General features: G+C 67.7%; 182 protein-coding genes, 7 tRNA genes, 1 other RNA gene and 7 pseudogenes (1 of these 197 cut by a window edge). 112 read left to right on the top strand and 85 right to left on the bottom strand.

Features of this window, described 5'->3' with window-relative positions; all coding sequences use genetic code 11:
- On the bottom strand, positions 1-2,981 hold the 5' portion of the coding sequence (locus GTZ93_RS17075; RefSeq protein WP_139921348.1) for a tetratricopeptide repeat protein. The gene continues 622 nt to the left of window position 1, outside the view; the window shows 2,981 of its 3,603 coding nt (coding positions 1-2,981); it begins with the start codon at positions 2,979-2,981; the stop codon falls past the left edge of the window.
- Between the two features lie 92 nt (positions 2,982-3,073).
- Here GTZ93_RS17075 and GTZ93_RS17070 point away from each other — a divergent pair, with 92 nt between their 5' ends.
- On the top strand, positions 3,074-3,514 hold the full coding sequence (locus GTZ93_RS17070; RefSeq protein WP_139921346.1) for a hypothetical protein: 441 nt from the start codon (positions 3,074-3,076) through the stop codon (positions 3,512-3,514).
- A gap of 336 nt (positions 3,515-3,850) precedes the next feature.
- Here GTZ93_RS17070 and GTZ93_RS17065 read toward each other — a convergent pair whose 3' ends face one another.
- A complete protein-coding gene (locus GTZ93_RS17065) occupies positions 3,851-4,813 on the bottom strand; it encodes an SDR family oxidoreductase (RefSeq protein ID WP_120580357.1) in 963 nt (320 codons plus the stop codon).
- Positions 4,810-5,664 carry a lysophospholipid acyltransferase family protein gene (locus GTZ93_RS17060; RefSeq protein ID WP_120564926.1) on the bottom strand — a complete coding sequence of 285 codons (855 nt, stop codon included), beginning with the start codon at positions 5,662-5,664 and terminating at the stop codon, positions 4,810-4,812. Before GTZ93_RS17060 ends, GTZ93_RS17065 begins: the two co-directional genes overlap by 4 nt.
- 91 nt (positions 5,665-5,755) lie before the next feature.
- Between GTZ93_RS17060 and GTZ93_RS17055 the strand changes: the two genes are divergently transcribed.
- The gene (locus GTZ93_RS17055) at positions 5,756-7,180 is read left to right on the top strand and encodes a DUF2252 family protein (RefSeq protein ID WP_139921344.1); all 1,425 of its coding nucleotides are present in this window, start codon (positions 5,756-5,758) and stop codon (positions 7,178-7,180) included.
- On the opposite strand, the gene GTZ93_RS17050 is transcribed toward GTZ93_RS17055, so the two are convergent.
- The 3 genes from GTZ93_RS17050 to GTZ93_RS17040 all read right to left on the bottom strand — a co-directional run bounded on the left by GTZ93_RS17050 (position 7,181) and on the right by GTZ93_RS17040 (position 10,246).
- Entirely contained in the window at positions 7,181-8,128 is a 948-nt protein-coding gene (locus GTZ93_RS17050; RefSeq protein ID WP_139921342.1) for a polysaccharide deacetylase family protein, read from the bottom strand.
- 15 nt (positions 8,129-8,143) lie between these two features.
- Complete coding sequence (locus tag GTZ93_RS17045; RefSeq protein ID WP_120580354.1) at positions 8,144-8,854, bottom strand: glycosyltransferase family 2 protein; 711 nt, start codon at positions 8,852-8,854, stop codon at positions 8,144-8,146.
- A gap of 78 nt (positions 8,855-8,932) precedes the next feature.
- Positions 8,933-10,246, bottom strand: coding sequence for a protoporphyrinogen/coproporphyrinogen oxidase (locus GTZ93_RS17040; protein WP_139921341.1), 1,314 nt, complete (start codon positions 10,244-10,246; stop codon positions 8,933-8,935).
- 229 nt (positions 10,247-10,475) lie between these two features.
- Here GTZ93_RS17040 and GTZ93_RS17035 point away from each other — a divergent pair, with 229 nt between their 5' ends.
- The 9 genes from GTZ93_RS17035 (at position 10,476) to ffs (ending at position 18,135) form a co-directional block, all read left to right on the top strand.
- Positions 10,476-15,428, top strand: coding sequence for a tetratricopeptide repeat protein (locus GTZ93_RS17035; protein WP_161662875.1), 4,953 nt, complete (start codon positions 10,476-10,478; stop codon positions 15,426-15,428).
- Between the two features lie 169 nt (positions 15,429-15,597).
- The gene (serS, locus tag GTZ93_RS17030; RefSeq protein WP_139922077.1) at positions 15,598-16,878 is read left to right on the top strand and encodes a serine--tRNA ligase; all 1,281 of its coding nucleotides are present in this window, start codon (positions 15,598-15,600) and stop codon (positions 16,876-16,878) included.
- 125 nt (positions 16,879-17,003) lie between these two features.
- A tRNA-Ser gene (locus GTZ93_RS17025) sits at positions 17,004-17,090 on the top strand.
- Positions 17,091-17,132: 42 nt separating this feature from the next.
- A tRNA-Ser gene (locus GTZ93_RS17020) sits at positions 17,133-17,222 on the top strand.
- Positions 17,223-17,251: 29 nt separating this feature from the next.
- Positions 17,252-17,328 (top strand) — tRNA-Arg (locus GTZ93_RS17015).
- A gap of 24 nt (positions 17,329-17,352) precedes the next feature.
- A complete protein-coding gene (gene tadA, locus GTZ93_RS17010) occupies positions 17,353-17,820 on the top strand; it encodes a tRNA adenosine(34) deaminase TadA (protein WP_120599886.1) in 468 nt (155 codons plus the stop codon).
- Positions 17,821-17,827: 7 nt separating this feature from the next.
- Positions 17,828-17,914, top strand: a tRNA-Ser gene (locus GTZ93_RS17005).
- Positions 17,915-17,927: 13 nt separating this feature from the next.
- Positions 17,928-18,014 (top strand) — tRNA-Ser (locus GTZ93_RS17000).
- 28 nt (positions 18,015-18,042) lie between these two features.
- An RNA gene (gene ffs / locus GTZ93_RS16995) (signal recognition particle sRNA small type) lies at positions 18,043-18,135 on the top strand.
- 85 nt (positions 18,136-18,220) lie between these two features.
- Here ffs and GTZ93_RS16990 read toward each other — a convergent pair.
- Positions 18,221-19,690 (bottom strand): glycosyltransferase family 39 protein, encoded by a 1,470-nt coding sequence (locus GTZ93_RS16990; protein WP_139922075.1) that lies wholly within the window; start codon positions 19,688-19,690, stop codon positions 18,221-18,223.
- Between the two features lie 109 nt (positions 19,691-19,799).
- On the opposite strand from GTZ93_RS16990, the gene GTZ93_RS16985 reads away from it, so the two are divergent.
- The 5 genes from GTZ93_RS16985 to recR all read left to right on the top strand — a co-directional run bounded on the left by GTZ93_RS16985 (position 19,800) and on the right by recR (position 25,209).
- Entirely contained in the window at positions 19,800-21,338 is a 1,539-nt protein-coding gene (locus tag GTZ93_RS16985; protein ID WP_139922073.1) for a phytoene desaturase family protein, read from the top strand.
- 77 nt (positions 21,339-21,415) lie between these two features.
- Positions 21,416-22,627 (top strand): DNA polymerase III subunit gamma/tau, encoded by a 1,212-nt coding sequence (dnaX, locus tag GTZ93_RS16980; RefSeq protein WP_121755548.1) that lies wholly within the window; start codon positions 21,416-21,418, stop codon positions 22,625-22,627.
- A gap of 85 nt (positions 22,628-22,712) precedes the next feature.
- The gene (locus GTZ93_RS42795) at positions 22,713-24,194 is read left to right on the top strand and encodes a DNA polymerase III subunit gamma/tau (protein WP_261778537.1); all 1,482 of its coding nucleotides are present in this window, start codon (positions 22,713-22,715) and stop codon (positions 24,192-24,194) included.
- 97 nt (positions 24,195-24,291) lie between these two features.
- Positions 24,292-24,609: a YbaB/EbfC family nucleoid-associated protein gene (locus GTZ93_RS16970; protein ID WP_014394799.1), complete on the top strand. Its 318-nt coding sequence runs from the start codon at positions 24,292-24,294 to the stop codon at positions 24,607-24,609.
- Positions 24,610-24,615: 6 nt separating this feature from the next.
- Entirely contained in the window at positions 24,616-25,209 is a 594-nt protein-coding gene (gene recR / locus GTZ93_RS16965; protein WP_120564938.1) for a recombination mediator RecR, read from the top strand.
- A 54-nt stretch (positions 25,210-25,263) separates the two neighbouring features.
- Here recR and GTZ93_RS16960 read toward each other — a convergent pair whose 3' ends face one another.
- The 3 genes from GTZ93_RS16960 to GTZ93_RS16950 are packed head-to-tail and all read right to left on the bottom strand — an operon-like array spanning position 25,264 to position 30,709.
- Positions 25,264-27,123, bottom strand: a complete 1,860-nt coding sequence (locus GTZ93_RS16960; RefSeq protein ID WP_139922691.1) for a protein kinase domain-containing protein — start codon at positions 27,121-27,123, stop codon at positions 25,264-25,266.
- Positions 27,124-27,126: 3 nt separating this feature from the next.
- Positions 27,127-29,094, bottom strand: a complete 1,968-nt coding sequence (locus GTZ93_RS16955) for a FecR domain-containing protein (protein WP_139922688.1) — start codon at positions 29,092-29,094, stop codon at positions 27,127-27,129.
- A gap of 49 nt (positions 29,095-29,143) precedes the next feature.
- Entirely contained in the window at positions 29,144-30,709 is a 1,566-nt protein-coding gene (locus tag GTZ93_RS16950) for an MSCRAMM family protein (RefSeq protein WP_139922685.1), read from the bottom strand.
- Between the two features lie 222 nt (positions 30,710-30,931).
- Between GTZ93_RS16950 and mglB the strand changes: the two genes are divergently transcribed.
- The 12 genes from mglB to GTZ93_RS16890 all read left to right on the top strand — a co-directional run bounded on the left by mglB (position 30,932) and on the right by GTZ93_RS16890 (position 44,970).
- Positions 30,932-31,411: a gliding-motility regulator GTPase-activating protein MglB gene (mglB, locus tag GTZ93_RS16945; RefSeq protein WP_002637270.1), complete on the top strand. Its 480-nt coding sequence runs from the start codon at positions 30,932-30,934 to the stop codon at positions 31,409-31,411.
- A gap of 11 nt (positions 31,412-31,422) precedes the next feature.
- Positions 31,423-32,010 carry a gliding-motility regulator Ras-like GTPase MglA gene (gene mglA, locus GTZ93_RS16940; protein ID WP_014394794.1) on the top strand — a complete coding sequence of 196 codons (588 nt, stop codon included), beginning with the start codon at positions 31,423-31,425 and terminating at the stop codon, positions 32,008-32,010.
- 108 nt (positions 32,011-32,118) lie between these two features.
- A complete protein-coding gene (locus tag GTZ93_RS16935; RefSeq protein WP_161662874.1) occupies positions 32,119-32,913 on the top strand; it encodes a dihydrolipoamide acetyltransferase in 795 nt (264 codons plus the stop codon).
- 13 nt (positions 32,914-32,926) lie between these two features.
- Positions 32,927-35,332 carry a tetratricopeptide repeat protein gene (locus tag GTZ93_RS16930; protein ID WP_139922980.1) on the top strand — a complete coding sequence of 802 codons (2,406 nt, stop codon included), beginning with the start codon at positions 32,927-32,929 and terminating at the stop codon, positions 35,330-35,332.
- A 5-nt stretch (positions 35,333-35,337) separates the two neighbouring features.
- A complete protein-coding gene (locus GTZ93_RS16925; RefSeq protein WP_180946183.1) occupies positions 35,338-38,766 on the top strand; it encodes a tetratricopeptide repeat protein in 3,429 nt (1,142 codons plus the stop codon).
- Positions 38,763-40,136, top strand: a complete 1,374-nt coding sequence (locus GTZ93_RS16920; protein WP_161662873.1) for a tetratricopeptide repeat protein — start codon at positions 38,763-38,765, stop codon at positions 40,134-40,136. The genes GTZ93_RS16925 and GTZ93_RS16920 overlap by 4 nt, the downstream gene beginning before the upstream one ends.
- A 14-nt stretch (positions 40,137-40,150) precedes the next feature.
- On the top strand, positions 40,151-40,441 hold the full coding sequence (locus GTZ93_RS16915) for a hypothetical protein (RefSeq protein ID WP_120581646.1): 291 nt from the start codon (positions 40,151-40,153) through the stop codon (positions 40,439-40,441).
- 4 nt (positions 40,442-40,445) lie between these two features.
- Positions 40,446-41,795 carry an AgmX/PglI C-terminal domain-containing protein gene (locus GTZ93_RS16910; RefSeq protein ID WP_161662872.1) on the top strand — a complete coding sequence of 450 codons (1,350 nt, stop codon included), beginning with the start codon at positions 40,446-40,448 and terminating at the stop codon, positions 41,793-41,795.
- Positions 41,796-41,842: 47 nt separating this feature from the next.
- The gene (locus GTZ93_RS16905; RefSeq protein ID WP_120581644.1) at positions 41,843-42,289 is read left to right on the top strand and encodes a cyclic nucleotide-binding domain-containing protein; all 447 of its coding nucleotides are present in this window, start codon (positions 41,843-41,845) and stop codon (positions 42,287-42,289) included.
- A 118-nt stretch (positions 42,290-42,407) separates the two neighbouring features.
- Positions 42,408-42,971, top strand: coding sequence for a hypothetical protein (locus tag GTZ93_RS16900; RefSeq protein WP_014394786.1), 564 nt, complete (start codon positions 42,408-42,410; stop codon positions 42,969-42,971).
- A gap of 110 nt (positions 42,972-43,081) precedes the next feature.
- Entirely contained in the window at positions 43,082-44,341 is a 1,260-nt protein-coding gene (locus GTZ93_RS16895; protein WP_120595070.1) for a hypothetical protein, read from the top strand.
- 14 nt (positions 44,342-44,355) lie between these two features.
- On the top strand, positions 44,356-44,970 hold the full coding sequence (locus GTZ93_RS16890; RefSeq protein ID WP_120579484.1) for a polysaccharide biosynthesis/export family protein: 615 nt from the start codon (positions 44,356-44,358) through the stop codon (positions 44,968-44,970).
- Here the strand turns inward: GTZ93_RS16890 and GTZ93_RS16885 are convergent.
- The 6 genes from GTZ93_RS16885 to GTZ93_RS16860 all read right to left on the bottom strand — a co-directional run bounded on the left by GTZ93_RS16885 (position 44,967) and on the right by GTZ93_RS16860 (position 51,262).
- Positions 44,967-45,791 (bottom strand): inositol monophosphatase family protein, encoded by an 825-nt coding sequence (locus GTZ93_RS16885; protein WP_139920402.1) that lies wholly within the window; start codon positions 45,789-45,791, stop codon positions 44,967-44,969. The two genes, GTZ93_RS16890 and GTZ93_RS16885, sit on opposite strands and share 4 nt — an antisense overlap.
- A 24-nt stretch (positions 45,792-45,815) precedes the next feature.
- Complete coding sequence (locus GTZ93_RS16880; protein ID WP_139920400.1) at positions 45,816-46,394, bottom strand: TlpA family protein disulfide reductase; 579 nt, start codon at positions 46,392-46,394, stop codon at positions 45,816-45,818.
- 3 nt (positions 46,395-46,397) lie between these two features.
- Positions 46,398-47,867 (bottom strand): UDP-N-acetylmuramate:L-alanyl-gamma-D-glutamyl-meso-diaminopimelate ligase, encoded by a 1,470-nt coding sequence (gene mpl, locus GTZ93_RS16875; RefSeq protein WP_139920398.1) that lies wholly within the window; start codon positions 47,865-47,867, stop codon positions 46,398-46,400.
- 12 nt (positions 47,868-47,879) lie between these two features.
- The gene (locus tag GTZ93_RS16870) at positions 47,880-49,043 is read right to left on the bottom strand and encodes a serine hydrolase domain-containing protein (protein WP_139920396.1); all 1,164 of its coding nucleotides are present in this window, start codon (positions 49,041-49,043) and stop codon (positions 47,880-47,882) included.
- Positions 49,040-49,954, bottom strand: coding sequence for a S66 peptidase family protein (locus tag GTZ93_RS16865; protein WP_121781742.1), 915 nt, complete (start codon positions 49,952-49,954; stop codon positions 49,040-49,042). The genes GTZ93_RS16870 and GTZ93_RS16865 overlap by 4 nt, the downstream gene beginning before the upstream one ends.
- Positions 49,955-50,068: 114 nt before the next feature.
- On the bottom strand, positions 50,069-51,262 hold the full coding sequence (locus tag GTZ93_RS16860) for an RsmB/NOP family class I SAM-dependent RNA methyltransferase (protein WP_180946122.1): 1,194 nt from the start codon (positions 51,260-51,262) through the stop codon (positions 50,069-50,071).
- 141 nt (positions 51,263-51,403) lie between these two features.
- Between GTZ93_RS16860 and GTZ93_RS16855 the strand changes: the two genes are divergently transcribed.
- Both GTZ93_RS16855 and GTZ93_RS16850 read left to right on the top strand, forming a co-directional pair.
- A tRNA-Asn gene (locus GTZ93_RS16855) sits at positions 51,404-51,476 on the top strand.
- Between the two features lie 578 nt (positions 51,477-52,054).
- Positions 52,055-53,578, top strand: a complete 1,524-nt coding sequence (locus GTZ93_RS16850; RefSeq protein ID WP_139920392.1) for an Eco57I restriction-modification methylase domain-containing protein — start codon at positions 52,055-52,057, stop codon at positions 53,576-53,578.
- 3 nt (positions 53,579-53,581) lie between these two features.
- On the opposite strand, the gene GTZ93_RS43265 is transcribed toward GTZ93_RS16850, so the two are convergent.
- From GTZ93_RS43265 to GTZ93_RS16820, 6 genes are all read right to left on the bottom strand, one after another.
- Positions 53,582-54,589 carry a BsuBI/PstI family type II restriction endonuclease gene (locus GTZ93_RS43265; RefSeq protein WP_219629091.1) on the bottom strand — a complete coding sequence of 336 codons (1,008 nt, stop codon included), beginning with the start codon at positions 54,587-54,589 and terminating at the stop codon, positions 53,582-53,584.
- A 179-nt stretch (positions 54,590-54,768) separates the two neighbouring features.
- Positions 54,769-56,103 (bottom strand): hypothetical protein, encoded by a 1,335-nt coding sequence (locus tag GTZ93_RS16840; RefSeq protein WP_139920388.1) that lies wholly within the window; start codon positions 56,101-56,103, stop codon positions 54,769-54,771.
- Positions 56,100-58,295, bottom strand: a complete 2,196-nt coding sequence (locus GTZ93_RS16835; protein ID WP_139920386.1) for a hypothetical protein — start codon at positions 58,293-58,295, stop codon at positions 56,100-56,102. The genes GTZ93_RS16840 and GTZ93_RS16835 overlap by 4 nt, the downstream gene beginning before the upstream one ends.
- On the bottom strand, positions 58,285-59,727 hold the full coding sequence (locus GTZ93_RS16830; protein WP_161662871.1) for a hypothetical protein: 1,443 nt from the start codon (positions 59,725-59,727) through the stop codon (positions 58,285-58,287). Before GTZ93_RS16830 ends, GTZ93_RS16835 begins: the two co-directional genes overlap by 11 nt.
- A 438-nt stretch (positions 59,728-60,165) precedes the next feature.
- Complete coding sequence (locus tag GTZ93_RS16825) at positions 60,166-61,086, bottom strand: DUF2381 family protein (protein WP_139919026.1); 921 nt, start codon at positions 61,084-61,086, stop codon at positions 60,166-60,168.
- Positions 61,087-61,159: 73 nt separating this feature from the next.
- The gene (locus GTZ93_RS16820; protein WP_139919025.1) at positions 61,160-63,124 is read right to left on the bottom strand and encodes a serine/threonine-protein kinase; all 1,965 of its coding nucleotides are present in this window, start codon (positions 63,122-63,124) and stop codon (positions 61,160-61,162) included.
- A gap of 199 nt (positions 63,125-63,323) precedes the next feature.
- On the opposite strand from GTZ93_RS16820, the gene GTZ93_RS16815 reads away from it, so the two are divergent.
- Together GTZ93_RS16815 and GTZ93_RS16810 are read left to right on the top strand one after the other, a co-directional pair.
- Positions 63,324-63,698 carry a helix-turn-helix domain-containing protein gene (locus tag GTZ93_RS16815; RefSeq protein ID WP_139919024.1) on the top strand — a complete coding sequence of 125 codons (375 nt, stop codon included), beginning with the start codon at positions 63,324-63,326 and terminating at the stop codon, positions 63,696-63,698.
- Between the two features lie 51 nt (positions 63,699-63,749).
- Positions 63,750-64,097, top strand: coding sequence for a helix-turn-helix domain-containing protein (locus GTZ93_RS16810; RefSeq protein WP_139919023.1), 348 nt, complete (start codon positions 63,750-63,752; stop codon positions 64,095-64,097).
- Positions 64,098-64,315: 218 nt separating this feature from the next.
- On the opposite strand, the gene GTZ93_RS16805 is transcribed toward GTZ93_RS16810, so the two are convergent.
- Positions 64,316-64,699, bottom strand: a complete 384-nt coding sequence (locus GTZ93_RS16805) for a hypothetical protein (RefSeq protein WP_139919022.1) — start codon at positions 64,697-64,699, stop codon at positions 64,316-64,318.
- 7 nt (positions 64,700-64,706) lie between these two features.
- Positions 64,707-65,879: a serine/threonine-protein kinase gene (locus tag GTZ93_RS16800; protein WP_139919021.1), complete on the bottom strand. Its 1,173-nt coding sequence runs from the start codon at positions 65,877-65,879 to the stop codon at positions 64,707-64,709.
- 256 nt (positions 65,880-66,135) lie between these two features.
- On the opposite strand from GTZ93_RS16800, the gene GTZ93_RS16795 reads away from it, so the two are divergent.
- Positions 66,136-66,516 (top strand): DUSAM domain-containing protein, encoded by a 381-nt coding sequence (locus GTZ93_RS16795; RefSeq protein WP_139919020.1) that lies wholly within the window; start codon positions 66,136-66,138, stop codon positions 66,514-66,516.
- A 105-nt stretch (positions 66,517-66,621) separates the two neighbouring features.
- Here the strand turns inward: GTZ93_RS16795 and GTZ93_RS16790 are convergent, their stop codons facing one another.
- The 10 genes from GTZ93_RS16790 to GTZ93_RS16740 form a co-directional block, all read right to left on the bottom strand.
- The gene (locus GTZ93_RS16790; RefSeq protein ID WP_139919019.1) at positions 66,622-67,167 is read right to left on the bottom strand and encodes a PspA; all 546 of its coding nucleotides are present in this window, start codon (positions 67,165-67,167) and stop codon (positions 66,622-66,624) included.
- A 116-nt stretch (positions 67,168-67,283) separates the two neighbouring features.
- On the bottom strand, positions 67,284-67,706 hold the full coding sequence (locus GTZ93_RS16785; protein WP_139919018.1) for a hypothetical protein: 423 nt from the start codon (positions 67,704-67,706) through the stop codon (positions 67,284-67,286).
- Entirely contained in the window at positions 67,703-69,256 is a 1,554-nt protein-coding gene (locus tag GTZ93_RS16780) for a recombinase family protein (RefSeq protein WP_139919017.1), read from the bottom strand. The genes GTZ93_RS16785 and GTZ93_RS16780 overlap by 4 nt, the downstream gene beginning before the upstream one ends.
- A complete protein-coding gene (locus GTZ93_RS16775; protein WP_139919016.1) occupies positions 69,253-69,453 on the bottom strand; it encodes a hypothetical protein in 201 nt (66 codons plus the stop codon). The genes GTZ93_RS16780 and GTZ93_RS16775 overlap by 4 nt, the downstream gene beginning before the upstream one ends.
- Positions 69,450-70,025 (bottom strand): DUF2924 domain-containing protein, encoded by a 576-nt coding sequence (locus GTZ93_RS16770; protein ID WP_139919015.1) that lies wholly within the window; start codon positions 70,023-70,025, stop codon positions 69,450-69,452. The genes GTZ93_RS16775 and GTZ93_RS16770 overlap by 4 nt, the downstream gene beginning before the upstream one ends.
- Before the next feature lie 276 nt (positions 70,026-70,301).
- A complete protein-coding gene (locus GTZ93_RS16760) occupies positions 70,302-73,499 on the bottom strand; it encodes a hypothetical protein (RefSeq protein WP_139919013.1) in 3,198 nt (1,065 codons plus the stop codon).
- A gap of 34 nt (positions 73,500-73,533) precedes the next feature.
- Positions 73,534-75,051 (bottom strand): DEAD/DEAH box helicase, encoded by a 1,518-nt coding sequence (locus GTZ93_RS16755; protein ID WP_139919012.1) that lies wholly within the window; start codon positions 75,049-75,051, stop codon positions 73,534-73,536.
- A gap of 87 nt (positions 75,052-75,138) precedes the next feature.
- Complete coding sequence (locus tag GTZ93_RS16750) at positions 75,139-75,876, bottom strand: hypothetical protein (protein WP_139919011.1); 738 nt, start codon at positions 75,874-75,876, stop codon at positions 75,139-75,141.
- A 6-nt stretch (positions 75,877-75,882) separates the two neighbouring features.
- Positions 75,883-76,224 (bottom strand): hypothetical protein, encoded by a 342-nt coding sequence (locus GTZ93_RS16745; protein ID WP_139919010.1) that lies wholly within the window; start codon positions 76,222-76,224, stop codon positions 75,883-75,885.
- A gap of 154 nt (positions 76,225-76,378) precedes the next feature.
- Positions 76,379-77,188: a sigma-70 family RNA polymerase sigma factor gene (locus GTZ93_RS16740; RefSeq protein WP_139919009.1), complete on the bottom strand. Its 810-nt coding sequence runs from the start codon at positions 77,186-77,188 to the stop codon at positions 76,379-76,381.
- A gap of 1,607 nt (positions 77,189-78,795) precedes the next feature.
- On the opposite strand from GTZ93_RS16740, the gene GTZ93_RS16735 reads away from it, so the two are divergent.
- The 6 genes from GTZ93_RS16735 to GTZ93_RS16710 all read left to right on the top strand — a co-directional run bounded on the left by GTZ93_RS16735 (position 78,796) and on the right by GTZ93_RS16710 (position 83,476).
- Positions 78,796-79,395, top strand: a complete 600-nt coding sequence (locus GTZ93_RS16735) for a hypothetical protein (RefSeq protein ID WP_139919008.1) — start codon at positions 78,796-78,798, stop codon at positions 79,393-79,395.
- 130 nt (positions 79,396-79,525) lie between these two features.
- Positions 79,526-80,701: a RecB family exonuclease gene (locus GTZ93_RS16730; protein WP_139919007.1), complete on the top strand. Its 1,176-nt coding sequence runs from the start codon at positions 79,526-79,528 to the stop codon at positions 80,699-80,701.
- Positions 80,702-81,361: a 3'-5' exonuclease gene (locus GTZ93_RS16725; protein WP_139919006.1), complete on the top strand. Its 660-nt coding sequence runs from the start codon at positions 80,702-80,704 to the stop codon at positions 81,359-81,361.
- Complete coding sequence (locus GTZ93_RS16720) at positions 81,358-81,696, top strand: hypothetical protein (protein WP_139919005.1); 339 nt, start codon at positions 81,358-81,360, stop codon at positions 81,694-81,696. The genes GTZ93_RS16725 and GTZ93_RS16720 overlap by 4 nt, the downstream gene beginning before the upstream one ends.
- On the top strand, positions 81,672-82,502 hold the full coding sequence (locus GTZ93_RS16715; RefSeq protein ID WP_139919004.1) for a hypothetical protein: 831 nt from the start codon (positions 81,672-81,674) through the stop codon (positions 82,500-82,502). The genes GTZ93_RS16720 and GTZ93_RS16715 overlap by 25 nt, the downstream gene beginning before the upstream one ends.
- Before the next feature lie 8 nt (positions 82,503-82,510).
- Complete coding sequence (locus tag GTZ93_RS16710; protein WP_139919003.1) at positions 82,511-83,476, top strand: AT hook motif domain protein; 966 nt, start codon at positions 82,511-82,513, stop codon at positions 83,474-83,476.
- Positions 83,477-84,542: 1,066 nt separating this feature from the next.
- Here the strand turns inward: GTZ93_RS16710 and GTZ93_RS16705 are convergent.
- Positions 84,543-85,157: a tyrosine-type recombinase/integrase gene (locus GTZ93_RS16705; protein ID WP_139915211.1), complete on the bottom strand. Its 615-nt coding sequence runs from the start codon at positions 85,155-85,157 to the stop codon at positions 84,543-84,545.
- 80 nt (positions 85,158-85,237) lie between these two features.
- On the opposite strand from GTZ93_RS16705, the gene GTZ93_RS42785 reads away from it, so the two are divergent.
- From GTZ93_RS42785 to GTZ93_RS16690, 4 genes are all read left to right on the top strand, one after another.
- The gene (locus tag GTZ93_RS42785; RefSeq protein ID WP_139915210.1) at positions 85,238-86,332 is read left to right on the top strand and encodes a terminase large subunit domain-containing protein; all 1,095 of its coding nucleotides are present in this window, start codon (positions 85,238-85,240) and stop codon (positions 86,330-86,332) included.
- Positions 86,214-86,672: a phage terminase large subunit family protein gene (locus tag GTZ93_RS42780; protein ID WP_368733414.1), complete on the top strand. Its 459-nt coding sequence runs from the start codon at positions 86,214-86,216 to the stop codon at positions 86,670-86,672. The genes GTZ93_RS42785 and GTZ93_RS42780 overlap by 119 nt, the downstream gene beginning before the upstream one ends.
- Before the next feature lie 143 nt (positions 86,673-86,815).
- Complete coding sequence (locus GTZ93_RS16695; RefSeq protein ID WP_139915209.1) at positions 86,816-88,075, top strand: hypothetical protein; 1,260 nt, start codon at positions 86,816-86,818, stop codon at positions 88,073-88,075.
- A gap of 32 nt (positions 88,076-88,107) precedes the next feature.
- Complete coding sequence (locus tag GTZ93_RS16690; RefSeq protein ID WP_139915208.1) at positions 88,108-88,878, top strand: GIY-YIG nuclease family protein; 771 nt, start codon at positions 88,108-88,110, stop codon at positions 88,876-88,878.
- A gap of 31 nt (positions 88,879-88,909) precedes the next feature.
- On the opposite strand, the gene GTZ93_RS16685 is transcribed toward GTZ93_RS16690, so the two are convergent.
- The 3 genes from GTZ93_RS16685 to GTZ93_RS16675 form a co-directional block, all read right to left on the bottom strand.
- The gene (locus GTZ93_RS16685; protein ID WP_139915207.1) at positions 88,910-89,710 is read right to left on the bottom strand and encodes a hypothetical protein; all 801 of its coding nucleotides are present in this window, start codon (positions 89,708-89,710) and stop codon (positions 88,910-88,912) included.
- A 108-nt stretch (positions 89,711-89,818) separates the two neighbouring features.
- On the bottom strand, positions 89,819-90,721 hold the full coding sequence (locus GTZ93_RS16680; RefSeq protein WP_139915206.1) for a hypothetical protein: 903 nt from the start codon (positions 90,719-90,721) through the stop codon (positions 89,819-89,821).
- A gap of 120 nt (positions 90,722-90,841) precedes the next feature.
- A complete protein-coding gene (locus GTZ93_RS16675; RefSeq protein ID WP_257978926.1) occupies positions 90,842-91,036 on the bottom strand; it encodes a hypothetical protein in 195 nt (64 codons plus the stop codon).
- Positions 91,037-91,624: 588 nt separating this feature from the next.
- Between GTZ93_RS16675 and GTZ93_RS16670 the strand changes: the two genes are divergently transcribed.
- The 26 genes from GTZ93_RS16670 (at position 91,625) to GTZ93_RS16540 (ending at position 113,083) form a co-directional block, all read left to right on the top strand.
- Entirely contained in the window at positions 91,625-93,424 is a 1,800-nt protein-coding gene (locus tag GTZ93_RS16670) for a phage portal protein (RefSeq protein WP_257978925.1), read from the top strand.
- Positions 93,421-93,702, top strand: coding sequence for a hypothetical protein (locus tag GTZ93_RS16665; RefSeq protein WP_139915203.1), 282 nt, complete (start codon positions 93,421-93,423; stop codon positions 93,700-93,702). The genes GTZ93_RS16670 and GTZ93_RS16665 overlap by 4 nt, the downstream gene beginning before the upstream one ends.
- Positions 93,683-94,762, top strand: a complete 1,080-nt coding sequence (locus GTZ93_RS16660) for a head morphogenesis protein (RefSeq protein ID WP_139915202.1) — start codon at positions 93,683-93,685, stop codon at positions 94,760-94,762. Before GTZ93_RS16665 ends, GTZ93_RS16660 begins: the two co-directional genes overlap by 20 nt.
- Positions 94,763-94,816: 54 nt before the next feature.
- Positions 94,817-95,002, top strand: a complete 186-nt coding sequence (locus tag GTZ93_RS16655) for a hypothetical protein (RefSeq protein WP_139915201.1) — start codon at positions 94,817-94,819, stop codon at positions 95,000-95,002.
- Positions 94,995-96,347, top strand: coding sequence for an XkdF-like putative serine protease domain-containing protein (locus tag GTZ93_RS16650; protein ID WP_139915200.1), 1,353 nt, complete (start codon positions 94,995-94,997; stop codon positions 96,345-96,347). The genes GTZ93_RS16655 and GTZ93_RS16650 overlap by 8 nt, the downstream gene beginning before the upstream one ends.
- Positions 96,344-97,036, top strand: a complete 693-nt coding sequence (locus GTZ93_RS16645; protein ID WP_139915199.1) for a hypothetical protein — start codon at positions 96,344-96,346, stop codon at positions 97,034-97,036. The genes GTZ93_RS16650 and GTZ93_RS16645 overlap by 4 nt, the downstream gene beginning before the upstream one ends.
- 45 nt (positions 97,037-97,081) lie before the next feature.
- Positions 97,082-97,693 carry a phage major capsid protein gene (locus GTZ93_RS16640; RefSeq protein WP_139915198.1) on the top strand — a complete coding sequence of 204 codons (612 nt, stop codon included), beginning with the start codon at positions 97,082-97,084 and terminating at the stop codon, positions 97,691-97,693.
- Positions 97,694-98,032: 339 nt separating this feature from the next.
- Entirely contained in the window at positions 98,033-98,410 is a 378-nt protein-coding gene (locus GTZ93_RS16635; protein WP_139915197.1) for a hypothetical protein, read from the top strand.
- 1 nt (position 98,411) lies between these two features.
- Entirely contained in the window at positions 98,412-99,050 is a 639-nt protein-coding gene (locus GTZ93_RS16630; protein ID WP_139915196.1) for a hypothetical protein, read from the top strand.
- Positions 99,050-99,574 carry a hypothetical protein gene (locus tag GTZ93_RS16625; protein ID WP_139915195.1) on the top strand — a complete coding sequence of 175 codons (525 nt, stop codon included), beginning with the start codon at positions 99,050-99,052 and terminating at the stop codon, positions 99,572-99,574. Before GTZ93_RS16630 ends, GTZ93_RS16625 begins: the two co-directional genes overlap by 1 nt.
- Positions 99,571-99,879 (top strand): hypothetical protein, encoded by a 309-nt coding sequence (locus GTZ93_RS16620; protein WP_139915194.1) that lies wholly within the window; start codon positions 99,571-99,573, stop codon positions 99,877-99,879. Before GTZ93_RS16625 ends, GTZ93_RS16620 begins: the two co-directional genes overlap by 4 nt.
- Positions 99,876-100,520 carry a hypothetical protein gene (locus GTZ93_RS16615; protein ID WP_139915193.1) on the top strand — a complete coding sequence of 215 codons (645 nt, stop codon included), beginning with the start codon at positions 99,876-99,878 and terminating at the stop codon, positions 100,518-100,520. Before GTZ93_RS16620 ends, GTZ93_RS16615 begins: the two co-directional genes overlap by 4 nt.
- A gap of 7 nt (positions 100,521-100,527) precedes the next feature.
- Positions 100,528-101,133: a hypothetical protein gene (locus GTZ93_RS16610; RefSeq protein ID WP_139915192.1), complete on the top strand. Its 606-nt coding sequence runs from the start codon at positions 100,528-100,530 to the stop codon at positions 101,131-101,133.
- Positions 101,133-102,035, top strand: coding sequence for an IPT/TIG domain-containing protein (locus GTZ93_RS16605; RefSeq protein WP_139915191.1), 903 nt, complete (start codon positions 101,133-101,135; stop codon positions 102,033-102,035). The genes GTZ93_RS16610 and GTZ93_RS16605 overlap by 1 nt, the downstream gene beginning before the upstream one ends.
- The gene (locus GTZ93_RS16600) at positions 102,032-102,361 is read left to right on the top strand and encodes a hypothetical protein (protein WP_139915190.1); all 330 of its coding nucleotides are present in this window, start codon (positions 102,032-102,034) and stop codon (positions 102,359-102,361) included. The genes GTZ93_RS16605 and GTZ93_RS16600 overlap by 4 nt, the downstream gene beginning before the upstream one ends.
- Positions 102,358-103,893, top strand: coding sequence for a phage tail sheath protein (locus tag GTZ93_RS43260; protein ID WP_139915189.1), 1,536 nt, complete (start codon positions 102,358-102,360; stop codon positions 103,891-103,893). Before GTZ93_RS16600 ends, GTZ93_RS43260 begins: the two co-directional genes overlap by 4 nt.
- Positions 103,784-104,575 (top strand): phage tail sheath family protein, encoded by a 792-nt coding sequence (locus GTZ93_RS42775; protein ID WP_257978928.1) that lies wholly within the window; start codon positions 103,784-103,786, stop codon positions 104,573-104,575. The genes GTZ93_RS43260 and GTZ93_RS42775 overlap by 110 nt, the downstream gene beginning before the upstream one ends.
- A gap of 11 nt (positions 104,576-104,586) precedes the next feature.
- Positions 104,587-105,048 (top strand): phage tail protein, encoded by a 462-nt coding sequence (locus tag GTZ93_RS16585; protein ID WP_139915188.1) that lies wholly within the window; start codon positions 104,587-104,589, stop codon positions 105,046-105,048.
- Positions 105,049-105,609: 561 nt separating this feature from the next.
- The gene (locus GTZ93_RS16580; protein ID WP_139915187.1) at positions 105,610-106,383 is read left to right on the top strand and encodes a hypothetical protein; all 774 of its coding nucleotides are present in this window, start codon (positions 105,610-105,612) and stop codon (positions 106,381-106,383) included.
- Positions 106,384-106,574: 191 nt separating this feature from the next.
- On the top strand, positions 106,575-109,268 hold the full coding sequence (locus tag GTZ93_RS16570; protein WP_139915185.1) for a phage tail tape measure protein: 2,694 nt from the start codon (positions 106,575-106,577) through the stop codon (positions 109,266-109,268).
- A gap of 15 nt (positions 109,269-109,283) precedes the next feature.
- A complete protein-coding gene (locus GTZ93_RS16565) occupies positions 109,284-109,796 on the top strand; it encodes a CIS tube protein (protein WP_139915184.1) in 513 nt (170 codons plus the stop codon).
- Positions 109,796-110,137 (top strand): hypothetical protein, encoded by a 342-nt coding sequence (locus GTZ93_RS16560; RefSeq protein WP_139915183.1) that lies wholly within the window; start codon positions 109,796-109,798, stop codon positions 110,135-110,137. Before GTZ93_RS16565 ends, GTZ93_RS16560 begins: the two co-directional genes overlap by 1 nt.
- Positions 110,134-111,417: a phage late control D family protein gene (locus GTZ93_RS16555; protein ID WP_139915182.1), complete on the top strand. Its 1,284-nt coding sequence runs from the start codon at positions 110,134-110,136 to the stop codon at positions 111,415-111,417. Before GTZ93_RS16560 ends, GTZ93_RS16555 begins: the two co-directional genes overlap by 4 nt.
- A gap of 10 nt (positions 111,418-111,427) precedes the next feature.
- Positions 111,428-112,006: a phage baseplate assembly protein V gene (locus GTZ93_RS16550; protein ID WP_139915181.1), complete on the top strand. Its 579-nt coding sequence runs from the start codon at positions 111,428-111,430 to the stop codon at positions 112,004-112,006.
- 8 nt (positions 112,007-112,014) lie between these two features.
- Positions 112,015-112,689 (top strand): hypothetical protein, encoded by a 675-nt coding sequence (locus GTZ93_RS16545; RefSeq protein ID WP_139915180.1) that lies wholly within the window; start codon positions 112,015-112,017, stop codon positions 112,687-112,689.
- A 7-nt stretch (positions 112,690-112,696) separates the two neighbouring features.
- Positions 112,697-113,083 carry a GPW/gp25 family protein gene (locus GTZ93_RS16540; RefSeq protein WP_139915179.1) on the top strand — a complete coding sequence of 129 codons (387 nt, stop codon included), beginning with the start codon at positions 112,697-112,699 and terminating at the stop codon, positions 113,081-113,083.
- Between the two features lie 209 nt (positions 113,084-113,292).
- Here the strand turns inward: GTZ93_RS16540 and GTZ93_RS42455 are convergent, their stop codons facing one another.
- The gene (locus tag GTZ93_RS42455) at positions 113,293-118,557 is read right to left on the bottom strand and encodes a hypothetical protein (RefSeq protein WP_219629031.1); all 5,265 of its coding nucleotides are present in this window, start codon (positions 118,555-118,557) and stop codon (positions 113,293-113,295) included.
- Positions 118,558-119,024: 467 nt separating this feature from the next.
- On the opposite strand from GTZ93_RS42455, the gene GTZ93_RS16525 reads away from it, so the two are divergent.
- From GTZ93_RS16525 to GTZ93_RS16455, 15 genes are all read left to right on the top strand, one after another.
- Positions 119,025-120,554 (top strand): baseplate J/gp47 family protein, encoded by a 1,530-nt coding sequence (locus tag GTZ93_RS16525; RefSeq protein ID WP_180945985.1) that lies wholly within the window; start codon positions 119,025-119,027, stop codon positions 120,552-120,554.
- 1 nt (position 120,555) lies between these two features.
- Entirely contained in the window at positions 120,556-121,086 is a 531-nt protein-coding gene (locus tag GTZ93_RS16520) for a hypothetical protein (RefSeq protein ID WP_139915177.1), read from the top strand.
- 7 nt (positions 121,087-121,093) lie between these two features.
- On the top strand, positions 121,094-121,789 hold the full coding sequence (locus GTZ93_RS16515) for a hypothetical protein (protein ID WP_139915176.1): 696 nt from the start codon (positions 121,094-121,096) through the stop codon (positions 121,787-121,789).
- A gap of 5 nt (positions 121,790-121,794) precedes the next feature.
- On the top strand, positions 121,795-122,190 hold the full coding sequence (locus GTZ93_RS16510; protein WP_139915175.1) for a hypothetical protein: 396 nt from the start codon (positions 121,795-121,797) through the stop codon (positions 122,188-122,190).
- Between the two features lie 9 nt (positions 122,191-122,199).
- A complete protein-coding gene (locus GTZ93_RS16505; protein ID WP_139915174.1) occupies positions 122,200-123,537 on the top strand; it encodes a phage tail protein in 1,338 nt (445 codons plus the stop codon).
- A 64-nt stretch (positions 123,538-123,601) separates the two neighbouring features.
- Complete coding sequence (locus GTZ93_RS16500; RefSeq protein ID WP_139915173.1) at positions 123,602-125,512, top strand: hypothetical protein; 1,911 nt, start codon at positions 123,602-123,604, stop codon at positions 125,510-125,512.
- Between the two features lie 8 nt (positions 125,513-125,520).
- Positions 125,521-125,958, top strand: coding sequence for a hypothetical protein (locus GTZ93_RS16495; RefSeq protein ID WP_139915172.1), 438 nt, complete (start codon positions 125,521-125,523; stop codon positions 125,956-125,958).
- A 143-nt stretch (positions 125,959-126,101) separates the two neighbouring features.
- On the top strand, positions 126,102-126,398 hold the full coding sequence (locus GTZ93_RS16490; RefSeq protein ID WP_139915171.1) for a hypothetical protein: 297 nt from the start codon (positions 126,102-126,104) through the stop codon (positions 126,396-126,398).
- Positions 126,399-126,469: 71 nt separating this feature from the next.
- Complete coding sequence (locus GTZ93_RS16485) at positions 126,470-126,694, top strand: DUF6900 domain-containing protein (RefSeq protein ID WP_139915170.1); 225 nt, start codon at positions 126,470-126,472, stop codon at positions 126,692-126,694.
- 113 nt (positions 126,695-126,807) lie between these two features.
- A complete protein-coding gene (locus GTZ93_RS16480) occupies positions 126,808-127,446 on the top strand; it encodes a DUF2924 domain-containing protein (protein ID WP_139915169.1) in 639 nt (212 codons plus the stop codon).
- 611 nt (positions 127,447-128,057) lie between these two features.
- Positions 128,058-128,396: a hypothetical protein gene (locus GTZ93_RS16475; RefSeq protein ID WP_139915167.1), complete on the top strand. Its 339-nt coding sequence runs from the start codon at positions 128,058-128,060 to the stop codon at positions 128,394-128,396.
- Positions 128,397-128,689: 293 nt separating this feature from the next.
- Positions 128,690-129,658, top strand: a complete 969-nt coding sequence (locus GTZ93_RS16470; protein ID WP_139915166.1) for an amidoligase family protein — start codon at positions 128,690-128,692, stop codon at positions 129,656-129,658.
- A 192-nt stretch (positions 129,659-129,850) separates the two neighbouring features.
- On the top strand, positions 129,851-130,186 hold the full coding sequence (locus GTZ93_RS16465; RefSeq protein WP_257978924.1) for a gamma-glutamylcyclotransferase family protein: 336 nt from the start codon (positions 129,851-129,853) through the stop codon (positions 130,184-130,186).
- The gene (locus GTZ93_RS16460; protein ID WP_139915165.1) at positions 130,183-130,575 is read left to right on the top strand and encodes a gamma-glutamylcyclotransferase family protein; all 393 of its coding nucleotides are present in this window, start codon (positions 130,183-130,185) and stop codon (positions 130,573-130,575) included. The genes GTZ93_RS16465 and GTZ93_RS16460 overlap by 4 nt, the downstream gene beginning before the upstream one ends.
- A gap of 5 nt (positions 130,576-130,580) precedes the next feature.
- Positions 130,581-130,811: a hypothetical protein gene (locus tag GTZ93_RS16455; protein WP_139915215.1), complete on the top strand. Its 231-nt coding sequence runs from the start codon at positions 130,581-130,583 to the stop codon at positions 130,809-130,811.
- A 113-nt stretch (positions 130,812-130,924) separates the two neighbouring features.
- Here the strand turns inward: GTZ93_RS16455 and GTZ93_RS16450 are convergent, their stop codons facing one another.
- The 3 genes from GTZ93_RS16450 to GTZ93_RS16440 all read right to left on the bottom strand — a co-directional run bounded on the left by GTZ93_RS16450 (position 130,925) and on the right by GTZ93_RS16440 (position 134,773).
- The gene (locus tag GTZ93_RS16450) at positions 130,925-131,227 is read right to left on the bottom strand and encodes a hypothetical protein (protein ID WP_139915164.1); all 303 of its coding nucleotides are present in this window, start codon (positions 131,225-131,227) and stop codon (positions 130,925-130,927) included.
- A 1,007-nt stretch (positions 131,228-132,234) separates the two neighbouring features.
- A complete protein-coding gene (locus GTZ93_RS16445; RefSeq protein WP_139915213.1) occupies positions 132,235-134,106 on the bottom strand; it encodes a HEAT repeat domain-containing protein in 1,872 nt (623 codons plus the stop codon).
- An 85-nt stretch (positions 134,107-134,191) separates the two neighbouring features.
- Entirely contained in the window at positions 134,192-134,773 is a 582-nt protein-coding gene (locus GTZ93_RS16440; RefSeq protein ID WP_139915163.1) for an RDD family protein, read from the bottom strand.
- A gap of 623 nt (positions 134,774-135,396) precedes the next feature.
- Between GTZ93_RS16440 and GTZ93_RS16435 the strand changes: the two genes are divergently transcribed.
- Complete coding sequence (locus tag GTZ93_RS16435; protein WP_139915162.1) at positions 135,397-136,077, top strand: class I SAM-dependent methyltransferase; 681 nt, start codon at positions 135,397-135,399, stop codon at positions 136,075-136,077.
- Between the two features lie 238 nt (positions 136,078-136,315).
- On the opposite strand, the gene GTZ93_RS16430 is transcribed toward GTZ93_RS16435, so the two are convergent.
- Together GTZ93_RS16430 and GTZ93_RS42770 are read right to left on the bottom strand one after the other, a co-directional pair.
- A complete protein-coding gene (locus GTZ93_RS16430; protein WP_139915161.1) occupies positions 136,316-137,137 on the bottom strand; it encodes a hypothetical protein in 822 nt (273 codons plus the stop codon).
- Between the two features lie 8 nt (positions 137,138-137,145).
- Entirely contained in the window at positions 137,146-137,967 is an 822-nt protein-coding gene (locus GTZ93_RS42770; protein WP_257978923.1) for a hypothetical protein, read from the bottom strand.
- Between the two features lie 489 nt (positions 137,968-138,456).
- On the opposite strand from GTZ93_RS42770, the gene GTZ93_RS16415 reads away from it, so the two are divergent.
- Positions 138,457-140,157: a DUF262 domain-containing protein gene (locus GTZ93_RS16415; protein ID WP_139915160.1), complete on the top strand. Its 1,701-nt coding sequence runs from the start codon at positions 138,457-138,459 to the stop codon at positions 140,155-140,157.
- Positions 140,158-140,314: 157 nt separating this feature from the next.
- Entirely contained in the window at positions 140,315-141,472 is a 1,158-nt protein-coding gene (locus tag GTZ93_RS16410) for a hypothetical protein (protein ID WP_139915159.1), read from the top strand.
- Positions 141,473-141,809: 337 nt separating this feature from the next.
- Here GTZ93_RS16410 and GTZ93_RS16405 read toward each other — a convergent pair whose 3' ends face one another.
- The 4 genes from GTZ93_RS16405 to GTZ93_RS16385 form a co-directional block, all read right to left on the bottom strand.
- Positions 141,810-142,619 (bottom strand): zinc ribbon domain-containing protein, encoded by an 810-nt coding sequence (locus GTZ93_RS16405; RefSeq protein WP_139915158.1) that lies wholly within the window; start codon positions 142,617-142,619, stop codon positions 141,810-141,812.
- Between the two features lie 140 nt (positions 142,620-142,759).
- Positions 142,760-143,692: a lecithin retinol acyltransferase family protein gene (locus GTZ93_RS16400; RefSeq protein WP_139915157.1), complete on the bottom strand. Its 933-nt coding sequence runs from the start codon at positions 143,690-143,692 to the stop codon at positions 142,760-142,762.
- 820 nt (positions 143,693-144,512) lie between these two features.
- The gene (locus tag GTZ93_RS16395; RefSeq protein WP_139915156.1) at positions 144,513-145,472 is read right to left on the bottom strand and encodes a hypothetical protein; all 960 of its coding nucleotides are present in this window, start codon (positions 145,470-145,472) and stop codon (positions 144,513-144,515) included.
- Between the two features lie 275 nt (positions 145,473-145,747).
- Positions 145,748-145,951, bottom strand: coding sequence for a hypothetical protein (locus GTZ93_RS16385; protein WP_257978922.1), 204 nt, complete (start codon positions 145,949-145,951; stop codon positions 145,748-145,750).
- A gap of 319 nt (positions 145,952-146,270) precedes the next feature.
- Here GTZ93_RS16385 and GTZ93_RS16380 point away from each other — a divergent pair, with 319 nt between their 5' ends.
- Positions 146,271-146,672 carry a hypothetical protein gene (locus GTZ93_RS16380; RefSeq protein ID WP_139915155.1) on the top strand — a complete coding sequence of 134 codons (402 nt, stop codon included), beginning with the start codon at positions 146,271-146,273 and terminating at the stop codon, positions 146,670-146,672.
- Positions 146,673-146,883: 211 nt separating this feature from the next.
- Here the strand turns inward: GTZ93_RS16380 and GTZ93_RS16375 are convergent, their stop codons facing one another.
- Positions 146,884-148,116, bottom strand: coding sequence for a hypothetical protein (locus GTZ93_RS16375; RefSeq protein ID WP_139915154.1), 1,233 nt, complete (start codon positions 148,114-148,116; stop codon positions 146,884-146,886).
- Positions 148,117-149,055: 939 nt separating this feature from the next.
- On the bottom strand, positions 149,056-150,093 hold the full coding sequence (locus GTZ93_RS42765) for an integrase core domain-containing protein (RefSeq protein ID WP_257978921.1): 1,038 nt from the start codon (positions 150,091-150,093) through the stop codon (positions 149,056-149,058).
- Positions 150,094-150,944: 851 nt separating this feature from the next.
- Here GTZ93_RS42765 and GTZ93_RS16365 point away from each other — a divergent pair.
- Positions 150,945-152,912 (top strand): hypothetical protein, encoded by a 1,968-nt coding sequence (locus GTZ93_RS16365; RefSeq protein ID WP_139922114.1) that lies wholly within the window; start codon positions 150,945-150,947, stop codon positions 152,910-152,912.
- Positions 152,913-152,977: 65 nt separating this feature from the next.
- On the opposite strand, the gene GTZ93_RS16360 is transcribed toward GTZ93_RS16365, so the two are convergent.
- The 3 genes from GTZ93_RS16360 to istB form a co-directional block, all read right to left on the bottom strand.
- Positions 152,978-153,061: transfer RNA gene (locus GTZ93_RS16360), tRNA-OTHER, on the bottom strand.
- 56 nt (positions 153,062-153,117) lie between these two features.
- Positions 153,118-153,513, bottom strand: a complete 396-nt coding sequence (locus GTZ93_RS16355; RefSeq protein WP_139922116.1) for a hypothetical protein — start codon at positions 153,511-153,513, stop codon at positions 153,118-153,120.
- Between the two features lie 312 nt (positions 153,514-153,825).
- Positions 153,826-154,650 (bottom strand): IS21-like element helper ATPase IstB, encoded by an 825-nt coding sequence (istB, locus tag GTZ93_RS16350; RefSeq protein ID WP_139922123.1) that lies wholly within the window; start codon positions 154,648-154,650, stop codon positions 153,826-153,828.
- A gap of 1,254 nt (positions 154,651-155,904) precedes the next feature.
- Here istB and GTZ93_RS16345 point away from each other — a divergent pair.
- Both GTZ93_RS16345 and GTZ93_RS16340 read left to right on the top strand, forming a co-directional pair.
- On the top strand, positions 155,905-156,390 hold the full coding sequence (locus GTZ93_RS16345) for a M57 family metalloprotease (RefSeq protein ID WP_276528809.1): 486 nt from the start codon (positions 155,905-155,907) through the stop codon (positions 156,388-156,390).
- Between the two features lie 22 nt (positions 156,391-156,412).
- Complete coding sequence (locus GTZ93_RS16340; RefSeq protein ID WP_257979451.1) at positions 156,413-157,189, top strand: trypsin-like serine peptidase; 777 nt, start codon at positions 156,413-156,415, stop codon at positions 157,187-157,189.
- A 49-nt stretch (positions 157,190-157,238) separates the two neighbouring features.
- Here the strand turns inward: GTZ93_RS16340 and GTZ93_RS16335 are convergent, their stop codons facing one another.
- Positions 157,239-158,243 carry a hypothetical protein gene (locus GTZ93_RS16335; protein WP_139922120.1) on the bottom strand — a complete coding sequence of 335 codons (1,005 nt, stop codon included), beginning with the start codon at positions 158,241-158,243 and terminating at the stop codon, positions 157,239-157,241.
- Positions 158,244-158,332: 89 nt separating this feature from the next.
- A complete protein-coding gene (locus GTZ93_RS16330; protein WP_257979452.1) occupies positions 158,333-158,923 on the bottom strand; it encodes a TetR/AcrR family transcriptional regulator in 591 nt (196 codons plus the stop codon).
- Between the two features lie 841 nt (positions 158,924-159,764).
- On the opposite strand from GTZ93_RS16330, the gene GTZ93_RS16325 reads away from it, so the two are divergent.
- Together GTZ93_RS16325 and GTZ93_RS16320 are read left to right on the top strand one after the other, a co-directional pair.
- Positions 159,765-160,109 (top strand): hypothetical protein, encoded by a 345-nt coding sequence (locus GTZ93_RS16325; protein ID WP_139922121.1) that lies wholly within the window; start codon positions 159,765-159,767, stop codon positions 160,107-160,109.
- A 154-nt stretch (positions 160,110-160,263) separates the two neighbouring features.
- Positions 160,264-160,569: pseudogene (locus GTZ93_RS16320) on the top strand (transposase domain-containing protein); the annotation flags it as partial.
- A gap of 248 nt (positions 160,570-160,817) precedes the next feature.
- Here the strand turns inward: GTZ93_RS16320 and GTZ93_RS16315 are convergent.
- Entirely contained in the window at positions 160,818-161,513 is a 696-nt protein-coding gene (locus GTZ93_RS16315; RefSeq protein WP_161662869.1) for a hypothetical protein, read from the bottom strand.
- 64 nt (positions 161,514-161,577) lie between these two features.
- A complete protein-coding gene (locus GTZ93_RS16310; protein WP_161662868.1) occupies positions 161,578-162,024 on the bottom strand; it encodes a hypothetical protein in 447 nt (148 codons plus the stop codon).
- 360 nt (positions 162,025-162,384) lie between these two features.
- On the opposite strand from GTZ93_RS16310, the gene GTZ93_RS16305 reads away from it, so the two are divergent.
- Positions 162,385-165,582 carry a serine/threonine-protein kinase gene (locus tag GTZ93_RS16305; protein ID WP_257978931.1) on the top strand — a complete coding sequence of 1,066 codons (3,198 nt, stop codon included), beginning with the start codon at positions 162,385-162,387 and terminating at the stop codon, positions 165,580-165,582.
- Here the strand turns inward: GTZ93_RS16305 and GTZ93_RS16300 are convergent.
- On the bottom strand, positions 165,563-166,519 hold the full coding sequence (locus GTZ93_RS16300; protein WP_139915293.1) for an ADYC domain-containing protein: 957 nt from the start codon (positions 166,517-166,519) through the stop codon (positions 165,563-165,565). The genes GTZ93_RS16305 and GTZ93_RS16300 overlap by 20 nt on opposite strands.
- Positions 166,520-167,000: 481 nt before the next feature.
- Between GTZ93_RS16300 and GTZ93_RS16295 the strand changes: the two genes are divergently transcribed.
- Positions 167,001-168,374, top strand: a complete 1,374-nt coding sequence (locus tag GTZ93_RS16295) for a sigma 54-interacting transcriptional regulator (protein ID WP_139915294.1) — start codon at positions 167,001-167,003, stop codon at positions 168,372-168,374.
- Positions 168,375-168,532: 158 nt separating this feature from the next.
- Here GTZ93_RS16295 and GTZ93_RS16290 read toward each other — a convergent pair whose 3' ends face one another.
- Positions 168,533-169,060 carry an integrase core domain-containing protein gene (locus GTZ93_RS16290; RefSeq protein ID WP_257978938.1) on the bottom strand — a complete coding sequence of 176 codons (528 nt, stop codon included), beginning with the start codon at positions 169,058-169,060 and terminating at the stop codon, positions 168,533-168,535.
- A 1,097-nt stretch (positions 169,061-170,157) separates the two neighbouring features.
- Here GTZ93_RS16290 and GTZ93_RS16285 point away from each other — a divergent pair.
- Positions 170,158-171,855 (top strand): carboxylesterase family protein, encoded by a 1,698-nt coding sequence (locus GTZ93_RS16285; protein WP_257978932.1) that lies wholly within the window; start codon positions 170,158-170,160, stop codon positions 171,853-171,855.
- A 220-nt stretch (positions 171,856-172,075) separates the two neighbouring features.
- Here the strand turns inward: GTZ93_RS16285 and GTZ93_RS16280 are convergent, their stop codons facing one another.
- Positions 172,076-172,225, bottom strand: coding sequence for a hypothetical protein (locus GTZ93_RS16280; protein WP_257978933.1), 150 nt, complete (start codon positions 172,223-172,225; stop codon positions 172,076-172,078).
- 110 nt (positions 172,226-172,335) lie between these two features.
- Positions 172,336-172,890, bottom strand: a complete 555-nt coding sequence (locus tag GTZ93_RS16275) for a dihydrofolate reductase family protein (RefSeq protein ID WP_139915295.1) — start codon at positions 172,888-172,890, stop codon at positions 172,336-172,338.
- A gap of 1,823 nt (positions 172,891-174,713) precedes the next feature.
- Between GTZ93_RS16275 and GTZ93_RS16270 the strand changes: the two genes are divergently transcribed.
- The 5 genes and pseudogenes from GTZ93_RS16270 to GTZ93_RS43470 all read left to right on the top strand — a co-directional run.
- Positions 174,714-176,093, top strand: coding sequence for a DUF1254 domain-containing protein (locus GTZ93_RS16270; protein WP_139915296.1), 1,380 nt, complete (start codon positions 174,714-174,716; stop codon positions 176,091-176,093).
- A 970-nt stretch (positions 176,094-177,063) separates the two neighbouring features.
- A pseudogene (locus tag GTZ93_RS16265) lies at positions 177,064-177,281 on the top strand (transposase); the annotation flags it as partial.
- 492 nt (positions 177,282-177,773) lie between these two features.
- Positions 177,774-180,689: a cell wall anchor protein gene (locus GTZ93_RS16260; protein ID WP_139915298.1), complete on the top strand. Its 2,916-nt coding sequence runs from the start codon at positions 177,774-177,776 to the stop codon at positions 180,687-180,689.
- A 402-nt stretch (positions 180,690-181,091) separates the two neighbouring features.
- Positions 181,092-181,325 (top strand): annotated as a pseudogene (locus tag GTZ93_RS16255) (IS30 family transposase); the annotation flags it as partial.
- A 17-nt stretch (positions 181,326-181,342) separates the two neighbouring features.
- Positions 181,343-182,075, top strand: a pseudogene (locus tag GTZ93_RS43470) (IS3 family transposase); the annotation flags it as partial.
- A gap of 291 nt (positions 182,076-182,366) precedes the next feature.
- Here the strand turns inward: GTZ93_RS43470 and GTZ93_RS16245 are convergent.
- The 3 genes from GTZ93_RS16245 to GTZ93_RS16235 all read right to left on the bottom strand — a co-directional run bounded on the left by GTZ93_RS16245 (position 182,367) and on the right by GTZ93_RS16235 (position 185,198).
- Positions 182,367-183,101 (bottom strand): hypothetical protein, encoded by a 735-nt coding sequence (locus GTZ93_RS16245; protein ID WP_139915299.1) that lies wholly within the window; start codon positions 183,099-183,101, stop codon positions 182,367-182,369.
- A 309-nt stretch (positions 183,102-183,410) separates the two neighbouring features.
- Positions 183,411-184,967 (bottom strand): RCC1 domain-containing protein, encoded by a 1,557-nt coding sequence (locus tag GTZ93_RS16240; protein ID WP_139915300.1) that lies wholly within the window; start codon positions 184,965-184,967, stop codon positions 183,411-183,413.
- A 3-nt stretch (positions 184,968-184,970) separates the two neighbouring features.
- Positions 184,971-185,198, bottom strand: a complete 228-nt coding sequence (locus GTZ93_RS16235; RefSeq protein ID WP_139915301.1) for a hypothetical protein — start codon at positions 185,196-185,198, stop codon at positions 184,971-184,973.
- 155 nt (positions 185,199-185,353) lie between these two features.
- Between GTZ93_RS16235 and GTZ93_RS16230 the strand changes: the two genes are divergently transcribed.
- On the top strand, positions 185,354-188,464 hold the full coding sequence (locus GTZ93_RS16230) for a tetratricopeptide repeat protein (RefSeq protein WP_167548161.1): 3,111 nt from the start codon (positions 185,354-185,356) through the stop codon (positions 188,462-188,464).
- On the top strand, positions 188,461-189,354 hold the full coding sequence (locus tag GTZ93_RS16225; protein ID WP_139915303.1) for an RNA polymerase subunit sigma-70: 894 nt from the start codon (positions 188,461-188,463) through the stop codon (positions 189,352-189,354). Before GTZ93_RS16230 ends, GTZ93_RS16225 begins: the two co-directional genes overlap by 4 nt.
- A 375-nt stretch (positions 189,355-189,729) precedes the next feature.
- Here GTZ93_RS16225 and GTZ93_RS16220 read toward each other — a convergent pair whose 3' ends face one another.
- Positions 189,730-190,821 carry a right-handed parallel beta-helix repeat-containing protein gene (locus tag GTZ93_RS16220; protein WP_161662867.1) on the bottom strand — a complete coding sequence of 364 codons (1,092 nt, stop codon included), beginning with the start codon at positions 190,819-190,821 and terminating at the stop codon, positions 189,730-189,732.
- 512 nt (positions 190,822-191,333) lie between these two features.
- On the opposite strand from GTZ93_RS16220, the pseudogene GTZ93_RS42300 reads away from it, so the two are divergent.
- From GTZ93_RS42300 to GTZ93_RS16210, 3 genes and pseudogenes are all read left to right on the top strand, one after another.
- Positions 191,334-191,456: pseudogene (locus GTZ93_RS42300) on the top strand (IS3-like element ISMxa1 family transposase); the annotation flags it as partial.
- Positions 191,436-191,636, top strand: a pseudogene (locus GTZ93_RS42295) (transposase); the annotation flags it as partial. The pseudogenes GTZ93_RS42300 and GTZ93_RS42295, both read left to right, overlap by 21 nt.
- Positions 191,637-191,988: 352 nt before the next feature.
- Entirely contained in the window at positions 191,989-193,704 is a 1,716-nt protein-coding gene (locus GTZ93_RS16210) for an eCIS core domain-containing protein (RefSeq protein WP_139915306.1), read from the top strand.
- Positions 193,705-194,550: 846 nt separating this feature from the next.
- Here the strand turns inward: GTZ93_RS16210 and GTZ93_RS16205 are convergent.
- From GTZ93_RS16205 to GTZ93_RS16195, 3 genes and pseudogenes are all read right to left on the bottom strand, one after another.
- Positions 194,551-194,661 (bottom strand): annotated as a pseudogene (locus tag GTZ93_RS16205) (IS5/IS1182 family transposase); the annotation flags it as partial.
- A 75-nt stretch (positions 194,662-194,736) separates the two neighbouring features.
- Complete coding sequence (locus GTZ93_RS16200) at positions 194,737-195,528, bottom strand: SDR family oxidoreductase (RefSeq protein WP_257978934.1); 792 nt, start codon at positions 195,526-195,528, stop codon at positions 194,737-194,739.
- The gene (locus tag GTZ93_RS16195) at positions 195,525-195,830 is read right to left on the bottom strand and encodes a nuclear transport factor 2 family protein (RefSeq protein ID WP_257978935.1); all 306 of its coding nucleotides are present in this window, start codon (positions 195,828-195,830) and stop codon (positions 195,525-195,527) included. Before GTZ93_RS16195 ends, GTZ93_RS16200 begins: the two co-directional genes overlap by 4 nt.
- Before the next feature lie 86 nt (positions 195,831-195,916).
- Between GTZ93_RS16195 and GTZ93_RS16190 the strand changes: the two genes are divergently transcribed.
- Positions 195,917-196,819 carry a LysR family transcriptional regulator gene (locus GTZ93_RS16190; protein WP_120578107.1) on the top strand — a complete coding sequence of 301 codons (903 nt, stop codon included), beginning with the start codon at positions 195,917-195,919 and terminating at the stop codon, positions 196,817-196,819.
- Between the two features lie 106 nt (positions 196,820-196,925).
- On the opposite strand, the gene GTZ93_RS16185 is transcribed toward GTZ93_RS16190, so the two are convergent.
- The 5 genes from GTZ93_RS16185 to GTZ93_RS16165 all read right to left on the bottom strand — a co-directional run bounded on the left by GTZ93_RS16185 (position 196,926) and on the right by GTZ93_RS16165 (position 204,288).
- Positions 196,926-197,456: a dihydrofolate reductase family protein gene (locus tag GTZ93_RS16185; protein WP_139915308.1), complete on the bottom strand. Its 531-nt coding sequence runs from the start codon at positions 197,454-197,456 to the stop codon at positions 196,926-196,928.
- A gap of 710 nt (positions 197,457-198,166) precedes the next feature.
- A complete protein-coding gene (locus tag GTZ93_RS16180; RefSeq protein WP_139915309.1) occupies positions 198,167-198,928 on the bottom strand; it encodes a hypothetical protein in 762 nt (253 codons plus the stop codon).
- A gap of 860 nt (positions 198,929-199,788) precedes the next feature.
- Positions 199,789-201,213, bottom strand: coding sequence for a hypothetical protein (locus GTZ93_RS16175; protein ID WP_139915310.1), 1,425 nt, complete (start codon positions 201,211-201,213; stop codon positions 199,789-199,791).
- Between the two features lie 10 nt (positions 201,214-201,223).
- Positions 201,224-202,882 carry a PDZ domain-containing protein gene (locus GTZ93_RS16170; protein ID WP_161662866.1) on the bottom strand — a complete coding sequence of 553 codons (1,659 nt, stop codon included), beginning with the start codon at positions 202,880-202,882 and terminating at the stop codon, positions 201,224-201,226.
- A 476-nt stretch (positions 202,883-203,358) separates the two neighbouring features.
- Positions 203,359-204,288: a LysR family transcriptional regulator gene (locus GTZ93_RS16165; RefSeq protein ID WP_139915312.1), complete on the bottom strand. Its 930-nt coding sequence runs from the start codon at positions 204,286-204,288 to the stop codon at positions 203,359-203,361.
- A gap of 34 nt (positions 204,289-204,322) precedes the next feature.
- Here GTZ93_RS16165 and GTZ93_RS16160 point away from each other — a divergent pair, with 34 nt between their 5' ends.
- A complete protein-coding gene (locus GTZ93_RS16160; RefSeq protein WP_257978936.1) occupies positions 204,323-205,198 on the top strand; it encodes an SGNH/GDSL hydrolase family protein in 876 nt (291 codons plus the stop codon).
- Positions 205,199-205,458: 260 nt separating this feature from the next.
- Here GTZ93_RS16160 and GTZ93_RS16155 read toward each other — a convergent pair whose 3' ends face one another.
- From GTZ93_RS16155 to GTZ93_RS16145, 3 genes are read right to left on the bottom strand one after another with little or no spacing between them, the layout of a single operon-like run.
- Positions 205,459-207,102 carry an FG-GAP repeat domain-containing protein gene (locus tag GTZ93_RS16155; RefSeq protein ID WP_161662865.1) on the bottom strand — a complete coding sequence of 548 codons (1,644 nt, stop codon included), beginning with the start codon at positions 207,100-207,102 and terminating at the stop codon, positions 205,459-205,461.
- Between the two features lie 20 nt (positions 207,103-207,122).
- The gene (locus GTZ93_RS16150; protein ID WP_139915315.1) at positions 207,123-208,022 is read right to left on the bottom strand and encodes an MBL fold metallo-hydrolase; all 900 of its coding nucleotides are present in this window, start codon (positions 208,020-208,022) and stop codon (positions 207,123-207,125) included.
- A 35-nt stretch (positions 208,023-208,057) separates the two neighbouring features.
- Entirely contained in the window at positions 208,058-208,423 is a 366-nt protein-coding gene (locus GTZ93_RS16145) for a cupin domain-containing protein (protein WP_120578114.1), read from the bottom strand.
- A 110-nt stretch (positions 208,424-208,533) separates the two neighbouring features.
- Between GTZ93_RS16145 and GTZ93_RS16140 the strand changes: the two genes are divergently transcribed.
- Positions 208,534-209,472, top strand: coding sequence for a LysR substrate-binding domain-containing protein (locus GTZ93_RS16140; RefSeq protein WP_257978937.1), 939 nt, complete (start codon positions 208,534-208,536; stop codon positions 209,470-209,472).
- A 99-nt stretch (positions 209,473-209,571) separates the two neighbouring features.
- On the opposite strand, the gene GTZ93_RS16135 is transcribed toward GTZ93_RS16140, so the two are convergent.
- On the bottom strand, positions 209,572-210,372 hold the full coding sequence (locus GTZ93_RS16135) for a phosphatidylserine decarboxylase (RefSeq protein ID WP_139915318.1): 801 nt from the start codon (positions 210,370-210,372) through the stop codon (positions 209,572-209,574).
- A 273-nt stretch (positions 210,373-210,645) separates the two neighbouring features.
- Positions 210,646-211,974 (bottom strand): M12 family metallopeptidase, encoded by a 1,329-nt coding sequence (locus GTZ93_RS16130; RefSeq protein WP_180945990.1) that lies wholly within the window; start codon positions 211,972-211,974, stop codon positions 210,646-210,648.
- A 687-nt stretch (positions 211,975-212,661) separates the two neighbouring features.
- On the opposite strand from GTZ93_RS16130, the gene GTZ93_RS16125 reads away from it, so the two are divergent.
- Positions 212,662-214,872, top strand: coding sequence for an FG-GAP-like repeat-containing protein (locus GTZ93_RS16125; protein ID WP_139915319.1), 2,211 nt, complete (start codon positions 212,662-212,664; stop codon positions 214,870-214,872).
- Positions 214,873-214,883: 11 nt separating this feature from the next.
- Here GTZ93_RS16125 and GTZ93_RS16120 read toward each other — a convergent pair whose 3' ends face one another.
- The 4 genes from GTZ93_RS16120 to GTZ93_RS16105 all read right to left on the bottom strand — a co-directional run bounded on the left by GTZ93_RS16120 (position 214,884) and on the right by GTZ93_RS16105 (position 218,310).
- Entirely contained in the window at positions 214,884-215,306 is a 423-nt protein-coding gene (locus GTZ93_RS16120; protein ID WP_139915320.1) for a hypothetical protein, read from the bottom strand.
- 30 nt (positions 215,307-215,336) lie between these two features.
- Entirely contained in the window at positions 215,337-215,897 is a 561-nt protein-coding gene (locus tag GTZ93_RS16115) for a DUF1993 family protein (RefSeq protein WP_120578120.1), read from the bottom strand.
- A 331-nt stretch (positions 215,898-216,228) separates the two neighbouring features.
- The gene (locus GTZ93_RS16110; protein ID WP_139915321.1) at positions 216,229-217,056 is read right to left on the bottom strand and encodes a hypothetical protein; all 828 of its coding nucleotides are present in this window, start codon (positions 217,054-217,056) and stop codon (positions 216,229-216,231) included.
- 486 nt (positions 217,057-217,542) lie between these two features.
- Positions 217,543-218,310 (bottom strand): glucose 1-dehydrogenase, encoded by a 768-nt coding sequence (locus GTZ93_RS16105; protein WP_121758970.1) that lies wholly within the window; start codon positions 218,308-218,310, stop codon positions 217,543-217,545.
- Positions 218,311-218,565: 255 nt separating this feature from the next.
- Between GTZ93_RS16105 and GTZ93_RS16100 the strand changes: the two genes are divergently transcribed.
- On the top strand, positions 218,566-219,468 hold the full coding sequence (locus GTZ93_RS16100) for a LysR family transcriptional regulator (RefSeq protein ID WP_139915322.1): 903 nt from the start codon (positions 218,566-218,568) through the stop codon (positions 219,466-219,468).
- A 296-nt stretch (positions 219,469-219,764) separates the two neighbouring features.
- On the opposite strand, the gene hppD is transcribed toward GTZ93_RS16100, so the two are convergent.
- Positions 219,765-220,847 carry a 4-hydroxyphenylpyruvate dioxygenase gene (gene hppD / locus GTZ93_RS16095; RefSeq protein ID WP_161662864.1) on the bottom strand — a complete coding sequence of 361 codons (1,083 nt, stop codon included), beginning with the start codon at positions 220,845-220,847 and terminating at the stop codon, positions 219,765-219,767.
- A gap of 156 nt (positions 220,848-221,003) precedes the next feature.
- The gene (locus tag GTZ93_RS16090; protein ID WP_139915324.1) at positions 221,004-221,828 is read right to left on the bottom strand and encodes a hypothetical protein; all 825 of its coding nucleotides are present in this window, start codon (positions 221,826-221,828) and stop codon (positions 221,004-221,006) included.
- A 109-nt stretch (positions 221,829-221,937) separates the two neighbouring features.
- On the opposite strand from GTZ93_RS16090, the gene GTZ93_RS16085 reads away from it, so the two are divergent.
- A complete protein-coding gene (locus GTZ93_RS16085) occupies positions 221,938-222,951 on the top strand; it encodes a nucleotidyltransferase domain-containing protein (RefSeq protein WP_139915325.1) in 1,014 nt (337 codons plus the stop codon).
- A 49-nt stretch (positions 222,952-223,000) separates the two neighbouring features.
- On the opposite strand, the gene GTZ93_RS16080 is transcribed toward GTZ93_RS16085, so the two are convergent.
- Positions 223,001-230,680 (bottom strand): non-ribosomal peptide synthetase, encoded by a 7,680-nt coding sequence (locus GTZ93_RS16080; protein ID WP_315967330.1) that lies wholly within the window; start codon positions 230,678-230,680, stop codon positions 223,001-223,003.
- Positions 230,681-230,686 lie beyond the last annotated feature (6 nt).

The following is a 230,686-nucleotide window of genomic DNA, read 5'->3' as shown; positions in this document are numbered from 1 at the left end:
CCGCCCTTCGCGTCGCCGTTGGCGAACAGGAGCGCCGCGCGCAGCCGCTGCCCCTCCGCGTCTTCCGGCGCCAGCTTCACCGCCCGGCCGGACGCCCCTTCCGCCTCCTTGCGGCGGCCGGACTGGTACAGCGCCAGCGCGAAGCCCTTCTGCGCGGCCGCGCTGCCCGGGTTGTCCAGCTGCCACGCTTCGAACTGCTTCAGCGCCTCCGGCGTGCGGCCCAGCGCCAGGAGCGTGCGGCCCAGGGCGTCGCGGGCCTCGCCATGCGCGCCGTTGCGCTCCACCGCCTGCGTCAGCGGCTTGAGCGCCATATCCGGCAGTCGGCGAGACAGGAGCAGCCGCCCCAGCGAGCACGCGCCCTCGTAGTCGCGCGGGTCCTTCATCGCCTCGTCGAACTGGGTCTGCGCCTTGTCGAGCGCGCGCTCCCGCCAGTACACCTGCCCCAGCGCCACGCGCAGGTCCGTGCGGGGCTTCTTCGCCAGCGCCTTCTCCAGCACGTCGCGCGCCTGGGCGCCGTTGCCCTCGTGCGCGTCCGCCAGCGCGAGCCACGCGACGGCCTCCGGCGGATAGCGGTCGTTCACGCGCGTCTTGCCCAGCTCCACGCGGGCGCGCTTCCAGTCCCCGAGCCGCGCGTACGCCGCGCCCCGCACCAGCGACACCTTGCGGCCGCCGTCGGCCTCTAGCCGCTGCAGGGCTTCCTTCTCGCGGTCGCGGTCCAGCAGCGTGCGCCCCAGGCCCTCCTTCGCGGCCTCGCTCTTGGGCTGCAGCTTCAGCGCGGCTTCATAGGCCTGCTGCGCGGCCTCCAGCTTGCCCGCCGCGCGGCCCGCGGCCCCGAGCGCCAGCTGGAAGTCCATGGCCAGCGGCCCCTGCACGCCCTTGGAGAGCATGGTGCGCGCCTCGTCGTACTTGCCCAGCGCGGACAGGATTTCGCCATGCACCAGTTGCTGACGGGGCTGGAGCGCGGGGGGCAGCTTCGCGTCCTGCGCGAGCGGCGCCACGTCCGCCAACGCCGCGTCCAGGTCCTGCTCCAGCGCGAGCCGGCTCTCCGCCATCCCGATGCGGGCGGCGGGGTGCTCCTTGGAGACGTCGCGCGCGCGCTTGAACATCTCCAGCGCCTGCGCGAAGTCCTCGGAGGCGAGGTAGTAGTCACCCAGCGCCACCAGCGCGCGGACGTTGCCCGGCGACGCCTTGAGCGCGCGGTCGAAGCGGTCCAGGGCCTTCTTCTCGTCCTTGGCGGCGATGAGCAGGCTGCCCGCGAGCGCGTGCACCTCCGTCACGTCGTCCTGCGAGGCGAGCAGCGCACGGTTCGCGGACTCACGGGCCCGGTCGTCGGCGACGAGCGCGTTGGTGGCCAGCACCAGGCCATTGAAGCCGTCCTTCACGCCCGGCTTCTCCAGCGCCTCCAGCGCGAGCCGGCGGTCATCCGCGTTGGCGCCGTGGTCCAGGTAGCGCAGCGCGTGCGCGTAGCCCGCGAGCGCCCAGGCGGCGGGGCTCGCCTCGTCCATGTCGCGCGCGCGGTCGAGCTGGCGGAGCGCTTCATCCAGCGACGCGCCCGTGTCCTGCGCCACGGCGCGCTTCGCGAGTTCCAGTGTCTCCGACAGCGTCTGGCCGCCCTGACGGGAGCGGTAGAGGATGAAGAAGCCCGCGCTCGCGCCCAGGAAGATGAGGGCCACGAAGAGCGCCACGGTCTTCGCGCCATAGCGCTCGAGGAGGGACTGCTTCGCCCGCTCCTTGGCGATCTTCTCGTGCATCTCGCGCTCGTACTTCGCCGCGAGTGCCTCCGTGTCCTTCGCGTTCGCCGCCGCCTTGTTGCGGGCCGCGGCCGCCGCCAGCTCCGTCGCATCCGGGATGTCGTCCAGCAGCGAGCGCTTGCCGCCCGAAGCCGAAGCGACCGGAGCTGGCGTCACCGGCGCGGCAGCGCGAGTCCGCACCGCCTCCGGAGGAGGAAGGTCCCCGAGCAATCCCCCGCCCTGCGACGCGGACGGTTCATCCGCCGGAGGAGCGTCCGGGAGATCCGCCAGCATCCCGGACTTGCGCCCACGGCTGGAGGACCCTGGATCCGCCGCCTGCACGGGAGCGGAAGGAGCCTCCGAGCCCTGATCCGGCTCCGACGGCGCGGCGGCCAGCGGATCCGCGAGGTTCCCCGACTCGGGGGCTTGGCCCGCCTCAACTCCGGCGTCCGACGCCGCACGCCCGCGTCCCGACCCCGGCTCCTGGCCCGGATCCGACGGGCCACCGCGAGCAGGATCCACCGGATCCGCACCGCGCTCCTGCGCACCCGCATCCACTGGGCCAGGGCCCCGAGCGTCCTCCGCCACCGGCGTCCCGGCGGGAGCCGAAGGCCCACCATGCGCCTCGATGGAGGCGACCCTGGAGGCCGCCTGCGCATCCGTTCCACCCGCCGGCGTCTCCGTCCGGGCAGCGCGGCGCGGCTCCAATCCGGCCGCCGCGGCGGCACGCGCCTCGAACGCGGACGGGGCCGCTTCCGAACCCGGCGGCTCCGGCGCGTCCTCCTCCGGCGCGGCCGCGGGGGTCGCCAGGACGCCCAGGTCCGCGAAGATGGGCGCCGGTCCACCGGACAGCGCCTGCTGGGCCTGATCCAACCACTGCTTCACGCGCCCGTTGTTGGGCTGCAGCGCCACGGCCTTGCGCAGGATTGGCAGCGCGGAGCGATACAGCCCGCGCTGCAGGAGCACGTCGCCAATGAGGTTGTAGGCGTACGGGTTGTCCCGCTCGATGGCGATGGCCTGGTCGAACTGCTCCATCGCCTCCGCGGGCCGCCCCAGCTGGATGAGCGCCTTGCCCCACAGCACCCGCCCCACGACGGACGTGGGGTGGTTGGAGATGCCCTGCGTACACACCTCGATGGTGCGCTGAGCGTCTCCCTTCTCCAGCAGCGCCTTCGCCAGCTCCACGAAGACGGAAGAGGTCGGGTCCTGCCGGAGGAGCTGCTCGTAACGCTCCACCATCGACTTGGCCATGTTGAGTCGCGACTCCGGTGCGCTTAGCGGGGGAGCGCGGACCATACCACTGCCCTCGTCCGTTCCGCCCAGCGGCTGGTAGCGTCGCGGCCATGAAACGCCTGTCTGCCCTGATGGTCGCCCTGTTCCTCGGTGGGGCCTGTGCCCACACCCCTCCCAAGTCGGACATGGAAGCGCTCCGCCCAGTCGTCGAGGGCTTCCACAAGAACCTGCGCTGGAGGAACTACCGCGCCGTGTCCACCTTCCTCGTCCCCGAGGAGCGCCAGGACTTCGACCGCAAGCGCCGCGAGCTCCACGACGACCGCGACCTCACCGTCACCGACTTCGAAATCGAGGACGTGAAGCTCGCCGAGGACGGCCGCCACGCCACCGTCCACAGCCGCATCCAGTGGATGCGCCTGCCCTCCGTCACGGAGCAGACCGACACCGTCACCTCGGAGTTCGTCTTCCGGGACGGCGCCTGGCTGCTGGAGAAGCAGCTGTCGGGACCCTTCGCGGGCGAGCTGGAGCCACGGGAGAAGCCGTCCCCGTAGCCCGCAAAAAAGTCGCCCACCGTCTCGGGGCCGGCCGAGACGATGGGCGTCGAGAGTTCCCCAATGGAACCCCCTACCAGGGTGACGATGTCGCGCGGTACTTCCGGCCCGCTGCGACCCCGCCGTGTTGCCTGGTCTCTAGAGCAATGCGAGTGCCAACCGCTCCGCCCCCCTGCCCTACCCCCGGTTCCCACGGGAAATCAGGCACTTGGAGGTACTCGCTCCCCGTCACCACCGTCCCATGCCTGACAGTGTTGTCAGGCCCTTCCTGCCATCCCGCCACGTCCCCCCTGACACGGCTGTCAGGGAACTGTCGCGGGGTCCCACGAAAAGCCGCTACTCGCCGATGACGGAGCGGATGGTGTCGCGCATGGAGTGCCGGGACTTCCAGCCCACGTCCTGGACCCAGCGGTTGCCGTCCACGGCGCAGAGGAACTGGATGTGGTCCAGCTCCGGCGGCGGAAAGTTGGCCAGCCGGTAGCGGAACATCAGGCCCAACAGGGGCCGGGCCACGGGGTGTGGCACGGGGATCGCGGTGTGGCCCAGTTCGCGCAGCACGGCGGACAGGGGCACCTGTCCGGGGCCCACGACGTTGTAGACGCCCTTGGGCTCCGGGCGCAGGGCCTCCACCATGGCGCGGGCGACGTCCTCCACGTGGATGAGCTGCACCATGGGGTCGAAGCCCGCCATGGTCCACGGGTGGCGCAGCCGCAGGTAGTTGGACGGCGCGTTCTTGATGGTGGGCCCGACGATGTGGACGGGCCGCAGGATGACCGTCTCGATGTCGGGGTGCTTCCAGAAGAAGCTGTGCGCCAGCATGTCCACTTCGATGAGGTCGCGCACGCCGGAGAAGCGGCTCGCGGCCATCAGCGGCGCGTCCTCCGTGAGGAAGTTGGAGTTGTCCGGGCTGGGGCCGTAGACGTTCGCCGAGGACAGCACCACCACCTTCTTCACGCCGTACTTCGCACAGTACTCCAACAGGCGCGTGGTCCCCACGACGTTGAACGAGTGGTGCTCCTCCTCGCTCATGCGCGGGTCATGCATGATGCCCATGTGGATGACGGCGCGGACCTCGTTCTTGCGGAAGACGTCCTCCGCCTTCTTCTTGCGCAAATCCAGCTGGTGCATCTCGACGTCCTTCGGCTTCCCGATGAAGGGACGCCGGTCGATGCCGATGATGCGCTCGCGCTTGTGCAGCATCTTCGCCAGCGTGCGGCCCAGGTTGCCGCTGATGCCGGTGACGACGACGGCCGGGCGCTTGTCCGCGACGGCGTCCTTCTCTTCCGTGGAGGCGCTCACCAGAACACGCCCCGGCGTTCCTTGAGACCCTGGTGGAGCATCGCCTGGATGGAGGCCTTCACGGTGCGCACCTTCTTGTCCAGTTCACTGTCCTCGTCGTCCGCGCGGCCGGTGAAGTGGAGCGCGTCGCCGAAGTAGATGCGGTACTTCGTGGGCAGCGGGAAGGGCGTGCCCGTGGGGGTGATGGGGAAGGACGGGAAGCCCAGCAGCTTCGCCACCGGCTTCAGGTTCATCAGCGCGGGCGCCTGCTCCTCCGCGCCCACCACGGCGATGGGCACGATGGGCGTGTTCGTCTCCAGCGCCAGGCGCATGAAGCCCAGGCCGAACTCCTGGAGCTGGTAGCGCTGCGGCCACAGCTTGTTGAGTCCGCGCGTGCCCTCCGGGAACACGAGGATGGCCTCCTCCGCCTCCAGCAGCCGCCGGCAGTTCTCCGGCGTGCCGACAATCTGGCCCACGCGCGCCATGAACGTGGAGACGTACGGCAGGGACGGCACCCATTTCTCCACCATGCTGCGGATGGCGCGCGGCGGGTTGCCCTCCACCATCAGGGCGATGCCAATCATCGCGCCGTCCAGGGGCAGCTGGCCGGAGTGGTTGGACACCAGCAGCACCCGCCCCGAGGGGATGCGGTCCGCGCCGTAGGCCTCCACCCGGAAGTAGTGGCGATAGAGCCACATGAACGGGGCGATGGCGGCCAGGCTGTAGTCCAGGTTGAACCCGAACGGATCCACCCCGTACTCGTTCTCCGTCCGGGCCAGGGCCTGGAGTTGGTCGGACTGCTGCTCGCCGGCCATGCGCTCGGTCCAGCCGCGCAGACCCTTCTTCACCTTGTCGCTGAAACGCTCCAGCATGGGCTCGCTCCTTAGCACCCCCGCCCGCACGCCGGGAGTGGGCCCACAACCCGCGATGCCCTTCTGACGATAATCCGCCGGAAGGTCCCCCATGCGCATCCCCTCCAAGCCCTCCCGGACGTCCGCCCCCGGCTCCACCGTCGCCGCCACGGTCCTGACGCTCGCCTCCTCAGGGGCCACCGCAGGCCGGCTGGCCCCCGACGTCAGCGACTTCCAGCCCCAGGCCACCACGTCACGGACTGGAAACACCGTGGCTGCGAACACGCTCGCGCCCAAGCGGGCCCAGGCGTCCGGACTGGAGCGGCAGCCCTCACAGGCCGTGTCCTTCGTGCGCGACTTCAACGCGCGCCTGGACCTGCCGCCCGCGCGCCTGAAGGAGAAGCTGGCGCAGATGCGCGCAAGCCCCTCCGCCATGTTCCGCGCCATGCCCGCCCTGTTCCACGCGGACCTGCGGGGCCCGTACGCGCAGGAAGCCCGGCTGACGGACCGGCCCGCGCCGGACATCCGGGTGGTGGGCGACGCGCACGTGGGCAACCTGGGCACGTTCCGGGGGCCGGACGGCAAGGCGGTGTGGGGGCTCAACGACTTCGACCAGACGGGCACCGCGTCACCGGAAGCGGACCTCACGCGCCTGGCCACCAGCGCTGTCCTCACCGCGCGCGAGGCGGGTCTGTCCGCAAGCGAGCAGATCAAGGCGGTGGAGGCGCTCGCGAAGAACTACTTCGAGACGCTGGAGCTGCTGGCGGACGGCGACGCGAACCCCGGAGCGTTCCTGGACAAGAAGGAGTCCTCCGGCCCGGTGAAGGACCTCATCACCAAGGCGCGCGACGCGTCCGCCAAGGACCTGCTGTCCAAGTACGTGAAGCTCGACGGCGCGAAGGGCCCGCGCTTCCTCACGTCGGACACGCTCAAGCCGCTGGACGCGGAGAAGAAGGCGGCGGTGCGGACCGCGCTGGCGTCCTACGAGAAGACCCTGGACGGCACGGAGGGCGTGGCGGTCCCCTTGAAGGTGCTGGACCTGGCGGAGCGGCTGGACGCGGGTGGCAGCAGCTACGGCCTGGAGCGCGACTACGTGCTCGTGGGCGCGGCGGATCCGAAGGCGCCCCCCGTGCTGCTGGAGCTGAAGGAGCTGCTCGCGTCCGGCGTGACGTCGCCGCCGGTGCCCGCGAACGGCGCGGACGTGGTGAAGGCGCAAGAGGAGCTGGGCGGCACCATGAACCCGCTTACGGGCGCGGTGAACATGGGCGGCCGGGCGTTCCTCGTGCGTGAGGTGGAGCCGGAGAAGAACAAGCTGGACGACGCCGTGCTCGGGAAGAAGAAGGCCCTGCGCTCCACCTTCGAGCAGGCGGGCGTCGTGCTGGCCCGCGCCCATGGCAACACGCAGGCCCAGGCGAAGTGCCTGGAGGACTGGGTGGGCGGAGACACGAAGGAGGCCACGAAGCGGCTGGTCGCCTTCGCGCAGGCCTACGCGGATCAGGCCGAAGCGGACTGGAAGGCCCTGAAGGCCGCGCGCTGATCAGAGCGTCGCGGACAGCTGCCCCGCGGCGTCGCGCAGGGTGACGACGTCGAAGTCGTCCTTGAGCCACTGGAAGATGCTGCGCAGCCGCTCCATCTTCTTCGCGGCGCTCACGCGCAGGTCGCGCTGCTGGCGCGCGAGCTCCGGCGGGATGCCGTCCGTGGCGTCCAGCACGTCGACACCGTGGAGCTCGAAGTTGAAGAAGGCATCCGCCCGGCACGTGCGGTACGCGGCGCGCATCGTGCCGCGAGGCAGGGTCGTCGCGAACGTGCCAATGAACGGGAAGCGCACCACCGGCGTCACCGTCATGGGCAGCTCCAGCACGGCCCCCGAACCGCGCCGGTAGGGCTGCGCGGGGTCTGGCCGGTACGGCACGCGCGGAGCCAGCAGCACCCGAGGGGTGTCCAGCACGGAGCGCGACGGCCGCCCCAGCGCCGCGAGCGCCCCCATCACCGCCGCCTTCGCCGCGTAGTACGGGGCCGCCGGAAACGCGGATGAACCGTACTGGTAGCCCTGCGCCACGGTGGCCGCGTACAGGTCCGCGTTCAGCGTGTAGCCCGGAGCGCGAAAACCCGAAGGACGCACACCCACGGCCTTCAGGATGGCCGCGTCCGCGCGCGCCAGGTCGTCCGCGATGGCGTCCGGCCCTCGCCGGGTGAGCGCGTAGTCGTGGGCGTGGCTGTGGCTCGCGATCTCCACGCCCGCCGCGTGGGAGCGCCGCATGCCGTCCGCCGCGCCGGGGTCGGACTCCAGGTCCTCGCCGATGACGAAGAACGTTCCGGGCACGCCCACCGCCGCGAACAGCTCCAGGAAGCGCTGCACCGCCACGCGGTGGATCAACGTCCGCGCGCGCTCATCGAGCAGCGACTCGGGCAGCCCGTGGATCCGGCAGTAGTGCGGCAGCGAATCCAGGTCGACGGAGATGGACGCCAGGCGCGCTGCCGTCATGGGGCGACCCTCCGCTCAGGTCCCGCGGACGCGGATGACGTAGAACAGCTTGCCCACGTTCTTGAGCACGTTGGGAACGCGCTTGAACAGGTGGATGGACGGCTGGCGCTTCTCATGGAGCTGGATGGGGATCTCCATGACGTTCAGTCCCTCACGCCACGCGCGGATGACGAACTCGCTGGCGAACACGTCCATGTCCACCACGCACTTCTGGATGACGGGCAGCAGCGCTTCGCGGCGGAACGCCTTCAGGCCGTGCGTGTCCGTGCCCTGGAAGCCCAGCGCCACGCGCAGCAGCTTGTTGTGCACCCGCGTGGCCGCGCGGCGGATGAGGGGGCGCTGGTCGCTCGCGCCCTTGGCCGCCTTGGAGCCCACGACCATGTCCGCCTCGCCGCGCTCCAGCCGGGGCAGCGCCGCGTCGTAGAAGGTCAGGTCGCAGAGGTCGATTTCATCGCAGACCACGTAGGTGCCCTGGGCCTTGATGATGCCGGCCTTGAGCGCCACGCCGTAGTTCGGCGTCTCCGAGTGGAACCAGCGCAGGCGAGGGTTCTTCGCGCAGATTTCTTCCAGGAGCCGGGGCGTCGCGTCGCGCGAGCCGTTCTCCGCGAAGATGATTTCGTAGTCGAGCCCGCGAGCATCCAGCCCCTGACGCAGCTCTTCGGCTGCCTGGGCGATGATGGATTCCTCGTTGTAGACGGGGATGACGACGGAGAGGTGCAGGGCCATGGGTCCGGAAATGCGAAGGGAAGGCCCTGGGGCGTAGCACGCCCCCGGACCACCGTCGACAGGAGACGACTCCCTGCGTCAGCCGTTCAGCGTCCGGGCGCAAGCCCGCCCGTCCAGGATGGCGTCCTCCATGGAGGCGTACTCCCACTTTCCATAGCGCCCCGCCATGAGGATGCCGGCGTGCTCCAGGAAGCGCTTCACCTCCGCCATCGCGGGGCCGTAGGCGTCGTCGTAGAGGACGTACGCGTTGGGAATCTCCCGCCCCTTCGCGAAGAGGATGTCGTCCGCCGAGTGGATCATCCGCGAGCGCACCAGGTCCTCCACCGCGTACTCCTCCGCGTCCGCCACGGACAGCTCTCCGTGATGGCTGAACTCCACGGAAAAGCTGGCCGTGTCCGGAGGGGCCAGGGGCGCGAACACCGCCGACGGCGCCCCGATGCGGTACGAGTGGAACTCCGGCTCCGGCAGGTAGATCCAATGCCACGGCTGGCGGTTCGCGCCCCGGGCGCCCACGCACACGTACGTGACGATGAAGGCACGCAGGCGCTTCGTCGCGGCCCGCACCTCGTCCGGCACGCCGGAGGCGCCCTTCCCGATGAGCTCCACCAGCGTGGGCAGCGCGATGGAGGACACCAGCCCCGAATACGGCACGGTGCGCCCGTCCGACAGCGCGACCTGCTTCGTCTTCCAGTCGATGGAGACGGGCTCGGTGCGCACGCTCAGCTCGCCGCCCGTCAGGTGCTGCTTCATCGCGCGGGCCAAGCTCTCGATGCCGCCCTCGCGCGGGTAGAGGAACGACGCGTTGTAGCCCAGCTGATCACTGCCCGCGCCGAGCGCCCCGTCCACGACCTCCTTGAGGGAGGGGCGCGGCACGAACCGGCCGACCCACGCGGCGGACATCTCGCGCGGGTGCACGGTCCAGAGCTTCTGGTTGTAGGGCAGCATGAAGTTCTTCGCGAAGCCCTCGCCCATGTAGCGGAGGATGAACTCCTCGAAGTTCACGGGGTCGCGCTCGCGCAGGGCGCGGCCCTTCTCCCCGTAGATGGCCTCCACGTAGCCGACCAGGTTCTCCGCCACGACCTCCGGCGGCAGCCCGTGGGTGTTCACCTGGTAGGGGAAGCGGGTGAAGGTGTCGCGCGAGAAGATGGCGGCGCGGCGCTGGATGCGCACCAGCTGGTCCGGGAGCCAGAGCGTGTTGACCAACTCCTGGATTTCCGGGTCGCGCAGGTGGAGCCAGTGACCGGTGGGGTCGAAGTAACACCCGTCGATGACCTCGGTCTTGATGAGGCCGCCGACCCGGTCGGACTTCTCGATGAGGCGCCAGGGGCGCTTGAGGAAGTGCGCGGTGGACAGGCCCGCGAGGCCCGCTCCGAGGATGACGATGGGATCCATGCGCCGCCGGGTCTACCACCCTGGGAGGGGACCTGGAAAAGGGATGCACACTGTTGGTGTTGGCGGGCGCCCGCCCTCCTGCCCGGCCGGGTGACAACGGTGCGCGCTGGGGACGCGTTCTTTCCGGGCTTGAAACGGCTCTGCTAGCCTGCACGCGCCGCGCGGACCATCGCACGCCCCCGTCATTGCTGCGCGTGCGCGCGCCAGCCGGTCTCGTCGAAGGAAAACAATGAAAGTCTCCTGCCCGTCGTGCCAGACGAATTACAACATCGATGACAGGCGGATCCCGCCCGGCGGCGCGAAGCTGAAGTGCGCCCGGTGCCAGACCACGTTCCCCATCAAGGCCGATGGCGCGAGCGGCGAAGCTCCCGAGGCCGCGGCGCAGCAGCCTGCCGCCATCCCGCTGCCGGGCACCGCCGCACCCCAGTCCGCCGCCATCCCCCTGCCGGGTGCCGCCGCGCCCCAGTCCGCCGCCATCCCGCTCCCGGGCAGTGCCGCGCCGCAGTCCGCCGCCATCCCTCTGCCAGGTGCCGCCGCGCCCCGCGCCGCCGCCCCCCAGCCCGCCGCCATCCCGCTGCCGGGCGCCGCCGCACCCCATCCCGCCGCCATTCCGCTGCCGGGCAGTGCCGCGCCCCAGTCCGCCGCCATTCCCCTGCCCGGTAGCGCCGCGCCCCAGTCCGCCGCCATTCCCCTGCCGGGCACCGCAGCCCCGCGTGCGGCCGCTCCGGCTCCGCAGTCGGCCGCCATCCCGCTCCCGGGCAGTGCCGCGCCCCAGTCCGCCGCCATCCCCCTGCCCGGTAGCGCCGCGCCCCAGTCCGCCGCCATCCCCCTGCCGGGAGCCGCCGCGCCCCGCGCCGCGGCGCCGCAGCCCGCCGCCATCCCGCTCCCCGGTGCAGCGGCGCCGCAGTCCGCCGCCATCCCGCTGCCCGGTAGCGCCGCGCCGCAGTCCGCCGCCATCCCCATGGGCGCGGGCCCGGCCATCCCGCTGCCCGGCACGGCCGCTCCGCGCTCCGCAGCCATCCCGCTGCCCGGTAGCGCCGCGCCGCAGTCCGCCGCCATCCCCATGGGCGTGGGCCCGGCCATCCCACTTCCTGGCGCGGCCGCTCCACGCCCTGCCGCCATCCCGCTGCCGGGTAACGCCGCTCCGCCCGTCCCCGAGGATCCGTTCTCCTTCGACGACGAACTCCCGCCCGCGGCCTATGCCTCGCCGGGCGTGGCCGCGCCCCGGGCCATCTCGCTCGACGCGGGACCCGGCGCGCCGGTGGCCCTGCCGGACGACTCGTTCAGCTTCGACATGGACGCCGCGCCGCCGGCCCCCGCGCCCATGGCCGCGGAGGACGACTTCGCGGAGGTGAGCAGCGGCGAGTTCTCCTCGGTCGACACCACCGACTTCTCCGAGCCGCGCGAGGACGTGACCCGCGTCGTCGCCATCCCCGTCCCCAACGCCGCCTTCCGAGAGCCCGCCGCGCCCGCCGCCTACGGCACGCACGAGCCCGCCGGCACCGCGCGCGACTTCGACTTCTCCGAAGATCCCGTCGCCGCCGCCCCGCCCGCCGAGGCCGACTTCGGCACGCCCGACTTCGACTTCGCGGACGACGGCACCCTGCCCGTCCCCGCGCAGCCCGCGCCCGAGGACGCGTTCACCTTCGACATCAACGATCCGTCGAACGCCCATGGCCCTGCGGCGTCGCGTCCCCATCCGCAGACCTACGGCTACGGCGAGCCGGAGCCCCAGGCGGATCCGTTCGCCCTGGCCCCGCCCCCCGCGGAGCTGGAAGCGGATCCGTTCGGTCTCCCGCCGCCCTCCGCCTACGGGGCCCCGGCCCCCGACGAGGACCCGTTCGCCCTGCCCCCGCCGCCCGCCGCGCCGTCCTACGACATGGGCGGGCTGCCCTCCGCGAGCGAGGACCCCTTCGCCCTGCCGCCCTCGCCCGGCCTGGACTTCTCCGACCTGCCCTCGCCCGCCGCGCCCCAGGCGATGGACTTCTCGGACCTGCCCTCGCCCGCCGCGCCCTCGGCCGTGTCCTTCGACTTCGCGGAGCCGCCTGCCCCCGCGTACGGCCAGGCCCCCATTCCCACGGATGATCCGTTCGCCGTGGACTTCTCGTCGCCGCCCCCGGCCGCGCCGCCCGCTCCGGACTTCCAGCTGGACTTCGGCGACCCCGCCCCGGCCGCGCCGCCCGCGCGAATCAACCCCGCCACGGACTTCGGCGACGTGGACTTCGGAGACCCCGCGCCCGTCCCGTCCTCCGCGGCCACGGGCCTTCCGGACGCGCTGGAGTTCGACCCCACCGCCGCGCCCGTGGATGACCTGGAAGCGGACCTCTCCGCGCCGCTGCCGCCCCCGCCCGCCGCGGGCCCCGCGGACGGCCTGGAGATGCTCAGCTTCATCGACGACAGCGCCGGCAAGGACGCCGGTGGCCGCGTGCAGGTGAAGCGCTTCCACGTGCGCCGCCGCTCCGGGAAGATGTTCGGCCCGTTCGAGGAGGGCGTCATCGTCAAGATGCTCGAGGACGGCCAGCTCCTCGGCAACGAGGACGTGTCGCCGGACTCGGAGGCGTGGTCCGCCATCGGCACCGTGCCCGTCTTCGCCGCCGCCATCCAGCGGCTGATGGAGGGCCCGGCCAAGGCCGTGCCGCTCGCGGCCACCCCGGGCGCGCCGGCTCCGGAGACGACGGGTGCCACGGATCCCGCCAATCCCCAGGCCAGCATGGAGCGGCTGCGCCAGCTCTACGAAGGCCGCATGGCCGCGGTGTCCGTCGTGGACCGCAGCGCCGCCGACGCCAAGTGGAAGAAGCGCCTGCCCGCCATCATCGCCGCGGGCGTGGCGGTGGTCGTGCTGGGCACCGGCGCCAGCTTCGAGGTCAGCCGCTACGGCGCCTTCGGCCGTAACAAGTTCTTCCCGGCCCGCGTGTCCGCCGGCTCCGCCGAGGCGAAGCTCGTCGAGGAGGCGCGCAAGGGGCTGCTGGCGGACACGTACGCCAGCTACAAGGACGCGCGCAAGAAGAGCGCCCAGGTGCTGGCGAAGAACGAGTACCCGGAGGTCCGCGCCCTCTGGTGCCAGTCCGTCGCCTACCTGCAGCGCCGCTACGCGGACGGAGAGCGCTCCGACCTCACCGCGTGCGGCAAGCACATGGAGTCCATCGAGCTGCTGGGTGAGAAGAACGTGGAGGTCATCAAGACCACCGCCGGCATCGCGCTCACCCAGCGAAGGGCCGCGGAGGTACAGGCCCGCCTGCAGGACGCCGCCAGCCGCGAGGACAACCAGGGCGACCTGGAGCTCTCCTTCCTCCTGGCGGAGTCCTACGCGCAGCAGAAGGACATCCCCAACGCCGTCGCCACGCTGACCAAGCTGCTGGAGAAGGACGCGAAGTCCGCCAAGGCCCACCACGCGCTGGGCAACCTGTACCAGGCGCAGGGCAAGGCCGACGAGGCCGCCAAGGCCTACGCGGAGGCGCTCGCCGCGGATCCGCAGCACGCCGCCTCCGCGGTGGAGCTGGCCGCGGTGGAGCTGCTGGTGCGCAAGTCGAACATCGAGCAGGGCGCCCAGGCCGTGGAGAGCGCCCTGAAGCTCCAGGACGCGCTGGGGCCCGCCGAGCGCGCCCGCGCCCTCGGCCTCAAGGGCATGGCCCTCTTCCAGCAGTTCAAGCCCAAGGAAGCGGAAACGGAGCTGAAGGAGGCCCTCAAGGCCAACCCGGACTCCGAGTTCATCAAGGCCCAGCTCGCCCAGGTGCTGCGCTCGCAGCGTGACTACGACGGCGCGCTGCCGCTCTACGCCTCGCTCGCGAAAGAGGACAAGGACAACCTGGAGTTCGTGGACGGCCACATCACCGCGCTGGTGATGACGGGCAAGATGCAGGACGCGCTCACCGCCGTGGAGGCCGCCAGCAAGAGCTTCCCCAACGAAGCGCGCATCGCATACCTCTACGGCCGCATCGAGGACGCGCTCGACAAGCCCACGGAGGCGGAAGGCCACTTCAAGCGCGCCAACGCCGCCGACGCGAAGCTGGTGGACGCGGGCCTGTACCTGGGCCGTCTGTATCTCCGGCAGCACCGCAACGCGGACGCGCGCGGCCTCCTGGAGGCCGCCGCGCAGCAGGCGCCGGAGCACGCGGGCGTGCACGCGGGCCTGGGAGAGCTGGCGCTCGCGGAGAACAACAGCCTGCTCGCGCAGCAGGAGTTCGACCGCGCCGTACAGCTGGACCCCAACCTGGCGGACGCCCACCTGGGCCTGTCACGCGTGGCCCTTCTCAATGGCGACGCCACCCGCGCGGAGACGGAGGCCAACCGCGCCCTGGAGCTGGATCCGCACCTGTTGAAGGACGGCCGGCTGCAGCGCGGCCTGGTCCTCTGGCGGCTGCACCGGCTGGACGAGGCCGCCGCGGAGCTGGAGAAGGCCAAGGCGGAGGACCCCCGCTCCATCACCACGCCCATCACCCTGGGCGCGGTGCTCCTGGAGAAGGGCGACCTGGCCGGCGCGGAGAGCAACCTGGGCCTCGCGCTGCGCAACGAGCCGTCCAACCACGAGGCGCTCTACTACCTGGGCCTCGTGCGCGCGAAGCGCGCCGAGTACACCCAGGCGCTCGACAGCATGAAGACCGCCGTGGACCGCGCGCCCAAGCGCCCGGACTACCACTACGCGTACGGCGTCATCCTGCGCGACGCGAAGAAGCTGCCGGACGCCGTCGAGCAGTGGAAGGTCGCCGTGGAGCTGGAGCCCAACTACGCGGACGCGCATGAGGCCCTGGGCCACGCCCACCTGGAGCGCGCCCAGTTCGACGACGCCATCAGCTCCTTCGAGGCGGCGCTCAAGGCGGATCCGCAGCGCACGCGGGTGATGGGCGCCATCGGCGACGTGCTCTTCAACGCCGCCCGCTGGGACGACGCCGTCCGCCGCTACCAGGCGGCGCTCAAGGCGGATCCGAAGCTCACGTACGTCTATTACAAGGTCGCTCGCGCCTTCACGGAGCAGGCCCAGTACGCCAAGGCCATCGACTGGTACAAGAAGGCCACCAGCGTCGAGCCGGACAACGCGCAGTCCTTCTACTACCTGGGCTTCGCCTACAAGGAGCGCAACAAGCGCAAGGACGCCATCACGGCCTTCAAGGAGTACCTGGTGAAGAAGCCGGACGCGGCGGACAAGAAGGACATCGAGGACGAAATCTACGACCTCGAACACTGACCGGGCCTGGCGGGCGGACCTTTCGTTCCAGGCCCGCCCACCCCTCCGGTAGACCGCCGGAGGGGCCCTTCCAGTCAGCCCCCGGGGCCTGGGGGCGTCCGGCCTTGAGCACCCGGCGCGTGGTGAGCCTTGCCGGCCCACGCCCGGGATGACTACAAGGCGAGCCCCTATGCTGGACCTCCGGAACGTTGCGCAGAACTTCGATGCGGTCGTCGCCCGACTGAAGACTCGGGGCGGCAGCCTGGACCTCGGCCCCTTCCAGTCGCTCTTCCTCGAGCGCCGCGACCTCTATGTCTCCATGGAGGCGCTGGCCGCGCGCCGCAACGCCGCCAACGAGGAGATGAAGCGCAAGGCCAAGGAGGACCCGTCCGCCATGGAGAAGCTGCGCGGCGACCTGCGCGGCGTCTCCCAGGAGATCAAGGAGAAGGAGTCCCGCCTCAAGGAAGTGGAGGAGGAGCTCAACCGCATCCTGCTGGTCATCCCCAATGTGCCCCACGAGTCCGTCCCAGTGGGCACGAGCGCGGACGAGAACGTCCAGGTGAAGACCTGGGGTGAGAAGCCGAACCTGCTCTTCACGCCGAAGCAGCACTTCGAACTGGGCGAGTCGCTGGGCATGCTCGACTTCGAGCGCGCCGCGAAGGTGTCCGGCAGCCGCTTCACCTTCTACAAGGGCGCCCTGGCGCGGCTGGAGCGCGCGCTCGTCACGTTCATGATCGACGTGCACACGTCCAAGGGCTACACGGAGCTGCTCCCGCCCTACCTCGTGCTGCGCGAGACGATGATGGGCACGGGCCAGCTGCCCAAGTTCGAGGACGACGCCTTCAAGACGTCCGGCGACCCCGAGCGATTCCTCATCCCCACCGCGGAAGTCCCCGTGACGAACTACCACGCGGACGAAATCCTGGAGGGCGACCAGCTCCCCATCCGTTACTGCGCCTTCAGCCCGTGCTTCCGCGCGGAGGCCGGCGCCGCCGGACGCGACACGCGCGGCCTCATCCGCCAGCACCAGTTCCACAAGGTGGAGCTGGTGAAGTTCTCCCAGCCGGACAAGAGCCTGGAAGAGCTGGAGGCCATGACGGATGACGCGTGCGACATCCTCCGCCGCCTGGGGCTGCACCACCGCGTGATGCTGCTGTGCACCGGGGACATGGGCTTCGGCGCGCGCAAGACGTACGACATCGAGGTCTGGCTGCCCGGCCAGGGCGCGTACCGGGAGATTTCGTCCTGCTCGGACTGCGGCGACTTCCAGGCCCGCCGCGCGAAGATCCGCTTCCGCCCCCAGAAGGGGGACAAGCCCCAGATGCTGCACACCCTCAACGGCAGCGGGCTGGCCGTGGGGCGCACGAGCATCGCCATCCTGGAGAACTTCCAGCGGGAGGACGGAAGCGTCGCCATCCCGGAGGCGTTGGTGCCGTACATGGGCGGGCTGAAGGAATTGCGCCCCCTCTAGTCAGGGCGATGGAGCCCCGGACGTAAAAAGGGGCCAACATCTCGCTTGCCACAGGGAAGAAATGATGTAGAAGGGCGGCCCCACGGGCGCGGTTGGCCCGCCGGGAACCGAGCGGCACCTGCTGTGGAGGCGTGGCCGAGCGGTTGAAGGCAGCGGTCTTGAAAACCGCAGAAGGTGAAAGCCTTCCGTAGGTTCGAATCCTACCGCCTCCGATTTTGAGCTTGAGTTTCGTGGTTCTTTGACAGAGAAGAGTTGGAGAGATGGCCGAGAGGCTGAAGGCACAGGTTTGCTAAACCTGCATACTCGCAAGGGTATCGAGGGTTCGAATCCCTCTCTCTCCGCCACTTGATGTAAAGCAGCAGCCGGAAGAAATGCTCCCTTAGCTCAGCTGGATAGAGCGTCGGACTACGAATCCGAAGGCCGGAGGTTCGAATCCTCCAGGGAGCGCCACTTCTTCTCAGGCGCGCACGTAACATGAGTGACGACATCGCTTTCATGCAGCAGGCTTTAGAGCTCGCGCGGGAAGCGGCTTCACTTGGGGAAGTACCGGTAGGTGCGGTGGCGGTGCTCGACGGAAACGTCGTGGGCATTGGATACAACCGCCGCGAATGCGACCGGAATCCCTTCGCCCACGCCGAAATGATTGCCCTCGCCGCCGCTGCGAAAGCTCGCGATGCGTGGCGACTTTCCGGGGTGACCCTCTACGTGACGCTGGAACCGTGTGCCATGTGCGCCGGTGCTCTGGTTCAGTCTCGTGTCACCCGACTCGTCTTTGGTACAATGGATCCGAAAGCGGGTGCGGTCGGCTCGCTGTACAACCTGGTGGAAGAGCCCCGGCACAACCACCGGCTTCAAGTGACAAGTGGTATCCTGGCGGAAGACAGTCGCCAGCTTCTCAAGACGTTCTTCGAGCGCTTGCGCGCGAAGCGACGTGAAAACTGAATACTCTGGAGAGCTGGCCGAGTGGTCGAAGGCACCTGACTCGAAATCAGGCGTACCGGTAACGGTACCGTAGGTTCGAATCCTACGCTCTCCGCTCCATCGTGATTGGAGAGGTGGCCGAGCGGTTGAAGGCACACGCCTGGAACGCGTGCATATCTGAAAGGGTATCGTGGGTTCGAATCCCACCCTCTCCGTTGTTATTTTCGAAGTCGCAGCACTGATTTTGTGGTCGGGACAACGTGGGGGCGCGAACCCCGCCAGGTCCGGAAGGAAGCAACGGTAGCGTACTTCCGCGTGTGTCCCGGCCGTTCTGTCTCACCTGAAGCGCCGACATCCCTCCGGGGATGCCGGCGCTTCGGCTTTGCGGGCTTGCTCTCCCCTGCCCGGCTGCCGCCTCGTTTCAGTCGCGGACGAGGATGGTTTCGCGCCCCACCTCACGGACGACGCGGAAGCCGGCGGCCTGGAGCTCCGGCAGGGCCCGGCCCTCGAAGGTGACGGCGCGGTTGAAGGCCCGGTCGCGGATGGAGGCCTGGAAGGCCGCGTCCCGGGGCCAGTCGCAGGTGCGCCAGGGGATGTTCTTGCCGATGTAGAAGAAGCCCCCGGAGCCCCACAGCCCTTCGTTGACGATGAGCAGCCCTGTCGCGTCCCCCCTCGTGGCCCGGGCGATGGCGCGGAACTGGTCCGCTCGCAGGTCGTTGGACGGGAAGCCGCGGCCATGCACGAAGCCCAGGGCCAGCGCGAGCACCGCCGCCCCATTCCTCAGGCCCTGCCGGGAGAGCGTGGAGAAGTACGCGGCCAGCTGGGACGCGGCCGCGAGCAGCGCCACCGCCAGCCCCGGGTAGAGGAAGCGCTCCTCCTTGTGGGGCGTGGCCAGGAGGACGGCGGTGTAGACGGCCGCGCAGGTGAGCGGCAGGGACAGCGCGCGAAAGCGCACCAGGGGGGCCAGCGACAAGGGTACGGCGGCCCAGGCCCAAAGGGGCACGGCCTGGAGCAGCGGCCCCCAGTAGAAGTCCGGCGGTGAGGCGCCGAACGCGGCGGCGGCCTTCCCGGAGAGGAGGTTGTAGTCCACGTAGGCCCGGAACGAGTGGAAGGGCGTGCCCCAGGTGCCCCAGTCGAGCAGGCCCAGGCCCACCGCCACCGCCGCGCCCCCCACGCAGGTGAAGGCGAGCAGGCGCCACCTCCGGGCGACGGCCAGCCACAGGAGCGCGGCGACCACGAAGAGGGCGGACGGGTAGCGCGTCACCACGGCGAGCCCCAGGGCCATGCCACCCAGGAGTCCCGCCCGGCGCACGCGTGCGTCCGCGCCGGTGTCCGGCCGGTCCAGGGCCTCCATGGCCACGAGGAGGAAGGACGCGGAGAAGGACTCGGACAGGGTGCGTCCGGCGAAGAGGAGCACTGGCGCGCTCAGCCCCACGAGCAGCACCGCGAGCGCTCCACCCCACGGGCCCGCCCTGCGCTCCGCGAAGCGGTAGACGGCCCACAGGCTCCAGGCGTGCAGGGCGAATTGGGGCAGCGCCACCACGCCCCGGTAGACGCGCGGATCGGTGACGCCGAACCCGTGCGCCACCTTGAGGAAGGCGGCCAGCACGCCGGGGACAGCCCAGTTGCGCAGGCCCTCGCGCCACTCCCAGGCCAGCACGCCGTAGCCGTGCACGCGCCAGTACGCGGGCTCCAGCGCCTGGAAGACCTCGTCCGGGTGGATGCGCCCCAGTTCGCTCACCGCGAGGGCGCACGGCACCAGCGCCACCGCGAGGAGCCCCAACACGCGCAAGCCCGCGGGCAGACCCGTCTGGACGACGGGCGTCGGGGGTTCAACCGGAGCTTGAGGGAGGACGGGGGCCGGGGGCGCATCGGAGTTGGGGGCGTTCACGTGGCTGGCGCGACTCTTTCCGGCCCTGGCGTCCTGCGCAAGACGCACGGTGTTTGTCGAGGAGGCCGCGGCTCGGCTAGGAACGGCCTTTTCCCCAAGGAGGAAGACCATGCCAGACGTCATCGTGGTGGGTGCGGGCCACAACGGACTTGTCGCGGCGGCGATGCTCGCGCGCCGGGGCCTGTCGGTCACCGTGCTGGAAGAGAAGGACCAGGTGGGCGGTGCGTGCAAGACGGAATACCCGTTCCGCACGGCGCCGAAGCTGGGCGTCTCCACCGGCGCGTACCTCCTGGGGCTGATGCCGCCGGAGCTGCTGCAGGAGCTCCAGTTGGAGCTGCCCCTCAAGCGCCGCGACCCGCACTACTTCCTGCCCACCATGGACAAGCGCTACCTGCTCTTCGGCTCGGATGAGCGGGAGCTGGAGCGGCAGTTCCGCGAGTTCTTCTCCGAGGCGGACTGGAACGCCCACGTCGCCATGAACACGGAGCTGGCGGCGTTGCGCGAGGACCTGGCGCCCGCGTGGCTCCTGCCGCCCGTGTCGCTGGAGGAGACGGCGGAGCGCTACGTGCGCCCGGCCCTGCGCCAGCACTTCATCCATCTGTGCCGAGGCACGGCACGCGAGTACCTGGAGCGCTTCGGCTACAAGTCCGACTTCGTGAAGGCGATGTACGCCGTCACCGACGCGTTCTCCGGCCTGGACGGTGGCTACGACACGCCGGGCACGGGCATGAACCTGCTGGTGCACAACCTCTGCCGGCTGCCGGGCAGCGGAGGCACGTGGATGATTGTCGAAGGCGGCATGGGCACCGTCACTCAGCGCATCGCGGCGCTGGCGCGCAAGCACGGCGCCCAGCTGCGCACGAACGCGAAGGTGGCGTCAGTGCGCGTGGACAGCGGCGTGGTGAAGGGCGTGGTGCTGGAGAACGGCGAGGAACTGTCCGCGAAGGTCGTGGTCTCCAACGCGGACCCGTTCCGCACGATGAAGATGATGGACTCGGAGGCGCTGAACAAGGAGTACCGGAGCATGGTGGACGGGATGTCCTCGCCGGGCACCACGCTCAAGGTGAACCTATGCCTCAAGTCCCTGCCCACCTTCACCTGCCTGCCGGAGGACCGGGGCCAGTTCGGGCCCACCATCCACCTGCTGCCGCAGGAGGACGACGTGCTGGGGGCGCTCGCGCACGGCTACAAGGAGGCGAAGGCCGGACGGCTGGCGGAGTTCCCCTCCATCGAGTGGTACGTGCACACCACGGTGGACCCGACCCTGAAGGACGAGGAAGGGCACCACAACTCCGCCCTCTTCGTGGAGTGGGTGCCGGAGAAGCTGGAGGGCACCACCTGGGAGAAGGAGGAGGCGCGCTACGTGAAGCACCTCTTGTCCATCTGCGACCGCTTCGCGCCCGGCACCAGCGACCTGGTGCAGGAGTACTTCGCGCTCACGCCGCCGAAGATTGAGTCCCACTTCGGCATCACCCGCGGCCACATCCACCATGTGGACAACAAGCGCGGGTTCACCGACCGGCTGCCCTATGAGACGCCGGTGCAAGGGCTCTACTTCTGCAGCGCGGGCTGCCACCCGGCGGGAAGTGTCATCGGCGCGGCGGGCCACAACGCGGCCAACGTGGTGCTACAGGCGCTCGGACGCTGAGACGGGGTGCGTCTCACGGCGGGCGGAATGGACGTTCCATGGATCCTTTTGCCCGCCGTGTTTAGATGGTTGTCCCCATGAGCTACCTCGTCCTCGCCCGCAAATGGCGCCCGCAGAAGTTCGATGACATGACCGGCCAGGAGCACGTGGTCCGGACCATCGGGAACGCCATCAAGATGGACCGGGTCGCGCACGCGTACCTGTTCTGCGGTCCTCGAGGGGTGGGCAAGACGACGGCCGCCCGCCTGCTCGCCAAGGCGCTCAACTGTGAGCAGGGCCCCACGGCGACCCCGTGCGGCACCTGCCGGGCGTGCACCGAAATCACCGCCGGCACCAGCGTGGACGTGGCGGAGATCGACGGTGCGTCCAACAACGGCGTCGAGAACGTGCGCGAGATTCGCGAGAACGCGAAGTACCTGCCGCAGCGCGACCGCCACAAGATCTACATCATCGACGAAGTCCACATGCTCTCCGGCGCGGCGTTCAACGCGCTCCTGAAGACGCTGGAGGAGCCGCCCGGTCACGTGAAGTTCATCTTCGCGACGACGGAGGCGCACAAGCTCCCGGACACCATCCTGTCGCGCTGCCAGCGCCACAACTTCCGGCGCATCTCCGCGGCGCGGATGCTCCAGCGGCTGAAGGAGATCTGCCAGGCGGAAGGCGCGGGCATCTCCGAGCAGTCGCTGTCCCTGGTGGTGCGCCAGTCCGAAGGCGGCATGCGCGACGCGCTGAGCCTGTTGGATCAGATTCTCGCGTCGTGCGGTCCCAACCCCACGGACGAGGCCGTCGCGGAGGCGATGGGCGCCATCGACCGCACGGTGGTGCAGGACTTCGCGGAGGCGCTGGTCCGCAAGGACGCGAAGCGCGTGCTGGGCCGAGTGGACGAGGTGTTCAACCGGGGCCTGGACCTGAAGCGGCTGGCGGAGGAGCTGGCGCTTCAGCTGCGGCATCTCTTCGTGACGAAGTCGCTGGGTGAGGCGCCCGCGGAGCTGGCGGAGTCCGAGCAGAAGGCGCTGTTGGCGCTGGCGAAGGAAGCGGACACGGCGCAGCTGTCGCGGCTGTTCGACATCGTGCACGGCTGCATCTGGGACGTGTCGCGAGCGGCGCAGCCCCGGCTGGCGCTGGAGATGGCGCTGCTCAAGGCCATCCAGCTGTCCCCGGCCGGTTCGATTCCCGACCTGCTGGCCCGCGTGGAGCGGCTGTCCGCGGGACTTGGCGCGGAAGGCGCCGCGAAGAGCACGACCGGGGCGCCAGGAGGTCGCCCCGGTCCCGCGAACTTTCGCGTCTGAGGTCCAGGCCGAAGTCCGCGCGCCCGCGCCCGTAGCGGCAGCGCGTCCTGCCGAAGGTCCAGGTGCCTCCGCGCAGACGGGCGCCATGCCGCGTCCGTTCGATGCGCAGAGTCCGTCCGTGCATGCGGAAGCTCCGTCGCGTCCGGTGCCTCCGTCCGCATCCGTGTCGACGGGCGTCCCGCCGCGCATGGCGGACACACAGGGCCCGTCCGCCTACGAGGGGGCAACGCCGCGTCCGTTCGAAACGCAGGGTCCGTCCGTGCACGCGGAGCCCTCGTCGCGTCCGGTGCCTCCGTCCGCATCCGTGTCGACAGAGGCTCCGCCGCGCATGGCGGACACGCAGGGCCCGTCCGCGTACGCGGGGGCAACACCGCGTCCGTTCGATGCGCAGGGCCCGTCCACTCATGCGGGGGCCACCGTCCGGCCCTTCGACGACACACGCGCTCCGGCGCACCCTGCATCACTCAGTGAGCCAGCCCCGGCCGGTGCGTCCGCAGTGGCAACACGGACGCCACCCGCCGCGCTGATGGAGGGCCTGTCCCCCGCGGCGGCCCGTCCCCTCTCCTTCCTTCGCAATGGCGGTGGAGCGAGCGGTCCCGCGCCCACGCCCGCCGCCGTGCCTCCCGCGCCGGTGGTGATGGACGACCTGTCTCCGTCCGCCGCGCGCCCGCTGTCCTTCCTGCGCAATGGCGGCGGCGCGGCTCCCGCGATGGAGGCCCCTCCGGCCCCGGGCGTCGTCATGGACGGCCTGTCCCCGTCCGCGGCTCGCCCCCTCTCCTTCCTCCGCAATGGCGGCGCCCAGCCCCCGGCTCCCGCCCCTGAGCCCACGCCCGCGGCTCGCGCGCCCGAACCCGCCACGCCCACCGTGCGCATCACCAACATGCGCAAGCCGGAGCCCGTGGCTCCGCTCGAACCTCCGCCCCTCGGCGACGAGGACGTGGACGAGCGCATGTTCCCGGAAGAGGGCTCCGCCGAAGGCTGTGCCTCCGGCGAGTGCATCCCCGTCGCGGAGCCCGCCGCCCCGGAACCGGAGCCGCCGGAACCCGAGCCGCCGCCCGCGATGGCGCCCGTCGCCACCAGCCGCGACAACCCCAACCGCTCCCTGCCCGAGCGCTGGCGCGCCGCCGTGGAGACCGTGAAGTCCACGTCCGTGCGCCACGGCACGGCGCTCGCCAACGGCCGCCTCCAGTCCATGAAGGCGGGCGAAATCATCCTGGGCTTCCCGCCCTCCGCCGCCTTCCACAAGGCCGCCGTGGTGTCGCCCGGGGGCAAGGCCACCGTGGACGCGGCGCTGGCCTCTCACTTCGGCCGGGCCGTGAAGCTCACCGTCACGGACGTGCCCCAGACCCACGACGCCCTCCCGGGCGGCATGGGGCAGAGCCTCTCCGAACAGGACACCCAGACCCGCAACACCCACGAGAAGAGCACCGAGGGCAAGGTGCGCTCCCACGCGTCCGTGCGGGCCATCCTCAAGATGCTGGGCGGCGAAATCGAGCACATCCAGGTCTACGAGCCCGAGCGGCCACCGGCCAACCTCCCGGACGTGCCCGCCGCTCCTGATGACTGACAACGCCGCGCGGCCCCGCTAGGGTGCGCGGCAACGTCCCTGCTCCGAGCGGCGCCATGACGGCCCGCGCTCCCACGACCGGGGACCGAGGAAGCACATGCCCGGCATCGACCTGAACTACTTCATCCGGCAGGCGAACAAGCTCACCGAGAAGATCGAGGAGCGGAAGAAGCAGCTGGCGGAAGAGACCGTCGAGGCGAAGTCCGGCGAGGGCCTCGTGACGGTCGTCGCCAACTGCGTGCAGGAGATCCGCAGCATCAAGATCGACAAGAGCGCCATCGACCCCAACGACCCGGGGATGCTCGAGGACCTCGTCACCGCCGCCGTGAACGCTGCCCTGGCGAACAGCCGTCAGCACATGAACGCCGAGCTGGCGAAGATCTCCGGCGGCGTGAAGATCCCCGGCATTAATTAAAGACGGATGACGCCCGATCCGCTGAATCGCCTGGTCGCCCAGCTCGCGAAGCTGCCGGGCATTGGTGAGAAGACCGCCCAGCGCCTCGCGTTCCACATCCTGCGGGCGCCGGGCGAGTTCGCCGTCGACCTCTCACAGGCCATCCGCGAGGTGAAGGAGAAGGTGCACCTGTGCGTGCGCTGTTTCTCCCTCACCGACTCGGAGCTGTGCGGCTTCTGTCGTGACAACCGCCGCGACGAGCGCGCCCTGTGCGTGGTGGAGACGTACTCCGACTTGATGGCGCTGGAGCGCACCCGCGAGTTCAAGGGCCGCTACCACGTGCTGCACGGCGTGCTGTCCCCGCTGGAAGGCGTGGGCCCGGAGCAGCTGCGCATCAAGGAGCTGCTGCTGCGCCTCAACGACAGCCGGGTGGAGGAGATCATCCTCGCCACCAACCCGGACATCGAGGGTGAAGCCACCGCGCTCTACCTCACGCGGCTGCTCAAGCCGATGGGCTTGCGGGTGACGCGCATCGCGCAGGGCCTGCCCATGGGCGGCGACCTGGAGTTCGCTGACCAGGCCACGCTCGCCAAGGCGCTGTCCGCCCGCCGAGACCTGTGACGGTGCTGGTCCGTCCCGCGCGCTGAACGCGGGACGGAGAAGACGCCGCACCGGCTACTGCGTCACCTTCCACGAGAACGGCATCAGCACGGTGACTTCCTGGTCGCGGTGCACCGGGAAGCGCAGGCTCTGGGCCTGCGTCTCCAGGCAGCGGCCCACGTCCGTGGACGCCAGCGGCCCGCGCGTGCCCGCGCGCACCTTGCCCGAGGACACGATGGTGAGCTCCACCTGCACCTCGCCCGAGGCAGCCGGCAGGTCGGACTTGTAGCGCTCGAAGCAACCGGTGATTTTCGAGCGGCCGCCGGACACCACGCGCTGGATGTCGTCGATGCCCAGCGACACGGGCTCCTTCGCCACCGGCTTCTTCACGACCTTGCGGTGGGACGGGTCCTCCGCCCCGTCATCCACGTGGGGCGAATCCGTCACGGACGTCGCCACCGCGTCACCGCCCGGCGTGCCGTCCTGCACGGTGCCCTGAGCATCTCCGGGCGTGGTCCCTTCAGGCACCTGGGCCGGTGCACCCTGCCCCTGAGTGCCCGCGGGATTCCCATTCGCCACGGGCGCGACGGCCTGCTGTACCGGAGGCGGAGGCGTGACGTTCACCGCGGTGCCACCCGGCCGCGCGACGACGAACGCCACGCCCGCGGCCACCAGCCCCAGGCCGCCCACCAGTCCCAGGACCCAACGCCGGGACGCGGGCTTCACCGGAGGCGCGCTCGGCACGACCTCCGGCTCGGGAGCCTGCGCCTGCACGGGGGCCGTCTTGTTCTGCGCGGTCAGTGCCCTCACGCCCGTGCTGCTCGGGCGGGACACCTGATGCCCGTACGTGTTCGTCCCAGCACCGGCGACGGGCGGCGAGATGGCCGCGAACTCAGGGTCCGTCGGACGCGCGGCGGTGAGCGTGGCCATCGTGGGGATGCGCGTCTTCTCCGTGACGCGCTCCTCGCCGAAGTGGTTGCGCAGGAACGTGCCCAGCGTGGGGGCGCTCGCGGCTCCGCCCTGGAACTCCGCCGCGAAGCTCTCCAGCGCATCCGCGAACTCGTCCGACGTCGCGTACCGGTCCTCCGGCTTGAACGCCATGGCCTTGAGGATGATGGCCTCCAGGCCCTCCGGCAGGTCCGCCCTCAGCGCGCGCGGCTTCTCGAACTCGCCCTGCAACAGCGCGTTGAGCACCGCCAGGTCGTTCTCACGGGAGAAGGGCCGCACGTGCGTGACGGCCTCGTAGAGGCTGACTCCCAGGGAGAAGACATCCGCGCGGTGGTCGACCTCCTTCCCCTGCGCCTGCTCCGGCGCCATGTAGATGTACTTGCCCTTCACCACGCCCGTGCGCGTCTGGACCAGGCGCGACTCGGCCTTGGCGATGCCGAAGTCCAGCACCTTCACCTGGCCCTGGTACGTCACGTACAGGTTGGACGGTGACACGTCCCGGTGCACCACGTGCAGCGGCTGGCCCTGCTCGTTGGTGAAGGTGTGCGCGAAATGAAGGCCCCGCGCCGCGTCGATGAGCACCCGCATCACCACCGGCAGCGGGACGTACTGGCGGCGCCGGCCCGCGAGCCGCAGCGTCGTGGAGAAGTCCTCGCCCGCGAGGTACTCCATGCAGATGTAGTAGCAGCCGTCCGTGAAGCCCAGCTCGTGGATCTGCACGATGTGCGGATGCGACAGCTTCGCCGCGAGCCGCGCCTCGTCGCGGAACATCTCCACGAAGTCGGGGATGGCCGACAGGGCCGGCAGCATCCGCTTGAGCACCACGTTGCGCTCGAAGCCGTCCGCGCCCAGCAGCTTGGCGAGGAAGATCTCCGCCATGCCACCCTCTGCCAGCTTGCGCACGAGCACGTACTGCCCATACGGCTGGAGGAGCGTGGCGGTGGACGCGCCGGCGGGATCCGGAATGGGAACGGGGGTCTGTGCCATCCCTCAAGGTCCTCGCGGTTTCAGGGTGCGCACCGTGAGTACGTCCGGGGCACCGGGACGCGTCATCTTAAACACCAGCAGGGGGGGCAGTCCCATGGGGGCCACCCAAGTATCGAAGCGGTGCTTGGCGTCCAGGGGCACGGCCCGTCCGTTGATGGACAGGCGGGCATCCACGGGCGCCACACCTGAAGCCCGCACCTTCTCCGCCGCCGGCACACCCTGGCGCGGGCTGTCCACCACCAGTCCCACCACCGAGTTGTCATAGACGAGCTCCAGCTTGTTCATCCGCCCGCCCTTGAGGGCCGCGCCCGCCTGCGACAGCGGCGTGACGGACCACAGGTAGCTGCCCTCGCCCAGCTGTCCCGCCTCCAGCGCCGCGCGCGTCTCCGACACCGTGCGCTGCACCACCGGCGTCGCCAGCGAGCCCGCCTTGTACACCGCCACGCGATAGCTACGGGCCTGCGGTTCCTCGCCGTAGGTGAACGTCACGGCCGGGGGCTTGTCCTGGTAGAAGATGGTCGTCTTCTCCGGCCCCTCCGGCACCACGTTGCGCGCGCGCGCCAGCGAGCTGGTGGGGGACTCCGGAGCGAAGTGGACGCTGCCCGCCGCTACCTGCGTGCCGTCCTCCTTGCGCGCCCGCCAGTACAGCGTGCCCCTCGCCAGCGCGGAGACGTTGACGGAAGCGCGGTGCACACGGCCCCAGAGCACCGGGCGCTTGAAGGCCGCGTCCTGCGCCGCTTCGACCACCGCGTCGCCCTCGCCCGTCCAGGTGAGCGCCACCTCCGAAAGGCCCCGGTGGAAGACCTCCGTGCCTTCGCCCGGGCCCACCGCGACCGCCGCCTCCTCCAGCGGCTCCACCTTCGCGCTGCCGTCCTTGCTCACGGTGGCGCGCTCACCCGCGCGCAGCTCCTGCCGCGCCTCGCCCCGCCGCAGCGTCACGTCGCCCGTGTGCGCCGCCACCTGCATGCCGTCGCCGGTGCGGCGGATCTCCAGCCTCGCGCCACCGCCGGACTCCACCGTCATCTCCGGCAGCACCACGCGGCTCTCACGCCCCATGGACAGCTGCACGGCCAACAGGCCCTGGAGCAGGTTGACGCGCGCCTCGTCGACAGTGCCCTGCTGTCCCGCGCTCTCCAGCACCGCCTCCGCGCCTGGAGCGAGCGTCAGCACCGTGCCGCTGTCCTTGAGTGACAGCACCGCCTCGCCGCCCTTCGTCCGCACGCCGTCGCCGAAGGCCAGCACCTCGCCTTCGCGGCGCACCTTGCGCCAGCGGCCCGTGTCCTTCGCCTTCACCTCCGCGACACCCGAGATCGCGCGCACCGTCACCGGGATGGGCGCCAGCTCCACGACTCGCGGGGCCGCGGGCGTCACCTGCGCGCGCTCGCGGGTCAGGTCCACCGCGTCGCCCTGCGCCGCGCGCAGCGTCTTGCCGTCCTTGGAGACCAGCTCGATGGCGCCCAGCTTCACCTCCACCCGCGCGGAGTCCTCCGCCACCGCGACCTTCACCTCCGACGGATCCGGCCCCACGCGCGTGAGGCCGAAGGGGGTGAGGATGTTCAACGTCACCTTGGAGCCCGCGCTGTCCGCCTTCCTGCCCGCGGGCACGCGCGACAACACGATGCCGCGCTCCACCTTCATCACGATGCCGGACGAATCCGAGCCCAGCGCGAACCGGCCCTCGCTGCCCACCTCCACCGTCCGGTCGCCCGGGAAGCGCACCGTCGCGGATCCGCTCTCACCGGTCTCCACCGCGTCGCCCGCGAGCAGCGGTCCCTCCACCGCGGGGCCCACCTTGCCGCCGCGCTCCAGGCGCACGTCGCCGGACAGCCCTTCCAGGCGGCCAATGGGAACGACGGCTCCCGCGTCCACATCCACCCCTGGCGGAGGTTTCGGCGCCTCCTCGCGTTCACACCCCGAGCAGCCGGAGAGGAGGACGAGCAGCGACAGCGCCAGGATGCGGACAGGACTCACTGAAACCTCGACGACGACGGACGGGCGCGTCGCGGCACTGCCGCGCGACTCACCGGCCCCTCGGGAACAAATCAACGTTGAGAATGGCCTGCTCGCCTTCGCGCACGGTGACCATCTTCGTCTGGGTCACGTGCCCGGCCGCGGACAGGGTGATGCGGTACGTGCCGCCGCGGACGCGTGCGGTGAAGGTGCCGCTCTTGTCCGTGCGCGTGCGCACCTTCGCCTGGGCAATGGTCACCGTCGCCACCAGCGGCTGGCCGTTGCGCGCGCTGCGCACCTGGCCCACCAGCGTGGCCAGCTCGCCCTTGCGGTCCTGCGACAGCACCACCACCAGCTCCGACGTCTGCCCCGCCACCACCACCGCGGCTTCTTCCGTGGCGCGGAAGCCCGGCGCGGACATCGACACGGCCACGGGCCCGGGCTCCAGTCCCTCCAGCAGCAGCTCGCCCGCCTTGTTCGTGCGCAGCTGCGCCTTGCCCGAAACCACCTGCACGTCCGCGACCGGCGCGCTGTCCTTGCCCTGGACCACCTTCAGCTTGAGGGAGCCCGTCTTCGGCGCCTTCTTGCGCAGGCGGAGCTGGACCGGCGCGCCCTCGGTGGCACCACCGCTGACGGTGGCGACCTCCGTGGCGTCCTCATAGCCGTCCACGCTGGCCTGGGTGGACTGCGCGCCTTCGGGGAGCAGCACCCGCAGCTGCCCCTGCGCGTCCGCGACCAGCTCCTCGCTCGTGCCCGGCGTCTTCAAGGAGGGCACGCGCACGTGCGCGCCCGGAAGCGGTGCGCCCGTCTCCGCGTCCACCACGCTCAGCGCGACGAAGGCCTGACGCGGGCCCACGGGCCGCGACGTCCCGCCCTCCCCGGCCAGTGACACCTCGAAGCCCAGGCCGATGCGGCGCATCCGCTGCTCGGAGCGCAGGCCGCTGGCCTCCAGCTCCATCGTGTCGTGCGCCTGCTGCACGTCCAGGAGCACGCGCCCCGTCCAGCCGTCCCGGCGCACCACCGGATACGAGAGCGCCGCGCCCACCACATAGCCGGACGACGACGCCTTCAGCCCGTCCGCCGCGTGCGCGGAAATCGTCAGAGGCACTTCGCCCCGCGCCTCCAACTGGAGCTCCGCCGGCAGCGCCACCAGCACCCGACCTGAAATCAGCGCCGCGTGCCGCACGCCCCGCTGCAGCACCGGCGCATAGGTGAACCCGCCGAACAGCGGCAGCTGCGCGAAGCCGTAGCCCGCGCCCAGCTCCAGCCGCATCGGCCCCAGGGAAAGTCGCCCGCGAGGCCCCAGCGAACCGCGCACCAGGCTGCCGCCCGTCACGCGCGACGACGCGTCCCGCAGTTCGAAGGCCTCGCGCTGGAGATCCACCTGGCCACCCAGGTACTCCCCCGCCCAGCCCATCAACGTCAGCGCCACGTCGTTCGGCGTCAGACCGCTGTAGGTGAGCCCGGGCCCTACATCCACCTGCTCACCCTGGCGGGACGACAGGCCGTAGCGGAAGCGCAACGAGGCGCGCTCGGACTCGGGGGCCTGCGCACGGGCGGCCCCGGTACAGGCGAGCACCAGGACGAGGACGACGAGGCGCGGAAGGATGTCGGTGAGGGGGCTCGGGCGGCGCAAGGCCCGGGAGAGTATAGAGAAGAGGGGCAGGTGTCCCAACCCGCGATGCCGTCATTCCTTCAAGATCGGCGCGGATCACGGCTGGCTTCTTGCTGGAGTGGAACTGCTTTGCTAAGCATGACGGCGGTCGGTAGCGCCTCGTCTAACCTCCGGGATTCACTCCAGAAACATCGGAGCGCCGCCGTGCGCGGGGCGAGCGAACGCTGAGGAGCGCATACGCCCATGGGCACGCAACTGGTGATGTACGAAGAGGAGTTCACCAAGATCAACGCCGTTTGCGACCGGCTTACCAAGGACGCGAACGCGAAGGTGGTCTTCCTCGTCGACAAGAACGGCCAGCTCATCTCCTCGGCCGGCCAGACGCAGAACATCGACACCACGTCGCTTGCGTCGCTGACGGCCGGCAACGTGGCCGCCATGGGCGGTCTGGCGAAGTTGATCGGGGAGAACGAGTTCCCCAACCAGTTCCATGAAGGGGCGAAGGACAGCCTCTACATGACCATCGTGGGCAGCCGCGTGGTGCTGGTCGTCATCTTCGACAACCGCACGAGCCTGGGTCTGGTGCGCTTGCGCATCAAGAAGGCCAGCGACGAGCTGACGAAGATCTTCGAAAGCCTCGTGAAGAAGACCGACAGCCCCGGAGCCGGTTCGCCGTTCGCCGAGATCTCCGACGACGATATCGACAACCTCTTCAGCGAGTAACCCGGGAAGCCATGTCCTTCATCAATTACTCATCCCGCGAAATCAACTGCAAGATTGTCTATTACGGGCCGGGCCTTTGCGGGAAGACGACCAACCTTCAGTACATCTACAACAAGACCGCGGCGGACACGAAGGGCAAGCTGATCTCGCTCTCCACGGAGACGGACCGCACGCTCTTCTTCGACTTCCTGCCGCTGTCGCTCGGTGAGATCCGCGGCTTCAAGACGCGCTTCCACCTCTACACGGTGCCCGGTCAGGTGTTCTACGATGCCAGCCGCAAGCTCATCCTCAAGGGTGTGGACGGCGTGGTGTTCGTCGCCGACAGCCAGATTGAGCGCATGGAAGCCAACATGGAGTCGTTGGAGAACCTGCGCATCAACCTGGCGGAGCAGGGCTACGACCTGAACAAGATTCCGTACGTCGTGCAGTACAACAAGCGCGACCTGCCCAACGCGGTGACCGTGGAGGAGATGCGCAAGGCGCTCAACCCGCGGAACATCCCGGAGTACCAGGCCGTGGCGCCCACGGGCGTGGGCGTGTTCGACACGCTCAAGGCCGTGGCCAAGCTGGTTCTCACCGAGCTGCGCAAGGGCGGTTGACACTCCGCCTGCTGTCCTGCCCGGCGGGCTGGCCCCCACCGGGCAGCCCCCGGCGAACGATGGTATGACCTCGTGCCGTCGGGCAGAGCCGCCTTCCGAGGTCGTACCGTGCGCGTCGCAACCGCCACCCTCCGTCTCCTCGCGCTCCTGAGCGCTGGCCTGTCTGGGCCGGTGCTCGCGCAAGGTGCGTCCCCCTCCCCTGCTTCCCCGCCTCCCGCCGCCGCTGCATCCCCGGCCGCGGGCACGCCACAGGCCTCCGCCTCGCAGGGACCCGCGGGCGACCAGACGGCGGATGAGGCCTTCACGTCGCGCGTGAAGACGCTGGAGGAGCAGGTCGTCGACCTGAAGGAGAAGATCTACCGCTCCAAGGCGCGCCTGCTGCTGCTCCAGGAGTCGGTGATGGGCGGCGAGCTGTCCACCGGCGCCCGCGCGGTGCTGGTGCACAAGAACGAGATGGGCAATGCGTTCCAGCTGGAGTCGGTGGTGTACGCGCTGGACGGCGCGCCCATCTTCACCCAGGTGGACACGCAGGGAGACCTGAACCGGCACCAGTCGCTGGAGGTCTTCAACGGCCGCATCGTGCCGGGCCAGCACCAGCTCGCGGTGCGACTCGTCTACCGGGGCAGCGGCTACGGCGTGTTCAGCTACCTGGAAGGCTACAAGTTCAAGGTGCAATCCAGTTACACCTTCAACGCGGAGTCCGGAAAGGTCACCACGGTGAACGTGGTGGGCGTGGAGAAGGGCGGCCTCACCACGGACCTCAAGGACCGGCCCGCGGTGCGCTACGACATTGAAGTGGCCAAGGACACGCGCGCGAACCGTCCCGCCGGCTCCGGCTCCGAGCCGGAAGGCGCTCCGGGGACGCCCGCCGCGCCGGCCACCACCTCCAGCGAGCTGAAGTAGGGAGCGTCAGGCCGTGACCGCGACGCTGCACGCCCTGGCCCTCGCGCTGTCCCTCGGGGCCGCGCCCGCTCCGGCGCCCCAGGCCTCCAAGCCGGGGGCCGCGCTGCCGCCCATGTCCGCGTCGTTGAGTTCGCGCGCGGCTTCGGTGGAAGCGGTGGAGGCGCAGCTGCGCACGGCGGAGCAGTCACTGCGCTTCGTGGAGACGCAGTTCACGGAGCGCCCCGAGCCCAGCAGCGCCGACTCGCAGCTCAAGCGCTTCTCCGAGGGCGAGGTGTACTCGCTGCTGGGAGACTGGGCCGCCGCGTCCGTCCTCTTCTACGACCTGGTGAGCGACCCGGCGTTCAAGGCGAACCCGCGCTACCCGGAGGCGGTCTTCTATCTGGCGGACGCGCTCTACCAGCAGAAGAACGACATCGGCGCGCGGGTGTACCTGCGCGACGTGCTGTCGCTGAACCTGACGCCGCAGCGCTACAAGGAGGCCGTAAGCCGCTACCTCGCGGTGGCGGGAAGGCTCCAGCAGTTCGACGGCATCGACGCGTACGTGGAGAAGGCGCGGCAGCTGTCGGGCGGCGTGCTGGCGCCGGACATCGCCTACGTGCATGCGCGCGGCACCTTCAAGCGCCTGGACCTGACGCCGGAGGAGCACCAGCAGCGCTCGCGCGCGCTGTTCGCCCCGCTGGCGCAAAGCCCCGGCGCCTTCCGCGTGCAGGCCGTCTACCACCTGGGCGTCCTGAGCGTGCAGAGCGGGGACTACCCGGCCGCCATCGCGCAGTTCCAGCGCATCGTGGGCACCGGACCGGACACCGTGGTGTCCACCGGCCTCGAGGAGGCGGAGGCCCAGCGCTTCCGCGAGCTCGCGTTCCTGTCGTTGGGCCGGCTGATGTACGAGACGGGCCGTTTCGACGAAGCGTTGGACCACTACGGCCAGATTCCGCGCGAGAGCGAGCGCTTCCCGGAGTCGCTGCTGGAGGTCGCGTGGACGTACGTGCGCAAGCAGGACTTCACGCAGGCGAAGAACGCCACGGACATCCTGCTGCTCGTCGCGCCGGACTCGCAGCTCGCTCCCGAGGCGCGCATCCTCCAGGGGCACCTGCTCCAGAAGCTGCGCCAGTACGACGAGGCGCTGGAGACATATGACGGCGTGGCGCGCATGTTCACGCCCGCGCGCGACAAGGTAGACGCGCTCCTGCGCGTGAATCAGGACCCGGTCGCGTATTTCGACAACCTGCTCGCGCGCAACGAGCGCTCGCTGGACGTGAGCACCCTGCTGCCTCCGCTGGCGCTGAAGTACGCGTCCACGCAGAAGGAGGTCGCGGACGCGGTGCGGATGGTGGGCGACCTGGACAGCGGCCGTCAGGGCGCGGGCGAGGCGAAGGCCATCGCGGAGCGCATCCTGGAAGCGCTGGACGCGCGCGGGCTGGAGGCGTTCCCGGAGCTGCAGGAAGGCTACGTCCGCACGGAGGCCGTGGACACCGCGCTCACCGCCGTGGAGCAGTCCCTGGTGCAGGCGGAGGCCGAGCTGGTGGAGGAGAAGCTGACGCCCGCCGAGCGCGAGAAGCTCCTCGTCGCCCAGGGCGCGCGCGAGGCCCAGCGGCTGCGTTTCGCGGCGCTGCCCACCACCAACAAGGAGCTGGAGGAGCGCCGCCACCGCATGCAGGCGAAGGTGGACTCGGTCGACCGCGAGGCCTTCCGAGTGGGCTACGAGTTGCAGAGCCTGCACGCCAACGCCGCCGCCATCCGCAAGTGGGTGGAGGACACGCGCGACGAGCGGCAGGCGGACCCCGCGGAGGAGCGCGAGTTCCTGGTGCAGCTCCAGGCGGAGATCGCCACCCTGAAGGACCTGCAGGCGGAGCTGGACCGCACCCGCGCCCGGCTCGCCAGTGAGCGCCAGTCCACGGATACGTCACTGGAGGGAGAGGCCGCCATCCGCGCCCGCTACTCCGCCGCGCTCCAGCAGGAGCACGGCGTCTTGCGCGCCGGTGAAGGCCGGCTGTCCGGTGAGGACACGCGCGTGCTGTTGCGCATGCACGCGGTGCGCTCGCGCATCGACTCGTTGCGCGGCCGCGTGGCGGTGGCGCGAGTGGCGCTGCGCTCGCGGTTGGAGCTTCGCGTGAAGTCCATCCGCGACAAGGTGCGCGTGGAGCAGGCGCTGCTCCAGGGCTACGAGCAGGAGGTGGCCGCCGCGTCTGGTGACGCTCGCAACCTGGTGGGCCGCATCGCCTACGAGAGCTTCCGCCGCGTGCGGCAGCAGTTCTACGACCTGGTGCTCAAGGCCGACACCGGCACGGTGGACGTGGCCTTCAGCCGCACGCAGGACAACGCCACGAACATCCAGAAGGTCGCCAAGGAGAAGTCGGACGCACTGCGCGCGCTCGACCTGGAGTTCAAGGACGTCCTGTCGTCGGAAGGGGGGGACTGAAGGCCATGCGCCGCCCTGCCCTCGCCCTCCTCCTGGCCCTCGCGCCGCTGGCCGCTCACGCCGCGAAGGCCAAGGCTCCCAGCCAGGCATTGAAGAAGGCCTCCAAGCCTTCCGAACCCTCAGGCCCCGCGAAGGCCAAGCCAGCGGCTCCGGCTCCGCCCGCGCCCAACACCTCCCGTTACCTGGACGGCCTGGGTCACACGCCCGAGCAGGAGAAGCTGCTGCGCGACGTGAGCCGCGCGCTGGAGGCTTACGAGGCGGAGTCTCGCGACTTCCACCGCGAGGTGAAGCAGCTCATCGAGCGGCGCTACCAGCAGAAGCGCTCGGCGCTCAACAACGCCTACGAGAAGACGCTCACCGCGCTGGAGTCACAGGAGCGCACGCAGCGGCTGGACGCCATCGGCCGCTTCGAGGACTTCCTGCGCCGCTACCCGGACGAGCCTCGTGCCACGCCGGACGTGATGTTCCGGCTGGCGGAGCTGTATTACGAGCGCTCCGCGGACGAGCACCAGCTGGCGCGCAAGGACTACGCGGAGCGCGTGCGCACGATGTCCGACGAGGCCATGGCGGACCTGCCGCCGGAGCCGGACGTGGACTTCACGCCGTCCATCGGCCTGTATCGCTCGCTGCTCGCGCGCTTCCCGGATTACAAGCTCAACGACGGCTCCCTGTACCTGCTGGCGTACTGCCTCAACGAACAGCACAAGGACGAGGAGAGCCTCGCCACCTACCAGCAGCTCACCACGCGCTATCCGACGAGCCGCTTCGCCACCGACGCGTGGACGCGCATCGGCGAGTACTGGTTCGAGGAGGAGACCGACCCGGAGGCGCTGCGCAAGGCCGCGGAGGCGTACACCGCCGCCACGCGCGACACGGGGCACCGGTTCTACGACAAGGCCCGCTACAAGCTGGCCTGGACGTACTACCGCATGGACTGGTTCGAGGAGTCCGTGGACAGCTTCCTGCTGCTCCTCGACCACTACCAGTCTCACCAGCAGTCCGGCAGCAAGGCGGACGAAGGCGACCTGCGCTCGGAGGCGCTCCAGTACATCGCGCTGTCGCTGGCGGACGAGACGTGGGGCGGCGTGGCCAAGGCTCGCGATCTCTTCGCGAAGCGCGGCGGCCGGCCCTACGAGCCGGAGGTGTACCGCCGGCTGGGCAACGTCTACTTCGACCAACTCCGCAACGAAGACGCCATCGCCGCGTATCAGCAGGTGCTGTCCACCGACCCGCTCACCGCAGATGCGCCGCGCCTGCAGCAGCGCATCGTCCAGGCCTACGAGCGCGACCGGCGCATGGACCTGTACGCGCGCGAGTCGGAGAAGCTGGCCAACAGCTACCTGCCCGGCGGCGCCTGGTACGAGAAGAACAAGGACGACCCGAACGCGCTGTCGCACGCGCAGACGCTCGCCGAGCAGAGCCTCTACTCCGCCGCCGCGTACCAGCACCAGCAGGCGCAGGCCTTCCAGAAGGAGGGCAAGACCGCGGAGGCGAAGAGCACCTACGCCTCCGCCGCGCGCGCGTACGGCACGTACCTGGAGCGCTTCCCGCGCAGCAAGACCGCGTACGCGATGCGCTTCTTCCACGCCGAGTCCCTCTTCAACTCGGACGCGTACGGCGCGGCGGCGAAGGAGTACGCGGCCGTGCGCGACTCCAACCAGGACAACACCTACCGCGACGTGTCCGCGCACAACGCGGTGCTCGCCTGGAAGGCGCAGCTGGACGAGGACGTGAAGGCGGGCCGCGTGCCGGAGCGCAAGCCGCTGCGCGCCAGCGAGCGCCCCAAGGACAGCACGCACGCGCCCATGGCCCTGGCGGAGACGGAGGCCGCGCTCGTGAAGGCGTCCGACGCGTACGTGGCGCTCCTGCCCAAGGAGGAGGCCGCGCCGGGCATCGCCTACCAGGCCGCGGAGCTCTTCTACACGCACGACGACTTCGCCCAGGCCCGCCCCCGCTTCGAGCGCGTGGTGCAGGCGTACCCGCGCAACCCGGTGGCCGGCTACGCCACCAACCTCATCATCGAGTCCTTCCTCGTCGACCAGGACTGGAAGAGCGTGGAGGAGGTCAGCGCGCGGCTCGCCAGCAACGCGCAGGTGGTGGACCCGTCCAGCGAGCAGTACCGCGAGCTGATGAAGTTCAAGCTCGCCGGCCGCTTCAACCTGGCGGACCAATTGGCCTCGCAGAAGCGCTACGACGAGGCGGCGAAGAAGTATCTCCAACTGGTGGAGGAGGCCCCCCGCCACGAGTTCGCGGACAAGGCGCTCAACAACGCGGCGGTGGCGTACGAGGAACTGCGCCGCTTCGACTCCGCGATGAAGCTCTACGAGCGCATCTACCGCGACTACCCGAAGTCGCCGTGGGCGCACACCGCGCTGTTCCGCGTGGCCCTGAACGCACAGAAGTCCTACGACTTCGACAAGGCCGTCACCAGCTACCAGAAGCTGGTGAAGGACTACCCGAAGGCCGAGGAGCGTGAGGCCGCGCTCTACAACGCGGCATCGCTGCTCGAAGGACAGCAGCGCTACGCGGAGGCCGCCGCTGCCTTCCAGCGGTGCGTGGAGCTGTATCCCCATGGGAAGAACGCGCCGGACAACCAGTACCGCGCGGCCCGCATCCTGGAGAAGCAGGGCGACACCCGGGGCGAAATCAATGCGCTGGAGGCCTTCGTCCGCAAGTTCGCCAGCAAGGCGGATCAGGTGGAGCTGGTGGTGGACGCCAAGCGCCGCCTGGGTGACGCCTGGAAGAAGCGTGGCAACGCGAAGGAGGCCGAGCGCGCGTACGCCGCCGCCGCGGATGACTTCGACCGCCGCAAGCTGAAGCCGGACACGCAGCCGCGCGCCGCGGAAGCCGCCGCCTACAGCCGCTTCCAGCTGGCCGAGCTGGAGTTCCAGCGCTTCGACGCGCTGAAGCTCAGCGGCTCCGGCAAGGCGCTGGAGAAGAGCTTCACGAAGAAGACCGAAGCCGTGAAGGCGGTGGACGCCGCGTACGCCAAGGTGCTGCCGTACAAGCAACTGGAGTGGTCGCTGGCGTCGTTCTACCGGCGCGGCTACGCCCTGGAGCGCTTCGCCGTCACGCTGCTGGACGCGCCGGTGCCTCCGGAGGTGAAGCGCCTGGGGGACGACGCGGTGCTGACGTACCAGGACATGCTCACGCAGCGCACCGTGGCGCTGGAGGACCGCGCGGTGGAGAGCTACGCCGCCACGCTCAAGGAGGCGCGCAACAACCGCGTCTCCAACGAGTGGACGCGCCGCACGCTGGAGTCCCTCAACCGCTTCCGCCCCAAGGAGTACCCCGTCCTCAAGGAGGCCCGGGGCGCGCTCGCGTCGGAGACCGTGTATCCGGATGGCCTGCTGGGCAGCCTCGCCGCGCCGCCCACGCCCGCTCGCGCCGACCCGGACAAGGCGACCCGGCTCACGGAAGGGGGCACGCCATGAACGCGGGCCGCAAGTTCGTGCTCACCGGGCTCGTGCTCTGGCTGTCCGCCTGCGCCTCCGGTCCGGAGACGCGCAAGGACTCGAAGCTCACCGGGCCGGAAGCCGGGCCCGTCACGGCCATCAGCACGTCTCCGAAGCCCGGCGAAGCGAAGTCTGGTGACGCGAAGGCTGGCGACGCGAAACCCCAGGCGAAGGAGCCGGCGCCGGTCGCGAAGTCGCTCGCCGGACCGGAGCGGGACTTCACCAGCGCGGTGGAGATCGCCCGGCGCGGCGAGCTGACCATCGCGGAGGCCGCGCTCAAGGCCCTGCTGGAGAAGTCCCCGAAGCTGGGCCCCGCGTGGACGAACCTGGGCATCGTGCAGGAGCGCCAGGGACGCTTCCCGGACGCGGAGCGCTCCTACCGTCAGGCGCTGGTGCTGGACGCCGACCAGGAGGCCGCGTGGGACTGCCTGGTGCGGCTGGCGGCGCGCACGGGCCGCGCGGCGTCGCTGGAGGCGGAGCTGCGCGAGGCGCTGACGAAGCAGGACTCGGTGGCGCGGCGCACGGCGCTGGCGCTGAACCTCCTGCTGCAGAAGAAGCACCCCGCCGCCGTCGCCGAGGCCCGCCGCGCGCTCCAGGTCAGCGAGCAGCACGTGCCCGCCATGCAGGTGCTTGCGCAGGTGTACGCCCGCGAGGGCAAGTACGAGCTGGCCTCCATGGTGCTGGGCAACGCGCTCGCCATCGACGCGCAGGACGCGGCCACCCTCAACGCCCTGGGCCTGGTGCACCTGGGCCTCAAGGAGCGCCCCCTGGCGCTGGAGCGCTTCCGCCAGGCCATCGCGCTCCGGCCGGACTTCGCCGAGGCGCGCAACAACCTGGGCACCCTGCTCAACCAGGGCGAGGACTACGCCGGCGCCCGCGTGGAGCTGGAAGCCGCCGTGAAGGCCGCGCCGGACTTCGCCGCCGCCCACCTCAACCTGGGCAACGCGTACCGCGGCGAAGGGGACTTCCCCCGCGCCCTGGCGGAGTACGAGCGAGTGCTCCAACTCCAGCCCGACACGAAGGACGTGTACTTCAACCTGGCCCTGCTCCACCTGGACCTGGAGCCCGCCGGAATGGACGCCCTGGAGCGCCTCCAGAAGGCCGCGTCCTTCCTGGAGCAGTACAAGTCCAAGGGCGGCACCGACGAGCGCACCGCGCAGTACCTCAAGGACGCGCAGAAGGGCATCGACCGGGAGACCCGCCGCCGCGAGCGCGAGCGCAAGGAGGGCCTGAAGAAGGCCGCCGAAGCCGCCAAGGCCCCCGAGGCAAACCCGACCCCTGCCTCGCCCCCCGGGCCCCCTGCCACGCGGCCGGGCGCCTCGGGTAAGGTGTCCAAGGACGTCCAGTAGCCCGACCTTCCGCCATGCGCCCCGCCCTCCTCCTGCTGCTCGTCGCCGTCTCCGGTCCGTCCTGGGCGGAGGACTCCGCGTCCACGAAGAAGGCGGCGAACGGCGCGACGCCAGCGCCCCAGGCTCCGGCGGCGAAGAAGCCAGCCAAGGCCATCCGCCTGGAGGCCATCAAGGTCGAGGGGCGCATCCAGAAGCCGGAAGCCTTCTATTTCCTCGACCGCTCCAAGCCGAGCTTCGACGACCTGAACCGCACGGAGAGCTTCGTGCCCAAGGTGGTCCAGAGCGTGCAGCAGGACCCGTTCTAGATCCATGGCCCTTCAAACCCGCCCCAAGTTGCTGCGCGTCGGCGTCATCCAGGACGGGCGCATCGTCGAAGAGCACCACCTGCTCCACGACTCCGTCACCATTGGCGATGACGCCCGCAACACCATCGTCATGCCCCCGTCCGAGGCGCGCCCGCCGCGCTTCAAGGTGCTGGAGAACCGCGGCCAGCAGTTCCACCTCATCATCGACGAGCACATGCAGGGCCGCATCAACCTGGGCTCGTCGGACGTGGACTTCGACGCGCTCCGGGAGCAGGGGCTCGCCACCCGCCGCGCGGACGACACCTTCGACCTGCCGTTGCAGGAGAGCGCCCGCGGCAAGGTGGACCTGCCGGACGCCACGCTCTTCTTCCACTTCATCCCCGCGCCCGCACCGGGTTCCAAGCCCACCCTCCCCCCGGAGCTGAAGGCCAGCACGTGGCGCACGGTGGACCGCGTCTTCTTCGGCATCCTGCTGACCATGCTGGTGCTCTACGTGCTGAGCGTCGCGCTCATCATCGCCCAGCCCGCGCCGGTGGAGGCGGAGGTGGAGCTGGACCAGCTGGAAGACCGCTTCGTGCGCGCCATCATTCCGCCCCAGCCCGCGAAGAAGGAGGAGCCCAAGGAGACGGCCGCGCCCGGGGAGAAGAAGCCGGAAGAGGAAAAGACCGCTCCGAAGAAGACGCCCACCACCGCTTCGCCGTCCGCTCCCGCCAACAGCGCGGAACGCCGGCAGCAGCTCACGGAGAAGGTGGGCAACACCGGCATCCTCAAGCTGCTGGGCGGCACGGGCCCCGGCGGCGGAGACGCCATCGCGGACGTGCTCGGGAACTCCGGCAGCGGCGCCAACGTGGCGGAGGCGCTCGCGGGCGCGACGGCGGGTGGCGCGCTCACGGCGGGCTCTGGCGGCGGCAACGGCATCGCCAATCCGCAGGGAGACACCGGCGGCAAGATGGCGGGCATCGGCGCCACGCAGACGTCCGGCGCGGGCACCGTGAACACCGGCCAGAAGCAGGTCGTCAAGGTGCCCCAGGTCGTGGACTCGGTGCCGGAAGTGGATAGCTCCGAGGTCAAGCCCAAGGAACTGGCCCGCTTCATCCAGAGCCGGAAGGCCTCCATCCAGCGCTGCTACGAGAACGGGCTCAAGCGCGACCCCTCCCTCAAGGGCAGGGTGATGGTCCGCTTCGACCTGACGCCCAGCGGCCGCGCCAGCAACGTGGAGGTGGAGGAATCCACCCTGCGCTCCGACGAGGTCATCAACTGCATCAAGACCACCATGCGCGCCTGGACGTTCCCTTTCAAACCGAGTGACGACGTCCCCGTCAGCTACCCGTTCATCTTCTCGCCAGGGGAATAGGCTCGACCGTCCGGACCTTCCGGGGTCACCGGACCCGCGGGGAGCACATGGAGAAGCTGGCAGTCATCGCCACATCCCCTCTCTTCGAGATGCTGGCCCCCGCCGAGCTCGCTCGGCTGGCGGAGCTGGCACGGCTGTACCGCTACGCGCACGGCGAGGTGGTGTTCGAAGAGGGCGACCTGGGTGACAGCCTCTTCGTCATCGTGCGCGGCCAGGTGGAGGTGGTGCGCCGGGGTGTGAGCAACGAGGTGAAGCCCCTCACCGTCCTGGGCCCGCCGGAGTTCTTCGGGGAGATGGGCCTCATCGACAAGGACCACCGCTCCGCCACCGTGCGCGCCCTGGGCGAAGTGGAGCTGCTCCAGCTCACCGCGCAGGATTTGCGGACCTTCCGGCTGGCGCACGCGGACGGCTTCACCTTCATCGTCGTGAACATCGCGCGCAGCCTGTCCGCCCGCCTGCGCGAGGCCAACGCCCGCCTGGCCCCCCAGGACTGACTTCCGGAGCTGGAAAGCCGGACTCCGGGGCGATGGGGCATTGCGTTGACACCCCTCCCCCTCACTCCTAGGCTCGACTCTCGCAGCTTGGGAAGGGCCGGAAGGACTCGTGAGGCGCATGCGCACCCTGGGAATGCTCGCCGTCGTGGGAGGACTCGTCACCTCCGGGATGGCGCTGGCGCAGTCGCCCGCGTCGCCGCCGCGCCCCGCTCCGCCCGCGCTGGACAAGGCCGGTGACGTGCCGGACAGCCAGAAGCTGGAGCGCAGCACGCAGGCCCTGGGCGGCATGCGGGAATCGCTCCGCCAGGTGTTCGAGAAGGTCGAAGAGGCGCGACGCACCAAGGACGTGGTGAAGCTCAACTGCGCCAACGAGAAGCTGACGCAGATCAAAGGCCTCCTGCGCATCTCCGAGCAGGCGGACGTGGCCCTCCAGGAGGCCGTCAGCAAGAGCGAGGCGGCGCCCGGCGAGCACGAGTTCACCAAGGTGATGATCGCCCAGCAGAAGGTGGGCCAGCTGCGCTCGGAGGCCGAGGAGTGCATCGGCCAGCTCGCCTTCCGCACCGACGAGAACCTCTTCGTGGAGGTGGAGGAGCCGGACAATCTGCCCGGCGGTGACCCCACGCGGCCCCCGCCGCCGCCGGATCTGGTGGTCCGTCCCCCGCCCGCGAGCCCCGTGGACTGAGTGGCTGGCCCCTTCCCACCTGCCACGGTCCCGGCCCCGGACCGTTTGTTCCGGCGCGGGAACCTGCGTGCTATGCCCCCCGTCTCACCGCGTGGAGCCCGTCTGACACCATGAAGCAGCCTGGGACATTCCGTCTGGCCCTTGGGGCCCTGGCGCTCGCGGCGCTCCTGCCGCTGACGGCGTCGGCGCAGGCCTTCGTGGGCGGGCGGCCTCCGGGTGGCAATGGCCTCAAGGTGGGCAACGGGCGACTGCACCCGACGCTGGAGTTGGAGACGCGGCTGGACAGCGGCGTGGGCTACTTCCGCGAAGCGGGCACCGGCCCCCTGTCCCCGGACCTGTCCGGAGAGCTGGCGCTGCACGTCCGCCCCGGGCTGATGCTGGACGTGCCGTCCCCCAAGCTGGCCGTCGCGCTGCGCGGCAACCTGGACTACGTGGCCTACACGGGCCTGCTCACGGCGGGCTCCGGCGCGGCGTCTCACCTGGAGGGCGCTGCGGACCTGGCGCTGCGGTTCAACCAGGAGAGCGAGCTGTCTTTTGAGGTCGGCGACGAGCTGACGCGCTCGGACCGCACGCGCACGGCGGCGCTGGGCGCGGGCATCCTCAGCCTCTTCAACGAGGCGCGCGTGAAGGCGCAGTGGAAGCCCGGCGGCGGCGCGTTGGAAGTCACCCCTGCGCTGGCGTACGCGATGGAGTTCTTCGAGCCCCTGGGCGGCATGACGCCCATCGGCTGCACCGACGCCGCGTGTGATCCGCTCGCCGCCAGCCAGTTCAACTACGGCAACCTGCGGCTGGGCGCGGAGGGCCGCTGGCGCTTCCTGCCCAAGACGGCGGTGGTGGTGGACACGGGCCTGCAGTACCGGGGCTACTTCAACGACACCACCACGCCCAGCGCGGCCATCCTGCACGCCATGGCGGGTGTGTCCGGTCTGATCTCCCCGCGGATTACCCTGACGGCGAAGGCCGGCTGGAGCCAGAACCTGGGCTCGGGCGGCGGCGGCACCGTGGTGGGCCAGGTGGAGGGCACGTACCTCGTGGGCCCGTCGCTCACGGTGAAGGGCGGCTACCTGCGCGCCTTCCAACCGGTGGCCGCCTACGGCACCTTCCGCGACGACCGCGTCTACGCGGAAGGGCGCACCGTGATGGGCAGCCGGCTCGCGCTGCACGCCACGGGCGCGCTGGACTTCCTCTCCTTCGCGGGCGGCCGCGGCGACACGCTGGTGACGCTGGACCTGGGGCCCGAGTATCAAATCCGCCCGTGGCTGGTGGGCGCGGTGGGCTACATGCTGGGCACCCGCTCGTCGTCGCTGGGCGCCGCTGGCCTCAACTACACCCGCCACGAAGGCTACGCGCGGGTGTCCGTCTCCTACTGAGGCCTCCCGCGCCCATGCGTTCCTCGCGGCTCTGCTTCATCCTGCCGGTCCTCCTCGCGGTGCTGTCCGCATGCCACGCGGACACGCGCCCGCCGCCCCCTCCGCCCACGCCCGCATCGTCCGCGGAGGCCGCGGCGACGTCTGGCGGCAACCTGGGCCCCGGTGACGTGGTGGAGGTGCGCGTCTTCCAGGAGCCCGAGCACTCCGGCACCTGGCGCGTGTCGCCGGAAGGCACCATCGACTATCCGCTGTGCGGCAAGGTGTCGCTGTCCGGCCTCACCGCCAGCGCCGCGGCGGATGCGCTGCGAGACTGCCTGGCGCGCTACCTGCGCCGCCCGCAGGTGTCCGTGCTGGTGCGGGAGTACAACTCGCAGAAGATCTTCGTCTTCGGGGAAGTGCAGAAGCCCGGCACCTTCCCCGTCACCGGCGAGGTGTCCATCATCCAGGCGATTACGCTGGCCGGTGGCTTCACCAAGCTGGCGGCGAAGAACAACACGCTCGTCACGCGCGTGGTGGACGGGCAGGAGCGCAAGATTCGCGTGCCCGTGGAGGACATTGGCGTGGGCCGCGAGCGCAACTTCCTGCTCCAGGCCGGCGACATCGTCTTCGTGCCGGAGAGCTTCTTCTAGTCGCGCGACGTCCAACCGATTTCATCCAGGAAGCGCTTCGCCTGGGTCATGAGCTGGGGCGCCAGGTTCGCGCCGCTCGCTAGCACGTCGCCCTTGAGCACGTCGAAGGGCCGCCCGTCGATGTGCACGATGACGCCGCCGGCCTCCGCCACCAGCAGGCCGCCCGCGGCGATGTCCCAGGGCTTGAGGCCGAACTCGAAGTAGCCGTCGAAGCGGCCGGCCGCGACGTACGCCAGGTCCAGCGCGGCGCTGCCGGTGCGGCGCATGCCCTGCGCCAGGAGGATGAGCTGGCTGAAGAGGCCCACGGGCAGGTCCGGGCGCTCGCGCACGTCGTAGGGAAAGCCCGTGCACAAGAGCGCCCGCTCCAGCGTGGCCGTGGGGCTGGCCTTCAGGGGCACGCCGTTGAGCGTGGCGCCCTCCCCCTTCGCGGCGGAGAAGAGCTCGTCGCGCATGGGGTCGTAGACGGCGCCCGCCACGGTGCCTTCCGGGCCCTCCACCGCCACGCTGACGCAGAAGTGCGGCACCTGGTGCGAGTAGTTGGTGGTGCCGTCCAGCGGATCCACCACCCAGCGGAACGTGTCGCTGCCCTGCGTGGCGCCGCTCTCCTCCGCGAGGATGGCGTGGCGAGGGTAACGCTGCCGCAGGAAGTCCAGCAGCGCGGCCTCGGAGGTGCGGTCCGCGTCCGTCACGAGGTCGATGCCGCCCTTGAACTCGATGGTGCGGTGCTGCGGGAAGCGCTCGCGGAGGATGCGGCCGGCCATGCGGGCGCCCTCCTCCGCGGTGCGGCGCAGCGCGGCGGGCGTTTCCGGTTCGTGGGCCATGGATGCGTTTCCCTCGGGTGCGCTCTAGGAGGCGGGCTCGGCGAGCAGCTGCTCGATTTCCGTCTGGAACTTCTGGAGGAACTCCTCGGCGAAGCCCTCGTGCACGTGGCGGACGACACCCTTGCGATCAATGAGGAAGGTGGTGGGCATCAGCCGCACCTTCAGCAGGCGCTCGGACACCAGCGCGTTGGCGTCCAGGAGGATGGGCAGCTCCACCTTCGCCTCCTCCAGGAAGGGAGGAATGGCGCGCACGTCCTCGTCCACGTTGAGGGCGTAGGCCTTGAAGCCGCGCGAGCCGTATTCCTTCTGGAGCTGCGCGTACATGGGCAGCGCGTCCTTGCAGGGCTCGCACCACGTGGCCCACACGTCCAAGAGGACGACCTGCCCGCGGTCGCTCTTCAAGTCGTACGGGCTGTTGTCCGGGTAGCGCTTCACCTGGAAGACGAGAGGCTGGCCCGAGGCCCGGTTCGACTCCAGTGCGGAGCTGCTGGAGCGCGTCCCGCCGCCGGTGCGGTCCGTGAGCGGAGGCAGCGGCGTGGGCGCCGCGGAGCAACCCAGGGCGAACGCCAGGGCACCCAGCGAGAGGAGGAATGGACGGCGCATGACTCAGGTCCCCTTCCCCGCCCGGGACTTCAGGGCGGTGAGCAGTTTGTCGATGAAGCCTCCGAAGGCGCCGTTGCTCATGACGAGCAGCACGTCACCGGACTTCGCCTCGGTAGCGACGCGGTCCACCAGCGTCTGCACGTCGGTGGCGCCGTCCGCGGCGATGCCCTGTCCCTTGAGCGCTTCGATGAGCTTGGGGACGTTGAGCTCCTCGCCCTCGGGCACCTTGTCGTGACGCTCGGGCACCTTGAGGCTGGCGCGCGTGGCGCCGGGGAAGGCGTGCGCGTAGTCCTCCTGGTGGATGTTGCGGCGGCTGGTGTTGGAGCGCGGCTCGAAGATGGCCCACAGGCGCCGGTCCGGGTAGCGGTGGTGGATGGCGGCGATGGTCTCGCGCACGGCGGTGGGGTGGTGCGCGAAGTCGTCCACCACGAGCACGCCGTCCACCTCCGCGCGAACCTCCTGCCGGCGCTTCACGCCCTGGAAGGTGGACAGGCCCTGCTGGATTTCAGCGAAGGTGAGGCCCAGGCCGCGCGCGGCGGCGATGACCGCGAGCGCGTTCTCCACGTTGTGCGCGCCGGACATCGGCAGCGTCACGGTGCCCAGGTCCTGGCCCTTCTCCACGACGTTGAAGCGGGCGCCCTCGGGACCGAAGGAGAGGTTCTTCGGCGTGTAGTCCGCGTCCGCGCCCTCCTTGGCCACGTAGGTGCTGACGGGAGCGGTGCCTTCACGCGCGATGCGCACGGCGTTGGGGTACGCGGCGCAGACGACCAACTGGCCGTCCTTCGGCACCAGGCGCACGAACTTCTCGAACGTGGCCTCGTAGTGGGGCAGGTCGCGGAAGATGTCCGCGTGGTCGAACTCCACGCTGGTGACGATGGCGGTGCGCGGGCGGTAGTGGAGGAACTTGGAGCCCTTGTCCCAGTAGGCGGTGTCGTACTCGTCGCCTTCGACGACGAAGTGCGGGCCCTTCCCCACGCGGTAGTTGCCCGCGTAGTTCTGGGTGACGCCGCCCACGAGGAAGCTGGGGTCCTTGCCCGCGGCCACCAGCACGTGTGCCATGAGCGAGGACGTCGTCGTCTTGCCATGCGTGCCGGCGACGACGACGGAGTGCGAGCGGTCCAGGAAGAGCGAGCCCAGCGCCGCGGGAAAGGACATCTGCTTGAGGCCCCGCTCGCGCACGGCGGTGGCCTCCGGATTCACCCGGCGGATGACGTTGCCGATGATGACCAGGTCTGGCTTCGCCGCGTCCAGGTTGGCGGGCGAGTACGGGCTGCTGGCGGGGATGCCCCACGTGCGGAGCATGTCGCTCATGGGCGGGTAGACGTTCTCGTCGCTGCCGGTGACGTCGTAGCCGGCGGCCTTGAGCATGCCGGCGAAGGAGCCCATGCCCGTGCCGGCCACGCCCACCAGGTGGATGCGGCGCACGGACTGCGGGTCGAGTGTGTCGAGGACGTTGCCGTTGTCGTCAGCCATGCTGCGGTTTCCTCAGGGGAGGACGTGAAGGTCGAGCGCCTCCACGACGAGCTCGTGGAAGGCGGGGCGGAAGTCGCGGATGCGCAGGTCCTGACGGCCCTGGGCCACGCGGTTGGTGATGAGCGCGACGACGAGCGACCGCCTCAGGTCCACCCAGAGGCTGGTGCCGGTGAAGCCCAGGTGGCCCACCGCGCCCGGAGGCGTGTCGCCAATGAAGCGGCCCGCGCTGGAGTAACCCTTCGACGGAGAGTCGAAGCCCATGGAGCGCGTGCTGCCCTCCACCTTGGGGTCGGTGGCGAGCGCGCGGTGCCACAAGGGCCCCGGAGCAATCGCGGCATGCGTGCCCGCGGCGCCCTCCAGCACGGCCTGTCCGAAGCGGGCCACGTCCACGGCGGTGCCGAAGAGGCCCGCGTGTCCCGCGACGCCGTCCAGCACCCAGGCGTTGTCGTCATCCACCTCGGCGGGGCGGGACGGCTGCGATGGCACGTCCTTCCACAGCGACTCCTGGCCAGGAGCGGGCTCGCGCGGGCGCATGGCGCCGGTGGGCGCGGTGGCGCCGTCGGCGGGGAAATCGCTGAGGCGGTGGAAGCGGGCCTTCAGTTCCAGCGGCTCCGCGACGTGGCGGTGGAAGAGCACGTCCAGCGGGGCGCCACCGGCGCGGGCGAGGATGTCACCCAGGAGGATGAAGCCCACGTCGCTGTACACGGACTTCGTGCGCACGGGCGCGTCGAGCGGCGTGGCGGCGGCGGTGTGGAGGACGTCCGCGTGGACCTGCGCGCGGACGGAGGCAGGGCAGCCGGCGTCGAGCAACTCCGGGTGGGCCTTGAGGGCGTCCGCGAAGAACGGGACGAACGCGGGCAGACCGGAGCGGTGGTAGAGCAGGTCCGCGACGGTGACGCCCGCATCGCCCGCGGGCGAGCCGGGGAAGTAGCGGGACACGAGCGTGTCCGGGCCTACCTTGCCTTCGGTCCACAGGCGCAGGAAGAGCGCGGTGGTGGACATGGCCTTGGTGAGGGACGCGAGGTCGAAGCGCGTATCGCCCTTCACGTTGCCAGCGACGCCACCGAAGACCTGCACGCCCTTGTGGAGCACCACGGCCTGGGCGGAGGGGAAGATGCCCAGCTCCACGCCGTCATCGAGCACGGCCTGGAGGTTGGCGATGGGGTGCTGACTCATCCGGGGCTCACCGCGCCTTCGAGGAACGTGAGGCGCGCGGCGTCCGCGTCCAGGCGCACGTGCGTGCCCAGGGCCACGGGGTAGTTGATGGCGCCATGGCCAATGGGGAAGCCCGCGGCGCAGGGCAGCTTCGCGTCGCGCGCCAGCTCACGGAGCACGTCCGCGCTGGAGTAGTTCGCGTCCTTCTCCTCGCAGGCGGTGAAGTCACCCAGGACGATGCCGCGCACACGGGAGAAGACACCGGCGAGCCGCAGATGGGTCCACATGCGGTCGATGCGGTAGGGGCGCTCGGTGACGTCCTCCAGGAGGAGCACGGCGCCATCGAGCGGCGGCATGTACGGCGTGCCCAGGAGCCGGGAGAAGACAGACAGGTTGCCGCCCACGAGGGTGCCCTCGGCGGTGCCGGGGACGTAGGTGGCGTTGCCGGTGAGGGGCGGCGGGGCCTCCGCGGATTCGAGCAGGCGGAAGAAGTAGTCGTGGACCTGGGTGGACTGGCGGCCCAGCTGCGTGAGCACGGGCGCGTGGATGGAGACGCGGTGCAGGGCCTGGAGCGCGCAGTGGATGGACGTCAGGTCGGAGAAGCCGGTGAAGGCGACAGGGCCGGCCTTGTCGATGGGCAGCTCCGGCAACAGGCGAGAGCTGCCATAGCCGCCCCGAGCGCAGAAGATGGCGCGGGAGGCGCGGTCGAGGAACGCGTGTGACAGCTCCTCCTGGCGGCGGGCGTCATCCCCGGCGAGGTAGCGGTGCGAGGCGCCGATATCGGGCCGGACCACCGGGGAGTAGCGCTCGGAGAGGATGCGCAGTCCGGCCTCGAAGGGGGCCTGTTCGAAGGGACCCGCGGGGGCGACGACTTGCACCGTGTCGCGGGGACGGAGCGGAAGGGGCTTGAGCCAACGCACGCAGCGCTTCATAGCACCCGGTGCGAGGGGGAAAGGGTGTTTCAGGGAGCCCGGGGCCCGAAGCGTTGAGTACCGCAGGACGGAGGAACGAGGCCCCGTGGAGCGCTCGTCCGCCCGCTGGCCGCCCTACCCCACCGCGCCGCGTTCGAGCACCGCCGCGAAGAACGCATCCGTGCCGTGCCGGTGCGGGGTGACGAAGAGGAACCCATCCTGGAGGCACGCGTCCGGAAGCCAGCCAGCGCCCGGAGTGACGGCCCGGAAGTCAGGGCGGGAGCGGAGGAAGTCCGCGACCACGTCCTGGTTCTCCGCGCGGTTGACGGTGCAGGTCGCGTAGACGACCCGGCCACCAGGGCGCACCACGTCCGCGGCGCGGGCCAGGATGTCGCGCTGGATGGCGGTGTATCGGGAGAGCGAGTCCGGGGTGAGCCGGAAGCGGAGGTCCGGGCCCCGGCGGAGCGAGCCCAACTCGGAACAGGGAGCATCCGCGAGGACACGGTCCGCGTTGAGGCCCGGTGACGGAGGCGTCCGGAGCACCTGGACGCGGGTGAGCCCGGCACGGGAGGCGCGCTGCTGGAGCCGGTCCAGCCGTTCCGCATCCGGGTCGTAGGCGAGCAGCCGGCCGGAGTCCTTCATGGCCGCGCCCAGTTGGAGCGTCTTACCCCCTGCCCCAGCGCAAAGGTCGAGCACGGTCTCTCCGGGCTGGGCCTCCACGAGGAGCCCCAGGAGCTGGCTGCCCTCGTCCTGGACCTCGAACAGGCCTTCACGGAGGGAAGGCAAGGCGTAGAGGTTCGGCCGGGGGCCGTCGACATGCAGGGCCACCGGGCTCCAAGAGCCAGGGCGGGTCGAGACGCCCTCGGAGGTCAGGCGCGCGGAAAGCGCGTCACGAGAGATACGGGCCGGATTCACCCGGAGCGTGATGGGGCCCGGGACGTTGAGGTGGGCGCAGAAGTCCTCCGCCTCTGTCCCCAACTCACGGACGAAGTGGTCCGCGAGCCAGTCGGGCAACGAGGCCCGGAGCGCCATTGACGGAGGCGTTCCGGTCCGCAGAGGAACCGGAGCCGCCAGCCCCGCCCAGGCTGCGGCATCCGAAGCAGGAACACCCACGAGGCCATGCAGGAGCGCGAAGAGAAGCTGCGAGGGCAACGGATCCGGCGAGTCCAGGAGGAACCCCAGGCGGCGGCGCCAGAGTCCCACGTTGAAGACGGCTTCCTTCAGCGCCTGGCGTCCCTCACGGGACAGGTCGCGGTGGGCACGCAGGGTCCGGTCGAGGACGCGCTCGGCGGGGTCGCCCGAGAGGACGCGAGCAAGCGCCTCGGACACGACGGCGCTCAGTCCCTGGAGGGCTGACCAGGGCTGCGAAGTAAGCCGGGAGATCGGATCGAACAGGACAGTTGACAGGGCAGGCTCGGTTCTCTAGAAGTCGCATCCGTCACGGCAACGCACCGCCGCGACGGGACATATTCCCCGATAGCTCAGCTGGTAGAGCGGGTGACTGTTAATCACCATGTCCGTGGTTCGAGTCCACGTCGGGGAGCTACTTGAAGGGTCCTACCAACCGGTAGGGCCCTTTTTGTTTAACAAGGGCCTCGCGATGACATCGCGGGGCCTTCGCGCTTAAGCCCCTGAATCACAAGGGATTCTGGCTCGCGGTGCTGAAGAGGGCGCTCTTGGCTCTCTACCCCGCAGAGCGAGATGCCCCCTCTTCTCCGCCGCCGATTGGGCTCTCTGGACCGCTCTTTCACCCGTTTTGGGGAGAGAGAGGCCGAGAGTGGTTAACAGTTTTGTTAACCACTTCGGGCCACCGATTCTGACAATCCAGGGCTTTCGATGTCGTACCTTCCAGGGTTGCGCCATTTCCCTCTTTCAGAAAGCCGAAATGGGCCACCTGTTAACCGAGAGAGCTAAACGCGGCTGGCAGTTACCGGGTACTCACGAATTCGTCGCGCGGCGCAGATCCAACTCACCGGCTCTCGCGCGACCTGCGAAGGCTCACGGTCCATCGGCTGCACCTGTCGGCGCCAGCGAGTCTCGCCGAGGGAAAGTGGCCTGGGAGCGCCTGGACTTCGTGCGCACAGAACGCGACTGTGGGCTTAGTTTTAACGACAGAGATCCATGACGCCGCCCCCTCCTCTTTCAAAACTTCTCTCCGACGCGGATTCGCGCCGTAAGTCGGCGACCGCCGAACTCGTTCAAGGAAGTCGAAGCGACCTCGGCCAGTTCCTCACTCCAGCTCCGGTCGCGCGCCTCATGGCCGGCATGTTCGCTGAGTTGCCGGCACGCATCCGGCTCCTCGATCCAGGAGCAGGCGTGGGCGGCCTCACCGCTGCATTTGCGGCAGAAACGTGCCTACGCGGAGGCGGCCAGGCGATTGTCGCAACGGCATACGAAGTTGACGAAGTTCTCGCGCCACACCTGCGCGAGACCTACGCAAACTGCCGGGCAACATGCGGAAAGCACGACGTCGGATTTACGGGACGTGTGCGAAATGAAGACTTTCTCGAAGCTGCCGTGAATGAACTGAGGGGCGACTTCTCATCGCCGCCAGTCGGCCTGTTCAATGCAGCCATCATGAACCCGCCGTATCGGAAAATCGGAACGGCGTCGAGGGAGCGCCGGTTGGTTCGGAGCGTCGGCCTCGACGCAACCAATCTCTACGCAGCCTTCGTGGCGCTCACCGTTCGCCTATTGGAGCCCGATGGGCAGATCGTCGCCATCATCCCGAGATCATTCTGCAACGGGCCGTACTTCCGCACCTTTCGCGACACACTACTCTCGGAGACAGCGATCCTTCGCATCCACGTCTTCGATTCACGTAAGGACGCATTTCGTGACGATGGCGTACTGCAAGAGAACGTCATCATCCACGTTCGCAAGAGCAAAGCGAAGCCGCACAAGGTCATCATCTCGTCGAGTTCCGGTGGCCCCGATGGAAACGTAGTCGAGCGGCTCTTGCCCTATCGCGACGTGGTTCGAGCTGCCAATGACGATCAGTTCATCCACCTCCCTACGGATGCCGACGATGACCGAACGGCACGATGGATGGCAACGTTACCGGAAACCCTCAAGTCGATCGGGCTGACTGTCTCCACCGGACGCGTGGTCGACTTCCGCGCGAAGGATTATCTGCGGCCAGTTCCCAGCAAGACGACAGTACCGTTGATCTATCCGTGCCACTTCAGCAATGGCACGATCTCTTGGCCGAAGTTGGACGCCCGCAAGCCGAATGCACTCGAAGACTGCGCCAAAACCCACAGTTTGCTGGTTCCTCGCGGATACTACGTTGTGACAAAGCGCTTCTCATCAAAGGAGGAGCGCAGGCGCTTGGTCGCGGCCGTTTACGACCCTGAGGTCATGACCGCGCCGCAGGTCGGCTTCGAGAACCACCTCAACTACTTTCATCGAGGTGGTGAGGGGCTGAGCAAGGAGGAAGCCTTTGGTCTCTGCGCATTCCTCAACTCGGAGCCCATCGATAGATACTTCAGGCAATTCAACGGACACACTCAGGTCAATGCGACTGACCTTCGGAGCCTCAGGTACCCAAGTCTTGATGTGCTCCGAGAGCTGGGAAAGCTCCGGTTGGTGCCCGGTACGCCCGAACTGGAGGCCTCGATTCGCGAGCGCTACCCGCTCGATTGACCGCTACTCGAAACTCTCAACATGAAACTGTCGCGAGGGGTCCTCAAGGATCCACAACATGGTCCCAGGAGCGAGGTTCTTGTGCTTGCTTTGCCTTGCTGCCGCGTCTTTCCATGAGCGGTACGTCGTCGTGAAGCCGATCGACGCATTGGGTCGCCCGCGATGGATGAAGCGTTTCGCCTGCTGGACCTTGTGGAAATCGACCTCGCCGTCACTCGTCACCGCCTCGATAATCCAGAAGGCGCCGGTGCCCGGGCTGTAGAGGAGCACGTCCGGCATCGCATCTTCGAGGCGAAGTTCAAGGCCGGCACTTGCCATGCGCTTCTTCGCGTCCTCGGGGACTCGGTCGCCGTCGCCATCGTCGATATAGAGAACCTCGAAACCTGGGAGGAACTTTGGCGCGTAGAACTCACACGAGGCCTTGATGAGGTCGCTGTGCTTGGTGTCCGTCGCCGCGCGCACATGCTCGGCCAGCTTGGCCTGGAGATCGAGCCGGCGACGAACAGCATCCTCAGCGATCCACGAGCCGAGCATCGTCTTCGCTTCCTTCGGCGACACTTGGAGAAGCGCCTTGAAGTCCTCGGCGAGGCGATACGCGGAGTTTGAGGACTTCGCGACAGGATGGCCGGCGACGAATTCTCGACGAGCCGGATCGAGCGTCACCGCGTTGACGGCGCCCACCTCGCGCAGCGGCTTGATCCAATAGTCGCGTCCCTCTCGGTCCAGCTTGCGGTCCCCGCGCTGAAGAATCCCTACATGGCACGCCAGGTGGGCCGTTGAAGCGCCATCAGCAAACTTGGCACCGGACGGCGCCTTGCTGAACCAGCTCGGCTGCTGGTCGTCGAGAAGAGCGAACACGACATCAACCAACTCTTCGGAGACTCTATCGATGCCGGCAAGCACCTCGCGAATCCGCTCCTTGGTGACGCCCTGGAGCGTCACAGGAACAGGGCCCCTGCCGGCCTTCAAAGCCGCATTGCGAATCTTGGTGACTTCTTCCTCAAGCGCCACGAGTGATCTCCTGGCGCAAGTGTACTGCCCGATATCGGGGAAGAACAGCTTCGATGCATGGTCGTGATGTCGACTACCTCCAACGAAGGCTCTCCTCCGAGCGGGTGCAGTGCCGGCAGAGGTGAGCATGCCGAGCCCGAGACGTCCTTGAGGTCTTCATCTAGTGGTCCGCGACGCCGTCAGGGCCGGTACCGCTCAGCCTCCTTGAAGAACTGGGTGAGTGAGTAGTCCAACAGCGACTGCCGGGACTGCATGTATCGGCGGGCACGGAGGAAGGGCAGCCAGACACGATTGCCCACCCGCACCTGGGACTCCTCCAGCTTCTGCCGCGGCACCCACGTGCCCCCCAGCCGCCGCACCAGCACGCCGCCCAGGAATGCCCCGAGAGCCGGAGCAGTGTGCTCGTCGATGAGTTCTCGCTTGTACCGCTCCGGGAAGTTCTCCCGCCAGAAGTAGAAGTCGAGGTCCGTGAGGGACTCGGGCGTCGCGTCGAAGATGCTGGGCACCTTCGTGTGAAGCGCAGCCACGAGACCTTCGGACAAGTCTCCGTAGGATTCGAGGACGCGCTCTGGATTCTCCACATCTGCGGGCAGGCCGACCGGAAGCCACTCCTCCGGCACCGGCGGCCGGAAGGCGTTGAGTTCGGCAATCTTCCGTTGCCGCTCGCTGATGGCGAACTCGTCCGGCAGCCGAGAGAGGAACGGCGCCACGTCGGGATGGAAGCGCGGCTCGACGGGTACGAGCGCAGCGCTGCGCTCCCTCAGCGTGCGAAGCACCGTGTCGAAGTCGAGGTCTGGCCGCAGGTGAACATGGGCGCGGGCCTGCGCCACGCGCGCCTCCTCACTGGCGAAGTCCGCAGCGGTGGGCCGCAGCACCAGGAGGACTGAGCCGTTGGGAAGCTCCTCCACGAGGTGCGCAGGCGTCGAGAGCATCCGCTCCCGGCCTACGCTTTCTACGAGCTTGGGGCCGAAGACGTTCAGCCAGAACAGCTCGTAGACCTTGTCGAACCCATCTCGCCTCGTAGCTTCATCATCGCGACCAAAGTTTGGATAATCCGCTAGCTGCCTGTCGGCCATGCTGTGGGCCATGGCATTGACTACAGAGCAGCTTGAGGCCCAGGCACGGATCATCTGCACGAAATTCTGGCAGCGTTCGGCAGGCCCAAAGAAAGAATGCGGCTGGACCGCGACCCATATGTGAAGACTGCATTCAGATGGCTCAAGAAAAAAATGAAACGTCATGTCCAACGAGGGACGATTCGCGCGGTAGAGCCCGACTACAGCGCTGCTCTCATCACGTTCCTCGGCAAACGCCTTCCAAAATGCGGCACGCGAATATTTGTGCCGCCGCTTCCCCTCAACAACCTCGGGCATCCAATCGAATGCATAAGATTCAAGCGCCAGAAGGAATGGCTCTAGGGCGCGCTCCAGACCATCCTGATGACCGAAGGCACCTTCGAAAGAAAGGCGGAGGATGTCTTCCGAGGCTACTTCGCGAAGTTCGAGCACCTTCATTCGAATGACACCTCCACACCCTTTACCTTCCTTTCAGCAATACCCACGGACTCCCTCAGCACATCGACTTTCGAGGGTTTCAGGGCCCCCCCTTCGTAGACGAGGCGGACCCTCAGGACTCTCGCTTGCTGCCGGATCTTGGTCCTCAGAATACTCAACGTCTCACCGTAGTACGTCAACGCGGCGCTAGCATCCGCGATCATCTGGGCCCGGAGTGCTTTGTCCGTCAGTTGAGATAGGTCCCGACTCTTGAGACTGAACGTCTCCACACGGGGCATCGGACCAGCAGTTGGCCCCTCTTCGATGACGAGCACATCCGCGAAACGGATGTCCACCTTCGCCACTCCCACATGCGTTTCAATGCGCGGCTGGTCGAAGTCCCTGAGCCACTTCCGCTGCGCCCGCGGCAGGGCCGCGTCCGCCTCCAGGATGGCGACCATCTTCTGCTCGAAGGCCAAGCCCCGTGCGTACCTGTCACGAAGAAGTTGATAGCCGGCCCACTTCAGAGGCCCCTTCTCCGCAATTCCCTGCTGGAGTTCCGCAGCCCTCGTCTCCAGGTACGCCACGTAGTCGGCCCAGAGTGGCTCCGCGGTGACTTCGGCTGGAGCAGCCCTCCGCAGAGCCTCGCGGTGCTTCGTCAGCTCCGCCACCTCCATCGACAGGCGCTCTCCCAGGAACTCCGCCTCCAACTGCTTGAACTTCGCCTCCGCCACCTCGGCAGGGAGCCCAGCCGCCTCGGGTGGCATGGAGGGCCGAGTACCGCCCTTTCTCCCGGAGCCCGCTCCGGTGGACGCGGCATTCGGGGGCTCTCGGTACCGTACGGCCAATGTGGCCTGTGCTTGGACAACGTTGCCTCGTGCCTCGTGGAGAGCCAGCGCGCCGGCTTCGCCCCACTCCGCCACCAGAATGGCTGCGTCCCGGTCCTGCTGGAGATAGCGCGCCAACTCCCCCACGACGCTCTCCCCGACGCGCGCCTCCAACCTCTCCAGCACCGCCTTCAGCGACTCCACGCGGGACACCACCGCCTGGAGGCGAGCGCGCTCCAACCGGGAGACGCCCGCTTCACGAAGCGCGTGCGCCCCTTTTCCTCCCGCATATAGGCCCACCATGAGGGCCGCAGGCGCCAACTGCCGCGTAGCCTCCTCGTACTCCCCCTTGGCGAGAGAGGCCCCGCCCTGCGCCGTCCCCGCCACCAGGTGGTAGAAGCCCAGCGGCACCCCGAAGGTGAGGTGGTCGAAGGACGCCAGGGCCACGTTGCTGGGCGCGAAGGCCCCCAGGAATTGGGCGTTCTCCACCTCCTGGTATGCCTCCTGGTAGAGCGGTGGGAGCTGCGCGGGCAGGTAGGACGCCTCCACGCCCCGGAGCCCACCGACGACTGAAATGGAGGCCCTGACGTCATCCGCGGCCCTCCCCAGTCCCCGCGCGATGTCGCCAGCACGGAAGTCCCGCTCCGGGAAGTCGGTGAGGGCCATGCCTCGCTGCTTCAGCTCCTCGCGCACCACCTCCATGGCGCCCAGGGAGAGCTTCAGCAGTTTGTCCTCGGCCAGCAGGTGCAAGAGTTGCCGCACCTCATCGTCGTGAGAGGTGTGCAGGACGAAGAGGGCGAGGACTTCCGCCTTGGCCACGCCGTGCTTCTCCACGGCGGTGGAGAGGAAGGCCGCGCGCTTCTTGAGGAGGACGCGGGCAGCCTCGGCCTCCAGGGGGCCCAGGGCGCCCAGCCGGACGGCGTTCCAGTCTGAGAGGGCCTCTACCAGCCGGGGCATGTCCGTCTGGCGCTGCAAGGCCAGGAAGGTCGCTGGCGTGGTGCACGCCAAGAAGGGCTCCAGCACCTCGTCCTCCGAGTCCAGGTGCGGCCAGCCCGAGGGGACGTCCCCGCACACACCTGCCAGGGCCCCCACCACACGCAGGGGCGCCGTTTCTCCCCCGCCGGGATTCGGGGGAGACGGCGTGGCCCGGCGGCGGTGCAGAAGCGGTCCGTCCGCGGACTCCGCGTCGAAGTCCTCGTGGGCGTCGTCCTCGGGGAGACTCGCGACGGCACTGCGCCCCAAGGCCACCAGGGGCGTCGCGCCCGAGACGGACGCCAGGGTGCCTCCAGGGCCCGCCCGTGAGGGTAGCGAGGCACACCCCGACGTCAGGAGGGCCAGGGACAGCACCAGGCCCACCACGCCGCGCAGCAGTCGCTCAGCGCGCATTGTCCACCCCCAGCCCCACGGCCGCGAAGGCCCCAGGCCGCAGCGTCCCCTCCGGCGTGGGAAACAGCAGCGTGCCGCCCTGCCCCAGCGCGTAGAGGTTGCCCCCCAAGAAGCGCCACCGGGCCTCTCCCGAGACGACATAGCGCGCTCCCGGCTGGCCCATGGCCGTCGCCAGTCCGCCGACGCCCACCGTGAGGTCGCGGTGGAAGAGTTGCGCCTCCACCCGCCCGTCCACGTCCACCCGGCCCCAGGAGAAGGCCTCCACGCCCAGGGAGAGGAAGAGGTGTCGCTGGCGCATCCCGCTCAGGCGCACCGCGTCCCAGTTGAGAATCACCTCCCCGTAGGCGGAAGCCCCCTCCGGGAAGGACGCCTCCGCCAGCGGCACGGAGGCCGGGCCCGCCACCTGGAAGCGCGCCAACTCGTAGTCCGGGCCGAAGGCGCCCTGCCGGAAGCCTCCACGTTGGAGGCGCCCCTCCAGGCGTGCGCGCATGTCCACCGTCGACGTCAGCGCATCCACGCCCACGCCCACCACCGCACCCCAGGCTCCACCCTCGCCCGGGCGTCCACCCCACCCGCCCAGCAAGTGCGCCTCCACCCTCTGCCCCTTGCGCCCGCGCCGCAGCACCACGGCGGTGGCGTCCAGGTGCGCCAGCGTCATGGGTCTCGCGGTGCCACCCACCCGCCCCCAGTCGTGCGCCACCGACAGCGCCAGCGTGTACCGCCCCGGGACAGGGGGCCGGCCGAAGAGGACGTGCTGCACGTCCAGGGCGACTTCAGCCCCCGCCAGGCGCGCGCTCAGCACGTCCGAAGCGAAGGCTTCCGCGTACACCGGGCCCAGCGTCCCCGTCGCGATGACGCCGGCCGGGTGGTAGTCGGGGTTGACGCGGTTGCCGTAGCGCCGCACCAGGTGCCCGGACAGGAGGGAGTAGCCCTCCATCATCCCCAGCCACACCGAGTCGGGCGTGTCCCCGCCCACCATGAAAAGGCGCACCACCTGCCCCCAGTCGGACAGAGTGTCCCAGTCCTCCTTCCTCACGAGGCCCGCGCCTGCCCTTCCGCCCCACAGCCTCAGCCGCACCGGCGCCCCGAGAATGAGACGGAACGACTCCCCCCTCCCCAAGGCCACCATGGGCTCCACCTGCACGAAGCCTTCTTCGGTGCCCGTGCCCTTCCGAGGCAGCAACGTCAAGGTCGCCGCATCCATGCGCAGCAGGTTCGTCCACGGCGGTGTCGAGTCGAACGTGGCGGTAACAGAAGCCTCCTCTTCGGACGGTGCCTCACCCGCGTCTTCGCCGGAAGGCGTGTCCGAGATGGCCTCCTCCAGCCTGCGCACGGTGGCGTCGAAGTCCTCCGGCGTGGCGGCCTCTCGCGCCCCTCCCGCCCCAGGTACCAGCAGCAGCAAGACGACGGCCCAACTCCAATGCATGCCCATCGACGCCTCCGTGGCAGGCCCCAGCAGGGGCGCTTAGAACAGAGGTTCCCTGTTCGGTCCGACAGGACAGCGAACCGGGTGGGTCATCACGATGAAAGAGTCACGGGCGACCCGGCCCGTTAGGGTATAGACAATCGTGCCAAGTCACACTGCGGCACCAGGACGGACCAGCTCCGCGCACGGCGCCAACCGCGCGAATCGGAATGACCGTGGCGGAGCTCCTCAGCGTTCGTCAGGCATGCTGCACAACGAAGCGTAGACTGCTACTCGCGCACGAGGACTGCCAGCGGGTGCCTTTCATGGCGCAGGAGGTCCCTGCGCAGCTCGCGAGCCTAACGCCTACATCGAGGAGCAGTGATTGAAGGTGGTGCAGGAGCGTCGTCATCAGGGCGCCCGCAGCCATCAGTGAAGCGCGCATTCACCCGCGCACACTCCAGCTTATGGGAAGGTGATGTTGCCCAGGGTGACGGTGCGGCGCACATCCGCATCCCAGAGCTTGAGCGTGAAGGGTCCTTGAGGTGACTCCGACGCGGACTCGGCTTCCACCACCACTCGCTGAACATCCGGGGCCGGGCCCAAGGGGCCGGACTGCCACACTTGAAGCACCTTCAACTCCTCGTTGGCCTTGCCCCGGAGGGTTGCCCCCTTCGCAGTCCACGGTTGGGCATCCCCCACTGACTTGAGGCCGACCTCTACAGCCACCCGGCGGGCTGCGCGGTATGCATTGACATAGTGTTTGGCTGCCGCCCCGCCTGGGCCCAGGGTCACACCCTTGGTCACGTCGCGGAAATCAAGCCCGCGCCCGTTCAGGACCGACGTCGAAATGAGTCCCGTCACTCCATCAGGTGCACTTCGCTCCGCGCGCAGACGCACATTCTCCTCTTTACACTGCTCAGCCTCGATGCGCGCCTGCCGAACCTCCTCCTGGTATGTCTCGACGCCCCTCCTGCGTCGATACACCTCAATGAGCGCTTCCGACCGTGCTGGGTGTGCGACCAGGACAATCGTCGCACTTGCCGGGGCAGATCCATCCTGGAAGCGCACCGTTAACTTGAGCCGTTCTCCAGCGGAGATTTTCTCTGAAGGGACCAAGCGCAAGGTATTGAGTCCAGCGTCCACCATCGCGAAGCGCTCGCGTCCCTCGAGCGTCAGCCCTTCTCGACTCACCTCCGAATCAAAGAGGAACACCGTCGATAGCCCTGGGCTCACCGCCACTTCAGCCACTGGCTGAGCATCATCCGAGACCAGCTCGATTCGGCGAACACTCAGCCCCACGGCGGGCGAGGGCGACTGCGCCAGAGCCGACCCCTCACCTGCGAGGAGAAGTAAAAACAGACCGGCCGTCACTGAATGATGCACGCGACGTTTCTCCTGAACCAATCCAGCAACGACGCCTCTGGCGACTCACGAGCGCCTGTCAAACAGCGACCTGTCATTCAAACTCACTCACGGCCTTGACGAAAACGGCAGAGTACACACGAGCCTTTCCGGAATCCCCTCCGCCACCCTCTATTTCCAGTCCGCGATTGCGAGAGGTGTCCAGCACCTCCAGGCAGACGGGGAAGCTTCCCTTGCTCGTCCGCGCTCGGGTCAGTCGGACATAGAGACGGTCAGCCACAAATTGTCGCCCAGACAGCGTGGCACCACCCGACGCCAGAAAGATAATCTGCGCAGGGCCCTCCCTCACCGTTACGTATTTCTCCTCCCCCTGGACGAAGCTCGCAGCCGCATCGTCCCCAATATCCATGCCCAGCATCTTCATGCCCTTGGTGGCTCCTTCCGGGCACGGTTCGGAATCCGGAGCAGGGCGCACTTGCGGGCCCGTGCAAGCCATCGCGCCGCAGAGGACCGTCGTCGCCAGAGCACTGCGGGCGCTCCTCGTGGCCTTCTTGGCAGGCACGGGTGGAGAGGAAGGGGTGTCACTCTGGGGTGTCGTCACGGTGGCAGTCACCTCGGGAAGCGTCGCGGGAGGCACGACGGCCGCAGGTGTTGCCTCCGGCCCGGTGGGAGCTGCGGCCGGGGCAGCTTGAGGTTTCTTTGTATATGGCGCTACTTCTTGGCCGGGACTGGAGGAGTGCCGAGCCCCGGGTGGCGAGGGCTGCTGCTGCGAGAGAATCGCTCCTGCAGTCAGGGCGACGGCCAGCAGCCCCACCCCCAGCACACGCCCCATCCGGAGTCGCGAGAGAAATGAGCGCCGCCCCAACTCGACGACGGGGGGCACAGGCGCCGCTTGCGGCGCGGCGTCCGCCTCCATTGTGGCTTCCGCCCCCACCCCCGCCTCGAGCGCCAAGCCCGGCAGTTGCGCCTCCATGAGCCGCGTAGCCGCAGGCGCCAGCGGTGCCTCGGGTGGCAAGGCCGCGGGCTTGCCTTCGCCCGGGACTGCCGGCAGCTCTGGCCCGGGCGCCTTGCCCCGGCGCATCTGGCGCAGGGGCCGCTTCGCCCACCGAGTCAGCGCGTTCACCTCGCCCTCGGTGGTTGCTGAGTTCGGGCCATACGCCTCGAACAGGGGCGTGTCCCACGCCTCCCTTTCCGCCTCGGCCAGCAACTCCTCCAGGGCCGCACAGACAGCGCTCGCGTCGGGACGCACAGCAGGGTCCTTCTCCAGCAGCCGCATGCACAACATGCCCAGCCGCTCCGGGACGAAGCGGTTGACGAGGTGAGGGGGCACAGGCGACTTGCCAATGACAGCCTGGACGTACTCGGGGTCCGTCGCCTCGTCGAAGGGCAGCCTCGCCGTGAGGAGGCGGTAGAGGACAGTGCCCAGGGCCCACATGTCGTCCGAGGGGACGGACACGTAGCGGGCGCCTCTGTGCCCCGCGTGCTGCTCCATGAAGAGCCACGCCTCGGGGGGCCGGTACTCCATCGTCCCCGGCGGCAGCATCGACTGGGTGATGCCAGGGGCGCCCTTGTAGTCCCCAATGCCGTAGTCCACCAGCACCGCCAGGCCGTCCGCATCGCGCACCATGACGTTGGCGTCCTTCACGTCCCGGTGCACCACCCCTGCCTCGTGCGAGGCCACCAGCGCCCGCGCCACGTCGAGCGTCACCTTCGCAATCCGCCGGGCCGAAGGGTTCTCCTCCTTCACCCACGCGCTCAGCTTCCGCCCCTCCACATACTCCATGGCGATGAGGGCGAACTCGCGCTCCCGCAGTTGCCAATACGAGAAGCCGCGAATCCCCACCACGTTGGGGTGCTTCACGCTCAAGAGGATGGTGATTTCTCTCTCGACCCGCCCCTCGACGCGCTGCCGCTCCACGAGCTTCAAGGCGCAGGGCTGCCCGTCGTTCGTCGCGAGGTACACGGTGCCGAAGCCGCCCTGGTCCAGGTGCCTCACCACCGTGTAGCCCTTCACCACGTCCCCAGGGGACAGCACGGCCGGGGGGCCGTTGTCCCTCATCGCGACGTCCTCAGGGCGACGCTGTCGGACAGCAGGACTACGGCCATGCGCATTCAGCACCCTCCCGGTGCCGGCCCACGCTACCAGAAGCCCGGGGAAATCGCGCGAAGTCTTCTCCCACCTCCGACCACCAACCCCGAAACTCCGAGTCATACCGAAAGGTGAAGCCGACTAGACGATAAGGTATAGTTTATTTGAAATGTATATCCACCCTGACACCCGCGCCGTCGCCCTTCCGAAGGAGCCCTCCCGCCCCTTGCCCACCATCATCGGCGACACCGCGCGCGTCGCACGCCTTCGCGCTAACCTGACACAGGTGGAGGTGGCCCACCTCATCGACATCTCTCCCATCGTCTACAGCCGGCTCGAGCGAGGGCGAATGCTCCCCAGCGTCCAGACGCTGTACCGACTGTGCCCCGCCCTCCGCACCACGCCCAACGAGTTACTGGGCTACCGCGTCTCCCTGCCACCGGACGTCGTCGCCGCCGCCAAGGAGTCCCTGCTCCGCCGTGTGCGCCAGTTGGACGAGCACCAGGCCCTCGCCCTCGTCCAACTCCTACCGGACGTGCGCTGATGGATTGCGCTCCCTTGACAACTGGCAACTCAGGTATACTCCCCTGTACCTATGAATGAACAGCTTGCAACGCACCTTGGCGCCATCGCCCGCCTCGCCAGGGAGCAGATGAGCCTGACGCAAGTCCAAGTCGCGGAGCGCGTCGGGATGGCCTCCGCCGTCTACAGCAGAATTGAACGCGGGCACATGATTCCCAGCGTCGAGACGCTGAAGAAGTTGTGCATCGAGTTGATGGTCTCTCCGGAGGACATGATGGGCCTCACCGAGTCGCCTGACAGAGGGGCTCCCACTCGGCCGGAGGATGACGTCACCTTGCGCCGGCTTCTCTTCCTCGCGCGGAAGCTCGACGCGGCGAAGCTGGACGCCCTCGTCCGCATCACCACCGAGTTGGCCCGCTGAAGCAGCTCCCTGGGGGGAGGAGCGCCACCACACGGCTCGCACCGCCTTCTCCCCAGCGCCAGGAGCCTGCGGCCAGCGCACCGGCGCCTCCGAGCAGGGAACAGGCGTTGCGGGCAGCGCCCTACCTCGGGGCCCTGCACCGGAGCACACGCGCCTCCCACTCGAGCGGACCCCGACGATGACGGAGCGCCTCCCCAGCCGAAGGAGGAGGCCCCCCGCTACGCCGCGCCGCGCTCCCGCAGCTCCTCATTCACGTCGGCGAGTTGCGCCTCCAGGCCCTTCCTCCGCTGTTGGAGGCGGGCCACCTCGTCCAGTCCCACCTCCGCGTCGACGCGTCGCTCCCTCGGAGGCTCGGCCTCCAAGTCCTCACGCACCTCCACCATGAGGATGTCGCCCGCGCGGATGTTGACGTCACACCACGACAGGTGCTCGCCGTACTCCCTCCCCACGGAGCCCCCCACATGGAGCGTCAACTCCGGGTTCGCGTTGGACTCGTCGTGAGGACGGCGCACCCACGTCAGGATGGTGGAGAGCACGCCGAAGTCCGGCACCCCCGCGGTGGTGAGGTGCCGGCCATTACGGGACACACGAAAGCAGAGCATCGGCGGCCTACTCCTTCTTCGGGAGCCCCAACTCGTGCTTCTCCAGCCCATCCGGGTAGAGGCCGGCCTCGCCGAACTCCACTTGGTCGCGCAACTGCCCGCCCTCGGACACCACAAGGGAGGACTCCTTCGCGGCCTCCGCGCGCCCATAAGGCTCGCGGAGCTGGGCATGAATGACACCGCGCAGGGCATCCCGCATGTCCGCCGCCGTCCCGAAGCGCTCCTCGGGGTTGAGGCGCAGGGCCGTGTGCAGCACCGCCTTGAGGTCCTCATTGAGGTGGGCCACCGCCTTCTCGACGACGTCCGGGCCGAACGTCTCCATGAGGGCCTGCATCTGCTGCAGCGGCAACGAGGGCTGCGACTCCGGGCGGAACCGGCTCTCCTTCACCGCCACCACCGGGACGTCGTGCACCTCGAAGAGGTGTCGGCTCGTGAGGACTTCCACCAGCAGCACACCCAGACTGAAGACGTCGGAGCGCGGCGTCAGCCCCTCTTTGCGGAGGTATTCGGGGCTGGCATAGGCCACGTCTCCTCGAAGCAGATTCTCCGGCGATTCCTCCCGTCCCACCAGCAGCGAGTACGCCGCACCGAAGTCCAGCACCTTCACCTCCCCGTGGAGGCCCAATGCGATGTGCCGGGGGCTCACGTCGCGGTGAACAATGCCCAGGGGCACCCCTCGCTCCGACGTCAGCGTGTGCGCGTAGTGCAGCGCGTCCGCCACCTCCGCACCCACGTACAAGCAGAAGCCCTCCGAGAGGGGCTTCCCTCTCACCAGAGCCGCGCACACCAGCGTCTCCAGCGAAGGTCCACCCACGTACTCCATGATGGCGTAGGGGGCGTCCTCCTCCTCATCCACCTCCATATGGAAGACTTGAGCGATGTTGGGATGGTTGAGGCGAAAGGCCAACTGCACCTCCTCAATCATCCGCGTGCGCTGCATGAACGTGGATGGGCTGGCAATTCGGCGGACCAGACACAGACCGGACAGCGCTCCATCCGCCACGCGCCGCTCCACCTTCAGCAGCCGCTCGCCACTCGGCCGCACCTCCAGCTCCCGCACTGCCTCGTAGCGCACACCCCCTACCTCGAAGAGGAAGTGCGGTGCACTGGGCGCAGGCAGAGCGGGAATTTTGGGCGGCAGCTCTTCCGTCGTCACATCATCCTCCGAACGCTTCGGCATGGCTGTGAATCCTCCTGAATGAAGGGGCGCGGCCCCACGGGCAACGAACCTCTCCGCCACCCGGTGCCTCTCCAGCGCACTCTAGGTATAGTTGACTTGACCGTCGAATTAGCATGACGTTCCGTGCCTGGGAAGCCCTCTGCCCTCGTAGCGGACAGGCCGCCGCCCATGAGCGCCTATCCCTCTCCTGGGTGCAAGAGGCCCCAGCCCTGGCTTCGACTGCAGGCTTGGGCTGCTCGCAAAGGAAAAATGACTCGTGAGTGAAACCGTTGACTGGGGCCCGATTCGCGAACTGGCACGTCGTGTCTCCACCACAGGAGCGCGCTTGGCCCTTACAACTGAGGCGAAGGCTCTGCTGAGGCGCACGGCCGCCGAGGTGGGCATCAGCGACAGTGAGGCCGAGAGCGCGCTCGCCACGGAGGAGGGTGCGTTGGGCCTCTTGAGCGAGGAGTCCCGGCGCATCCGAGAAGGCTCCCATAGGCTCATGGACGCGCTGCATCGGATGTACCAGCACAAGGACAAGGGCGACTTCGGACGCGCCCGCCAGGAGATGCGGGACGTCCTAAAGGTGGAAGTCGTGCCCCACTACCGCGCCCTCGCCGAAGGGCAGCTCGAAGACATGGCCGACGCGCCGTAGCAACGAGCGCCTTCCAGCGGCGGTGTGCCGGGCGAAGGCGTCACTTCGCCTTCAGGCCAATTGCCGCAGGAGCGCCCTCCAGAGAGGGCGCTTCGCGGCCCAGACTCAGGCTGGCGTCACCTTGTCGAAGGGGCGCACCACCTTCAGGTTGTCGGAGACACGCGCCAACGTCACCGTCTTCGCCTTCTCGTCGACGGCCTTCACCGTCGCATTGAAGGCGCCCCGCCCCTGCTTGTAGCGCACCTCCTGCCCCACCTCGTATGCGACAGGCGGTGCGGGGCTGGGACTGGATTTGGGGACGGACGCCACCGTGCGTCCCGCCGTACGCGGGCGCCCTCGGCTCCTCTGGGGCGCAGGCCCGGCCCGCGTGGGCTTCGCCGCGGCCTCCGGCTTCACCCACTTCCGCACGCGCACCGAGGACGGGCGCTTCGGCGCGGGCCCGGTGGCAGGCGCGGACGGGCGCTTCGACGCGGGAGGAGGCTCGGGCGTGCGCTTCGGCGCGGGCGTCGAGCCAGACTCAATGCCCAGGAATTGAGCGATCTTCCCCAGCAGCTCCAGTTGTCGTTCCTGCAGCTCCACCTGCCGGCCCAGTGTCTTCTCCACCGCCTCCGCCACCGCAGTCTGGATGATGCCCTTCATGTCGTTCTGCATGTGCTTTCGCTCACTTTCGTCGCGGGGCGTACAACCCTCGCGCCCTCAACACGGACAACAATTCAGCCTCTTGCACTCACGCTACACCAAGGAGTCCTGGTATTCGGACTCCCGTCTCAGAATGAAGCCTTCACCTCGCACCACCGCTCGCGCTGCACCACCCACGTCCCCGCGTGAGCAATGGCCCGGAGGCTTCGCTCGCTGAGGGGCTCCTCTCCATCCACGGCCTCGAGGAACAGCACCTCCTCTTGGATGTCCGGCGCCAGCAGCAGCAAGTCCAGCAGGTGCGTCACACGCGCGCGGGTAAAGCCGAGTTGACCTGCGACGTCCGCCGCGCTCGCCACCAGCCCTCGAGCAATGGCGGATTCCACGTGGTGCGCCAGGGCCAGCATGCGCGCGACGTGCGCTGGCCGGCGCGCCGCCTCTCGCGGCGGGGGGCGAGCCCCCTCCCGGAAGCGCACCTTCGAGCGTCGCACACGGTGAAACTGTGCGCTGACGAGGCCGGCCTCCGCCTGTCGAGACTCGGGACTCGCGCTCACGCCGCCACCTCCTCGTGCGCGGGCGTCGCGGAGTCCCCGGCAGGAGCAAGGTGCACGTCCACTCTGTCCGTCTCCTCGTCCACCACGACTCGGCCGATGAGGGCCTGCAGCAGGCGCCCCCGGTTGGCGGCCGTGAGGGCGTCCCACACCGCGTCGAAGTCCGCCAAGGCCTGGGCCACCCAGGCCGCCTCCAGCTTCTCCCCCTCCATGGCGTCCAGGGCGCGCTCCACCTCCACCAGCCGCTTCTCGATACCGGCGACCTCCTCCTCCGCTGCCGTCAGCTTCTCCTCCAGGAGACGCCGGGCTGGGCCCTCCAACTTGGAGAGGGAGTCCACCCACTTCGCGGACTCCCCGGCGCGCCTGGCCAAATCCTTCGGGAGCTGCGCGCGCTCCGCGCGCAGGGCCTTGTGCTTCTCCTCCAGCCGCGACGTGAGGCGGGCATGCACCTGCGTCGCGAAGCCCCCACCTACCGAGACTTCCCGCAGCCGGGCGACGACGAAGTCCTCCAGGGCGGCTGCTGGAAGAGGAGAGGCCCGGCACCCCTCCTTCCCCTGCTTGTCCCGGGTGACGCAGCGGTAGTAGCGGTACTCGCGCGTGCCCTTGCGCGTGGAACCGGGCGTCATGGCCTCGCCGCACATGCCGCAGCGCAACAGGCCTCGCAGCACGTAGTCCGGGTTGCGCCCGTGGTACTGGAGGCCGGGGCCGCGGCCCTCCAGGATGTCCTGCACCCGATGGAAGGTGGCCCTGTCCACAATCGGCGAGTGCTCTCCCGGGTGCATCTCGTCGCCATACGGCACGAAGCCCGCGTACAGGGGACTCCTCAAGAGGCGCAGCACATCCTGCGTCGTCCATTTCCGAGCCGCGCGCGTGGCACCGCTCTGAGCCTCGTAGCGCTTCGTCTTGCGCCCCACCTCGTTGAGGAGGCGTGACACCGCCGAGGCCTGCTGGTGCTGGAGGTACAGCTCGAAGGCCTCCCGCACCACCACCGCCTCGTACTCATTCACCACGAGGCGCTTGTCCTTCACCTCGTAGCCCAGCGGAGCGCGTCCCCCCGTCCACAGACCCTTACGGCGCGCGGCGGCCACCTTGTCCCGTGTGCGCTCGGAAATCATCTCCCGCTCGAACTCGGCGAAGCTCATCAGCATGTTCAGCGTCAGCCGCCCCATGGCGTCCGCCGTGCTGAAGTTCTGCGTCACTGAGACGAAGGACGCGCCTCCCGCGTTGAGGCGCTCCATGACTTTCGCGAAGTCGAGGAGGCTGCGGGAGAGGCGGTCCACCTTGTACACCACCACCACGTCCACCCGGCCCGCGTCCACGTCCTGCAACAGCCGCTGGAAGGCTGGCCGCTCCATGTTGGCGCCGGTGAAGCCGCCGTCGTCGTAGCTCTCATCCAACAACACCCAGCCGGGCTGGCGCTGCACGTAGGAGACACAGGACTCGCGCTGGGCGTCCAGCGAGTTGAACTCCATCTCCAGGCCCGCCGCCGTGGACTTGCGCGTGTAGACGGCGCAGCGCTTCGCGTCCGTGGGTGGCGACTTGTTCTTCCTCATGGCCCCTCCGAATCCCCGGGCGACGGCTCCCGTGGCTCGACGCTCGGCGCCTCCTTCTGCCCGGCGAGCTGCTCCGCCACGGCCACCATCCGCTCCATGTTGTCGTTGAGGCGCTTCAGCTCACGGACGAGCGCCGGCATCGTCCCCTCGTAGAAGCGCTGCCCCATGTGCGTCTGGAAAAAGTCAGGGCCGCTCATGACTTCACCGCCTTCGGACTGCCGTCCTTGAGCCCGAAGAAGGTGAAGCCATTCCAGGCCGTGCCCGTAATCAGCTTGGCCACGCTGGAGAGGCTGCGGTGAAGCTGGCCCCCGTATTCAATGCCGTCCTCGCGCACCGTCACCCGGTGCTGCGTGCCTTTGAAGGCGCGCGTCAGCACCGTGCCCGGCGGGGGCAGGCGCGCGTCGCGCCCGTCCGCAGCGGGTGCGCGTACGTCCGCAGCGGCGGCGCGCACGTCCGAAACGGATGGATGTGGCGCGGAGGGCTTCGCTTCCTCCACCTGTCGCATCCTCCAGCGCTCCGGCAGCTTGTCGCCCAGTTCGGCAATGCGTGTCACGGCGCGCGTGGAGAGGCTCCCTTCGGCCAGCTCCTGAATCCGGAAGGACAGGCGCTTCTTCAGGTAGTCCCTGTTCCGGGAGCGCGTCGGCTCGCCGTAGAGCTCCAGGTACTTCTCCGCCAAATCCGGCACCGACATGCTGGCCAGCGCGGCCAGTTGCTGTGGCACGGCCGCCAACTGCTGGCGCGCGGCCCGCGCAGTCTCCTTCTTCGCCATGGTGTTGTCTCCTTTGCCCCGGGCAGCAGGCCCTCGGGCGAGAGCCATGGACGCTCTGTCCCCAGAAGAAGACAAGTCGAGAGTCTGCGGCTCAGCCATGCGCGCTCTCCTCCGCCCTCCACGCGGGCGCCTGTCGTTGCGGCTGCGCATGTCGACGCAGCCACAACTCCCAGAGGGCATCGGCGAGAACATCCACCGCGTCGTCCTGGCGCTGGAGCTGGTGGTGAGACGCGTCGGACGCATCTGCCGGAGGCCGGGGCATCCATTCCACCCTCGTCACGAGGCCACCTCCTCGGCACTGCCTTCGTCGTGGCCACGCCAACGCCACCCTCGACTTGCGTCGTCAGCGTGCGGGAAGTCCTCCGCGGAGATGAAGGGGGCTTTGGAGACATCAATCACGAGGGCACACCGGCGCACGGCCTTACCGGCAAAGCAGACGCGCTCACTGGGCGAGAGGACATACTCTCCGGCGCGGTGATTCTCATGGATGAGGCGCCTCAGCGCCTTCGTGTCCACCAACTCTCCCCGGTAGTCGATGCGCTTGCAGTGCGCGCGGTAGGCGTCGTAGGCGGATTCCAGGTGGAGGCACAGGCGCCCCTCGTCGAAGGCATAGTGGACGCGGTGCTTCAGCTCCCCCTGAATCGCCATGACACTCAGCATATGGAGGAAGGCATCCAGCGCGTTGCGGACACCCGTCTCTTCCTCGAGGACGTCCTTCAGCACGGCGTCCACGGCCTCACGGGCGCCCAAGTCGGCGGGCAGCGGGTACCCGCATTCCTGGGCGAACTGCTCGAAGAGGTGAATGCCCAGCAACATGGCCGTCACGTTGTCGGCGACGCGCGGAGGCACCTGTCGCCCCTTCACGAAGGAGTCCGCGACGGCGCGGGCCAAGCCGTAGTCCTTGTCGAAGTCACGCCCCAGGCAGAATTGAATGTAGCGAGGGGCGAAGAGGGCCAGGTTGACGGAAGTCAGCTCGCGAAAGACAGCCCGGTACTCACGGCGCTGTACCGTCGCCTTGTCCGGGCTGACGGGGAGAATGCGCTCCACGAGTGCCGCCTCGGTGGGACGCGTCTCGCCGCAGATGCACAGCGGCGCCTGAAGCCGGTAGCTCGTCACAGACAAGTCCGGGCGCCCCCGCTCCTCTGTCTCCCCGCGGTAGAGACGCCGCATGTAGCGGTGCACCAGGTGGAGACGGGGCAGCGGCATATCGCTGGGCTTGTACTCGTCCAGCACCACCGGCACGGAGCGCGTGGCGGACAGCAGCTTCACCAACGCAAATTCCGTCTCCGTCACGCTGTAGGCGTCTGATTTCGGCACGCCGAAGAGGGGCCAGAAGACTTCGGTGCAGGTGCTGGACTTGCCGCTGCCCTGCGTTCCATAGGGGAAAAGAAGAGGGAAGGAGCCCACCCTCTCCATGAGGCGCGGCTTCATCGGCGTCGCGAAGAACCACCCCAGCATGGGCAGCACCACCTGCGGCGTGTTGATTTTGAGCAGGCACTCGAAAACCGTGCTGGCCACTTCATGGAAGGCGTCGTCGTCCGAGGCCTCGTAGCGGACGCGCGACTCGAGCGACGCACCATTGGGCAGGTACGCCACGGGGGAGGCCGCGAGGAAACCCTCCTTGCCGATGGTGCACCCAGGTGCCACCCAGACATGGTGCGCCCCCCGCTTGAAGTCTCCCAGGACGCTGGTGCCCGGCAGCCGCGGCACCGCACGCCGCGCCACCGCGCGCAGCAGGCCCTGCACGTTGTTGTCGCTGCCCGTCCACTGCGTGTGGACGGAGGGCAGGTGCTGCAGCAGCTCCTTGCGCGAGTTGAAGGCCCGCCTCGGCAGCCGGGCCCCGTCCATGTTGGTGCCCTTGTCCGTGCGGATGCCCCCGAGGAACACCTCCCCCTCCTCGGTTTCCACGACGGCGCTGGGCGTGAAGGTGAAGGAGGAAATCGCCTTCGCTTCTCCGCGCTGCGTCACCGTGTAGTAGCAGTACGCGTCCTCGAACACCTCGCCGTCGATGGTGTCGTCGCCGCTGCTGCTCTTCCCCCCGCCCTTGGAGTCCGCGCCCTCTCCACCGGCCTGGGTGCGCACGGCGCAGGCCATGGACAGCCGAAGCTTCTGCGCGGGCTGGCCCGTGCGCACCTCCAGCAGCGCCAGGTACTTCTCCTGCGCGGACGGCGGACGGTGAGCAATCGCCTCCAGGAGGGGCTTGAGGCGGTACTCCACGTCCTGGGCCGGCACCGTGGCGAGCGCCTCCACGGCTTTCTCGATGTCGAAGACGACGTCATAGAGCTCGCAGCGCACGTCAGGCTCGCGATTGACGCGGCAGTAGCCCATGCCCTGGAGGGAGTGGCAGGGCGGCGCCACGGCGCCATCCTCGCGGGCGGTGGCCATTACCTTCTCGTAAGCCTTGGAGATGTACGCCTTGCCGTCTCGCCCCTTCAGCTTCCCGAGGCCCCGGCGGTCGTACTCGAGGACCAACTCGGTGATTTCATCGAGGCCGAGCTGTTTGTGCGCGAAGAAGCGCACCATGTTGAAGATGGCGACGCTCCTGTCCTCCGCCCCCTGCTCCCACAGGCGCTGCACCGGGCCGCACATCTCCACCGGCTGCGCCCAGTCGTACTCCCCCGTCTCAGTCCGGCGGGCCTTTACCGTCGCTTGCGGTGCCGACGTGGAGGCCGCCAGCGGCAGCGCCACCTGAGCCGGATGCGCCGGGTTCGCCGCCTGTTGCGCAGGCTCCCTCTGCAAGCGCTCGACGAGCTGCGGATCCTCCACACGCTCGAAGTCGGCCAGCGCCCGCGCTGCTCGGTGAGGCCGCTCAGCAGTCCCAGCTCCCTTCCGGGCGACGGTGCCCACCACCTTGATGATGCGGGCCACGTCGTGGATGGAGTCCACACGCACGCGCTCGGAGGCGAAGCGGGTGCGCACCTCGGCCTCGAAGGCCTTCAGGCCCGCCTGCACGCGCTCGTGGCTCTCGCCCTCCAGCAACTGCGGTGGCAAAGCGAACCAGAGCTGCGCCCCGTTGCCGCTCATCATCAGCCGCGGCCGGACGAGTCCCTGCCCTTCACACCAGGCCGCAGCGGCATCCGCCACCTGGAGCGTCAGCGAGAGTTCGTCCTCGGTGCTGGCCGTGTCCTTGGGGCGCACGGGGTCCAGGTCCACCACCGTGGCCGTCACCACCTCGATGTCCTTGCTGCTCGCCCCCGTCCGCAACGGGCGCAGGACGTTGGGAGCCAGCTCGAGAAGGCGCCGAGGGCGCGGCTGGATGCCCACGTACACGTTGCCGCCGGCATTGGCCGCCACGCAGGTCGCGACGAAGTCCTCCTCGTCGTCGAAGAAGCCCAGGCCGACGATGCCACCGCCGCCCGGGCGGATGACGCGGACTTCGCTGACGCCGTGTGGTGCGTGCGCGAGCCACCGCCAGGTGGCGCGGATGGCGTCAGGGTTGGGAGTGCTTGGAGTGGTGTCGAAAGGTGTCGTCATCGAAGGTGCTCTCTCTCTCTCTCTCTGCGTTGGTTCAATTTGCGTTTGCCGCGGTGGCCACTCCCAGCACCGTGGCGTACTGCTGTCGGCGCTCCGCGTAGTGGCGCCGCAAGAGCGGCACCTGCCCGTCGACGAAGTCGATGAGGACGGCGCTCTTCTTCTCCGGATGCGGGCGCATGAGGCGCCCGAGGCGCTGGACGGTGCGTCCACGCGCGCGGCCGGGGTACGCCAGGAAGACGCGTGAGAGGCGCGGCAAGTCGAGCCCCTCATCCGCCAGGCTTGTGGCCACCAGCACACGGACGCGCCCGGCGCGGGCCTGGTCCAAGAGGGCCTTGCGCGCATCGCGCGGCACCTCGCTCGTCAACGCGGCGGCCGACAGGCCGGCGGCCGAGAGCCGATGCGCCAGCAGTTCGCAGTGGTCCACCCGCCCCGTGAGGACGAGGCACAGGTGGCCTGCCCACGCTTCGCGGGCCACGGCACCGAGGACGAGGTCATTGCGCGCCTTGTCCTCCGCCAGGGCCTCCAGCATGGGCGCGTAGTCCGAGGCGCGGAAGTAGGGGTAGTCGAAGGTCGTCTCCACGGCGCGCACCTCGGGCACCACCAGCACGCCGCGCGCGACGAGGTCCTCGTGCTTCACCACGGCCAGGGGCGCGCCCAGGTACAGGCGCAAGAGCGGCGTCAACCCGTCCTCTCGCTCGGGCGTCGCCGTCAATCCCAGTCGGTAGCGCGCCGGGCAGCGATCCACCAGACGGTGGAAGGCGCTGGCGGCGATGTGGTGGGCCTCATCGAGGACGAGCAGGCCGAAGCCGTGGAGGAAGGCGTCAAGCTTCGCCTCGTCCCACCGGGCCAGGGACTGGACGACGGCCACGGTGACGGGCCGCACCTCCTCCTCCCCCGCGCCCACGAGGCCCGCCTCCAGGCCCAGACGCTCGCGCACGTGCTCTCGCCACTGCTCCGCCAAATCCAACGTGTGGACGAGGATGAGTGCCGGCGTGCGCAAGCGCGCAATGGCCCCCACGGCCAGGACGCTCTTCCCGGCCCCGCATGGCAGCACCGCCGTCCCCTGTGTGGCCTTCGCCAGCCGCTCCACGGCCGCGGCCTGGTAGTCGCGCAGTGACACCGCCGGCAGCTTCGGCAGGCGATTGGGCGGCAGCACCCGCGCGTCCTCGAAGGAGAGCGTCAGGCCCGCCTCGTCCGCGGCCCGGCGCAGCAGGTGAATGGCCCCGCGCGGCAGCACCAGCTCCCGCTCCTGCTGGCGGAAGAAGTACAGCGTCTGGGGCTCCGCCCCGGGGCGCTTTCGCAGCCGCACCAGCTTCACGTAGGCGGGATTGGGAAGGGAGAGCGCCTGGCAGAGGCCCTTCATCATCTTCGGCGGCACGTCGCCCGCCGCGAGCCGCAAGCCCGCATCCACGCGTACGCGCAGCGTCTGCTTGCCTGTGGCCGTGCCCGCGCTGTCCGCAGGCGCAGACGGCACAGCCCCCACGCGGGAGTCCTGGGTGCGAGAGACAACACGTCCCCCGTCCCCGTGCATTTCGGAGAAGTCTTCCACCATTCTTGTCGTCCTCAGTGAGGCGCGTCGGGGGCACGCAGCAAGCCCCCTTCGCGCATGGCTACGGCAACCGACTTCAGCGGGGCGGGCTCACGGCCCGAAAGGGTCCACGTCCGCGACACTCTCCGGGGAGTATTCGGCGACGAGGGAGTCGACGTAGGCGCGCGCCAGTTCGCCCTTCGACGCCGGGATGTCCCGGATGCGCTGCACGCCGAACTTCTGGAGGAAGCGGTCCACCGCCTCGCGCGGCAACCCCTTCAACGCAGTGGCCATCGCCTGGGCCAGCTTGACGTCGACGGGCTCACCCGCCTTCGCATTGGAGGAAGTCCCGGTTGGCGTGCTGCTCGCCGCAGCCGCCGCCTCCGCCGCGTACAGCTTCGGCAAGTCGTGCTGCTGCAACGCCTGGAAGGCCGCCATCTCCTCTTGGGTGAGCTGCCTGTCCGGGAGGATGGAGTACGTCGTCTTCGTGTCCTTGGCCGCCCCTCGGCGCTTCACCTCGAAGGCCCACTTCTCCAGTCCGTACTTCGCGCGCAACTCCATCAGCGTGTTGAAGAAGGTGACGGCCTGCTCCATCACCTTCACCTCGCGCGTCCCGTGGACGGCGACGTTGAGGGCCACGCGCAGCGAGGGCTTGTGCCCCTGGGCCTTCAGCGTCTCGTCGAAGGGGACGAACTTGTTGTCGAGGAAAACCACCTCGCGCGGGTACGGCTCCCCGAGGAAGACGACGACGGCGGTGTCTCCGTCATTCGCCAGCTTCAGCCAGGCGCCGCCCTGCTGCTCGTGCTGCTTGGCCATCGCGGCCGTCTGCTCCCACATGTTGTTGGCCATGGTGCTTCACTCCTCCTTCTGGCAGTGCGTGGTGGAGGCGTGGCGCTCGCGCCGGTACACCGAGAACAACTCGGTGCCGTCCGCGGTGCAGCCCGCCGGCTCGACGTTGAAGTCCGCCTCGCTGTCGACGACGTGCTCGAGTTCCCAGCGGCGGAAGAGGCCCGGCACGCGGACGTAGTCGTGGGCCTGTGCGTCGGCGCACTCGCAGCAGAGGCACGCGGCGCGCCCCTCCGCCTCCGGCCCTGCGTCGCCCCGGCTCACCACCCGGAGGCGGTGCCCGTCGATGCGAGCGAAGAAGCGCACGAATGTTTCATCGTGCTCAGAGCTGTTTCGCGCAGATGTCTTCATTCAGTCCTTCCCGGTTGAAGGCAATACAGGGGCGTTGCTGTCCGCTGGGGCGGACAGGGTGTGTTGAAGCAGGATTGGATTGGGGCGCGGGCGGCCCCGTTACTCCCCCAAAGTCAGGTGGCGCGCGGAGGGGACATGCGATTCGTGACGCCCCTCAGCCGCGCCCTCCCGGCGCCCTCTCGGTTGTTTCAGAATCCACAAACTCTAAAAAGCACCCCCACCCGCCGTTTCGGGACAAGAAATCTTTTTCGGGGATTTTATTCTTCATTTTCCGCAGGCGAGCCAAGGCCCGCCGGACGCGCTTGCGCGCCGTTTCGGGCGACACCCCAAGGCTCGCTGCCACCTCGACAGCGTCCTCTTCGAGAAGGACGAGGGACACCACCAGGTCCGTGTCCTCCCCCGTCAGCGGGAGGAGCCACGCGCGCAGCTCCTCCACCTCGGCGTTGAAGGAACGGGCTCGCGAGACGAAGGGAGTGAGCCACGGCACCGAGGGCGCCCAGCCATCCACGTCTGCCAGCGACTCAAGGCGCGCGCGATGGCGTTGCTCCACCAGCTCCTTGTGCCACGCCTTGAGGACGTCGCGCTCCGTCCCGCGCACGAGTGTCCCAGCTACGCGGTGGACGCCTGACAGATTGACGCGTGCCACAAGGGCCATGAAAGACACGGCCACCGAGGAAACCACCTCCGCGGGCGGTTGCTCCGTTCGCCTGAGACACCGGCGATACACGCTGTCCAACCCGGGCCACAGGCTCAGCCACAACAAGGCCACGAAGAAGCTGGCAGCGGCCCCCGTCTGAACCATGACGACGAGTCCCGCGAGCAAGCCATCCTTGATGTGAGACGCACCTTCACGCGCGGTGAGAAATGAAACAAGGGCCTCCGGCTGCTCGAAGTCGGCGAGCGCCTCCCAGTTGCGTCGCACCAGGCGATAGGCGCGCTGCGCCTCGGCAGTCCGGAGGGCCACGCCAAGCTCTTGATGGAGAGCGTCCCAGCTACGACTCACAGGTGCATGCCGTCCCGGCCCTGCGCTCGGCGCGCGGGAGGTGCCGGGTGAGAGAGGAGACAAGGCCGAGCCCCGTTGAAGGAATGGCACCAGCACCTCCGAGGCGGCCCCGCCTTCGGTGGGAGCCTCGTGGCTGCGGCGCGTCAGTCGAAGGAAGAGGCGGGCGCTCCACGCACCCGAGCACCAGAGGCCTCGCTACGGTATCGGGCAGGCCCCCTTCCGACTGGGGGCGCGGCAACGAGAAAGGGGCGCCCCCGTGAGAACGGGGATGCGGCTTTCACGGCACAGGCCCAGTCCAATCCGGACGGCGCACCAGCGCTTCGGCATCCGGGCCGAGCCGCTCACAACAAACCAGCACATCGTGCCGAAACCGTAATTCACGCAGCTTTCCTTCACAGCCCAAGGACGACACCGCGCCGCGACAGGGCCTCAAGGAATACGTGCGACAGCGTGCATCCTGGGCGTGACGGAAGCGTGACGGCGTGAAGAAAACGCGCGCCCACTCCTCCGATACCGCCAACACCCCCTCCGCACTTCAGGGCGATACTTATTATTCATGTCTCAAGCCCCACGCCCAAACTCCCAATACCCAGACAGTCACGCATTCAACGGCGCTTCCGTCGCATCCGACTTTTCCAGTGGGGATATCCAGGTCGACTGCGGTGAGGTCGGCGACACGGCCACGCCCGGATTGCGACTTTCATGCCCACACGTCGCCACTCGGGCACAGTCCACGCAGGTGGAATCGGACCGTCTACACTTCCGGACGCGCGCCAAGTGAAACACGTTCTCTCTCTGTATCATCGCCGTCGCTTCGCGGGAGCGTCTGGCAGCCGTCGGGGTCTGCGCCCCTCACAGTGGGAAGCGACAGCCCCTGACAGGGCGCAGGTGACGAGGAAGGCCTTCGCCCCGACCTGGACAGCTCCCAGCCTGCTTCGACGCGTGTGGAGGCCGTTTCCGGCCGTCCTGCGGCCATTCACAGGCCTTGGCCCTGCCGCGTCCAGCCCCGCCTTGCCTGCCTCTTCACAACCAGCCACAACACTTTCACTCAAGGTCAAGAATGATGGCAGTCGGTGGCAGGTGGTGGCAGCCCTATATGCCACTCTTTTCTTCTATGAATTCAATATCTTATCTTAAAGTGGCAATGGTGGCAGTGTTTCAAAAAGTACCCCTACGTAGCGGGCGCGCGCATATTTGAATGGCCCTATTCAATAGGGGTTCGGGAGAACACTCTCCCTAGGCGGCATTACCCCAGAAAACACTGCCACCACTGCCACCTCCGCCACTCCAGCGATTTCATTGGGGAATTTCGTGGCAGTCTTTTGAATCGCGCCTGCCACCACTGCCACCCTCCAGCCCCGCGTTCGCTTTTGAAGCACGCGAGCAAAAAAGTGACGATGGAGGTGTCCCCGAAATCGCGCCGGAGGCCTTTGCTCTGCCTTATGGCCGCGTGTCGTTCGCTCGGAGAAATTGAAAAAGAAATCGGGCGAAAAGAATTCTTGTCCGGAAACGGAGGGAGGGGGTGCTTTTAGGATGTATCGGCAAACACGCGCCGCCGACATCCGCGCATGGCCCTTACACACTACCTTCAGCCCACCGCCGCACAGCATCGTCCGCCAGGGGTGACGTGCGAAGCGTATGTCCGCGGCGAGGGCAAGCACTGCCTGCACTACCGGCCTGGCGGAGGCTGCACCCTGCCTGGCGTGGGCACCTGCACCGAGTGGCTGAAGGTGAATCAGCAGCCCCGTGCTCCTCGTGAAGAAGTCGCACGCCCTTCCCCCGCGCCTCCGGCGAAGTCCGCCCCGGCTGCGGTGGACTTGTTCGGACATCCGCTGACCGAGGCTGGCTCGAAGAAGCCCGCCCTGGCCCCCGCCTCCAGGCCCGCGCCACCAGTCCCGGCTCCCGGTGTGAAGGAGCTGGCTGCGGAGGTCCTGCGCGGACTCACGGACGAGGACATCGCCAGCTTCAAGGCCCTCGGCGCCGAGGTGTGCTTCGCCTCCGAAACCTACGGCGAGGTGTGGCTCGTCCCGGCCTACACCGGCCAGGCCCGGAAGGAGCTCACCCCGGAGCACGCCGCCACCCTGGTGCGCGTCCTGTCTGCCTTCCCGGGCTCGCGCGTCATGTCCTTCGAGAAACGGCAAGCCTCCGCGGATGAGGTGTCGCCATGAGCATGGCCCGCGCCCGTGAAACACACGCAGGTGGCCGCGCTGCATGTCCCCTTCGACTTGATGTGTCTCTCGAAAAGAGCGTGATGACTGACTCGCGACACGCCACTGCACCGGCCCGGAGGCCCACGCCATGAGCGCCCTGCGAAACGAGCATTTGTCATACAGCCGGCTGAGCCGCTTCGAGGCCTGCCCGCTTTCCTACCGGCTCCACTACCTCGACAAGCACACGTCGGAGCCCGGCGTCCCACTGAGCTTCGGAAAGGCATTGCACGCCGTCCTCGAGCGACTCCTCCAGGACGTCATCGACACCGAGTACGCGGGCCCGCTCTCCGAGGAGCACGCCCTCCAGCTCTACCGTGAAGAGTGGGCCACCTCGGGCCTCTCCGGCCTGGATCTCTTCCAACAGGGCCTCGGCATCCTCCAGGACTTCGTCCGCCAGCAGGGCCGCGTGGACTCCCGCGACATCCTCGCCATCGAGAAGGAGTTCCGCCTGCCGGTGGGCCCCTTCACCGTCCTGGGCTTCATCGACCGCGTCGACTGGGTGGACGACGAGACGGTCCACGTCATGGACTACAAGTCCAACCACCAGCTCTTCACCCGCGAGGAGCTGGACTCCAGCCTCCAGCTCAGCCTCTACGCCCTCGCCGCGCGCCGCATGTGGCCCTGGGCCAAGAAGGTGCGCCTCTCCATGTGGATGCTGCGCCACGGCGTGCGGCAGGAGACGACACGCACCGAGGAGCAGTTGGACGCCGCCCTCGCCTACGTCGAGACGCTGGGCCAGCAGATGGAGAAGGCGGAGTCCTTCCCCGCCCGCCTCAACCCCAACTGCGTGTACTGCGACCACCGGAGCAACTGCCCCGCCTACGCCAAGGCGCTGGAGGGACAGCGTGACGTCGTCTGCGAAGACACGGCCGACCTGGAGTCCGTCGCCCGCGAGCGCCAGGAAGTTGCCCACCTCGCGAAGATTCTCAACGCGCGCAAGGCGGAGCTGGAGGGCGTCCTCCGGGCCCACCTCGCCGAACAGGACGAACTCGTCCTCGCCGGCACGCGCTACCGCATGTTCAACACCACCAGCCTCGACTACCCGCTGGAGCCCACCGTCGCGGTGCTGGCCCGCGCCACCGGCCTCCCCCGTGAGGAACTGGTGGAGCGCCTCGCCAGCGTCGAGAAGAAGGCCCTCGACGCGCTGCTGAAGGACGCAGGCAAGCGCCTGGGCACCGCCCGCGTCGCGCTGCTGAAGGCCGAGCTGGACTCCCTCGCCGCCAAACACCACTCGCCCAGGTTCTGGGCCAAGGAGGTTGCATAGATGCTGCTCGCTCATCCTGCTTCCGACACCACCCCTGTCTCTGCCCTCCACCCGCCGCTCTTCCCCGGCCTCCCGCCGCACCTGCGGACGCTCGCCTTCATCGACCTGGAGACGACCGGCCTGGACGCCTCCCGTCACGAGGTGCTGGAGGTGGCCATTCTCCGCGTCGACGCGCGCAGCCTCACGGTGCTGGCGGAGTACGAGGCCCGCGTGCAGCCCACCCGGCTGGCTGACGCCGACCCCGCAGCCCTGGCCGTGTGCGGCTACTCCGACGAGGAGTGGCGGGACGCCCTGCCCCTGGAGGAAGTCTTGGCCACCGTGACGCCGCTGCTGACGGGCACCCTCGTCGCCGGCCACAACACCAGCTTCGACTGGGGCTTCCTCGTCGAGGGCTACCGCCGCACCGAGCTGCCCCTGCCCTCCGTCGACTACCACCGCCTCGACACCGCGAGCCTCGCGTGGCCGCTGCTCGCCACGGGCGAGGTGGAGTCCCTCTCCCTCAACGCCCTGGCCCGCCGCTTCGGCCTCCACCGGCCCTCGCCCCACCGCGCCATGGCGGACGCCCGCTGCGCGCTGGAGTTGGCCCGCTGCCTCGCGGTGCGCATGGCCCGTGGCGGGCACATGGAGCGGCTGCTGGAGGAGTCGGGAGGTGTCTCGTGAGTGGCGCCTCCTCTCGTCGCAAGGGCGCAGATTGGGAACGCGCCCTCGTCCATCGCTTCCGCGAAGCGATGCCGGAAGCCCTCATCCGCCGCGGCCTCCAGTACCGCACCGGGCAGGAGATGTCCGACGTCGAGGTGCCGTGTTTCTGGGTCGAAGCCAAGGCCCACCAGCGCACCAACGTCCGCGAGGCCATGCGCCAGGCGGTGGAGACGTGCCCGCCGGGCCGCTGGCCGCTCGCCGTGTGCAAGGACGACGGGCAAACGCCCCTCGTCACCATGCAGTTGGATGACTTCCTCGAGCTGGTGCGCGAGTGGTGGGAGGCCCGTCCTCGGTGAGTGACTTCTTCGGCCACCTCCTGGGCCTGCTGCGTGTGGAGGCGCTCTCCCCTCGGCACCACGCCGTCTTCGCGGCTGCGCGCACGCGGCGGCCCGCCTTCGCGCGTCATGCCACGCTCGACTCGGTGCTGTCTGCAATGGCTGACGCGCGCGAGGAGACGTACCCGGAGCGGGAAGCCCTCACCCGGGCCCTGGTGGCCGAAATGCAGGCCTCCTCCAGCCCCGCGTGGACGGCGGGCCTCGCCGCCGCCTACGCCCCCATGTTGCGGCGCCTGCGCCGCCGCCTCCTCGGCAGCGCGGTGCCCCGGGAGGACCTGGACCAGCTCGTTCTCGCCACCTTCCTCAGCGTCGCGCGCGCCTTCCCTCTCTCCCGCTGGGGTGACTGGACGGCCGTCCGCCTGCGCCAGCAGACGGCGCGCGAGGTGTTCCGGCACCTGCGTAAGGAGCGCGCGGAGCAGCACGAGACGTACACGCAGGCGCAGCTCGCCGAGTGGCTGCCCGACACGCGTCACGCCACGCCGGTGGAGAGCCCCCGGCGTCCCAGCGTCCGGCGCAGCTTCGTGAAGCGCGACGCAGTGCTGGTACACCTCGCCCGGGCCACGCTGCCTCACAGCGACGTCGAAGTCCTCATGGCCACCGTCGTCCGGCGAGAGAAGCTGCGTGCCTACGCCAGCCGCCTCGTCGAGGGCGACACCACCGAGGTCGAGCGGGTGTACCAACGCCTGAAGCGCCAGCGCACGCGGCTGATGCAGCGCCTGCGCACCCAGGCCGTGGACACCGCAGCGCAGCCCTCCAGTGGATGCTGAGGGAAGGCATGGCCCAGAAGAAGCCCCTCAAGAAGCTGGGGCGCCCCACCAAGGCCGAAGGCCCCCGGCTGCCTCACGACGAGGTGGACCGGCTCCTCGTGGAGGGCGAAGAGGTGCCCACCACGCGGGGCCGTGTGAAGCGGCGCTTCCCCTCTCTCCGCGAGTTGGCCGAGCGCTTCGGCGTCGCCCATAGCGCCGTCGCCAAGTACGCCCAGCAACACGACTGCCTCGGCCGCCGCAAGCGCCTCCTCGCGGGCGAGCCGCCGGACGAGGTGGTGGAGCCTCCGGAGGCGCCACCGACTCCACCGCCCGCGAAGCGCAAGACGGGCCGCCCCCGCAAGTCCGAGGAGCCCGCGCTCCCGCGCCAGGAGCTGGACCGCGCCCTCGTCTTCGGCGACGTGAAGAGCTTGCCGGACGGCTCCACCATGACGTCCTACGCCTCGTACCGCGAGTTGGCGGAGCGCTTTGGCGTCGCTACCTCCCTCGTCGCCAACTACGCGAAGGAGCACAACTGCCTGCGCCGCCGCGAGGAGGCCAAGACGCGCATCGCCACCAAGGCGGATGCGAAGCTCATCGAGCTGCGCGCCAACGCCATCGCCGTCTCGAAGGACGACGCGCTGAAGATGATTGACGGCTACCTCCTCGGCTTCGAGGAGGCCCTCGCCGAAGGTCGCGTCCGCGTCGACAACCCCACCGACTTCAACACCATGGTGCGACTGAAGGAGTTCGTCCAAGGCGGCGCCGACTCCCGCCAGGAGCTGCACGCCACCTTCTCGCTGGAGGGCCTCCAGGCCCGGCACGCCCAGGCACTGCGAGCTGCACGTGAGACGACGCCCGCCGTGCGCGGCGAGGTGGACGCAGAGGTGGTGAGCAGCGACGACGAGGACATGGACACAGCCTCGTCGGAGCACCCCAAGGACAACGCCCTCGTGGCGCCTCCCACGCACGTCGCGCCCCCCGCCGACCCCGACTGAAAGTGCCCAGCGGTTAGTGAACGCGGACACTTTCGCGTTCAGTTTCGCCGTTCACTTTCGCCGCACCAGGCCGCGCCAGGCCAGACCTGGTGACAGTCCCCCTGGGAGCTCCACCTGGCGCCCGGAAGCACACCTCTGGCTCCACAGCCTTCGTAGTTTCGCGAGGTTAGGGCTGACAGCCACCAGGTCCTCGAGCGCCGCGGCACGAGTTCGGGCCTGAACTCGCGCCCGGAAGCACACTCCGTCCGGAGGGCTGGACGCCCGCGCTCCGTTCACTTCCCCGGCCCACCCGCCCCTTCCTTCGCTGGGGCCTCGCTGGCCGCCGCGTGGCCCACCTGGCGCGCGGCCCCGGTTGGCCCCGCGCACCGCGCCTGGCGCCGCGTGGCGCCCGTTTCGTGCGCGCGTGTCCCCCAGCGCTTCGGGCCGCAGGCCTTTGTCCTCCTCGTGAGCCCCACGACTCCGAGCCAAGCCCCCCGCGCCCCCACCCTCCGCCCCGCGCGCACCTGGGCGCGCGTGCCGTTACCAGGGCCGAGCCGAATGGCCGGAAATAGGCAAAGGCGGCCATTCGGCGTCAGTGCCCCCACGCTGTTTCGCGCGCTTACGAGCCCTCGTGAGGGGCCGAAGCGCCGAGGCCAATGGCCGCTTTCCGCTGGTTGGGCCACCTGCCGCCCGTCGCGCGGCCCAGCTCCTCCGCAGTCACCTTCACCGCCTGCCCAGTCCGGGCGCAACCATGCCTACCGATGACGCCAGCACGCCTACCCCGCCTACCCCTGACGCCAGGGTGGGGGGTGGTGCGTTTTTTCGTGCGGGATGCGCTGCCGGGGCGTGTACCTGGGGCCCTTTTCGAGAGGGTCAGCTCCGAAAAAGTGAACACCCCTCCCCTGTTCATTTGCGCCCGGTAAGTGAACGCCTCGCGCTGTTCACTTTCGCCGGCTGTGGCTGCTGCGGCTGCGACTGGGGCGGCCTGCGCGAGCGTTGCGCACGCCCGCCCCTCACCGCCTCCGCGCGGCACCCCGGCCCGTGCAGGGGCTCTCGCGGGCGCTCAGCGTGGAGGCGGCATGCCCCATCAGCAGGGCAAGTCCTGCGTCACGCGCACCAGCTCGTCGTCCGAGGGGTGCGTGTAGATGACCGTGGAGTCGATGCTGCGCTGGCGCGCGAACCGCTGGGTGAGGCGGATGTCCTTCGTTCTCCGGTACACCCCGGTGCACGCGGTGTGGCGCACGGTGTGGAAGTTGAGGTGCCTGTCCAGGCCCGCGCGCTGCTGCCACACCGCGAAGCCGTGGCGCACCTGCCGCGTGGACAGGCGCAGTCCCAGGCGGCTCATGAAGAGCGGCGCCAAGGGCCCCACGTCGTGCCCCTGCGAGCGCTTGAGGCGAAGCAGTTTCTCCAGCTTCGCGCGAACCGTGTCCGAGAGGACGACTTCCTGGGAGCCCGGGTGCCGGCGGCACCCCTTGAAGACGCGCAACGGCACGTGGCGGCGTGCGCGTCCGCGCTCGTCGAAGATGTCGCCGATATTGAGGGCCACCAGCTCGTGCTCACGCAGGCCCGAGGCCAGCGCGAGGCTGTAGAGGCAGTGGTCCCTGAAGCCCTCCTTGTGCGCCCCCGTGACGCGCAGCAGGAGCGCCACCTCCTTCTCCGTGAGCGTGCGAGGTGGGCGGGCAACAGCGGCATAGGCAGACATGGCGGCTCCGTCGTGAAGAGGACGCAGCCATACGCGCTCTGGTGCCGAGAGAAAGCAACGGAACATGCAGGGAGGACAGCGTGACGCTCGGCATCGTCAAGCGCACCGAGGATGACCTCACACAGTGGCTGGCCACCGAGTCCGGATTCATTTCCGGGCTGTGCCAGTACGACAACGAACCTGTTGTGCTGGAGCCGTACCAGCAGTCCTTTCTCTGCAACCGCTCCCGCTTCAGGTGGGTGGCAAAGAGCCGCCAGGTGGGCTTCTCCTTCCTCTTCGCCCTCGAGGCCCTGGCGCGGTGCCACCTGCGCGACGGACACACGGCGGTCTTCGTTTCGTACAACCTCTCGGACGCTGTCGAGAAGGTGCTCATCGCCCGGCAGGTGTACGAGGAGCTGCCGCTCGCCTACCAGAAGAAGCTCGTGACGGATGCCAAGACGGAGCTGGCCTTCGAGTCGAACTCCCGAGGCCGGCGCCTCTCGCGCATCATCTCCGTTCCCGCCAAGCCTCCGCGCGGCAAGCGCGGCGATGTCTACCTCGACGAGCTGGCGCACCTAGTCAACGACCGAGAAGTCTATACCGGCAGCACCGCCCTCATCCTGCGCTCGCATGGACAACTCACAGGGGGCAGCACCCCGCTTGGCCGGCGAGGCATCTTCTGGGAGATAGACACCCAGGAGCTGCGCAAGTACCCGCACCACACCCGCCAACTGGTGCCCTGGTGGCTGTGCCGCTTCTTCAGCCTGAACGTGAAGCGCGCCTCGATGGAGGCCCCCTTCATGTCCACCGAGGAGCGCGTCGCGCGCTTCGGACGCCCCGTCCTCACCGAGCAGTTCGACTCCTTGCCGCAGGAGGACTTCCAGCAGGAGTTCGAATGCCTTTTACGTCGACGAGTCCTACAGCTTCTTGCCCTACGAGTTGATTCTCCCGTGCACCACGGACGAGCTGCCCTTGGCGCAGGACGCGTCCGACGTGCCCGTGCCCCAGGGCCGACTGGTGGCGGGCTTCGACGTGGGCCGCACGCGAGACCGCTCCGAGCTGGCCGTCTTCGAAGAGGTGGAGGGCCGCTTCACCTGCAGGATGCTGCGCAGCTTCGAAGGTGTTCCCTTCGCGGAGCAGGAGGCCCACCTGCGGCGCCTTCTTTCTGTCCTGCCGGTGGCGCGCCTCTCCGTTGACCGCAGCGGCATCGGCATGAACCTCGCCGAGAACCTCGCCCGCGACTTCCCCCAGGTGGTGGAGGAGGACTTCACCAACGAGGCCAAGGAGAGGTGGGCCACCGACTTCAAGATTCTCCTCCAGCGCCGCGACGTCACCCTGCCGCGCCAGCGTGAGCTTGTCGGGCAGATTCACTCCATCAAGCGGCGCGTGCTCCCCTCCGGCAAGGTGTCCTTCGACGCCGAGCGCACCAGTCGCGGGCACGCGGACAAGTTCTGGGCAGTCGCTCTGGCGTGCCAGCGCGAGCGGGGGCCCGAGCGACGAGGGACCGGGGAGATTGGGGTGCGGGTCATCGGGTAGACTAGAGCGCTCGTGCCCCATGGAACGGACGCTCTTCCGCAGTTCCAAGGCACCACTCCTTCACATAGCATGGGGATGTCACGCATCCCTAGTCGGCCCCCTGCACCCTCAAAAATCGCTGTACAAGCAGACCACGGCACCCAATGAAGATCTTCTGGTCATGGCAGAGTGATCGCACGTCGCGCATCTGCAAAGATTTCGTCAAGGAGTCCCTTGAAGAAGCAGCACACCGCATTGCTACCGATCTCGGCCTTGAGGAAAGCGCCCGCCCCGAGGTGGACCACGACACCAAAGGGGAGCCCGGCATGGTGGATATCTCCGCCACCATCTTCCGGAAGATCGAAAACGCCGCTGTCTTCGTAGCGGACATGACGTCGATTGGCCGTTCCGAAGGCGGCAAACGAGTAATGCAGAACCCCAATGTCCTAATTGAGCTTGGGTATGCATTAAAAACCCTCGGCCCCTCCCAAGTCATCCTTGTTGCGAACCAATCCTACGGAGGAAAGCCAGAAGACCTCCCCTTCGATGTCCGACATCGCCGAGGCCCTATTCTCTACAAGCTGTCCAAAGAGGACCCTCCAGAAGTAGTCGACCAAGAAAAGCAGAAACTCGTCGATGCACTCGCAGACGCGCTCACCACCTGCCTTCAAAACGCAATCGCCAAGGAGCACGCCGAGGTCGAGATTCAGCGGCACAAGCACGGCGAAGATTGCTCTGTCTGGTTTAACGCCCATAGACGCCTCCAGCATCGAAGCTGGATGCCCTTCAGGGCCGCGGCCGACGACGTCGAGGTTCTAAAGGGCCCTCGCACATACATGAGGATCATCCCCGCCGGATGGAAGAACAGGAAGCCGGACTCGACTACCGTCCGAAATCTTAATCCTCCCCTGGGTCTGCAACCGTTTGGCGAGTGGCACCAGGGCGGTGCTGGCATCAACGAAGAAGGCGTACTGTGTCGACCGCTCGGGGCTCGGGACGAGACCGGAGTTCATCATGTTGACACGGTATCACAATGGTTTGAATCCACCGGCGAACTCTGGGGCATTGAGGTTCATCTGCCCGGGCCCGATGGAACGGCCTACTTCGCAGAAGACCAGGCGGTCAACCACTGGCACGCCTTCATGAAACGGGGCCTAGCAATGTTTTCTCATCTGGAGGCGAGGCCGCCTTACATCATCGAGGCCGGCGTCATCGGCATAAAGAGCCTTCTTTGGCCGCATCCGCAAGCAATCGTCAGGTACACGCGAGGAGTCAGAGACAGCGCAACGCACGAGGAGCGTTCATCGGCATGGACTCCTGACGAACAACTCAACTTCCTTCTAAAACTGTGTGATGAAGTGCGCCGCGCCTTCGGCTTATCCCAGGCGAAGGAGAGCGACATCAAAAAACACCTCCGCGACTAATCATAATCTCATCGTTCAACCCAAGCCTTTCCTTGATTCCGAACGCCGCACACAGCCCAATGCTCGGAACGATAATTCTCGACAGCTTCAAGAAGACAGAGGCTCCTAGGATCGCAGCCGCCTTGGGGGAAATCTGCTCGGCCAACGACAATTACGGCTGGGCATCAACCGGCGTCTACTCCTTCTTCGATCCGCAAACGAAAGAAACGCTCTATCTAGGGCTTGCTCAAGACTTCACCGAGCGATTCAAGCAACACACCGGCCTTAAGGCATGTGCGCCCAAGTTCTGCAAGAAGGGGAAGATTGCCGCGTACTTCCAACAAAAAGAAAAACTCGGCTTCGGGATACTAGCGCAATCTCCTCTTGAACAGCCCGTGCTCCGAAAGAACAGGAAGGAGCGACGCGCACAACCCCATGATGACGACTTGGCTGGCTTGACGTATGCCCAAACAGGCGAAGGCCAGCTCATTGAGGCGCACAGACTTGCTCTTGGAGTACTCCCACCCTGGAATAGTATCGGGGGAGACAAGAGAGGCCAGGCCCGAGCCAGCGAGGGGAACATCGCGATTGTTCAAGCACTGTGTGGACGCCTAGATGCATTTCCAGTCGCAAGGTCAACCCTCCGCGAACTAGCAGACACTCCGTTATTCACAGACTATGAAGTAGATCTGCATGCAGCTCGTTTGATGGCGCAACTTGATTCGGATCTCCTTGGTTGCCTATCTCGGCTCGCGAGGCGCGGGGCCCTCAGCAAGCCGCTCGACGCGTACCTGGAGTACCTCAAGCGCACGCCAGCATTGTGATTCAACAGCAGGCCGCTCGCATGTGCCTTTCTCATAGCTGATCCTTCGCCAGTTCGTTAGCACTACGTCTGAGACGCTCGAGCAGAATTATCCTTTCACGCATTGCGACGATGTCGTCGCAAACCGCGTCCTGGTGCTTACGCAACACCGCTGACGGAATAGCAATGCGTCGGCAATCATCATTCAGGCCTACCGACCACGACTGTAGCAATCCCCGGCTCTTTTCAATTTGGCCCAAGTCCGCACCTTTGGGAACAGCGGCCAGTGCCAGATAGGGCGTAAGAGGCACGGCCACGCCTATACCAGACAACCCCAAATCAGGAGAAGGATTGAGCATCGGCGCAGGGAACTGGAAGAAGCCAATCTCCGGATAGAAGAGCCATCCATTGGGGAAATCTTGAACCCCCAAGGTCATGACATGAGAGTTCTCGTGGCGTTCTCTAGCCATCTCGTTAAGCCCCTGCTCGCCCGGAGCGAAGAACTTATCCAGGTGGCCGGCTTGTGGATCCCGGAGGTGCAGGATGCGCGCGGTCTGCACCAGCGGGAACAGAAGCAAAGCTCTGAACACCCTCCACTCCGAGACCTTGTTGGGCGTGAGCTTGTTGGGCGTGAGCTTGTTGGTCCGAAGTTTGTGTCGAAACTCCAGCAACGGGCTCTCGCAGAACTTGTTCAGCGCAGCCTCGTTCTCTGGCGAGTTGAGGCCCTGCTTGGCGAACAGCTTAGACGCCGACTCGCGGCGTATTTTCCGGTCTGCGAAATCGAAGCACCAGAGAAAGGCCCCATCGCGCCATGGTTCCGTTAATGCATTGGTGACGTAGTGGTCGTTCGGCATGGCGGTTCTAGCAGTCGAGTGAACGGTTGCAGACCGTCCAAGCGCCACAATACCCCTCCCAGGTCCCTCGCGGACACCCTCGCTACGAAGTGCGGCAACCAGCTTGGATCAGTGCCTCAGCGGCCCACGCGCATTGACCTTCAACCAGCCCTGCCGCCGGAAGGGGTACGTCGAGCAGATGCGGCGCCACGTCCACACCTCGCTCCGAGTCCACCACTGCGCAGGCGGATGGAGGCCGACGTCGCGCAGGTTGCCGAGGCCACGGTAGCCGACGCCGTCGAGCCCGAAGCCAGCGTTGGACTCCAGCACGAGCACCTTGTCCGTCTCCGGGTGGAAGTCCGCGACGAGGAAAGTGTGCCCCGAGCCCCACTGGCTGCGCCACCCCTGGATGAGTGTCCAGGGATGGGGAGGCACGTCTGCCGACGGCGCCGGCAGGGCCATGCCGGACTCGACGGCAGCCGTCACGGGCGAGAAGTAGTCCTGGGTGGAGGCAATCATCATCTGCCGGTGGCGGCGCACGTCCCACGAGAAGGCCGCGCCATGCATCTCGGAAAAGGCCTTCACCAGCAGGGACTCAACGAAGGTGCAGCAGTTGTTCAGCCGGGGCGGCGCGAGTTGGACACGAACGCCCGGCAGCGCCCACGGGTAGTACGCCCGGCTCCCGTCATACCTGTAGTCGAGGAACGCCCCCAGGAGCGTAGTGAGCCGCTCCTCCAAGACGGCGAGCGGCTCGCTGTCGAACAACAGCCGGGCCATGGCGGGCGAGCGCTCCTGGGAGACGAGCGTCGCGTAGCGCTGCGTGCGCCAGCGCGTGCACACCCAGGTGTCGAGCCCGCGCAACTGCGGCACCAGCAGCCGGGCGTAGTCTGTGTCGGGCGTGGGGTGGCGAGCCTTCTCCTCGAGCACGAGATAGTCGCCCGCCTCGACATAACCCTCGGGTGACTTGCTCGTGTCCGGCAGCGCGAAGCCACGCAGGCGCGCGGGCAGCCTCGCAACACGGTAGGCGTCCATGGTGTCTCCTCTGCGTTGAAGAGGGCTCCAACGTGTTCACCATGGACGGCGCGACCGAGCCGCTCCTGCCGTGAGGAGCGGAGTTCGTGCGCTCCGTTCATCGCGCGGACGCAGCGCGCGTCAGGGCACCCAGTCCGCGTCGGGCGCATCATCGTCGTCAGCGCGCCACGCGCCGCAGTGGATGCAGAACTCCCAGCCCTCATAGCCAGCCTGGGCAGCGGGGTGCTCGGGGTACTCCTCAGCCGTCACGAGGAAGTCGCTGGAATGGTGTGCGTCGTCCTCGCGCTCCGAGCACGCGCACGGGCACGTCGTCACGCCTGCTGCAATGGCAGAGACTTCGCCAGCAGGCGCGGCGGCGCGCCTGTCCTCGTCTCGCTTCAAACACTCCTGGCCTGGATTCATCGGCTGGTTCCTCCCAATCGTCTCTCTGAGTCTCGGCAGCAGAGGCGCCTCCACGGATGCGCTTCGGCTCGCGTGTGGGCTCTCTCGTCACCCGCTGGTGTTGCCAATAGCGCTCTGTCCTCCGACGAAGGCAACTCATTGACGCGTAGGCCCTGAGCAAAAAAGCGCGCGTCGGATGTCCCCGAAATTGGGCCCGAGGCCTTTGTCCTTGCTGGAGGTGAGGCGCGCGGCCCCCAACGCCCTCGGACATCGAGGGCGCCCCTCCCACCGCGCGCCTTGCCTCCACTTGGTCCGGGAGGCCTGTGTGCAGAGCGTCGTCAGAGTCTTCGTCCTCGCCTCCCCCTCGGGCGCGCCACACCCCGGGCCGGAGTTCACCGTCGAGTCCTCCAGCCACGACGGACTGCTGGAGGCAGTCCACGCCGAGTTGGCGGCACGCGGCCAGCGCGTTCGCGCCGTCTCTCACACCCCCACGGGCCTCCTGGCTTACGTGGAGGACCGTCCGTGACGGTGCCTGTGGAGGTCCACCAGGCCGAGGAGCGCCTCCAGTCCATCCTGAAGGCGGTGGTGGTGGGCGCACGCGTCGACGAGCCCGCCAGCCGCCCCGGTGGAGAGGACGCCTTGGCCTTCAGCGAAGCCGGCGCCCTCCAGCCCCCGTATGAGCCGGAGGCCCTCTGCCTCCTCGTCGAGCACTCCAACTCGTTGAGGCAGAACGTCGATGCGTATGCGACGAACATCGACGGCTTCGGGTACCGCTTCGAACCTGCGATTGATTTCGACGCCGACGGGGCCCGGGAGAAGGTGGCCGACGCCATGGCCCTGGAGCGCCTGGCCGCGCGTGACGCGGGCACGCTGCCTCCGGGAACGCCCCTCCTTCCCACGGACGAGGAAGTCACCGTCCACGCGGAGGAGGTGCGCCAGCAGGCACGCGTCGAGAAGGCCCGCCTGGAGTCCTTCTTCGACTTCTGCTGCTTCGACGGCAGCTTCGTCGAGCTGCGCCGCCGTACACGACACGACGTGGAGGTGACGGGCAACGCGTACTGGGAGGTGCTGCGCGACGGCAAGGGCGACATCGCCCGCTTCGTCTACGTCCCCTCGTACACGGTGCGACTCCTCCCCTTGGACAAGGAGGCCGTCGAGGTGCGCGAGCGCGTCCGCATCTCCGCCGTCAGCTTCGACACGGTGAGCACCCGTCGGCGCCTGCGCCGCTACCTCCAGGTGCAGGGCAGCGAGCGGGTGTACTTCAAGTCCTTCGGGGACTCGCGCGTCGTCTCCCGCCTCACTGGCCGCGCCTTCCAGGATGTCACTGCCCTCAAGGCCGCGGACGCCTCAGACGGCCCTGCCACGGAGCTCATCCACTTCGCCATCCACTCGCCACGCTCTCCCTACGGCATCCCCCGCTGGGTGGGCACCCTGCTGTCCGTCCTCGGCTCCCGGCAGATGGAGGAGGTCAACTACCTCTACTTTTCAAACAAGAGCGTCCCACCCCTGGCGCTCCTCGTCTCCGGAGGGCGGCTCTCTGACGCCTCCGTGCCGCGCATCGAGCGCTTCATCGAGGAGAACCTCAAGGGCAAGGCCAACTTCCACAAGATTCTCATCCTCGAAGCGGACGGCGCCGGCACCGGCGACGGAGGCCGCGCGAAGATTGAGCTGCGTCCCCTGACGGACGCCCAGCAGCAGGACGCCCTCTTCCAGCAATACGACCAGCGCAACATCGACAAGGTGGGCAGCGCATTTCGCCTGCCGCCACTGCTGCGTGGAGACGGTCGCGACTTCAACCGCTCCGTGGCCGAGGCCCAGCTCCGATTTGCCGAGGATCAGGTCTTCCAACCCGAAAGAGACGAGTTCGACTTCCTGCTCAACCGCAAGGTCCTCGCCGACATGGGCGTGCGCTTCTGGCGATTCAGGTCGCAGACGACGGCCACGCGAGACCCGGAGCGCATGACGGAGATGGTTGAGCGCCTCGTGCGAGTGGGCGTGCTGACACCCGAGGAGGGCCGCCAGTTGGCTGGCGACATCTTCCACCGCGAATTCCGGAAGATTTCTGATGACTGGGTGAAGCGCCCCATCACCCTCACGCTCGCGGGTATTCAGACGGGCGTCGAAGACCTGCGGCCCCAGAAGGACAAGGACTCGTTGCTGGGCGAGGCCAAGCGCCTCTTGGGGCTGAGAGAAGAGCTTCGGGCCGAGGAGGAGCGCCTGGCCGAAGGACGCCTGGCGCTGGCCCGCAGGTACATGAACACCGAGCACGTCCCCGTCCCCCGCGAGGAGTTCGACACCTGGTTCTCGGGGAAGCCCACATGACGCCTGAGCAGTTCCAGCGCGCGTGGGTGCTCCAGGCCCAGGCCGACGCCGAGCGCGGTGTCCTGGAGTGCCGCATGTGCCGAAGGCGCGGTCCCCTGGAGGAGACGACGACGCTCTGGCGCAACGGCCTCCTCATCTTCGCCCTGTGTGACAGGTGCGCGGCCAGCCACAACGTCGTCTTCTCCCCCACTCCGGGAGGAGTCGAAGTGCGCGCCAGGCGCCGCAGCTCCGTGGAGCTGGTGACACAGGAGGCCCTCCATGTGCATGGCTCCCGCTGACAGCCTCCTCCTCCTGCACGAGGCACGTGAGGTAGCGGACGCCCTGCTGGGGGACGTCCTCCGGCTGCCGGTTGCCAAGGCGCTGGACGTCGGCACCGCCGCCGGCATGGACCGCGCCGTGGCCCTGCTCGCCGCGCGCCTTCGCCGCGCCGTCGGGCGCGCGGACGTGGACGCCATGCGAGAGGCGGTGGCCGTCCTCGACGTGGACTGGAGGAAGACGACGGCCGCCCAGCGCAGGCGCCTCGTCGCCCAGTCCCTGGAGGCCGCAGGCCGGCGGACGGCAGTCATCCCCTCCCGCATCCAGGCGCCCCTCGGCGACGCAGCCGACGAGGTGGTGGCGTCCACGCGCAGCCACGCCCGGCGAGAGCAGGGACTCGCCCTCGCCGCCCGCTTCAACGCCATGGACAGGCGCGTGGCCCAACACATCGTCCGGACCCAGGGCAACTTCGTGCGGGACGAGTACGGGCGCCGGCTGGACGCCTTCGGCGCAGAGGCCCGACGTCTCGTGGCCGAGGGGCTGGAGGCAGGCCTTGCGCGAAGCGACATCGCCGACTCCTTGGAGAGGGCCGCGCGCGGCGCACTCATCGAGCGCGCCCCCTTCTACTGGGAAACGGTGGCGGCCAGCTTCATCGGCCAGGGGCGCTCCTTCGCCCAGGTGAGCAGCTACGCCGAGGCCGGCATCCGCCGCTATCGCATCGAGGCCGTCCTTGACGAGGCCACCACCCAGGTGTGCCGCTTCCTCCACGGCAAGACGTTCTCTGTGGGCGAAGCCCTCCAGCGCTTCGAGCGCGTCGAGTCGCTCGAGCGCCCGGAGGATGTGAAACAGGAGCTGCCCTGGGTGCGCGAGCGCCTCGACGCGGACACCGGGCGTGCCCTCCTCTACGTCAAGCGAGGAGGCCAGGAGACGCGCCTGGCCGAGGTGCTCCGCTCCGCCGCCGGCACACGCGACGACGTGGGCGAGTTCCGCGCACTCGCTTCGGACAGGCAGCTCGCGGACGCGGGCGTGGGCTTTCCGCCGTACCACGGCCTCTGCCGCACCACGACGCTCGCCGTCACTTAGTGATGTCCCCGATTTCGCGTCGCAGGCCTTTGTCTCTTTCGGAGACGAAACGCCATGCCGGCCACCTCGACAACTACCCCCACCTCACCTCCGACGCCGGAGGGCAACACGACAACGCATGAGTCGACCTCCACGGCCAAGGCCGAGGCGACGCCCGTCGTCTGGCCTCGCGACCTCAATCTCCCCACCTCGGGAGAGCTGACGTGGGGCTTCGACCGGGAGGGCCTCCAGGATGGGTGACGCCCTCTCGAAGGCCCTCGCCCGGGCCCGGCACGTCCTGGAGTCCCTCCAGGGTGAGCCGGTGGAGAAGACCATCTGGGGCTCCCCCGCTGGCAAGAAGCGCCTGGCGAAGCGCCTGGTGGCCATGCTGCCCGCGCACATGACGTATGTGGAGCCCTTCGCCGGCAGCGCCGCCGTCCTCTTCGAGAAGGCCCCCTCGGACGTCGAGGCCATCAACGACGCGGACCCCGAAATCGCCGACGCCTACCGTCTCCTCCAGAAGCTGACACCAGCGGGCCTCGCCAAGCTGAAGAAGCTGCCGTGGGTCGGCGACGAGAAGACCTTCAAGAGCCTCTTCGACTCCAAGCCGAAGGGGGACGTGGAGCGCCTGCACCGCTTCCTCTACCTGACGCACTTCTCCTACGGGAAGCTGCGCGGGCGCAGCGTCAGCCCCAACGGCATGGGCGTCGAGGCGAAGACGCTCGCACGGATTGAACAGTTCGCCCCGCGCCTCAAGCGCGTGAAGGTGTACGGCGGCGACTACGAGAAGGTGGTCCGCAAGTACGACGGGAAGGACACCGTCCTCTTTCTCGACCCTCCGTACCCTGGCTACAACGTCGACGTCGGCGAGGGTGACTTCGACGAGGAGCGCTTCTACGGCGTCCTCAAGTCACTCAAGGGTCGCTGGCTCATGACGTATGGCATCCGGGGGAAGCTGCCCGGGATGCTGAAGGGCTCCGGCTTCGTGGTGAAGCGCATCCGGACGCCTCGCACCATCGCCGCCATGCGCGGCGTGGGCGGCTCCTCCGTGCTGACGCAGCTCCTCGTCAGCAACTACCAGCCCGCCGCGAAGGCGCTGGAGGGCGGCAGCGACTTCGCCGTGGACGACTGGCAGCCGGAGGAGTCGCCCGACACCACCTCCTTCCTTGCGACGAAGCCGCTCCTCAAGGGCGTCGAGCCCGACGACGAGCGGTACGTCCTGGGTGTCGTCCTGGAGCCGGAGACGGTGGACGCGCAGGGCGACCTCTACTCCGCCGCGGAGATTCGTCAGGCCGCGCACCGCTTCATGGAGGAGTTCGGGGGCCTCGGCCTCATGCATCAGATGCGCGTCAACGGGCACGTGAAGGTGCTGGAGAGCTACCTGGCCCCCGTCGACTTCTCCCTGGGCGAGGTGCAGGTGCGCAAGGGCACGTGGCTCTTCGCCGTGCGCGTCCTCTCCGATGAGCTCTGGGGCCGGGTGAAGGACGGGCAACTGACGGGCTTCTCGATTGGGGGCACCGCGCGCCGTCTCCCCGAGGCCTCACCGGCTACCGGGACGCCTCCTTCCGACACACCTGCCGCTGACGCCCAGCCGGAGGCCGCATGACGAGCACCACCCAAGGCCCCGCCTCTGTCCACCGCCTCGTCGACATGGTGGTGGAGGAGGTGTCCCTCGTGGACAGGGCCGCCAACAAACACCGCTTCCTCTTGGTGAAGCGAGATGGAGACACCATGCACGACGCTCCCCAGGACACCACGCAAGCCGAGGGCGATAGCGGCGCCGCTTCGGACACCGCCAACGCCGAGGACGCAGTCCTCGCCTCCGCCCAGCAGGCCCTCGAAGCAGTGACGGCACTCGTCGAGGCGCTGGCCTCCACGGACGGCATCGACGGCGTGCGCGTGGTGGAGGTGGCCCAGCACCTGCGCGCGCTCGCCGACGCCCTGGACGAGGACGAAGACGACCCCGAGGACGAGGAGGACGTCGAGGCGCGCGCCAAGGCCGCCAACCCCGCGCCGGCTCCTCAGCCGACTCCGCCCGCGCCGAGCCCCGACGCCTCCGGCGTCATGGAAGGACTGACGAAGCTCACCGACGCCGTCCGCGCGCTGGAGGGCTCCGTGAAGGAGCAGCACCAGCGACTGGGGCGCGTGGAGAAGCAGTTCGGCCTGCCCAACAGCAGCGCCACCGCGGAGCGCCCGCCCAAGCCCACCGTCGAGGACGTCGGTTGGCCCCTCGACATGAACAAGCCCCTCAACCGGGAGAGCGTCGACAAGGCCCTCTCCTTCCACGACGTCTGACGTCCCCACCCGCCACCAGGAAGCCTCAACGCCGAAGGAATCCCCATGAGTCGTATCGACAACAGCACCCTCTTGGCCAAGGCGGACCTGGCCCTCGCCGACCTCACGGCCGGCGGCGGCGTCCTCCAGCCGGCGCAGGCGCAGAAGTTCCTGCGCCTGCTGATTAAACAATCCGTCCTGCTGCAGCAGTGCACCGTCGTTCCCATGGCGGCACCCAAGCAGCAGTTCTCCAAGCTGAAGTTCGGCAGCCGCATCCTCCGTCCGGGACAGGAGGCCACCGCCGTCCCCGCCGCGCAGCGTGTGAAGCCGGACCTCTCCCAGGTGGAGCTGGACGCGAAGCTCTTCAAGGGCGAAGTGCGACTCTCCGACGAAGTGCTCGAAGACAGCATCGAGCGCGGCGAGCTGCGGCAGACGCTCATGGAGATGCTCGCGGACGCCATCTCCAGGGACATGGAGGAGATCCTCGTCAACGGGGACACGGCCTCGGCGGACCCCTTCCTCGCCACGATGGATGGCGTACTGAAGCAGGCCACCAGCAACGTCGTCGACGCGGCCGGCGCGCCCATCAGCAAGGACGTCCTCGGCGACCTGCTCAAGTCGCTGCCCTCGGAGCACCTCCGCGACAAGAGCAGCATGGGGTTCCTCTTACCTCGGTAGACGCGGACCTGGACTACCGCAGCTCGCTCGCGGAGCGGGCCACGGCGGTCGGCGACAAGTTCCTCGAGGGCGATGCGCCGGTCCTCTACTCGGGCGTCCCGGTTCGGCCGATTCCTCTCTGGCCGGAGAACCTCGGTGCAACAAATGACCGCACGGCCATCCTGCTGACCAACCCCAAGAACATCCACGTCGGCATCTGGCGGCAGATTCGCATCGAGTCTGCGCGCGACATCTCCGAGGGCACGCTGAAGGTGGTGGCCACCCTGCGCTTCGACGCGAAGTTCGCCGAGGAGTCGGGCACGGCCAAGGCCATCAACGTGCAGTTGTGAGGCCCACCCCATGGACAACACCTATCTCGTCCGACTGAAGGCCTACGACGCGCGCCGGGGCCACGTGCTGCGGCGCTACACGTATGCCGGCATCAAGTTTCAAGAGGAGCGCGGCTGGTACCGGGTGGAGAAGCCGGTGGCGGACTACCTGCGCACCGTGCGCCAGTTGCCCGGCGACGCGTACTCGCCGCTCGCCTTCGACGTGAGCACGGACGCCGAGGCGAAGGCCCTCGATGCCACCGAGGCCGACGAGGCCCGCGTGAAGCGCAGCGCCAGCGACGAGCTGAAGCTGAGTGCGGCGCGGCCCGCCGGCACGCTGACGACGGAGGACATTCCGAAGGCCAGCGAGGAGAAGGACACGCGCCGCGGCAAGCGGGAGAAGGACTGACGTGTACGCCACGGTGGCCGACTTGCGCGCCGAGGGCGTCACTGCGGCCATGGCGGGCGACACCCGCCTGGCCGTCCTTCTCGAGGAGGCGATGCGCACCATCGACAAGGTGACGGGGTGGCACTTCGAGCCGCGCTCGGCGACGTTGCACCTCGACGGGCGTGGCACCCCCTCCCTTTGGCTGCCGGTACCACCCATCCGCCTCTACCGCCTGGCGCTGTACGGGGAGGACGTGTCCTTCTCGCGGGAACACCTGGTCGTGGTGGGTGCTCCGGTGGGCCCGGGCTTTGATGGGCCCCGCCTCACCTTTCGCCACGGGCGCGTCTTCCCGCGCGGCGAGGGCAACATCACGGTGGGCGCACGCTGGGGCTACACCGAGGCCGACGGGACGCCGGAGGGGCGCACGCCGCTCGCCATCCGCCGCGCGTGCATGCTCCTCGTCCTGCGCAGCCTCTCGCCCTTGGCGGACGAAGACTCGTTGGAGGAGCGCACGCGCTGGCGCGTGGTGGAAGAGAGGACGCGCGAGCAGAGCTACCGCTTGGACAGCATCCGCCCTGCGGTGCGGCCTCTCACCGGCGAGCCGGAGGTGGACACCTTCCTTGCCCCCTACGTGAAGCCTTCCTTGCCCGGGGCCGTCTAATGCGGGGCAAGCTCATCTTCCCCTTCTTGGCCGAGCTGCACCGCCTGGACTCCGTCGCCATGGCGGGGCCCGGCCCGGGCCCTCATGCCAGCGGGTACGACGCGGACTTCCGCGAGCCGGTGCTGGTGGACGCGGACGACGACGGCCTGTCCGAAGCCTTCCGCCGCGAATTTCCGCCCGTGCGTGTCCCCTGCCAGGTGGAGCCGGATGCCTTTGAGTCATTGCGCATGACTCCTTCCGGCAACAGCCCCCGGACGAGCTTCGAGCTCGTCTTCCACTTCCGCGACCTCGAGCGCCTCGGCCTCGTCGACGCGGCCACGGGCGACGCCCTCATCCGCCCCAGCGACAGGCTGGGGGCCCTCTACGACGTCATGGGCGCACTCGTGCAGGCAGTGAGGACGCCTCCCGGGCTGTACGTCACGGAGGCGCGCCCCACGGGCTTCGGCCTCCACCGCCGGAGGCCTCGCCGCAACCTCCTTCTCGTCACCTTCAACGACAGGCCCCAAGCCCGAGGACTCGCATGAAAGCACTGCTTCTCGCCCCACTACTCGCCACCGCCCTCCTCACCCGCTGCCGAGCGCCGGACGGGTGCGCTCCGGTGTCCACGCGCTGCGCTGGCAACGTCGCCGAAATCTGCAACGGCGACGGCAACTGGCAGGTGCTGGCCGACTGCGACGCCGTCAGCGAGCACAGCAGCGTGGCATTCACCTGCGCCTACGTCAGCGAGGAGGACGTCGCCGGCCACACCTGCCTGCCCACCACCGTGGACGCGGGCACCTTCGACGCCGGCACCGTCGACGCGGGCGCCGAGGAAGGCGGTGTCCTGTGAAGGGCTACCTCCAGTCTCTCCCCGGCGTGGGCACTCTCTTCCAGCGCGGCGAGATTCAACCCGCCGAGGTGTGGGCCTTCTTCCAGCACATGCAGTCGCGCCTGCGCACCAAGACGGCCAACAAGGCCGACTCCCTCGAAATGCAGCTCGCGGCCGAGGCGCTGCAGCGCATGGGCATCCTCGACAGGCAGCGCTTCCTGGAGAAGTACGCCACCACCGTGGGCCGCACCCTCTACCTGCCCTTCGAGGTGGGCGTGCCGAAGGGGGGCTGGGATTTGTGGGCCCAGGTGGTGGTGTGCGTCCACGAGCACCAGCACGTCGTCCAGCACGACGAGGAGGGCCCCAGCTACGAGTTGGCCTACCTCACCAGCACCTCCGCGCGCGCCCGCTCTGAGGCCGAGGCGTACACCTGCAACCTGGAGCTGCACTACTGGCGCTACGGCACCCTGCCCGCCGTGCGCCCCATCGCCGAGGGACTGAAGAATTACGGCTGCCGGCCGGAGGACGTGGAAGTCGCCGCCCACACGCTGGCCCTCACCTCCGTGTCCGTCCGCCACGGCGCGGTGGTGAGTGAGGCCACGAACGTGGCCCTGGAGTGGCTCAACTCGCACGTCCCCCACCTGCGGGCCAAGCAGGGCTGAGTCGTCCATGGCCGTCTCGCGCACCGGGGACTGGGAACGGGCCCGCCAACTGCTGGCGGCGAGCTCGTCACGCCTTGAGGGGGCGTTGCAGACGGCCTTGCGCCAGGAGGCGTACGCCCTGCGAAAGGAGGTGGTGCAGGGCCTCACCCAGCAGGCGCCAGGTGGCGAGCCGCTCCGCCCACCCTCTCCCCTCACGCTCGCGGCGCGCCAGCTCGCGGGCTTCTCCGGTACGAAGTCCCTCCTCGTCTCGGGCGCGCTGCGCAACTCAATCAGTGTCGTCGTGGAGGGCGACGAGGCATTCATTGGCGTCTCGCGCTCGGCGAAGAGCCCGGACGGCGAGTCCCTCGTCGACGTGGCGCAGCTCCAGGAGTACGGAGGCCCACCCGTCGTCATCCCCATGACGCCGAAGATGCGGCGCTTCCTCTTCGCGCTGCTGCGCCAGGCCGGCCTGGCCGGCGAGTCGCGTAACAGCGGCAGGGGGCGCGGCGTCATTGTGACGCAGACGCCAGCGCGCCCCTTCCTGCGGCCAGCCTTCGCACGGTTTCGCCAGGGCGCCAGCCGCCGCTTCCTCGCGCGCGTCGCGAAAGAGCTGGGCCTCGGAGGGCCCGGGTAATGGCCCTCCCCTCCCTCACCTCCGTGACGCCCTCCTCGGGGCCCACCAGCGGCGGCGACATTCTCCGCCTCGCCGGCACTGGCTTCGCCGCGCGGGTGGCCGTGCGCCTGGGCGGACTGCGCGCGGAGGTGCTCTCCGTCCGTGAAGAGGCAGGCACTGCCTACGTGGACGTGCGGACGTCGGCCCACGAGGTTGGCACCGTCGACGTAGAGCTGCTCAACCTCTCCGCGGACGGACGCCCCATTCCAGGCGAGGCCGCTGTCCTGCCGGGGGCGTACCGCTACCTGCGTCCACGCGTCGCAAAGGAAGCGGACCTCACCCGCCTCGTACGCACGCTGCTGCGCGAGTTGAAGCAGCAGGTGGTGGCCAACGTCAGCGCCAGCGTCTCCGTCGACTACGACGACAAGGTGGCCGACGGCCTCAACGTCATCGCCATGGCCTCGCTGCCCTCGGTGGTGCTGTCAGGCCCCACGCTGCGCGAGAGTCGTCGCTACTCCACCAACGTGTTGCACGAGGACATCGTGCAGGGCCCCTCCGGTGCGGAGCTGGTGCGCAGGCGCCCCGCGTACACGGTGGACCTGGCCTTCACCCTCACGGTGGCCTCCGAGCGCACCGCCGAACTCTTCAACCTCATGGCCGCCGTGGCCACTTTCCTCAACCGCAACCGCTGGCTCTCCATGGCGCGGGACACGGAGGACGCCTCGCGCGGCACCGTCCGCTGGGAAATGGACGCGGAAGGCGAGGCGCGCACGCAGCTTGGCAGCCGCGACGACGTGCGCGCCTTCACCTGGGGATTCCTCGTGCGCGGTTTCGACGTGGACGAGGGCCTGCCCCTCGACATCGGCAAGGCCGTCGCCGGCACTCACCTCGACACGGACTCTCTCTCCGGAGGCACCTCATGAGCATCACCCTCACCAATGCCTTGGGCAGGCTCGTCACCTTCCTCCTGCCCCATGAGTCGTACTGCGTCGCACGCGGCGAGTGTGCCTGCAGCGTGCAGCCAGGCCGTGGCGGCCGGCGCCTGCCCTCCTCCCTCACCCTGGCCTCGGGTGTGTCGCTGGAGGACGTGCCCGAGGCCGCGCTCTGCGTGCCTGCGGTGGCGGCTGCCATTCGCCGGGGCGAAGTCGCCCTGAAGCGGCAAGCCCCCACGGCCCCGCCGTCGTCGCCCCCCTCTGCCGCGCCGGAGGTGTCGGCGCGCGTGTCCCGCAAGAAGCGAGGTGCCTCGTGAGTCGTGAGTTGCTGTCGTCGAAAGTCGTCGTGGAGGAGGAGGAGCCGCGCGTCCGTGGCATTCCCTCGGCGCCCACCTCCGTCGTGGGGGCCGTGGGCCTGGCGCAGAGAGGCCCCATCGGCCAGGCCGTGCTGTGCACCTCCTTCGAAGAGTACCAGGCCACCTTCGGCGGCTTCACGCCGGACTCGGACCTGGCCCTCGCCGCCATGGGCTTCTTCGAGAACGGAGGGACTCACTTGTGGGCGGTCCGCACCGCCCACTACGAGGACGCCTCCAACCCCGAGTCGCACACGGCCACGCCTGCTGCGGCGGCCCTCACCACGGGCGGCGGGCCCACGCCCGCCGTCGTGCGCGGCACCCTGCGTCCCCCCTTCACCCTGGCCAACGGCCAGCGCCTGGAGGTGTCCGCCAACGGCGCCGAGGCGGTGGAAGTCGTCTTCTCCGGCACCGCGGCTTCCGTCTCCGCGGGCCGCCCCGGCCCCTACGCCCTCACCGCCGGGCAGTCGCTCCGGGTGCGCATCGACGACGGGCGGGATGTCTTCGTCCTCTTCAACGAGGAGGACTTCAGCGACATCGCCCAGGCCACCGCCCAGGAGGTGGCCGCCGTCCTCAACACGGGACTCATCGGCGGACGTGCCACCGTGGAGGCCGGTGTGCTGAGAATCGCCAGCGACACCCAGGGCGCCTCCAGCCGCCTGGAGGTGGGCGACGCGGTGGCCAACACCGTCTTCGGCTTCGCGGGCGGCCCGCAGGTGGGGAGCGGCAACGTCCAGAGTCTGCGCGCCGTCGAGCTGGCCGAGGTGCGCGCCCTCGTGGAGGCGGCGGTGGCGGGTGTCCGAGTGGCACCGTCCTCCCTGGGGGCCCTGCAGTTGCTCACCCAGTCCACGGGGCCTGGTGCCTCCTTGCGTGTGCAGGGAGATGCGGGCTCCGGCCTCGGACTCGACGCGCTGCTGCACACGGGCGACGCCTCGGGCGCCACCGACATCCTCCACCTGGAGGCGAAGGACGCGGGCGCCTACGCCAACCGCCTCGAGGTAGAGGTGCGGCCCCCGACGAATGGAGCTCCCGAAACCTTCGACGTCCTCGTCCTCGAGGACGGTGCCTACCGCGAGTCCTTCCCCAACCTCTCCTCGGCCCAGGGCGACGCACGCTACGTCGAGCGCGTCCTCAATAACGAGCGCACCGGCTCCACCTACGTCCGGGCCTTCATGGTGCAACCGGATGCGATTCCGGACGAGCAGACGGTGGCCCTCTCGGGCGGCGCGGACGGCCTCGTCGGCCTGGACGACACGGACTTCATCGGCTCGGAGGCCGGCCGGAGCGGCCTTTTACGCGCTCGACGAAGTGCAGGACCTCTCCCTTCTCCTGGTGCCCGGGCGCGCCACGCCCGCTGTCCACAACGCCATGGTGCGCTACTGCGAGGTGGCGCGCGACGGCCTCGTCTTCGCCGTCCTCGACTCGCCCGCGGGCTACAGCGCCACGGACATCGTCTCCTACGTCTCGCAGGAGGCCGCCCTCGAAGGGCTCTCTGAGCACGCGGCCCTCTACTGGCCCCGCGTCAAGGTGCTCAACCCCGCCCGCGGCGTCTTCGGCAACGCCGCGCAGCTCGTCGTCCCGCCCTCCGGCATCATCGCCGGCGTCTTCGCGCGCAACGACGGCGCGCGCCCCGGGGGTGTGTATGACGCGCCCGCGGGCATCGAGGCCGGGCGCATGTTCGGCGTCCTCGGCTTCGAGTCCAAGGAGTGCCTCGAAGAGAAGAAGCGGGACATCGTCTACCCCCGCCGCATCAACCCGCTCACCTCCGGGCCCGGCCTGCCGCGCTTCATCGACGGCAGCCGCACGTTGAAGGCCAGCGGCAACTTCCCCTACGTCGCCGAGCGGCGCGGGGTGTCCTTCATTGAGCGCAGCCTCAAGTCCGGTTTGCAGTTCGCGAGGCACCGCAACAACACGGAGGGGCTGCGCGCGCAGGTGCGCCGCTCCATTGCCGCCTTCCTGCTCGCGCAGATGAAGAACGGGGCCTTCCGCAGTCAGGAGCCCGCCAAGGCCTTCTTCGTCGACGTCTCGGACGCCCTCAACCCACCGTCCGTCGTCTTCGCCGGAAAGCTGGTGGCGCGCATCGGGCTCGCCACCAACAAGCCGGCCGAGTTCCTCATCCTGCGCATCGCCCAGGACACCCGCGCCCTCGAAGCCGAGCTGGCTTCGGCGGGCCTGTAAGGAGACTGGCCATGGCCATCATCGGACAACCGCGCAGCTTCCATAAGCGCTTCAAGTTTCTCTGTGAGGCTGACGGCCTCGGGCACTCCGGTTTCCAGAAGTGCAGCGAGTTGTCCGTCGAGGTCGCCAACGTCCAATACTTCGAGGGCGGCAGCCTCATCCCCAACAAGTCCCCGGGGCGCCTCACGTTCTCCGACGTCACCCTCGAGCGCGGCGCCACGCAGGATCACGAACTCTTCGACTGGTTCCAGGACGTCGTGCACACCACCAGCGGCCTGGGCCTGCCGGACAGCCTCTATAAGCGCAACCTCGACATCGTCCAGCAAGACAGGGACGGCACCACGCTGCGCCGGTGGAGCCTCGCGCACGCCTGGCCAGTGAAGTTCGTCGCGGGTGAGTGGGACAACGAGTCCGACGAGAACGTCATCGAAAGCGTCACCCTCACCTACGACTTCTTCGAGCTGGCCAAGTAGGACTCAGCCAGTCACGTACTCTCCATGAGTGCTGCAGCTTGGCGGGCGCCTGACATTGCACAGAGGCGCCCGCTCAGCCCATGCGTCAACGAACTCATTCACGAGAAGAACTTCGGCACACCGCCCACACCAGGGCTTCGTCGTGGCCCAGCCCAGAAAGAGTCGTCCTGGGTGGACCTTTTCTCTGATGCACCACTTCCGAAGCTCCTGCGCACCACTGTGATGACCTGTCCCTCCACCGTAGAAGCCATGCAGGTCGGCGATCAGGTCCCCAATCCGAGTGCGAAAGCGCTGCGAGGAGCCCGTGTTCCCTCCAACGTATAGCGGGACACACTTCTCGGTTGGCTCCTCCTCCCAACGTCGCCGAGAGACCAGATAGACGGCCTTGGACTTCGGAGGCAGGGACTGCTCGTCCATGCACCCCGCCAGCAACTCGGAAATCCGAAATGGCCCTGACCAGACCAACGCGTTCATGAGTCCCCCACCGAGATTGGGTGCTGCGTCTGTCGATGTCCCCGATTTTCCGTCCGATGCCTTTGTCCTTCCCGGAGGCAGGACAACATGGCGGACATCATCTCATGCCCCTCGGGGCTGACGGGCCGCATCCGCGGCATGAAGGTGCGCGAGGAGAGAGTCCTCGCGGACAGGAAGCTGGCGAAGAGCGGCGGCCAGGTGGATGAGCTGCTCTCCGCGTGCTGGGAAGAGCTGCTGGAGGCAGGCCCCTACACCTTCACCGACGGGAAGGTGGACTGGGGCCGAGTGCTGCAGGGGGACCGCTTCTACGCGCTCCTCCAAGTGCGCGTCCTCACCTACGGCCCCGAGTACGTCTTCGCCGTCCCCTGTCAGGCTGCCTCCTGCCGAGCCCGCATCGACTGGGAGCTGGACTTGACGCAGTTGCCGGTGCGCGCCCTCTCGGACGCCAGCCGCACGGCCTTCATGGCCGGCAACCGCTTCGAGACGACGCTGCCGGACGCCGGCAAGCGCGTGCGCTTCAAGCTGCTGCTGGGCGAAGATGAGCGGCGGCTGCCGCAGCTCCAGCGCGCGGCGCCGGAGAAACTGCTGTCCTCCGTCCTCGCCTACCGGGTGCTGGACATTGACGGCGTGGACGCGCGCGACAAGCGCCGCTTCCTCGAAGACTTGAGCTTGCGCGACGCGGACTTCCTCGTCGACGAGTTTGACGCCGTCGACTGCGGCGTGGACACGACGCTCGAAGTCGAGTGCCCCGAGTGCTTCATGCGCCAGGAGGTGGAGCTCCCTTTCGACCGGGGCTTCTTCCTCCCGGGGAAGCAGCGGACGACGAGGCGCCGGGAGCGCTCCACCTCTTCCCCGGAGTGACGCTGGAGACGTGGCGCGAGGGCCTCTTCCAGTTGTGCTGGCACCAGCACGGCGGCAGCGGCCTCGCAGCTCCCCTTGGTGACGCCCTGGAGCTGCCCACCTCGGACAGGGACTGGCTGCTCGAGCGAATCGGCCAGCAGCGCGCACACGAAGCCAAGGCACTGGAGAAGGCGGCGAAGCGGAGGTAGCGCGTGCTCAACAACCTCGGACTGGGCTTCGTCTTCACCGCACGGGACTTGGCCTCCGGCGTTTTCACCCAGCTCGAGGTCAACTTCACGCGCCTGGACAGGCGTGTGGGATTGGGCACCGCGCGCATTGAGGGCGCATTCCAGCGGCTCGGCGTCGCCATCGCCCTCTTCTCGGCGGGCGCCGTCACCATTGGCGCGTCGTTGTCCCTGGCCAACACCGCCGGCCAATTCGAGCAGGCCGTGGCGGGCGTGGCCGCTGTCTCTGGCGCCTCGGCCGAGGTGCTTGGGCAGCTCCGTGATGCGGCCATCAAGGCAAGCCTCGCCACGCAATTCACCCCCACCGAGTCCGTGCTGGGCCTGCGCGAACTCACCCAGGCCGGCTTCACCGCTGCTGAGGCGATGAAGCTGCTGGAGCCCGTCCTGGATTTGGCCGGCGGCTCGCTGGGGGAGCTGACGCCCCAGGGCGCCGCAGGCTTGGCCTCCCAGGCGATGAAGGCCTTCGGCATCTCCACCGACAAGGCCGCCCTCTCCGTCGACCAGATGCTCCAGGCCGTCAACGTCTTCGCCCTCAGTGCCAATGAACTCCCCCTGGCCCTCGGCACCGCCGCGCGTGGTGCGCAGGCCCTCAACCAGTCCCTGCCCGAAACACTCATCGCACTGGGGTTGGTGAAGAACGTCGTCCCCGGCGTGGAGCGCGCGTCCACCGCCGTGGCCGTCGCCATGGAGCGCATGGCGGATCCACAAGTGCAGAAGCACCTGCGTGGTCTGGGCGTTGCTGTCACCGACTCCAAGGGCAACTTCCTCTCCTTCCTCGGCATCCTCGACAAGCTGTCGCCCGCCCTTGAGCGCATGACGGCGGCGCAGCGCTCCGCGTTCCTGCTGAAGGCGTTCGGCCGCGAAGCGCTCGGTGGCGTGAATGCCATCCTCACGCAGTTCTCCAACGGCATCCGCAAGGACACCGGCGAAGTCGTCCGAGGCGCCGATGCCCTCAAGTACCTGCGCGACCAGTTCGAGAATGCGGGCGGCACGGCCACGAAGTTCCGCGAGCAGATGCTGGATACCTTCGAGGGGCAGAAGACGCTGTTGTCCGGGAACCTGGCAACGCTGGCCATCATTCTCGGAGAGCCCTTCAGCCAGGTGCTGAAGCCCCTCGTCACCCTCGTCGCCAGCGCGGTGCAGCAGGTGCTGGGTGTCTTCCAGGCGTTGCCCGGCCCGGTGAAGCGCGCCTTCGCAGCCTTCGCGCTCGGAGCTGGTGCCCTGGCTACCCTCGTCGGCGCCGTCATCGCCGCGAAGGTGGGCCTGGCGCTGATGGTGGTGGGCCTCAAGGTGCTGGGCCTCACGCTGGGTGGCCTTCTCGCCACGGTGCTTCCGGCCGTGGGCGCTGTCGTCCTCCTGGGCGTCGCCGCAGCCGGCCTCGCCTACGCCTTCCGTCACAACCTCGGCGGCCTGGGCGACTTCGCGCGGCGTGTGCAGGAGCAGGTGACGCTCGCCTTCCGCGGCCTCGTCCAGCTCTTCGAGGACGGAGGCTTCTCTGACGCGGTGCGGGAGGAGTTGGGCCGCGCAGAGAACGCCGGCCTGAAGGACTTCCTCATCAACCTCTACCTGTGGGGCCATCGCCTCCACAGCTTCTTCTCCGGTATCGCCGACGGCTTCTCCGCTGGCCTGGAGGCCGCGCGCCCCACCCTCGACGCATTCCAGGCGACATTGCAGCGGGTGGGCGCGGCGCTGGGCTTCCTCTCCGAGAGGGATGACGCGGCCACGGCCGCCGCGAAGTTCGCCGCCTTCGGCGAGGCGGGGGCCACCGTGGGACGCGCCCTCGCCCGCGTCTTCGACTTCGTCGTCATGGGCATGACGGCCGGCGCCGAGGTGGCCGAAGGCCTGGCGGGACAGTGGGGCTACATGAAGGCCGGTATCGACGTCCTCCTGGGCAGCCTGGCGCACCTGGGCCGCGTCCTCGGCGGGGCGCTCTCTGGCCTCCTGGGCACCAGCTCCGCCGCGAGGGACGGCGGCAGCATCTGGGTGGCCATGGGGCAGGCCATCGGGTTTGCCATCGGCAACATCACCACCGTCGTGGGCGTGCTGGTGTCCGCCGTCTCCCTCGTGGTGTCCGTGGTGGGAGGCGTCCTCAACGCAGCCCTGGCGGCCTTCTCCGGCATCGTCGACGTCTTCTGGGGCGTGGTGTTGACGCTGGGCGGGGCCCTCACCGGCAACTGGGCCGAGGCGTGGACAGGGCTGCGGCTCATCGTCTTCGGCACGGTCGACGCCATCTCCGGCGTCCTCCTGGAGCTGGTAGGCGCCATCCTCGGTGTCGTGGACGCGGTGGCGAGCCTCTTCGGTGCGAACACCGGCCTCCAGCAGGCGCTGCGGACAGCTCGCCTGGGCCTCCACCGGGATTTGTCCGTCGCCTTCGGCCTTGAGGACTCCAGTGGGGGCGCTGCCGCACCCGCGTCCGTCGTCACCACGGCCTCGCCCACCTCGTCGGTGGACTGGCCCCTGGAGTCCTCGTCCATGCCGGCGGTGGCGGCCCTCCAAGCCTCGCTGCCCCAGCCCGAGGTGCTCTCCTCGCAGCCAGCCTCGACTCCCGCCGCGCCCGTCCTCGTGAGTGTCCAGGTGGACGGCGAGGTGCTTGCCCAGGCCACGGCGCGCGCCGAGAGGGACGCCGCCTCCCGCAGCTTCTCCCCCATGGCGTCTTACTGAGAGGCGGGCCCCGACATGTCCATCGCCGCCGGCCTTGCCCGTCCCCCGCGCTGCCTCCTCGTGAATGTCCTCACCGGCGAGGCCATGGAGTGCCTCTTCAACCCCACGCAGCTCACCGAGAAGCTCCAGGTGAATTGGAACCGCCTGGCGGTGCCTGGCCTCTCCCACCAGGTGCTCCAGTTCCAGGGCACCTCCAACCGGCAGTTGGCGGGCGTGGAGTTCTACCTGGACGCCTTTTTCGCCACGCAGCAGGGCGACGCCTCCAACATCATGGCGTTCCGCGCCTTCCTGCGTGCCCTCACCGTGCCCCCGGCGGGCACCGAGGGTGTGCTGGCGACGACACCGCCGCGTGTCCTCGTCCTCTGGCCCGGCCTCCTCACCGTCGAGTGCGTCGTCGCCAGCGTGGAGTTCCAGTACCGCCAGCTCGCCGTCGACGGACGCGTCCTCGTTTACACCGCCACCGTCACCTTCGAGGAGATTCTCGACGCCCGCATCACCTCCGAGCAGCTCCGTCAGGAGGTGCCGTAGTGGCCCCTCACGCCGGCAGCCGCTACTCCTTCTCCCTCGGCCTGCGGGACGAGGCCGGCCGCCTCTTCCTCAGCGAGAGGGTGCCTTACGGCTTCCAGCCGCACGCGGACACGCGCGTCCACCTCGTCGCAGAGAGCGACTCCCTCTGGGGGCTGGCCGGCCGCTACTTCGCGCCTCTCCCGCGCGCCTGCGGCTTCTGGTGGGCGATTGCCGACTTCCAGCCGGAGCCCATCATCGACGCGACGCTGGAGCTGGAGGCCGGGCGGCGCGTCTACATCCCCTCGCTGCGTGTCCTCACCGACGTCATCCTCAGCGAGCAGCGACGGAGGGCCGGCGAATGACGCGGCCCCTCGACAGGAGCGCGCCTGGCGTGCGCCTCACGCTGCTGGCACACGAGAAGGCCCGCAGCGGTGAGGCCCTCTCCCTTGAGGGACGTGTCCTCGGCCTCACCTTTGAGGACTCCGCGACGAAGGCCGACAAGCTGTCCCTCCAGTTGGACAACTTCGACCTGGCCCTCTTCGAGAAGGAGGAGTTGGTGGGCGGCGCGGTGCTGGAAGTGTCCTGGGGCTACCCGGGCCTCATGGCATCGCCGCGGCGAGTGGTGGTGAAAAAGCTGAAGGGCTTCCAGGTGCTCACTGTCGAGGGCCAGGCGCTCTCCGCCCTCATGCACCGCGAGGCGAAGGCGCGCACGTGGAAGGGCAAGACGCGCGCCCAGGTGGTGCGCGAGGTGGCCGCCGAGTACGGCTACGAGGAGGACTCCGTCCACGTCGAGGACACCGGAGAGTCCTTCGACACCATCCACCAGGCCGGGGAGACAGACGCGCGCTTTCTGCGGCGCCTGGCCGCGCGGGAGGAGTTCGAGTTCCACGTCGACGACAAGGGCCTCACCTTCGGCCCGCGCAACCAGGCCGCCGCGCCCACACAGGTGCTGTGGTGGTACGCGGACGCGGGACGGGGCGACGTCCTCTCCGTCAACGTCGAGTCGGAGCTGGGCCGCCGAGTGGGCAAGGTGGACGTGCGCGGCCGGGACGCCATGGCCAAGAGAAACCTCGAGGCCCAGGCGAGCAGTACCACCGTGGAGCGCACCACCCTCGCGGACTTCCTGGAGGTGGTGGACAAGCGCACGGGCAGCACGTCGCTGCAGCTCCGCAACAGCACCACCAGCGTCCAGCCCACCTCAGCCTCGACACCTGCTCAAGCCCAGCGCGAGTCCGAGGCCCGCTTCCGACGCGCGGAAGCCGGCACCGTGAAGCTGTCCCTCCAGGTGGTGGGCAATCCCAGCTTGCGCGCCAAGTCCGTCGTGGAGGTGCGCGGCATCTCCAGCTTCATGTCCGGCCGGTACTACGTCACCGAGGCGAAGCACGTCCTCTCCTCCTCCGGCTACACCACGGATTTGAAGCTGTCGCGCGACGGCACCGGCCGCCGGCAGCAAGCCAGCCCCGAGAAGCAAGGCCAGCCCCAGGGCGGTCAGCCCAACACCAGCGCACCCGAAACGACTGGGGCACTGAAGGAAGTCGAGGCCTTCGAGCGGGACACCGGCACCCGGTACATCGAGTACCGCCGCGACGGGCAACCCATCGGTGTCGAGGACCCGGAAGCCGGAATGAGTCTCCCCAGGTAGCGAGCCCACCATGAGCACCTTCGACGACGACATCCTCGCCCATGACACGCGCCTCCTCGGCATGTACGTGGGCTACGTCACCAGCCGCGACGACGAGGCGCAGCTCGGCCGCGTCCGCGTGTGCATCCCCGGTGTCCTCGAGCCCGAGTCCGCCTGGGCCTGGCCCCTGGGCACCTCCGGGGGCGGCGCCAAGGGCACGGGCTTCTTCGCGGTGCCACACGTGGGCGCCGAGGTGGCCGTCTTCTTCAATCAAGGGGATGTGGACGCGCCCTACTACCTCTCGGCGCACTGGGGAAAGCCGGGCGGTCAGAGTGAGGTGCCCGAAGAAGCCCAGGTGTCTCCGCCCGACAACCGCGTCCTCGCCACGCCCACCTTCCGCGTCGAGTTGGACGAGTCCGTGGGGAAGCGGAAGCTGAAGCTCACCAACCGGAAGACGGGCGACTGCCTCACCTTCGACGCGGAGGAGAACACAGTCACCCTGGAGGCCACCACCGCCCTCACCCTGCGCGCGGTGGGCGCCATCTCCTTGGAGGCCGCCCAGGTCACCATCGCTGGCCGTGTGGTGCGCCCCATCGCTGAGCCGATTTGAGGACGCCCATGGCGCTGCCCATCTGCATCCACATCCCCCCGCTGCCCGAGGCTCCAACCCTCACCCTGCCTGGCGGCGCCACCTTGCAGCACCACCAGCTCCTGCAGGCCGTTCAGCCGGCGCTCGCGCCGCTCACGCCTCTCTTCGACATCATCGGCGCGGTGCTCGCTGTCTTCGAAGTCGTGAAGGCGATACCGGACGCGCTGGGGCCACCGCCGGACCCGACAGCCATCGCCGCGGCCCTGCCGAATCTGGCCGAGAAGGTGTCCAAGCTGCTCCGCCTCGTCCCCCAGCTCTCGGTGCCACTCGCGGTGGTGGGTGTCATCGACATCGTCCTGGGCGAGCTGGGCCATGCCCGTGGCCAGCTCCTCCACCTGCAGTTGCGCCTGTCGAGCGTCGGGCAGGCCCGGCTGCGCGCCGCTCAGCTTGGAGACGCGGGCCTCCTGGCTGTGGCCGGCTGCGCGGAGGCCAACGTCGCGCAGGAGGCCGCCAACGTCGGCAAGGCCATGGCCGCCCTCTCCCAGCTTATGGCCCTCCTCAACGTCCTCATCGGCCTGGTGGGTGGCCCCCAGGTGCCGGACTTCTCCAGCATCGAGGGAAGCGCACTGGAAGAGGCCATTGCCCCCCTCGACGCCATCGTCCGCACGCTGCAGCAGGTGCGCGCGGCCATCCCCGTTCCGTGAGGACACCATGAGTCGAGCGCTCCAGAATCTCCTCGTCCCCTTCGGCAGAGACAAGAAGCGCGACTTCGCCTCCGGCACCGGGGCCGAGCTGCTCGCCTCGAAGGTGCGGCAGGTGCTGCTGACGGAAGGCGCCACGCCCCACTCCACCGGCGAGCTGCCCTGGCGCACCAGCTTCGGCGCGGGCCTCTCGCGGCTACGCCACCAGCGCAACGACAAGGTGCTGGCGGAGCTGGCGCGCGTGTACGTCCGTGACGCGCTCGCGCGCTGGTTGCCTGGCGTCCAGTTCGTGCAGGTCCGCGTCAAGCAGGAGGCGGTCACGCTGACGCTACGTGTGCGCGTGCGCGAAGGTGACACGACAGCGGACTTGGATGTCTCCTTCCAGCGGGAAGGTTAATGGGTGACCAACCGTCACGTATCTAGTCCATGCCACCTACAGGCAGTTGGCGAACCAGAAGAAAGACTTGGCTTTGTCGGAGCAGTACCGCACCGGATTATTGAGGTACGAGGTTGGCCGCAATCGGACTGCCTCCTCCGGCAAGACGATGAGCACGCAGTGGCGGGTGACCGTTCCTGCGACGTGCTCGCCCCCAACCTGCTCCTCTGTCAGCGCAAGCGTTTGATGCGCTCTTGCAGAGCAAGCGCGGCAGGTGTGTTCTTGGCGGCCAGCACTGCCGCGAGTTCGACAAGTGCTTGCCGCGCGTCAGCGCCCTTGGACAGCGCATGGGCGTCTGAACCCAATGCTGCTGCCACGAGGTCGACCAGCGCGATACCAGTCTCCTCGCGATACCAATGCTTGGACGGGTTCTTCGCCTTCAGCATGGCGGCAATCCAGCGAAGGCCGTCCAGGCGAAGCGGGGCGCCGAAGGACGTCGTGAGGAAGTGCGAGAACCGGGTCACGCACTCTTCTTGACGATCCAGATGCCCTTGGGCCCACCGCTCGTAGACGTCCTTCATGCGGAGCGCGGCTCCCGGCGCGAGCCGCTCGAGAGCAGCCTCGTTTCCGAACCCGAGTAGGTCGCAAATCAGCTCCTCGCCATAGAACCATAGGCCCGGCTTCGACCATTCCGCCGCCAATCCGTATTCCACGACCGCCCGCCAGACACGCTCGAAGGCGGCCGGGTCATCGATCTTGCCGAGATGCCGAAAAAGGCTTCGGATGAAGTGCTTCAGCGCGTGGTGCGCCGCCGGCCCATGCGCGAGGACAGGTCCCCAGACGGCCTGACTCTCATTGTCAGGCGCGGCGAGCGATAAGGCCGCGAGTTTCTGCAGGACATTGTAGCCCAAGTTCTGGGTGGGCAGGTCGTACTTGCCGTACTTGTCCGCTTCGCCCTGCGCCATCGCGCGAGAGGCTTCGTAGTCCCAGATGCTGAGAGTGAGACGCGTATCCAACTGCCGGTCGCCAATTCCCTCGCCATCGATGAGCCACCCCAACACGACTTCGAGGACATCGTCGGCAAGGGAGACTCCCGGCCGCCGCTCGGGCTTTTCGCGCCACGTCCGGTCGCCGGACGCGTAGAGCCGCAGCTCCCTCGCGAACCCCAGCCGGCCACGGGCGGCCGCGACCCACTTGAAGTCGAGGCTATCCGCATTCGCATCCACGCCCCGCAGCGGGAAGCGCCGCAGCCGCGCAAGCCAGCCGCTCCAGGCGCGTTCCGCGCCTTCGCCGTCTCCGGGATGCGGTACGAGGAGGATGAGGCCGGACCATATGACCCCGGCCTGCAGAAGTCGCCACCACGCTGGCCCCAGTTGCTCCCGGTTGGCGTAGGCGATGCCCACCACGACCGCGGCAGCACGCGCATCCCCACTCGTCAGCAGGCGAAGGACGTCGGTCTCCTGGTCTGGGCTGCCGTCACCCGCCAACCAAAGGTGCATCACCGCGTGCGCAGCGAACTTCAGCTCGTCGCGCCTGCTCCCCACGCGCCGATTGCGAATCTCCTCTCCCGTCGACGGGAGATCCGAGACCGCCGTGCGGACGACCGCAAGCGCACGGATCTGCGCTTCTGGCATCTTCGCCAACCACGCCCTGCCCAGCACGACCAACGTCGCTGCCGTTGCGAGCCTGCACTTGGACTTGCCTAGCTCATCGTCCATCGTTGCGGCCTCGCAAGACTCGAGCAGGCCGTAAAGATACGCGGCCTCTTCGTCGGTGAGCGCCTGTCCGCTTTGAAGTCGCCGCGCGCAGTGCTCCGGCATGAGAAGGTGCGTCAGCGGCTGTGCCTTCTCGCTCTGCCACGACTGGACCTTAAGGCGCAGGTCGTTGGGGCATACAAAACCCTGCGTCTTCGCGCCGGTCTTGGGGTCCGTTGCAGTTTGGTAGTTGGTGCGGTCCAGAGCGGCGCAGAGCAACTGGAACTCAAGCGCGTCCTTCGGGTCTTCAGGGAGCGTCCACGTCGGTATCAGCGATTGAAGGTGCCGCGCGACGCCGTCGTCGGTCAACAGGAGCTTGACGACGACATCCAAAAACCTCTCCTGGCGATGCGGTGCGAGCGTCCAACTGCGGGCGAAGTCGAACATCACCTGGCCGCCCCGGAGCCAGCTCAATCCAACAAAGTTGTCGTTGATCTGCCCGACGCGGATGCGGTCCCAATAGAACAAGCTCGGAAACGTCAGTAGGGGCGCGAGCGCGCCAGAGAGCAGCGACGGCTGGTACTTCGCCACGTTGAGGAGCACGCTGACGAGCGCTGCGGAGTTGCCCTCACGCAGCAGCCGCTCGACGGCGGCGGTGACGTCCTCACCGGCGTTGAGCTTGCACGTCAACCACCGCTCCAGCGCATCGAGCGCGCAGAAGAGGTTCCCGTTACGCATGGAGTTTGACTGCGGCCAGTCGAACACCTGCCACCAGCCAATGAAGGTCTTCTCCGACCCATCCTCGAACTGGAGGGTGACGCCGGGCAGCGTTCCCTGCTGGCGCCGCATGACTTCCGCGCCCCAGCGCTCGGTCGAGAAGTTCACAAGTGCGATGAGCGCACCCAGGGCGACATCGGACGCGATTTGCAGGAACGGAAAGAACGGGCTCTTCCAGAAGGCGGTCGGGCAAGCGTCTTCCGGGAAGTGGAGGCCCAAGTCGATCTCGAGGCGGGCTGCTCCGTACTCCCGTTCGGGCTGATCCTCGATAATGAGGGCGAGCAGGACTTCCGCCGCCAACTCTGGTCGCGCACGCATCAAAGGCTGGATACCAAGCCCCTTGAGGCAGGCGGCACGGAAGTCCACATCGACCTTGCCAGCTGACCCGAGCGGCCAGGGAGGCAAACGCGCTCTGGACGATATGATGGAGTGCGACATCTGCTGCCGCCGCTCATTCCGTGCCCTGTATTCCAGGTCCGTCTCCAAGCGATTGGCGTGGGTCGCGGCTTGCTCTCGTCTCCCTTGGGCTACACGCCGCTTGATGTCCGCATCGACCTTACGCCGCCCTGCCAATTCCATGGCCCAGTTGCCGACTTCGTCTGGGAGGTCTGCTGCGCCAGCTAGAGGGGCCGTGTACAGCAGGTGCTCCCGCATCACGTACATGACGCCGAGCCTCTTCTCGACCTGCACGGTTCGCGCCATGGCCAGCGCGATTTCGGTAATTTCCCGCCGGAATGGCATGCGCGCGCCGTCGCTCATCTGGCGGGGCGTCTTCGTGAGCCAGGTCTCAATGACCTTGGCGAGCGCAGACGAGACGAGCCCACCCAGCCGTTCGCGCTGTGCAATGAGGAAGCGAAGGAACGGCGACCACCGTCCGAAGACGGGGGTTCGGTACTGGGCCTCCATGTAAAGCCCGACTGCAGAGTCCTGCGCCAGCGGGCCCCCGGCCGGAACCGTCGCGATGTGGTGGAAGCGCAGGAGTAGCCGCGTGAAGCCCCTGGCCTTGTTCGCGAGCAGCAAGTCGACCCGGTCGTTCAGGAATCGCTCGGCTTCTGGATCCAGACACAATGCATCGAGCAGGATGTCGCCAGCCAACGCGTTCTTTGCCGCCACGACCGTATCGAAGGTCGTGTCCCATGCTGTTCCAACCTCAGCGGGCTGCCGCAGCAGGAACTGCCCGAGCATCCGTAGCGCGTTCGTCCAGAGCGGGTTCTCGGCGAGATGGGTCCACTGCGGGGCGTCCGTCCAAACCTGCTTCAGGAATTGGAAGCGCGCCCAATCGGCGGCGAGGTCGTGTTCGAACTCGACCCGATTCGTCCGTTCGTTCTGCCGCAGCGGAAGTTCCGACGGGCGATTCGCAAAGATTGTAGTGTCAGTGGGATTCAGGTCGGTCAGCGCAAAGCTGCGCTCGAACGAAGCCTCCCGCTGCGCGAGACGCATCATCAGCGCCTGTACGTCGGCGCGGTCCTGCGTCCAGTACTTCCACAGTCTGTCCGCGATTGCTGTGTGCGACGCGAGACCGCGGGCACTCGAGCCCATCGCAGCGCCGGCCTTGATGACCCACCCTAGGGTCCGTAAGTTGGTCAGCGCTACGAGGGTGTCGTCGTGGTCCGCGAGCCAACCCAGCGTTGGCGACGGCAACAGCGCCAGTTTCACTTCGCTGCTGGTGACTTGCTCCAACTCGACGAGTTCGGCCTTTCGCCCTTCGGGCATCATCTCTTCGCCGTCGGCCCAGCCTTGGGGCTGGGTGACAACGACGACTCGCCATGCTGCTTCGGCCTGACCGACAGCCGGCAGGATGGCCTGGAGCAGTTGACGGATAACAACGAACTCGGTCGCTTCGATCCGCTCGGCCGAGTCGAGGACGAGCACGTTCGCTGGCTTGACGGTCGCGTTGAGGACACGCGACAACTCATGCCGGAGGGGCAGGGTTCCCCGCCGCGCCGCGCTCAGCGCCGTCTTAAGGTCTGTCGGACCGAACCACACTTGGTTCCAGGATGGGAAATTGGCGTCGAGCACAAATTTCACAAGGGCCGACTTGCCGCAGCCTGACTCGCCGAAGACCACGGTCACCGCATTCTTGGCGACAGCCGTCTGAAACTTTGCCTTCTCCGCAGTCCGCGGGACTGCATATCCCGAAGGCAGCGCCGTCACTATCCGTGCCTTCTGGTCGGAGGTAATGTTGGAGAGCGTCTCCCAATCGCGCTGGAAATCCGGATGCTGGCGGAGTTCAAACCGGAGCCGCAGACGGGACCAAAGGTCCTGAAGGGTAACGGTACCCTTCCGCAGTCGCGTTTCGGTCGCTACGTTGATGAGTTCCTTCCAGAGTGCTTCCGCTTCGCCAGGAGCGCCGGATTCCAAAAGGAGTCGGCACCGTGCGGTCGATTGGCTCTCGGTCTCGGAATGAGCGAACTGCAGGTCCGTCGGCAGCACGTGTAGCCGACGGATGAGCTCGATGGTCTCCCCGTCGCTCGCGCTTCCCCCCGGATTCCGGACGCTGTCGAAGACGCGCGACTGCCGCGGGTTGCTCCGGATACGGCTTATTGCGAGCGCCGCGTCGGAACCGCTGCACGCATTCTTCACCTCCCGCCAAGTCGCGTCGAACGATTGATTGGTACCGAGAGTGACTAGGGCCAGCCCATCGGTCGCCCGGTTAAACGGCCCCTGCGGGTCTCGCCACTGGTCCCACGCCCGAGTCACGAAGTCAGCCGGCAGCCCAGTGTCGCTGACCTGCTGGTTGCCTTTTACCGAGATAGCGAGGCGTAACCGCGCACCATTCGCTTCGCTGGCCAGCAGCAGGTCGTCGATCCGCCAACCAAGGGTCGAGACCTGCGCTTGCATCTGGATACCGACGCCCCCCACGCCCGGCGTCTCCTCGCCAGAGAGCGCCTTCACCAGTTGCCACGCGGCGATCAGGTCCTCGAACGCGAAGCCGGCACCGCTTGTCGAACGCAGAGTCGCAGGGGCTCGTCCCCCACTGAGGGATGATGCCTTTGGCTTCGATGTCTTCTTGGGTGGGGCCAATCAAGCCTCTGCTATTGGTTACGTGAAAACCTACCACGTTTGCAGCACATCAGCCCCGCCGTGGCCGCACCACAGGTGGACGAGCAGAGGGGTAGAGCGCAGGACGAATGGACCCGCTGATGCTGCGTGGGGCCGCATGCACGGGGCTTCCCGGGCGTCAGAGTGGAGGGCCCGCTGCCCGGGAAGTGGGGTGGCGACGGCACCCTCACGTGCCCAGCTGGCGAGGTGGAGCCCTTTGAGCCCGGCGCCGTCGTGCGCTTCGACCCGGAAGCCTGCGGGTTGTGCAAGCTGCCCCCCAGTTGTACCCAGGCTGCGTCCGGCACCGGACGGTCGGTCCAGCAACTACAGGACCTCCCTTGGCCTTGTTGAAGGTACATCTGCTGAGCAAAGAGGAACAGATCGATGCTCTGCAACTCGACGGGCGTCGATGTCCCCTACAGAAGTGAGCCCCAGGCCTTTGTCTCCCGGTGGAGGCCTTCGCCGACGTGCCACTTCTTCCTGCGTCCACCGACTACACCCACCGCGACTTCGACGCCCTGCGCGCGCGCCTCGTGGCGCTGACGAAGAGCGTCTTCCCGGACTGGACGGACTTCGACGTCGCCAGCTTCGGCAACCTGCTCCTGGAGATGTACGCCTTCGTCGGCGACATCCTTGGCAGCTACCAGGACAACCTCGCCCGCGAGTCGCGCCTCTCCACTGCCACCCAGCGCCGCAACGTCATCGCCCTGGCGCGCATGCTGGGCTACCGGCTTCACGGTGCCCAGGCAGCCACCGCCGAGGTGGAGCTGCGCCTGGCCCAGCCTCCCGCCGCCCCCGTCACCTTCCTCGCCGGCACCGTCGTCCGCACCCAGGAGGTGACGGAGGCCGTCCGCTTCCAGTTCCTCTCGTCCGTCACCATTCCGGCCGGCGCCAACCCGCCGCGCATCCTCGCGGTGGTGGAGCACTCGAAGACGCACACCCAGCTCTTCGACGCCCGCGGCCTCGCCGACTTCGAGGCGCACCTGGACTTCGCCCCCTACCTCGACGGCTCCGCCCGCGTGTCCACCGCCCAGGGCGCCTTCACCGAGGTGGACACCTTCCTCAGCTCCCGGGCCTCCGACGCCCACTTCCTCGTCAGCGTGGACCAAGGAGACAGGGCCACCGTCCGCTTCGGCAACGGCACCAACGGCCTGCCTCCCGCTGGCACCGTCGCGGTGGTGTACAAGACGGGTGGCGGCGCGGCCGGCAACGTAGACGCGGGCCGCCTCGTCGTCGTGGAGGGAAGCTTCCGGGACGCCCACGGCCACGCGGTGCAGGTGTCCGTCCACAACCTCGCCCCCGCCTCGGGTGGCGTGGATAGGCAGACGGTGGCCTCCGCGAAGCTGCTCGCCCCCGAGAGTCTTCGCGCGCTAACGCGCACCGTCTCCCGCGAGGACTTCGAAATCAACGCCCGGCGCCTGCCCGGCGTAGCGCGCGCTCTCATGCTGACGTCCAACGAGGATGCTTCCATTGCCGAGAATGCCGGCATCCTCTACGTGGTGCCGCAGGGCGGTGGCGTGCCCACGCCCGCGCTCAAAGCCCAGGTGCTGCGCCAGGTGACGGAAGTCTACCCCTGCACCCTCACCTTCCAGGTGAGCGTCCAGGAGCCGGTGTACCGGCGCGTGGACGTCGCCGCGCGCCTCTTCCTACGCCAGGGCGCTTCGGCCCAGGACGTCGCCTCGCACGTCCGCCAGGCGCTCGCCACCCACTTCCGGGTGAGCGAGCCGGACGGCACGCCCAACCCGCGCATCGACTTCGGCTTCAACCTCAAGGACGCCCAGGGCTTCCCCGCCGGAGAGGTGGCCTGGTCCGACGTCTTCAACGTCATCCGCGACGTGCCCGGCGTGCGGAAGCTGGGCGACGCGCGCATGGACTTGACGCTCAACGGCCTGCCCGCGGACGTGAAGCTGACGGTGCGGGAGCTGCCGGTGCTGGGCAGCGTCACCCTCCAGGACGGGGACTCCGGAGGGTTGCTCTGACATGGCCCTCCTCAACCCCAGCTTCGAGGACGCGGGCGCCCGGCCCGGCGAGGCAGCGCACTGGACGCTGACGGCGGTGACGCACCTCGAAGCCCTGGCGGGCTTCGGTGTGCCGGAGGAGGTGTGCGAGGACTTCGAGCGCTGGTACGTGTGGCGCGCCGCCCTCTCCGAAGTCCCTGTGGCCCTCGCCTTCTTCTCCGGCCAGCGCGAGGGCTTCGAGGACTTCTCCCGGGGCTGGGACAACGACGGCTTCCTCTTCGAGCTGCCGCCCGCGCAGCTCGTCCCGCACCGCTTCGAGGGGGACGTCGTCGAGACGTGGGGCCAGGGGCCTTTCCTTGAGGACTGGGCGGACGTCACCTCCGTGCCGGGCCTCTTCAACGACTCGCCGCGCGAGGACTTCGAGCAGCGCTGGCACACCAACGAGGCCTACGCCTGGCGCTGGGAGGACGTGACGGCGCGCGTGGCCCTCTTCAACACCACGCAGCCCTCCGAGGACTTCGACACCGGGTGGCCCGTGGCCACCGCGCAGTGAGGACATCATGGCAAGCGCAGACTGGACCTACCTCAACGGCGGACTGGACATCGCCACCGTGGACAGGGGCGTGACGGCGGGCATTGCCCGTCCCCCGGGCGGCGGCAACTTCGTCTTCGGATTCAACTCCCTTTCCGCCGCGCAGGGCACAGTCGCCCTCTTCGCGAACCTCCCGGACTTCGCCCCCATGGCGAAGGGCGGCAGCATCCGCGGCTGCCTCCAGCGCGGGCCCGGCGGCGGCCCCACCGGCTTCTCCCCCTTCCTCTTCCTGTGCGGCCAGGGCACCTCCGTCAACGACTCCGCCTACCTCCTGGGCCTCTCCGACGACGAGCCGCATCGAGTGGTGCTCCGCAAGGGTGCGGTGACCACGGGCCTGCCCGACGCGGATGGGCCCGGTGTCCTCCTCAAGTCCTCGGCCAGCTTCACCCAGGGCACCTGGCTGCACCTGCGGCTGGACGTCATCGTCAACGCCAACGGCGACGTCGTCCTCAAGGCCCTCCAGAATGACTTGGCCGCACACCCGCTCGGCACGCCTCCCAACTGGCAGCCCGTGCCCGGCATGGCCGACTTCATCGACGACGCCCTAGGCATCAACTCCGGCAGCCAGCCCCTCACCTCCGGCCGGGGAGGCTTCGGCTTCGCGGTGCGGGACGTCACGCGCCGCGTCTACTTCGACTCGCTCGAGCTGGCCCGGCAGGTGTGACACCCATGGCCCTCACCGCCTTCACCAGTCGCCTGGGCCTCGGCCAGGGCAGGATTCTGCCCCAGCGGGCCACGCCCGCCGCGGGCGAGTACCTCTTCATCCTCGGCGACGAGGAGCCCGGACGCCGCTTCGAGCTGGGCCCCGGAGACTTCGCCGAGGTGACGCAAGCGGTGGACATCACGGGCGTGGCGCTCGTCCGCTGTGACCTGCGCCTCCGTGTGCCGCCAGGCGTCCCGGCGGGCCTGGCCTGGGAAGCGTCCCTCGTCGTCGACGGGGTGAAGTACGCCCGCTGCCTCGGGCGCCCAGGTCGCGAGCGCCTCGTCGGGGACATGGCCGCCAACGTATCGAAGCTCTCCGGTGTCCACACGGTGGGCGTCCGCCTGGAGCTCGTCTCCTCGTGAGGTGCCGCCATGGCCACGGTTGAGCTGCCCGCCCTCTACGTCGACACCGTCTCCCTCTTCGCCGAGACGCGCCGCCCCCTCCTCCTCAACCGCGCTCCGGGCCCCGAGGAAGCGGATGTCCCCGTCGATGCCGCGCTGGAGCTGGAGCTGGTGGACGTCGGCGCGGACGGCATTGCCCGGGCGACCACGCGCGTCTGGGTGGACGACGTCCTCGCCTTCGAGGGCGGGGCCAGCGTCGAGGTGGCGCCTGCCTTCGCGGGGCCACTCGCGGAGGTGAGGCAGATGGCGGACACCCTGCGTGTGGTGCTCCACCCGGCGGTGCCGCTGGCCAGCCAGGCCACCGTCTCCGTGCGCGTCGTCTCCGCCACGGCCGGCGGCGAGCACCTCCTTGACGAGACGTACACCTTCACCGTGGAGGACAGGACGGCCCCGCGCCTCGTGGGCGCGCAGGCCGTGGGGCCCAAGTCGGTGCGCCTCGCCTTCGACGAGGACGTGCGGGTGCCGCCCACGGCGCGCTTCACCTTCACGCCTCGTGGCGCCCCCGCAGTCCCTGTGGCCGCCCTCGAGGCCGCTGCCGACGGCCCCCTCGTCCACCTCGTCCTCGACACGGAGCTGACACCGGACGTGGTTTACGAAGTGCGTGTAGAGGCCGTGACGGACACACACGACAACCCTGTGCTCGCCCCCTACCACCGCGCCACCTTCGCGGGCTTCCGTCCAGTTCGGCCGCCCTCCCGGAGCTTCCAGCTCTGGGACATGCTGCCGGGCCACAACCGCCGCGACGACGTGACGGGAGACTTGCACCGCTTCATCTCTTGCCTCCAGGAGGTGACGGACCTACTCCTCGCGGACTTGGACGCGTTCCCCGACGTCTTTGACTTGGAGCGCGCGCCGGAGGCCTTCCTGGACGCCATCCTCCAGGACTTGGGCAACCCCTTCGCCTTCGAACTGGACGTCCTCGCCCGGCGCCGCCTGGCCTCCGTCCTCGTGGACATGTACCAGCAGAAGGGCACCGCGCTGGGCTTGCGCAACGCCATCCGCTTCTTCCTCGGCATCGAGGTGAGGGCCATCTCCCCGTTCGCCTCGGACACCCTCGTGCTGGGCGAGTCCGAGCTGGGCGTGGACTGGGTGCTGGGCCCCTCGGAGCGCTTCGCCCGCTACGCCTTCAACGTCGAGGTGGAGCGTCTCCTCTCGCCCGCGGAGCGCCTGCGCCTGCGCACCCTCGTCGAGTACCTCAAGCCCGCGCACACCCACTTCGTGGACCTGGTGGAGCCCCTGCCGCCCATTCTCCCGGAGCACTGGGAGCTGGGACTCAGCGAGCTGGGCGAGACGACGACGCTGCACTGACGTCCGCCCGGCATGTCCCCGATTTCTCGCGCCCTGCCTTTGCCTTCCTCTGGAGGGCACAGGCATGAGCAACCGGCTGGATTTTTTCTTCAGGCAGAAGGTCAGCGAGGCCGAGCTGGACTTGGCCTTCGCGCAGTTGGAGCAGGCGGACAGAAACCTCGCCTCGGACTTGGGCGTCCACGGCGCCATCTCCGGGGCGGTGCCCGCGCCGCATGCGCCCGTGCCCAACCTCTCCGTCGACCTGACGGCTCCGGGCCGCGCCTACGACAACCTCGGCCAGCGCATCTTCTTCGGCACCGGGCAGACGGTGGACTGCGCGGCGGACTTGTCGGGCATCCCCACCGACGTCTCCACCTCGGGCAGCGAGCGGTGGGTGGGCATCTTCCTCCGCTTCACCCGCCTGCTGTCGGAGCCGCGCACGGACGGCAACTCCCAGCAGGTGTACTTCCGCCGCGACGAGTCCTTCGAGTTGGTGGTGCGCCAGGCACCGGAGGGCCCCGCTGGCCAGGCGCCCAAGCCCGCCCTCCAGCCCGACGAGCTACTGCTGTGTGACGTCCGGCGCCGCCCCGGGCAGACGCAGATTCTCGCCGCGGACTTGGACACCTCCCGCCGCCAGGCCTTCATCTTCGCCCGGGGCACCTCCGTGGCCGTGGAGAGCGGCACCTGGGACGTGCTGAGCCCCAGCGCGGACACGGTGCAGGCGACGCTGGACGAGGTGGACGCCGAGCTGGCCGGCCACTTCTCCGGCACCGCCCGGAGGCACGAGGCGAGTGCCGTGGACTACGCGCCCCACGGCTTCCTCACCTCCACCACCGTGCAGGAGGCCGTGGACGAAGTCGTCGACAAGCTCTCCTCGGCTACCGCTGGCACACCGGGCGCCTCCCGCGTGGGCGCGGACGCGGTGCCCGGCACGCCCAACCTCCTGCCGGCGGGCACCGTGGACGCGCAGCTCGCCTCGCTGCTGGGCTTCCTCAACACCCACCAGGGCGCGGCCACTGGGGCCCACCACGCCAGCGCCGTTGGCGCAACGCCCCACGGCTACGTCAGCGGCACCAGCGTGCAGGCCCAGCTCCAGGAGGTCGTCACCCGCCTCGGAGAGACGACGGCCAACAGCCCCGGCTCCTCTCGTGTCGGAGGAGACGCGCTGGCCGGGACGCCCCACGCCCTCCCCGCCAGCAGCCTGCGGCAGCAGGTGGCCGCGCTGCTGGGCTTCCTCAACGGGCACGTCACCCAGTCCGCCGACGCTCACGCGGCCTCCGCCGTCTCCGTCGCGGATGCGGGCAACCTGCTGACGGCAGGCACCGTCGAAGCGGCCCTCGCGGAAGTCCTCGCAGCCTTCAGCGGCGGACACTTCCGCGGCAACGAGACTGCGGCGGGCCAGCACAAGGCCATCGTCCAGCCCGTCCTCGGCGCCGGCCGCGTCCTTCTCCTCGACGCCCAGGGCGCGGGCGGCGCAGCCGCGCGGCTGCGCCTCTACGCCGACAGCGACTCGGTGTGGTTCACCCTCAACGCCGCCTGGAATGGGAGCGCCTGGGCCCGCGACACCACCGGCGCTGCTGCCGCCGGTTTCCGCCTCTCACGCAACGAGGCCGAGTTCCTCCATGACGCCAGCCTCACCGCCACCTTCGCCTCCTGGACGCGCACGTTGCGACTCCCGCTGAGTAGCACCGCCAGCAACACCTCTTTCGAGTTGGCAGGCAGCGTGCGCGAGGTGGGCCGGCTCGGCCTCCAGTACAGCAACAGCGACACCGTCGCGCACGACAACCTGTCCGGCGGCGGCTCGGTGACGTTCCGCAGTCGCTTTCCCACCGCGCCCTCCTCCATCACCCTCAGCCCCTACGCCACCAGCGGAAGCTTCGTCGGCAACCCCACCGTCATGGTGCCGGACAGAGACGGCTTCGCCTTCTACAGCCACCAAAACCTCCAAGGCCTCGCCGCGACGTACTGGTTCGGCTCGTACACCGCTGTCGCGTGAGGACGCCCATGGCCATCCACGAAGTCACCGCCGAGGACGTGCTTCAGCGCTGCGCCCGGTGCGGCAGCGGCAATCGCTTCTCCCTCGACACCCTGGAGGTCGGCGTCGCCCGTCGGGAGGACGTGGACGACAGCCTCGTCCAGCTCCCTCCCTGTCCCGCCTGCCGCTCCACCGAATTTCTCATCCGCGCCGCCGAGAGCGAGCCGGCGCATCCGGCGCCAGGGAGCTTCGGGCACCTGCACCGACTCCTCGTCGGCCATGTCCACGCTGAGCTCGTCCAGCGCGCGCGCTTGCATACGGTGCTCAAGCCCAAGGGGGGCGGCGCCAGAAAGGTGGCCGTGCATCCCCTGTCGCAGGAGGCTCGCGAGCGCTGGTTCCCGCAGGGCCTCCGAATCGCGGTGCCCGCCGACGAACAGCCCCGCGCCCCGGAGGAGTCCAGTCGATAGACATACACCGCCAGCGAAACCGAGCCCTCCCGCGCCCACCGTGCCCCGGGCGGCTCGAATCCCACTCTCCCCGACTTGCTATGTCTCGAAGACAGAGCGTGTATGTCTTCGCGCGCACCCCACTGCGCGCCAGGGAGACACATATGGTTATCGGCACCGACACCACCTACCTCGGCAACGAAATCCCCGGCCTCCGGGGGCAGAAGGTCCGCATCTTCGCGGTGTTGCGCGGCAGCCTCCGCCCAGACGCCAACCCGGACGCGGACGACTACTACGTGAATGACGACGAGAAGCTGGCGCGCCTCGGGGGCGTCACGACCGAGGACTGCATCGACGCGGCTCCCATTCGCCCGGACGGAACCACCTCCTTCGTGCATGTCGACCCGCGCGCCGTCGACTTGGAGTGCTTCGCGCACCTGCGCAATCCCAGCGCACAATGACTTGCCATCCGCGCGAAACAGAGCGCGTATGTCTCACGCGCGCCACCCAAGACGCCCGAGAGGACAAAACAATGACACCCCGCAAGCCCCGCCCCGCCAACGCCGAGAAGCCCGCCCGGGCACCCGAAGAAACCCTCGAGCGCATTGTGCGCGAGGAGATGAACATCGAAACGCTGAAGACACGCAACAGCGACAGCCTCGACATCCACGAGGTGGCGGTGTGGCAACTGAGGGACGCCCTCGAAGCGGCCTACCAAGCCGGCATCCGCGCCGCCAACAGCCCCCGCAGCTCGTAGTCCCCCACTCACCACCGACGCCCCGCCCAGCGGGGCAGCCGCGCATGAGGGCCGCCGGGCCGCCCTTGTGAACGGCAGACGTGTGCCCACGGCCCGGAAAGGAATACACCACCATGCCTCGCAACGCCGCACCGAAGACGAAGACGACGACGACGAAGAAGACGACGAAGCTGGAGTCCATGAGCCTGACGGAGCTGCGCGCCCGGTACCGCGAATTCGTGGGCGAGGAGACGCGCAGCCCCAACAAGACGTACCTCATCCGCCGCATCGAGGAGGCCCTTGCCGCGAAGAAGCAGCGCAGCCCCTCCCGCCGCGCGACGGCCACCGCCCCCAGCGCTTCTCCGGCGCCTGTGGCCCGAGCCGCCCCCACGGCCGAGGGCACGCAGCCGACCCGCCAGCGCGGGCGCTTCGCATCCATGACGATTGGCGAATTGCAGGCGAAGTACCGCGAAGCCGTGGGGCGCCCGACGGGCAGCAGCAACCCCTCTTACCTCCAGTGGAAGATTCGGGAGGCGGAGGCCGGACGCGTGCCGGTGGGCCCGCGCCCCGAGCGCGAGGCAAAGGTGGGCGAAGACGGCAAGCGCGTCATCCCTCTCTCCTTCGACGCGAAAGAACTCCAAGTCCTGGACAAGGCCTGGCGCGACGCGGGCATCCCGAGCCGGACTCGCTTCTTCCGCCGCGCGGTGCACCGCGAACTCACGGCCATGGGTGCCACCGAGGCTGCCGCGCTTTTCGCACCCAAAGAGGAGTGAGGCTCGCACCCACGCGCCCCAGCAGGACATCGAATAGGCCGAGTGGCCCTCCCAACCCGGACGCGCTCCGCCCCACCGCCCACACGCGAGGCGGGCGCCCACATCGCCGTGAAGTGAAACCCCGCTCGAGACCTTCGACCGGCCCTCCTTCAACGCAGTCCCCACGGGAAGAACATGAAGACACGCAGTGAATTGGAAGCGATGACCGTCAAGAAACTGCGCCGCCATGTCATCGACACAGGAAACAGTTTCCCCTACCTCGGGGAAACCAGGAAGGCAGAGATCATCGACAAGCTGATGAAGATTCAAGCCGAGCGAGAGGGCACGAAGCCCGCTCCAACCTCCAAGGGGCTCTCTAGCCGCAGCCCCTTGCCATTCGAGGGCCTTGCCGGGCTGCGACAGCCACGTCCGGCAGGCCACGCAGGTGGGCCGAAACGGGGCCCGAGCGCGAACGCCCAGTATCACCGCCCCGAACCCATGCTCCAACATGCCTTTAGACAGAACACACACCAAAACGCAGCACCGAGGACTTGATACGGCCGCCCACAAGAGCGTGTATGCATTTCGCGACGGGCAAAATAGCACCGCGCAACCCCACAGGAATATCGACCATGAGCGCGACGGCCATCCCTTTTCACGCCATCCCGATGAAGGTGATTGACTTCAGCAACGTCAGGCTGAGCCTGGACCTCGGCAAGAGCGGGTACGGCACGGTCCAGCCTCAACTGGACATCTTCCTTCCGCCCGGTACCACCCACCGGCAGGTGAGCGCGCTGCTCCACGCCTTCTCCGCCAGCCTGGAGCTGAACACCCCTGCCAGCGAGCGGTGGGTTGTGCAGAGCGAGCGCCTCTCGGAGCCGAACCACGGCCGCATCTACCTGGAGCTGGCCGAGGGGGACCATGCCGAGGCCATGCGCGGGATGATGCTCCTCAACACCCTGCTGGGCTGAGCGGAGAGGGCAGCGGGAATCCGCGCCGCCGCTCCGCGCGGGCTTCCCCGCCCCTCCCCCATCGGGACAATCACACACACTGGAATTCCGCCTGCCGCCCTCAGCCCAGGCAGGCTAACCGCGCCCACCCGTCGCGGGCTGGCGCGAAACCCCGCGTATTCTCGCGAGTATTCCAGACGCCCAAATCCGCCCCCTCTTCTCGTCGAAGTGGACTTGCTTCATTCACACACCAGAGCGTGTATGTGTTTCGCGACGGGCACCACAGCCCCGCGCGAACGCGAGAGGCAAACTCCATGAAGATGCTCCGGTTTGGGATTGAGATTGAGACAGTTGGCGCCAGCCGCCAGAAGCTGGCCCACGCGATTCAGGGCGCGGTGGGCGGGCGCGTTTCCGGAGACTACCAGGGCTGGCAGGTGACGGACTCGCAGGGCCGCACCTGGAAGGTGGTGCCAGACGGCTCGCTGAGCGGGGGCGAGTACAGCGGCGAAATCGTCTCCCCCATCCTCACCTACCAGGACATGGAAGCCTTACAGCAGGTGGTGCGCGCCGCGCGCGAGGCCGGCGCCCGCGCCGACGCATCCACCGGCATCCACATCCACGTCGACGGCAGCCGCTTCGATGCCAAGGGCATCACCAACCTCGTGAAGATGGTGCACAAGCAGGAGCGCCTCCTGGAGACGGCCCTCGGGGTGAGCGCGACGCGGCTGGCCCGGTACTGCCGGCCCATCGACGCAGCCTTCATCCAGCGGCTGGAGGCCCGCCGCCCGCGCACCCTGCAGGAGGTGAATGAGGCTTGGTACGGGCGCCACAACGTCGCCCCGCAGCGCTACGACTCCAGCCGCTATCACGGCCTCAACCTCAACAGCCTCTTCTTCCGGGGCACGATTGAATTCCGCTACTTCAACGGCTCGGTCCACGCGGGCGAGGTGAAGGCCTACGTCCAACTGGTGTTGGCCCTCGCGGCCCGTGCCCTGGCTTCAAAGGCAGCCTCCAGCAAGCGCCGCGACTTCAACCCCGCCACTGCCAAGTACGACTTCCGGGTGTTCCTCCTCCACCTGGGCCTCATCGGCGAGGAGTTCAAGACGGCCCGCACCCACCTCCTCAAGAAGCTGGAGGGCAGCGCCGCCTGGAAGGGCCAGCGCCGCGACAAGCGCGGCTCGGGTGGGGGAGAGGACGGCTCGCCCGGCAGCGAGGGCACGCAGAGCGCACAGGGCGGCAGCGGGAGCGCACAGGGCGACGCGCACGAAGCCCTCGCCGCCTGAAGCGGCCTTCACGCCAGGACCCTTCGGGGCCCTGGCCGACACAGACAACGGCGGGCCGCGTGCCCGCCCTCAACGCGAGAAACCCCATGCTCTACTTCGCCTACGGCTCCAACCTCGACAGGGCCCAAATGCGCACGCGCTGCCCCGGCGCGACCGTCGAAGCCCGGGCCACCCTTCCCCGGCCACACCCTGGTGTTTGGCGGCTACAGCCGCCGCTGGGGCGGCGCAGTCGCCAGCCTCCAGCGCGTGCGCGGAGCCCACGTCGAGGGCTTGCTGTACCGCCTCACCCCGGAGGACTTACGCGCCCTCGACGCCTTCGAGGGGCACCCCTTCGCGTACCGGCGCGCCGCCCGACTGGTGACGGACAAGGCCGGCCACCGCCGCCGCGCGCTGGTGTATCTCCAGCCCGAGGAAGACTTCGAATCCTGGCCCCCCGCTGGCCGCTACTTCCGCGTCCTCTGGCACGCATACGGGCGCCTGGGCTTCAACCGCGCCGCGCTCGCGTGCGCCCTGGGAGGCGCGGCGTGAAGCGCGCTTCAACCTCAGCCACACGCGTCTTCGTCTACGGGACGCTGCTGTCCGGCGAGCCCAACCACCACCTCCTGCGCGGCGCCCGCCTCGTCGGCCTGGCGCGGACGCAGCCCCGCTTCACCCTCTACGACTACGGGGCCTTCCCTGCCCTCGCCTCCAGGGGCAAGCATGACGTCGAGGGCGAGGTGTACGAAGTTGACGCTCGCATGCTGGCGGAGCTCGACAGGCTCGAGGGCCACCCTCGCTTCTACGAGCGCACGTCCATTGCCCTCGACGGTGCCGGCCGCGTCGAGGCATACCTGTTTCCCAAGGGGCGGTTGGCCGGCCGCCCCATCATTGAGTCCGGTTGCTGGCGTCGACACCTACAGGAGAGGAAGCCATGGTAATCGTCATGCGCGACGAGCGTGTCCTTCAGGGCACTGCCGTCCAAATCGTGAAGGGAATGCAGGACATCGCCTTCGGCGTGGAGCGCTTGTCCTTGGGTGAGTACATTGACTGGGTGGTAGCCAATGCCCAGCGATTCGAGTCCGTCGCGATGCGCGTGCAAGGTGAAACCGACGAGGAGAGGGCCGCATCCCTCGTGGACGAGATGCTCCGCACGGGCTTGGCGACGCGGAAGTGAGCCTGGCTGGCATGGCATGCCTTTCACGGCATGCACATGCGGCCCTGGCCCATCCGCCTGCCGAAGCGTCCTGTTTCACCTGATGTTTTACACACGTCCAGGAGGCGCGCCCCTCATGCGTGGTGCTCGCCACTGCGGAGGGGCAACGCTCTCGCGCCGCGAGCAACCCACTCCCGCAGTGCTTCCTGCTCCGGGGCGTGAGCGCACGCCGGGTCATTCGCCTCCACCAGCCTCAACGCATCCTCGGCGCCCAGCGCGTGCAGCGCCGCGGCCTCTGCCGTTCGGTACTCCGCCTTCGCCCTGGCCATCCGCGTCCGCGATTCGGCACTCCCGTCCATCGTCGAGTACGCTCGCTGCAACGCCACCTCCACCCGTCGCAGTTCTTCTGCGAGGGCCTCCCGCTCGCTCATCGTCATCCGCATTCCCCACAGCACGCGACGTGCCAGTTCGCCGGGCGACGCATGCCAACAACCATTTCCGTGAGGTCGCTTCGTATTGTCACAAGAGACGGGCGCTCCCTCCCTCCACTCAAGCACTGCTCGACTACGACACATGCCCAGAGGATGGTAATCATCACTCGCCGTCCCAACGCGCATTCGCCCCCCGAATACACAGCAATGCGAGTAAAGCCACACATGCCCAAAATCCCACGCGCTCCTGTTTCGAAGGCTCACGGCACATCCTCTTCCATGGGGGAGCCGCTCCGCTCGTCCGCAACGAAGTCCACGGGCTCTCTTGAGTCGGCCTTCCGCGCCGCCCTTGATGAGGAGCTGGCGCGCCCACTCGCCAGCCTCGTCGCGAGACTGGCCGGGGTGGCGAGGCGCCTCGCCCCGGGGCCCCAGCAGGAAGTGTCGCGCCAGCGCCCAGGCCACGACGCGCGGCCTCCGCCCCTCGCTCAACCGCAGCGCCAGCCCCCGCTCCCGCCTCCGCCTCCCGCGCCTACGGCCAGGGCATGCGCCGTCATCGGCTGCCAGCGCCCACACGTCAGCCAGGGATACTGCGGAGCGCACTACCAGAAGCGACGCCTCATGGTGGCCTCGGGCCGCCTGCATGCCGCGTGGGTGGAGGGCGCCGCGCCCCACAGCGTCCCCGACGTCATTCTCCCGCGCGGGCGCAGGCCCAAGGCCGACACCGCGCCTGCTACGCCACCGCCCACCGTCAACCCCGCCCCTCGCATGTGGGTGCGAAAGAAGGGGCACACCGCAGGGGCAACCGGGGCGGACGGCACCTCCGGCCCTGGGAAGCCAACGCCTGCCGGGAAGCCGCTAGCAAGTCACCTTCCCTCGGATGGCGAGCGCGCCAAGGCCACCGCTCAGCGCTGGGCCAGCGAGTTCCGCTCGCGGACGCGGCGCGGCTGAAGCGCCCCCGCACGCGCCAGGCCCCCTCCTGCCTCGGGAGGGGCACCCTTTCCCGAGCGGTGGCATCAGGGCCGTCCATCCGGTTCGACGGGGGCCAGACGCCCGTCCCTCGTGACGCGCACCACGTGGGCGGGAGCGAAGGTGCCAGCCCGGCCACATACGACTGCGTCGAGTCGCTGGTCCGTCGTCCCCACCACGAGGTCTCCCGTCTCGTCCAGCGCGTAGGCCATCGGCGCGCCTGGGAGAGTCACCCAAGGTGTGGCACGCCACCGCCCCTCGGACGCTTCGACACGCACCAGACTCCCCGCGCCGCCAAACATGTGCGCAAGGCCATCCACCACCACGGGTGCGCCGTGCATCCGCACGACATGCAGGGGATTGGCGTGGGGCTCCTCCAGCACCGTCACCCGCCCGGCCTCATGCACCTCCAGCGTGCCCCCAAACTCCCCGTCGTCCCACCCGACGAGGCAGGCCTCGCCCATGGCTTCGAGGACGGAGGCGGAGTCCCCTCCAGGCACGGCTGCACACGGACTCCCTAGTGGGGGCGCCTTCGGCTTGTCCCAGTGCAACTGGAGAGAGGTGTGCCCCTCGCGCAGCGTCCACCCTCCGGCGCGTCTTGGACTGATGCGGGCGCAGTCGATGGACTCCGCAGGCTGCACCTCCTGCCCGGAGAGTCCCTCCAAGGCCAACCTCGCGTGGCTCCGCGCCACCGGAGAGGCGTGCTTCGCCACCACCTGCTGGAACAACGGCACCAGCTCCTCCGCATGCGTCCGGAAGGCGTAGCTGCCCAGCGCCCCGACAGCCGCGGCCTGGACTTCGCTGTGCGACGCGTACACCGCCTGGCGCAACGCATCGAGGGCGGCTGCACCTCCCACGCCTCCAAGGGCCTCTGCGGCCCGCGCCCGCACCCAGCCCTCCTCCCCCGTGGCCAGCAGCCGCAGCAGCGGCTCCGTCGCGGCTGGCCGCGCGACGTCCCCCAGAGACACGAGGCTCGCAAGGGCCCGGGCACGGCATTCAGGCACGGCGAGCTGCTGGAGGACCTCGGGCACCGCAGCAGGACTCCCGAAGGCCACCAGCGCCTGCAGCGCCACGGGTGTGAGGCGCACGTCCGCCCGCTGGAGCGCCTGGAGCACCTCGGGCGCGGCCTTCGCGCCTCGGCGCTCGTAGGCCGCCAACGCCGATGCCACGTAGGCCGCTCGCGGGGTGCACCCGTCGAAAACCGCCTCGCAGCTTGGCGCAGGCGCCGACGGGCAGGACGTCCCTGGTGGGCGCCGGAGAGTGGGCTCCCCCAGTTCCCGCGCGAGGAGCGTCCGCAGGCGCGGAACGAACGTCTCCGTGTACATGGAGGGGCGCCGGGCGAGGACGCGGCGCACCAGCACCAGTGCCTCCCAGCTCGACTCCGGATTCTCCAGCACCTCTACCAGCACCGGGGCCAATGTCGGGCCGAGGTGCTCCAGGGCCGACGTGGGCGACTCCAGGAGGTGGCGCACAATGGCTGGCGCTGCTCTCTCGTCATCGAGTGAGGAGAGCGCGTGCAGGGCCAGCCCACCGGGCTCCCGCTCATACGCCTCGATGAGCGCAGGCATAGCGCCCGCAGCCTTCTCTTCCATCTTCGCCAGCGCCTGTGCTGCACCGCCGCGCACGCGACGGTCCGAATGCCGAAGCAGCGAAATCAGCCGAGGCACGACGTCCTCCCCCACGCGCCCCAACTTCCAGGAGGCACACGCCTGCTCCGGCGGCAGCCACTTCTCCCCCGTGTCGGGGCCGTGGAGTTGCTGCAGCAGCGCAAGGCACGCGTCAGCCCCCTCGCAGCAGCCCTCCCATGTCCTGATGTCTTCCCGCTTCCACGGCCGGGAACACCCCATGGACAGCGCCACCACCACGCACACGAGCCCAGCCAGCCAGCGGGGACGCCCGGACTTCACCTCTCCCTCCATGTCATCGCCTCTCATTCTCCCTTCGCTGTGAAGGGACTCCGAACCCAACGCTTCAGCCAGTCACGAACCGCGCAGCGAAGGAGCGCTACGCTCGAGGAGCCTTCACGACGCGGGTGCCGGCCACCCAGTCGTGAAGGCATCGCCGCTTCTCCCCAACGAGGAAGAGCGCGTCCACGAGGCCCAGCCAGACGCAGTAGCCGCAGAGCGCCATCGGGAGCGCGTTCCTCAGCAAGGCGATCCGCCACACCTCCGCTGGAAGTCCGTCTCCGCGGACGACGCGTATCCCCAGGAGCCGCTTGCCGAGGCTCGCCCCAGTCCCTCGAATCAGGTTCGCCTGCACGAGCAACACGAGGAGCGCCGGGGCGTAGACGACCGGAGCCTTCATCGCCGCCTCGTCCGGAATGGCCAGGCACCGAAGCACGCCCAGGAACAGGGACGGGAGCAGGAGCGCAGCACCATCGACAAGGCATGCCGCGAGCCGGGCCCTGCGCGTCGCCAACTCCGGAGCCGCATGCAGGCACCGAAGGCACAAGCCCGCCCCTGACGAGGCACAAAAGGCACACGTGAAGGTGCCGCAACGAGCACAGGCGATGGCGGCAGAGAAGCCTGGGTGCTCGGAGCACTGGGCTTCCAAAATCGATTCAAGGGCCTCGCGGAAGTCGGACATGGAGGGCCGCAGCACAGCTACGCCCGCCCCAAGGCGGCAAGTCCCTTCGGCGAGAAGTCCCCTTTTGCTCCGCTAAACATGACCAAATAGGTCTAGTTGACTAGACCTTTATTTCAGCCTCGGCGCCCCCGCTGGTTACCGCGATGCCCGTTTTTCGCTATTGCGAGCTGCGCTGTCCCAGAAATGGGCCTCTTGGCGCGCGCCACTCCAGGGCGGATCCACCCATCAATGCTTCCGCTCCAGCGAATGACGCCCCCCTTTCGCGTTCGCCCCAGTAGGCTGAATCCAAGGCACCTTCCGAATCGGAGCTTGCTGTGCCAATCCGGTCCCCGACACAAGAACCTCGGAACACGACTCCAACAACGCCGCGGTCGCGAGGCACACGTCCGCCGAACTCACAACGTTGGCACTTCGAAGTCGGGCGTACTCAGGAGCACGCCATCTCGGAGAGGCCGCTGGCGCCCGAACCCACTGACTATCAAGCACGCCGACACGCGCCTCTCATTGAATCCAGACGCAACCTTGAGAACTCCGTGGTTGCCGCCCCACGACAAAGGTGATCGCATCGTGGAGCACGCAGCGGAGTTGCCGGCGAATGTCGGCCGCGCGTAGGCTATCGCACCATGAACGACAATCGCAACGCATTCACGCCTTACGAACCGTCAGCAGACATTGCGGCAGCGCTTGCATTCGGTGCTGCTTGGCCCGGCGCCCGAGTACTTGAGATCGGCTGCGGCCTCGGCGACGATGCATTGCTCCTTGCCGAGGCAGGCTGTCGCGTGACAGCGTTCGACCTCTCCGAAATCTGCATTGCGCATGCACGCTCCCGGCACAATTGGCTTCGCGGGGCAGATCCAATCAAGAGCAAATGCACATTTTCCGTCGGCGACCACCTGACCCTATCGAAGCTGGCGCGAGCAAATAGAACGTTCGATCTGGTTTCAGACCGCCTAGTCTTCTCCAACATTGGAAACCAACGCATCAGAACGAAGTACCTTCGGGACATTGCCCACTTAATCCGAAGAGGAGGACTATTCTTCCTCCGTGTCGGGAGTTCCCCTCTTCCAAGTAATCCCGTCGCGACTGACCTCACAAAGACCGACAAGGCAATCCTGAAAGACCTCTTTCAGTCAGTGGGCCTGCGTACAGGAAGGAATGAAACAGCGAAAAAGCGAGCCGCACCAATACTCGGAAAATGGATGCCTATGCTTCCGCATCGTGGAGGATATACACCTGCTGCAGGAGCCTTCCTGCTCGAAGCGAAAAACCTACCGCGAACGTCAGGATCGACACGAAGCACGTGAACTAGTATTGCCAAACACACTGCAGCATGCCACACCATCCGTACCTATCCAAACCGGTCGCTAGCCCATGAGGGCGGCAAGGCTGCTCTAGGGACGTGTCGTTGCCAGTGAGCGAGGCGTGCACGGGCCCTATGCTGGCCGCATTATTCGAACGGATGGCCGACGAAATAGGCAGCCCTCTCTGCTTGCTGTGCGACTGAAGGGGGCAAATGCGTATGCGCAGCAAGCAGGGCCGCCCCTACGACGCCGGCCGCACCCATCGCCACATGGAGCGCTTCGAGACGTACTGCCAGCGGGCGAGAGACAGCCAGGGCCCGTGGCGCTGGCGTGTGAGGTATCCGCGCGCCTGGCGCTCCACCGCGCCGCGCCAGGCGAAGCCCGTCTCGGATGCCACCGCCGGGACGTCGACGGGGCCACGCAGGCAGACGGTGCGCACCGGCAGGCCCTCATGGGCCTCGCCTCGAGGCGCCTCTTCGATTCCGAGCCGTGAGCCCTCGGCCTCCAAGAGCAACCCGAAGACGACGGCGTAGCGCGCGGCCTCCCGCGCCCAGGCCGCGTGCGGTGGCGCGTGTCCCTCGTCGATGAGCAGGGAGCGCTCGCGACGAGGACCCTCTTCCAGGTCCTCGCCCGTCCACCGGGGCCGCCAGGGCGCGAGGACGGAACTTCCGTCGCCGAGCAGCCCCAGAAGGAACATGGTGCCGTCCAGGGTGTACCCTGACAGGGAGAGCGTATCCCCGAAGAGGCGGGCACCCTCGTCAGGCTGCCGCACCTCCAGCAGCCAGGGCTGGCGCAGTAGGGCGGGCGGCGTGTCGGGGAGTGCGTGGAGATCAACGACCGCGGCATGCTGTGACGCCGCGCCGTGCAACTGGTGCACGACGAGCTGGTGACGCCCCAGCAGTCCCAGCATCGCGACGTCGATGAGGTTGGGCTCGGACTCCACCGCATTCCTGCCCCAGGCGCTGGCCGCCAGTTCCTCCGCGACCGCCTGCGGGTCACTGCCGTAGGCGAGCGGCACTTCGGCCAGGAGCGGCGCCAGTTCGACGAGGAGGTCCGAAATCATCGTGAGGCTCATGGCCACGCCAGGTCGATGTGAAGAAGCGGGTCCGCGGGCATCTCCACCTTCGCGGTTCGTGCTGCGAGGAAGGCCTCGCCCAACACGCCGATGTCCGGGGCCGTGCGCGCCTGGCCGTCCAGCCAGTAGCGGCTCTCCGTCTCCGTACGCAGGTGGCTCTGCACCCAGCCGACGAGAATCGGCATCTGCTCCTCAACGTTGGAGCGTGGCAGCTTCGCATCGCAAGCCAGCATCACGCTGAGGAAGCCATGGACGGCACTCGCGCGGACGGCGCGCGCGTAGGCGAGCTGCTTGTCGCTGACGGCCTTGAGGGGCGGCACCTCCAGCCGGTCCACGGTGACGACCACGTGCGGAAGGACGACGGGCACGCAGCCCGCCTCGAGCTGGTCCGCGAGCGCATCAGCCGCATCACGCCGCTGAGCCGCGCGTGCGGACCGGGCCGAGGTGATGCCGAATCGCTCTTCCAGGGCATGGAGCGTGGGCCCTGTCGTGCGCGGCACCTGCTCATCCACCCCGAGGACGGTGGCGTGGAGGGCGCCCTCCGCGTCCGACACCTCGACGTAGGCATCCCGGGCACGCCGGGCACTCTCGACGCTCCGCACGCGGTACAGCCCCGGCGCCGTCACCCGCACCGTGGCCGAGCCGCTGCCCTGGCGGTTGAGGTCCGCCGTTCCACGCAGCCACCGCACGCGCCACTCAGCGCCCGCGGGATGGAACTCAGCGACCCCGCCCCGCCGCTCGTGGACGAAGACCTCCACCGTCAGCTCTCGCCGGCCGTCGGCCTCCTGCTCCACATCCTGCGTCAGCCGCATCCGCATGGAGGGCCTCCTCCGACAGCAGTAGGCGTCGGGCACGCTGATGGGCGCAATCCCCCAAGGGGGTAGGCGTCAGCGGTGAACGTGGTGGACACAGGCCCAGAGCATCCACAGTTCCCCTGTTCCTCCACCGGACAAAACGGCGGAGGTGGCCTTGTGCATGACGGGCAAGTTGGACGCCTCCCAGTCGAGACTGGGTACCTCATGGTTGGACAAGGAGGATCCGGCTGAACCTCAGAGGGCTGCGCATGCCACCTCGTGATTCCAGCCCCACAGATGAAGTGGAAGCCCACTCCCGCGAATTCACTCAGTCCCGACGTCGTGAATCGACGGCCGTCGGGGAAGGACTGGAGCGCCTTACGTGGCCCAAGAGGAGCCAGCTCCGACTGTCGGGCGCATCCCTCTTGGAGACGCAGGTAAGCGTCCATCCCCATCAGGGTGTCGAAGGACCCCCCAAGCTTGCGAAAGCATGACAACGCTGGACGCACCATCATGCTGTTGGCAATCCTAAGTGCTGCCCATGTTCCGGAGGTAGTGATGGAAGCGCGCCCAAGCCAAATCCTTGAGTTCTTCAACGGCACCAAGCAGATGCTCGTGCCGCTCTTCCAGCGCCCTTACGAGTGGGGTCCGAGTGAATGGGAGACGCTCTGGGCCGACCTCCTCGAGCAGTACGAGCGTACGGAAGAGGAGTCCGTCGCGAGTCACTTCACGGGGGCCATCGTCACGGCACCTGCGCGGTCAGTTCCTGTGGGCGTCTCGAAGTACCTGGTCATTGATGGTCAGCAACGGCTCACGACCGTCACCATCCTCATCTGTGCGATGCGCAGCCTCTTCGAGTCCGGGACGAAGGAGTACCGGAAGCTGACCCGACTCCTCGTCAACGAGGACGACGATGGCCTCGACCACTTCAAACTGCTCCCGACGCAGCCCGACCGAGCGGCATTCCAGGCGCTCATTGCAGCGACGCCCCAGGCCGACACGCGCTTCACCCAGGCCTTCGAGTTCTTTCAGAAGAAACTGGCGGGCAACGATTCAGATGGAGCGCCAATAAATTCTGAGCGGCTAGCAACCGCCGTTCAGAGCCGCCTCACCGTTGTCGCCATCCACCTCGGCGACACGGACGACCCGTACCTCATTTTCGAGAGTCTCAACGCCAAGGGCACCCCCCTCACCCAAGCAGACCTCGTTCGCAACTACCTCCTTCTCCGGCTCCACTCGAACGCGCAGCAGAAGGCCTACGAAGAAGCGTGGCTGCCAATGCAAGCGATTCTACCCGGAGAGCACCTCACCGAGTTCATGCGTCAGTACTTGATGATGAACGGAGAGGAGGTCGCGAAGTCCGCAATTTACACCGTCCTCAAGAAGCGGCTCCTCGATGTACAGGACGCGGCCATCGCAGGTGAGTTGCTTCGCATGCAAAAGGCCTCGGTCCTATATGCCAACATCGTCGGCCTCACAGCACCGACGGATGCAACCGTCGGCAAGGGGCTGGCGCGACTTCACCGCTGGGACATCGCGACAGCCAACCCATTCATCCTGAAGCTACTCTTGGCTCACTCCAGGGCAGAAGTCAGCGCGACCGATGTAGCTTCGTCCATCGCCCTCATTGAGTCTTTCGTGGTGCGTCGAGCCGTCTGCGCCGTCCCCACCAACCAACTCAAGCGCATCTTCCTGTCGATTACTAAGGACATGCCTGCCTCGGGCGTTCCGCAGTGGCTGTCGAAAACGCTGGCCGCGGGTTCGAGTGGCAGGAGATGGCCGAAGGACGACGAGTTCAAGGACTCACTCCTCCGATATCGCGCCTACGCTCAGCCGACGGCTCGCTGCAGATTCCTCTTGGAGAGCATTGAGGAGCACCACGGCCACAAGGAGCCAGCAGCTTTCGCGAACGCGACCATCGAGCACGTGATGCCACAGACGCTGACCGATGAGTGGCGGTCAATGATTGGCGACAACGTGACGGAAATTCACGAGCAATGGGTTGACCTTCTCGGGAACCTGACGCTCACCGGCTACAACAGCGAACTCTCGAATTCGCCATTCCCCATCAAGAAGCAGCTTCTGAGTGACAGCCACTTCGAGATGAATAAATGGATCGCAGGCAAAGAAAAGTGGACAGAAGTCGAACTCCGCGAAAGAACGGAGTTGGTCTTCGCCAAGACGAAGGAAATCTGGCCGCGTCCTGCTGAGTAATGCCGGCCCTGGCCGAAGCCCGCAACGTCCCGTGCACTATTGTCGGGCACCGCGCTGTTCGAGTCGTCGTGCGCCATACGCAGCACGCGCGACCGCCTTGCACACGCGTCGTGCCTGACACAGTAATCCACCCCTATTCAACCAAGCTGACATCACCATGCAGACACTCGAATCTTTTCTAGAACTCACCAACGCCAACTTGTTCCTCAAGGAATTCTCATTCGCCCAGAACAACTTCTCCCCCCAACCAGAAAAATCTCTTGAACTGGCCGATCACATCGTCTGGATCAAAGACCAAATCATCATCTACCAACTCAAGGAGCGAATCCCCGATGGCCCCATGAGCGCAGAAACCGAGATTCGGTGGTTTCAAAACAAGGTACTAAAAAAAGCAAAAACGCAAGTTCGAGACACACTCAACTACCTGAACTCATATCCCAACATCGCAATCAAGAACCAAAGGAATCACTCCTTCACGATCTCCAAAGACCAAGTCACCCAAATAGCAAAGATAATCCTCTACGCAGTCCCCTACGACCCGCCGCAGGAATTCAGGGACACCAAGCACCTTGAGAGTTCAACCTCGGGGTTCATTCACATAATCAACGTCCTCGACTACATCGGCATCTGTCAGAGCCTCATTACTCCCGCCGAAATATGGGAGTATTTTGATTTTCGCGAAACGGTCATTCGAAAATGGCCGGAGCGGGCCTCGCGCATCAAGGAACAAGCACTGGTCGGGCAGTTTCTCTCAGGGGAGTTAGACTTCTGGCCTGAGGCCCACTACGAGTCCTACCTCACATCTCACTCCAACGACCTTGAGAGCTTCAATATCATGCCATTTCTTAACGGGCTCCAAGAACGCCTGACGCCAGTCCAAGGCGCCGCACAAGGAGAGTTCGACTACTATAAAATCCTGCGAGAGTTCGCGCAGCTCAACAGAGCTGACCTGCGCGCCCTTAAGGAACGCCTTCTGTGGTGCCTAAAGACCTGCCAATCCGGAGAGATGACCAAGCCTAGTCGCATAGCAGTGCCGCGGACGAACTGTGGCTTCGTTTTCATCCCTGTTCCTGCCGAATTCAGAAACGACCCTTTGTCCGGCATGATTGCCATCACACGTGCCGCAAAGTATGAGGACAAGATGGCCCGTGAAGTCGGCACTGCTATTTCATACAACAAGCCCTACTTCGACATGCTCCATTGCTTCCTCGAATTTCCTTGGGCGACAGACCCAGAACTGGAGCAAGAAATGCGCGAATCCCCCATCCTCCGCACAGCGCGTTTCGAGATTGCCCAACGGTATAAATTTGACTAGCAACCCATGACGCCGCTCAAACGAACAACTGAAGCCATCTCACGAAGCCTGGGATGGAAGGAATTCACAACAAAGAATGGCTCCGCTGTGCTCCTCAGACGCGACCGCCTCGTCATGGAAGGGCCAATCCTACGTTCCGCAGCACGGTGCGGAGAGTAGGCGATGCGCCCAATGCCGTCGGTCTCCTGAGACAGCGAAGCAGCGGGGCAGAATCACGGCGGGTGCCGCGCAGCCATGATTCGGGCCTGCATCCTCCGCCTGCGCGGGCCTTGGGACACATTCGAGACGGCAGTGGCATGGACAGAATGCCCAGAAGCGCCTCACGAAACTGGGGAGCTTATCGCTGAACGTTGGCGAAAACCCTCTTGAGGTCTCGCCAGGCATCGACAGCCGAGCGCGGCAGCCCCCGCAGGGGCTCAGTAGAGCCATCCAGCGAGATGAACCGTTTTTCCACTTCATCTGTTGAAAGACGGAGGTCGGCCATGACGTCGACGGCACGGCCAATGGCGCCCGGGGCGAGGAAGGCAGTTGACGGGTCAAAGGGAGGGAAACGTCGAACGATCTCCGGGTCTTTGGTCCCCATGTTGCGCGGCCCATTCAGGTCAAGCAGGAGTACCTCAAGGAAGAGGTTCAATGCATCTTCACGTCGCCCCTGGTGGACAAGCGCTTCAGCCAAGTTGAAACGTGCGTTACGATACAAACCCCAGTTCCATGCTTCGGCATGCGTCGCGGCCTGGCGCATCAGGATTTCTGCCACCACATCGTGTGCAGTGGGGACTCGACCAAGCTGCCCATGGAGCAGTATGAGGAGCGCCTCAACCTCGGGCTCCGGCACCCCGCCATTCTGTACGAAAGAGCGAAGCGAACCTTGCGCCTCATCGTCGCGGGCCTGAGTCTCCGTAAGCAGTGACTTGGCGCCGTCGAACGCTCGCTTACGCGAATACAGAATGGCACTGCACTTCGGACAGGCCCTCTTTCGCTGCGGCATCTTCTCGAACCCATGGCCGCAACTTGGGCAATTCGGCCCCGCCACCCCAAGCTCGGAGAGAAGCATGCGCCAGGACAGGCCTCTCTCCAGCTTGGCAGGTGCGTCCATCGCACTTGTTGCAGAGTCTGATACCGCAGACTCTGGCTTTCTGGTGCTCATGCTTCAGTCCCTCCGTCTTCGTTCGTGACAGTAAGCCGCAGCGTCGATTCCATGCGCGCTGGGTGATGCACCATTGCCTGTCGCGATACGCAGGCCTGCGCGCGGGTGGAGGCTGTCTCACGAACTGCACCAGATGAGGCCTAGGATTCCGCCGGCTCCTTCGCGCCCTTCTTTTTCGAGCGAGAGTAGGCCGTCTGCGCCCCCACGGCCGCCAGAACCAGTGGCGCACCAGTGCAGACAACGGCACCAGCCGCCATGCCGCCACCAACAACCTTGCCGACGCTCTTGAGCCCGCTGCTCACCAGAGCTGCGCCCCTGCCTCGGCCAAGGAAAGCAACCAGAGCCGCGGTGCCGAGCACGCCGAGCAAGAGGGTCAGCCAGCCGGTGCTGCGCGCTTCCGCGCGGGCTTGGCGCTCGACGTCCGGCGCAAAGGGGTCGTCCTTGTAGGCCAGGAAAAGCGTCGTCAGGGACACCGCCCCAACCGCTGCTCCGGTGACGGCCACTCCAGCAAGCGGACCACCACCAATGAGGCTGCCGGCGGCACTCAGGGCCGTCATCGTCCTCGCGGCGCCAGCGAACTTCAGCGCGGCACCACCCGCAAGAAAGGTCGCAGCCATTTTCGCGGCAAGCGGAGTGCCGACGATGGCGAGGACCTCACGCACCTGAGTGCTGAACGGCACTCCAACCTTCGCCAGCGTTGCAAGGTGCTCGCAATTGTGTAGGACAAGATTGTAGCGGGCCTCGCCCAGGAGATTGTGGGCGCGCATCACGACTTCAATCGGGGGGAGGCACGTGCCATAGGGCACGACCTCGATGGGATGACCATCCGCAAACTCTTCGAGGGTGCCCAACCGAACCCGAGCGCTGTCGGCATCCTTAGCGCGATCTCCAGCATAGTGAACGACCTGGCCCTCGCCGACGTAGATACCGTGATGCGTGTACACCCCTCGCGTGGAACGCAAATGGTCTCCAAGCTGGTACAGACTCGCTGCGACGATGGCGTTGACCTGCCCCGGCAGAAGGTCGCCGGCAGGCACGAGGGCATTCGTGCCGATCTGACTGTAAAGATTCATGGTTTTGACCCTTTCTTTCCTGGTTGCCCAGGGACCTTCAGTTGAGACTTCGTTGTCGAGGTTCGCCCGACGACATCGATTTTACCGACTGGCCTCGCTGTTTCTGACAGCCCCTTCTTTTCCGACCCCTTGGTGCTCGTTGCGACTGCTGCGGAGCCGATGCCGGTGCTTTGAGGTGTACCAGCTACTTCCCTTGATTCTGACAGCGCCCTTTTCAGCGGGTTTGATTCGCTTAGAGAGGTTCGTACCAAGCTCGCCTTCGCCACAAGAGGAGTACCAGCCGTCTTGCCCCTTTCTGACAGGGCCCTTGTCGCTGGGAATGCGAAACTCGGTGTGCCCCTCGCCAAGCCCACCTTTGCCGACGGAAGCCCCCCAGCTCCCTTTGGTATCGCGGCCATCGTCCCAGGTGATGACTCCGCTGCATTCGCGGCGAGGCCGGCCACGGCCCCCAACACGAGGCCGGTGACCACCGAGCTACTGCTACGCCCGAACAGAAGCCCAATCAGTCCACCAACAGCAGCTCCTCCGAGCATGGCGTCCGTATCAGGTGCTTCAGATGAGGCCCCGATAGCTGCACGGGTGACGGGAGGACGGCGTGGGTCCAGCCGTGCTTCCAGGTGCGTTCCAAAGTCCTGGACGTAGAGAACTTGCTCGCCGCCGTAGTCGAGGCGGTAGTCGGCTCTCTGGCCTACGGGAAGACCCAGTGTGGGTACCAGCCCTCCATCTTTGGGGTGCTGGGTAAGAGAGCGCCGCAGGCGCACCTTCGAACCAGGCGGCTGGCTGGACAGCAGTTTCGCCACGGCATGCCAAGTTAGCGCCTTCATTCTTCGTCCTCCGTCGGAAGTTGCGGCAGGGCAAGGTCAATGATGGCCTTTGACTTCCGCTTGGGCCATTTGCCATCAGTGATGCTGACCTTGAGTCGCTTGAATCGTTGGTCGAGCGTGTTTCGTTTCGTGTCGCCGAGCACAATGGAGTGCTGTTCCTGCAAGGTCTCGATGGTGACATATTGCTCATCAAGTAGACCCAGGCCCGCTGCGGCATTGCGAATAAGGATCGCGTCGGGCGCATTCATCTCCTGCAAGCGCCGTTCAAGAACCTTCCTCTGTTGAGCTTCGGCAACCATGTCGACGCTCCATGTGAGTACCTGCTGCTGTATGATTTCGCCCCTGACCATGAGGCTCTCCATCGCACCAGCAAGCATGATGTTGAGCGGCCGAACCTCCACGGCCTGCTCAACCGGTAGTTGGAGCCACAGCGTCAGATTCTTCTGGGCGAGTGCCTCAAGGTCGCGACGATCAACGCCAAACGCAGCAAGCTGTCCGTGCTCTGCGTAATCCGCGAAGAACAATCCTACACAGAGAAGTTCAAATAGAGCGAAGCGCGCGAGAGCGCGCTCTCCAGCCGCGAGAGTCGAATCAGTCGCCATCCTCCCGAGGTGCTTCTGAAACTCGTCGCTAGAGGACGCGCCAAGTGCCATGGACTGCTCGGCCCATCCCTGGAGTTCCTTTGGAATCTCCAGCGTGAACACGTCACGCAGGCCCACATGGATGCGGAAGAGAGTTGGAAAGTTCTGCTCGTCCCCCACGGCCGTACACAGGGGGACTCCGCGAACCTCAGCCTCGTAGGCCTCCAATCCGAGCTTGGCTCCGAGTAGCTTGAACTCCTGGAAGCCCTGCTGAAGGTCTGTTCCCGGCGGCAAGTGCTGCTGGATGGCAGCCTGGAAGCCGGAGGCCTCAAGGTGGCGCCACAGAGTGCCAAGGAGTGAGTTGTCGTGGTCCATACGGCGACCGTAGCCCCCCACCCCGTTGAATCTGACAGGGGCTCCGCCACCCCTCGTTTTTTCTGATGGGTGACCGTCCCACTGACGTTAGGGACGCCTAACCACCTGAAATTCGGTCGCTGCGTTACGCAGCGCGCCAGCTTCGTCACGCCGCTGAGCTACGCGTGCGGCCCGGGCCGCGGTGATGCCGAATCGCTCTTCCAGGGCCTGGAGCGTGGGCCCTGTCGTGCGCGGCACCTGCTCGTCCACCTCGAGGACGGTAGCGTGGAGGGCGCCTATGTCTCCGTCACCTCGACATAGGCGTCCCCGGCACGCCGGGCACTCGCGACGCTCCGCACGCGGCACAGCCCCGGCACCGTCATCCGTACCGTGGCCGTGCCGTTGCCCTGGCGGTTGAGGTCCGCCGTCCTACGCAGCCACCGCACGCACCACTCAGCGCCCGCAGGCCGGAGCTCGGCGACGCCGCTTTCGCCGCTCATGGACGAAGACCTCCACCGTCAGCTCCCGCCGGCCGTCGGCCTCCTGCTCCACATCCTGCGTCAGCAGCATCCGCATGGCGGACGCCTCCGTCAGCGCGCCTGAAACGTTGTTGAGCTGAGGACATTCCAGACCCAATGAAGGGGTAGCCGCCTATATAGAATGGTACTTCTTGTGAGCCCTATCGTGAGGGTTAGCGGCGGAAGCGCGGCGCGCAGATTGGCTGACGAGTGGCTTACTGGTGGCTCGCCGAGTCCCTCATGAGCATGAAACCATAACTCGCCAAATCATGCAGTAAAACCCAAGAGCAGGAGGCCACCTATGAAGGGGATATTGCTGGCAATTGGCATATTGGCATCTGGCGCAGTTGCCTTGAGAGCAAATGCAGAAGACAAGCCAGCAACTGCGGCAGTGAAGAACGGCTGGTGGATCAAGATAAAGACGGAAAAAACCGAGGCATCTTCGATTTCGTTCCAAATTGGAACCAGTAAGAAGGACCGTAGGGACTGGAGAGTGTGGCGTTCTGGAGATCCTGTTGAATTCGATGTCCCCGATGATTTTCGCACTGTGTCGAAGCTCTACATCCATGCCACGTCAAATCCGAACGACAAGAACTCTTGGTTCTGCATGATGTATAAGGGCGACGGTGTGAAGCACCTTGATTTCGATGATGATGAAGATCAGTACAAGGGACAGGGCGACCGCGACAGCGAGTGCAATTGATTCATCTCCCCTGTCATCCTGAAGAACCGCAAAGGCATCGAGGAATCCGCAGCGGCTCCTCGATGCGCTGTTCGACCGAGATTTCGCCGCTGATTCCTGCGAGTGCCTGTACCAGGGACACTCGCTAGGGCGAGTGAGTGCGGCGCGCGAGCTTCGCGCGTCTCTGCTCGGCAAGCTGGTCGTGAATCCATTCCAGCCTCTCCATGCGGTCCTATGAGTTTTGATTCCGCAACCACTTGAGGAGCTCGCTCGGCGACATCACGCGCCAGCCGTCGGCGGAGCCCGTGCTTCGCGCTATTCGCCGGAGTCGTTTGTCCGTGGTGCAGACAACAGCCGGGAGGGTCGCAGCGTAGAGGATATCGAGATCCACGGCGTCGTTGATGTCCGCCTCATAGGGCCTAGCCGGATTGTTCGCCTCGACCGCGTAGTGAGCAACCACGTGGACGAAAAGCCCCAAACGGTCCACGGCCTGCATCGGCATGTCCACTGCGAGGCCGGACCGAACCGCAGCGACGTGCTGATCAAGGTCCAGCGAAGTGCCCGATGCCGATTTGGAAATATACGTCTCCCACTTGGTGGCCCTCTCCCCGAAGACATTCCTCGGGGACGAGAAGTCCAAGGGGCCGATTGCGAACTCCCGGCCGTCTTCCGTCTTGTAGGTGTACCGCTTGCGCAGATCGTTGGCTGAGGTCGCGCCAGAAATGTAGCTCCAGACTGCACGGTAGAACGACGCCATCTCGGAGAAGTTGAATTCTGAAGAAGCGACCAAGCCACTGAGCATGGCCAGCTCGCGCCCACCGGGCAGAACGGGCAGCTCCGGGTCGAGGACAGCATCGAACTGTCCTACGTTCCGCGCCCACTCCGCAAATGTCATCCCCCCTGTGGGCCGGACGAGAGCCTCAAGAAGTTCGGCCCATGCAGCATCTGCGATGGAAACCTTGTAGTTGCCCCTGATGCGGGCGAGTTCCACAAGGTCGAGGATGGTCTCGGGATTCGTACTACCCTGAATGATGTACCTGACAATGTTCGTGTCGAGGACGATGCGGCCCGCGGAGTCCGTGGGAAGCACTTGGTGCGGCGTGTACCGAGAGACCCAGTCGAGACCAGCTCGGCTGGCGTCGCGGGTGGAGACCTTCTTTCCGTCGTTCTCGCGGAACGTCATCACCCGGGACGCGCCATAGAGGTCGACCAGGCGGATTGCTACGAGCAGTCCAACGTCCGAATTCGTCTCGGCGGGCGTCCGCGTGCCGGCGACTGCTGCAATGCGCTCCCGCCCGATGGAGCGGAGGACCTCTAGAGTCACGTCCTCCCCGGCTGGACTCGTCGAGAAGTAGCGCGCGATGGCTGCATCGATATCAGTCACCAGCGACGCGAGGTACTGGGTCCGCTGCTGGGCAGTCCTCGATGCTGAACTTGTCTCCGCTTGGCTGACCCATTTCGCCACAAGGCACTCCCCCGCTAGACCACAGGCCTGATGCTACCCCTGGGGTCCGCCGCCAGCCCAGCGTTCAGCGGCCGGAGCCACCGGAGCGCCATTGCAAGGGCGCTCCACTCAAGGCGACCCGTGGGCCCAAGGAATGCTCGAGCCCCAAGGGTGGGGCACCATGGATTCAGCCAGGGGACGCGCAGGAGAGGTCGCACGAGCGGAAGCCGGAGGTAGTGACACCACCGGAGGCAGAACGCCCGGCCGCGTGCACCGACAAACGCCCACATCCGACACTCTCCCGCCTCGCGCCTTCTGTAGGATGCTGGACGCCATCGCCAATCCCCGCTACTCGGGGAAACAGCCGCAGGGAAGTTTGCAGACACTCAATCGGACCCCGAATTTTCCCGACTTCACCCAACCCCAGGATTTTTCTCGTGTTTCCCGTCGCAGTCTCTAGAGAGAGCGCAGAGAACGAGTTCGCGCAGGGCTTCATTCGGGGAGCTAAACGAAGGGCCCTACCAACCGGTAGGGCCCTTTTGTTTTACACGGGCCTCGCGATGAACATCGCGGGGCCTTCGTGCTTAAGCCCCTGAATCACAAGGGATTCTGGCTCGCGGCGATGAAGAGGGCCCTCTTGACTCTCCACTCTGCAGAGCAAGATGCCCCCTCTCCTCCGCCGCCAATTGGGCTCTCTGGACCGCTGTGCCTACCCAAAATTCGGTCGCTGCGTCATGAGTACGTCAAAGCTGCGTCAAAACGCGCGTCATGACGTGAGCGATGCGCATGACGAGCCGCTCGGTCCTCTCTTCCATTTCATGGAGGTCGGAATTACGCCCGGCTCAGACGCCTCAACACCTCTCTGCCCGCGTGTGGACACTCCCCTGCCGTCCTGCGAACGCAGGTGGGCTGATGCAGCATGCGCGGATCTGCGAGGGTGTTGGTAGAAGGACCGAGACGCTACGCAGCGCGGCGCTCGTACCGGTGGTGGAGCCCGAAGACTTCCCGCAGCTCTATCACCTTGGCTCCGTGATCCGGGCCCTGCACCTCACGCGTCTCGGGCGCATCTTTCCCGAGCGACAGGTGCGTCCGGCTCGCATTGTAGTAGCGCTGGTACTCACGCAGCAGGCACCGAGCGTGGGCTTCGTTCAGGACGACGACATGGTCCAGCAGCTCCCTACGTATCGAGCCGATGACTCTCTCCGCATAGGGATTCTGCCACGGACACCGTGCTGCACTCGGCACCTCGCGAATCCCCAAATGGGTAAGCGTGGCGCGAACGCTCTCGGAGTAGAGCTTGTCCCTATCTCGGTGCAAGTATCTCGGAGCACTGGTCCAGGGAAAGGCCTCTCGCAACTGCTGCTTCGTCCATTCTTCCGTCGGATGCGCTGTCACATTGAGGTTGAGGATTCGCCTGTCTCGGTGACTCACAACCACAAATCCCAACAGCACTCCAAACGTCGCAGTCGGAATGACAAAGAAGTCCATCCCCGCGGATTCCGCCAGATGCAAGCGCAAGAAGTTCCGCCATGTTTGTGACGATTTCGGCGCTCCCCTTCCCGGTCTGGGCATGTACCGAGCGACCGTTGTCTGACCAACCTCCATCCCCAGCTTTAGTAACTCCCCGTGAATGCGCGGGGCACCCCATGTCGGATTGGCTTCGGCCATGCGCCGAATCAACGCGCGCACCTCTGGAGTTGCCCGAGGCCGCCCCACCTGACTCCGGGACTTCCATCGCCAGAAGAGTCGAAAGCCCATCCGATGCCACTTCACCACTGTCGCAGGCTGCACCAAGCACAGTGGCCTCCGCCAGCCCTGCCAGAGGCGTTGGAGAAACACCCAGAAGAGGCGGTCGCCCCGCGCAAGCCGCGGTGATGCGCGCTTCTCACGAAAGACTGCGAGTTGCTGACGAAGAGCCAGGTTCTCCAGCACCAGATCCGAACGGCTCCGCAGGGCCGAGCGCATCGTCTCGACCAGCGCCTTCACGAAGACCCGCATCTTGCCATTCTTGCCGGCCGTAGCTGGCAGACCAGAATTCTGCCGAACCCCGTCACGAGCAGCATGGCTTCATAGAGGCACCTGCGCACACTCCCCCCCACCCCTTCCATCCCCGGCATTCTTCGGCCCCCATCTGGAGGACTGTGCATGCAATGACGCGTTCGCTGACGCACGCTTCTCACCGGACCCAAATATCCGGTAGCCACAAGGGTTGTTGAAGCGCAGCTTCGGCTTCGACGTCTTCGCTTGCCCGAGCTGCGGGGCAAGGAGGCGGGTGTTGGCGGTGCTCAAGGGCCCTGGCATCAAGGAGGTGTTGAGGCACCTGGGAGTGCCTCCGGCACCGTGCTCGCCACCGACCGATACACTCCCCGGAAAGAACAGATCCGGTTCCTCCGCGCCCGCGACCAGCACTGCCGCATGCCCGGCTGCCGCCAACCCGCCATCCGCTGCCAGATCGACCACAACCACGAACACCAACACGGCGGCAGAACCGACGTGTGCAACCTCTGCCACCTCTGCACCCGCCACCACACTCTGAAAACCGAAACAGAGTGGACGGTGACGCAGACCGCCGGCGGGGTGCTGCACTTCACCAGTCCCCTCGGCGGCCGCTACAGCGAAGCCCCCCCACCCAGAGTCATGTTCCTCCCCGACACCGCCCCCCACCCTTCTGACACCCGGAGTGCGCTGGCCACCCCCGCACCGCACGACGCCGGAGAGCAGAGACGCCCGAGCCCTCGACAGGAGCACTCGGCTGCCCGGTGCTCCTTGGGCCGGACATCGGAGGCCCCGGCCGTCCGCTGCTGACCCCCGCTTCATGAGACCCACATCGTGCGGGGCGAGGGGCTGCCATGACGACAACGAACGAGGGCGCTGTCGGCGCCGAGGCGATCACCGCGAAGTGGCAGGAGCTCGGCGGAGAAGCGGGAGCCCTCGGGGCGCCGCAGTCGCCGACGCAGACGTCCTTCGTCGGGGCATACCGGAGCTTCGATGGTGGCGCGGTCGCTTGGTGCGAGCAACTCGGAGCGCACGCGCTGTATGGCGCGATCAGCGAACGGTGGCTCGAGCGCGGAGTGCATCTCGGCGCGATGCCGGAGGCCGACCAGCAGTCGACACCGGACGGCAGCGGAGCGTTCGCGCCGTTGCGGATCATCGAGCACGACGGTGGGCTGGGCGAAGAGCTGGCCGTGTGCGCTGCCACCGGTTCCGGAGCGTTCGAGGTCTATGGAGCGATCTGGCAGCACTGGAACGCCGCCGGGGCCGCAGGTAATCCAGTCGGCTTCCCGATCGACGGCGTCGGCACCACCGTGGACGGCGTCGGTGCGCGGCAACAGTTCGAGCACGGGTGGATCTGCTGGCATCCGGAGACCGGCGTCGGCACACTGCGCGAGTCGATCGCGCAACGCTGGTCGGAGCTGGCGTACGACCAGTACGGCTATCCGACGAGTGACCATGTCGCGCTCCCCGACGGCCGCGGCGAGTACGTCACGCTGGCCACATTGCAGCCCGACGGCAGCAGTGTCGCCGGCCCGTCGATCTATGCCACGCCGGAGTTCGGTGCGTGGGAGATCGCGGACGAGATCCAGACAGAGTGGCGCCGCCGGGGGCGAGAAGCGGGAGAGGTCGGCTATCCGATCGGTCCGCCGACCGATCGCATCAAGGCACCGGGACGTGAGCAGCTGTTCGAGAACGATCGCATTGTCTGGCCGCCCGATCCGCCGGGGACGCCGCGCCCTGTGTTTGCCAGCGGGCCCATCCGCTCCGGCGGGCTTGCAGCGCTGGGCGGGCGCGTCACCATCCAGGTGAATCCGGACGGGAGCGTGGAGTGGTCGGGCCATGCGCACAACAGCGGTTCGGACAATTACGACTTCTCCGTTCGAGCGGTCCTTCGGCCGGCGAAGCCCGATGCCCCCGCGATCGTGTTCAACCACTCCGGGAGCGTCTACGGCACGTTCCACTCGGGCTCACGGGACGACGACTGGTCCGAGCTGCACCCCTCGGTGGATGACGACGGGCCCGCACTGCTCGACATGCTGAGGGGCGCCACCCTCGAGACGGCGACGGAGTACGAGAGCGGCATCGTCAGCACGTTCGAGACGGTGCTCGGGTGGGCGATCAAGGCCGTCGTGGCGTACACGGCGGGGACGGGAACGCTGGTGCTGGTCTTCCTGGGCGTGGAAGTGGGCAGCCTCGTGGCGACGGGGTCTCTGCTGCCGGGAGCGCAGATCATCAACGACATGTACTGGATGGCCGGGCCGTTCGGCACGCTCGTCTCACTGGGGACGCGGGCGATGATCGCCGCCGGCAGCCAGGAGACCGAGGTGACCGAGGAGCAGTACGACTGGGCCAAAAGCACGGTGTTCGGCGATTCGCTGCCACCACGTGAAATGCTCGTCGTCACCGACTGGTCGGGGGAGAAAGACCGGGCGTTCACGTTCCGGCGCTTCGACGGCAAGATCACCCTGAACATGGGCCGCTCGGGCTTTCCAGACCCTCGCAACTACCATCTGGGTCGGCGCAAGTACGGGGAGACGTTCATCCACGAACTCGTTCACGCATGCCAGGCGCATCACGACAAGATGGGCCTGTCATACCTCGGCAAGGGCATCTCCGCGTGCGTCGAGGGCGAGTCGTCGTACAGCTATCCGGCGACCGCCGACTTCGACTACACCGAGATGGGTCTCGAGGCTCAGGCGCAGATCGTCAGTGACTGGTTCGCCCGCTCAGCTCTGAAAGCCGGGACGAAGAAATGGGAGCCGGACACGGAGGACCCGTTCTATCGCTACATCACCGACAATTTGCGGATGGGCGTGTTCTGATCTCCGTGCGAACGGAGCCCGGAACCAGCAGAACGGCCCCCGTCACCAGGGGCCGTTCTGCGTCGTGGTGGACCTGAGGGGATTCGAACCCCTGACCTCTTCATTGCGAAATTGCGAACGAAGCGCGCTGCCAACTGCGCCACAGGCCCGTGAACAACCCGTCTACATTATCACGATCGCGACCGCTCCCCCGACGCGGGCAGGGTCACGCGCCGACGGCGCGGCGCGCCAGCAGCTGCCGGACGTGCGCCTCGATCTCGGCGTCGTCCACGTAGCCCATGCGGCTGAACTCCGACGCGCGCGCGACCCGCGCGGTGTCGATGGACGGCGGCTGCGGCTGGGCGGCCTCCTCACGAGCGGCGGCACGCAGCGCCTCGCGGGCGTCGCGCTCGTCCAGCACGGCGGCGGCGCGCGAGCCGACCGACGAGGCGAGCGGCTTCGGAAGCTCGCGCGGCGTCCACGTCGCCGGGCGAGCCCCGGCGAGCGCGACGTCCGGCACGACCTGTGCGGCGCGGGCGACGGGGGCGACCGTCTCCCGGCGCACGGCGCGCGCGGCCACCCGCGACATGCGCTGGAGGATGAGCGCCGACGCGGCGAACACCGCTCCCCCAGCCCACACGAGAGTCGAGACCCCGGCCACGACGAGCTGCCACACGCCGACACCGGCGACGGCGAGCGCGAGCACCGCGACCATCGTGGTGGCGAAGCGGATGCGGCAGCGGGCACGCGCGCGCCGCGCGGCAGGCGCGTGATGGGCCGCGGCGCGCTCGGCGCGCGCCGCGGCGATCGCCTCGGCACGCTGCGCCTTGGCGAGCTCGCGCTCGGCGGCGGCTGTTGGTGTTCACGAGGAAGCGCGGAAATTTGGACCGGGGCGGCGGACGGGTTCAGCAGGTCGACCGCCCCGGGGTGAGGCTCAGCGCTTCGTCTTCGCCTTGCGCGCGGCGGCGTTCTGCTCCGCGGTCCTGCGGCGGTAGCTCTGCCCCTCGATGGTGATGATGTCGGCGTGGTGGATGACGCGGTCAATGAGCGCAGTGGCGCACGCGGCATTGGGGAAGATGCTCGGCCACTGCGAAAACGGCAGGTTGGTGGTCAGCACGAGCGACTTCTGCTCATACCTTCTGGAGACGACCTGGAAGAGCAGGTCGGCGTTCCTCGCGTCGTAGGAGAGGTAGCCCACCTCGTCGATGACGAGCAGGCCGGTGCGGGTGGTGTAGTGGCGCAGGCGCCGGTCCAGGCCGCGCGAGGAGTCCTGGCTGCCCAGGTCCAGCAGCAGCTGCGAGGCGGTGGTGAAGAGCGCGGAGTGGCCGCGCAGGACGGCCTGGTGGGCGATGTTCTGGGCAATCATCGTCTTGCCCAGCCCCTGGGGCGCGACAATGACGACGTTGCGGGCGCTCTGCATGAAGTCCAGCCGGAGGGCGGACTCCACGGCCTCCCGGTCAATCTGCTTGGGCCAGGCCCAGTCGTAATCGGCCATGGGTTTGAGGCGGCCGAGCTTGCTGCGAGAAAGGCGCCGCTCCAGGCTGCGGCGGCCGCGCTCCTTGAGCTCCTCGTCGGCGACGTGCTCGATCAACTCGGTGGGGCCCCAGCGGGCCTTGGTGGCGCGGGCGATGAGGTCTTCGAGGGACTCGGAGGTGGAGTGCAGGCCCAGGTGTTGCTGAGCACGGTGGATGAGGGAGACCGACCCGTTCTCGTACCGACTGGATGATGGGAGCCCAATTGGGGGCAGCGAAAATGCCATCACGAAGCTGGATCACCAGTGGGCACGCTCGTGATGAGACCCAAACCATTGACGCGACAGCAGTTTCCGCAAGAAGCGGAACTGATTGCTCCCATCCTACGGTTCTCCGGTCGAGTCAGGGCTGCCCGAAGGGCACCGCCGGAGGCGGCCAAGGCCTTGACGCGACTGGGGAACCGTAGTCCCGAGGCCCGCAACCACGCGGCTCATCCGGCCATCAACAAACGTGCGCGGCAACACCTGCCTCGATCCACGTTCGTGAGCACCGTTGTAGCGCGTATGAGGTGCGCGTCGCGGGGAAAGTGTTCCTCTCTGATGCCCCCGTGCCTACTCAAATTTCGTTCGCTGCGGCATGAGCGCGTTGATGCGAGTAAGCGAGGCGCACAGAGCCGGCGAATTCCTGAAGCGGCGAAAGCGGGGTCGGAATCACCGAAGAACTACCTATGCCGCCCCGCGCACTCAAAAGGCTGTGCGCTCCTGAAGAAGGGACTGCAAAACCGAGCCCGACGACTGCCAGCCGAGTGAGGACTACTACGTGCCCGGGCGACCAGCGCTGCGGTGATCTCGGCCGGCGCTCACGGGAGCGGCCGGACACGAGAGGGCTCGCGGCCTCCGCCAATGGTGGCACGAGGTCCCGTGTGCCCATCCGAAATTCGGTCGCAGCCTCATGCGCGCGTCAAAGCCACATTCGGCAGGCGTCAATGCGAGTGAGCGCGGCGCGCGTAGGAGCCGCCGAGTTCCTGTAGCGGCGAAGGAGTGGTGGAGCACTGGGGGGCGGCATCGGGGCGTACCAAGCTGCTGCTGCACGCGGCCTGACTCGGTACCGCCTGCGGAGACCTACTACCCGCGCAGGCCGTGGACGCCCGGCCGGCCGGGCCGCGATGGGCCACGGGAGCCTGCGGATACGGCCTCGCCTGTCTCAGCTTCCGCGCGCGCATCGAGATCATGCGACCTTTACCCACCACCCCATGCTTCGCCCCGCGAGCCCACGCCCACCGCCACCGCGCACTCTCTGTGAAGCGGGCGCCGAGAGGCTCAGAACCATGGACGGGAGGTCACCCGCCGTGTAGTTCGCGGACATTCAATCGGTCCCCGATTGAAGGGGGCGCCGAGCCCCCTCTTTGAAACCGCTGGATATCGCTCGGTTTTTCGGCCCTCAGAGAGTTTGAGTCCTCTCAGAGAAACTCCGAGAACGAGTTCGCGCAGGGCTTCATTCGGGGAGCTGAACGAAGGGCCCTACCAACCGGTAGGGCCCTTTTGTTTTACACGGGCCTCTACAGCCGCCTGAGCCAGGGCCTCGATCTGGCGATCGGCAACTACAACAGCCTGGGCCTCACCTTCACCATGGCGCGCGGCCCGACCACGGGTTGCAACGCGAACATCACCGCGACCATCACGTCCGGCGCCGGTGGCTCCTCGGGCTTCCCCTCGGGCGGCCTGCCCTACGGCACCATCAACATCGGCACCGGCCTGCAGAGCTACAGCGTTGACGTGAACGAGCACGTCATCACGCACGAGATCGGCCACACGATCGGCTTCCGTCACTCGGACTACTACAACCGCGCCATCAGCTGTGGTGGCTCCGCCTCCAACGAGGGCACCGCGGGCGTGGGCGCCATCCTCATCTCCGGCACGCCGAGCACGGCCACGGTCGGCGGTTCGATCATGAACTCCTGCTTCCGGTCCACCGAGACCGGCGAGTGGACCAGCTCCGACATAACCGCGCTGACCACCATCTACTGAGATGCGCTCAAGGCCCCCAGGGATGTCCCTGTCGCACTGGGGGCCGCTTCTCGCGGGCACCTTCTTCCTGGGCCTCGCGGCCTGTGGAACGGGGGTGCCCGGGGAGCCTCCGGGCACCGGCCTCGCCGAGGTTCCCTCTGTCTGCGCGAGCGTGAAGAAGCCGGAGGTGCGCGGCCTCTCTCAGTGCGGCCCGCTCCGCGAATTCATCCCCATCAACCGCTACCAGGGCGAGTTCTCCGACGTCATCCAGGACCGCGAGGACGCGGTCGTGCTGATTGACGGGCGCTGCACTGGAACCTTGATTGAAGCAAGCGCGGGTCCCGTGGTCGTGACGGCCGGGCACTGTGCCAGGCTGGGCGACCGGGCGCTGCTGGTCTTCAACTTCGAGGAGGCGTCCGACGGCGACCCGCTGGTCACCGAGGGCTCCGTCATCGAGCAGTCGCTCGAACCCGACTATGCGCTCATCCAGTTGGATGTGCTGCCCGCGGTCAGGCCCGTCCTGCTGACGACGCGGCCCACCGAGCGGCTGGCCATCATCCAGCATCCCCGCGGCTTGCCCAAGGTCATCGCTGAAGGCAGCTTCGTGGCTTCATGTGACCGGCAGCTCTACTACTCGGACCTGGACACCCTGGTCGGGAGCTCCGGCGCGGGCGTGCTCAACCGTCAGGGACACCTGCTGGGCATCCACACGGACGGCGATTGCGACTCATTCGGCTGCGGGACCAACCGGGGTTGGACCCTGGAGTCGATTGTCGAAGCGTCCTCGTACCTTCAGAGCGGCGACATCGCCGAACGCTGAGCGGAGGCGGCCCTGGGCCGCCCCTCGCGTTCGCGGCGCGGGGCTCGCGCTAGCGGACCTGTCCCTGGCTGTTGGCGATTCCCGACGCGCGCAGCGCGGTGACCAGGGAGGTCTTCCCGTCAACGAGCGTGACGGGGATCCGCTGGCCGCCCATGGGGACGGAGCCCAGCCCCGCGATGCCCGTTGGCAGCTTGAGGCCGCTGGGCCGGGCGCCCTCGAGCTGCATCATCTTGTCGAAGGTCGCCTGGGACGTGCAGACCATCCCCTTGAGGTTGTTGGTGAGGGGGACCTTCTGCCAGTGGAGTTGCTCGTTCTGCTCCTTGGGGGCCGTGCCCGCCACGGTCCGGTTGAAGTTGTCGTTGCGGGACGCCTCGGACTGCTTCCCCCAGAGGGGCTTCGTGCGCTGGAGCGGGTTGCCATCCTTCGCGAGCTGGGACTGGTCGTGCTTCGTCGCGCCTGGCACGAGCCCCATGTTGTCCGTGGAGGAGGCGCGCCAGGAGTGGCCGGGCTTCGTCAGCACCTCGGGGCTGAGGATCATCTGCACCTTGTCGTCGTTGCTGCCGACGCCGAGGCCCTTGGACGGCCAGGCCTTCTGCTCGGTGCCCACCGCGCGGGTGTAGACCGCGAGGGCGCCTCCGCCGTTCTTGTCCGCGGGCCGGCTGTACTTCGCCTCGGGGCCCAGCCGGTTGTAGGCGGAGCGGAGCTGACGGCCACGGAGCGCGCTGTCGACGAACTCCGGGCTGATGCCGTGGGTGAGGCAGGAGGCCTGATCCAGGTTGAGCGCGGGCGCATCCTTCTTGTTCGGAGCCATCGCGGGGGCGGCGCCCTGCGTGAAGCCGACAGCGTGGGAGGGAGGCTGTGCGTGGTGGGCGCCGGCCACCGGCGTGGAGAAGGCGCTCGTCCCCTGGTGGGTGTTCGTCCCGGTCGCCTGGTTTGGCGCGGCCGTGTTCGTCGCGGGTGGGATCACCGCCGGCGCGGGCCGTGGCGCCTCCGACCGGGCTTTGACCAGGTGGGTGGGCGGCGGGTTGATAGGCTTTGGGATCCGGGTCGGCATGGCGGCTCTCCAATCAGTGGACGCCAGCAATGCCTACCACCTTCTCCGCTCCCAGGCGAGCCGACAGGCGGACCCATGTGTATGCTGCCCTACAGCTCGCGTCGCGCTTCAGCCGGCCGGGGGGCGCGCTTCGGCGTGAGCTGCGCTTCGAGGGTCCTCGCCCAGTGGGCAATCACCTTGCGGCGTCGGGTGGTATCGTCGTGGAGCAGGCTCGCGAGCGCCAGACCGCGCAAAAGGTCGAGCGTCGCGCGCACCGCATCGCGGACGTCGCGGTCGCGCTCATCGAGGCCGAGCAGTTCGACGGTGATCCGGTGCACCTCCCGGCCGACGTGCGTCTCGAGCGGCAGCAGCATCGCCTTCAGCTCCTCATCCGCCACGGCGGCCACCCAGAGGTGCGTCGCGGCGGTGAAGAGCGGACCGGCATAGACGTCATGCAGCAGGTTCAACAGGGGCTCGATGCGTCGCCGGCTCTCCGGCAGTCCCTTCGCGCGTCGCGCGAGCTCTTCGATCTGCTGGTGGAAGACGTGCTCGACGGCCGCCGCGACGAGGGCCGTCCGCGTCGGGAAGTGGTGCTGACAGGCGCCCCGTGACACCCCCGCCCGCTCGGCGATGGCGCCGGTCGTCTTTTCCGTCGCAGTCTCTGGAGAGAGCGCAGAGAACGAGTTCGCGCAGGGCTTCATTCGGGGAGCAAAAAAGAAGGCCCTTCCCTAACCCGGCAGGGCCTTTTTGCTTTCCACGGGCCTCGCGATGAATATCGCGGGGCCTTCGTGCTTAAGCCCCTGAATTCCAACGGATTTCGTCTGTGGCCGCTAGCGCAGACACTCTCGGCCCTCTCGGTTCCAGAGCGCCGCGCCCGCCTCTCTCCCCTTCAGAATGGCCCTCCGAGGTCCTTCGGAGCGGGGTTTGGGGAGAGAGATCGAGAGCGTTTAACAGAAGCTGTTTAACGTCCGCGTGGCTCTTGCGGAGAGGGCCGCTCTCTCCTGACCCGCGTTTCCAGAGTTCCAGCCCTCCCCGGGCTTAAAACCCGACCTCTCTCTGGCTGTTAAACGCCCTGTTAAACAGGAGCGACTGAAGAGGGCACCGCTCACATGCCTTCCTGATCTGATCGCTGCGCCCCCAATGCGCCGGGGGAGCGGCCTCCAGCGCCAACGCTCGTGCTGTGCTCTGACCTCCAGTCGCGCTCGTGACGGGATGACCGACACGCGAAGCAGCCCGTAAGCACGCACCGGAGTCGGTGCGTCGCCCCCTTCCCCTTCCACCCAACGATGACGAGCGCCCGCCGCGTGGGAATGCCCATGCGAATGGGGCTCCGTGCGCCCCGAGGTTCCCGCGATGCGCCGACCCGACCTTGTCCCCGACTGCTCCTCCTGCGCGGCCCTTTGCTGCGTGGCCACCTCCTTCGAGCGCTCAGAGGACTTCGCGTTCGACAAGCCTGCGGGAGTCGCATGCCAGCACCTGACACGCGGGAATCGCTGCGCCAACCACGCCGACCTCATCGGGCGTGGGTGCCGGGGCTGCGCCGTGTACGACTGCTACGGTGCCGGCCAGCGTGCGACGCGCGCCTTCGCGGCCGAGCCCGCCCACCTGCGCAACCAGGCGTTCCTCGTCCTGCGCAGCCTTCACGAGCAACTCTGGCTGCTGACGGAGGCCTTGAAGCTCCGCCCGCCGGCGTGCGGCGAACTGCGCGCGGAGCTCGCTGCGCAAGTCCAGGTGTTCGACACCCTCGCACAGGGTGATGTGACAACGCTCCTCGAGAGCGACACGAGCCACCACGACCGACGGATGCGTGCGCTCCTATGCCGGGTAGGCAAGGCACTCGGTGGACGCACGAGTTGGAACCGCTCCGTTCCGAATCGAAAAGACTGACTGAAATCCTATCGAAGGACTGTGCGCAGCCGGCGGTGCCTACCCAAAACTCGGTCGATGTGTCGTGGGTGAATCAAAGCTGCATCAACCGCGAGTCATAACGGGTGAGCGGCGCGCCAACTGAGCCATCGGGTAAGCTTCATCCGCGTCCTGAATGAGCCGCTTCGTCTCGGATGAGCGCCTGCCCTTGGACAACAACCGCTCGGAATCGGCGCTGCGGAAGGCGGCCCTGGGCCAAAGAATTTCCTCTTCGTCGGCCACGAGCGAAAACCTCGCGGGCCTCTATGCGCTGGTGGCCACCTGCGAGGCCAACGGCGTCAACCCCGAGCCCTACCTCGCGGGCGTCCTGCTGCGCGTCCAGACACACCCCAACTCGCGCATCGGTGAGCTGCTACCCCACGAGTGGATGCGGCGACGCTCCGCCGACCCGCCCGATTCGCCCCTCCAACTCACTCCCTGAACAGCTCGCCGAGCACGGTCCGCGTCTGCCATCAATCCCCCCGGCACGTCACTGGCCGGACGGTTACCCCGCTGGAGTTCCTCAATGTGCGTGTAGGCGGGATAGAAGCCATCTTGAGGGCGAGGGCTGGGGGCCAGCAAGGCCGCGGGCCGAGCCGGAACACGGGGCGGAGCAGCCCGGCCCAATCCATCCGTGCCGACCTCTGCTTTCTCGGCTTCTCCACCGTCGCGGCCAGGCAGAGGCTCACCTTACTGGAGGGCCTGGGCGTCGGCGTCCTCGTCGCCCGGAGCGAGCAGTCTCTCCATGGGAAGGTCCACGCCTTCTCGCGCCAGGTACGTGACGGTGACGATGTGGTCGTCGGTCGAGTCCGCGCCGCGCACCGTCACGAAGGCCGCGTTCCACACCTGTCGCTCCGGATCCATGAACGCCGTGCGCACGAAGGTGAGCGACTGCTCGCTGTCTCCATGCTCCGTCTCGATGCGGCACAGGCTGGCCCGGCACTCGACGGACCTGAGCTGCGAGGGGACTGGCAGCGCGGCCCTCACGCCGTCCTTCGCTTGCTGCTCCGCACTCCGGGCCCAGGCGGTGTCAAAAGACTCGTCTCCGAAGTAGTCCTCGAGGCGCTGTCTCACCTGCTCCGTGGAGACGGACGACGGGGTAGGCGTCACCACGGTCTTGGGTGTCGGGGATGCGAGCTCGGGTGTCGGGGCCGTGGGCTCGGGTGCCAGGGGGGAGGGGACGGCGACTTCGACGCGCGCCTCGCGGAGGAGGGTGGGCGGCGTGGGCTCGGAAGCGGGGGCCGGCTCCTGCCTCTCGGCGGTGAGAAGCTCCGTCGTGGAGGCGAGCCGAAGGAGTTCGTCCCTTTCGTGTCGCTGCTGGACGAACAGCACGGTGGCGCACGCGCAGGCGAGGGCGCCTCCCGTCAAGAGTTGCCGGGGCTTCATGGTCATGACCTCGGTGGGTGGAGCCGCCGCTCCCCGGAAGCCGGGGAGCGGCGGCTCGATGGGACTATTGGTACCAGTTCACGCTGTTCACGCGCCCGCCTGGGCTGACATCGCACGCGAGGTTCAGCGTGCCCGTACCGTAGGCGGGCACGTACACCGGGCCGAGCAAGATTTCCCGGTTGGCGCCGAAGCCCGGGAGATAGCTGACGGGCACCGACCAAATGCTCGTCGCATCGCTGCTGAGCCCGAAGAACCGGCAGCCGACGTTGTTGGCGGTGGTCGCGCCGTAGGCGTTCACGAGGACCCGGTAGTTACCGGAGGCGTCGACCATGAGCGGGTAGAACAGGGTGACGTTCCTGGAGCAGTTGTTGGTCTGCGTGGTCCACGACTCGCCCATGCAAGCGCCGTCCGCGTGGAGCTGCGGCTTGCCGTGCCACCCGGCCAGGGTGCGGGCGTTGGCGGTACCAGCGACGCTGGTGAGCATCAGCGCTGAAACAATGAGGGTTTTCATGTGATGGGTCATGGGTTCGGTTTCTGGGAGTGGGGGTACTTCGAGGCGCGTGAGTGTGCTTGCCGCAGCCGGCCCCTCGGCTCGGCGGCATGAACGTGGATGTGTGGAGTGGGAATCGCGGCCGGGATGGCCTCTCCATGCATCCGCGTCGACTGCATGTGATTGCAGCCCGCGTGCCGAGCCTGAGGACGCGCTCATCAGAGGCGTCTCCCTCTGAACTCACGTGACGGTGGGCCTGGCGGGCACGATGCAGGCACAGCACCGGGCGGTGCCGGGCACACCTCTTCGCCGTGCCGGATTGCCTGGGTCCGTGCGCCTGGGCCGACCGCCATGGGCTATCATGACGCCATGGGGGGACCCGTGGACGATGACCGGGAGGACGTTCCGGAGGCGGCGCAGCCCACCGTAGAGCTCAGCATCGCGCCCGGTGCGGGGGCGACCGGTCTCCTCGGGGACTCCTCCGTGGGCCACTACACGTTGCTGGCGTTGCTCGGCCGCGGCGGCATGGGAGAGGTCCACAAGGCCTGGGACCGGCGGCTGAGCCGCACCGTCGCGCTGAAGTTCGTACGGGGCGCCGACCCGGACCGGGTGATGCGCTTCCTCCAAGAGGCGCGGGCGCAGGCGCGAATCGACCATCCGAACGTGTGCGCGGTGTACGAGGTTGGGCACGCGGAGGGCCGCGACTACATCGCCATGCAACTCATCGAGGGCCAGCGGCTCGACCATGTCGCCGGAGGACTGTCGCTCCCGGAGAAGGTCCAGCTGATGCGAGAGGTCGCCGCCGCGATGCACGAGGCGCACAGGCTCGGCGTCATCCACCGCGACCTCAAGCCGGGCAACATCCTGGTGCGGCGGCAGGAGGACGGGCGCTGCGTCCCGGTGGTGATGGACTTCGGCTTGGCGCACGAGTCCGGCCTCGAGCAGGGCCTCACCCGGTCCGGCGCGGTGATGGGGACGCCCGCGTACATGTCACCGGAGCAGGCCCAAGGGGAGACGCGGGCCGTCGACCGTCGCTCGGATGTCTATGGCCTCGGCGCCACCCTCCACGAGTTGCTCGCCGGCGCGCCCCCGTTCTCGGACAAGACGCTCCTGGGCACTCTCAACAAAGTGCTCCACGAGGAGGCGCCGCCCCTGCGCACGCTCGTGCCGCACCTACCCGGTGACCTGGAGGTCATCGTCCTCAAGTGTCTGAGCAAGGACCCGGAGCAGCGCTACCCGTCGGCCCGTGCCCTGGCCGAGGACCTGGGACGCTACATCGACGGAGAGCCCATCCTCGGGCAGCGCCCGGGGTTGCTCCTCCGCCTGTGGCGCCGCGCGCGCAAACACCGGACCCTGGTGGCCGTCTCCGCCGTGTCGCTCTCGAGCATCCTGGTCCTCTCGGCCCTGGGCGTCACCTCCAGCCTGGAGGCGCGTCATGCCCGACTGCAATCGGAGGGACGCGCGCGGATGGCCGAGCAGCTGGGCCAGCAGGTGAAGGACCTCGAGTGGTTCCTGCGCATGGCCTACACGGCCCCCCTGCATGACACCCGTCGAGAGCAGCAGCTCGTGCGCGAGCGCATGGCGCGAATCGCGTCCTGGGGGCACACGCTGGGGGCGCCGGGAGACGCGCTCGTCCAGTACGCGCTGGGGCGGGGCCATCTCGCGCTGCACGAGCTGGAGCAGGCTCACGAAGCGCTGACGCGAGCGAGACAGAAGGGATTGGACTCGCCGGAGCTTCATCATGCGCTGGGCAGGGTCCTCGGTGAGCGCTACCACCAGGCGATGGAAGAAGCGCGGCGCGGCGGAGACCCGACGTGGGTCGCGGTGCGGCAGCGTGCTGTCGAAGAACAGTACCTCCAGCCGGCGCTCCAATCGCTCGAGCACAGCCGTGTGCTGGAGCTGGAGTCCCCTCGGTATCTGGAGGGGCTGATTGCCTTCTATCGCCGTGACTACGACGCGGCATCGCGGGCCGCGATGCTCGCCGAGGCCGAGGCTCCGTGGCTGTACGAGGCACGGAAGCTCGCGGGAGACGTGGCGCATGCGCGGGCGATGGAGCAACTGGAGCGGGGCGAGTACGACGCGGCGCGCTCGGGTCTGCGCGAGGCCCGCCGCCTCCACGAGCGCGCCGTGGAGCTGGGACGCAGCGACGCCCGGAGCTACGAGGCGCTGGCCGAGGTGGGGTTGCAGGAGGCGGAGCTGGACCGACGCCAGGGACAGTCTCCCCATTTATCGCTGGAGAAGGCGCTGGCCGCGGCGGAGCAGGGCATCCAGGCCGCGCCGTCTCGTGGAGCCGGATACACCCGCAAGGCCTTCATCCTCATCAATCGCTACCGCGCCGCGAATCCCGGAGGCGAGGGGCTGGACCCGAAACGAATCCTCACCGACTGCCTCGCGACCGCGTCTCGCGCGGTGGAGCTGTCCCCTCGGGACATCCAGGCGCATGACATCCTGGGGGTCGGCTATTTCTTCCAAGGGCTCCAGGCGTCCTGGGAGGGAAGAGACCCCGAGCCTGCCTGGGACGAGGCCATCTCCCGATTGGGCCGGGCCCTCGAGCTCCAACCCCAATACCCATGGGGACTCAACGACCTGTCCCTGGTGCATCGTTGGCGGGGGAATCGCCAGCGCGAGCGCGGAGAGGACCCGTCCGCCTCCTACGCCGAGGCGGAACGCCTCCTGCGTCTGGCCGTGAGATACGACCCGAAATACGTGTTCGGCTACTCGAACCTGGCGGAGCTGTACAACGCGATGGCGGCGCAGGGGCTCGCGCGCGGACTCGACCCGGAGCCTGAGGTGCGCAAGGCCATCGCGGCGGGGGAGGCGGCGCTCGCCATCAACGGCAACTTCCACTCCGCGCTGAACAAGCTGGGGCTCTCGGAGCTGCTCCGCGTGGAGTACCTCGTTGCCTCGGGAGCGGATGCGCGGGCGTCGTTGGAGCGCGCTTCCGGCTGGTTCGAGCGCTCCCTCGCCATCAATCCGACTTTCGGGCGGACCCATTTCTTCCTCGCGATGGAGCACCTGTTCTCGGCAACCCAGGCCGTGGGAGAAGACAGGGACCCCGGTGCCGCGCTCCAGGAGGGCCAGCGAGCCCTGGCCGCCGCGTCGCGCGGAGATGCGAGGTGCGCCGACTGCCAGGTCCTGCGCACGCGGCTGGCGCTCGTGGAGGCCGACTGGGCACGACGGAGCGGACGGCCTGGACTGCGACACCTCCAGCTCGCGCGCGCCGAGGCCCGGCGGGCGGTGGAGATACATCCATACAACGAGTCCCACCAGGTGCTCGCGAGCGCCTGCCTGCGGCTGGCGCAAGCCGTGTCGCCGAGCGAGGCCCCCGGTTTCATCTCCGAGGGCCTCGCGCAGGTGGAGCTGGCGCTCACGCTGGACCCGAAGCTGGCCTCGGCCCATGCCGTCCGTGGCGGGCTGCGGCTGCTCCAGGCCCGGCTGGCGAGCGGAGCGCAGGCTCGCGCCGAGTGGCTGCGTCAGGCCCGCGAGTCGCTGTCGAGGGCCCTCGAGCTCCAGCCGCTGCTCCGGCGGGAGTACGAGGAGGCGCTTCGCGAAGCGGGGCTCAATCCGGCGCGGGGGTGAGCGGCCCCGTCGCGAGCTTTCCCGTGGGTGTCCACGTGGGCGGCTTGTCGCAGGGGGGCACGCCGTGCACGCCGTCGGGCAGGGTGATGCCGGGGACCCGGCGATTCTCCACGTTGAGACAGACCGCGCCCTGGGGGCTCCAGAGCGCCTCCAGCGCTCGAAGCTCCGCGATCTGGTTGTTCGCGCTCCTCCCCAAGCCGAACTCGTCGCGCTTGTCGATGCGCGTGCCATTCCGGGTGTAGCTGGTGAGGTCTCCGTGTCCGACGAAGTACGCGGCGCGCTTCGCCTGCAGGCACGCGCCGAAGACATGGCCGTGGAGCCCGTTGTAGACGCCCGTGTCGGGGTTCCAGGGGGCATAGCCCCAGTCGAGGCACGTGACGATGGCGCCCGATTCACAGCCGAGGGTGGTCCACGCCGGGACGTGCTCGACGGCTGCGTTCACGCTGTTGATGCGGAGTCCGGGCAGAAATGCAGTGGCGTCCCTGCCGGGGGCTTCGGCGCCTCTCGGGTCACAGTGATTCACCCAAGGGCGTCCGGGAGTGGGTTCCCGGTAGAGGATGTCATACTTGTGGAACCGGGTCGATGCCTCGGGGCGGGGCCTCACGGCCACCTCGAAGATGACCTCTCTTCTGGCTTCGCGGTCGTCGCCCCTGAGCGTCGTCATGAGTTTCAGTCGGCGGAGGTCGTCACCCCGGAGGGGACGGAGCTGACTGGTGTCCAAGCAGTCGCTGGATTCACGACAGTAGTTCACGGTGAGCTCGGTGCCCTCCGCCTGGATGCTGTGAATCCGCACGTTCTCGTAGGTGTCGGGATCCTGTGGGTGCTGAAGGGCTCCGACCAGGGGGTATCCGACGACCGAGTTCCCGTGTGCGACCGGGTCCCTGCCCATCAACTGGACATGGGGGAGCCGCGCTGCGTCCGACGCCGGGAGGTTCACGAAGGCTTCAGGACAGAAGCGCGATGCACCATCCGCCACGAAGCAGTATGTGCCGCCCTCGACGATGAAGATGCCCAGGCCGTTCGTATCTGGAGGCTGGCAGTTGGGTTGTCCCGTCGGACATTCCAAGGGAGTCAGTTGCTGTGCTCCCGCTCCGAGCACACAGGTCTCCACGCTGCAGTCCCGCACGGGCAGGCCTTCGTTGAGGTCGGGCTCTCCGGGAGGCGGCGTGGGTTTCACGCAAGATTTGCTCCCGGGGAACAATGCACAGCAACCGCTGACCCCGGGGGCCAGGAACAGCATCAAGAGAGACAGCAGCCGCGACCTCGCCCGCGAGTCGAACGCGGAGGGGCGGGGGGCTTGCTTCAGGGGCATGTCCATTCCATCCAGGCGTATGTCTTGTTTGCCGAATACCACGCCACGGTACGGCGCGGACCTCGAATTCCTGAGAACTCCCTGTTCGACCTATAGGATGGCCGTCATGGAAACGGAACAGGAGCGGTCGACGCTGCGCGCGAGCAGGGGGGCCGCTGGCGCGGGCACGGACGCAGAGGCACGTGTCCCGGGCCTGATGCGACTCTTTGGTGGGGGAAAGGCCATGGCCGTGGCGCTGCGCTTGAAAGAGGGCGCGCTGGAACTGGGGCGAGGCACCGCCGCGCTGGGAGAGGTCCAGGACGCGAAGATGTCGCGGCGCCATGCCCAGGTCCGCTTCGATGGGCAACGATTCTGGGTGACGGACCTGGGGAGCCAGAACGGCACGTTCGTGGATGGAGTGGCCATTCCCAAGGGGACTGCTCATGAAGCACGGCGCGTGGTGCGCATGGGGGACTCGCTCTTCGTTCCCAGCATGGACCTGCGGCCGCTCGAGCTCCACGGGGTCGAAGTCGTGGAGCAGTTCGTGCGAGGGCCCGCGATGCAAGGCCTGCTCAAGGAGGTCTCCCAGGCCAGCCTCGGCCATTCACTGTACATCCAGGGAGAGAGTGGCACCGGAAAGGAAGGCGTGGCGCGCGCCTTCCACGCGCTCTCCCCTCGGAGAAGTGGTCCCTTCATCGCCGTCAATTGCGCGGCCATTCCCGAGAGTCTCGCGGAGCGGTTGCTGTTCGGTGCTCGGAAGGGGGCTTACTCGGGGGCTGACGTGGATGCGCAGGGATACCTCCAGTCCGCGGATGGCGGCACCCTGTTCCTCGACGAGGTCGTGGAGCTGGACCTGGCGGTGCAGGCCAAGCTCTTGCGAGTGCTCGAGAACCGAGAGGTGCTCGCGCTGGGGGCTTCCAAGGCGCAGCGGATCGACCTGCACGTCTGCTGCGCCAGCAACAAGGACCTGCGCGCACAGGTGGCAAGCGGACGGCTGCGCGAGGACCTGTATTTCCGTATCGGCCGGCCCGACGTCACCTTGCCACCGCTGCGCCAGCGGCCCGAGGAGATTCCCCTGTTGCTCGAGCGGGGGCTGTCGCCCGGGAGAAGCCTGCACGTCTCGTTGGTCGAGGAGTGTCTGCGCAGGCCCTGGCCCGGCAACGTTCGCGAGCTGATGTCCGAGCTGGGCGTCGCCGAACATGCGTCGCACCTGCGAGGCGCATCTCGGGTCGAGGGATGTCATCTCAAGCCTGACGCCGGAGCGGCCTTCGGGCCGGCCTTGTCTCTGCCTCCCGAAGCCCCGCGCGCGCCGCCCCGGAAGGCGCCCTCGAAGGCGAAGCCCCTTCCCGCTGACGAGCGCACCCGCATCGAACACGCCCTGCGCCAGAACGGAGGCAATGTGACCGCCACGGCGGAAGCGCTCGGCATGCACCGCACGCAGCTCCGGAGGCTGCTCGCGCGCCATGACATCTCCGTTCCCGACTCGGACGAACATGCGTGAGTCGACGCGACGTGGCGGACGGTGGGCGGGTTGTGCCTACCCAAAATTCGGTCGCTGCGTCATCAGTGCGTCAAAGCTGCGTCAAAATGCGCGTCATGACGTGAGCGATGCGCATGACGAGCCGCTGGGTCCTCTCTTCCATTTGATGGAGGTCGGAATTACGCCCGGCTCAGACGCCTCAACACCTCTCTGCCCGCGCGTGGACACTCCCCTCCCGTCCTGCGAACGCAGATAGGTAGCTCTATCACCTTGGCTCCGTGCTCCGTGCCCTGCACCTCACGCGTCTCAGGCGCATCTTTCCCGAGCGACAGGTGCGTCCGGCTCGCGTTGTAGTAGCGCTGGTACTCGCGCAGCAGGCGCCGAGCGTGGGCTTCGTTCAGGACGACGACATGGTCCAGCAGCTCCCTACGTATCGAGCCGATGACTCTCTCCGCATAGGGATTCTGCCACGGACACCGTGCTGCACTCGGCACCTCCCGAATCCCCAAATGGGTAAGCGTGGCGCGAACGCCCTCTGAGTAGAGCTTGTCCCTGTCTCGGTGCAAGTGCCTCGGAGCACTGGCCCAGGGAAAGGCCTCTCGCAACTGCTTCGTCCATTCTTCTGTCGGGTGCGCTGTCACATTGAGGTGGAGGATTCGCCTGTCCCGGTGACTCACAACCACAAATCCCAACAGCACTCCAAACATCGCAGTCGGAATGACAAGGAAGTCCATCCCCGCGGACTCCACCAGATGCAAGCGCAAGAAGTTCCGCCATGTTGGTGACGGTTTCGGCGCTCCCCTTCCCGGTCTGGGCATGTACCGAGCGACCGGTGTCTGGCCTACCGCCATCCCCAGCTTCAGCAACTCCCCGTGAATGCGCGGGGCCCCCATGTTGGGTTGGCTTCGGCCATGCGCCGAATCAACGCGCGCAGTTCCAGGGTTGCCCGAGGACGTCCCACCCGACTCCGGGACTTCCAGCGCCAGAAGAGCCGAAAGCCCATCCGATGCCACTTCACCACAGTCGCCGGCTGCACCCGGCACAATGGCCTCCGCCAACCCTGCCAGAGGCGTTGGAAAACGACCCAGAAGATGCGGTCGCCCCGGGCAAGCCTCGGGGATGGGCGCTTCTCACGGAAGACTGCAAGTTGCTGGCGAAGAGCCAGGTTCTCCAGCGCCAGCTCCGAACGGCTCCGCAGGGCCGAGCGCATCGTCTCGACCAGCGCCATCACGAAGACGTGCATCTTGCCATTCCTGCCGACCGTAGCTGGCAGGCCAGAATTCTGCCACGCCCTGTCACGCGCCGCTCGGCGCCACAGCGACAGCCGCTCACACTCGCTCCCCTTCTGGCCCAGCAGGCAGTGGGGCCCTGCGTTATCCAGGGCCCACTCACAGTTTCGTACATGCAATGAAGCGTTAGCTGACGTCCGCGAGCACTGGGACCCGAATATCCGGTAGCCACAGGGGCCCTCTCGCCGGGGCCAGCCTCGCACCTGCCGTGGGCAGGCCCAGGTGGTGCTTCAGAATCGCGCGCCCCCTCCCGCCGCTTTGTCACCGCGCGGAGGCGCCGAGGCTCGCTTCTTCCCTCATCGGGACCGGCGTTCCGTGGAGCCCCGCGTGGAGTCCGTTTCATGCATCTAGGAAGGTGTTTGTGCGACAGCAATTCAATTACGAGTGTATCCATAGAACATCCTGATGTGATGTCCCCACAGGACGCGGCGGGAAGTATGAGAAATCGAGCATGCTGGATTTTCTGGAATGGTTGGTTTTAGCTTGGCCTTCTCATCCCCGAATGAGGAGGCTTTGTGGCTCGATGGCAATTTCGTGAGGCGTGGAAGAGTGGATTCGTCGCGCTGGGCTTGCTGATGGGAGCCTGCGGAGCGCCCGAGGAAGGCACCGCGGAGCAAGCGGTCTCCTCCGTCGCCACGCCGCTCGTGGCGCAGCAGCTCATCATCACTCCGTCGATGGTTCAGCCCGACGGCATCCGCCCGACGCTGGGGGCGTATCAGAACCTTTATGACGAGCAGACGCTGATTGGGGACCCGCGGGGAGGATGGACGTTCAAGCCCGCGACGACCTGGGGCAACGTCGTCTACACCGAGGACCGGTACCCCATGGGGTTCGTCATCGACCTGGGGGCGCTCTACGACGTGACGGAAGTCGGCGTATTCGACACCTACGACAATGTTGGCTTCGAGGGTTACGTCTACTTCAGCGTGGGTTCTCCCGGTCAATGGACGGCGCTCCCGGCCCTGCTGACCGACAAGTGGGAGCAGTGGAGGTTCATCACCGTCGGACAGCGCACGCGCTACATCCACTTCGCGCGCAACATGAACGGGGCCACCAACGAGGTCGTCATCTACGGCACGCCGGCGAGTGGCGTGCCCAACGTGCCTCCCACGGCCTCGGCGGGCCTGGACCAGACGGTGTATATGCCCACGTCGTCCGCGCAGCTCACGGGCACCGCGAGCGACAGTGACGGGACGGTGGTCTCCCAGCAGTGGTCGCAGGTCTCCGGGCCGAGCACCGCGTCGCTCACGGGCGCCAATACCCTGTCCGCCACGGCGTCGAACCTGGTGGTGGGGCTCTACGAGTTCGAGCTCCGCGTGACGGATGATGGCGGCGCCGTGGCCACCTCACGCACGAAGGTGCGGGTGGAGCCTTCCCTCAACGGGCAGGGCACGATGCAGAATATCTACAAGTCGTCGACCCCCGGCCACCCGTCCGAGAAATATGGCTATGCCTTGTACCTACCGCCGGGCTACGCGACGCGTGACACGTGGCCCATCGTCATCTTCCTGCACGGCGCTGGGCAGCGAGGGAATGGTGGCGAAGGGAATAGTGGCGATCGGTTGTACAAAGTCCGAAGCGAGGGGCTCGCGTCATACTTCGACAAGTTCGGGAAGGACTATCCCTTCATCCTCGTGGCGCCGCAGACTGCCAACCTGTGGAACGACTATGAGGCCCAGACGGACCTGAACGTCTTCATCGACCGAATCCTGGCGACGTACAAGGTTGACACGAAGCGCGTGTACCTGACGGGTCTTAGCATGGGAGGCGCCGGGACGTTCGCTTACGCGGGCTTCTTCCCGTCGAAGCTGGCGGCCGCGGCACCGGTCTGCAACGGTGGCTTCGGCGCCTCCGCCACCCTGGCGCAGAACATCGTGAACAGCAACCTCCCCCTCTGGGCGACGCATGCCATCAATGACGCGTGGACCGGGACGCGCGACTGGTTCACCCGGCTGGGGCAGGCGATGGGCAGCACGGGAACCCTCATGGACACGTACACCTATCCGAGCCGGGATCAGACCGCGTTCTTCCGGCCGGCCACCCTAAGCTGGGAGTGGGTGGATGGCTACACGTCCACGGACGCGAGCGGCAATCCCCCCGAGCGGCCGATGATCTTCTCGCTCTTCCATACGGGGGGGCACAGCATCTGGGACCGCGTCTACTATGCGGAGCCCAAGATGCTGAGCTGGATGCTCGCGCAGCAGCGCCCCTGAGCGCGCTCCGTCCGGCGTGAGCCGGGTCTGCTTTGCCCAGGCCCGGCTCCTGCGCGCCTCGTGACGCGGCGCGATTCACGCCTCGCGTCACGACCAAGATTCGGTCGCTGCGCCATGAGTGCGTCAAGACCCCGTCAAGCAGCGCGTCAATGCGAGTGACCGAGGCGCGCGGGCTTCGCGCGCCCCTGCTCGGCGAGGAGGTCCGAAATCACCTTCAGGCTCATGGCCACGCCAGGTCGTTGTAGGCGTCCCGGGCACGCCGGGCACTCGCGACGCTCCGCACGCGGTACAGCCCCGGCGCCGTCACCCGCACCGTGGCCGTGCCGTTGCCCTGGCGGTTGAGGTCCGCCGTCCCATGCAACCACCGCACGCGCCACTCAGCGCCTGCAGGCTGGAGCTCAGCAACCCCACCCCGACGCGACGATGCGGACGCTGCCGCACAGGCGCAGCCGCCGGTGAAGCGCTCGGGTCCTTCCACGCTCATCCCGCTTTGCGACGGAAGTGGAGCGCCTGCACGCCGGACTTGAACCGCTGCGTCGAGAGGAGCTCGAGATGCCGCGCACTCGACAGGCCATGGAACAACGTCGGCCCGCGGCCACTGATGATGGGATGAACGACGATGCGGTACTCCTCGATGAGCCCCCACTCCTCGAGCGCAGCCGCGAGCTTGGGCGCTCCGACGAGGACACCCCGCTCGGTCTTCGCTTTCAGCGCCGAGATCGCCTCGCGAAGGTCACCCTCCACCTTGATCGTGTTCTGCCACGGAAAGTCGCTCCGCGAGCCCGACACGACGTACTTCGCCTTCGCCTCGAGCTTCTGTGCCCACTCGCGCATCGCGCGCGGCGCCTTTTCGTCGCGTGCCACCGCGGGCCAGGCTCCCTCCATCAGCTCGTAGGTGTTGCGCCCGAAGAGCATCGCCCCGCTCTGCTCCATGAGCTGCCTCCAATAGTCGTGCAGCTCGTCGTCCACGATCCCCTGGGTGTGATCGATGCACCCGTCCAAAGTCACATTGAGACCGAAGGTGAGGAGGCCCATGGCGTGGGATTCTACGAAAAGCGCGCCTTGAGCGCAGCAGCCCGAGCCATCGACGCAATGCCCCATCCCCGGTGGGTATCGGCGAGCAGAAACTCGACACCATCCAATCCATCACCCGGATCTGCTGCGCACTGCGCGCAGAAACCAGACCTGCCCCTCGCCCCACTCCAAGCCCGTTCGTCCGGTGGCAGTGGACGCGACAGTAGCGGACGGAGCCAAGCCGCCCGGCGGTCAGGCGCGGCTGGCCCAACGGCCACCCGCGGCGGCCGTGGACGCGGGCCAGGCCGGCCGCCATGGGCCACGAAGCCGCCTGGGCAGAGCTTCGTCCCTGCACCTGCGCGCGCCTCGAAGCATGCGACATTCACCCACCTCAGCGCGTCGCCCGCGAGCCCACGCGCGCCACCACCACGCACTCCTTGTGAAGACGGCGCCGAGAGGAGCAGAACCATGGACGGGAGGCCCCCACCATGTAGTTTGCGGACATTCAATCGGTCCCCGATTGAATGGGGCCCCAGCCCCTTCTTTGAAACCGCTGGATATCACTCGGTTTTCGGCCCTCAGAGAGTTTGAGTCCTCTCAGAGAAAAACCGAGAACGAGTTCGCGCAGGGCTTCTTTCGGGGAGCAAAAAAAGAAGGCCCTGCCCTAAACCGGCAGGGCCTTTTTGCTTTTCGCAGCTTCCCGCTTGATTCCCTGGGACCGCTCTTCCACCCGTTTGGGAGAGAGAGGCCAAGAGTGGTTGACAGTCTTGTCAGCCACCACGGGCGGCCGATTCCAACAATCCACGGCCCAGGGTTGCTTCGCTTCCCTCCCGCCAGGACAGCTCGGAGCATTTCAGCGGCGGGTTGGCCCCTCGTGGCAGTCAACCGAGAGAACGGAACGTGAAGCGCCACCTCGACAGTCTTCGAGCCCAGAAGCCCCTGCTCTGGAACCACCAACTTCAGTCCCGCGCCAACAACGGCGGCCGGAGCGTTGCCCAGGTTTTCGATGACGTAGGACACGAAGACAAACAACGCCCCCGGATGTCTCTTCGTTGACGAGTTGATTCCCGACAGGCGTGCGTTCCTGGGCGCCGCTAATGATGTAAGCGATTCGCCAAGAACGAAGCGGTCTCCGACACGAGTCTGTCGGAGCAAGTCAAGCCGCGTCAGCAATGCAAGACGCCCGTAGCAGTCTCTCTCGTAGGACAGTCCAGGGCCCACAGTCCGCATGGCGAGCTGCACGCCAGCCGATGCCAACTGGCGCACGAGGAGCGACAGCTTCAGCTTAATGCCAGTACCGCTCCGCTTCCTTTATCCGGCGACGCTCATTCTGCATCTCCGGAGGACTGGCGCCGAAGAGCGCGAGCATGCAGGCCCGCACCGTCGAGGCATGCTCGTCCACACCAAGCTCATCCAAGCCCTTCAGCACGAATTCCACGGCGGCCGGGGCAAAGCCCCCCGATACTCGCGCATCGGAACCGCTGCGGGCCGCCCGCGCCAGCAGGTGAAACGAGCGGCAGCGCCCCTCGCGGATCCGTCAACGGCGGGGCTTCCATGCCGGAGTCACTTGCTTTGAGCACGACGTAGAACATCACGCTTGGATTGATGAATAGGGAGTGGAACTCATCAGCAGGCAGAGGATGTACGCCCCACCTCACCGCCGCCGCGTCGCCCCTGGTGCAGCCCCGAGTCGAGCCGCACAGCCCGACCCGCCGCGACACCCATCACCATCCACCCGAGCAACGCCTTATTAGAAAACAGGAAAACACAGGCGCTTGACTTTGCCGCTTGCGAGGGGATGTTCAAAATCCATATCGTTTTTGCTCCCCAAACCAAGGAGTGACATGCCTATTACAATCAGCCTCACCGAGGCGCGCGCCATCGCCAAGGATGCCTATCTGTATGGATGGCCTCTCTCCGAGAATTACAACACGATCCATGCCTACTCCATTGATCCGGAGAACCCGAACTACAAGGCTCCCTTCAATCAGATCTTCAATGACTCCAAGGTGTTCACCCCGGCGGACACGGCCATCGTGACGCCGAACTCCGATACCCCCTACTCATTCATCAGCGTGGACCTCAGGGCAGAGCCCCTGGTGATCAGCGTGCCGGCCATGGTGCCGGACAACCGCTACTTCTCGTTCCAGTTGATCGACCTCTACACGTACAACTTCAGCTACATCGGCACGCGGGCTACCGGGAACGGTGGCGGCCACTTCCTGCTGGCGGGCCCCTCGTGGGAGGGCGGCGGGGACAGGTCCGATTTCGCTGGCATCTGCTACAGCGAGAGCCATTTCGCCCTGCTGATCGGACGCACGCAACTCTTCGACCCGGGTGAAATCTCCGCCGTCCAGGCCCTCCAGAGTCAGTACAGGGTCCAGACCCTGAGTGAGTTTCGCGGAGACTCGAAGCCGCCCCCTGCCCCTCCCATCAAGTGGCCGCTCCCCGTCACGGGAGCCAAGGGCAAGACCCCCGAGGTCTTCGGCGTCATCAATTTCATGCTCCAGTTCTGCCCCACCAATCCCACCGAGGTGGGGCTGATGGAGCGCTTCGCTCGAATCGGAGTGGGCGCCGGCCTGCCGTTCGATGTGAAGTCCCTGAGCCCCGACATGCTCAAGGCTTTCGAAGACGGCATTGCCGATGCCTGGAAGGACTTCGACGACCTCAACAGGCAAGTCGCCGCGGGCGAGGCGGACTCGAACGACTTTTTCGGTACGCGAGAAGCCAACAACAACAACTACCTGTACCGCTTCGCGGGAGCGAAGATCGGCATCTACGGGAACTCCAAGGAGGAAGCCATCTACCCGATGTACAGCGTGGATGATGAGGGCCAGATACCGGATGGCTCGACGTCTCGATACGCGATCACCCTCCCCAAAGACGACATGCCACCGGCCCAGGCGTTCTGGTCCATCACGATGTATGATGCCAGGACCCAATTGCTCATCAACAACCCCCTCGAGCGCTACCTGGTGAATAGCGCGATGCTGGAGAAGGGCGAGTTCAAGCCGGGGGATGACGGCTCCATCACCTTCTACCTCCAGACGACCTGCCCTCCAGTGGAAGTGGGGGGGAAGATGAACTGGCTGCCCGCCCCCGCGGCCCCGTTCTACGCGGTCATGCGAATCTACGTCCCGGAGCCTCGCGCATACGAAGGCACGGACAGGTGGAGTCCCCCTCCGATGAAGCGCGTGGGCCCCGCGTCGGAGAAGAGCAGCTGACCCACTCTGGTACGCCGGAGTCGCTCGCATCTCGCATCTCCAGGCGGGCCTGATTCACGACACATCTGACTGAGTCGTGAATCAGTATGAGCCCAGGAGAGTGAACACGGGATGTGGGCGCGCGCGGAGGAAGGGCAGCCAGACGCGCTTCCCAACGCGCACCTGAGACTCATCATGGGGAACAACCATGGATGAGAACGCGGACGCCGGACGTGGCGCGTACCCGTCCGCGGAAGCCTTGTCAGCAACGATGGTCAGATTCGCACCTTGCCGCCACGGCTGGCGCGATACCCAATACGTCAAAGTCGAGCGTCCCACCTACCGTCCGCGCCCCAGCCGCCCTGCAAGCCTTACCAACCCATCCAGTGTTCGAGGCATGGCGGGGCTGGCTCGACAACGCCTGCGGAGGCCTGCCCTCGCAGGCCGCGGACGCCGGCCAGGCCGGCCGCCATGGACCACGGAGCCGCCTGGGCAGAGCTTCGTCCCTGCATCTGCGCGCGCGTCGAGGCCATGCGACCTTCGCCTACCCCATGCTTCGCCCGCGAGCCCACGAGCAATGCCGCCACGCACTCCTTGCGAAGCGGGCGCCGAGAGGCGCAAAACCATGGACGGGAGGCCCCAACCATGTAGTTTGCGGACATTCAATCGGTCCCCGATTGAAGGGGGCCCCAAGAGCCTCCGAGAGCGCCAAGACTCCGCACAGTGCCCACCCTCCTGCGGGTTCGTGGTGCTTCGGCGGTCCCGCTGGTGCGTGGCGCATCCAACGCCTCTCAGTCCCAAGGCGCCCCGCGCCAGGCAACCCCGGAGGAAGGGCCTCCTCCGGGAAGCGTCGCGCTTACCAAAGTGGGCAGCGTAGAGCCAATCTCGAAATTGAGCGAGACAACCCGCTGAAGTCTGATGGGTTTCCGCAGCGGCTCGATACCTGGCGGCAGGTGTGAGCGAACTCGACGAGCGAGTCTGGGACGAGCGTGGCGTGAAGCTGATTGCCGCATACCGCAGGGGCCGCAAGCGCAAGGCCCCCAGGACGGGCGCGAGCCGCGGCGCTACGAGCGACACTGGAAGGTGGAACGCTACTTCGCCTGGCTCCGCTTCTTCCGGCGCCTCGTCACCCGCTACGAGGTGAAAGCCGAGAACTTCCTCGGGTTTCTCCACCTCGCCTGCGCTCTCATCCTCATGCGCCAATTCTGAGATCGGCTCTACTGACGCAGAGCAACTCAAACATCACGCAGCGGCCACGAACACAGCACACCCCAATCGACTCCCTCTTGGTCGGACGCCCGAAGCGCAGGGCCTCCAAGGGCTTCGTGCCCCACGAGCTCGACGAAGCCCACAGTTCCAGGCACGCTCCAGATCACAGGATGTCAGCACCGTTCTGCTGACGTCACGAGCCGGTCACAGCCACGGTCACGAGGCTTGCCTGGAGGCCCACCCCTCGGGGTGCCGACCGCCCTTCGGCCCTTGCACCGTGCGCAGATATCTTTGGGCTTCGCGTTCTCCAAGTACTCCGCGTGACCGCATGGACAGGACTGCCACCTTCTTTCGATGACACCCGACGATCCCAACCATTTCACGGCAGCTTTCCCGTGTCATGACAGTCGATTGCGCTTCGCACTTCGGGGTCCTTCACATGGCCGATTCCCGGACCTCCAGTCCGGTGAGTCGACACCCGATCGAAACCTCATGACCCCATTCCGAAGTCTGTGGCTCGCGGCCGCCCTACTGATGGCCGCCTGTGGAACGACTGAGCTCGCGCAGCCCGACGACGTACAGGATGCGACGACGGCCCAGGGCCTCTCCACGCTCTCCGTGCGAGGAACCACCAGCGCGAGCGGCCTGGCCACCACCACCCTCTCCATCCCCACCCCCGTCGGTACGGCCGCCGGAGATGTGTTGGTGATGCAGCTGAGCAATCGCGAGGCCGTCACCGCCGTCGCCACCCCACCCGCTGGCTGGACGCTGCTGCGCTCCGAGCAGAGCGCCTCGGCCATCAAGTCCTGGCTCTTCCTCCGCGTGGCCAGCGCGGCCGAGCCGAGCAGTCACACCTTCACCCTCGACCTCGCCAGCTCCATGGCGGCCACCCTGGTCGCGGTGTCGGGCGCGGATCCGCTCCAGCCGATCGACGTGCACGTGGGCCAGAAGAATGGCAACAGCGCGAGCCTCGCGCTGCCCGTCGCCACCACGTCGTCCGCGAACGGCCTCGCAGTGTGGTTCTCGGCCCAGGTCTGGGGAGGCGCCGCGTGCCCCGCGGTCCACACCCCTCCGACGGGCTTCACCGAGCAGCTCGACACCTGCCTCGTCTCGTCGTCGCGCGGCGTGCTGCACAGCGCCGCCACCTCGGAGCTCGGGGCCGCAGGTGCCCAGCCCGCCTTCACCGGCAGCTCCACGCTCCCCAACACCAACATCACGCACGCGGTGGTGCTGCGTCCCCTCCAGCCGCCGGCCACCGGGGAGATCACCCTCGTCGGCACCACGCACGCGAGCGGCAAGACGGTCACCAGCCTGACCCTCTCGACCCCTACGGGCGTCGCCGCCGGTAACGTGCTGCTGGCGCACCTTGCGAACCGGAACCAGATCGGCGCCGAGCTCACCCCGCCTGCGGGTTGGACGCTGGTGCGCACCGACATGAGCACCTGGAGCATCCGCGGCTGGATCTTCGTCCGCGTCGCCACCGCCAGCGAGCCCGCGAGCCACACGTTCCAGAGTTCCATCGCGAGCAACCTCGTCGGCAACCTCGTGGCGTATGCCGGCGTCAATCCGGCCAACCCGATCGACACGCACGCCGGCAAGAGCAACAGCGGCTCGACGGCCTTCACGACGCCGCAGCTGAGCACCTCGACCGCGGGCGGGGCTGCCGTCTGGTTCGGCGCGCAGGCGTGGACCGGCGCCGCGTGTCCGACCCCGGCGATCGAGCCCCCCGTGGGCTTCGCCGAGACCTACGACACCTGCTTGGTGTCCTCGTCCCAGGGCCTCGTCTTCAACGCCGCCTTCATGCCCCTCGCCGGTGCCGGCATCCAGGGACCGTTCAACGGGAGCTCGACGTTCGCCGAGACCAACGTCGCGCAGGTCGTCGCCCTTCGCCGCGCCGAGGTCGCACCGTCCTCGGGGGTCGCGTTGCGTGGGAGCTCGCGCCACAGCGGCCTGTCGATCGCTTCGCTGTCGATCCCCAAGCCGTCGGGGACCGAGGCCAACGACGCGCTCATCGCGCGGGTGACCGTGCGCAACAACATCTCCGCGACCGTCACGCCGCCCGCCGGCTGGACGTTCCTGCGCTCGGAGCAGAGCGCCTGGGCCATCCGCACCTGGATCTTCTACCGCGTCGCGGGCGCCTCCGAGCCCGCGAGCTACGCGTTCGGACTGGACGCGACCACCCACATGGCGGGGAGCGTGGAGGCCTTCAGCGGCGTCGATCCGATCCAGCCAATCGACGTGCACGCAGGCCAGAAGAACGGCGACTCCGCGTCGTTCACCGTGCCCGACGTGGTGACCGGCAGCGCGGGTGGCCTCGCCGTCTGGTACGGCTCACAGGTCTGGCCGGACGCCACCTGCCCTGCCACCGGCATCGAGCCGCCGCTCGGCTTCACCGAGGCCTTCGACGCGTGCCTGGGTCACACCAATGGACTGCTCTTCAATGCGGCCTACCGGTCGCTCACCGCGCCGGGCCTCCAGACGAGCCTCTCCGGCAGCTCCGCGTTCGTGCAGACCAACACCGCGCACGTGATCGTCCTGCGCGCCGCCAACGCCCCCAGTTGCATGGTCGGCGACACGTACGCGAGCACCTTCACGCTCCAGGGCACCGTGACCGCGCCGGAAATCGTGGAGCCCTCGGGCCTGGCCGCGAGCCGCGTGGTCGGCAACGCGCTCTACGTGCACAACGAGGACACCACCGCGATCGTCGCGATCAACCCCCTCAACGCGAGCACGATCGGCACGTTCAACGTGACCAACGTGACGCCGGCCGACTGGGAGGACCTCGCAACCGGGCCCTGCCCGAGCGGCTCGTGCATCTTCATCGGTGACATCGGGAAGTGGAGCGCCAACTTCCCTCCGGGTGGCAGCCCCACGTCGTTCACGATCTACCGCGTGCCCGAGCCGGATCTCGCCAACGGCCAGACCTCGGGGGGGCTCGTCGCCGAGGCCTTCCCGTTCGTCTATCCGGACGGCGCGAAGGACGCGGAGTCGCTGATGGTGCACCCCACCACCGGGGACATCTACGTCGTCACCAAGAACGGGGGCACGGGGCAGAGCGGCGTGTACAAGTTCCCCCAGCCGCTGACGCCGGGCGTGCAGGCCACGCTGATCCACGTCCACACGATCCAGCTGCCGCTGAACGGAGACGCCAACTTCTCGGCCGCGACCGCGGCGGCGATCCACCCATGCGCGGATCGCTTCCTCCTTCGCACCTACCGCACTGTCTACGAGTTCCGTGCGACGCCGGGACTTGGCTTCGAGTCGGCCGTCTTCGCGACGCCCGTCACGCTGACCGACACCTCCGAGGGCCAGGGTGAGGCGATCGAGTACGAGGCCAACGGCGCGAGCTACTTCACGATGAGCGAGAGCCCCTCGCCCTTCAGGCTCAAGCGCGTGCCCCTGCGGTAGGACCGCGTCGACACGCCGAGGAGCAAGGCCGGTCGTGGGGCACGTCCCCATGGCCGGCCTTGCTGTTCCGAGCTGGGAGCTCGCGCTCGGCGCCGCCGTTCACGCGGTCGTACACACGGCGTCCCGCCTGAAGCCCAGGCACACCCGCAGACCGGAGCATGAGCACCGGTCCCCGCGCGCATCGCCGGGCCTGATGCCTCTCCTCGGAAGCGACGTGCGGCACGGAGGTCTCCGCGTCAGACTCCTTGCGAACCTGCGGGGCAGCTGCGCCCGCTGCGAGGGAGTCCACGCGATGGAGATGGGAGTAGCCCAGTTCCGTAGACACCCGAGATGTGATGGAAGGAGCCCGGGATGTCCGCGAACGAGGAGAAGCAGAAGAAGCCCAGGAGGCCGCGCCGAGAGTTCACAGTCGAGTACAAGGCCCAAGTCTACTTCTGCGACCCGCAGAGCCCCTGGCAGCGAGGGACGAACGAGAACACCAATCGCCTTCTGCGCCAGTACTTCCCCGATGGGACGGACCTGTCCTCCTACTCGCAGGCCCAGCTCAACGCGATTGCAGCTCGCCTCAACCGACGCCCACGCAAGACGCTCGATTTCCTTTCTCCTGCGGAGAAGCTAGAGAGCGTGTTGCGCTGAACGGTTGAGCGTGCCGCGGCCTTCTTCGCGAAGGAGATGAAGTGAAGTTCTCCTTCATCCACGCGGAGAAGGCCCTTTTCCCGGTGGCAGTCCTCTGTCGTCACCTGGGCGTCTCGCGCAGCGGCTACTACGCCTGGGCGAACAGACCCGAGTCCGAGCACAAGAAGAGCGACCGGGCCCTCCGCATCGAGGTGCTGGCCATCCACCAGGAGAGCCGAGGGACGTACGGGGCTCCGCGCGTGCACGCGGAGCTGAAGGCGCGAGGTCGGCGCGTGGCTCGCAAGCGCGTGGCGCGACTGATGCGCCAGGCGGACGTGCGCGCTCGGCCCCGTCGCCGCTTCGTGCGAACCACCGACTCGACCCACCGCCATCCGGTGGCGCCGAACACGCTGGAGAGGAACTTCCGCCCCGGCCAGCCCAATCGCACGTGGGCCGGCGACATCACCTACGTGTGGACCGAGGAGGGCTGGTTGTACCTGGCGGTGCTGCTGGACCTCTTCAGTCGCAATTGAGTGCAGCATGTCGCGCAAAGGCAACTGCTGGGACAACGCGGTGGCGGAGAGCTTCTTCTCCACTCTGAAGCTGGAACTCGTCTACGTCACCCGCTTCAAGACGCGCGAGCAGGCCCGGTGCGCACTGTTCGAGTACATCGAGGTATTCTACAACCGGAAACGGCGCCACTCCGCCCTGGGCTATCTCAGCCCCGTCGAGTTCGAGCGAGTGGCCACAACAAGTAGGCTGGCAGCGTAACCAACTTGTCTACGGAACCGGGCCACGCCCAGTCATCCCAGCTGGTCCGCCGAGGCGACAACCAGGCTGACATTGGGGGGCGCCACCCGCGTGGAGGGCTCGCGGCCCCACACGTTTGCCGTGCCCTCGAGCTTGTTGCTGTCGGGGTTGCCCTTACGGAGATGCAGCCCGCCTTGAAGTCGAAAGAGACCACCACCTTGACGGCACTCTCGCGCGCGAGTTCTTCCCAGCTGGGCACGGTGCACCCGGCAAGCATCAGCCCCAGTGCCACGCGCCACGGAATCAGCCCCCTCATCGCACACCTCTCTGCACCGTGGCAGTCCCCTTGTCTCCTATGAGGAGCCACGTCACCACCGCTCCGGCCGCCGCCATGCCCGCCGTCCCAAGGAGGATGTTGGCCGTCGTCGCACTGCGCTGTGCCTGCGCATGCGGCCCCATCATCTCTGTGCGAAACAGCGTCCCTCGCACCTCATCGAGCTGGCGCCGGGACGACAGGCCGCAATACGTCCCCACACCTCCGGCAGCGACTCCCACTCCCAGCAGCACCACGCTCACGATTGGCACACTGCGCGTCCACGGTCTCTCCGCCACCAACTGCCTCGATGCTTCGTCAGGACGAGCGGGCACCAGGTCTGGCCGCGCCACCTGCTCCCGGGGCTCCGCCGGAAGGGGCGATACCTTGTCAAGCTCCGGAGGTATCACGCGATCCGGCGCCGGAGGCCGTGACTTCGCGAGCTGGAGCATGTCCGTGCGCGTCCGGGCTCGCTCCGCCTGGACCTTCTCCTGTTGTGACTCGAACGCAGCCACCACCTTGGGAGCAGTGCGGAGCGGCAGCCGAGCATCAGGATTGAGCATGAGCGCCGACCGGAACGCAGCGCGGGCCGCCGCCCATCTGCCCAGGTCGGCGCTGATGAGGCCCATGTAGAGAGAGCGGGTGACCTCCTCCTCCGTGCCATGGCTCACCTTGCTGGCGCGTTCGAGCTGCTCCAGCGCCAGCTCATACTCGAGTTCCTCGTAGAGGCGCACGGCCTCGGCAATATGGCGTTCAACCTCAGTTTCCGCCCGGGCGGCGCGCGGTGGCAGGACCACCAACAGGCTCACGGCGAGCGATAGGCATCTCCCCCAGGGGCGAGAATTCGACATACAAGAATCGTCTCCCAATCAACAAACTCCAGAAACTTCGGAGGATGGGTACCCTATTGGGCGCGTCAGTCATCCGGGCAGTGAAGCCTCTGCCCGAGCACATCGAACGCCTCGACGGTGCTCGCAACGGCGGGACTGGCCGGGTCCTCCTCGGCGAGCAGTGCCCAGCTCAGCAACTCCAGACTGGCCTCCTCAATCCCCCATTGAGTAGTCCAGGATCGGCACCGACGTCGGAACCGTTCTATCTAACATCGTCCCGTCCCCTATCTGTCCGCACTGATTGCGTCCCCAGGCCCAGAAGGTGCCATCCCGTTGCACCGCCAGGGTGTTCGACCAGCCGGCGGCGATGGAAACCACCTCTCCAATCCCATACACCCGCACCGGCATCCGGCTGCCGCTGGCCGTTCCGAACCCCAGTTGGCCTCTTTCGTTGCTTCCCCAGGCCCAGACGCTCCCGTCCCGGCCCAGGGCCACCGTGTGGTCGCCCCCTCCGGAGACGGCGAAAACGTCCTCCGGAATCGCAACCTGCACGGGCGTGAGACGGAGAGTGGCCGTCCCATCTCCGAGCTGCCCCCAGTTGTTCCGCCCCCAGGCCCACACGGTGCCATCCCGCATCAAGGCCACGGTGTGGTCCCCGTGGGAGTCCACCGTCTTGGCCTCCGTCAGCCCCCAGACCCGGCCGGGCACGGAGCGGTTCTCCCCCGTCGAATCCCCGAGCTGACCATTCCCGTTGAACCCCCATGACCAGACCGTGCCACCTCTTTGCAAGGCCACGGTGTGAATGGCGCCCGCAGCCACCGCGACGACGTTCGAGACGCCAATCACCTGCACGGGGCTGAAGCGATTGACGTTGCTCCCGTCCCCCACCTCTCCGTTGACGTTGTGGCCCCACGCCCAGACCGTGCCGTCGCGCCGCAGCGCCACGGAGTGGGCCAGCCCCACGGAGATGGCAGTCACCTCCGCAAGGCCTGGAACCTGGGTGGGCCCCCTCGTCGTGGGAGCCGCCGCTCCCAGGCCGAGCTGGCCCCACTCGTTGTTCCCCCATGCCCACACGGTGCCATCCTGACTCAGCGCCACCGTGTGGTAGCGACCCGCCGCAACGGCGATGACGCGGGTGAGGCCCGGAACCGCCGCGGGCACCTCACGGCTGAGGGTCGTGCCATCCCCGAGCGCACCCCAGTCGTTACATCCCCACGCAAGCAGCGTTCCGTCCTGGCGCAACGCCACCGCGTGGTTCTCCCCCGCGGAGAAGAGCGCTTCATCCGTGGTGCTGGAACAGTTGTTGTCCTTGCCATCGAGAACCTCGAACCTGCCGGGACCGCGCTCCGCGTCATTGTCATCGCAATCTCCCGCGAGAGCGACATGCGCCGGGGGCGGGACACAGGCCGACACCGCGTCGCCCGCCCCCACCCCGTCGCCATCCCTGTCCGCGTAGAAATCCCTCATGAAGCCTTCATCGTTCAGGCCATCACAGTCGTTGTCGACCCCGTCACACACCTCCGCGACGCCAGGATGGAACAGCGCACCGACACCGGGACGGTCGTCACAATCATCCGCCACCGTGGAGTAGCCCTTGGGCACGCGCCCGCAGATGCGACGGCCCTCTGCGCCGGCGGCTCCGTACCCGTCTCCGTCCTCATCGGGATAGGCCAGGATGACCTCCTTCGGGCAGAGGTCGTCGATGCTCGGAACCACACAGCCCGCTCCCAGCAGGAGCAGGCATTCCATCAACCGTGAAAGGCGAATCATTAATCAGGCCTTTCCGTCCAGCATCCTCAGTGTCGGGATGTGGACGTACTTGAAGTAGTCAGGGCTGGGCAGCGGACGGAGCTTGGCGCCCTTGCTGCCCGAGTTGTCGTAGCGGTAGTGGACCCCGTTGATCTTCCCGGCGTACAGGCCGCCGTACCAGTTGGCCCCCCCCCAGGCGTGGCCCTTGCCCGTGGAGAGGACCGCACCCGGCTTGAGCGAGTTCCGGAGCAATCCAGGGGGCGACCCAGGGGTGTCCAGGCTCTCGGGGAGAAAGAGGGAACGTGCCAGCCCGTGTCCCAAAAAATCTCCGAGGAACTCGCTCGGTCAGCGTTCTCTCTCCAGAGCCTCCATATCCGTAAAAGCTGAATTTCATGCGGAGTCCCCCAATGCGGACATGTCCCCAGGAAGCGACGCTGACGGACTTTCTTGCCGGGCTGCTTTCCGAAGAGCACCGGACGCATGTTCTTGCCCACATGGAGAGCTGTGCGGACTGTCGGTGGGTCCTGGCGGCGGGAGAGGGCGCAGGGGCCCTGTCCAGTGCTCCGGAGGTCGTCGCGAAGGAGCCTTTGCCCCCGCTGCTCCTTCCTGGCGCAACGGTTTCCCGCTACGTGGTGCGGGAGCGCCTCGGCTCCGGAGCCATGGGCGTCGTGCACGCCGCGGATGATCCGGAGCTCGGCCGCCGGGTCGCCCTCAAGGTGCTGCGCCCCGAGGGGCGCCAACGCGAGGAACTGCAGCAGCGGCTGCTGCGCGAGGCACAGGCACTGGCCCGACTCTCCCACCCGAATGTCGTCACCCTCTACGACGTGGGCACCTTTGGCGACGGTGTCTTCCTGGCCATGGCATTGGTGGAGGGCACCACCCTGGCGGAGTGGATGAAGCAGCCGCGTCCCTGGAAGGAGGTGCTACGGGTCTTCCTCGAAGCCGGAAAAGGCCTGGCCGCCGCGCACGCCGCGGGACTGGTGCACCGCGACTTCAAGCCCGCCAACGCCCTCCTCGGGAAGGATGGGCGCGTCTTCGTGACGGACTTTGGCATCGCCCGGCTCCTCCACCAGGAGGAGGGCGCGTCACTCCAGGAGCATGCCGAGCCCCCTGTCACTCCCATGGGCCAGCTCACCCGGACGGGCCAGCTTCTGGGCACGCCCGCCTACATCGCCCCGGAGCTGGTGCGAGGCCAGCGCGCGGATGCCCGCTCCGACGAGTTCAGCTTCTGTGTGGCACTCCACGAGGCCCTCTTCGGCGCGCGTCCCTTCCAGGGCGAGACACTGAAGGAGCTGGTCCAGTCCTCTGAGCAAGGGCGGCTGAGCCCTCCGAAGCGTGACGTGAAGGTGCCGGCCCGGGTTCGACGCGCGGTCCTCCGGGGGCTCAGCGCGAAGCCCGAGGAGCGCTTCCCCACCATGCAGTCCCTGCTGGCGGCCCTCGCGCCACCGCCGCACCGCAGACTCGTGCCGCTTCTCGTCACGACGGCCCTGGCCGGAATGATGGGAATCCTCGCGGCCTACGGGACAACGGCGCAGCGGCGCGAGGCCAGCTGTGAGCAGGACGCGGAGAAGGTCGCGGTGGCCTGGAGTCCCGCGCGCCGCGAGCGGGTCCGCGCAGCCTTCCTCGCCACGGACGTGGCCTCTGCCGCCCAGGCCTGGGAGAAGTTCGCGGCGGTGCTGGATGCCCACACCGCTCAATGGCGGGCGCTTCGCACGGAAGCCTGTCGGGCCGCGACAGGCGACACCGCGGACCAGGCCAGGCAGACCGCCGCGTGCCTCGATGCGCGGCTCTGGCAAATCGCCGCTGTCACGGAGGTGCTGGAGAAGGCCGACGCGCAGACGGTGCAGAACGCGCGCCAACTGGCGGTATCTCTCGAGGGCCTCGTCGGATGCCGGGACACGCCGGGGCTCTCCAGCCGACCCCAGCCGCCCGATGACCTCCGCGCCCAGGTGGATGAGGCACGGCACAAGCTGGCGCTGGCCCACGCCCACCTCGTGTCGCACCGGTTCAAGGAGGGCCTCGCGATGACGTCCGCCCTCCTCGAAGAGATGAAGGGGCTCGGCTACAAGCCGCTGGAGGCAGAGGTGTTCCTGGCCCACGGCACGTTCCTCGGGGGCCTCAACAAGACAAAGGAGGCGGAGGCGTTCTTCTACCAAGCCCTGTGGGCGGCCGAGGCCGCGGGTGACGAAGAGACAGAGGCGCGGACCTGGCTGGAGCTCATCTGGGTGGCGGGCGAGGAACAGTCCCGCCCCGACGAAGCGGAGAAGCTCGTCCGGCACGCCCAGGCCGCCGTCGAGCGGCTGGGGCGGGAGCGCTTCCCGGACATCACGACGGAGCTGCACTCGCGCCTGTCGTCGCTGCGGGAGCATCAAGGCCATCTCGCCGAGGCGGAGAAGGAGGCACTCCAGGGCCTGGAGTTCTCGCGCAGGAGGAATGGCCCGGACAGCCTCCGTACGCCCAACCTCCTCCACCAGTTGGGACGCATCCGCTTTGTCCAGGGCCGCTATGAGGACGCGCTGAGACTCCACCGCCAAGCCCTGGAGCTGCGCGAGCGCGTACTGGGCCCCGACAACCCGGCCCTCGTAACTTCCTACAACCGGGTCGCCACGGCGTCGCTGGAGATGGGCCGGCACGCCGAGGCCGTCAGCGCCTGGCGCAAAGCCCTGGCCCTCCAGGAGGCGTCCTCCAACCCGGAGATCACCCCCCTGGGGACGGTGCTGCTCAACCTCGCCGGGGTCTCGCGCATCGAGGGCCGGCTGGAGGAGGCGCGGTCCATGATCGAGCGGGCGCGCGCCATCTTCGAGCGGGCCCGGGGCCCCAACCACCTCACCGTCAGCTTCGCGTTCTCGGAGCAGGCGGTCGTCTCCAACGAGGCGGGCCAGAGCACCGAGGCGCTTGCCCTTGCTACCGAGGCCCTGGAGCGCGTCCGGCGCGGACTGGGCCCGGACACGACGCGCGCCGCCCTACCGCTGACCGTCCGGGGACAGGTGCACCTGAAGGCGCGCCGCTTCCCCGAGGCCAGGCGTGACCTGCTGGACGCGCTGAAGCTACTGGAGGAGGCGCATGGCCTGGAGGGCGGGAGGACGGTGACAGTGCTCCTGCCCCTGGCCGAGCTGGCCCTGGCGACCCGGGCGCCTGCGGAAGCGCTCACGTACTGCGAGCGCGCACGAAAGGTCACCGAGAAGGTCCAGGGCCCAGAGTCCGTGGATTCCGCGAGCGCGCTGACCTGTACTGGAAAGGCACACCTGGCGCTGGGCACTGCGGCACAGGCCATCCCACTGCTCGAGCGCGCCCGGCGCATCCAGACCCGCTGGGGCGATCCCGGTGACGCGGAGGCGGCTGGGAGGACCGCGTTTCTGTTGGCCCGGGCGCTCCTGGAAACACGCTCCGCCCCGGACCGGGCGCGGGCGCTCGCGATGGCCGAGGAGGCGCGGACGCGGCTGGAGTCCGTGGGCGTCCGAGGCCGGTCGGAGCTCCAGAAGGTGCTGGCCTGGCAGCGGCGAGAGGTGAAGCGATGAACTCACAACCGAAGAGAGGCATCCTGACGGCGCTGCTGCGGGAGCACCTGTCACGGGAGCAGCGCTCGGAGCTGGAGACCGTGGAGGGGCTGGAAGTGCTGCTGCACGAACACGTCGAGGCAGCCCGGACCGGATGGCCCACGTTGCCGCTCCCGGTCGAGTCCTTCATGCGGCACCTCGCCCGGCACCTGCCCGCGGGAAAGGCCTCAGAGGTGATGCGCATCCTCCACGGTGCCGACCTGTACCTCGCGTGCGCTTGCTCCACCGGGGAGCCCTCGGCCCTCCGGGCCTTCGAGCAGGACATCCTCCGGCGCATCCCCGCCCGGCTCGGGAGAGTGTCGCCGAACATGGTGGACGAAGTGCTGCAGGTACTGCGTGAGCGGCTGCTGGTGAGCAGCGGCAGCACGCCCCCGAGGATTGCGACCTATGGAGGTCGAGGGCCCCTACTGACCTGGGTGGGCATCATCGCCGCGCGCATCACCGGGGAGCTGGTGGGCCGGGACGAGCGCCATCAGCTCGTCGCGGAACCTCCCGAGGAACTCGCGCGTCACCTGGCCCCGAGCGACCCCGAGTACGCGCTGCTGCGCGAAGACGCGCGCCAGTTCCTCGTCGAGTCGCTCCGAAAAGCGGTGGCGGTGCTACCTGAGCAGGAGCGTCCCCTGCTGCGCTTGCACCATTTCCATGGGTTCACGATGGACCGGCTGGCGCTCATGTATGGCGGCTCGCGCTCCGGCGTCGCGCGCAAGCTTGCCGATGCCCGCGAGCAATTGCTCGAGCGCGTTCGCATGGAACTCGCGCCAAGGCTGAAACAAGATCAGCTCGCACTGGAGAGCCTTCTCGGACTGGTCAGCAGCCGACTGGATATCAGCCTCCTTGGAATGTTGGACTGAAGCCCGTTACGCTCCGCGTCCATCGGGTGCCCGAACAGCCGGCACTTCTGACGCGCCGACTTCCTGCCTCCTTGTCAGGGAGACGCTTCGCGCCATCAGTGCCCGCGTCGTAGAGGCCAACGACATTGGGGTGAGAGAACTGGGCCGACGCATCTATCTTGCGCAACAGTCGTTGCCTCAGCTCTATCTCGGCGCCGCGACAGGCGCCCGAGCTCGCCCTCGCCTAAGAAACAGCCAGGGCGAACTCGGACGCACGCAGCATCTCATCGTGTGGCACCGGCCCTGTTTGGAGGGTTCGTCCTCGTGACGCAAGGAGGTGTCTTTTCACCGGATGAACATGCGACACGGAGACTGTCGTTCTATCTGGGTGAGGTCTTACCAGGGGCGGCTGCTCACATAGCTGTTGTCACCACTGAACGTGATGGGGTCGGTGCTGCACCCGCCAAGATTGGCATTCGTGGCCTGATCGTGGCCCCAGAGGCGAACCCGGACAGGATCGATCCCACCTTGCGCACCCTCGTTCCACTTATCGCCGTTGTAGGACCAGTACCCGACTTGGTTGTTCTTGAAGACGTTGCCGCTCCCGCAGTCTTCATTGTCGAACCGCCAGTCGCTGAAGATCGCGTAGGCCCCAGCCTGCCAGAACTTGTTTGAGTCGACGATGTTGTTCTTGCTGTTGTGCCTCGTGCGGATCGGATCCCCTGAAATATATCCGAACCGATTATTTCGAATCACACTCGAATTACTGTAATTGGCAAGATAGACGCCGTGAATGGAGCCCGGACTGTCGTCGTTGACGAGGTAGTAGAACCGGTTCCCCTCGATTCGAGTACCCGACGAGTTGGTGACATGGACGCCACCATAGCCTGTCCCGGAGCCTGCTTTATTGTATTTCTCGCCGATATACTGAAAAGTGTTGTTCCTGATGACAATATTGCTTGTCCTGTCTCCAGGCTGACCAGAGATCCTGACGCCTCCATTCCTGAAATACTGAAACGTGTAACCATCGACAACCACGCTGCTGTCACTGGAGTCGAGCGTCATGCCATAACCAGCTGCCATCGTCTCAATGGACGCCTCATCAACGGCGGACCTCATCGCGACAGCAGCCTCCGTCCCGCTGGACTCCAGCCTGGAGCCGTCAATGATCACATCACCCGTTCCGGGCTCAGTCCCGAAGGTGATGTGCCCGCCCGGCGGGGAGTAGGTCCAATGAATCGGCGAGCAGGGATAGTACGTACCACCACGGAGGAGCACTCTGGCTTTAAGCACTCCTCTGTCCATGAGGATCTTCTCCGCTGCGGCGATAGAGGCAACCGCCCTCTCTGGGGTGAGTCCATCCCGAATTCGCGCTTCCCTGGTGCCCGCCATAGGAGCGGCGGAATTCACATACACCGTGACCTCATCGGAGGAGACCACCCCAGCCTGAACGGGCGCGATGATACCGCCCCCGGCGACCCCCATCATGCTGAGAGCCAATACGATAGATTTACGCATACTCCAACGTCCTTTCTGGTACCACGAGGTGATTCTTCATGAACGAAGCACATCTTCGAGAGATGACCTTCCTCAGAGAGGAGTCGAACTGCCCCCGGACCCCGCCAGTCTCTGCAACAACATGGGCCAGTCTGTTCGGCCTTGCAGGCCCCCTTTCGCAATTGGCATCCCGTAACACCTTGGGCGCTGCGGGCGGCGAGGGAATGACCCGTATGGGAACAGGGTGGAGCTACCTGCAGCCTTCAAAATTCAGGCAGACGCATCTCCGCTCTGTGAGTGATTCAACCAAGCAAGGCTGCTCCGGGCTTTCGGGGTAAAAGAGGGAATGACCCGGCGTACGTCCCAAAAAATCATTCGGTCGCTCGTGTTGGTGTGGCCCCCCCTGTACCTACCCAAACTCCGGTCGCTAAGTCAGGAGCGCGTTGAGGTGAAGTTGCCCCGGTTTCGTGGAGTCCCACCCGCTGTGCGAAAAGGGTCCCACGATGCCGAAGTCACGTCCCCCATACCCGCCGGAGTTCCGTGAGCGGGTCGTCGAGCTGTTGAAGGCCGGCCGGTCCGGCAAGAGTCTCGCGAGAGAGTTCGGCTGCACCGAGCAGAGCCCCAGGCAGCGAGGGACGAACGAGAACACCAATCGCCTTCTGCGCCAGTACTTCCCCGATGGGACGGACCTGTCCTCCTACTCGCAGGCCCAGCTCAACGCGATTGCAGCTCGCCTCAACCGATGCCCACGCAAGACGCTCGATTTCCTTTCTCCTGCGGAGAAGCTAGAGAGCGTGTTGCTCTGACAGGTTGAGCGTGCCGCCGCCTGGTTCGCCTACTGCGGCTACCCCCCTCAACCGCCGTGATCACCGTTGTAGGATTGCTGGCCTGAAGCCCGTGGCGTCCCGCTTCCATCGGGTGCCCGCCAGCCAACATTCCTGACGCACCGACGGGTCCCCCACTAGCGTCCACTTCCGAGATTTTTGGGACGCCGGTGGACCCAGGCCCTCTTTCTTCTCGATTGCAGGGCAGACACACATCGACTCGCGAAGGACGTACCGCCCCCCGGGCCTGCTTCATACCCGGCCTGCAATCACGTGCATGGCGTCTGCTCAAATCCTGACAAGGGGCTGCGCCCCCATCCAGAGGAGAGGTCCCATGGGTTCCGTGAATGCGGTCATTGGTGCTGGTGGTGCTCCGAAGGTCGATCCCGCCGAGGCACAGCGCCGCGCGGAGGAGGCCAGGCAGAAGGCGGAGGCGGCGCGGCTCGCCGCCGAGGCCCGGCGCAAGGCGGCGACCGAGGCCCGCGACAATCTGACGCAGGCCAAGCACGACGCGGATGCAGCGCGCCGACAGAAGACCGCGGCGGAGAAGGCCGTCACCAACGCACGCAAGGCCGCGGATCGGCCGGGGCAGACACCTGCCGAGGCGAAGAAGTCGAAGGAAGCCCTCGCCGATGCGGAGAAGAAGCTCAAGGAAGCCTCCGATGCGTCCCGGGCCGCAGCGCAAAAGCTCCAGGACGCGGAGGAGAAGGCCGCCCTGGCCGCGAAGAGCGCCGAGGAGGCCATGCACAAGGCGAACGCGGCGGCCGTCGCGGAAAGCAAGACGCCTCCCTACAGCCAGAAGGACATCGACAGGGTGAAGCCGACGAAGAACGAGCTCGACTCGGCCTTCGAGGGCACGAGTCGAAGGACAAAGCTGGAGAAGCTTCTGGGTTTGACGCCTCCGCCGCCGCAGGAAGTCATCCAGTCGACTGGGACGGGCGAAGCGCCTGGAACTCCCTTCGACGCGGTGGGCACAAAGGACGCGCAGGACGCCAAGGCCACTGCGATGGCTACTGAGGGGCACGAAACGTACGATGCCTTCGTGCCAGAAGCACGCTCGCGGCCTCCTGTCCAGCAGGCTGCTGCGATAGCACCAAGACCCGTGACTGACGCGAAGGGGTTGGGCCGCCCGAACAATCAGAAGCCCACCGATGCTCGTGGGGTATCCAGGAAGACGGAAACTTTGTCAGGCGCGAAAAGCAGCGTGCCACCACGGCCTCCCGCTGTAACGGAGTACTACAAGCTCAAGAATCAGGGGCCGCCACAGCGTTCGGATTTTCCGGAAGGCGGACTTGGAACCAAGGACTACAACGACTCCACGAGGGAGTATCACCAGACTCTCAATGCGGCCTCCAGCAAGGCCTCCAGTTACTTCCTGCAACAAACGAAGGACGACTTGCTCAAGACGCCAATCGGCAGGGCACTTCAGAAAGAGGCGGAACGCGTGGGCGTAAAGCTCCACGTGCTATCTGACAGCGAGTACCAGAAGCGCTATCCCGATACTGGGGCGGTAACATTGAACAAGGACATCTATTTCCCGATTTCATCCGTAGACCCCGCAAACGAGGATGGCATTGACATATATACCCATGAGCTCGCCCACGTGGCACTTGGCGAGGCAGTAGGCAAAGAAGGCGACTCGCTGGACTCGCGAATCGGTCGGACGCGGGAGCACTTCCAAAGGATTGGCCTCAATCCAGCGGACGGGGAGCGCTTGGCACGAGAAACGTTTGAATGGAACGACAGCATCAGCCGCTCCCATGTCTTTACTTCCACGGTCGGCCGCGATCTTGACCGTGAGCGCAAGGGATTGCCTCGGGAGTCCGATGCGATTCGGAATAAACTCTACAAACTGACGGCAGAACGCGAACTGGGACTTTCCATATCACGCCAGCTCGATGCCACGGAGAAGCCCATCACGCAGCGCGATGCAGAGGCTCTGTGGGCCGCATCACCACAAGGACGAGCTCGTCCACTCAAGGGCCAAGAACTCCTAGACTTCTTCGCAGAAATCCAGTCCGAGTGGTACGTTGAGAGTCAGCTCGTTTGACACCGACACTCGGGCGCGAACTTTCAACGTCAAGGGCGAAAGGGCTGCCATAGGTGCCCTGGCTCTCATGGTGAATGGCTTGAGCCCAGCCAAAATCCAAGTCGCGGCATCGTCCTCGCACCCAAGCCGCGCCAGAGAGTACAAGGCAGGACCGTACGCGCGAGAACTGGACTTGATGTTGCCCCTCGACACGGCGGCTCGACATACCGCATGCCCCTACCCACCGCCCACGACACATGCCCTGTGGCTACCCAAAATTCGGTCGCTGCGTGTGGCGAACCTGGGTACGTACGGCTGGCATGACTTCAGCCAAGTAGGTCCGCGGGCAATGCGGGACATGCAGGAGCGGGAGTTTGTGCTACAAACCAGTGCGATAGCTCTCCCCTGATGACGGATTGGGGACGCCGTCCCCCAATCCGCGACATCCGGAGACAGCGGCGAAGTTTGCGGACACTCAATCGGACCCCGAATTTTCCCGACTTCGCCTAACCCCAGGATTTTTCTCGTGTTTTCCGTCGCAGTCTCTACAGAGAGCGCAGAGAACGAGTTCGCCTAGGGCTTCATTCGGGGAGCTGAACGAAGGGCCCTGCCCTAACCCGGCAGGGCCTTTTTGTTTTCCACGGGCCTTGCGATGAACACCGCGGGGCCTTCGTGCTCAAGCCGCTGAATCCCCAGGGATTTTCCTCGCGGTGCTGAAGAGCGCGCGCTGGCAGGGCGCAGCCCGTATGGCGGGGGGCCCGGCCGTCGATTCGGCTGGCCCGGCGCACGTCCCGCGTTTGGGCCACGTGCGGAGTCATCCGTCGCGCCCGTGCAGCTTCCACGAAGCACTGCACGTCATACCCGGCATCCTCTGCGCGCCAGCCTCGACTCCGGGTCGGTCGTTGACGCGTGCGCGGCGTTGCTTCTCTTCTCGCCGTGGAAGTCGACGGTGGGGTTGCCCTTGTCGTCCGGAGGCTCCTGGCTCACCAGGTCAGGAGGAGTCCCTGCTCCGGTGCGGGAGGTCGTCCCGCACCGGAGTTTTTCAGCAGCCTGCTAGCTCACGGGCACCGTCCCGCCGTCGATCACGTACTCCGCCCCGGTGATCGCGCTCGCTCGGTCCGAGACGAGAAACCCGATCAACTCGGCGACCTCGGCCGGACGCGCGGGGCGCCCGAGAGGAATTCCGCCGAGCGAGCGCATCACGAGCTCCTTCGCGCCCGCCTCGTCGGTGCCGTTCTTCGCCGCGATCTCGCTCATGAATCCGACGGAGGCCTCGGTCTCGACCCAGCCCGGTGACACGCGATTCACGCGCACGCCCTGCGGCGCGACCTCCTTCGAGAGGGCCTTGCTGTAGTTCGAGAGTGCGGCCTTGGCCGAGGCGTACGCGGTCGTCGCCTCATGAAGCGGCATCTGCCGCTGGATCGACGTCACGTGCACGACCGCGCCGGTCCGGCGCTCGCGCATTCCGGGGACCAGTGCCCGGTCGAGACGCACCGCCGCCATCAGGTTCAGGTCGATCGTCTTCTGCCACGCGTCGTCGTCGAGGACGGAGAAGCCGCCCGCCGGCGCCGACGTTCCACCCACGACGTGGACCAGGATGTCCATTGCTCCGGCGGCCTTCACGACGCGCGCGCAGCCCTCGGCCGTGGCGACATCGGCGGCGATGAAGCCCTCGCCCGTTCCCTCCCGCGCGGTCGTCAGCACCGTCGCGCCGGCCGCGCGCAGCCATGCGACCACCGCCTTGCCGATGCCCTTCGTTCCGCCCGTCACGAGCGCGCGCTTCCCCTCTAGCTCTCTCATCACGTCATTTCCTTCCGCAGGGTTGAAATGGGCATCGCGGCTCACGCGCCGATGCTCAAAGCCGCGATCCGATCGCCCTTCATCCGGAACGCAAAGGTGAGCGTGATGGGACTGCCGGGAAACTGGCCCGTCACTTTCGCGCGAACCTCGCAGGCATCGTCCTTCGCGTTCACCTCGATCGGCTGCGCGACGGCCTGATACTTCACCTGGGAGTCACGCCACCATTCGTCGATGGCCGCATGCCCGACATGCCGATGTCCCTCATCCTCGACAACGGCATCGGGCGCGAAGGCGTGGAGCGGCGTGGCACTGTCCGCGTCGAAATAGGCCTGAATTGATGGGTGCATTGTCATGACCCAAGACGTAAGCCCGCGCGATTGCCCGCTCAATAGGGACAAAGTAGGATGTGACATCCCGACCTACAGGACTATCGATGTATCAACCCGGACTGAATGATCTCGATGCCGTCCTCGCCGTCGCTCGCAGGAGCTCGTTTCGCGGCGCTGCCCTCGATCTCGGGATGTCGACGACGGCGATGAGCAGCGCGATCGCGAAGCTCGAAGCACATCTTGGCGTCCGCCTCTTCAACCGCACGACGCGCAGCGTCTCGCTGACCGACGCCGGCAGAGCGTTCGTCGAACAGGTGGCTCCGGGACTCGAGGACATCCGCGGCGCGATGGACGCGGCTCGCTCCCAGCAGGCAAAGCCGTCCGGCATGCTGCGCATCAACACATTTGCGACAGCGGCGCGCGAGATCCTCGCGCCACTGGTGCTGGAGTACCTCCGCCGCCATCCGGACGTGCATGTCGACGTCGTGACCGAAGGCCGGCTGGTCGACGTTGTCGCCGAGGGGTTCGACTTCGGCGTGCGGATGGCGAACCTCGTGCCCACCGACATGATTGCAATTCCGCTTGGAGAGCCCCAACGCCATGCCATCGTCGCTTCGCCGGCGTACCTGAAGAAGCACGGTCGGCCGCGCGTCCCATCGGACCTCTTCCGTCATCGGTGTATCCGGGTGCGCTTGCCGAACGGCAGCCTCTTCCGGTGGGATTTCCGTAAGCGGGGGCAGACGGCCCTGATCGATGTGACGGGGCCCATCACGCTGGACGAGGCCAGCCTCTCGCGGATCGCAGTCCTGGAGGGCATCGGACTCGGCTTCTTCATGGAGCCGGACGTGCGAGGCGACATCGAAGCGGGACGCCTCGTTCGCGTGCTCGAGGACTGGACACCGGAGCTCGCTCGGCTCTGCCTCTACTACCCTGGCCGGCGCAATTCCTCGGCCGCTCACACGGCGTTCGTCGCACTGGCCCGCGAAGTCGCGGTAGCTCGCAAATGAGGCTCGCAGAATGAAAAGTCATGAGCATCCTGCGGGAAGACCGAAGATGCATAAAAAGGCGTGCCGCGATGGCAGCCGCCGGTGAAGCGCTCGGGGCCTTCCACGCTCATCCCGCTTTGCGACGGAAGTGGAGCGCCTGCACGCCGGACTTGAACCGCTGCGTCGAGAGGAGCTCAAGATGCCGTGCACTCGACAGGCCATGAAACAACGTCGGCCCTCGGCCACTGATGATGGGATGAACGACGATGCGGTACTCGTCGATGAGCCCCCACTCCTCGAGCGCAGCCGCGAGCTTGGGCGCTCCGACGAGGACACCCCGCTCGGTCTTCTCTTTCAGCGCTGAGATCGCCTCGCGAAGGTCACCCTCCACCTTGATCGTGTTCTGCCACGGAAATTCGCTCCGCGAGCCCGACACGACGTACTTCGCCTTCGCCTCGAGCTTCTGTGCCCACTCGCGCATCGCGCGCGGCGCCTTTTCGTCGCGTGCCACCGCGGGCCAGGCTCCCTCCATCAGCTCGTAGGTGTTGCGCCCGAAGAGCATCGCCCCGCTCTGCTCCATGAGCTGCCTCCAATAGTCGTGCAGCTCGTCGTCCACGATCCCCTGGGTGTGAATGCCCCTTCTTTGAAACCGCTGGATATCACTCGGCTTTCGGCTCTCAGAGAGTTTGAGTCCTCTCAGAGAAAACCCGAGAACGAGTTCGCGCAGGGCTTCGTTCGGGGAGCAAAAAAGAAGGCCCTGCCCTAACCCGGCAGGGCCTTTTTGTTTAACACAGGCCTCGCGATGAACGTCGCGGGGCCTTCGTGTTTGGGCCGCTGAATCCCAAGGGACTTTGCCTCGCGGTGCTGAAAGGGCGCTCTCGGCTCTCTGCCCCGCAGAGCGAGATGCCCTCTCTCCTCCGCCGCTGATTGGGCTCTCTGGAGCGCGCTTTCACCCGTTTTGGGGAGAGAGAGGCCGAGAGCGGTTAACAGTTTTGTTAACCACCGTAGGCAGCCGATTCTGACAATCCAGGGCTTTCGATGTCGTGCCTTCCAGGGTTACGTCATTTCCCTCTTTCAGAATGACGAATCGGGCCACCTGTTAACCGCAAGAGCGAAACGCGGCTGGCAGTTACTGGGTACTCGCGATTTCGTCGCGCGGCCCAGACTCTCCCAGACGGCCCCCAGACTGTCTCGACCGGCGTAGAGCCCTCTGCCCCCGCCTCACTCCTCTTCTCCACGAGGGGCGCGTACGCCCGAACGAGGCTTCTGGGCCAGAACGACAGCCCAGAGCCCGCCCGCACGCGCCCCCTCCCAACGTAGTCATCCAGGGGGCTTGCGACGTGCCGGACCGAGCCTGAGCCCTCGATGTCAACGGGACGGAGAAACGAGCGTCCCCTCCTCCGCGGAGGCATACAGCGCTTCCACATCGAGCACCTCGTCCAGAGGAATGCTCACATCATCGTCCTCATCCTCCAGGTCGATGTCATGGAATACCGCTGCCGGGAGCAACGCCCTCAACCTCAAGACCTGTGATGGCGTGACTTCATCCTCCACCACGAGTCCGTCCGTGACCTTCACGTCGAGAGAGCGCCCGAGCTGAAGGAGCGTCAACGGCGCCCGCAGACCTTCTCTCGCCACGAGGGGCTCAGGGTCATTGTTCGCGAAGACAAGCTGGGCCGCATCGAGCACTCCGCCCACGCGGAGCACGCCCTGGACATTGGCGAGCCGGCAACGGAGCGACCCGGCGACGACCGCCGCACTGCCAACGTCGCCGTCACCAAACTCGCCCCCTACCTCCACGTCCCCCGCCACGACGAGGATGCCGCGGTTCAACACGCCGTTCGCTACCTGGAGCCCGCTCGGAATCAGGCGCACTTCGCCCTCCGCCACGTCGAGCGCGTCGACCCGCGCCACTGCGACAGGCGCGCGGAGCGTCCTCGCCCACAGCCACGCCAGCGCCTCCAGCAACGTGCCCTCGGTTCGGTTCGCGCGAGAGAAGAGCGACTCCAGTGAAGCCCCCTCTGATTCAGCGAGGAGGTCTTGGAGGTGCGGCGCCATGTCCGCGAGGAACATCGGCATGGCGTTGATATCGCGGCGAAAGGCGGACCACAGTTCGTCCAGAGTCGTCATGGCGGCGGGCAGCCTACCACCCTCGTCCCGCCTGGGGCCGCATGCGCGAATACGGCTGTGCCCACCCCCAAATTCGGTCGCTGCGTCATGCGCGCGTCAAAGACGTGGTCAGCGCCCTCCCCCGTAGCGGGTACATGGCCCGTGCGAAGGGCTGGAGGCGAGGGAGGAGAGCGCGAGTAATTCCTCTCGAACTTGAGACACTCTGCCGCGCGGAGCTGCTCGCCCGCATCGCGAAGCGCCTCGCTGTTGGCGAAGTCCTGGTGGAGACTCCCCAGCTCGCAGACAGGCTGGTCTTCGCAGCGCGGGCCCGGTCACCCTCGCGCCATCACCTTCCAGAAAGCGGCATAGCCAGCGGCCGCCCCACTGGCGCGAGGGGATACCGCCCGCGCCAGGCGCCAGACCGAGAGGGACACTGCACACCAAGTGGCGTAGCCCCCATTTCAATCGGACAGGTCGCTACCGCATAGGACCAGCCTAGGAATGGATACGAAGACACTTGAAGTGGCCTCGAGTGCCGCTACTACAAGGCCATCTGGACAAAGGTGGTCACCTCGATCTCCAGCCATGATGACACCGGGATAACTGCACAAGCCGGACGAGGCGCTGGGCGCCTAGCTTGACCATGGCGCCAGGAGTGAGCCCTACTGAATTGGGCTCCTCCTGCAGCGATCACTGTCTGGCAGGAGCGCCGCCGGCATCGGCATCGAACCACCCGTTCATCGTGTTCGCCTCGGCTGCTCGGCCGGGATGACCACGCCCTGGGGGCGAGAGCAGGCAGGACGCAGTGCCGTACACGGATGAATTCAAGTCCCAGAGGGTGAAGCGGAGTTACGCGCGGCCCTGAGTCGCGCCGTCCAATCTCAGCGAAGGGCCTTCTCCAGCTCCTCGCGGCTGAAGTCCCTCGAGAGGTTGTTCGGGTCCCAGAGGGCGGCCAGCTCGACGATGGCCGGCAGCAGGGCCTGGATGCGGTCCTTGAGCCTGGCGCGCACGTGCTCCTTGAACCGCTGGTTCTTCATGCGGGCCAGCTCGCGCACCTCTTCCGGGACGCGGTTGACCAGGTCGTCGAGGGGGCGCAGGCCCCGTTCGAGCGCGCTGTCGACCTCGCTCTGGAGGTTGCCCGGCAGGGCCTTGAGCTTGCCGGCGGCGTCCTTGCGAGTGATTTCCTCGATGTGCTGACGGAAGAGGTAGGACTCCGCGAGCTGCTCGAGGGTCTCGCTGCCCAGGGACTGGACGAAGATGCCCTTGAACTTGTCGCGGAACTTGTTGTCGAGCTCCTCGGTGAGCCTCCAGTCGGTGTCGATGGCCGAGCACACCTTGTCCTTGAAGCTGGAGGCCTCGCTTCGCTGGGCCGAGCTGGGTACGCGTGAGGCCCAGTCGGAGAGGTAGCCCTTGGCCTGATCGAGCATGACCTTGGCCTTCCCCAGGTCGTTCTTGTCACGGTACGTGTCGACCTCCGCCCGCGTCGCGTTGAAGAGCAGCAGGACGCTGCCCTTCTCCGCCTGCACCAGGCTTTGGTAGGCCGACACCAGGTTGCGGTAGTGGCCCTTCTGCACCTGGTAGATTTCGGAGCCACCCTGCACGGCGTCCAGCAGGTTGCGGTCGATTTCGTCGGGGATGTCGACATCGAACAGCGAGGCGACAAGCTTGGCCAGGTCCACGCCCTTGCCACCCAGGAGCTTGTCATCGAACTTGAGGGCCACGTCGAGCGACTTCGCGGTGGCGCGCGAGACGCTCTCGCTGGTGCGCTTGAGCACGCCCGGGGCGAGCTCGTCGACGATGGACTGCGCCATCCGTGAGACTTGCTGCACCACCTGGCGCTGGTCGTTCTCGAAGATGACGTCCTTGGACAGCAGGAAGGTCCACTTGTCCCACAGCTCGCCCAGCATCTTGTTGAGCAGATCCTGGTGGACGAGCAGGTCGTCGTGGAGCTGGGGCGTCTGCACCTTGGCCAGGGAGTCGAAGAAGGCCATCTCGTGCTCCAGCGCCTGGTACCAGAAGAGCTGGAGCGCGGGCGAGAGCATGTTGTCCTTGGCGGCATCGCCAAAGGCGCGGCTGATGTCGGCCGTGGCCGTGGCGCAGCGCTCCTGCCACTTGCGCTGCGTCCCCAGATTGCCGGCGCTGGTGCGCTCGCTGGCGTCGAGCATGGCCGAGAGGGCTTGATCGGCCGCGTTTCCAACCTTCACGATGGCGTCGCTCAAAGCGCGCTTCACCGTGTCGGGGGCGCCCTCCGAGGCGCGGTTCAACCGTTCGTTGAGTTCAGAGACGCGGCTTGAATACCAGCCCATGGAGTGCTCCTTACAGGCTCTGCTCGCTGGTGATGCGCCAGGGGCCACCGTTGCGGCGTTGGACCGTCCAGCGCCGCCGCACGTCGACTGAGTTGAAGGTGCGGGTCTGGCCCTCGAAGAGGCCGACGTGGTCCAGCTCCAACTCGACCTCCTCGATGCGCTGCAGGCCCGGGGCCTCGTCGCCTTGGATGACGACCCGTACATCGCCCATCCAGCGCACCCGCGCGTCGAGCACCTTGTTGAGCAGGAGTTGCCGCGAGCGCACCCACTCACTGTCGCGGCCGTTCCATGTCCAGACCGGGTAGTAGATGGGCCGGTCGGTGTCTGGCACGGCGCGCCAGTCCGCGAAGAGGCCGTTCCAGGTCTCCTGGTCGCCGCGCTTCACGGCCGAAATCATCGCGGTGAGGACCTCGCGCGGGCTCGCGTCGTCGGCTGGAGCGCCGAAGCTCTCCTGGCTGAGCGTCTCCTCTCCAGCGAAGCGCGGTCCGCCCTCGCTCAAGTCACTGACGTCGACGCAGACCACGCCGCCGACCAGGGCGGCGACGGGCTCCACCTCCAGGCCGGCGGCGGTGCGGCCCGAGCCCGCGAGCAGGCGGGGATCCGGAAGGATGCGGCCGAGCACGGCGATGTCGAGCCTCACCGACGGGGCAACGCGCTTCTGGTAGCGCTGCATGGCGGAGAAGACCTTGTTCATGGCCGGGGTATTGGCGGGGCAGAAGACCCAGGCGCCGGACTGGTTCCAGGCCAGGTAGCCCTTGCCCATGTCGACCAGCCACTCCCGTTGCGTCAGCGTCGGCAGTGAGACCAGCTTGCCGGTCACCGCCGAGCGGTCACCCCGGAAGGGGTCGACGACAGGAAAGGCGCTGAGCGTCTCTCCCGCACGCGCCTCCAGCAGGGCCTTCCACGCCGCCGCGGCCTGGAGGCCAATGGCCTTCACCTGCTCCTCGCCCCGGGTGCGGAATTCAAGGGCATCCGCCGGGAGCGTGACGAGGTCTCCTTCGAGACAGGCACGCACCGTCTCCCAGTCCTCGCGCATCGCCGTCGCGAAGGGGCCGGGATGATGCTCGACGAGGGAGTCGACGCGGGCCTTGTGCCCGAGGTGATTCGCGAGCTCCGCGCGCGTCCCTCGAGAGGTGCGCCAGGCGCCGAAGGTGCTGTCGAGCAGGCGCTCCCAGTCGAAGACGCGCTTCTCGAGCCATGACATCCAGGTCTCGTCGAAGCCGTCGCGACCCATGCGCTCGGGTCCTCCCGGTCCGATGAGCTGCCGCGTCGTATCGGCGATGCTCCAGGTGCGTTCATGGAGCAGGGCGCCGCTGAACTCGTGCTCCTCCCAGCCCTCGCCGGGCTCGCGCCGGCGAACGATTCGCACGTGGACCTGGTCACCCTCCTTTCGCCCCTGTTTGTCCCAGGTCTGGTTCTCGGCGTACTGGCCGAGCATGAAGGGCACGGTGCGCTGCGTGGTGGCCAGGTCGGGTGGCTTGACGACGGGCTGCCCGTCGATGGCGATGACCCGGTCGCCCACGCGCAGTCCCGAACCGCGGAAGCCGCTGTCCCAGGAGATCCACGTCACGTGGAGGTGGGGCGTCAGGGCGTCGAAGCGCGCGTCGAGCTTGAAGCCGCTGCGCAGGCCATCTTGGAGGTATTCCTTCTCGGCGCCGCGTGGGTTCATGAAGGCGTCCCTGCCCTGAATCCCCGCCCCCTGCGGAGATGAGGCGTCGTTCTCTACCTCGCGGGCCTCGGCGCTTCAAGGAAGGGGGACGTCGGAGCACCTTCCCCCGCGTCTCGACATCGGTGTCCGAGACGACTGGCTTGCTCGTCCACGTGGGGACCGATGCCTCGCGGTCACCTCGTGCTGAGCAGGAAGGGTGGCGTGGCAGGCGCAGGTCCGTGAGGCCGTTGCTGGACTCGCGCAACAGGCGCCGAGCGTGGGCCCCGTTCAGAACGACGACATGGTCCAGCGGCTCCCGACGAATTGAGCCAATGACTCTCCACAGGGGAACTGTAGATGGCCGCGGTTGAAACCGTCGCGTGAGTGAAGCCACCCGAGCCGATCCGCGGCCTCGACCACCTCGTCCGCGCGAGCTTCTGGGGGCGCGAAGAGCTGCACGCTGCGACGGGGAGACGGTTTTCACGAGCAACTCCCGGTCAGTTCTCGCGAGCGCTGCGGACCAACTGAGTGGCGGGAAGCTCCGCAAGCAGGTGGTCGATGCAGGTACGTACCGCCGCCGTCAGCGACCGATGGGCGCGGTAGAGCAGATAGACACCGGCAGCCTCCCCTTCCCAGCCTTCCAGGACTCGAGCCATGTCCCTCTTGTTCACATCCTGGGCGCACAGCGACTCGGGGAGCATCGCGATGCCGACACCCGCGAGCACCGCGCGATAGGCAGCGGAGAACTCGCTCACGTAGAGGCGCGGCGCGAAGGTGAAACGTCGCTTCGTTCGACCTTGGGCGAGCGTCCACGTTGCGTGGCCGTCCGTGGCGCGCGTCGCGATGCAGTCGTGAACGGCGAGCTCCTCGACTCCGCGAGGCGTGCCGTGCTCCTTCAGGTAATGCGGGCTCGCGAACAGCAACTTTCTGGTCATTGGGCGGACCTCGCGCGCAACGAAGTCGTCGGTGTCGTTCAATTTTTCCGTCATGATCGCGATGTCGAAGCCGCTGTCGGGGTCGGGGCGACGTCCGTCGATCTCCAGGTCGATCGACACCCCCGGGTGCTTGGCGAGGTACAGGTAGACCACGTTGGCGACGGCGGCTCCGAAGGCGGTCGGCGCGGCGATGCGAACGCGGCCGCGAGGTTCATCCTGGAGTTCGCGAACCCGCCCGGTGCCTTGCGCGAGGTCGTCCATCGCGCGTTCGGCATGGTCGAAGTACTTACGCCCCGCGTCCGTCAGGCGAAGCGTCCTCGTCGTGCGCTCGAGGAGCCGCAGGCCGAGCGCCGACTCGAGCCGGGCGATGCGGCGGCTCACCGTCGAGACGGGAACACCGCGCTCACGAGCAGCGGCAGAGAAGCTCCGCCGTTGCACCACGCGCACGAGCAGAGCGACGTCGTTGAGGTCCAGGTCTATTTTTGCACGCATGATAAGAGTCCGTTTCCGAATGGCATACTAGTGCGTGCTCGTCCCGTCCGGTATCTCGTTGCGCATGACATGGTCGACCGAACAGACGCGCTGGATCATGAAGGTGCTTCAGCCAGAACAAACCGTGGCATCGCTTCCCGGGGCTGCGGCGCTCACCGAGCCGATGCGGGCGGCCCTGCTCGGCCTCGCTCCGGACGCCTACTCCGCCGAACTCGGGCGCCTGCGGGCAGGCGCGAAGGCGGCCGCGCGCGAGCTGCTCGCGGATCCCGCGGTGGGCGCGATGGTGGACCGCCTTCCCTTGCGGCCCGGGGCGAGGGTTCTCGCGTTCGGCGATAGCCACACCTCTGATCCGCAGTCGTGGGCGGTGATCCTGAACGAGATGTTGGCCGCGCGCCGTCCCGCGGATGGAATCTCGATCGACATCAGCGCCGTCGCCGGTGAGACGACAACGCACGGCCTGATTCGAATCGGCGGGGTCATCGCGAGGAATCCAGACTGGATCTTGTTCTTCATCGGCATGAACGACGCTCGAACACAAGGCCCGACGCCGAGCAAGACGCTCGTCGCTCCCGAAGAGACGGCGCGCAACCTCGCGGAGCTCCGCGAGCGCGTCTCCCGGGAGACGCAGGCACAGTGTCTGTGGGTAACTCCTCCCCCGGTGCTCGAAGATCGCGTGTCGAAGCATTGGGGGTTGTCCCGCTTCGGAGTTCGCTTCCGCAACGAGGACATCGCCCGCGTCGCCGAGGTCATTGCCGCCTTCGACGAGCCCGCGATCGAACTGTTCGCGAGGCTCGGCCTGCCACCCCCGCAGGATCTGCTCATGGAGGACGGGCTTCACTTCACGCAGGAGGGGCAAAAGAGACTAGCGCTCGAAGTCGTGCGCGGCTGGGCCGACGCGAGGGCGCGATGAAGTATCTGGTCACGGGCGCGACCGGTAACATCGGCTCGGGGGTAACCCGGTGCCTCCTTTGTATGGCCGCGCCAGCTTCGACTTGCTGCTCCGTCGCGTGCTGCTCAGCGTCTGAGCCTGCCGACCCCACGAAGTGTGGGAGCGCCACGGAACGGGGCGACTCCCACTGGACCCGAATTTCCGGTAGCCACAGGCCCAGGTGAAGAGCGCCCGGAGTCGAGACGATGCTCGGCCTCCGGGCGCCCTGGGGGCTCAGCGATTCACTTCACATGGAAGGCGAGGTCGTCCACGTCCGTGGTGCTGCCGCCGGGGCATGCGCCCGACAGGGTGGAGGGACGGAGGACCGCCCGGACGGCCTGCGTGGTGCCCGACGGGAGCGTATAGGTCTTCGTCACCCACGCGTACCCGGCGCTGGACAGCGTCGTCGTGCCCAGGCTCACCCAGGTAGGGCTCGAGGCATTCGCCGCGCGGAAGATCTCCAGTTGCTCTCCCGCCGCCGAGGCATACGCGCTGACCTCGACACGCACGCTCTCGCCCACCGCGAGCTCTCGGTCCACCCGCGGCGTGATGACCGGGTTGTCGACCGTGGTGACCCGAACCCGCTCGATGGAGGGATGGGAGAGGTAGTCGCCGGAGGCGCCATCCGCGCAGGTGCCTTGCAGGGTGTTGGGCTGGTTGGCTTCCGGGTGCACCACTCCGCGCCCCTCGTAGAAGCTCCCGGAGTCACAAGCCGTACCCACTGTCGAGCAGTACCCCACCTTCAGCACCGGATCGAACTCCGCGAGCCGGGTGGTGGCGGGCATGCAGGTCAGCCCCGCCGCGGCACGCGCGCACACGTCCGCGTAGCTGTCTCCATTGACGTCGCCCAGCGCGAGCGTCGCGCCGTACTCCTCGCCCGACCAGTTGGCGGCATCTCCGAAGTTCGTGTTGAGGACGTAGCGGTAGTTCCTGAAGGAAGTGCCCGTGAAGAAGGCGCAGACGATTCCCGTCGAGTGCCGGCCGCACACGTCCGCGTAGCCGTCCCCATCCACATCGCCCAGCTTGATGGACTTGTAGCGCGACGGGCTCGTGGCCCACCCCGACGCGTCATCGAAGGCCATCTGCGTCCAGAGGGACGGCGTGCCGAAGCCGCTGCCCGTCGACAACGCGCACAAGATTCCGTCAGGACCCCGGACGCAGAGGTCGGAGAGGTTGTCGTTGTTCACCTTCGCGAGCTGGAAGGTGGTGGCGTACTCCGGCTGCGACCAGGACGACGCGGTGAATGCCGAACTCCACTCCGCCGCCGCCGCGAAGGTCGTCCCGTTGAAGAGGCTGCAGACGATTTTGCCGTTCGCGTCCCTGCCACAGATGTCTCCATATCCGTCCCCATCGACGTCCCCGACGCGAATCGAGCCGTAGCGAGCCTCCGTGGCGTTCCAGCCATTCGCATTCGAGAACGACGTCGAGGGCCAGGCCGAGGTCTGGAAGCCCCCTGTGAGCGCCTTGAAGCAGAGGTAGCCATCGACTGCGCGAATGCAGGCATCCGCCTTGCCATCGTTGTCGATGTCCGCGAGCTGGAAGGTCGTGCTGTACTCTCTCGGCTTGTAGCCCAGGGTGTCCGACACGAGGGAGAGCCACAGCGCCTCCGCCCCCATGGAGCCGTCGGCGTTCGACAGGGCGCAACGGAGGCCCGCGCTGCCTCGACCGCAGACATCGGCCCTGCCATCCCCGTTGATGTCTCCCAGTCGGACGGTGCCGTGGTAACCGATGTCGGTGTTCCACAGGTCCGCGTCGGACAGGTAGGTCGTCGTCCAGTGGGTCGGTGACGGGAAGCTGAGCGTTCCCCGGACGCCCGGAATCGCGTCGAGCGGGACGAAGACATACGGGGTTCCCGACCTGGCCTTCAGCTTGGTGACCAGGGACACCACGAGCCTCGAGGTTCGTGTCAGGTCCGGGCCCGCCAGGTCAGCCACTCCCCCGGACGTGCCAACTCCACGTTCACCTTCCGCGTGCGCGCGGCGGCCAGAAGCAGCGCTTCCGCGTCCGGGACCTCCTGGTAGTCCTCGGAGGCAGCGAGGCCGTAGTGGATGGGCACGAGGAGCTTTGCTCCCAACACCACGGCCGCGGCCACCGCCTGCTCCGGCGTCAGGACGGCATGCACGTCGCTCACGGGCTTGCGCCAGCCGAAGCGCGCCCCGTTGATAGGCAGGAATGCCGCATCGAAGGGGCCGAACTGTCGCCCGATGTGCCACCAGGAGCCATGCCACAGCGTGTCGCCGCAGTGGATGATGCGGCGGCCTCCACCGGAGACGATCCACGAAACCTGGGGATCCCCATAGCCATCCACCGCGGGAACGGCGGTGGCGGTGAAGTCATTGAGCAAGAGGGGCTCGTAGAGCGGGGCGGACCGCACGCGGAATCCCGACGCGGAAGCCGCCGCGGCCATGTCCGGGGCGCACACCAGCGTCCCGCTGTCCCCCAGCGCCTGACGGACGGCCACCCGGTCGAAGTGGTCGGGATGGCGATGCGTCACCAGGACGAAGCGGCCCCCGTCGCGCACGTCCAACGGGACGAGCGGGTCCTTCAGCGCGGCCCCCCACACGGTGGGGTCGCTCAACGGGTCCAGGAAGAGCGTGTCCTGTCCGAGCCGCAGCCGCACTCCGGCCCAGGCCAACCGCTGGGCGCGAAGCGCGGCGCTGTCGACAGGCTTCGTCGCACGGCCCGTCCCAGGGGGGAGCAGGACCGCGCCCGCGGAGAGCGCCACCGCCGCACGCAGGAAGTCCCGACGGCCCGTCCGCGAGGGCCGGGCCCTCTTGCCCCGTCCCTCCGTGTTCGAGGGTTCCATCCGGAATGGGGAGAAGGAAGTCAGGGCGTCCTGGCTCACCGAGCCCCCGGGGAGGCCACGAGGTTGATGCCGAAGAGGCGCACGCCGGTCTCGGTCCGCGGCTGATGACGGCTTGCCGGCGGGAAGAACAGGTATGAGCCCGGCCCCAGGCGCTGCTCCCCCTCGATGAGCTCACCGCTCACCACGAGGACCTCCTCGCCGGTGTCGTGGACGTCCACCCAGGGCCACTGACTCCCGGGAGCCATGTCCACGACCCAGACCCTCACGTCGCGAGGACCTGGCAAGTCCCTCCGAAGGCAGCCGGGGCCGACGACGACCGGTTCAATGTCGTCGATCCGCACGGACGACCATGGGGGTACGGCAAGGCTCTGAATCCTCGGGAAGCTGTCTGACCGGGTCATCCGTCCGTGCTCCTGGCGCTGGGACACCCACGTTAAGGAGATCCGTTCCATGAGCGCAGCGAAACGATTTCGCGATGATGCTGAACCGGGCTCATGTGAAGCTGACCGGCATGCTCGAGCTCCGTCACTTCAAGCTGATTGCCGCGGTCGCCGACACTGGAAGCCTGGCCGCGGCGAGCCGGCAGCTTCACCTCACGTCCTCGGCACTGAGCCATCAACTCCGTGATGCCGAGGAGCGCCTGGGCGTGCAGCTCTTCCAGCGCCGCCAGCGCCGCCTGCTCCTGACCGGCTCAGGCGAGAAGCTGCTCCTCTCCGCACGGCGGGTCCTGAGCGAGGTGGCCCAGGCCGAGGCGGTCTGCCGTGCGCACCCGCAGGACGACCTGCTCCGGCTCAGCACGGGCTGCTACACGGTGTATGGCTGGCTGCCGCCCATCCTGGGGCGGTGGCAGGCCGAGCACCCACGCGTCGAGCTGCGCATCGTCCTGGAGGCCACGCGTCAGCCTCTTGGGGCGCTGCTGAATGGCGAGCTGGATCTCGCCTTGACCACCGACGTCCCGCCGCAGGCCCGTCTGGCACAGACCGCGCTCTTCGAGGACGAGCTCATGCTGGTGGTCCCCGAGGACCACGCGCTGGCGCGGCGGGAACATGTCACGGCGGAGGACCTGGTGAGGGAGCACCTGCTCACCTATGCCGCGCCTCGGGAGCAGCTCGATGTCTTCACGCGCGTGCTCTGGCCCGCGGGCATCGAGCCGCACCGGGTATCCCCCGTCCCCCTCACCGAGGCACTGATCGAGCTGGTGCGTGGCGGTATCGGCGTGACGGCGCTGCCTCAATGGATGCTGCCGGACCAGCGCCATGGACTGCAGACCGTCCGGCTCACCCCTCGGGGAATCAGACGCCGCTGGAGCGCCGTCACCCGCGCATCCCGCCAGCGCCCCGCTCCACTGGCCCACTTCATCCAGTTGCTCCGCGAGCGCTTCTCCCTCCACGGCAAAGCAAGGCCACGGGCTGCCTCACGGCGAGGAGTGCCGCCGCGCATGGGTGTGTGACTCGGCTTTCGGCCCCTCAGAGCGTTTGAGTCCTCTGAGAGGAAAGCCGAGAGTTGGTGCCCACAGTTCGTTCATGTCTCGTGGGCACCGAGATCACTACTACAGCGCGAGCCCGATGTTCTGCCTCACCATCACGACGTTATCGAGCTTCTCCCCAGACCCGCCGCCGCCGTCGCCCAGTTCGGGACTGTCCGTGATGCTGAGGGACGCGATCTTCGACCGGTCGAACAGGGTGCAGCAGGTCGATCCGCCGAACGCGAAGTGGCCAATCTCGTCACCCCGCTGCACCAGGTCACCCGCCTTGACCGTCGCCACGCACGAGGACACCTCCGTCAGCCCCACGAAGACCATGGCGACCTCTCCGATGGCCGGATTCTCGGACTCGATGAAGAGAACCGTCCGGGTGTTGACGTGGCTGAGGAAGGGGAACGACGACGCGTAGTCCTGCTGCGGTGCCGGCTGCGCGAAGAAGAAGCCGGGGACCGTCCGCACCTTCTCGATCCGGCCAGTCACCGGCGAGTGCCACCGGTGGTAGTTGAAGGGCATCAGCACGATCTGCACCGCCAACCCATCGATGAAGGGCCGCAGCAGGGGACTGTCCGCGGGCTCGTTGAGGAGGTCCGTGAGGTAGTACTGCTCGCCCTTGATGTCGAAGGTGGCCTCGCGCTGCACCTGCCTGGAGATCTTCCAGACCTGCCCGTCCACGGGGCTGATGATCGCCTTCCCCGAGGGGTCCGGCGCGAGGGGGCGGCTGGCGTCGAGGTCCTTGAACTTGCGGATGAAGAACTCGTTCCAGGACTTGAAGCCGCCATGCGGCGCGGAGGGGGAATAGACGTAATCGTCCAGGCTCAGGTACTCCCGGGCGTCCGCGCTGAGCCAGTTCCCGTACGAGTCGTTCATGTAGGCGAGGGAGGCGGGCGTCTCCAGCTTTACGAAAGGCGCGCCTCCAACTACTTGGCGATGGTCCTCTTGGCCTCCATCCGCCTCTGGCTCAAATTTGCGAACACGCCCTGGTCGGACGCACTCACGCCCCGAGCGGACGGAGTGGATGGGCAAAGGCGGGAGCGGCCCTCATCTACGAGGACCTGGGCGTGGCCACGGTACTTCCCGCGACCACGCCCTCCCAGACGCGTGTCTGCTTTCGCCCGGAGTTCCTCGGCCCTATCCCGTCCCTCAGTAGAAGGTGATGGTGAACTGCTCCCATTGCCCCACGGCGGCGCCGGCGGCATACACCGAGCCGTCGCCACCGTTATCGGCATACAGGTAGCGGGGGGTGAGGAGATCGTTCGTCGACAGGGCCACGGTGTCTCCGGTGCCGATGGTGAGCAGGCCCGTGCCGGCTATCTTCAAGATGCGGAAGGTTTCATAGTTGCCAGGCGCCGTGGGGGTGGCTGTCACCCCCGAGCCGCCACCGTTCACGGCCATGACATAGTTACCTGAGGCCGTCTGCAGGTGGATGAGGTCGCCGGTCTGCAGTTCGAACCCGTTGCGGTCCACCAGTTGGAACTTCTCCCAGGGACCAACGCCGGCACGATTAGCGTTCACCGCGCCGCCGCCGCCGCCCTCGGCCACCACGTAGTGGCCGCGCAAGGCACGCAGGGAGATGGTTCTCGAGTAGAGACGCGCCACGGTTGCCGCGTCCGTGATGCTCAGCGAATCGCGCTGCCCGATGGCCTGCCCCCCCAGTGGCTCGATGGTGGGTAGCCCATTCCTCGAGAACGCCGTCCTCGGGTAGTGCATGATGGAGCCGTAGTCATAGGCGAGGATGTCGTCACCGTCGGCGATCTGCTGGCTGAAGTTCTGCTCATAGCCCGCGGTGATGTTCTCGGGCCGGATGAGCACGTAGGTATTGCGGTCCTCGCGCGACTGCTCGTGCCACAGACCCAGGGCGTGTCCTATTTCATGGATGATGTTGCCCGTGCTGCACGCGGCCTCCAGCGACACCATCTGCCTGCCACCAATCCGTCCCACGTGGGCACTGCACCCGGTGCCCGTCTGGAAATTGACGTAGTTCGGGTACAGCGCCGCGTTGAGCACGGTGCGTTGCACGAAGCGCAGGTGCGTACGCTGTTGCCAGTGATTGATGGCGTCCGTGATTCGCGCCTGGTTTGGCACAGCCGCGTCGATGGTGTAGGGCACCTCGGAGTTGGGCCAGCGGAAGTTTGCTCCGGTGATGGCAACGCCCTGGGCATGGACCCCCGGGGCGTGGAGACCTCCCCGGGCATTCACCTCGCGCACGCGCGCCTCCATCTCCTCCACCGTGCCGAGAACCATGTCTCCCTCAAGGATGGCCAGGCCATCTACCTCGGCGTACTTCACTGGCACCAGCTTCCCTCTCGCGGCGTTCCAGGCGTAGCCCTCGCGAACCGGGGCGCCAGCAGGCACTCGGGCCATCTCCGGGTCCAAGGCGGGACGCGACTCCAATCCCTCACCGCAGGCGGTGAGCAGCAGGCTGGGGATGAACAGTGCAACCAGCGCGGACTTCAATGTGCTTCGAAGCATGGTGCCTCCTTTCCGGAAGGCATTCCGGGGAGCAGGAGACAACCACACCACTCTGGCATTTGTCGTTTGAAATCAAGGACCGTCATCAATTCGCGACATGCCCCGGAGACTCCGCCGCATGGAGGAGATGCACTGCGTCTGGACTCATGAGCGCCAAGGCGAACGGACACATGTGGATTCCCCGTACATCTTTTAACTCTAGACCTCGGGCTCCAGGCGTAACGGCAGTTCATGACAAGCCCAGGCGCAAGGGCTCCACCAGGAAGCGGGGGAGGCATTTCAGCGCCTTTGGGGCTCCGAGCATCCGGGTCGCCTCCGCGAACGGGCGGGGGGCGGGGGAAGTCCTCCTCGCTTGCCTATGCCGCGCCTGGATGACTGGCACTTCCGGTTGTGCTGGCGTCACCTCCACTCGAAGGTTTGACGCTTGGCCGCGCACCTGGGGCTCACCGGCACTGTTGGCGATGCGCTACCATTCCCATCTCTGCGCATCGATTCGCGGAGACGGGCACAGACATGACATGGACTTGGTGTCGATGGTCCTCCAGGGCTTGTTGGCTGGCAGCCCGAGAACGTTTGCCATCAAAGTGTTGCATGCCTGGCAATGGGTAGCACGGAATGGTGTCGTTCATTCCATGAGGAGGGGGGGCCATTCCGGGCTTCATCCTGCTCCTCGGAGGGAAACACTCGATGCGAAGTCATCCTGGTGTGCTGTGGTCATGGGGACTGGGCGTGGCGCTGGCCTTGTCGCTGGGGGCGTGTGCCGTGGAGTCCCTCGATGAGAAGGTAGGTCCTCCGGAGGATGGGGTGTCGCAAGCGGGTGACGAGGCGTTGACGCGTGAGCGGCCAGAAGCCTCCTTGACGTGGGACCCGTATGCGGACGCGGTGGTGTCGAGCACCACGGCGGCGGTGCTCAACGCGAGCGCGGCATTGGGCGCTCCGGACGGGCAGGCCGCGACCATGCTGAGCGTGCTCAACTCGGCGCTGGCCCTGGACCTGGGCCAGGGAGAGGAAGGCACCGGAGACCTGCGCGTCTACTATCAGGGACTCACGCTGGCACTCGTGGCCCAGGTGGACTTCCTGAAGGCGGATGGGACCTTCATCGGCTCCAGCACGTTGCACCTGAAGGAGCTGGGCCTGGGGACGCATATCGCGGTGGCGACGTACCCGGGGAACGTGCCCTATCGCTACGTGCGCCTGAGAGGCGCGGTGCTCGCGCTCTACCTGGTGGACGCGGTGGAAACGTCGCTACGAGTCTTCTGTGGAGATGGAGTGTTGGGCGGATTCGAAGTCTGTGACGACGGCAATCAGCTCTCGGGAGACGGCTGCAACAGCGTCTGCCAGGTGGAGCCGGGCTACACCTGCACGGGAGAACCGACAGTGTGTACCGACATCGACGAGTGCGCCGCCGGTGCCGACAACTGCAACGAAAACGCCACCTGCACCAACATCGGGGGCTCCTTCACCTGCGCCTGCAATGCGGGGTACGAGGGCGACGGCGTGAGCTGCACCAACATCGACGAGTGCGCCGCAAGCCCCTGCCTGAACGGTGGCACCTGCATCGACGGCGTGGGTAGCTACACTTGCAAGTGCGCGCCCACCTACGAGGGGACCAATTGCCAGGCTTGCTCCGGCACCCTCGCGGACTGCAACGGGAACTCGTCCGACGGCTGCGAGGTGAACCTCCAGAGCGACGCCGATAGTTGCGGCGCCTGCGGCATCGTGTGCTCGACGGGCCAGATCTGCTCGAACGCCACCTGCCAGACCGCCCCCACCGGCCAGGTCCCCGGCACGCCTGTCAGCGCCCCCGCGAACCACAACCCGCTGGCCCCGGCGGTCGCCGATGTGAATGGCGACGGCAAGCTCGACATCCTGGTGGCCAACGCCGAATCCGAGTCGACCCAGACTCCCTCTGGCTCGCTCTCCGTTTTCCTGGGGAATGGCGACGCCAGCGTCCAGTCGGAGGTCAACTACGGGAGCGCCTCGCTCTCCAGCAACGCGGTCGTGGCCGTGGACGTGGACGGCGACGGGTGGCTCGACGCCGTCACCGTCAACGGCCAGACCAACCTGCCCCTCATCAACGGAAACATCAGCGTCTACAAGAACCTGGGCTCGAGCGCGCCCGGGACCTTCGGCGCGCCGACGAGCTTCACCACTGGCACCCCGGGCTCCGTCCACCTCTGCACCGGGGACTTCAATCACGACGGGGTGGCTGACATCGCAACGACCAGCGTGACCCAGAGCCAGGTGAGCGTGCTCTTCGGCACCGGCGCGGGCAGCTTCGGCTCGCCCACGTTCATCGGCATCTCGAACACCGGCGGCGCGCAGTCGACCATCGCCTGCCGTGACCTGAACGGCGATGGGTTCTCCGACCTCGTGGTGACGAGCCCCGCCACCGCACGCCTGTCGGTCCTCATCAACCAGGGCGATGGCTCGTTCGCCGCTCCCGTCGCCTACAGCAACGCCGCAAGCGGCCAGACGGCGGGCATCGCCTTCGGTGACGCCGACGGCGACGGCACGCTCGACATCCTCTCGAACGGCGCGGCCGGCCGGTTTCTCTTCTTCTTCAAGGGGAACGGCAACGGCACCTTCGCGAGCGGCGTTCAGTCCGTCGCCGCGTCCACGACGGCCGCCAACTCGGCGCTGGGTGTCGTGGCCGATGACTTCAACGGCGATGGCAAGCTCGATGCCTATATCCTCGTGACCACGGCCTCGGGCGGCGTCCGCCCGATGACCGGCAATGGCACCGGAAGCTTCGCCTCGGGCACCGTCATCACGACCGGCGCCTCGCCTGGCCTCAACGCCATCGCCACCGCGGACATGGACGCGGATGGGTACGCCGATCTCATCCTGACCAACAGGGGCTCCGGCACCGTGACCGTGGTCCCCAACGGACTCTGAGTCGCACCCCTTTAAACATCTCGCTTGACGTAGTCGACGGCGCCGGCAGCGAGGACGCGTGACGTCGCGACCTGCCGGCGCACCTCGCTCCCTGGCGCGTAGCCTTTCTTCTTCGCTGGCTTCGGACCGCGAGGATGCTTGAGGAGCATCACGGGGACTACACGCCTTGCCATTTCCACCAGCGTCCGGGCCAGCCGCTTCGATGTCTGGCCTTCGTATGGGACCCAGACTTCCTCCGGAAGGGCGGCCTTCATTCCGCCGTAGTACTCGCGCAGTTCGGCCGCGATGTAGAAAGGGGAGATGGGTTTCTCCTCGCACACCGGATGGGCGGTCTGCACCGCCGCCTGCAAAAGGGCCAACACGTCGTAGGCCAGCTGCTGGAGCAGCGAGCGCTCATGGTCATGCGCGTCCTCCCAGGGAAGCACGTCGGCCACCAGGTCCAGGTCCGGGTCACATGGTTCAGCTCAACCCGCCCCCCAGTTGCCCAAAAAGTCGCCCATGGTGAGTCGCACGCCTTGGTTGCGCAAGATGCCGTAGGCGGTGGTCACGTGATAGAAGAAGTGGGGGATCGCGAATGCGATCAGAAACTGGCGGCCACTGGAGTGCATCGAGCCACGGCGGTGCTCGATAACAATCGCTCGTTCGAGGCCGGCTTCGAGGTCGCCTGGCGCGATCTCTCGGAGATAGGCGATCGTCGCATCGAGCCGCTGGTGCAGATCCGCAAAGCTCTTTGCATCGTTCGCGGCCGGCACCCGTGGCGCACCCAGCAACTGCGCGATCGCCAACCTGGCTCCCTCCGCGGCCCAGTGGACTTGAGCGGCGAGCGTGTACAGGTGCAGGTCAGCTGGCGCGCCACTCGCAAGGCCGTGCATGGGCCCTTCCGCAGCGAGTTGCGCGTCCAGCAACGCCGCCTCACCGCTGCCACTGGCAGCGGCATGGTCTTCGGCCTTCGTCAGCTGCGCTTTCAAGTTGGTCAATCCGCGGACGAACAGGCCCGCGGATAGATCATAGGCATTCAAAGACATGGCCCATCCTTCACAGCGTCAGGCGCCAGTGCCAACCGGCGCGTATTGATGAGTTGCGATACTTAACTGCACCTTGTCCCTCGCAGCCAGCGGAGCGTACGTCCAACCGGGCTCACAGGAGTCGTGGGCGCCCCCAGATTCACGGCTCGGATGAACCCGTCGGGGGTCGCGGGTTGAACCTGCATGAGCCGGCTGGAGCTGAGTGAGGAGCAGATGACCGAGCTTCAGAACGCGCTGCGCTCGGGGCTGGGCTACTACCGCGCTCGGCCCCAAGCAGTGCTCAGACTTCTCGGCTCACTCTGGAGCCCGCCCCAATCAGCCGAGGCGTGAATCAGGGCGCTTCGATGTCCGGCGGCACCTGGAGCGCCAGTTCCTGGCAGCTCGCGGGCACCAACCCCTTCTCCATGGCACTCTGGCGATACTGTCTTCGTAGCTTCAGGCTTCGACTTTCCGACTCCCCACCCTTCTGCTGCGGCTCATCAGGCGCCTGTTCGAGCGAGCAACCGTACACCTCACCTTCGACCCGGTGGGGCATGGAGGGCGAGTCGCCCGTCCGCGGCGAAGGTGGCGCGCACGCAGGCAGCGTCTCCTTCAGGCTCCACCGGGTGTACTGCCGCGACACCAATTCCAAGCGAGGCGGGATGTACTCGCTGCGGAACTGATACTCAAAGCGCGTCACGGTGCGCATCATGGGTACGTGACCGCATTTCTGACGGTGCTCGAAGCGCGTCACCATCCGCGTGCGCGGCACGGAGCGGGTCGTCTTCGAGGACGAGTCATACTGACTCTCGTAGTAGGTTTCCGAGACAGTGCGTGGCTCCGTGACGGACTGACATTGAAACTGGCTTTCGAAAACAGTCTTCGTGACAGGAACCATGTGATGCCGCATCTCGGTACGCCCCGGCGTACTTTGAAGCGTTCGGCCAATCTCAACTGAAGACTCCGGCACAATCTCCGTCCGGCACTCTACCGGCTCCCCATCCTGGTCACTCGCCAGCACGATGTGCACGTCGCTGACGTAGTGCCCCCCTGCGGCTTCCGCGCGCTTCATGAAGTCGAGCAGCAGCTGGGTACCATCCTGCCGGGCACCGAAGGCAACCGACAGCTTCCACGGCTTGAAGCCAGAGGCCGCGGCCTCCTCCCTCGTTGTCAGAGTCACTCCGTTCGCCTGGTACCCCTGAGGCTTATGCATGCACCCAACCGCAACGAGAAACACCCACGCATGGCTTGCAACCCGTCTCAAGAGACCACCCCCTCCTATCGACCGCTCGGACTTCATAGCAGAAGACTGTACTGACACGGAGTGGATGCAGCCCCACCCGCCTTCATGCCGTGGGGACCGTCCCGCCATCGATGACGAACTCCGGACTGAACCGCGCGTTCCATCGGCACTTCGGCCAGGCGCCCTCGGCCTTCCGCAGGGCCCAGTGCGCTTCCGTGAAGACGGATCGAGAGGCCTGCTCTCTCAGGACCGACCGCGGAGGCCGGCTTCCCACGCCCACTCGCCAGAGAGCAGTTGAGGAGCGTGAGGGCCATGAGGAATTGGCGTCTGTTCTTTTCGCTTCGGCACGGGGCCTTGCCTGCGTAGAGCGCCATCGAAACGCGTCCGCTGATCCACGGGACGGCTACATCTTCGGCTCCGTGCTCAATGTGCGGTGAATCCGCCATCGACCGGCAGGCAGACGCCGACCACGAAACTCGCGCCCGGACTGCACAGCCACAACACGGCGGCTGCAACCTCGTCAGCCCGACCGAGCCGTCCAATCGACTGCTCCTTCAAGATTCCCTCCATCGCGTCTGCCTGGCCCTTCAGCATGTCCCGCACCATCGGCGTGTCGATGGTACCGGGGCAGACCGCGTTGATGCGGATGCCGCGCGGCGCGTACTCAACGCCCGCACTCTTGGTCATGCCGAGCACGGCGTGCTTGGTGCCATGGTACGCCGCGCGCTGTGGGAGTCCGACCAGGCCGCCCAGCGACGAGTTGTTCACGACCGTGCCAGACCCCTGCTCACGCATGACGCGCAGCTCGTGCTTCATGCTCGCCCAAACACCGAACTGGTTGACCGCCATGACACGATGAAAATTCTCCGCCGGCTCCTCCGCGGCGTCACTCGGGGGGACCTGAATGCCAGCGTTGTTGAACGCCATGTCGAGCCGGCCATACTCCGTCACTGTCCGATCGACCGCGGCGGCGACCTGCGCCTCGTCGGTGACGTCGCAGGCCACACCGATGGCGATACCGCCTTCTTCGACGATTTTCGCGGCTTCCTTCGCAGCGAGCTCCCCATCGCGATCCGCCAGCACCACAGAGGCTCCGCTCTGTGCGAAGGCTCGCGCCGTGGCGAGGCCCATTCCCATCGCCGCGCCGGTCACCAGGGCCACCTGCCCCTTGAAGTCATACGTTGGATTCATGTCTCGTTCTCCAGATTGATGTTGGGATACAGACCGCGAGGCAGGCCCTCGCGAACCTGAGGCCGCACGGCTACCAGGCGTAGGCTTCGGGCGCCTGGCCGCACGGCCCCGGCCAGATTCCATCCAGCCTCGTCATCGTTTCGCTGCCTTCCGGACTCAACATGTGCCCAACGCCCTTGATGCAAAAGGGCCCAGTAATGGATGCCTTGGTAAGCTGAACTTGACAATCAAGGCCGCACGGGCCGAAGCAAGGTCATGGACGACATCCCGTTTACGCAGCTCCAGGCATTCCTGGCGGTCGCCCGTGCCAACAGCTTCATCGGCGCCGCTCGCGAGCTCAGCATCTCGCGCTCGGCCGTGAGTCAGTCCGTGCAGCAGCTCGAGGAGCGCCTGCGGGTGGTACTCGTTCAGCGCACGACGCGGAGCGTCTCTCTTACGGACGCTGGGCGCCGCCTCGTCGACCGTGTCGGCCCCGTTTTCGCCCAGACCGCCGCCGCGCTCGAGGAGGTCTCCGCGAAGCATGGTGAGGTCGTCGGGCGACTCCGGCTCTCAGTGCCGCATGCGGCGGTGTCGCTCATCCTTGAACCCGTGCTGCCAACGTTCCGCGAGAGATGCCCTCGTGTCGAGATCGAGCTCGTTCTCGACGAGCGCTTCGTGGACATCGTCGCAGGCGGTTACGACGCCGGCGTTCGCCTCAGCGAGAGCATTGAGCGTGACATGGTGCAAGTGCGACTCACAGAGCCTTTCCGCTTCGTCGTGGTCGGCTCACCCGGCTACCTGGCCAAGCACGGCCGTCCGCGGCGCCCCGAGGACCTGCTCGAGCATGAGTGCATCACGTTCCGGTCGCCGACAACTGGCGCGCTGTACGCGTGGGAACTGGAGCGGGGTCGCAAGTCCTGGCGCGTTCCGGTGCGCGGCGGCATTGCAACCAACGACGGACTCCTGTGCTCGACGCTTGCGAAGCGAGGGCTCGGCCTCGCGTACTCGCCGGAAGCATGGATCCGCGATGAATTGCGTCGGGGAGAACTCGAGGTCGTGCTCGAAGAATATGCCCCCATGGTGCCGGGGTACTTTCTCTACTACCCAAGCCGCAACCAGCAGTCGGTGCCCCTGCGCCGCTTCGTGGAAACCGCGAAGGAACTGCTGTTGGGGCGGTAACCGCCATGCGCTCAATACAAAGCACGCCGCCTCGACCGCGCCGCCGCGCGTCTGTTCCGTGGCTGCCCGTCAGTCGATCCGCGTCCAGGCCGCGCCGTCGTAGAGGAACAGGTCCTTCGGGCCGACGGCGCACAGGCCGCTCTCGCCAACGCTCAGGGACTGCAAGGTTCGTGGACGACCGCCACGCAGACGGCACGGTTGAGGCCGACGCAGGCGTCGACGAACGAGGCGTCTGAGGTCCAGTGCTCCGGCATGGTGCGGGCGTCAGTACAACGCTTTCGCACACGCCGAAGCGCTCAGGACTGGGCCCGGCTCAGCTCGTGCTCCACGGCCTCGTAGAGGGCGCGGATGTTGGCGCCGCCGAAGCCGCGTGCGTCCTTGCGCTCCACGGCCTCGAAGAAGAGCGTCTGCCTCGGGTGCACCGAGCGCGTGAAGGACTGCAACAGCAGGCCCCACGCGTCCCGGTCCACCAGGATGCCCATCTCACGCAGCGGGCCCAGGTCCAGCGGAATGGGGCCGAGCCGCCCCTCGAGCCGGTCGTAGTAGGCCGCCGGGATGTCCAGGAACTCGATGCCCTGCGTCCGGAGCTGCCGCGCGCTGGCGACGATGTCCGGGGAGAGCATGGCCAGGTGCTGCACGCCCGGTCCGCCGTGGCGCGCGAGGAACTCGCCAATCTGCCCCGGGTTCTCGTGGGAGATGGGCTCCTGCATGGGGAAGCAGATGCGCCCGGAGGGGCTCTGCACCACCTTGGAGTTCATCCCGCTGCCGTGGGTCTTGACGTTCTCCTCGTGCGACTGCCGGAAGCCGAAGGCCTCCGTGTAGAAGCGCACCATGGCGTCCAGCGTGCCCGGGGTCAGGCAGATGGCCACGTGGTCCAGGCCGGAGAACAGCTCCTTCGCCGGAGCATGAGGCGCGTCCACCGCGCGCAGGCCCGGGGGCAGGAAGCCCTCCCAGGGCCCCTCGCGCTCGATGAGCGAGTGCACCACGTCGCCCATGGCCTGCACGGTGGCCTTCAGCACGCGGCGACCGTGGCCGTCCTGGAGGATGGCGGGCTCGCGCACCGGATGGGCGCCGCGCTCGATGACGTGCGCGTAGGTGGCCACCAGGTCCGGGGTGCGCAGCGCGATGTCCCGCACGCCGTCACCGTGACGCTGGACGTACTCGGACGTGGGCGACTCGGGGGTGAGCCCCTGCGTCAGCAGCACCCGGCAGCGGCCCTGCTGCATCAGCACGCAGCGCTGCGCCTCGAGCCCCGTCTCCGGACCGCCTTCCGCGACGCGACGGAAGTTCAGCGCGTCGGTGAAGAAGCGGGTCGACTGGAGGAGATCTCCAACGCACAACTCGATGTACTCAATCTCATCGACGGCCACGTTCTTCATTTCGATCCTGGAACCTGCTCGCCCCGATCCAGGCAGCGAGAGGCGCTGATGCCTCATGTGAACAAAAACGCTGCGCCTGTATCTGTTTGGGCTATTTTTCCAGCACTGTCAAGCATACCTGGATTCACAAGAAGTGCAGGGATGTGTCGCGTCGGGTCAGGCTTTGAAACGCGCGGGATTTCCTCCGCGTTTCAGCGCCTCGGACAGCCACCGGCCATAGACGGTCTGGACGGTCCGCGCGTCGGGCCAGAACCCGCGAGCGGCGTATTTGAACAGGCGGCCCGCGGTGCGGCGGCCACTGCGCATGTAGACCACGCGGAGGCGATGCCGGACGAAGTCGGACCACGAGTGGGGACCCGCGCGCAGGTAGCGTCCGTCCAGGGTGAACTGGCAGATGCTGAGGTCCGTCTGCTCGATGAGCGTGTCCGGCCTGGCCGCGTCCGGGAAGAGCGACGGGATGTACATGAACTGGATGACATGCCTCTCCGGTGAGGTGAGGCGCATGCAGTACATGTCGCTGCCATCCGGCATCCTCCGCAACAGGAGCCCTGGCAGGTCCGGCACGGACGCGTTCCTCGGGGGCGCGGGCACGGGGGATGGCTTGCGGCGCAGCATCCGCGGCACCGGGATGCCCGGCCAGGGATTCACGTACTGCACCCGGGTGATGGAGTAGCCCGACTCCAGCATGCGGTTCAGGGTGCGTTCCATGGCCGGGAACGAGCCGGAGAAGAGGTCGTAGTCCCCGTCGTCCACCGACGTGCTCATCTCCCCGCCGAGCCACCGCGTGACACGTCCGCCCATCATCCAGGTCTGCTCATCCAGCAGGTGGCTGTGGGGCAGCACCGGGAGCTTCAGGACGCGGCGCACGTCCTCGATGAGCGGAGGGGTCTTCACCACCGCCGCGTCCGGGTCGCGCAGGTCGCTCACGCCGAGCAACTCGCAAAGGCTCTGCACCTCCGACTGCGTGAAGTCACGGACCATGGACTGCTCCTGTGGGACGCTGGGGCTGGGACGCGCGGGCTCGCGCCAGGAGCCGTGCGGCCCCTAGGATGCCGGCCGCTGCGCGGGCAAAGGATGGGGAATTCACGTGATGGATGAAGAGCTGCCGCTGGTGGGCTTCACGGAGGACATGAACCTCAACGCCGTCTTCTTCGGCTTCCTGGGGTTGTTCCAGATGGTGTTCCCGGGCCGCCTCCAGGCCTGCTACCTGCTGGGGAGCCACGCGACGAGCGAAGCCGTGGGCGAGAGCGATATCGACCTGACGCTCGTCTTCAAGGGCCGGTTCCAGCCGGGAGAGCGGCGGCGCTACGAGCACTTCCGCCGGCACGTGAGCCCGCTGAGCCCGCTGTCGCTGGACGCGAACGCGGTGGAGGAGGAGCAGCTGCTGGAGGAGGGCGCCGTCAACCTCAAGAAGACGTCGCTGCTGCTCATGGGCGAGGACCTCCGGGAGCGCATCCCGCTGATGCCGCTGGACGCGTGGATCCGCTACTGCATGCACCGGCCCTACGTCTTCATGGAGCGCGCCCGGGCCCGCGCCGAGGGCGAGCCCCTGCGCTTCCCGCTCATCTACCCGGACCCGCGCGGCGAGCTCTACGGCTACGACCACCGCGAGGTGCTGGATGCCCAGGGCCGGTCGCACCGGGGCTTCAAGGAGCTGGTCACCCTGGCCTGCCGGCTGGCGACGGCCGAGGTGGCGGTGAAGGCGGGCGGGTACACGTATTCCAAGCGCGAGGCCATCGAGGCGCACCGCGAGCTCGTCAACGACGCGTGGACGCCCCTGTACGAGCAGATCTACGCGGCCCGCAAGCGCTGGGGCTACCGGGTGCCGGAGGCCGCCGAGGACGTGGCGCACCTGCGGTCGCTCTGCGCGGGCATGTTGGAGGCGGAGAATCATTTCCTGGGGCTCTACAAGGGCTTCCTGCTGGAGGAACTGCGGCGTGGAGCGGTGAAGGACCGGGTGCTGGCGGCCCAGCGGCTGGGGGAGATCGCCTACCCGGGTGATGAAGTGCCCGCGGCGCTGCGGGCCCTCGCGCAGGCCCCGGAAGAGGAGCTGCGCGAGGCGGCGACGGAGTCGCTTCGTCGCCTGGGCCCGTCCGGCACCTGAGCGGACCCACCGGCGGCCTGGAACCGGGCCGCCGGCACTGGGGCCGGGACTACCCGACCCGCTGGAACGAGTCCCCGGATCGGGCCCGCTCCAGCAAGGCCGTGAGGCGCTCGGCCAACGCCTCCACGTGCGGCATGGCGATGAGGGTGAAGTGGTCGCCCGGCACTTCGAGCACCTCCACCCCGCCCCGCACCACCCTGCCCCAGCCCAGGTCCGCCTCCAGGTCCGGAGGCGCCTCGGCGGCCCGCAGCAGCACCAGCGAGCCTCCATAGGACCCGGGCACGAAGGCCCGAGCGGCCCGCCGGTTTCGCGCGAACACGCGCCACAGCCCGCGCAGCTCCTCGCACGCCTCCTCCTCGATGCCCGGCATGACGGGGGCCGGCCCCTCCAGCAGGGAGCGCAGCTCCACCGCGTCCACCTGCTGGAGCACCTCGGCCGCGCGCGGGTGCACGCCCGACAGCTTCGACAGGTGGTCCGCGAACTCGAGCACGCCCTGCCACTCCTCCTCGGCCGGGCCCTCGTCCTGGCTGCTCGCGTCGATGACGACCAGCATCCCCACCTGCTCGCCCAGGGCCTCGAGCTGCCGCGCCATCTCGTACGCGACGCGTCCGCCCAGTGACCAGCCGCCCAGCAGGTACGGCCCTTCCGGCTGCACCTCGCGCACGGACTCCAGGTAGCGGGTGGCCATCTCCTCCACCGTCTCGCCGCCTCCGCTCGCCGGCACCTGCAACCCGTAGAAGGGCTGCTCCGGCGGCAGGCGCCGCGCCAGCTCCAGGTAGCCGAGCACGCTGCCACCCACCGGGTGCACGCAGAAGAAGGGACGGGACTCACCGCCCTTGCGCAGCGTCACCAGCGGCGAGTCCGACGACGTGCCCGCCTCGATGCGCGCCGCCAGTCCTTCCAGCGTCGGCGCCTCGAAGAGGTCGATGACCGCGAGCTGGACGTCGAACAGCGCCCGCACGCGCGCCACCACCTGCGTGGCCAGCAGCGAGTGGCCTCCCAGGTCGAAGAAGTCATCGTGCACGCCCACGCGCGGCACGTTGAGCAGCTCCCGCCAGAGCACCGCCAGCCGTTCCTCCGTCTGCGTGCGCGGGGCGGTATAGGACGTCTCCGTCCGCACGCGCGACGGCGCCGGGAGCGCCTTGCGGTCCACCTTGCCGTTGGACGTCAGCGGCAGCGCTTCCAGCACCACGAAGGCCGACGGCACCATGTAGTCCGGCAGCCGGGCCGCCAGGTGGTCGCGCAGCCCCGCTTCCTCCAGGGTGACGCCCGGCTTCGCCACCGCGTACGCCACCAGCTGCTTTCCGCCGGCCTCGTCGCGCGCCACCACCACGCACTCGCCCACGCCGGCATGTTGCGCCAGCACCGCCTCCACCTCGCCCAGCTCCACGCGGTAGCCGCGAATCTTGAGCTGGTGGTCCACGCGGCCGAGGAACTCGATGCGGCCATCCTCCAGCCACCGCACCCGGTCCCCGGTGCGGTACAGCCTGGCACCGGCCACGCCGCTGAAGCCGTCCGGCAGGAAGCGCTCCGCCGTCAGGTCCGGCCGGCCCAGGTAGCCGCGGCCCACGCTCTCGCCGCCGACGAACAGCTCGCCCGGCACGCCCGGGGGCACCGGCTGGCCATACCCGTCCAGCACGTACACCCGCACGTTGCCCAGGGGCTTGCCCAGCGGCACCGTCTGCGCCCCGGGCACGCGCACGCCGCGCTCCACCTTCTGCGCGAGCACGCCCACCGTCGTCTCCGTGGGGCCGTAGTGGTTGAACACCTCGCACTCCGGCGCGAGCGCGTGCACCCGCTCCACCAGGGCCCACTCCGACTTGTCGCCGCCCAGCACCAGCCGCTTGCGAGGCAGCAGCGCCTGGGCGGCCTCGTCCGCCAGCAGCGCCTCCAGGTGCGTCGGGACGATCTTCAAGCCCTCCACCTGGTGCTCGCGCCCGTACGCCGTCATCAGCGCCGAGTCAGAGACGGTCCGCCGGTCCACCAGGTGCACCGCCCCGCCCGCGCAGAGCGTGGGGAAGAGCGCGGTGTGCCCCAGGTCCGCCGCCAGCGTGGACACCGACGCGAAGCTCATCTCCCGCGGCAGGTCCAGCCTCCGGCTCACGCCCGCCACGTAGCAGGCGAGCTGGCCGTGCTCGATGCACACGCCCTTGGGCTGCCCCGTGCTTCCCGACGTGTAGATGACGTAGGCCACGTTGCCCGGCACCGCGCCGCTGTCCGGCGCCTCCTCCGGCTGGGACTCCAGCAGCCCGTCCCCGGCGTCCAGGCTGACCAGGAACTCACCCTGCGACGGCAGCTCGTTGGCCAGCGCCTCCTCGGTGACGATGACCTGCACCCGCGCGTCGTTGAGGACGTGCCGCACGCGCTCGCTCATGTGCGCGTGCGCCGGGTCCAGGGCCACGTAGGCGCCGCCGGCCTTGAGGATGCCCAGCAGGCCCACCAGCGCGTGCGCCCGCCGCTCCACGAACAGGCCCACCCGCGTCTCCGGCCCCACGCCCAGCGCCTTCAGCCAGTGCGCCAACTGGTTGGCCTTGCGCTCCAGTTCCGCGTAGGTGAGCCGCTCGTCGCCAGCCACCACCGCCAGCGCGTCCGGCACGCGCGCCGCCTGCTCGGAGATGAGCTCGTGGATGCACCGCCGCGCGTACGGCGCCGCGGTGTCGTTCCAATCCACCAGCACGCGCTTGCGCTCCTCCTCGGACAGAAGGGGGAGCTGGGACAGCCGCAGGGCGCCGCCCTTCTGGGCCACCACGCCCTCCAGCAGCCGCTGGAAGCGCCGCGCCAGGAGCGCGATGGTGGGCTCGTCGAAGAGGTCCATGCTGTACATCCAGGTGATGACCAGCCCGTCGGGCCGGGGGTTCACCAGCACCGTCAGGTCCAGCTTCGCGGTGGCCGGGTCGCCACCCTCCGCGCTCACCTTGAGCCCGGGCAGCTCCAGCGCCGACACGGGCATGTTCTGGAGCACGAACTTCACCTGGAACAGCGGCGCGTGCGCCGTGGTGCGGTCCGGGTTGATGGCGCGCACCACCTCCTCGAAGGGAAGGTCCTGGTGCGCGTACGCGTCCATCGACACCTGCTTCGCCTGCGCCAGCAGTTCAGTGAAGGTCGGGTCGCCCTCCATCCGCAGGCGCAGCACGAGCTGGTTGATGAAGAAGCCGATGAGCGACTCCGTCTCCGCGTGGTTGCGGTTGGCCACGTCCGTGCCCACCACCAGGTCGGTCTGCCCGCTGTAGCGGTGCAGCAGGGACTGGAAGCCCGCCATCAGGACCATGAAGAGGGTGGCGCCCTCGCGCTGGCCCAGCGCCTCCAGGTTGCCGGCGAGGCGCGCGTCCATCATCGACACGTGCGTCCCGCCCCGGTAGCTGCGCGCCGCGGGCCGCGGACGGTCCGCCGGAAGCTCCAGCGAGGAGGGCGCGCCCTCCAGCTGCTTCCGCCAGTAGCCGAGCTGCGTCTCCAGGGTTTCTTCCCGCAGCCACTGCCGCTGCCACGCCGCGTAGTCCGCGTACTGCAGCGTCAGCTCCGGCAGGGGTGAGGGCTGGCCGTCGCGGTAGGCCCCGTAGAGCGACACCACCTCGCGCACCAGCACGCCCATGGACCAGCCGTCCGAGACGATGTGGTGCATCGTCAGGAGCAGCAGGTGCGACTGCTCGCTCAGCCACAGCAGCGTGGCGCGCACCAGCGGGCCGCGCGCCAGGTCGAACGGCCGGCGCGCCTCCTCCTCCTGGAGCCGCTGCGCCTGCGCGTCGCGCTGCGCTTCCGGAAGCTCGCGCAGGTCCATCCGGGACAGCGGCGGCATCGCCTGGGGCCACACCACCTGGGCCGGACCGTCCTCGCCGTCGTGGAACGTGGTGCGCAGGGATTCATGGCGGCGCACCACCTCCTGGAAGGCGCGATCCAGCGCGTCGGCGTTCAGCGCGCCCTCGACCCGGACCGCGATGGGGATGTTGTAGAAGGGCATCCCCGGCTCCAGCTGATCCAGGAACCAGAGCCGCTGCTGCGCGAAGGACATGGGCATGCGCTCCCGCCGCGGCATGGGCCGCAGGGGGAAGGCGTCGGCCCCGCTCGCGTGTCCGGCGAGGGCGTCCACGCGCGCGGCCTGCTCGGCCAGGGTGCGGGCCTCGAAGACGACGCGCAGGGGCAGCTCCACCTGGAAGCCGTTGCGGATGCGCGACAGCAGCTGGGTGGCCACCAGCGAGTGTCCGCCCAGGTCGAAGAAGCTGTCGTGCACGCTGACGCGCTCCACGCCGAGCAGCTCGCTCCAGATGGCGGCGAGCCGCCGCTCCGTGTCGGTGGACGGCCCGACGAAGTCCTCCTCGGCGCGCAGCGTCTCCGGCACCGGCAGCGCCTGCTTGTCCACCTTGCCGCTGGAGCTCAGCGGCAGCGTGGGCAGCGCGACGAACGCGGAGGGGACCATGTACTCGGGCAGCCGCGCCTGGAGGAAGCTCCGCAGCTCGGCCGCGGTGAGCGAGTCCTCCCCGACGTGGTAGGCCACCATCCGCATCAGGCCCGGCGAGTCCTCGCGCACCAGCACCACTGCTTCGCGCACCCCGGGGTGCGCGAGCAGCACGGCCTCCACTTCGCCCAGCTCCACGCGGTAGCCGCGCAACTTCACCTGGTTGTCGAGCCGTCCCAGGAACTCGATGGAGCCCTCGGGCAGCCAGCGCACCAGGTCACCGGTGCGGTACAGCCGGGCGCCGGGGGCACCGCGGAACGGATCCGGCACGAAGCGGTCCGCGGTCAGCTCGGGACGGCCCAGGTAGCCGCGGCCCACGCCCGCGCCGCCGATGTACAGCTCGCCGGGCAGCCCCGTGGGGACGGGCTCCAGGTGCGCATCCAGCACGTACACCTGGGCGTTGGTGATGGGCTCGCCGATGGTGGGCCGGGCCGCGTCCACGTCCGCGCTGAAGGTGGCGCAGATGGTGGTCTCCGTGGGGCCGTAGGCGTTGAGGAACCGCCGGCCGGGCTTCCAGCGCGCCACCACTTCCGGCGTGCAGGCCTCGCCCGCCGCGACCACCACCTTCAGGGCCGGCAGCTCGTCGGGCGACAACTGGGCCAGCACCGACGGGGTGAGCGTCACGGTGGTGATGGCCTGCTCGGCGAGCAGCGTCTTCAGGGACGTGCCGGGCATCAGGTCATCCCGGCGCGCCAGCGACAGCCGGGCGCCGGACACCAGCGTCGGGAAGATCTCCCAGACGGACGCGTCGAAGCCGGAGGAGAAGAACTGCAGCACCCGCTTCCCGGGGCCCAGCTCCAGGGCCTCGATGCAGGCCAGGGTGGTGTTGGTCAGCCCGCGGTGCTCCAACAGCACGCCCTTGGGGGTGCCCGTGGAGCCGGAGGTGAAGATGACATAGGCGAGATGGCTGTCCTTGGCGCCTCCCTCCAGGTCATGGTCCGGGTAGCGCTCCACGCGATCCCAATCCAGGTCCAGGCACAGGGTGTGGGCGGCACGGTGGCTGAGCTGATCCGCCAGCGACTCCTGCGTCAGCAGCAGCGGCGTGCGGGCCTCGTCGGCGATGAGCTCGAGCCGGTCCTCGGGCAGGGCGGGATCCAGCGGGACGTAGGCGGCGCCGGACTTGAGGATGCCGAGCACGCCCACCAGCAGCTCCAGCGAGCGGTCGACGTAGAGGCCCACGAGGACGTCGGGCAGCACGCCGCGCGCGCGCAGGTAGTGCGCGAGCTGGTTCGCGCGGCCGTTGAGCTCCGCGTAGGTGAGTTCCTGGCCGTCGAAGGTGACGGCGATGGCGTCCGGGGTGCGGCGCACCTGGGCCTCGAAGAGGCGGTGGACGGGCTCGGCCGCGACGGGACGGGCGGTGTCGTTCCACGCGCGCAGCAGCTGATGCCGCTCGGCCGGAGCGAGCATCGGCAGCGTGGCCAGGGGCCGCGTGGGCGACTCCACCAGCGCCTCGACGAGCGCCCGCAGGTGGCTGCTCATGCGAGCGATGGTGGCCGGTTCGAACAGGTCGGTGGCGTAAGAGAGGGCGCCGGAGAAGCCGTCGGGCGAGTCGACGAGCGACAGCGTCAGGTCGAACTGGGTGGTGGAGTCCTCCAGCGCCAGCGGCCGCAGGGTGAGGCCTGGCAGGACGTGGGCCAGGGACTCCTCGGGGTTGAGGACGAACCACGCCTGGAACAGCGGATTGCGGCTGAGGTCGCGCTCGGGACGCAGCTCGTCCACGAGCCGCTCGAAGGGCACGTCCTGGTGGGCGTGGGCGCCGAGCGTCACCTCGCGCACGCGGGCGAGCAGCTCCTGGAACGTGAGCGGGCCCGGCATGCGGGTGCGCAGCACCAGGGTGTTGATGAAGAAGCCGATGACGCCCTCCAGCTCCAGCTGGCCACGGCCGGCGCCGGGCGAGCCCACGCTGATGTCGTCCTGGCCCGAGTAGCGGTACAGCAGGGCCTGGAAGGCGGCGAGCATCACCATGAAGGGCGTGGCGCCCTCGCGCTGACCGAGTGCCTTGAGCCGTTCCACCAGCTCACGCGGCAGCGACACCGGGTGGCTGGCGCCACGAGAGGACTGCGCGGCCGGACGGGGCTTGTCCGTGGGCAGCTCCAGGGCGGGCGGAGCGCCGTCGAGCTGGGCCCTCCACCACGCGAGCTGCGACTCCAGGGCCTCGCCCTGGAGCCACGCGCGCTGCCACACCGCGTAGTCGGCGTACTGCATGGACAGCGGAGGCAGCGGGGCCTCGTGGCCCCGGCGATGGGCGTCGTACAGCGCGGTGAGGTCGCGGACGAGGACCTGCGTGGACCAGCCGTCGAAGACGATGTGGTGCACGGTGAGCACCAGCACGTGGGTGTGCTCACCCAGCCGCAGCAGGAGGGTGCGCAGCAGCGGGCTCCGGCCCAGGTCGAAGGGCCGCTGGGCCTCCTGCGTGGCCTGACGCAGGGCCTCGGCCTCGCGCTCGGCGTCGGGGATGGAGCGCAGGTCGACGAGCTCCAGGACCGGCTCCACCTCCGAGGCGATGACCTGCCAGACCTGTCCGGACTCTCCCCGGAAGGAGGTGCGCAGGGACTCGTGGCGCTGCTGCAGCGCGTGGAGCGCGTGCCGCAGGGCGGCCACGTCGAGCGCCCCTTCCAGCTGGAAGACGGCCGGGATGTTGTAGCGCGAGCCGCCCGGAGCGAGCTGCTCCAGGAACCACAGCCGCTGCTGGGCGAAGGACAGGGGCAGCGGGCCCGAGCGATCCGCGCGGACCAGCGGTGGCGCCTGCGTCGTCGGAGCCATCGCGCTGCGCTGGAGGAGCGAGGCCAGCTCCGCCACCGTGGGCGCATCGAAGAGGGCCTTGAGGGGCAACTCCACCTTCAGCGCCTCGCGGATGCGAGAGATGGCACGGGTGGCGAGGAGTGAGTGCCCGCCCAGCTCGAAGAAGCTGTCGTGCACGCCCACGCGCTCCGCGCCCAGCACCTGCGTCCACACGTCCGCCAGCGACTTCTCCGCGTCCGTGCGTGGCGCCACGTACTCGCGCGCCCGTTCCAGCAGCGCGCCGTCCGGCTCCGGCAGGGCCTTGCGATCCACCTTGCCGTTCGACGTCAGCGGCAGCGCCTCCAGCGTCACGAACGCCGAGGGCACCATGTACTCGGGCAGTCGGGAACCGAGCGCCTGGCGCAGGGGGCTCACGTCGAGGGGCTCGGGACCATGACCGACGACGTAGGCGACGAGGCGCTTGTCACCCGCGCCCTGGCCCTTGGCCACCACCACTGCTTCCTTCACCGCCGGGTGCGCTCGCAGCGCTCCCTCCACTTCGCT

The sequence above is a fragment of the Corallococcus exiguus genome, assembly GCF_009909105.1.
Classification (GTDB): Bacteria; Myxococcota; Myxococcia; order Myxococcales; family Myxococcaceae; genus Corallococcus; species Corallococcus exiguus.
Note: the sequence above shows the minus strand (reverse complement) of the source record. Positions and strands in the feature narration are given on the sequence as shown.

What these genes read in the sequence shown, in the direction of transcription:
- GTZ93_RS17070 (WP_139921346.1), top strand. Translation starts at nt 3,074, where the DNA reads ATGAAACGCCTGTCTGCCCTGATGGTCGCCCTGTTCCTCGGTGGGGCC.
- GTZ93_RS17060 (WP_120564926.1), bottom strand. Translation starts at nt 5,664, where the DNA reads ATGCTGGAGCGTTTCAGCGACAAGGTGAAGAAGGGTCTGCGCGGCTGG.
- GTZ93_RS17055 (WP_139921344.1), top strand. Translation starts at nt 5,756, where the DNA reads ATGCGCATCCCCTCCAAGCCCTCCCGGACGTCCGCCCCCGGCTCCACC.
- GTZ93_RS17050 (WP_139921342.1), bottom strand. Translation starts at nt 8,128, where the DNA reads ATGACGGCAGCGCGCCTGGCGTCCATCTCCGTCGACCTGGATTCGCTG.
- GTZ93_RS17045 (WP_120580354.1), bottom strand. Translation starts at nt 8,854, where the DNA reads ATGGCCCTGCACCTCTCCGTCGTCATCCCCGTCTACAACGAGGAATCC.
- GTZ93_RS17040 (WP_139921341.1), bottom strand. Translation starts at nt 10,246, where the DNA reads ATGGATCCCATCGTCATCCTCGGAGCGGGCCTCGCGGGCCTGTCCACC.
- GTZ93_RS17035 (WP_161662875.1), top strand. Translation starts at nt 10,476, where the DNA reads ATGAAAGTCTCCTGCCCGTCGTGCCAGACGAATTACAACATCGATGAC.
- serS (WP_139922077.1), top strand. Translation starts at nt 15,598, where the DNA reads ATGCTGGACCTCCGGAACGTTGCGCAGAACTTCGATGCGGTCGTCGCC.
- tadA (WP_120599886.1), top strand. Translation starts at nt 17,353, where the DNA reads ATGAGTGACGACATCGCTTTCATGCAGCAGGCTTTAGAGCTCGCGCGG.
- GTZ93_RS16985 (WP_139922073.1), top strand. Translation starts at nt 19,800, where the DNA reads ATGCCAGACGTCATCGTGGTGGGTGCGGGCCACAACGGACTTGTCGCG.
- dnaX (WP_121755548.1), top strand. Translation starts at nt 21,416, where the DNA reads ATGAGCTACCTCGTCCTCGCCCGCAAATGGCGCCCGCAGAAGTTCGAT.
- GTZ93_RS42795 (WP_261778537.1), top strand. Translation starts at nt 22,713, where the DNA reads ATGCCGCGTCCGTTCGATGCGCAGAGTCCGTCCGTGCATGCGGAAGCT.
- GTZ93_RS16970 (WP_014394799.1), top strand. Translation starts at nt 24,292, where the DNA reads ATGCCCGGCATCGACCTGAACTACTTCATCCGGCAGGCGAACAAGCTC.
- recR (WP_120564938.1), top strand. Translation starts at nt 24,616, where the DNA reads ATGACGCCCGATCCGCTGAATCGCCTGGTCGCCCAGCTCGCGAAGCTG.
- GTZ93_RS16960 (WP_139922691.1), bottom strand. Translation starts at nt 27,123, where the DNA reads ATGGCACAGACCCCCGTTCCCATTCCGGATCCCGCCGGCGCGTCCACC.
- mglB (WP_002637270.1), top strand. Translation starts at nt 30,932, where the DNA reads ATGGGCACGCAACTGGTGATGTACGAAGAGGAGTTCACCAAGATCAAC.
- mglA (WP_014394794.1), top strand. Translation starts at nt 31,423, where the DNA reads ATGTCCTTCATCAATTACTCATCCCGCGAAATCAACTGCAAGATTGTC.
- GTZ93_RS16925 (WP_180946183.1), top strand. Translation starts at nt 35,338, where the DNA reads ATGCGCCGCCCTGCCCTCGCCCTCCTCCTGGCCCTCGCGCCGCTGGCC.
- GTZ93_RS16920 (WP_161662873.1), top strand. Translation starts at nt 38,763, where the DNA reads ATGAACGCGGGCCGCAAGTTCGTGCTCACCGGGCTCGTGCTCTGGCTG.
- GTZ93_RS16915 (WP_120581646.1), top strand. Translation starts at nt 40,151, where the DNA reads ATGCGCCCCGCCCTCCTCCTGCTGCTCGTCGCCGTCTCCGGTCCGTCC.
- GTZ93_RS16910 (WP_161662872.1), top strand. Translation starts at nt 40,446, where the DNA reads ATGGCCCTTCAAACCCGCCCCAAGTTGCTGCGCGTCGGCGTCATCCAG.
- GTZ93_RS16905 (WP_120581644.1), top strand. Translation starts at nt 41,843, where the DNA reads ATGGAGAAGCTGGCAGTCATCGCCACATCCCCTCTCTTCGAGATGCTG.
- GTZ93_RS16900 (WP_014394786.1), top strand. Translation starts at nt 42,408, where the DNA reads ATGCGCACCCTGGGAATGCTCGCCGTCGTGGGAGGACTCGTCACCTCC.
- GTZ93_RS16895 (WP_120595070.1), top strand. Translation starts at nt 43,082, where the DNA reads ATGAAGCAGCCTGGGACATTCCGTCTGGCCCTTGGGGCCCTGGCGCTC.
- GTZ93_RS16890 (WP_120579484.1), top strand. Translation starts at nt 44,356, where the DNA reads ATGCGTTCCTCGCGGCTCTGCTTCATCCTGCCGGTCCTCCTCGCGGTG.
- GTZ93_RS16885 (WP_139920402.1), bottom strand. Translation starts at nt 45,791, where the DNA reads ATGGCCCACGAACCGGAAACGCCCGCCGCGCTGCGCCGCACCGCGGAG.
- GTZ93_RS16880 (WP_139920400.1), bottom strand. Translation starts at nt 46,394, where the DNA reads ATGCGCCGTCCATTCCTCCTCTCGCTGGGTGCCCTGGCGTTCGCCCTG.
- mpl (WP_139920398.1), bottom strand. Translation starts at nt 47,867, where the DNA reads ATGGCTGACGACAACGGCAACGTCCTCGACACACTCGACCCGCAGTCC.
- GTZ93_RS16870 (WP_139920396.1), bottom strand. Translation starts at nt 49,043, where the DNA reads ATGAGTCAGCACCCCATCGCCAACCTCCAGGCCGTGCTCGATGACGGC.
- GTZ93_RS16865 (WP_121781742.1), bottom strand. Translation starts at nt 49,954, where the DNA reads ATGAAGCGCTGCGTGCGTTGGCTCAAGCCCCTTCCGCTCCGTCCCCGC.
- GTZ93_RS16850 (WP_139920392.1), top strand. Translation starts at nt 52,055, where the DNA reads ATGACGCCGCCCCCTCCTCTTTCAAAACTTCTCTCCGACGCGGATTCG.
- GTZ93_RS16840 (WP_139920388.1), bottom strand. Translation starts at nt 56,103, where the DNA reads ATGAAGGTGCTCGAACTTCGCGAAGTAGCCTCGGAAGACATCCTCCGC.
- GTZ93_RS16835 (WP_139920386.1), bottom strand. Translation starts at nt 58,295, where the DNA reads ATGCGCGCTGAGCGACTGCTGCGCGGCGTGGTGGGCCTGGTGCTGTCC.
- GTZ93_RS16830 (WP_161662871.1), bottom strand. Translation starts at nt 59,727, where the DNA reads ATGGGCATGCATTGGAGTTGGGCCGTCGTCTTGCTGCTGCTGGTACCT.
- GTZ93_RS16820 (WP_139919025.1), bottom strand. Translation starts at nt 63,124, where the DNA reads ATGAGGGACAACGGCCCCCCGGCCGTGCTGTCCCCTGGGGACGTGGTG.
- GTZ93_RS16815 (WP_139919024.1), top strand. Translation starts at nt 63,324, where the DNA reads ATGTATATCCACCCTGACACCCGCGCCGTCGCCCTTCCGAAGGAGCCC.
- GTZ93_RS16810 (WP_139919023.1), top strand. Translation starts at nt 63,750, where the DNA reads ATGAATGAACAGCTTGCAACGCACCTTGGCGCCATCGCCCGCCTCGCC.
- GTZ93_RS16805 (WP_139919022.1), bottom strand. Translation starts at nt 64,699, where the DNA reads ATGCTCTGCTTTCGTGTGTCCCGTAATGGCCGGCACCTCACCACCGCG.
- GTZ93_RS16800 (WP_139919021.1), bottom strand. Translation starts at nt 65,879, where the DNA reads ATGCCGAAGCGTTCGGAGGATGATGTGACGACGGAAGAGCTGCCGCCC.
- GTZ93_RS16790 (WP_139919019.1), bottom strand. Translation starts at nt 67,167, where the DNA reads ATGCAGAACGACATGAAGGGCATCATCCAGACTGCGGTGGCGGAGGCG.
- GTZ93_RS16780 (WP_139919017.1), bottom strand. Translation starts at nt 69,256, where the DNA reads ATGAGGAAGAACAAGTCGCCACCCACGGACGCGAAGCGCTGCGCCGTC.
- GTZ93_RS16775 (WP_139919016.1), bottom strand. Translation starts at nt 69,453, where the DNA reads ATGAGCGGCCCTGACTTTTTCCAGACGCACATGGGGCAGCGCTTCTAC.
- GTZ93_RS16770 (WP_139919015.1), bottom strand. Translation starts at nt 70,025, where the DNA reads ATGGCGAAGAAGGAGACTGCGCGGGCCGCGCGCCAGCAGTTGGCGGCC.
- GTZ93_RS16760 (WP_139919013.1), bottom strand. Translation starts at nt 73,499, where the DNA reads ATGACGACACCTTTCGACACCACTCCAAGCACTCCCAACCCTGACGCC.
- GTZ93_RS16755 (WP_139919012.1), bottom strand. Translation starts at nt 75,051, where the DNA reads ATGGTGGAAGACTTCTCCGAAATGCACGGGGACGGGGGACGTGTTGTC.
- GTZ93_RS16750 (WP_139919011.1), bottom strand. Translation starts at nt 75,876, where the DNA reads ATGGCCAACAACATGTGGGAGCAGACGGCCGCGATGGCCAAGCAGCAC.
- GTZ93_RS16745 (WP_139919010.1), bottom strand. Translation starts at nt 76,224, where the DNA reads ATGAAGACATCTGCGCGAAACAGCTCTGAGCACGATGAAACATTCGTG.
- GTZ93_RS16735 (WP_139919008.1), top strand. Translation starts at nt 78,796, where the DNA reads ATGGCCCTTACACACTACCTTCAGCCCACCGCCGCACAGCATCGTCCG.
- GTZ93_RS16730 (WP_139919007.1), top strand. Translation starts at nt 79,526, where the DNA reads ATGAGCGCCCTGCGAAACGAGCATTTGTCATACAGCCGGCTGAGCCGC.
- GTZ93_RS16725 (WP_139919006.1), top strand. Translation starts at nt 80,702, where the DNA reads ATGCTGCTCGCTCATCCTGCTTCCGACACCACCCCTGTCTCTGCCCTC.
- GTZ93_RS16710 (WP_139919003.1), top strand. Translation starts at nt 82,511, where the DNA reads ATGGCCCAGAAGAAGCCCCTCAAGAAGCTGGGGCGCCCCACCAAGGCC.
- GTZ93_RS16705 (WP_139915211.1), bottom strand. Translation starts at nt 85,157, where the DNA reads ATGTCTGCCTATGCCGCTGTTGCCCGCCCACCTCGCACGCTCACGGAG.
- GTZ93_RS16695 (WP_139915209.1), top strand. Translation starts at nt 86,816, where the DNA reads ATGAAGATCTTCTGGTCATGGCAGAGTGATCGCACGTCGCGCATCTGC.
- GTZ93_RS16685 (WP_139915207.1), bottom strand. Translation starts at nt 89,710, where the DNA reads ATGCCGAACGACCACTACGTCACCAATGCATTAACGGAACCATGGCGC.
- GTZ93_RS16680 (WP_139915206.1), bottom strand. Translation starts at nt 90,721, where the DNA reads ATGGACGCCTACCGTGTTGCGAGGCTGCCCGCGCGCCTGCGTGGCTTC.
- GTZ93_RS16665 (WP_139915203.1), top strand. Translation starts at nt 93,421, where the DNA reads ATGACGCCTGAGCAGTTCCAGCGCGCGTGGGTGCTCCAGGCCCAGGCC.
- GTZ93_RS16660 (WP_139915202.1), top strand. Translation starts at nt 93,683, where the DNA reads ATGTGCATGGCTCCCGCTGACAGCCTCCTCCTCCTGCACGAGGCACGT.
- GTZ93_RS16655 (WP_139915201.1), top strand. Translation starts at nt 94,817, where the DNA reads ATGCCGGCCACCTCGACAACTACCCCCACCTCACCTCCGACGCCGGAG.
- GTZ93_RS16650 (WP_139915200.1), top strand. Translation starts at nt 94,995, where the DNA reads ATGGGTGACGCCCTCTCGAAGGCCCTCGCCCGGGCCCGGCACGTCCTG.
- GTZ93_RS16645 (WP_139915199.1), top strand. Translation starts at nt 96,344, where the DNA reads ATGACGAGCACCACCCAAGGCCCCGCCTCTGTCCACCGCCTCGTCGAC.
- GTZ93_RS16640 (WP_139915198.1), top strand. Translation starts at nt 97,082, where the DNA reads ATGAGTCGTATCGACAACAGCACCCTCTTGGCCAAGGCGGACCTGGCC.
- GTZ93_RS16635 (WP_139915197.1), top strand. Translation starts at nt 98,033, where the DNA reads ATGGACAACACCTATCTCGTCCGACTGAAGGCCTACGACGCGCGCCGG.
- GTZ93_RS16625 (WP_139915195.1), top strand. Translation starts at nt 99,050, where the DNA reads ATGCGGGGCAAGCTCATCTTCCCCTTCTTGGCCGAGCTGCACCGCCTG.
- GTZ93_RS16620 (WP_139915194.1), top strand. Translation starts at nt 99,571, where the DNA reads ATGAAAGCACTGCTTCTCGCCCCACTACTCGCCACCGCCCTCCTCACC.
- GTZ93_RS16610 (WP_139915192.1), top strand. Translation starts at nt 100,528, where the DNA reads ATGGCCGTCTCGCGCACCGGGGACTGGGAACGGGCCCGCCAACTGCTG.
- GTZ93_RS16605 (WP_139915191.1), top strand. Translation starts at nt 101,133, where the DNA reads ATGGCCCTCCCCTCCCTCACCTCCGTGACGCCCTCCTCGGGGCCCACC.
- GTZ93_RS16600 (WP_139915190.1), top strand. Translation starts at nt 102,032, where the DNA reads ATGAGCATCACCCTCACCAATGCCTTGGGCAGGCTCGTCACCTTCCTC.
- GTZ93_RS16585 (WP_139915188.1), top strand. Translation starts at nt 104,587, where the DNA reads ATGGCCATCATCGGACAACCGCGCAGCTTCCATAAGCGCTTCAAGTTT.
- GTZ93_RS16580 (WP_139915187.1), top strand. Translation starts at nt 105,610, where the DNA reads ATGGCGGACATCATCTCATGCCCCTCGGGGCTGACGGGCCGCATCCGC.
- GTZ93_RS16565 (WP_139915184.1), top strand. Translation starts at nt 109,284, where the DNA reads ATGTCCATCGCCGCCGGCCTTGCCCGTCCCCCGCGCTGCCTCCTCGTG.
- GTZ93_RS16555 (WP_139915182.1), top strand. Translation starts at nt 110,134, where the DNA reads ATGACGCGGCCCCTCGACAGGAGCGCGCCTGGCGTGCGCCTCACGCTG.
- GTZ93_RS16550 (WP_139915181.1), top strand. Translation starts at nt 111,428, where the DNA reads ATGAGCACCTTCGACGACGACATCCTCGCCCATGACACGCGCCTCCTC.
- GTZ93_RS16545 (WP_139915180.1), top strand. Translation starts at nt 112,015, where the DNA reads ATGGCGCTGCCCATCTGCATCCACATCCCCCCGCTGCCCGAGGCTCCA.
- GTZ93_RS16540 (WP_139915179.1), top strand. Translation starts at nt 112,697, where the DNA reads ATGAGTCGAGCGCTCCAGAATCTCCTCGTCCCCTTCGGCAGAGACAAG.
- GTZ93_RS16520 (WP_139915177.1), top strand. Translation starts at nt 120,556, where the DNA reads ATGGCCCTCCTCAACCCCAGCTTCGAGGACGCGGGCGCCCGGCCCGGC.
- GTZ93_RS16515 (WP_139915176.1), top strand. Translation starts at nt 121,094, where the DNA reads ATGGCAAGCGCAGACTGGACCTACCTCAACGGCGGACTGGACATCGCC.
- GTZ93_RS16510 (WP_139915175.1), top strand. Translation starts at nt 121,795, where the DNA reads ATGGCCCTCACCGCCTTCACCAGTCGCCTGGGCCTCGGCCAGGGCAGG.
- GTZ93_RS16505 (WP_139915174.1), top strand. Translation starts at nt 122,200, where the DNA reads ATGGCCACGGTTGAGCTGCCCGCCCTCTACGTCGACACCGTCTCCCTC.
- GTZ93_RS16500 (WP_139915173.1), top strand. Translation starts at nt 123,602, where the DNA reads ATGAGCAACCGGCTGGATTTTTTCTTCAGGCAGAAGGTCAGCGAGGCC.
- GTZ93_RS16495 (WP_139915172.1), top strand. Translation starts at nt 125,521, where the DNA reads ATGGCCATCCACGAAGTCACCGCCGAGGACGTGCTTCAGCGCTGCGCC.
- GTZ93_RS16490 (WP_139915171.1), top strand. Translation starts at nt 126,102, where the DNA reads ATGGTTATCGGCACCGACACCACCTACCTCGGCAACGAAATCCCCGGC.
- GTZ93_RS16485 (WP_139915170.1), top strand. Translation starts at nt 126,470, where the DNA reads ATGACACCCCGCAAGCCCCGCCCCGCCAACGCCGAGAAGCCCGCCCGG.
- GTZ93_RS16480 (WP_139915169.1), top strand. Translation starts at nt 126,808, where the DNA reads ATGCCTCGCAACGCCGCACCGAAGACGAAGACGACGACGACGAAGAAG.
- GTZ93_RS16475 (WP_139915167.1), top strand. Translation starts at nt 128,058, where the DNA reads ATGAGCGCGACGGCCATCCCTTTTCACGCCATCCCGATGAAGGTGATT.
- GTZ93_RS16470 (WP_139915166.1), top strand. Translation starts at nt 128,690, where the DNA reads ATGAAGATGCTCCGGTTTGGGATTGAGATTGAGACAGTTGGCGCCAGC.
- GTZ93_RS16455 (WP_139915215.1), top strand. Translation starts at nt 130,581, where the DNA reads ATGCGCGACGAGCGTGTCCTTCAGGGCACTGCCGTCCAAATCGTGAAG.
- GTZ93_RS16450 (WP_139915164.1), bottom strand. Translation starts at nt 131,227, where the DNA reads ATGACGATGAGCGAGCGGGAGGCCCTCGCAGAAGAACTGCGACGGGTG.
- GTZ93_RS16445 (WP_139915213.1), bottom strand. Translation starts at nt 134,106, where the DNA reads ATGGAGGGAGAGGTGAAGTCCGGGCGTCCCCGCTGGCTGGCTGGGCTC.
- GTZ93_RS16440 (WP_139915163.1), bottom strand. Translation starts at nt 134,773, where the DNA reads ATGTCCGACTTCCGCGAGGCCCTTGAATCGATTTTGGAAGCCCAGTGC.
- GTZ93_RS16435 (WP_139915162.1), top strand. Translation starts at nt 135,397, where the DNA reads ATGAACGACAATCGCAACGCATTCACGCCTTACGAACCGTCAGCAGAC.
- GTZ93_RS16430 (WP_139915161.1), bottom strand. Translation starts at nt 137,137, where the DNA reads ATGATTTCGGACCTCCTCGTCGAACTGGCGCCGCTCCTGGCCGAAGTG.
- GTZ93_RS42770 (WP_257978923.1), bottom strand. Translation starts at nt 137,967, where the DNA reads ATGCGGATGCGGCTGACGCAGGATGTGGAGCAGGAGGCCGACGGCCGG.
- GTZ93_RS16415 (WP_139915160.1), top strand. Translation starts at nt 138,457, where the DNA reads ATGCTGTTGGCAATCCTAAGTGCTGCCCATGTTCCGGAGGTAGTGATG.
- GTZ93_RS16410 (WP_139915159.1), top strand. Translation starts at nt 140,315, where the DNA reads ATGCAGACACTCGAATCTTTTCTAGAACTCACCAACGCCAACTTGTTC.
- GTZ93_RS16405 (WP_139915158.1), bottom strand. Translation starts at nt 142,619, where the DNA reads ATGAGCACCAGAAAGCCAGAGTCTGCGGTATCAGACTCTGCAACAAGT.
- GTZ93_RS16400 (WP_139915157.1), bottom strand. Translation starts at nt 143,692, where the DNA reads ATGAATCTTTACAGTCAGATCGGCACGAATGCCCTCGTGCCTGCCGGC.
- GTZ93_RS16395 (WP_139915156.1), bottom strand. Translation starts at nt 145,472, where the DNA reads ATGGACCACGACAACTCACTCCTTGGCACTCTGTGGCGCCACCTTGAG.
- GTZ93_RS16385 (WP_257978922.1), bottom strand. Translation starts at nt 145,951, where the DNA reads ATGAGCGGCGAAAGCGGCGTCGCCGAGCTCCGGCCTGCGGGCGCTGAG.
- GTZ93_RS16380 (WP_139915155.1), top strand. Translation starts at nt 146,271, where the DNA reads ATGAAGGGGATATTGCTGGCAATTGGCATATTGGCATCTGGCGCAGTT.
- GTZ93_RS42765 (WP_257978921.1), bottom strand. Translation starts at nt 150,093, where the DNA reads ATGCGGGTCTTCGTGAAGGCGCTGGTCGAGACGATGCGCTCGGCCCTG.
- GTZ93_RS16365 (WP_139922114.1), top strand. Translation starts at nt 150,945, where the DNA reads ATGACGACAACGAACGAGGGCGCTGTCGGCGCCGAGGCGATCACCGCG.
- istB (WP_139922123.1), bottom strand. Translation starts at nt 154,650, where the DNA reads ATGGCATTTTCGCTGCCCCCAATTGGGCTCCCATCATCCAGTCGGTAC.
- GTZ93_RS16340 (WP_257979451.1), top strand. Translation starts at nt 156,413, where the DNA reads ATGTCCCTGTCGCACTGGGGGCCGCTTCTCGCGGGCACCTTCTTCCTG.
- GTZ93_RS16335 (WP_139922120.1), bottom strand. Translation starts at nt 158,243, where the DNA reads ATGCCGACCCGGATCCCAAAGCCTATCAACCCGCCGCCCACCCACCTG.
- GTZ93_RS16330 (WP_257979452.1), bottom strand. Translation starts at nt 158,923, where the DNA reads ATGAAGCCCTGCGCGAACTCGTTCTCTGCGCTCTCTCCAGAGACTGCG.
- GTZ93_RS16315 (WP_161662869.1), bottom strand. Translation starts at nt 161,513, where the DNA reads ATGAAGCCCCGGCAACTCTTGACGGGAGGCGCCCTCGCCTGCGCGTGC.
- GTZ93_RS16310 (WP_161662868.1), bottom strand. Translation starts at nt 162,024, where the DNA reads ATGAAAACCCTCATTGTTTCAGCGCTGATGCTCACCAGCGTCGCTGGT.
- GTZ93_RS16295 (WP_139915294.1), top strand. Translation starts at nt 167,001, where the DNA reads ATGGAAACGGAACAGGAGCGGTCGACGCTGCGCGCGAGCAGGGGGGCC.
- GTZ93_RS16290 (WP_257978938.1), bottom strand. Translation starts at nt 169,060, where the DNA reads ATGTTTGGAGTGCTGTTGGGATTTGTGGTTGTGAGTCACCGGGACAGG.
- GTZ93_RS16275 (WP_139915295.1), bottom strand. Translation starts at nt 172,890, where the DNA reads ATGGGCCTCCTCACCTTCGGTCTCAATGTGACTTTGGACGGGTGCATC.
- GTZ93_RS16270 (WP_139915296.1), top strand. Translation starts at nt 174,714, where the DNA reads ATGCCTATTACAATCAGCCTCACCGAGGCGCGCGCCATCGCCAAGGAT.
- GTZ93_RS16260 (WP_139915298.1), top strand. Translation starts at nt 177,774, where the DNA reads ATGACCCCATTCCGAAGTCTGTGGCTCGCGGCCGCCCTACTGATGGCC.
- GTZ93_RS16240 (WP_139915300.1), bottom strand. Translation starts at nt 184,967, where the DNA reads ATGATTCGCCTTTCACGGTTGATGGAATGCCTGCTCCTGCTGGGAGCG.
- GTZ93_RS16230 (WP_167548161.1), top strand. Translation starts at nt 185,354, where the DNA reads ATGCGGACATGTCCCCAGGAAGCGACGCTGACGGACTTTCTTGCCGGG.
- GTZ93_RS16225 (WP_139915303.1), top strand. Translation starts at nt 188,461, where the DNA reads ATGAACTCACAACCGAAGAGAGGCATCCTGACGGCGCTGCTGCGGGAG.
- GTZ93_RS16220 (WP_161662867.1), bottom strand. Translation starts at nt 190,821, where the DNA reads ATGATGGGGGTCGCCGGGGGCGGTATCATCGCGCCCGTTCAGGCTGGG.
- GTZ93_RS16210 (WP_139915306.1), top strand. Translation starts at nt 191,989, where the DNA reads ATGGGTTCCGTGAATGCGGTCATTGGTGCTGGTGGTGCTCCGAAGGTC.
- GTZ93_RS16195 (WP_257978935.1), bottom strand. Translation starts at nt 195,830, where the DNA reads ATGCACCCATCAATTCAGGCCTATTTCGACGCGGACAGTGCCACGCCG.
- GTZ93_RS16190 (WP_120578107.1), top strand. Translation starts at nt 195,917, where the DNA reads ATGTATCAACCCGGACTGAATGATCTCGATGCCGTCCTCGCCGTCGCT.
- GTZ93_RS16180 (WP_139915309.1), bottom strand. Translation starts at nt 198,928, where the DNA reads ATGACGACTCTGGACGAACTGTGGTCCGCCTTTCGCCGCGATATCAAC.
- GTZ93_RS16175 (WP_139915310.1), bottom strand. Translation starts at nt 201,213, where the DNA reads ATGGGCTGGTATTCAAGCCGCGTCTCTGAACTCAACGAACGGTTGAAC.
- GTZ93_RS16170 (WP_161662866.1), bottom strand. Translation starts at nt 202,882, where the DNA reads ATGAACCCACGCGGCGCCGAGAAGGAATACCTCCAAGATGGCCTGCGC.
- GTZ93_RS16165 (WP_139915312.1), bottom strand. Translation starts at nt 204,288, where the DNA reads ATGCGTGCAAAAATAGACCTGGACCTCAACGACGTCGCTCTGCTCGTG.
- GTZ93_RS16150 (WP_139915315.1), bottom strand. Translation starts at nt 208,022, where the DNA reads ATGGAACCCTCGAACACGGAGGGACGGGGCAAGAGGGCCCGGCCCTCG.
- GTZ93_RS16145 (WP_120578114.1), bottom strand. Translation starts at nt 208,423, where the DNA reads ATGACCCGGTCAGACAGCTTCCCGAGGATTCAGAGCCTTGCCGTACCC.
- GTZ93_RS16140 (WP_257978937.1), top strand. Translation starts at nt 208,534, where the DNA reads ATGCTCGAGCTCCGTCACTTCAAGCTGATTGCCGCGGTCGCCGACACT.
- GTZ93_RS16135 (WP_139915318.1), bottom strand. Translation starts at nt 210,372, where the DNA reads ATGAACGACTCGTACGGGAACTGGCTCAGCGCGGACGCCCGGGAGTAC.
- GTZ93_RS16130 (WP_180945990.1), bottom strand. Translation starts at nt 211,974, where the DNA reads ATGCTTCGAAGCACATTGAAGTCCGCGCTGGTTGCACTGTTCATCCCC.
- GTZ93_RS16125 (WP_139915319.1), top strand. Translation starts at nt 212,662, where the DNA reads ATGCGAAGTCATCCTGGTGTGCTGTGGTCATGGGGACTGGGCGTGGCG.
- GTZ93_RS16115 (WP_120578120.1), bottom strand. Translation starts at nt 215,897, where the DNA reads ATGTCTTTGAATGCCTATGATCTATCCGCGGGCCTGTTCGTCCGCGGA.
- GTZ93_RS16105 (WP_121758970.1), bottom strand. Translation starts at nt 218,310, where the DNA reads ATGAATCCAACGTATGACTTCAAGGGGCAGGTGGCCCTGGTGACCGGC.
- GTZ93_RS16100 (WP_139915322.1), top strand. Translation starts at nt 218,566, where the DNA reads ATGGACGACATCCCGTTTACGCAGCTCCAGGCATTCCTGGCGGTCGCC.
- hppD (WP_161662864.1), bottom strand. Translation starts at nt 220,847, where the DNA reads ATGAAGAACGTGGCCGTCGATGAGATTGAGTACATCGAGTTGTGCGTT.
- GTZ93_RS16090 (WP_139915324.1), bottom strand. Translation starts at nt 221,828, where the DNA reads ATGGTCCGTGACTTCACGCAGTCGGAGGTGCAGAGCCTTTGCGAGTTG.
- GTZ93_RS16085 (WP_139915325.1), top strand. Translation starts at nt 221,938, where the DNA reads ATGGATGAAGAGCTGCCGCTGGTGGGCTTCACGGAGGACATGAACCTC.